Origin of the sequence: Sulfitobacter sp. SK025 (genome assembly GCF_003352105.1) — a bacterium.
Lineage (GTDB): Bacteria > Pseudomonadota > Alphaproteobacteria > Rhodobacterales > Rhodobacteraceae > Sulfitobacter > Sulfitobacter pontiacus.
Map to the genome: position 1 here is coordinate 170,752 of NZ_CP025809.1, position 184,249 is coordinate 355,000.

Annotated in this window: 169 protein-coding genes, 1 tRNA gene, 2 rRNA genes and 7 pseudogenes (2 of these 179 running past the window's edge); 84 read left to right on the top strand and 95 right to left on the bottom strand. The window is 59.5% G+C overall.

The window, feature by feature from the left end:
* The 13 genes from C1J04_RS15725 to C1J04_RS15785 all read right to left on the bottom strand — a co-directional run.
* On the bottom strand, positions 1–1,201 hold the 5' portion of the coding sequence (locus C1J04_RS15725; protein WP_114865530.1) for an acetyl-CoA carboxylase biotin carboxylase subunit. 269 nt of this gene lie to the left of the window's left edge; 1,201 of the gene's 1,470 nt are visible here — the first part of the coding sequence; its start codon is at positions 1,199–1,201; the stop codon falls past the left edge of the window.
* An 11-nt stretch (positions 1,202–1,212) separates the two neighbouring features.
* On the bottom strand, positions 1,213–3,012 hold the full coding sequence (locus C1J04_RS15730) for an acyclic terpene utilization AtuA family protein (RefSeq protein ID WP_114865531.1): 1,800 nt from the start codon (positions 3,010–3,012) through the stop codon (positions 1,213–1,215).
* A gap of 8 nt (positions 3,013–3,020) precedes the next feature.
* Positions 3,021–3,806 carry an enoyl-CoA hydratase-related protein gene (locus C1J04_RS15735; RefSeq protein ID WP_114865532.1) on the bottom strand — a complete coding sequence of 262 codons (786 nt, stop codon included), beginning with the start codon at positions 3,804–3,806 and terminating at the stop codon, positions 3,021–3,023.
* Between the two features lie 141 nt (positions 3,807–3,947).
* The gene (locus C1J04_RS15740) at positions 3,948–5,543 is read right to left on the bottom strand and encodes an acyl-CoA carboxylase subunit beta (protein WP_114865533.1); all 1,596 of its coding nucleotides are present in this window, start codon (positions 5,541–5,543) and stop codon (positions 3,948–3,950) included.
* The gene (locus C1J04_RS15745; RefSeq protein ID WP_114865534.1) at positions 5,543–6,052 is read right to left on the bottom strand and encodes an acetyl-CoA carboxylase biotin carboxyl carrier protein subunit; all 510 of its coding nucleotides are present in this window, start codon (positions 6,050–6,052) and stop codon (positions 5,543–5,545) included. The genes C1J04_RS15740 and C1J04_RS15745 overlap by 1 nt, the downstream gene beginning before the upstream one ends.
* On the bottom strand, positions 6,052–7,524 hold the full coding sequence (locus C1J04_RS15750; RefSeq protein ID WP_114865651.1) for an acetyl-CoA carboxylase biotin carboxylase subunit: 1,473 nt from the start codon (positions 7,522–7,524) through the stop codon (positions 6,052–6,054). Before C1J04_RS15750 ends, C1J04_RS15745 begins: the two co-directional genes overlap by 1 nt.
* A 77-nt stretch (positions 7,525–7,601) precedes the next feature.
* Positions 7,602–8,792, bottom strand: coding sequence for an ABC transporter substrate-binding protein (locus tag C1J04_RS15755; protein WP_114865535.1), 1,191 nt, complete (start codon positions 8,790–8,792; stop codon positions 7,602–7,604).
* Between the two features lie 44 nt (positions 8,793–8,836).
* Positions 8,837–9,874, bottom strand: a complete 1,038-nt coding sequence (locus C1J04_RS15760; RefSeq protein WP_037932033.1) for a branched-chain amino acid ABC transporter permease — start codon at positions 9,872–9,874, stop codon at positions 8,837–8,839.
* 3 nt (positions 9,875–9,877) lie between these two features.
* Positions 9,878–10,810 carry a branched-chain amino acid ABC transporter permease gene (locus tag C1J04_RS15765; RefSeq protein ID WP_224769622.1) on the bottom strand — a complete coding sequence of 311 codons (933 nt, stop codon included), beginning with the start codon at positions 10,808–10,810 and terminating at the stop codon, positions 9,878–9,880.
* Complete coding sequence (locus C1J04_RS15770; protein WP_037932027.1) at positions 10,761–12,608, bottom strand: AMP-dependent synthetase/ligase; 1,848 nt, start codon at positions 12,606–12,608, stop codon at positions 10,761–10,763. The genes C1J04_RS15765 and C1J04_RS15770 overlap by 50 nt, the downstream gene beginning before the upstream one ends.
* Complete coding sequence (locus C1J04_RS15775; protein WP_037932024.1) at positions 12,605–13,396, bottom strand: ABC transporter ATP-binding protein; 792 nt, start codon at positions 13,394–13,396, stop codon at positions 12,605–12,607. Before C1J04_RS15775 ends, C1J04_RS15770 begins: the two co-directional genes overlap by 4 nt.
* Positions 13,393–14,184, bottom strand: a complete 792-nt coding sequence (locus C1J04_RS15780; RefSeq protein WP_037932021.1) for an ABC transporter ATP-binding protein — start codon at positions 14,182–14,184, stop codon at positions 13,393–13,395. The genes C1J04_RS15775 and C1J04_RS15780 overlap by 4 nt, the downstream gene beginning before the upstream one ends.
* Positions 14,184–15,989, bottom strand: coding sequence for an acyclic terpene utilization AtuA family protein (locus tag C1J04_RS15785; protein WP_114865652.1), 1,806 nt, complete (start codon positions 15,987–15,989; stop codon positions 14,184–14,186). The genes C1J04_RS15780 and C1J04_RS15785 overlap by 1 nt, the downstream gene beginning before the upstream one ends.
* A gap of 259 nt (positions 15,990–16,248) precedes the next feature.
* Here C1J04_RS15785 and C1J04_RS15790 point away from each other — a divergent pair, with 259 nt between their 5' ends.
* The 6 genes from C1J04_RS15790 to C1J04_RS15815 are packed head-to-tail and all read left to right on the top strand — an operon-like array spanning position 16,249 to position 21,233.
* Positions 16,249–17,463, top strand: a complete 1,215-nt coding sequence (locus C1J04_RS15790) for an acyl-CoA dehydrogenase family protein (protein ID WP_114865536.1) — start codon at positions 16,249–16,251, stop codon at positions 17,461–17,463.
* 14 nt (positions 17,464–17,477) lie between these two features.
* Positions 17,478–18,677, top strand: a complete 1,200-nt coding sequence (locus C1J04_RS15795; RefSeq protein WP_114865537.1) for an acyl-CoA dehydrogenase family protein — start codon at positions 17,478–17,480, stop codon at positions 18,675–18,677.
* 10 nt (positions 18,678–18,687) lie between these two features.
* A complete protein-coding gene (locus C1J04_RS15800; RefSeq protein ID WP_114865538.1) occupies positions 18,688–19,542 on the top strand; it encodes an SDR family NAD(P)-dependent oxidoreductase in 855 nt (284 codons plus the stop codon).
* The gene (locus C1J04_RS15805) at positions 19,535–20,338 is read left to right on the top strand and encodes an enoyl-CoA hydratase-related protein (protein WP_114865539.1); all 804 of its coding nucleotides are present in this window, start codon (positions 19,535–19,537) and stop codon (positions 20,336–20,338) included. Before C1J04_RS15800 ends, C1J04_RS15805 begins: the two co-directional genes overlap by 8 nt.
* Before the next feature lie 11 nt (positions 20,339–20,349).
* The gene (locus C1J04_RS15810) at positions 20,350–20,832 is read left to right on the top strand and encodes a PaaI family thioesterase (protein WP_114865540.1); all 483 of its coding nucleotides are present in this window, start codon (positions 20,350–20,352) and stop codon (positions 20,830–20,832) included.
* Positions 20,832–21,233: a PaaI family thioesterase gene (locus C1J04_RS15815; RefSeq protein ID WP_037929788.1), complete on the top strand. Its 402-nt coding sequence runs from the start codon at positions 20,832–20,834 to the stop codon at positions 21,231–21,233. Before C1J04_RS15810 ends, C1J04_RS15815 begins: the two co-directional genes overlap by 1 nt.
* A gap of 17 nt (positions 21,234–21,250) precedes the next feature.
* Here C1J04_RS15815 and C1J04_RS15820 read toward each other — a convergent pair whose 3' ends face one another.
* Positions 21,251–22,585: a TetR/AcrR family transcriptional regulator gene (locus tag C1J04_RS15820; protein WP_114865541.1), complete on the bottom strand. Its 1,335-nt coding sequence runs from the start codon at positions 22,583–22,585 to the stop codon at positions 21,251–21,253.
* 127 nt (positions 22,586–22,712) lie between these two features.
* On the opposite strand from C1J04_RS15820, the gene C1J04_RS15825 reads away from it, so the two are divergent.
* The 5 genes from C1J04_RS15825 (at position 22,713) to C1J04_RS15840 (ending at position 25,761) form a co-directional block, all read left to right on the top strand.
* A complete protein-coding gene (locus C1J04_RS15825; RefSeq protein ID WP_114865542.1) occupies positions 22,713–23,474 on the top strand; it encodes a glucose 1-dehydrogenase in 762 nt (253 codons plus the stop codon).
* Between the two features lie 106 nt (positions 23,475–23,580).
* On the top strand, positions 23,581–23,715 hold the full coding sequence (locus C1J04_RS19705; RefSeq protein ID WP_276319497.1) for a hypothetical protein: 135 nt from the start codon (positions 23,581–23,583) through the stop codon (positions 23,713–23,715).
* Between the two features lie 11 nt (positions 23,716–23,726).
* The gene (locus C1J04_RS15830) at positions 23,727–24,581 is read left to right on the top strand and encodes an NAD(P)H-binding protein (RefSeq protein ID WP_114865543.1); all 855 of its coding nucleotides are present in this window, start codon (positions 23,727–23,729) and stop codon (positions 24,579–24,581) included.
* Entirely contained in the window at positions 24,565–25,287 is a 723-nt protein-coding gene (locus C1J04_RS15835) for a helix-turn-helix domain-containing protein (protein ID WP_114865544.1), read from the top strand. The genes C1J04_RS15830 and C1J04_RS15835 overlap by 17 nt, the downstream gene beginning before the upstream one ends.
* 18 nt (positions 25,288–25,305) lie before the next feature.
* Positions 25,306–25,761 (top strand): PaaI family thioesterase, encoded by a 456-nt coding sequence (locus C1J04_RS15840; protein ID WP_114865545.1) that lies wholly within the window; start codon positions 25,306–25,308, stop codon positions 25,759–25,761.
* Positions 25,762–25,855: 94 nt separating this feature from the next.
* Here the strand turns inward: C1J04_RS15840 and C1J04_RS15845 are convergent, their stop codons facing one another.
* From C1J04_RS15845 to C1J04_RS15875, 7 genes are all read right to left on the bottom strand, one after another.
* Complete coding sequence (locus C1J04_RS15845) at positions 25,856–26,431, bottom strand: flavodoxin family protein (protein WP_114865546.1); 576 nt, start codon at positions 26,429–26,431, stop codon at positions 25,856–25,858.
* An 89-nt stretch (positions 26,432–26,520) separates the two neighbouring features.
* Positions 26,521–27,123 carry a plasmid pRiA4b ORF-3 family protein gene (locus tag C1J04_RS15850; protein WP_114865388.1) on the bottom strand — a complete coding sequence of 201 codons (603 nt, stop codon included), beginning with the start codon at positions 27,121–27,123 and terminating at the stop codon, positions 26,521–26,523.
* Positions 27,120–28,760 carry an IS66 family transposase gene (gene tnpC, locus C1J04_RS15855; protein ID WP_114865387.1) on the bottom strand — a complete coding sequence of 547 codons (1,641 nt, stop codon included), beginning with the start codon at positions 28,758–28,760 and terminating at the stop codon, positions 27,120–27,122. Before tnpC (C1J04_RS15855) ends, C1J04_RS15850 begins: the two co-directional genes overlap by 4 nt.
* A 59-nt stretch (positions 28,761–28,819) precedes the next feature.
* Positions 28,820–29,170 (bottom strand): IS66 family insertion sequence element accessory protein TnpB, encoded by a 351-nt coding sequence (gene tnpB / locus C1J04_RS15860; protein WP_072630505.1) that lies wholly within the window; start codon positions 29,168–29,170, stop codon positions 28,820–28,822.
* Positions 29,167–29,562, bottom strand: a complete 396-nt coding sequence (gene tnpA / locus C1J04_RS15865; RefSeq protein ID WP_114865386.1) for an IS66-like element accessory protein TnpA — start codon at positions 29,560–29,562, stop codon at positions 29,167–29,169. The genes tnpB (C1J04_RS15860) and tnpA (C1J04_RS15865) overlap by 4 nt, the downstream gene beginning before the upstream one ends.
* Before the next feature lie 247 nt (positions 29,563–29,809).
* Entirely contained in the window at positions 29,810–31,345 is a 1,536-nt protein-coding gene (locus C1J04_RS15870) for a class I adenylate-forming enzyme family protein (RefSeq protein ID WP_114865547.1), read from the bottom strand.
* 24 nt (positions 31,346–31,369) lie between these two features.
* Positions 31,370–33,403 (bottom strand): oxidoreductase, encoded by a 2,034-nt coding sequence (locus tag C1J04_RS15875; protein WP_174226634.1) that lies wholly within the window; start codon positions 33,401–33,403, stop codon positions 31,370–31,372.
* A gap of 93 nt (positions 33,404–33,496) precedes the next feature.
* On the opposite strand from C1J04_RS15875, the gene C1J04_RS15880 reads away from it, so the two are divergent.
* From C1J04_RS15880 to C1J04_RS15965, 18 genes are all read left to right on the top strand, one after another.
* Positions 33,497–34,678 (top strand): acyl-CoA dehydrogenase family protein, encoded by a 1,182-nt coding sequence (locus C1J04_RS15880; RefSeq protein ID WP_037929806.1) that lies wholly within the window; start codon positions 33,497–33,499, stop codon positions 34,676–34,678.
* Positions 34,675–35,454, top strand: coding sequence for an enoyl-CoA hydratase/isomerase family protein (locus tag C1J04_RS15885; protein WP_114865548.1), 780 nt, complete (start codon positions 34,675–34,677; stop codon positions 35,452–35,454). Before C1J04_RS15880 ends, C1J04_RS15885 begins: the two co-directional genes overlap by 4 nt.
* Positions 35,455–35,463: 9 nt before the next feature.
* Positions 35,464–36,624, top strand: coding sequence for an acyl-CoA dehydrogenase family protein (locus tag C1J04_RS15890; RefSeq protein ID WP_037929810.1), 1,161 nt, complete (start codon positions 35,464–35,466; stop codon positions 36,622–36,624).
* Between the two features lie 26 nt (positions 36,625–36,650).
* Positions 36,651–38,042, top strand: a complete 1,392-nt coding sequence (locus C1J04_RS15895; RefSeq protein ID WP_114865549.1) for a phenylacetate--CoA ligase family protein — start codon at positions 36,651–36,653, stop codon at positions 38,040–38,042.
* The gene (locus C1J04_RS15900; protein ID WP_114865550.1) at positions 38,039–39,646 is read left to right on the top strand and encodes an acyl-CoA carboxylase subunit beta; all 1,608 of its coding nucleotides are present in this window, start codon (positions 38,039–38,041) and stop codon (positions 39,644–39,646) included. The genes C1J04_RS15895 and C1J04_RS15900 overlap by 4 nt, the downstream gene beginning before the upstream one ends.
* Before the next feature lie 10 nt (positions 39,647–39,656).
* A complete protein-coding gene (locus C1J04_RS15905) occupies positions 39,657–41,663 on the top strand; it encodes an acetyl/propionyl/methylcrotonyl-CoA carboxylase subunit alpha (protein ID WP_114865551.1) in 2,007 nt (668 codons plus the stop codon).
* Positions 41,664–41,667: 4 nt separating this feature from the next.
* On the top strand, positions 41,668–42,627 hold the full coding sequence (locus C1J04_RS15910; protein WP_037929818.1) for a hydroxymethylglutaryl-CoA lyase: 960 nt from the start codon (positions 41,668–41,670) through the stop codon (positions 42,625–42,627).
* A gap of 12 nt (positions 42,628–42,639) precedes the next feature.
* The gene (locus tag C1J04_RS15915; protein ID WP_114865552.1) at positions 42,640–43,554 is read left to right on the top strand and encodes an SDR family NAD(P)-dependent oxidoreductase; all 915 of its coding nucleotides are present in this window, start codon (positions 42,640–42,642) and stop codon (positions 43,552–43,554) included.
* Positions 43,554–44,348 (top strand): citryl-CoA lyase, encoded by a 795-nt coding sequence (locus C1J04_RS15920; RefSeq protein ID WP_114273059.1) that lies wholly within the window; start codon positions 43,554–43,556, stop codon positions 44,346–44,348. The genes C1J04_RS15915 and C1J04_RS15920 overlap by 1 nt, the downstream gene beginning before the upstream one ends.
* A gap of 3 nt (positions 44,349–44,351) precedes the next feature.
* Positions 44,352–45,515: an acyl-CoA dehydrogenase family protein gene (locus C1J04_RS15925; protein WP_037929824.1), complete on the top strand. Its 1,164-nt coding sequence runs from the start codon at positions 44,352–44,354 to the stop codon at positions 45,513–45,515.
* Between the two features lie 10 nt (positions 45,516–45,525).
* Entirely contained in the window at positions 45,526–46,362 is an 837-nt protein-coding gene (locus C1J04_RS15930; protein ID WP_254693858.1) for an FAS1-like dehydratase domain-containing protein, read from the top strand.
* A gap of 196 nt (positions 46,363–46,558) precedes the next feature.
* Positions 46,559–47,362 (top strand): ABC transporter ATP-binding protein, encoded by an 804-nt coding sequence (locus tag C1J04_RS15935; RefSeq protein WP_051694609.1) that lies wholly within the window; start codon positions 46,559–46,561, stop codon positions 47,360–47,362.
* 25 nt (positions 47,363–47,387) lie between these two features.
* Positions 47,388–49,364 carry an AMP-binding protein gene (locus C1J04_RS15940; RefSeq protein ID WP_114865553.1) on the top strand — a complete coding sequence of 659 codons (1,977 nt, stop codon included), beginning with the start codon at positions 47,388–47,390 and terminating at the stop codon, positions 49,362–49,364.
* Positions 49,365–49,379: 15 nt separating this feature from the next.
* Positions 49,380–50,264, top strand: coding sequence for a branched-chain amino acid ABC transporter permease (locus tag C1J04_RS15945; RefSeq protein WP_037929833.1), 885 nt, complete (start codon positions 49,380–49,382; stop codon positions 50,262–50,264).
* A gap of 3 nt (positions 50,265–50,267) precedes the next feature.
* The gene (locus C1J04_RS15950) at positions 50,268–51,320 is read left to right on the top strand and encodes a branched-chain amino acid ABC transporter permease (protein ID WP_037929836.1); all 1,053 of its coding nucleotides are present in this window, start codon (positions 50,268–50,270) and stop codon (positions 51,318–51,320) included.
* Between the two features lie 35 nt (positions 51,321–51,355).
* Entirely contained in the window at positions 51,356–52,594 is a 1,239-nt protein-coding gene (locus tag C1J04_RS15955; protein WP_037929839.1) for an ABC transporter substrate-binding protein, read from the top strand.
* A 60-nt stretch (positions 52,595–52,654) separates the two neighbouring features.
* Complete coding sequence (locus tag C1J04_RS15960) at positions 52,655–53,446, top strand: ABC transporter ATP-binding protein (RefSeq protein ID WP_114865554.1); 792 nt, start codon at positions 52,655–52,657, stop codon at positions 53,444–53,446.
* Between the two features lie 13 nt (positions 53,447–53,459).
* Complete coding sequence (locus C1J04_RS15965) at positions 53,460–54,248, top strand: SDR family NAD(P)-dependent oxidoreductase (RefSeq protein WP_114865555.1); 789 nt, start codon at positions 53,460–53,462, stop codon at positions 54,246–54,248.
* 22 nt (positions 54,249–54,270) lie between these two features.
* On the opposite strand, the gene C1J04_RS15970 is transcribed toward C1J04_RS15965, so the two are convergent.
* On the bottom strand, positions 54,271–55,374 hold the full coding sequence (locus tag C1J04_RS15970; RefSeq protein WP_240790881.1) for a CaiB/BaiF CoA transferase family protein: 1,104 nt from the start codon (positions 55,372–55,374) through the stop codon (positions 54,271–54,273).
* A 148-nt stretch (positions 55,375–55,522) separates the two neighbouring features.
* Between C1J04_RS15970 and C1J04_RS15975 the strand changes: the two genes are divergently transcribed.
* From C1J04_RS15975 to C1J04_RS15985, 3 genes are read left to right on the top strand one after another with little or no spacing between them, the layout of a single operon-like run.
* The gene (locus C1J04_RS15975) at positions 55,523–56,275 is read left to right on the top strand and encodes an enoyl-CoA hydratase/isomerase family protein (protein ID WP_114865557.1); all 753 of its coding nucleotides are present in this window, start codon (positions 55,523–55,525) and stop codon (positions 56,273–56,275) included.
* Between the two features lie 16 nt (positions 56,276–56,291).
* A complete protein-coding gene (locus C1J04_RS15980) occupies positions 56,292–57,530 on the top strand; it encodes a thiolase family protein (protein ID WP_114865558.1) in 1,239 nt (412 codons plus the stop codon).
* A 15-nt stretch (positions 57,531–57,545) separates the two neighbouring features.
* Positions 57,546–58,712 carry an acyl-CoA dehydrogenase family protein gene (locus C1J04_RS15985; RefSeq protein WP_114865559.1) on the top strand — a complete coding sequence of 389 codons (1,167 nt, stop codon included), beginning with the start codon at positions 57,546–57,548 and terminating at the stop codon, positions 58,710–58,712.
* Positions 58,713–58,826: 114 nt separating this feature from the next.
* Here C1J04_RS15985 and C1J04_RS19790 read toward each other — a convergent pair whose 3' ends face one another.
* From C1J04_RS19790 to C1J04_RS16040, 11 genes and pseudogenes are all read right to left on the bottom strand, one after another.
* A complete protein-coding gene (locus C1J04_RS19790) occupies positions 58,827–59,075 on the bottom strand; it encodes an acyl-CoA dehydrogenase family protein (protein ID WP_114865560.1) in 249 nt (82 codons plus the stop codon).
* Complete coding sequence (locus tag C1J04_RS19795) at positions 59,036–59,329, bottom strand: acyl-CoA dehydrogenase family protein (RefSeq protein ID WP_114865561.1); 294 nt, start codon at positions 59,327–59,329, stop codon at positions 59,036–59,038. The genes C1J04_RS19790 and C1J04_RS19795 overlap by 40 nt, the downstream gene beginning before the upstream one ends.
* A gap of 88 nt (positions 59,330–59,417) precedes the next feature.
* Positions 59,418–60,032 (bottom strand): annotated as a pseudogene (locus C1J04_RS19800) (UTRA domain-containing protein); the annotation flags it as partial.
* Positions 59,932–60,534 (bottom strand): plasmid pRiA4b ORF-3 family protein, encoded by a 603-nt coding sequence (locus C1J04_RS16005; protein ID WP_114865388.1) that lies wholly within the window; start codon positions 60,532–60,534, stop codon positions 59,932–59,934. The pseudogene C1J04_RS19800 and the gene C1J04_RS16005, both read right to left, overlap by 101 nt.
* On the bottom strand, positions 60,531–62,171 hold the full coding sequence (gene tnpC / locus C1J04_RS16010; protein WP_114865387.1) for an IS66 family transposase: 1,641 nt from the start codon (positions 62,169–62,171) through the stop codon (positions 60,531–60,533). Before tnpC (C1J04_RS16010) ends, C1J04_RS16005 begins: the two co-directional genes overlap by 4 nt.
* A gap of 59 nt (positions 62,172–62,230) precedes the next feature.
* On the bottom strand, positions 62,231–62,581 hold the full coding sequence (gene tnpB / locus C1J04_RS16015; RefSeq protein ID WP_072630505.1) for an IS66 family insertion sequence element accessory protein TnpB: 351 nt from the start codon (positions 62,579–62,581) through the stop codon (positions 62,231–62,233).
* Complete coding sequence (gene tnpA / locus C1J04_RS16020; protein ID WP_114865386.1) at positions 62,578–62,973, bottom strand: IS66-like element accessory protein TnpA; 396 nt, start codon at positions 62,971–62,973, stop codon at positions 62,578–62,580. The genes tnpB (C1J04_RS16015) and tnpA (C1J04_RS16020) overlap by 4 nt, the downstream gene beginning before the upstream one ends.
* Before the next feature lie 458 nt (positions 62,974–63,431).
* Positions 63,432–64,259 carry an IclR family transcriptional regulator gene (locus C1J04_RS16025; RefSeq protein ID WP_114865562.1) on the bottom strand — a complete coding sequence of 276 codons (828 nt, stop codon included), beginning with the start codon at positions 64,257–64,259 and terminating at the stop codon, positions 63,432–63,434.
* A gap of 139 nt (positions 64,260–64,398) precedes the next feature.
* Positions 64,399–66,513 (bottom strand): acetate--CoA ligase family protein, encoded by a 2,115-nt coding sequence (locus C1J04_RS16030; protein WP_254693859.1) that lies wholly within the window; start codon positions 66,511–66,513, stop codon positions 64,399–64,401.
* A 22-nt stretch (positions 66,514–66,535) separates the two neighbouring features.
* The gene (locus C1J04_RS16035) at positions 66,536–67,702 is read right to left on the bottom strand and encodes an acyl-CoA dehydrogenase family protein (RefSeq protein ID WP_114865564.1); all 1,167 of its coding nucleotides are present in this window, start codon (positions 67,700–67,702) and stop codon (positions 66,536–66,538) included.
* A gap of 31 nt (positions 67,703–67,733) precedes the next feature.
* The gene (locus C1J04_RS16040; RefSeq protein WP_114865565.1) at positions 67,734–68,948 is read right to left on the bottom strand and encodes a CaiB/BaiF CoA transferase family protein; all 1,215 of its coding nucleotides are present in this window, start codon (positions 68,946–68,948) and stop codon (positions 67,734–67,736) included.
* A 158-nt stretch (positions 68,949–69,106) separates the two neighbouring features.
* On the opposite strand from C1J04_RS16040, the gene C1J04_RS16045 reads away from it, so the two are divergent.
* The 7 genes and pseudogenes from C1J04_RS16045 (at position 69,107) to C1J04_RS16070 (ending at position 74,456) form a co-directional block, all read left to right on the top strand.
* Complete coding sequence (locus C1J04_RS16045; protein WP_240790884.1) at positions 69,107–70,522, top strand: acetate--CoA ligase family protein; 1,416 nt, start codon at positions 69,107–69,109, stop codon at positions 70,520–70,522.
* Positions 70,519–70,770: pseudogene (locus tag C1J04_RS19600) on the top strand (acetate--CoA ligase family protein); the annotation flags it as partial. The gene C1J04_RS16045 and the pseudogene C1J04_RS19600, both read left to right, overlap by 4 nt.
* A gap of 115 nt (positions 70,771–70,885) precedes the next feature.
* Positions 70,886–71,089: an acetate--CoA ligase family protein gene (locus C1J04_RS19605; protein WP_254693860.1), complete on the top strand. Its 204-nt coding sequence runs from the start codon at positions 70,886–70,888 to the stop codon at positions 71,087–71,089.
* A gap of 99 nt (positions 71,090–71,188) precedes the next feature.
* Positions 71,189–71,689 (top strand): MaoC/PaaZ C-terminal domain-containing protein, encoded by a 501-nt coding sequence (locus C1J04_RS16055; RefSeq protein WP_254693861.1) that lies wholly within the window; start codon positions 71,189–71,191, stop codon positions 71,687–71,689.
* Positions 71,686–72,828 (top strand): acyl-CoA dehydrogenase family protein, encoded by a 1,143-nt coding sequence (locus C1J04_RS16060; protein ID WP_037929884.1) that lies wholly within the window; start codon positions 71,686–71,688, stop codon positions 72,826–72,828. Before C1J04_RS16055 ends, C1J04_RS16060 begins: the two co-directional genes overlap by 4 nt.
* Before the next feature lie 46 nt (positions 72,829–72,874).
* Positions 72,875–74,047, top strand: a complete 1,173-nt coding sequence (locus C1J04_RS16065; RefSeq protein WP_114865568.1) for an acetyl-CoA acetyltransferase — start codon at positions 72,875–72,877, stop codon at positions 74,045–74,047.
* A gap of 4 nt (positions 74,048–74,051) precedes the next feature.
* Positions 74,052–74,456 carry a Zn-ribbon domain-containing OB-fold protein gene (locus C1J04_RS16070; RefSeq protein WP_114865569.1) on the top strand — a complete coding sequence of 135 codons (405 nt, stop codon included), beginning with the start codon at positions 74,052–74,054 and terminating at the stop codon, positions 74,454–74,456.
* Positions 74,457–74,544: 88 nt separating this feature from the next.
* On the opposite strand, the gene C1J04_RS16075 is transcribed toward C1J04_RS16070, so the two are convergent.
* The 6 genes from C1J04_RS16075 to C1J04_RS19710 form a co-directional block, all read right to left on the bottom strand.
* Positions 74,545–76,488, bottom strand: coding sequence for a TRAP transporter permease (locus C1J04_RS16075; RefSeq protein ID WP_240790885.1), 1,944 nt, complete (start codon positions 76,486–76,488; stop codon positions 74,545–74,547).
* Positions 76,489–76,578: 90 nt separating this feature from the next.
* Positions 76,579–77,550 carry a TAXI family TRAP transporter solute-binding subunit gene (locus tag C1J04_RS16080; protein WP_114865570.1) on the bottom strand — a complete coding sequence of 324 codons (972 nt, stop codon included), beginning with the start codon at positions 77,548–77,550 and terminating at the stop codon, positions 76,579–76,581.
* Between the two features lie 43 nt (positions 77,551–77,593).
* Complete coding sequence (locus C1J04_RS16085) at positions 77,594–78,361, bottom strand: hypothetical protein (protein WP_114865571.1); 768 nt, start codon at positions 78,359–78,361, stop codon at positions 77,594–77,596.
* Complete coding sequence (locus C1J04_RS16090) at positions 78,358–79,296, bottom strand: CoA transferase subunit A (protein WP_114865572.1); 939 nt, start codon at positions 79,294–79,296, stop codon at positions 78,358–78,360. Before C1J04_RS16090 ends, C1J04_RS16085 begins: the two co-directional genes overlap by 4 nt.
* 164 nt (positions 79,297–79,460) lie before the next feature.
* Positions 79,461–79,784 (bottom strand): hypothetical protein, encoded by a 324-nt coding sequence (locus C1J04_RS19610; RefSeq protein WP_240790886.1) that lies wholly within the window; start codon positions 79,782–79,784, stop codon positions 79,461–79,463.
* 140 nt (positions 79,785–79,924) lie between these two features.
* Complete coding sequence (locus C1J04_RS19710; protein WP_289092244.1) at positions 79,925–80,047, bottom strand: hypothetical protein; 123 nt, start codon at positions 80,045–80,047, stop codon at positions 79,925–79,927.
* 201 nt (positions 80,048–80,248) lie between these two features.
* Between C1J04_RS19710 and C1J04_RS16100 the strand changes: the two genes are divergently transcribed.
* The 4 genes from C1J04_RS16100 to C1J04_RS16115 all read left to right on the top strand — a co-directional run bounded on the left by C1J04_RS16100 (position 80,249) and on the right by C1J04_RS16115 (position 84,257).
* Positions 80,249–80,461, top strand: coding sequence for a hypothetical protein (locus tag C1J04_RS16100; RefSeq protein ID WP_114865573.1), 213 nt, complete (start codon positions 80,249–80,251; stop codon positions 80,459–80,461).
* A gap of 135 nt (positions 80,462–80,596) precedes the next feature.
* Positions 80,597–82,054, top strand: a complete 1,458-nt coding sequence (locus C1J04_RS16105) for an MmgE/PrpD family protein (RefSeq protein WP_243251831.1) — start codon at positions 80,597–80,599, stop codon at positions 82,052–82,054.
* Positions 82,054–83,112: an acyl-CoA dehydrogenase family protein gene (locus C1J04_RS16110; RefSeq protein WP_114865575.1), complete on the top strand. Its 1,059-nt coding sequence runs from the start codon at positions 82,054–82,056 to the stop codon at positions 83,110–83,112. Before C1J04_RS16105 ends, C1J04_RS16110 begins: the two co-directional genes overlap by 1 nt.
* Positions 83,109–84,257, top strand: a complete 1,149-nt coding sequence (locus C1J04_RS16115) for an acyl-CoA dehydrogenase family protein (protein WP_114865576.1) — start codon at positions 83,109–83,111, stop codon at positions 84,255–84,257. Before C1J04_RS16110 ends, C1J04_RS16115 begins: the two co-directional genes overlap by 4 nt.
* A 31-nt stretch (positions 84,258–84,288) precedes the next feature.
* On the opposite strand, the gene C1J04_RS16120 is transcribed toward C1J04_RS16115, so the two are convergent.
* Both C1J04_RS16120 and C1J04_RS16125 read right to left on the bottom strand, forming a co-directional pair.
* Positions 84,289–85,107, bottom strand: a complete 819-nt coding sequence (locus C1J04_RS16120; protein WP_114865577.1) for an IclR family transcriptional regulator — start codon at positions 85,105–85,107, stop codon at positions 84,289–84,291.
* A gap of 106 nt (positions 85,108–85,213) precedes the next feature.
* The gene (locus tag C1J04_RS16125) at positions 85,214–85,696 is read right to left on the bottom strand and encodes a MaoC family dehydratase (RefSeq protein WP_037929914.1); all 483 of its coding nucleotides are present in this window, start codon (positions 85,694–85,696) and stop codon (positions 85,214–85,216) included.
* 323 nt (positions 85,697–86,019) lie between these two features.
* On the opposite strand from C1J04_RS16125, the gene C1J04_RS16130 reads away from it, so the two are divergent.
* From C1J04_RS16130 to C1J04_RS19360, 9 genes are all read left to right on the top strand, one after another.
* On the top strand, positions 86,020–87,132 hold the full coding sequence (locus C1J04_RS16130; RefSeq protein WP_114865578.1) for an acyl-CoA dehydrogenase family protein: 1,113 nt from the start codon (positions 86,020–86,022) through the stop codon (positions 87,130–87,132).
* A gap of 16 nt (positions 87,133–87,148) precedes the next feature.
* Positions 87,149–88,375: an acyl-CoA dehydrogenase family protein gene (locus C1J04_RS16135; RefSeq protein ID WP_114865579.1), complete on the top strand. Its 1,227-nt coding sequence runs from the start codon at positions 87,149–87,151 to the stop codon at positions 88,373–88,375.
* A gap of 48 nt (positions 88,376–88,423) precedes the next feature.
* Positions 88,424–89,572, top strand: coding sequence for a TAXI family TRAP transporter solute-binding subunit (locus tag C1J04_RS16140; RefSeq protein ID WP_114865580.1), 1,149 nt, complete (start codon positions 88,424–88,426; stop codon positions 89,570–89,572).
* 67 nt (positions 89,573–89,639) lie between these two features.
* The gene (locus C1J04_RS16145; protein WP_114865581.1) at positions 89,640–91,607 is read left to right on the top strand and encodes a TRAP transporter permease; all 1,968 of its coding nucleotides are present in this window, start codon (positions 89,640–89,642) and stop codon (positions 91,605–91,607) included.
* Between the two features lies 1 nt (position 91,608).
* A complete protein-coding gene (locus C1J04_RS16150; RefSeq protein ID WP_114865582.1) occupies positions 91,609–92,055 on the top strand; it encodes a PaaI family thioesterase in 447 nt (148 codons plus the stop codon).
* A 26-nt stretch (positions 92,056–92,081) separates the two neighbouring features.
* A complete protein-coding gene (locus C1J04_RS16155; RefSeq protein ID WP_114865583.1) occupies positions 92,082–92,858 on the top strand; it encodes an SDR family NAD(P)-dependent oxidoreductase in 777 nt (258 codons plus the stop codon).
* A 1-nt stretch (position 92,859) separates the two neighbouring features.
* Positions 92,860–93,255 (top strand): Zn-ribbon domain-containing OB-fold protein, encoded by a 396-nt coding sequence (locus C1J04_RS16160; RefSeq protein WP_114865584.1) that lies wholly within the window; start codon positions 92,860–92,862, stop codon positions 93,253–93,255.
* The gene (locus C1J04_RS16165; protein WP_114865585.1) at positions 93,252–94,397 is read left to right on the top strand and encodes a thiolase; all 1,146 of its coding nucleotides are present in this window, start codon (positions 93,252–93,254) and stop codon (positions 94,395–94,397) included. Before C1J04_RS16160 ends, C1J04_RS16165 begins: the two co-directional genes overlap by 4 nt.
* Positions 94,398–94,682: 285 nt before the next feature.
* On the top strand, positions 94,683–95,069 hold the full coding sequence (locus tag C1J04_RS19360; RefSeq protein WP_132998120.1) for a hypothetical protein: 387 nt from the start codon (positions 94,683–94,685) through the stop codon (positions 95,067–95,069).
* A gap of 238 nt (positions 95,070–95,307) precedes the next feature.
* On the opposite strand, the gene C1J04_RS16175 is transcribed toward C1J04_RS19360, so the two are convergent.
* The 10 genes from C1J04_RS16175 to C1J04_RS16220 form a co-directional block, all read right to left on the bottom strand.
* Complete coding sequence (locus tag C1J04_RS16175) at positions 95,308–96,504, bottom strand: phenylacetate--CoA ligase family protein (RefSeq protein WP_243251833.1); 1,197 nt, start codon at positions 96,502–96,504, stop codon at positions 95,308–95,310.
* Between the two features lie 27 nt (positions 96,505–96,531).
* On the bottom strand, positions 96,532–97,341 hold the full coding sequence (locus C1J04_RS16180) for an enoyl-CoA hydratase/isomerase family protein (RefSeq protein WP_114865588.1): 810 nt from the start codon (positions 97,339–97,341) through the stop codon (positions 96,532–96,534).
* A 34-nt stretch (positions 97,342–97,375) separates the two neighbouring features.
* Positions 97,376–98,527 (bottom strand): acyl-CoA dehydrogenase family protein, encoded by a 1,152-nt coding sequence (locus C1J04_RS16185; RefSeq protein ID WP_114865589.1) that lies wholly within the window; start codon positions 98,525–98,527, stop codon positions 97,376–97,378.
* The gene (locus tag C1J04_RS16190) at positions 98,524–99,648 is read right to left on the bottom strand and encodes an acyl-CoA dehydrogenase family protein (protein WP_254693862.1); all 1,125 of its coding nucleotides are present in this window, start codon (positions 99,646–99,648) and stop codon (positions 98,524–98,526) included. Before C1J04_RS16190 ends, C1J04_RS16185 begins: the two co-directional genes overlap by 4 nt.
* The gene (locus C1J04_RS16195) at positions 99,635–100,084 is read right to left on the bottom strand and encodes a MaoC family dehydratase (RefSeq protein WP_037929955.1); all 450 of its coding nucleotides are present in this window, start codon (positions 100,082–100,084) and stop codon (positions 99,635–99,637) included. The genes C1J04_RS16190 and C1J04_RS16195 overlap by 14 nt, the downstream gene beginning before the upstream one ends.
* On the bottom strand, positions 100,081–100,800 hold the full coding sequence (locus C1J04_RS16200; protein ID WP_114865590.1) for a transglutaminase-like domain-containing protein: 720 nt from the start codon (positions 100,798–100,800) through the stop codon (positions 100,081–100,083). The genes C1J04_RS16195 and C1J04_RS16200 overlap by 4 nt, the downstream gene beginning before the upstream one ends.
* Positions 100,801–100,861: 61 nt before the next feature.
* A complete protein-coding gene (locus C1J04_RS16205; protein ID WP_114865657.1) occupies positions 100,862–101,998 on the bottom strand; it encodes a CaiB/BaiF CoA transferase family protein in 1,137 nt (378 codons plus the stop codon).
* A 10-nt stretch (positions 101,999–102,008) separates the two neighbouring features.
* Entirely contained in the window at positions 102,009–102,866 is an 858-nt protein-coding gene (locus C1J04_RS16210; protein ID WP_174226635.1) for a MaoC/PaaZ C-terminal domain-containing protein, read from the bottom strand.
* 23 nt (positions 102,867–102,889) lie between these two features.
* On the bottom strand, positions 102,890–104,041 hold the full coding sequence (locus tag C1J04_RS16215; protein WP_037929960.1) for an acetyl-CoA acetyltransferase: 1,152 nt from the start codon (positions 104,039–104,041) through the stop codon (positions 102,890–102,892).
* Between the two features lie 3 nt (positions 104,042–104,044).
* Entirely contained in the window at positions 104,045–104,422 is a 378-nt protein-coding gene (locus C1J04_RS16220) for a Zn-ribbon domain-containing OB-fold protein (RefSeq protein WP_114865591.1), read from the bottom strand.
* A 104-nt stretch (positions 104,423–104,526) separates the two neighbouring features.
* Here C1J04_RS16220 and C1J04_RS16225 point away from each other — a divergent pair, with 104 nt between their 5' ends.
* Positions 104,527–105,672: a CaiB/BaiF CoA transferase family protein gene (locus tag C1J04_RS16225; protein WP_114865592.1), complete on the top strand. Its 1,146-nt coding sequence runs from the start codon at positions 104,527–104,529 to the stop codon at positions 105,670–105,672.
* Positions 105,673–105,690: 18 nt separating this feature from the next.
* On the top strand, positions 105,691–106,857 hold the full coding sequence (locus C1J04_RS16230) for a CaiB/BaiF CoA transferase family protein (RefSeq protein WP_114865593.1): 1,167 nt from the start codon (positions 105,691–105,693) through the stop codon (positions 106,855–106,857).
* A gap of 21 nt (positions 106,858–106,878) precedes the next feature.
* On the opposite strand, the gene C1J04_RS16235 is transcribed toward C1J04_RS16230, so the two are convergent.
* From C1J04_RS16235 to C1J04_RS16365, 26 genes are all read right to left on the bottom strand, one after another.
* Positions 106,879–108,036: an acyl-CoA dehydrogenase family protein gene (locus tag C1J04_RS16235; protein WP_037929972.1), complete on the bottom strand. Its 1,158-nt coding sequence runs from the start codon at positions 108,034–108,036 to the stop codon at positions 106,879–106,881.
* A 301-nt stretch (positions 108,037–108,337) separates the two neighbouring features.
* The gene (locus C1J04_RS16240; protein WP_114865388.1) at positions 108,338–108,940 is read right to left on the bottom strand and encodes a plasmid pRiA4b ORF-3 family protein; all 603 of its coding nucleotides are present in this window, start codon (positions 108,938–108,940) and stop codon (positions 108,338–108,340) included.
* The gene (gene tnpC, locus C1J04_RS16245) at positions 108,937–110,577 is read right to left on the bottom strand and encodes an IS66 family transposase (RefSeq protein ID WP_114865387.1); all 1,641 of its coding nucleotides are present in this window, start codon (positions 110,575–110,577) and stop codon (positions 108,937–108,939) included. The genes C1J04_RS16240 and tnpC (C1J04_RS16245) overlap by 4 nt, the downstream gene beginning before the upstream one ends.
* A gap of 59 nt (positions 110,578–110,636) precedes the next feature.
* A complete protein-coding gene (gene tnpB, locus C1J04_RS16250) occupies positions 110,637–110,987 on the bottom strand; it encodes an IS66 family insertion sequence element accessory protein TnpB (protein ID WP_072630505.1) in 351 nt (116 codons plus the stop codon).
* Positions 110,984–111,379: an IS66-like element accessory protein TnpA gene (tnpA, locus tag C1J04_RS16255; RefSeq protein ID WP_114865386.1), complete on the bottom strand. Its 396-nt coding sequence runs from the start codon at positions 111,377–111,379 to the stop codon at positions 110,984–110,986. Before tnpA (C1J04_RS16255) ends, tnpB (C1J04_RS16250) begins: the two co-directional genes overlap by 4 nt.
* Before the next feature lie 270 nt (positions 111,380–111,649).
* On the bottom strand, positions 111,650–112,447 hold the full coding sequence (locus tag C1J04_RS16260; protein WP_114865594.1) for an enoyl-CoA hydratase/isomerase family protein: 798 nt from the start codon (positions 112,445–112,447) through the stop codon (positions 111,650–111,652).
* The gene (locus C1J04_RS16265) at positions 112,444–113,220 is read right to left on the bottom strand and encodes an enoyl-CoA hydratase/isomerase family protein (RefSeq protein WP_114865595.1); all 777 of its coding nucleotides are present in this window, start codon (positions 113,218–113,220) and stop codon (positions 112,444–112,446) included. Before C1J04_RS16265 ends, C1J04_RS16260 begins: the two co-directional genes overlap by 4 nt.
* 89 nt (positions 113,221–113,309) lie before the next feature.
* Positions 113,310–114,560 carry an ABC transporter substrate-binding protein gene (locus C1J04_RS16270; protein WP_114865596.1) on the bottom strand — a complete coding sequence of 417 codons (1,251 nt, stop codon included), beginning with the start codon at positions 114,558–114,560 and terminating at the stop codon, positions 113,310–113,312.
* Between the two features lie 88 nt (positions 114,561–114,648).
* Positions 114,649–115,887 (bottom strand): ABC transporter substrate-binding protein, encoded by a 1,239-nt coding sequence (locus C1J04_RS16275; RefSeq protein WP_348183991.1) that lies wholly within the window; start codon positions 115,885–115,887, stop codon positions 114,649–114,651.
* Between the two features lie 33 nt (positions 115,888–115,920).
* Positions 115,921–116,733, bottom strand: a complete 813-nt coding sequence (locus C1J04_RS16280; protein WP_037931553.1) for an ABC transporter ATP-binding protein — start codon at positions 116,731–116,733, stop codon at positions 115,921–115,923.
* A 12-nt stretch (positions 116,734–116,745) separates the two neighbouring features.
* Positions 116,746–117,819, bottom strand: coding sequence for a branched-chain amino acid ABC transporter permease (locus C1J04_RS16285; protein ID WP_037931550.1), 1,074 nt, complete (start codon positions 117,817–117,819; stop codon positions 116,746–116,748).
* Positions 117,820–117,822: 3 nt separating this feature from the next.
* On the bottom strand, positions 117,823–118,710 hold the full coding sequence (locus C1J04_RS16290) for a branched-chain amino acid ABC transporter permease (protein WP_037931546.1): 888 nt from the start codon (positions 118,708–118,710) through the stop codon (positions 117,823–117,825).
* Positions 118,711–120,630, bottom strand: coding sequence for an AMP-dependent synthetase/ligase (locus C1J04_RS16295; RefSeq protein WP_240790889.1), 1,920 nt, complete (start codon positions 120,628–120,630; stop codon positions 118,711–118,713).
* Entirely contained in the window at positions 120,623–121,429 is an 807-nt protein-coding gene (locus C1J04_RS16300) for an ABC transporter ATP-binding protein (protein ID WP_206338415.1), read from the bottom strand. The genes C1J04_RS16295 and C1J04_RS16300 overlap by 8 nt, the downstream gene beginning before the upstream one ends.
* A gap of 38 nt (positions 121,430–121,467) precedes the next feature.
* The gene (locus tag C1J04_RS16305) at positions 121,468–122,322 is read right to left on the bottom strand and encodes an SDR family oxidoreductase (protein WP_114865600.1); all 855 of its coding nucleotides are present in this window, start codon (positions 122,320–122,322) and stop codon (positions 121,468–121,470) included.
* 749 nt (positions 122,323–123,071) lie between these two features.
* The gene (locus C1J04_RS16315) at positions 123,072–124,286 is read right to left on the bottom strand and encodes a CaiB/BaiF CoA transferase family protein (protein WP_114865602.1); all 1,215 of its coding nucleotides are present in this window, start codon (positions 124,284–124,286) and stop codon (positions 123,072–123,074) included.
* 184 nt (positions 124,287–124,470) lie between these two features.
* On the bottom strand, positions 124,471–126,645 hold the full coding sequence (locus C1J04_RS16320; protein WP_114865603.1) for a xanthine dehydrogenase family protein molybdopterin-binding subunit: 2,175 nt from the start codon (positions 126,643–126,645) through the stop codon (positions 124,471–124,473).
* Position 126,646: 1 nt separating this feature from the next.
* Entirely contained in the window at positions 126,647–127,105 is a 459-nt protein-coding gene (locus tag C1J04_RS16325) for a (2Fe-2S)-binding protein (protein WP_114865604.1), read from the bottom strand.
* A 21-nt stretch (positions 127,106–127,126) separates the two neighbouring features.
* Complete coding sequence (locus tag C1J04_RS16330; protein WP_114865605.1) at positions 127,127–127,759, bottom strand: glutathione S-transferase family protein; 633 nt, start codon at positions 127,757–127,759, stop codon at positions 127,127–127,129.
* A 16-nt stretch (positions 127,760–127,775) separates the two neighbouring features.
* Entirely contained in the window at positions 127,776–128,201 is a 426-nt protein-coding gene (locus C1J04_RS16335) for a MarR family winged helix-turn-helix transcriptional regulator (RefSeq protein ID WP_114865606.1), read from the bottom strand.
* Positions 128,189–128,980: a TniQ family protein gene (locus C1J04_RS16340; RefSeq protein ID WP_114865607.1), complete on the bottom strand. Its 792-nt coding sequence runs from the start codon at positions 128,978–128,980 to the stop codon at positions 128,189–128,191. Before C1J04_RS16340 ends, C1J04_RS16335 begins: the two co-directional genes overlap by 13 nt.
* Positions 128,977–129,186: a hypothetical protein gene (locus tag C1J04_RS16345; protein ID WP_254693863.1), complete on the bottom strand. Its 210-nt coding sequence runs from the start codon at positions 129,184–129,186 to the stop codon at positions 128,977–128,979. The genes C1J04_RS16340 and C1J04_RS16345 overlap by 4 nt, the downstream gene beginning before the upstream one ends.
* Positions 129,187–129,307: 121 nt before the next feature.
* On the bottom strand, positions 129,308–130,039 hold the full coding sequence (gene istB, locus C1J04_RS16350) for an IS21-like element helper ATPase IstB (RefSeq protein WP_108485421.1): 732 nt from the start codon (positions 130,037–130,039) through the stop codon (positions 129,308–129,310).
* The gene (istA, locus tag C1J04_RS16355) at positions 130,036–131,535 is read right to left on the bottom strand and encodes an IS21 family transposase (RefSeq protein ID WP_114865608.1); all 1,500 of its coding nucleotides are present in this window, start codon (positions 131,533–131,535) and stop codon (positions 130,036–130,038) included. Before istA (C1J04_RS16355) ends, istB (C1J04_RS16350) begins: the two co-directional genes overlap by 4 nt.
* 73 nt (positions 131,536–131,608) lie before the next feature.
* Positions 131,609–132,337: a TniB family NTP-binding protein gene (locus C1J04_RS16360; RefSeq protein WP_254693864.1), complete on the bottom strand. Its 729-nt coding sequence runs from the start codon at positions 132,335–132,337 to the stop codon at positions 131,609–131,611.
* A 1-nt stretch (position 132,338) separates the two neighbouring features.
* The gene (locus tag C1J04_RS16365) at positions 132,339–133,973 is read right to left on the bottom strand and encodes a Mu transposase C-terminal domain-containing protein (protein ID WP_028288640.1); all 1,635 of its coding nucleotides are present in this window, start codon (positions 133,971–133,973) and stop codon (positions 132,339–132,341) included.
* Positions 133,974–134,114: 141 nt separating this feature from the next.
* Between C1J04_RS16365 and C1J04_RS16370 the strand changes: the two are divergent.
* Positions 134,115–134,525, top strand: a pseudogene (locus C1J04_RS16370) (cupin domain-containing protein); the annotation flags it as partial.
* Between the two features lie 41 nt (positions 134,526–134,566).
* The gene (locus C1J04_RS16375; protein WP_114865609.1) at positions 134,567–135,622 is read left to right on the top strand and encodes a flavin monoamine oxidase family protein; all 1,056 of its coding nucleotides are present in this window, start codon (positions 134,567–134,569) and stop codon (positions 135,620–135,622) included.
* Positions 135,623–135,655: 33 nt separating this feature from the next.
* Here the strand turns inward: C1J04_RS16375 and C1J04_RS16380 are convergent, their stop codons facing one another.
* Complete coding sequence (locus C1J04_RS16380; RefSeq protein ID WP_254693865.1) at positions 135,656–136,426, bottom strand: efflux RND transporter permease subunit; 771 nt, start codon at positions 136,424–136,426, stop codon at positions 135,656–135,658.
* A 56-nt stretch (positions 136,427–136,482) separates the two neighbouring features.
* Positions 136,483–137,661, bottom strand: a pseudogene (locus C1J04_RS16385) (sulfatase); the annotation flags it as partial.
* A 130-nt stretch (positions 137,662–137,791) separates the two neighbouring features.
* Here C1J04_RS16385 and C1J04_RS16390 point away from each other — a divergent pair.
* The 11 genes and pseudogenes from C1J04_RS16390 (at position 137,792) to C1J04_RS16445 (ending at position 146,041) form a co-directional block, all read left to right on the top strand.
* Entirely contained in the window at positions 137,792–138,550 is a 759-nt protein-coding gene (locus C1J04_RS16390; RefSeq protein ID WP_162797846.1) for a LysR family transcriptional regulator, read from the top strand.
* A gap of 24 nt (positions 138,551–138,574) precedes the next feature.
* A complete protein-coding gene (tnpA, locus tag C1J04_RS16395) occupies positions 138,575–139,006 on the top strand; it encodes an IS66-like element accessory protein TnpA (RefSeq protein ID WP_067629910.1) in 432 nt (143 codons plus the stop codon).
* Positions 139,003–139,356 carry an IS66 family insertion sequence element accessory protein TnpB gene (gene tnpB, locus C1J04_RS16400; RefSeq protein ID WP_067629907.1) on the top strand — a complete coding sequence of 118 codons (354 nt, stop codon included), beginning with the start codon at positions 139,003–139,005 and terminating at the stop codon, positions 139,354–139,356. Before tnpA (C1J04_RS16395) ends, tnpB (C1J04_RS16400) begins: the two co-directional genes overlap by 4 nt.
* Positions 139,357–139,410: 54 nt before the next feature.
* A pseudogene (gene tnpC, locus C1J04_RS16405) lies at positions 139,411–140,529 on the top strand (IS66 family transposase); the annotation flags it as partial.
* A gap of 82 nt (positions 140,530–140,611) precedes the next feature.
* Entirely contained in the window at positions 140,612–141,634 is a 1,023-nt protein-coding gene (locus C1J04_RS16410; protein WP_114865611.1) for an IS110 family transposase, read from the top strand.
* A 243-nt stretch (positions 141,635–141,877) separates the two neighbouring features.
* A pseudogene (locus tag C1J04_RS16420) lies at positions 141,878–142,321 on the top strand (IS66 family transposase); the annotation flags it as partial.
* A gap of 498 nt (positions 142,322–142,819) precedes the next feature.
* Positions 142,820–142,930 (top strand): CoA transferase, encoded by a 111-nt coding sequence (locus C1J04_RS16425; protein ID WP_366142360.1) that lies wholly within the window; start codon positions 142,820–142,822, stop codon positions 142,928–142,930.
* A 200-nt stretch (positions 142,931–143,130) separates the two neighbouring features.
* Complete coding sequence (locus tag C1J04_RS16430) at positions 143,131–144,339, top strand: patatin-like phospholipase family protein (protein WP_114865612.1); 1,209 nt, start codon at positions 143,131–143,133, stop codon at positions 144,337–144,339.
* Positions 144,340–144,402: 63 nt separating this feature from the next.
* Positions 144,403–145,065, top strand: coding sequence for a plasmid pRiA4b ORF-3 family protein (locus C1J04_RS16435; protein WP_114865613.1), 663 nt, complete (start codon positions 144,403–144,405; stop codon positions 145,063–145,065).
* Between the two features lie 116 nt (positions 145,066–145,181).
* Complete coding sequence (locus tag C1J04_RS16440) at positions 145,182–145,763, top strand: recombinase family protein (RefSeq protein WP_114865614.1); 582 nt, start codon at positions 145,182–145,184, stop codon at positions 145,761–145,763.
* A gap of 23 nt (positions 145,764–145,786) precedes the next feature.
* Positions 145,787–146,041 carry a hypothetical protein gene (locus C1J04_RS16445; protein ID WP_114865615.1) on the top strand — a complete coding sequence of 85 codons (255 nt, stop codon included), beginning with the start codon at positions 145,787–145,789 and terminating at the stop codon, positions 146,039–146,041.
* A 121-nt stretch (positions 146,042–146,162) separates the two neighbouring features.
* Here the strand turns inward: C1J04_RS16445 and istB (C1J04_RS16450) are convergent, their stop codons facing one another.
* The 5 genes from istB (C1J04_RS16450) to C1J04_RS16470 all read right to left on the bottom strand — a co-directional run bounded on the left by istB (C1J04_RS16450) (position 146,163) and on the right by C1J04_RS16470 (position 151,849).
* Complete coding sequence (istB, locus tag C1J04_RS16450; protein ID WP_009824782.1) at positions 146,163–146,927, bottom strand: IS21-like element helper ATPase IstB; 765 nt, start codon at positions 146,925–146,927, stop codon at positions 146,163–146,165.
* Positions 146,924–148,423, bottom strand: coding sequence for an IS21 family transposase (istA, locus tag C1J04_RS16455; protein WP_114865400.1), 1,500 nt, complete (start codon positions 148,421–148,423; stop codon positions 146,924–146,926). The genes istB (C1J04_RS16450) and istA (C1J04_RS16455) overlap by 4 nt, the downstream gene beginning before the upstream one ends.
* A 228-nt stretch (positions 148,424–148,651) precedes the next feature.
* Complete coding sequence (locus C1J04_RS16460; RefSeq protein WP_114865616.1) at positions 148,652–149,716, bottom strand: quaternary amine ABC transporter ATP-binding protein; 1,065 nt, start codon at positions 149,714–149,716, stop codon at positions 148,652–148,654.
* 10 nt (positions 149,717–149,726) lie between these two features.
* Positions 149,727–150,764 carry an ABC transporter permease gene (locus C1J04_RS16465; protein ID WP_114865617.1) on the bottom strand — a complete coding sequence of 346 codons (1,038 nt, stop codon included), beginning with the start codon at positions 150,762–150,764 and terminating at the stop codon, positions 149,727–149,729.
* A 110-nt stretch (positions 150,765–150,874) separates the two neighbouring features.
* Positions 150,875–151,849, bottom strand: a complete 975-nt coding sequence (locus C1J04_RS16470) for an ABC transporter substrate-binding protein (protein ID WP_114865618.1) — start codon at positions 151,847–151,849, stop codon at positions 150,875–150,877.
* A gap of 442 nt (positions 151,850–152,291) precedes the next feature.
* Here C1J04_RS16470 and C1J04_RS16475 point away from each other — a divergent pair, with 442 nt between their 5' ends.
* The 9 genes from C1J04_RS16475 to C1J04_RS16515 all read left to right on the top strand — a co-directional run bounded on the left by C1J04_RS16475 (position 152,292) and on the right by C1J04_RS16515 (position 163,275).
* On the top strand, positions 152,292–153,041 hold the full coding sequence (locus C1J04_RS16475) for an ABC transporter ATP-binding protein (protein WP_114865619.1): 750 nt from the start codon (positions 152,292–152,294) through the stop codon (positions 153,039–153,041).
* On the top strand, positions 153,034–153,753 hold the full coding sequence (locus C1J04_RS16480; protein WP_114865620.1) for an ABC transporter ATP-binding protein: 720 nt from the start codon (positions 153,034–153,036) through the stop codon (positions 153,751–153,753). The genes C1J04_RS16475 and C1J04_RS16480 overlap by 8 nt, the downstream gene beginning before the upstream one ends.
* Positions 153,754–153,795: 42 nt before the next feature.
* Positions 153,796–154,998, top strand: a complete 1,203-nt coding sequence (locus tag C1J04_RS16485) for an ABC transporter substrate-binding protein (RefSeq protein ID WP_114865621.1) — start codon at positions 153,796–153,798, stop codon at positions 154,996–154,998.
* A gap of 73 nt (positions 154,999–155,071) precedes the next feature.
* The gene (locus C1J04_RS16490; protein WP_114865622.1) at positions 155,072–155,959 is read left to right on the top strand and encodes a branched-chain amino acid ABC transporter permease; all 888 of its coding nucleotides are present in this window, start codon (positions 155,072–155,074) and stop codon (positions 155,957–155,959) included.
* A 5-nt stretch (positions 155,960–155,964) separates the two neighbouring features.
* Positions 155,965–156,921, top strand: a complete 957-nt coding sequence (locus C1J04_RS16495; RefSeq protein ID WP_441351662.1) for a branched-chain amino acid ABC transporter permease — start codon at positions 155,965–155,967, stop codon at positions 156,919–156,921.
* Positions 156,922–157,491: 570 nt separating this feature from the next.
* Positions 157,492–159,219 carry a GMC family oxidoreductase gene (locus C1J04_RS16500; RefSeq protein WP_254693867.1) on the top strand — a complete coding sequence of 576 codons (1,728 nt, stop codon included), beginning with the start codon at positions 157,492–157,494 and terminating at the stop codon, positions 159,217–159,219.
* A gap of 76 nt (positions 159,220–159,295) precedes the next feature.
* Positions 159,296–160,918 (top strand): long-chain fatty acid--CoA ligase, encoded by a 1,623-nt coding sequence (locus tag C1J04_RS16505; RefSeq protein ID WP_114865624.1) that lies wholly within the window; start codon positions 159,296–159,298, stop codon positions 160,916–160,918.
* The gene (locus C1J04_RS16510) at positions 160,915–162,654 is read left to right on the top strand and encodes an aldehyde dehydrogenase family protein (protein ID WP_114865625.1); all 1,740 of its coding nucleotides are present in this window, start codon (positions 160,915–160,917) and stop codon (positions 162,652–162,654) included. The genes C1J04_RS16505 and C1J04_RS16510 overlap by 4 nt, the downstream gene beginning before the upstream one ends.
* 27 nt (positions 162,655–162,681) lie before the next feature.
* The gene (locus tag C1J04_RS16515) at positions 162,682–163,275 is read left to right on the top strand and encodes a TetR/AcrR family transcriptional regulator (RefSeq protein ID WP_114865626.1); all 594 of its coding nucleotides are present in this window, start codon (positions 162,682–162,684) and stop codon (positions 163,273–163,275) included.
* 173 nt (positions 163,276–163,448) lie between these two features.
* Here C1J04_RS16515 and C1J04_RS19615 read toward each other — a convergent pair whose 3' ends face one another.
* Genes C1J04_RS19615 through C1J04_RS16530 form a run of 3 tightly spaced genes read right to left on the bottom strand, consistent with a single transcriptional unit; the run spans position 163,449 to position 166,409 of the window.
* On the bottom strand, positions 163,449–164,561 hold the full coding sequence (locus tag C1J04_RS19615) for a C4-dicarboxylate TRAP transporter substrate-binding protein (protein ID WP_254693868.1): 1,113 nt from the start codon (positions 164,559–164,561) through the stop codon (positions 163,449–163,451).
* Positions 164,562–164,589: 28 nt separating this feature from the next.
* The gene (locus C1J04_RS16525) at positions 164,590–165,900 is read right to left on the bottom strand and encodes a TRAP transporter large permease (RefSeq protein WP_114865627.1); all 1,311 of its coding nucleotides are present in this window, start codon (positions 165,898–165,900) and stop codon (positions 164,590–164,592) included.
* Positions 165,897–166,409, bottom strand: a complete 513-nt coding sequence (locus C1J04_RS16530; protein ID WP_114865628.1) for a TRAP transporter small permease subunit — start codon at positions 166,407–166,409, stop codon at positions 165,897–165,899. The genes C1J04_RS16525 and C1J04_RS16530 overlap by 4 nt, the downstream gene beginning before the upstream one ends.
* Before the next feature lie 132 nt (positions 166,410–166,541).
* Between C1J04_RS16530 and C1J04_RS16535 the strand changes: the two genes are divergently transcribed.
* The 5 genes from C1J04_RS16535 (at position 166,542) to wrbA (ending at position 171,865) form a co-directional block, all read left to right on the top strand.
* A complete protein-coding gene (locus C1J04_RS16535) occupies positions 166,542–167,438 on the top strand; it encodes a LysR family transcriptional regulator (protein ID WP_114865629.1) in 897 nt (298 codons plus the stop codon).
* Between the two features lie 86 nt (positions 167,439–167,524).
* On the top strand, positions 167,525–168,280 hold the full coding sequence (locus C1J04_RS16540; protein ID WP_162797848.1) for an alpha/beta hydrolase: 756 nt from the start codon (positions 167,525–167,527) through the stop codon (positions 168,278–168,280).
* A 508-nt stretch (positions 168,281–168,788) separates the two neighbouring features.
* Positions 168,789–169,727 carry a DMT family transporter gene (locus C1J04_RS16545; protein WP_114865631.1) on the top strand — a complete coding sequence of 313 codons (939 nt, stop codon included), beginning with the start codon at positions 168,789–168,791 and terminating at the stop codon, positions 169,725–169,727.
* A gap of 257 nt (positions 169,728–169,984) precedes the next feature.
* Positions 169,985–171,148 (top strand): HPP family protein, encoded by a 1,164-nt coding sequence (locus tag C1J04_RS16550; RefSeq protein WP_114865632.1) that lies wholly within the window; start codon positions 169,985–169,987, stop codon positions 171,146–171,148.
* A 126-nt stretch (positions 171,149–171,274) separates the two neighbouring features.
* The gene (wrbA, locus tag C1J04_RS16555; RefSeq protein ID WP_114865633.1) at positions 171,275–171,865 is read left to right on the top strand and encodes an NAD(P)H:quinone oxidoreductase type IV; all 591 of its coding nucleotides are present in this window, start codon (positions 171,275–171,277) and stop codon (positions 171,863–171,865) included.
* Positions 171,866–172,031: 166 nt separating this feature from the next.
* On the opposite strand, the gene C1J04_RS16560 is transcribed toward wrbA, so the two are convergent.
* Complete coding sequence (locus C1J04_RS16560; RefSeq protein WP_254693869.1) at positions 172,032–172,565, bottom strand: mechanosensitive ion channel family protein; 534 nt, start codon at positions 172,563–172,565, stop codon at positions 172,032–172,034.
* A gap of 85 nt (positions 172,566–172,650) precedes the next feature.
* Here C1J04_RS16560 and C1J04_RS19620 point away from each other — a divergent pair.
* The 3 genes and pseudogenes from C1J04_RS19620 to istB (C1J04_RS16580) all read left to right on the top strand — a co-directional run.
* Positions 172,651–173,248 (top strand): annotated as a pseudogene (locus C1J04_RS19620) (transposase); the annotation flags it as partial.
* A gap of 109 nt (positions 173,249–173,357) precedes the next feature.
* Entirely contained in the window at positions 173,358–174,857 is a 1,500-nt protein-coding gene (gene istA / locus C1J04_RS16575) for an IS21 family transposase (protein WP_114865661.1), read from the top strand.
* Positions 174,854–175,618, top strand: a complete 765-nt coding sequence (gene istB / locus C1J04_RS16580; protein WP_114865258.1) for an IS21-like element helper ATPase IstB — start codon at positions 174,854–174,856, stop codon at positions 175,616–175,618. The genes istA (C1J04_RS16575) and istB (C1J04_RS16580) overlap by 4 nt, the downstream gene beginning before the upstream one ends.
* Positions 175,619–175,665: 47 nt before the next feature.
* Here istB (C1J04_RS16580) and dctP read toward each other — a convergent pair whose 3' ends face one another.
* From dctP to C1J04_RS16615, 7 genes are all read right to left on the bottom strand, one after another.
* Positions 175,666–176,319: a TRAP transporter substrate-binding protein DctP gene (dctP, locus tag C1J04_RS16585; RefSeq protein WP_254693870.1), complete on the bottom strand. Its 654-nt coding sequence runs from the start codon at positions 176,317–176,319 to the stop codon at positions 175,666–175,668.
* 197 nt (positions 176,320–176,516) lie between these two features.
* A complete protein-coding gene (locus C1J04_RS16590) occupies positions 176,517–179,780 on the bottom strand; it encodes an error-prone DNA polymerase (protein WP_114865637.1) in 3,264 nt (1,087 codons plus the stop codon).
* The gene (locus tag C1J04_RS16595) at positions 179,777–181,240 is read right to left on the bottom strand and encodes a Y-family DNA polymerase (RefSeq protein ID WP_174226636.1); all 1,464 of its coding nucleotides are present in this window, start codon (positions 181,238–181,240) and stop codon (positions 179,777–179,779) included. The genes C1J04_RS16590 and C1J04_RS16595 overlap by 4 nt, the downstream gene beginning before the upstream one ends.
* On the bottom strand, positions 181,191–181,769 hold the full coding sequence (locus C1J04_RS16600; protein ID WP_114865639.1) for an ImuA family protein: 579 nt from the start codon (positions 181,767–181,769) through the stop codon (positions 181,191–181,193). Before C1J04_RS16600 ends, C1J04_RS16595 begins: the two co-directional genes overlap by 50 nt.
* A 139-nt stretch (positions 181,770–181,908) precedes the next feature.
* Positions 181,909–181,985 (bottom strand) — tRNA-Met (locus C1J04_RS16605).
* A 70-nt stretch (positions 181,986–182,055) separates the two neighbouring features.
* Positions 182,056–182,170 (bottom strand): 5S ribosomal RNA (rrf, locus tag C1J04_RS16610).
* 183 nt (positions 182,171–182,353) lie between these two features.
* Positions 182,354–184,249 (bottom strand): 23S ribosomal RNA (locus tag C1J04_RS16615) (it continues 970 nt past the right edge of the window).

A 184,249-nucleotide genomic window follows, 5' to 3' on the forward strand; every position in this document is an offset into this window, starting at 1 on the left:
CGATGGCTTCTGCCCTGTTGCGGCCGTGGACGATCAGTTTGGACAGCATGGGGTCGAAATCGGTGGTCACTTTGCCGCCGTCCAGAATGCCGCTGTCCACGCGGACGCCTTCGCCGCGGGGTTCGTCCAGCAGCAGGATGTCCCCGATCGCGGGGCGGAAATCCTGGGTGGCGTCTTCGGCGCAGATGCGCAGTTCGATCGAATGGCCGTTTTGCGCGATGTCGGCCTGCGCGGCGCTCAGCCCCTCGCCCGCCGCGATGCGCAGCTGTTCGGCCACCAGATCAAAGCCCGTCACCATTTCGGTCACCGGGTGTTCGACCTGAAGCCGGGTGTTCATTTCCAGAAAGTAAAACGATCCGTCCTGGGCATAGATGAATTCGACCGTGCCTGCCCCGCGATAGTTGACGGCGCGGGCGATCCCGGCGGCGGTTTCGCAGATCTCGTCGCGTTGTTCAGCCGTAAGCGCCGGGGACGGCGTTTCCTCGATGATCTTCTGGAACCGGCGCTGGATCGAGCATTCGCGTTCCCAGAAATGGACGACATTGCCCTGCCCGTCGCCCATCACCTGCACCTCGATGTGGCGCGGGCGCTCGATATAGCGTTCGACGAACAGACGGCCATCGCCGAAATAGCGCTCGCCCTCGCGGCGCGCGGTGTCGATCTCGGCTTCGAGTGCGCCGTCCTCGCGCACGACGCGCATCCCCTTGCCGCCGCCGCCCGCCGACGGCTTGATCAGCAGCGGGTACCCCACCGCGCGGGACCGTTCCACGAAGGTCGCCGGGTCGTCATCCTCGATGGCGGAGGGCGCCACCGGAAAGCCGCGTTCCTCGACAAAGGCGCGGGCGCGGATCTTGTCGCCCATCAGGTCGATGACCTCGGATGTGGGGCCGACGAACGTGATGCCGGCCTTTTCCAGTGCGGCCACGAAGGCGGCATTTTCCGACAGGAAGCCATAGCCCGGATGCACCGCATCCGCGCCGATCCGTTGCGCCGCCTCGACGATCTGCGCAATGTCGAGATAGGCCGCCACGGGCGTTGAACCTTCGATGGTCACGACCTCGTCGGCAATCAGATGGGCCGGGCCTTCCTGCTCGGAGCTGTGCCGCAGGACGGCGGTCTTGATGCCCTTGACACGGGCGGTGCGCACAACTCGCGCCGCGATCTCGCCCCGGTTCGCCACCAGCAATTTGGAAATAGTCATCTTCGTTCCTTTCATACCCTTTCGACAGGGTGAAACCCGTCATTTTCGGCGAGTTTTGCCGGTACGGGGATTTCGATGTCGAGGAGCATTTGAGCGAAGCCCTTGCCCTGGGGGTCGATGCGGACCGAGGCGATGCCGCCGCCGCCGAGGGACTCGTGCAGCAGGAAGTTCAGCGCATGGCTTCCGGGCAGGTCGAAGCGTTCGACCGGGCCGTTGCACAGGTGGGCGAAATAGGTTTTCACCGCGTCTTCGGTGAGGGCGGATCGAATGTAGGGCAGGTAATCGGGCTTACGGGCCATGATACCGATATTGGCGATGTCGCCCTTGTCGCCCGAGCGGCCCCAGGCCAGTTCGACCAGCCGCACCTTGACGGCATCGGGGCCAGCGTCGCGGCTGTCGGCCGGCGGCGTGGCGGGCGGATCAAGCCGCACCTCCCTGGTGGCAACGGTGACCGGCACATCCTTGCCATCGACCTCGACCGCAACGGGCGTGTCGGCCTTGTCCTGCAGGAAGGAAAACAGCCGCACCACTGGCTGTACCTTGGGGCGTCCGGCGTAGAACCCGGTCAGACCCTGCGCGGTGGAAATGGCCATCGGCGCGATTTCACCGGCAAAGATGTTCAACGCGCTGCGCTCCTCATGTGCCACGCCGATCTTGAGCACCACTTCGCGGGTCCGGGCGCGGGCGTTGGCGCCATAGGCGGCTTCGGCGCCCAGAATCTCGACGCTCACCTGCCGGAAATCGCCCAGGTTCTTGTTGCGGAAAATCCGACGGCAGCGGGTCAGGATCGCCTCGGCCACGCGCTCGGCCTTGGCCGGGGCGTCGATGGCGGCGAGCGTCAGGGTGGTGACCGCGCGCCAGCCATCGGCATAGGTCGCCGACACCTTGTAGCTGCCGGTGCGCCCCAGCCCCTTGCCGCCCTTGACCCGCACCCGATCGGGGCCGATCTGTTCGAGCGTGACACCGGACCAGTCGCAGATCACGTCGGGCAGCAGATAGGCCCGTGGATCGCCGATTTCATAGAGCATCTGTTCGCCGGCCGAACCGGGCGACACCAGACCGCCGGTATCGGCCGTCTTGGTCATGACAAAACTGCCGTCTTCGGACACCTCGACGATGGGCATCCCCATGTCGTCCCAGCCCGATACGTCCTGCCAGTCGGTGAAATTGCCCCCCGTCCCCTGCGGGCCGCATTCGATCAGATGGCCCGCCAGGGACCCCTGGCTGAGCTTGTCCCAATCTTCGTCTTTCCAGCCGAATTCGTGCATCAAAGGGCCTAGCGCCACGGCACTGTCGGCGCAGCGCCCGGTGATCACGATGTCGGCCCCGGCGTCCAGCGCGGTCGCGATGGGGCGCGCGCCCAGATAGGCGTTCATGCTCCAGATTTCGTCCGGAAAGGCCGCGCCGGAAAACATTTCGGTCACGCCGCGGTCGCGGATCGCGTCCGCGCGCTCCGTGAGGTCGTCGCCCAGCACGACACCGATGGACAGCTCGACCCCCGCCTCGGCGGCAGCCCTGGCGAGCGCGTCGCGGCAACCGCGCGGGTTCACCCCGCCGGCATTGGCCACCACCTTGATCCCCCTGGCCTTGATATCCTCAAGCCAGGGCACCAGCGCCTTGACGAAATCGGGCGCAAAGCCCGCCTCCGGCGTCTTCGCCCGCGCCCGCGCCATCAGCGACATCGTCACCTCGGCCAGGTAATCGAACACCAGATAGTCGATGTCGCCCTTGGACACCAACTGGCCAATGGCCTCCGGCGTGTCACCCCAGAAACCCGAAGCGCACCCGATGCGCAGTTGTCGATCCGACATATACCCCCCTATCTGCCCGTCCATTCCGGCGCGCGCTTCTCCAGAAACGCCGAGAAACCTTCCCGCGCATCCTCTGTCGTCGCAATGCGCGGCAGCATGGTTTCGGCAAATCGAAACTGCTGTTCGATCGTCATATCCTGCATCGCGTGATAGGAGTACTTTCCGAGTCGAACTGCTGACGGGGAGCGTGCCGTGATCAGGTCAGTCAATTCTGCGACCTTGGCGTCAAGCGCGTCCGGTTCCGTCACATAATTAACGATGCCGTATTCCAGCGCCTGTTCGGCACTCCACGGTTCGCCGGTGATGTACATCTCCAGCAAACGGCGACGCGGTATCACCCGCATCATCTGCGGCATGATCATCATCGGAAACAGGCCGATCTTGACCTCCGGGGTCGCGATCCTGGCCGTGTTCGACATGACAGCAATATCGCAAGCACAGACAAGTCCGGCACCGCCACCCATGGCGTGACCGTTGATCCGACCGATGATCGGCTTGTTGCAGGTTTCCATCAGGGTGAACAGGCGAATGACGAAATGCCCGGGCTGCGAGATGTCTCCGGTGAACGGCCCGCCATCCTTGCCAGCCTTGAGATCTCCGCCCGCGCAGAACGCGCGGTCCCCGGCGCCGGTCAGCACGATGACAAGCACGTTGTCGTCATTCTGTGCTGTCTCGAAGGCCTCGATCAGTTCCCCCACCGTCGGTACGTTCAGTGGATTGCGCTTTTCCGCATTGTCGATGGTGATTTTCGCGACCCCGTCGCTGATTTCCAGCAGCACATTCTTGTCAGACATCTTTCATCTCCGTTTTCCGAGGGCCCATCCCTCTTGCATCCTATTACGTGACAGCCGCACCTATCCGGAATACCCGCCGCCCCGCCCTTACCGCGCGACGCGTCGAACACGAATTTATGGTGGTGCGGTCCTGTCGGCTCCCTACATCCTGAAGACACCGTAATGCGGCGCGTTGGGTGCAACACCCGCCGCACAGCACAACGCAATGCCAAGCATGTTGCGTGTATCGAGTGGATCGATGATCCCGTCATCATAAAGCCGCGACGTAAACCAGTAGGCCGAGGTTTCGTCTTCGGCCTTTGCACGCACCCGGTCGCGGAGTTCCTGCACGGATTCCTCGCTGAGGTCGGGGTCGTCGCGGCGCATCTGGGCCAGTTTGACATCGCCGAGCGTGCGCGCGGCCTGTTCGGGGCCCATCACGCCCATTTGTGCGTTGGGCCATGACATCAGAAGGCGCGGATCCCAGGCGCGACCGCACATACCGTAATACCCGGCCCCGAAGGCGCCGGAGGTCAGTACCGTCAGCTTGGGCACCTCGGAGCCGGCCTGTGCCATCAGCATTTTCGCCCCGTCCTTGGTGATGCCGCGTTCCTCGTACTCCCGGCCGATCATGTAGCCGGTGGTGTTCTGAAGAAAGATGAGCGGTGTTCCGGTCTGGTTGCAAAGCTGTATGAAATGCGCGGCCTTGAGTGAACTGTCGTTGAACAGAACCCCGTTATTGCCGAGAATTCCCACCTTGCAGCCCCAGATGCGGGCATAGCCGGTGACCAGCGTGGTTCCGTAATTCGGCTGGTATTCGTGAAACCGCGACCCGTCGACGATCCGGGCGATAACCTCGCGCATGTCGAAACGGACGCGGTAGTCGGTGGGTACGATACCGTAGATTTCGGCGGGATCGTAATAAGGATCCTCGGGCGCGGCCCAGTCGAACGCGCGGGGTCTGCGCGGGAAGGTGCCGACGATTTCACGAGCGAGCGCAATACCCGCCTCTTCGGAATCAACCGGATAGTCGCCGGTGCCCGAGACCGAGGTGTGCATGTCCGCGCCGCCCAGATCGTTGACCGAGACCTCTTCGCCGGTGGCGGCCTTGACCAACGGCGGCCCACCAAGGAAAATCGCGCCGGTATCGCGCACGATGATAGTATGCTCGCACAAAGCGGGCACATAGGCACCGCCCGCCGTGCAGTGGCCGCAGACAATGGCCACCTGGGGGATACCCTTTTTCGAAAGGATGCACTGGTTGCGGAATACCCGCCCACCCGGCGCGAAAACCCCCGACATTTCCTCGAGATAGCCGCCCGCGCTGTCGCAGATATGTACCACTGGCAGCTCATTTTCCAACGCAAATTCGAGCGCGCGCACGATTTTCGGCACGGACATGGGGTACCAAGCGCCGCCCTTGTTGGAACTGTCGTCGGCGTGAATGACGACCTCGCGCCCGGCGATCACACCGACGCCGGTGATGATGTTGGCACCCGGTGCCTGACCGTCGTAAAGATCGTTCGCCGCCAGACTCGAAAACTCTAGGAACGGTGTCCCCGGATCTAGCAGCAGTTCGAGCCGCTGGCGTGCCAGCATCTTGTTTTGCCGCTTCAACCGGTCGAGATCACGGCGGGGGCGGTCATGGCGCGCCTTGTCCTGTACCTCCCGGAACCGGTTGACGACCTCCTGCATCCGGCCAGAGGCTTCCTTGAATTCCGCCGATTCCGGGCGGATCTGTGTTTCCATCCGTCTCATCAATCCGTCTCCTCTTGCGGTTCCAGACGCAGCAGGACGTCCTTGCCGCCGAAACTGTCGCCTGTGGTGAAGGGCAGCTCCGCGACGATCCCGTCGCGCGGGGCTGTGACCGTGGTTTCCAGTTTCATGCTCTCGATCACCAGCATCGGCGCGCCTTCTTTCACGGCGTCGCCGGGTGCTACGGATACCGACACCACGACGCCGGGCATGGGTGCCAGCATCTGGTCCTGCGAGGCACCGCTTCCGGCCCTGTCCAAGGCGTCTGCCGGATCGGTCCGCCCGATTTCATAGGCCCGCCCGCCGAAGTGTATGAATGTGGCGCTCTCGTCCACGGCGATACGCATCGGGATGCGGGTGTCCGATATCTCCAGTACATACGCGCCTCTGCCGGCGGCTTCGTCGAGGGTGCAGGGAATCTCCCTTTCACCCATGTGCAGGACATGGCCTTGGCGCGTCGAGGCCAGCCAGACCGGGATCTCTTCCCCGTCAACTTCCAGAATGCGGCGCATCAGTTTCTCCAGTTTCCCATGAGTCGATAGATTTCCGGCACATTCTCCAGCGCTTTCACGAGCCGCGCATCGGACAGCACAGTGGCGGCGGCAAGAATGTCGGTGGTCGCGGGATCGCGATCCTGGTTCAGTTCATCGGCTTCTTCTGCCAGAAAACCGGTCGAGACATCGCCGGAACGGAATTTGGGATGGTCGAGGATCGTATCGAGATAGGCCAGATTGGTGGTTACCCCGAGAATGACATAATCCTGCGCCGCGCGGCGGCCCCTGGCGATGGCCTCTGCCCTGTTGCGGCCGTGGACGATCAGTTTGGACAGCATGGGGTCGAAATCGGTGGTCACTTTGCCGCCGTCCAGAATGCCGCTGTCCACGCGGACGCCTTCGCCGCGGGGTTCGTCCAGCAGCAGGATGTCCCCGATCGCGGGGCGGAAATCCTGGGTGGCGTCTTCGGCGCAGATGCGCAGTTCGATCGAATGGCCGTTTTGCGCGATGTCGGCCTGCGCGGCGCTCAGCCCCTCGCCCGCCGCGATGCGCAGCTGTTCGGCCACCAGATCAAAGCCCGTCACCATTTCGGTCACCGGGTGTTCGACCTGAAGCCGGGTGTTCATTTCCAGAAAGTAAAACGATCCGTCCTGGGCATAGATGAATTCGACCGTGCCTGCCCCGCGATAGTTGACGGCGCGGGCGATCCCGGCGGCGGTTTCGCAGATCTCGTCGCGTTGTTCAGCCGTAAGCGCCGGGGACGGCGTTTCCTCGATGATCTTCTGGAACCGGCGCTGGATCGAGCATTCGCGTTCCCAGAAATGGACGACATTGCCCTGCCCGTCGCCCATCACCTGCACCTCGATGTGGCGCGGGCGCTCGATATAGCGTTCGACGAACAGACGGCCATCGCCGAAATAGCGCTCGCCCTCGCGGCGCGCGGTGTCGATCTCGGCTTCGAGTGCGCCGTCCTCGCGCACGACGCGCATCCCCTTGCCGCCGCCGCCCGCCGACGGCTTGATCAGCAGCGGGTACCCCACCGTGCGGGACCGTTCCACGAAGGTCGCCGGGTCGTCATCCTCGATGGCGGAGGGCGCCACCGGAAAGCCGCGTTCCTCGACAAAGGCGCGGGCGCGGATCTTGTCGCCCATCAGGTCGATGACCTCGGATGTGGGGCCGACGAACGTGATGCCGGCCTTTTCCAGTGCGGCCACGAAGGCGGCATTTTCCGACAGGAAGCCATAGCCCGGATGCACCGCATCCGCGCCGATCCGTTGCGCCGCCTCGACGATCTGCGCAATGTCGAGATAGGCCGCCACGGGCGTTGAACCTTCGATGGTCACGACCTCGTCGGCAATCAGATGGGCCGGGCCTTCCTGCTCGGAGCTGTGCCGCAGGACGGCGGTCTTGATGCCCTTGACACGGGCGGTGCGCACAACTCGCGCCGCGATCTCGCCCCGGTTCGCCACCAGCAGTTTGGAAATAGTCATATCCGGCGTCATCCTCTTTCGTTACCGTCCTCCCCCGCAGGCTGGCGGGGGAGGTTATTGCATGCGGAATCAGCGGATTATTCGACTTCCATCCGCTCGGATACGATCGAGAACGTCTTATCCTCGGCATTGGATTGCAGGACCATTACCGCGGTCGGCGCGTGACGCACGCCGTCGCCATAGGTCACCGGACCGAACAGACCGTCCGTTTCGAAGCCGTCCAGACCTTCCATTTTCTTGACCACGCAGGCCCGCGTCAGATCCTCGCCACATTCCGTCATGGCATGTTCGAAGATCATCGCCCCGGCATATCCTGCCAGTGCATAGCGGTTCAGCGAATCCATTTCGCTCTCGCTGAGATATTTGTTGGCCAGGTCCATGAACCGTGCCACGCCAGGCACTTCCAAAGAGTTCAGTGCCGGAACGTAGTCTGCGGCGTAGTATCCGTCACCCGCACTGCCCGCCAAAGCCTGCACCGGAGTCAGGTGGGCGGAATGCGCACCGAGAAACGTGATATCCATCCGGTTCTTGGCGGCTTCCTTCAGCAGGGTGGAATGTTCCGCCACGACACCGCCCGACACCAGCACGGTGACGCCGGCGGCCCTGGCTTTCAGCATTTCGGCGGAAAAGTCCTTTTGGCCACGCTTGAATTCCAGCTCCAGTACGTTGTCGAGACCGTATTTCTCGACCCCTGCGAGGTACCCGCAGCGAACGTCATCGCCGAATTCATCGTCCTGAAATGCAATCGCGTATTTCTCGTCCTTCAGGCCAAGCTCTTCGACGAGATACGTCATTCCCGCTGCGATTTCCTGACAATAGGTCGGACCGACAACGAACAGCGTTTCGAGAGGCGGATTGAAATGGTGCGAATTCACGGCCATGTTGTTCAGAGCCGGGATTCCGAGTTCGTCGATCAGGGGCATCATCGCCGCCAGTTGCGAACTACCGGAGGTACCGATCAGAGCGAATATGTCATCGACCTCGACCATTTTCTTCAAGGACTGAAGAGAGCGCGCGGGGACATATCCATCATCCTCGAACACGATCTCAACCTTGCGACCGTTGATTCCGCCCCGGGCGTTCACATCCTCCTGCCAGACTTTCAGCGCCAGCGAATGGGCCTTGCCCAGAAGGCTTGGCGGCCCGGTCAGCGGATCGACAGCACCCAGGACGATCTTGTCCTCTGTTACACCGGGTGCCGCCATGGCACCAACCCCACCCATCGTCAGAAGGGTAGCCGTCAGCGTCCCTTTTAGAAACCAGTTCATTATTTCTTCTCCCCTTTGTTGTGTTTACGTGCCGAGCGTTTGGTTCAGTATCTGAACGGCCAGTTGACCCAGCGGTTCTTGTATTCGCGGTAGATCCCCATCAGCCCTTCCGGTTCAAACCGCAGGAACAGGACGATCGTCAGCCCGTAGATGAAACCTTTCAATTCGAGCACTGAAACCGACCCCAGTGTACCCCCCATCGACCCGATGACATAGTTCAGGACTTCGGCCAGCCCTAACACGAACACGACGCCGATCACCGCCCCGGCGGTAGAACCGAGCCCTCCGACGATGATCATGGAGACGGCTTCGATGGAAATCACCAGGCTGAAGCTGTCCACATTCACAAACCGGATGTGGTAGGCCATCAATGCACCCGCCACGCCGACGTAGAACGAGCTGACCACAAAGGCATAGAGCTTGTACCGCGCCACAGGTACACCCATCACACGCGCCGCGATGTCCTGCTCGCGGATCGCCAGAAACGCACGGCCTATTCGGCTGCGTTTGATGTTTGCAGAGCCGAGGATCGCCAGCGTCAGGATTGCCAGGATGAGATAGTAGAAGGATTTGTCTGTCGCGAGTTCCACCCCGAAGATCGCGGGTTTCGGCGTTGATATTCCCGACGAGCCATGCGTGATGCTTTCGGCACTCAGGATGATATGCGTGATAATGATGGTAAAGGCCATCGTGGTGATCGCCAGATACAGACCCTTCAGGCGCAACGACGGTATCCCGACTATCAAACCGAAGGCGGCTGCCATCAGCCCGCTGGCGGGCAGACAGAGCCACAGTGGCATACCGTAGTCGGCCGACAGGACCGCCGCCGTATAGCCACCGACCGCCAGAAATCCGGCCTGGCCGAATGAAATCAGACCCGTCGTTCCGGTCAGGAGATTGAGACCGATGACCCCCACCGCCGCAATCATCATTCCGTTGACCAGGGATGTGAGGTGATTGGTCAGCAATAACGGAGCGACGAGCGCCGCGAGCACGAGTGCGACTGTCCAATAGGTCTGCGTCGGATTGCGGTAAAGCGATATCAGCTCGCTATAGCTTTCCTCGAATACACCGGTGCGCATGGATTAAACCCTTTCGATCTCGGGCGTTCCGAACAACCCGTAGGGGCGGATCATGAGAACCACCAGAATGACGAGGAACCCGGAGATTTCCTTGAGTCCTTGTCCGATGTAACCTTCGGACAGGTTTTCAAGGACACCGATGAGAATACCGGATATCGCGGCACCAAAGACGGAATCCAGTCCGCCGAGAATTACGGCCGGAAATGCGCGCAGGCCTTGCGTCCACAGGTCAGGGCCAAGGCCATAGATCGTCCCCAGCAGAACGCCCGAAATCCCGGCGATGACCGCGGCAATCGCCCAGGCGATTGCGTAGACATGCGTCACGTTTATTCCCATCAGCAATGCAGTGGTCTCGCGCGCGGCAGTGGCCCGCATTGCGACGCCCATGCGCGAAAACCGGAGAAATACCCACATTCCGAGCACACAGAAGGCGAGCAAACCGATGGCGTAAAGTTGGGATGTATAGAGGAACACCAAGCCGAATTCGACGCCGCTGTCGCCGATGTCAGTCGGCAGGAGCAGTGGATCGGCTCCCCAGATCAGAACCACCACCGCACGGATCATCACCGCAAGGCCGATGGTCACCATTACGGTCGAAAACACGTCCTGGCCCAGCATCGGGCGGATAAACACCCGCTCGATCACCAGTCCAACGATGGCGGAAATGAAGACGCAGACCAGCAAAAGGCCCCAGAACGGAAGCGTCCATGAGCTGGCGATGGAAAACGCCATATAGGATATCAGCATCATGATTTCGCCATGGGCGAAATTGACGACACTTGTAGCCTTGAATATCAGGGCATAGCCCATTCCGATAAGACCATAGATCACGCCGATGGCGATCCCCGAAACGGTCAGCAATATGAAATAGTCCACGTTTTTCCCCTTAGCCGTAGATTTCCGCCATTTCGGTTTCGAACTTTTTCTCGATGACATTGCGCCGCACTTTCTGGGTTGCGGTCATTTCGCCATCGTCGTGGTCAAGCTGCTTTTTCAAAAGGACGAATTTCCGGATGTTCTCGACACGGGCAAACGCGTCATTCACCCGCGCCACTTCCTTGGAAACAAGGTCTATGACGGGTTCCAGACTGGAAAGGTGGCTGAATGTGGTATAGGCCATCCCCTGAGCCTGAGCCCATTTTCCCACCGTATCGTAGTCGATCTGTAGCAGCGCCCCGAGAAAGTTCCGCCCCTCGCCGACGACGATCGCCTCGGCGATGTAGATCGAATCTTTCAGGGCGTTCTCGATTTCGGACGGTGTAATATTCTTGCCGCCCGACGTGATGATGATCGACTTCTTTCGATCGACGATGGCAATTTCACCGTTATCGAGTTGTTCGACCACATCACCCGTCTGCAACCAGCCATCGACGACGGTTTCTTCTGTAGCTTTCTGATTGTCGAGATAGCCGAGAAAAACACTGGGATGCTTGATCTCGAGTTCGCCATCGTCGGCAATTCTGTATTGCAAACCCGGAGCGGCGACGCCCGAAGCCCCGACGATGGCTTTGTCAGCATTCTGAAAGAACGCCAGACCTGCCGACTCAGTCATGCCATAAACCTGATAGAGCGGCACGCCGATCACCCGGAAGAACCGGACAACCTCGGGTGAAATGGATGCGCCTCCCACAAAACCGCAATGGACCTTGTCAATTCCCATGAACCTTTTCAGTGGATTGAAGACAAGGATCTTTGCTGCAAAGTGTTTGACCCGTTCGACCGGGGTCAACCGCCCGCCCGCTTCGATCTTGCGGAAATGCGTCTGGCCGAGATCGAGGCCCCAATTATAGATTCGTCTGGCAAGGGGCCGCGCGTCCTGAATTCTGATCGATGCGCTGTATTGCAGTTTTTCCCAGATTCGCGGTACGCCCAGAAAGACCTTCGGTGCAATTTCCCGAAGATTGACCTGAACGGTATCGATGGATTCCGCGAAATTCACCTGACCGCCGATCATCAGGCTCAGGATCGTCGAGAATATCCGTTCCGCAACATGGCAAAGCGGCAGATAACAAACGACCGAATACCGGTCGCGCGTCAGGTTGAACTGGGAAATCAGCGGGAAAGATGCCACGAGCAGGTTCCGATGCGAAAGCAAGGCACCCTTCGGCGGTCCGGTCGTGCCCGATGTATAGACCACGACCGCAGGATCGTCGGGCTTGGTTTCCCTGATGCATTCACCAAAGAAATCCACATCCTCAGGATGGCTCGATACATGGTCCCGCCCGGCCTGGACCACCTCTTCGAACGATCTCAGGCGCGTTCGATCATAGGCGCGCATTCCCTTCATATCGACGCATACGATCAACTTGAGATCCGGAAAGGCCCCGTTGTTCGCTTCGGCATCCAGAACCTTGTCGACCTGTTCCTGATCCCCGCAGACGACGACGCTGCTTTTGGAATGGCGAAGGATATAGTCAAGTTCCGGCCAGGGGTTGGTCGGATAGACGCCGACAGTCATTCCCCCCAGTGCTTGCGCTGCGATGTCGGAATACAGCCATTCCGGAGTGTCCTCGCTGGCAATTGCCAGACGATCGCCGCGCCCGAATCCCGAAGCATGAAGACCAAGGGCAAAAAATCGGACACGTTCAAAATAGCCGGCCCAGGTGACCCGGTTCCAGATCCCCAGATCCTTTTCCCGAATGGCAAGTTCATCGGGTATGTTTTCGGCCCAGTGCATCAATAGCTGCGGTAGCGTGTGATCGCCGGCCTTCAGGCGCGCATCAAGATCGTTCAATGAACCGCCTCCGTATCTTCCTGTAGCTTATGTCCGAGGTAAGCCTCGATTACGTGTGGATCCGCCCGTATTTCATCGGGCGTGCCATAGGCAATTCGCTCGCCGAAATTCATAACGGCGATATGGTCGGAGATATCTGTAACGATTCCCATATCGTGCTCGATCATCATGACTGTGATCTCCAGTTCCTCTTTCAGGTCGAGAATGAAGCGGGCAATGTCTTCCGTTTCTTCGGCATTCATCCCGGAAACCATCTCATCGAGAAGCAGCAACTTTGGTTCGGTTGCCAGGGCCCGCCCCAGTTCGACCCGTTTCTGCAATCCGTAGGCCAGTGCACCGACGGGCACGTCCCGAACGTGCTGAATTTCGAGAAAATCGATGATCTCTTCGACCCTTTTGCGGTGTGCCCGCTCGGCGGCGCGCGTGGTCGGACCGAAGAGCAACCCGCCCAGCACGCTGGTCTTCATATGACTGTGGCGCCCCACCAGCAGGTTGTCGACAACGCTGGCATGTTTGAACACGGCCAGGTTCTGGAAGGTACGCCCCATTCCGAGCGGGGCGATCCGGTGCGGAGCGGTCCGGGTGATATCGTTGCCATCGAGCGTGATCGTTCCGGAGGTCACTGGAAGAACCCGGCTGATCAGGTTGAACATCGTCGTCTTACCGGCACCGTTCGGACCGATCAGACTGAAGATTTCGCCCTTGAGAACCGGAAATCCGACACCGTTGACAGCCGTGACACCGCCGAATTTCTTGACCAGATTATCGACCTGCAACAGTACGGTCATGACAGCCACCTCTTGCGTCTCTTGTAATGCTTCACATCGCGCATGTTGCGGCGGTGGCCCGATTCCGAGAAGCCGAGGTAGAACTCCTTGACGTCCTCGTTATCCATCAGCTTGTCCGGCGGCCCGTCCATCACTACCCTGCCGTTTTCAATGATATAAGCGTAGCTTGCGATCGACAGCGCCAGCTCGGCGTTCTGCTCGACCAGCAGGACGGAGACGTTGTTCTGTTTCGACAGGTCGCTCACGGCAGCAAAGATCTCTGCGATGATCTGCGGCGCGAGCCCAAGGCTGGGTTCGTCCAGCATCAGCAAACGCGGGCTGGACATAAGCGCGCGGCCGATCGCGACCATCTGCTGTTCGCCGCCCGACAGATAACCCGCGATGGTGCTGCGTTTCTCTTTCACGCGAGGAAAAATATCGAACACGTTTTCCAACGCTTCCGTCGCCCCGGAACGGCTTCGGGTGATGCCGCCCATCATCAGGTTTTCCTCGACGGTCAGGGGCTCGAACAATTGCCGTCCTTCGGGAACCATCACGACGCCGCTGCGCACGATTTCGTCAGGTTTGCGGCCAATCAGGCTTTCGCCGTTGAGCGTAATCGTACCGCCGATGATATCGCCATCCTCGGGATAGAGCACGCCGGATATTCCCTTCAGAATCGTCGATTTTCCGGCCCCGTTCGATCCCAGTAGCGTAACGATTTGACCCTCGTCGACCGATAGGGATGCATCGCGTACCGCCTCGATTACGTTGTCATAGACAATCTGGACGTTGTTCACATTCAACATCAGGCGGCACTTTCTTTTGTCATAGCCAACCCGTCATTTTCGGCGAGTTTTGCCGGTACGGGGATTTCGATGTCGAGGAGCATTTGTGCGAAGCCCTTGCCCTGGGGGTCGATGCGGACCGAGGCGATGCCGCCGCCGCCGAGGGACTCATGCAGCAGGAAGTTCAGCGCATGGCTTCCGGGCAGATCGAAGCGTTCGACCGGGCCGTTGCACAGGTGGGCGAAATAGGTTTTCACCGCGTCTTCGGTGAGGGCGGATCGGATGTAGGGCAGGTAATCGGGCTTGCGGGCCATGATACCGATATTGGCGATGTCGCCCTTGTCGCCCGAACGGCCCCAGGCCAGTTCGACCAGGCGCACCTTGACGGCATCGGGGCCCGCGTCGCGGCTGTCGGCCGGCGGCGTGGCGGGCGGATCAAGCCGCACCTCCCTGGTGGCGACGGTGACTGGCACATCCTTGCCATCGACCTCGACCGCAACGGGCGTGTCGGCCTTGTCCTGCAGGAAGGAAAACAGCCGCACCACCGGCTGTACCTTGGGCCGTCCGGCGTAGAACCCGGTCAGACCCTGCGCAGTGGAAATGGCCATTGGCGCGATTTCACCGGCAAAGATGTTCAGCGCGCTGCGCTCCTCATGTGCCACGCCGATCTTGAGCACCACTTCGCGGGTCCGGGCGCGGGCGTTGGCGCCATAGGCGGCTTCGGCGCCCAGAACCTCGACGCTCACCTGCCGGAAATCGCCCAGGTTCTTGTTGCGGAAAATCCGGCGGCAGCGGGTCAGGATCGCCTCGGCCACGCGCTCGGCCTTGGCCGGGGCGTCGATGGCGGCGAGCGTCAGGGTGGTGACCGCGCGCCAGCCGTCGGCATAGGTCGCCGACACCTTGTAGCTGCCGGTGCGCCCCAGCCCCTTGCCGCCCTTGACCCGCACCCGATCGGGGCCGATCTGTTCGAGCGTGACACCGGACCAGTCGCAGATCACGTCGGGCAGCAGATAGGCCCGTGGATCGCCGATTTCATAGAGCATCTGTTCGCCGGCCGAACCGGGCGACACCAGACCGCCGGTATCGGCCGTCTTGGTCATGACAAAACTGCCGTCTTCGGACACCTCGACGATGGGCATCCCCATGTCGTCCCAGCCCGATACGTCCTGCCAGTCGGTGAAATTGCCCCCCGTCCCCTGCGGGCCGCATTCGATCAGATGGCCCGCCAGGGACCCCTGGCTGAGCTTGTCCCAATCTTCGTCTTTCCAGCCGAATTCGTGCATCAAAGGGCCTAGCGCCACGGCACTGTCGGCGCAGCGCCCGGTGATCACGATGTCGGCCCCGGCGTCCAGCGCGGTCGCGATGGGGCGCGCGCCCAGATAGGCGTTCATGCTCCAGATTTCGTCCGGAAAGGCCGCGCCGGAAAACATTTCGGTCACGCCGCGGTCGCGGATCGCATCCGCGCGCTCCATGAGGTCGTCGCCCAGCACGACACCGATGGACAGCTCGACCCCCGCCTCGGCGGCAGCCCTGGCGAGCGCGTCGCGGCAACCGCGCGGGTTCACCCCGCCGGCATTGGCCACCACCTTGATCCCCCTGGCCTTGATATCCTCAAGCCAGGGCACCAGCGCCTTGACGAAATCGGGCGCAAAGCCCGCCTCCGGCGTCTTCGCCCGCGCCCGCGCCATCAGCGACATCGTCACCTCGGCCAGGTAATCGAACACCAGATAGTCGATGTCGCCCTTGGACACCAACTGGCCAATGGCCTCCGGCGTGTCACCCCAGAAACCCGAAGCGCACCCGATGCGCAGTTGTCGATCCGACATATACCCCCCTATCTGCCCGTCCATTCCGGCGCGCGCTTTGTGTCACGAACAGCACGCTGTCCGGCCCGAAAAGCCGTGAATGCCGCCCGTAGCTGCAGAAATCCCGAAGGACGCTCTCTTTCGATTACGTCCGATGGCTCCCGTTTCCGCACCGCGCGCAACGGCGTCAAATCGCAAAAAGCGCGGCTTGCAAATATTTCTAACATATGTTTGATTTTGGTCAACAGGTCAATCTGACATTCTGCTCGGGAGGAAAACCATGAACAGTCAAGACAGTACGGTGATGGCCGATCTGCAAGCCATCAGGGCAAACTACTCGCTGACCAGCGAGCAGCGACAGATCGTCGATCACGTGGATCGCGTATCGCGCGAGGTGCTGCACCCGCTGCAGGCGCGTATGGACGCTGAGGATTGGTGGCCTGACGATCTGTTCAAGCAGATGGGAGAGCTTGGCCTTCTGGGGATCACTGCGCCCGAGGAAATGGGCGGCTCCGGTCAGAATGAATTCACCCAGGCGCTGGTGTCCGAAGTGATCTCGAAATGGAATCCGGCGGTGGGTCTGTCGCACGGGGCACACGACAACCTGTGTCTGAACAACCTGCTGCGCAACGGCTCCGAGGAGCAGGTAAAGAAGTATGTGCCTGGCCTGTGTTCCGGTGATCTGGTCGGAGCCCTGGGGCTGACCGAACCCGGCGCGGGCTCGGATGCGCTTGGCTCCATGGCCACCACCGCGCGCCGCGACGGTGACGACTATATCATCAACGGCTCGAAGATTTACATCACGAACGGGCCGATCGCCGATGTGGTCCTGCTTTATGCCAAGACTGACAAATCCAAGGGCGCCAAGGGCATTTCGGCGTTTATCATCGAAACCGACAATCCCGGGTTCAAGGTAGCGCAGAAGCTGGACAAGATGGGCTTTCGCGGCTCGCCAACCGGCGAGCTGGTGTTCGACGAGTGCCGCGTGCCGGCGTCTGCCATGGTGGGTGCCGAAAACAGCGGTGTATCAGTGGTGATGAGCGGGTTGGATCTGGAGCGCGCGATGGTCACTTCTGTCTGCGTCGGCATGGCCGAGCGGGCGCTGGAACTGGGTCTGGAGTATGCAAAGATCCGCGAACAATTCGGCAAACCCATCGCAAGTTTCCAAATGGTTCAGTCGAAACTGGCCGAGATTTACACCGAGGTCGAAACCGCCCGCGCCTTCAGCTATCGCGCGCTGGCGGCCTGTGTCGGTTTGCCCAAGGGGGCCGGAGGACGTGGCGAGATTCACAAGCTGACCGCCGCCGCCTGCCTTTATGCGGGCGAAGCGTTCAACAAGGCCGTCACCGAAGCCTGCCACATCCATGGCGGTTCGGGTTACATGCAGGACACCGAGATCAACCGGTTGTTCCGCGCCAACAAACTTTTGGAGATCGGTGCGGGCACCAGTGAAGTCCGCAAGATCATCATCGCCGAAGAACTTTTGCGCGCCTGAGGGAGGACCCAGCCATGAACAAGCAATTACGCAACGACATCGACCTTCCAACACATTTCATGACCGATGAACAGCAGGCGCTGGCCGATCAGGCCGGCAAGTTCTTCATGTCGGAGTTTCATCATCTGAACGCGGAAATGGACGACACCGATGATCTGCCGCCTTCGGTCTTTCCCAAGCTGGGCGAGATGGGGTATCTTGGCCTCAACGTGCCGCCGGAATACGGCGGGGCCGGGCTCGATTTCACGTCGGCCTGCATCATAAGCGAGGAATTGTCGCGCGCCTCTGCCGCGATCGGTCTTAGCCAGGTGGCGCATGATAACCTGTGCGTCAACAATATCTATCGCAACGCCAGTGAGGATCTGCGCCGCAAGTATTTGCCCGGGCTGTGCGACGGCACGCTGATCGGCGCTTTGGGCCTGACCGAACCCGGTGCCGGCTCCGATGCGCTTGGCTCGATGCGGACCACGGCGAAAAAGGATGGCGACGACTATATTCTGAACGGCGCCAAGATCTACATCACCAACGGGCCGATTGCGGATCTGGTGCTGGTCTATGCCAAGACCTCGCCCGAAAAGGGGGCCAAGGGCATTTCCGCCTTTATCGTGGAAACCGACACGCCCGGCTTCAAGGTGGCTCAGAAGCTCAACAAGATGGGGTTCCGCGGATCGCCGACCGGCGAATTGGTGTTCGAGGATTGCCGTGTGCCCGCCAAGAACATGGTCGGCAAGCTGGATGGTGGTGTTGCGGTGACAATGTCGGGGCTGGACCTGGAGCGCGCTATCGTCTGTTTCAATGCTCTGGGCATTGCGCAGCGGGCGCTTGATATCTCTATCGATTACGCCAAGACGCGCAAACAGTTCGACAAGCCGATCGCCAGTTTCCAGATGGTGCAGGCGATGCTGGCCGACATGTACACACGGATCGAGGCGGCGCGCAGTCTGTCACTGAAAACCGTCGCCATGTGCGAAGGTCTGGAAGAAGGCGAAGGCGGGCGCGGCGAAATTCACAAGCTGACGGCAGCGGCGATCTTCAAGGCTGCCGAGGCGACATCATTTGTGCTGGACAAGGCCGTTCAGATCCATGGCGGATCGGGCTATATGCGCGATACGGAAGTGAACCGGCTTTACCGGACCGGGCGCGTGCTCGAGGTCGGTGCGGGCACTCAGGAAGTGCGCAAGCTGATCATCGCCGGCGAGCTTCTTAAGGAATGAGGGGAAAGACATGAGCGACCGAAAGACACCGCGTTATGCCTCTGACCTCATGGCGGGTCAGGTGGCCCTCGTCACCGGTTCCGGATCGGGCATGGGCCGGGCCACGGCGCTTGAGATGGCGTCTTGCGGGGCCAGGCTGGCCCTGTTCGCACGCCGCGAGGAACCGCTGGAAGAAACCGCCGAGATGATTCGCACCGCGGGGGGCGAGGCGTTTGTCGTGCCCGGCGACACCCGCGATGAGGACAGTATCGAAACCGCGATGGGGCGGATCAAGGAGCACTACGGACAGCTTGACGTTCTGGTGAACAATGCGGGTGGTCAGTATATTGCCTCGGCTCGCGACATCACGAACAAGGGTTTCGAGGCGGTGATTCGCAACAACCTGATCGGGTCGTGGCAGATGACCCGCGCGGCGGCGGATCATTTCATGTATGACTCCGGCGGCTCGGTCGTATTCGTTACCGCGATTTCGGGCCGTACCGCCCTGACCGGTTTCGCGCATACCGTTGCTGCACGCGCCGGCGTGACCGGGATGATGAAGACACTGGCCGCCGAATGGGGCGAATACGGGATTCGTCTGAACTGCGTCGCGCCGGGCACGATCAAGACCGACGCGCTCGGCCGCTATCCCATTCCGCCAGACCGGTGGAAGGATCTGAACCGGTCGGTCCTGAATCGCATGGGCGCGGCAGAGGACATCGCGGGTACGATCATCTTTCTTGCGTCCGATTTAGGGAATTTCATTACCGGCGAGGATATCTATGTTGACGGCGGTGAAACACTACATATGGGCCACGATGCCCGCGACATGATCAATCCGGACATGTTCGAGAAACGAGAGCGCGGAGACGGGAAAAATGAGTGAACCCAATGTCCTTCTGGATATCAAAGACCGCATCGCGACTGTTACCCTGAATGACCCGGAACGCCGTAATCCGATTACCGGAAACGATATGATCGAGGCACTTCTGGAAAAGTTTGCAAAAGTGCAGGCCGACCCCGAAGTCAGCGTCATGATCCTCACGGGTGCTGGTTCTGCTTTTTGTGCGGGCGGCGACATCAAGGAGATGAACGACCCCGACGGTGTTTTTCGAAAGGAGCCGTTGGCGGCGGCGCAAAGCTATGTCGACGGCGTGCAGAAATTGCCGCAGGCGCTTTACAACCTCGATATTCCGACCATTGCAGCGGTCAACGGTGCGGCGGTCGGTGCGGGGTGTGACCTGACCATGATGTGCGACATGCGCATTGCGTCGGAAAAGGCGAAGTTCGGCGAGGTGTTTCTGAACCTCGGGATCATTCCGGGCGACGCGGGCAGCTGGTTTCTACTGCGCCGTCTGGGCCACCAAAGGGCAGCCGATCTGACGTTTTCGGGCCGCATGGTCGCGGCCGATGAGGCGCTGGAGATCGGCATGGTGCTGGAGGTAGTGCCGCATGACACCCTGTTGGAGCGTGCCCGCGAACGTGCAGCGGTGATTGCTGCGAAACCGCCACGGGCGGTACGGATCGCCAAGCGCCTGATGCGCAACGCCGAACGGATGGATTTGCCGGATTTCCTGAATTCCGCGGCGGCCTATCAGGCCTTGATGCATCAGACCGAGGACCACCATGAGGCAGTCTCTGCGTTCATCGAGAAACGAAAACCCCACTTCACGGGGCGTTAAGGAAAGAACGCATGGCTGATATCAGCAGAGAATATATGGAGCAGATCGCGCAAATGTGGAATGCGCGCGGCAAGGGTCTGATTACCCACATGGCGCTCGAGATCGAAAAGGTGTCGAGCGAAGGCGTTCGGGTGCGGATGCCGTTCAATCCGGACTTTTGTGTGGATAAGGATCAGACCCTGCTTCACGGTGGCATTCTGACCGCTTTGTTGGACAGTGTTTTCGGGTTGGCGAACTTTGTGACCATCAAGGGGGTCAGCTCGATGGCGACCCTGGACCTCAGGGTTGATTATCTGCGGGCCGCGCGGTCGCGCGCAGACGTCATCGTCAGCGCGCATTGTTTTCGGAAAACCCGCCATATCGCCTTTAATGCCGGCAACATCTGGTTCGATGGCCACGAGGATGCGGAAATCGCCCGTGGAACCGCCTCGTTCGCTTTGACCCGCGGTGACACCAGCCTTCTAGAAGCGATGACCAAAGGAAAAGCCTCGTAATGAACTTGCAAACCGTCAATGCCAACGTGGCCAGGGTGCCGTTTTTCCGGTTTCTGAATTTCGAGGTTCAGAGCATGGACGACTTTCATGCCGAAGCCGAGATGACTTTTGAAGCTCATCATATCGGAAACCCGATCATGGAGCATTATCATGGCGGCATCATTGCCAGCTTCATGGAAGCGACAGCCGCTATTGCCGTCCAACCTGATTTCACCGAAGTTCCGGCCAAGCCGATCAATCTGACCGTGGATTATCTTCGGCCTGGTGTGAAGGGTCCGCTCTATGCCCGTGCGAATGTCACCCGCAAGGGCAAGCGTATCGCGAGTGTCAGTGTAATTACATGGCAGACGGGTCGGGAAAAACAGGTTGCAGAAGGACTGTATCACTTCCTGTTGGTCTGATCACAACCGTTGAACGGTCAGTTGGCCGTTTCGTGTTCGGTGTAGGGGGTCGCCTCTCTTGAGCAAACCCCTTCGAGCAGCAATTTGATGAGCATGCCGGAGAATTCGGGCAGCGAAAGATACCCGTCTTTTGCGGGTTCATTCGGGTCGAACCACTCCACCGTCCAGTTCAATGCCCCCAGCATCACCTGGCGCAATGGGACGATCTTGATATCCGACCGGATGGCACCGTCATCCTGCGCTTCGCGCAGGATCCTGTCCCACAGTCTTCCGTATTCATGACGAATTCCTCTGTGCCGTTCCCTGAAACTGTTGGGTAGCATCCCATAGCTTCGGATGTTCGCAGACGTGAACTCGCTCGCCTTGAAAAGAAAATCCAGATGCGTCCAGATTGCTGTCGCTATCCTTGCGTGATGATCGTAAGGGGGCTCAAATTCCTGAACTGCTGCGCTGACACCCGTCAGAAGGTCGCTCAACCCGGCGTTCAGAACCTCGTCCACGATAGCTTCCTTGGACTTGAAATGGTAGTAGACGCTGCCCGCCTTCATCTCCGCTTCGTCGGCAATCTGTCTCAGCGTGGTTGCTTTGTAACCATTGTCCCTGAGAACGCGCGCCGCGGCGATCAGGATTTCCGCGCGGGTTTTCTCGGCCTTGCCGATGGGGTCGGGGATGTCGACAGAGTTGGCGGCGTTCGTCTTTAGTCCTGTCGTAACGACCATGTGCCGGGAACACATTCCATCAAGTATCAGCTTGCTCATGCGTTCGGCGAGAACATGCACCGGATACCGATCCACATCATACCATTCCACTGTCCAGTTCATGGCACTCAGTATGAACTGGCGGATTGCAGCCACGGAGATGTCGACCCTCAGGTGGCCCGCATTTTTCGCATTATTCAAAAAGCAACTCCAGACCCGCGCATAAGCCGCGCGCAACTCACGGTGCGGAGCGCGTGCCTCATCGGACAACATCGGGTAGTTGCGGATATTGGCAGAGGTAAAGTCGCTGTCGGTCAGCAGATAGGTCAGGTGCGTTTCGATGAGCAATGCAAAGGTCTTGCGAAAATCATGGGAATCCCCCTTCGTCGACCGGACGATCTCACTGACTTTCTCGTAGAGTTGCCGCACACCAATATCCAGAACCTCGCTCAGAATCTGGTCTTTGGATTGAAAATGGTAATAGATACTTCCGGCTTCTATGCCGGATACCTGCGCAATGTCGCGCATCGTCGTGGCGTTGTAGCCTTCGTGCCGGAACAGGCGAGCGGCCGCAACGAGGATACCGCCTCGTGTCCGCTCCGACTTGCTCATTTCATCGTCGGTTCTCTTGATGGCATCAGTATATCTCACCATTCGTTGTCGATACTGAACAGTCACAACACTGTCCATTGTAATAAATCTAACAACTGTTAGAATACACCAAAGAAGGCTTCGAATCAAGTTCTTTGCCAAGATGTAAGCGGAAGAGGAGGATCTCTCTATGCGAGGGTTGAATGGAAAACGTGTAATCCTGACAGGTGGCGGTAGCGGCATCGGTCGGGCCGTATGTGAACGGTTCGGCGAAGAAGGTGCCGAAGTCGCCGTTTTCGATATGAACGAAGAGGGGGCGCAGGAAACTGTCCAGCATATTCTGGACGCCGGAGGCAAAGCGAAGGCGTTCAAAGTGGACATTACCGACCGTGCTCAGGTCGACAAGGCGGTGGCCGAGTTCGAGGCCGGCGGGCCGGTCGACATCCTTGTGAACAACGCAGGTTGGGATGTGGTCAAGCCGTTCCTCGACAGCGATGCAGAACACTGGAAGAAGCTTATCGACATCAATCTATATGGGCCGTTGAACATGCATCACGCTGTACTCCCCGGTATGGTCGAGAATGGTAAAGGCCGCGTGGTCAACATCGCCTCCGACGCCGGTCGCGTGGGATCATCGGGAGAGTCCGTTTATGCAGCCTGCAAGGGGGGAATAATTGCATTTACCAAGACTGTCGCGCGTGAACTGGCTCGCAAGGGCATCCAGTTGAATGCAGTTGCACCCGGTCCGACCGACACACCGCTTCTTGCCCAATTCGCCCAGGGCGATACCGGTGCCAAGATCGCCGAAGGCCTCAAACGGGCCATACCGATGAAACGCCTTGGCCAGCCAAGTGACTATCCCGGGATCATTTGTTTCCTGGCGTCGGATGATGCCGGATTTATCACCGGCCAGGTTATTTCGGTTTCCGGTGGCTTGTCGATGCACGGTTGATCGCCTGGCAGCCGTGCTTGCTCTAATGCGCCGCTGCCAAGCCATTTCCGAAGTTACCTCCCCAACTGGTCGCGCCTTCAGTGCGGCCTTTTTTCATTGACGAAAGATGACAAATAACCCGGTAGCCTCCGAGATTAAGCGGTTCAGCGCGGTTGCCGCTTTTTCGGATGGCTCTGGCACTACCACCGCCGAGTACCCGGCGCGCTATACCGAAACCCTGAATGCCATCACGGCCCTTTGAAAGGAAACGGAATGATTACTGTATTTGGAGCAACCGGCACCACCGGCGCCCCCCTTGTCGATACACTGTTGGCAAAGGGCGCCAAAGTGCGTGCTGTCACCAGCGATCCGAGCAAGCTCGACAAACTCAGGGACAAGGGATGCGAGGCGGTCACTGCAAGCTTCTCCGACCTTGCCGCGCTCGAACAGGCTTGCACCGGGGCGGACAGGATCTATCTGGTCACGCCTGCGCATCTGGACATGCGCCAATGGAAAGCAAACGCGATTGCGGCGGCCAAGTCAGCAGGCGTGCAGCACGTCGTTCTGGCCACCGGGCTTGGGGCATCGCCCAAGGCAGGGCTGACCTTTGGCAAGTGGCATTCCGAAGCTCAGGAGCTGCTGAAGGAAAGCGGGCTGGACTGGACCTTTATCCAGCCGACCTATTTCATGCAGAACCTGCTGTGGCAGGCCGACAGTATCGCGAAGACCGGCGTCTATCATGATGATCTTGGCGGGCCGGTGTCTTGGATCGACGCCCGCGACATTGCCGAGGTCGCTGCCGAGGCGCTGACCGGCGCAGGCCACGCGGGCAAGGGTTATGGCCTGACCGGGCCCGAAGCCCTGACCGGCGAAGATATTGCCGCTATCCTGTCAGACGAGACCGGACGCTCCATCACCTCAGCGCCCTTGTCGGCCGAGGACGCCAAGGCCGCGATGGTCGCCGGCGGGATGCAGGACGAGGTCGCTGCGGCCATGGTCGAACTGGCTTCCATCGCGCCCAAAGGTTACCTCGGCGGCATCGAGACCACCGTGAGCGACGTGCTCGGTCGTCCGGCGCGCTGCTTCCGCGATTTCGTTGCCGAGAATCGTGATGCTTTCGTCCGATAACTGGGTGGCGGTGCCGCTCTATCTTGAGCTGGCGCCGCCTGCGGACGCTGCGGCGCAGGTCGCCCATCTATTTGTGTTCCGCGACACCGGCGCGTTGAGCGGGCGCGGCAGCGGGCGTTTCGCTACGGATCTCTTCACCCTTTCGGTGACAGGTGGCGACAGGACGCAAATATCGCTTGCGCCACCCCGCCCGGATTTTACCCGCCGACAGTCTTCCTTTTGCGGCATCGTGGCCGGGCTACGGCTGTCGGCCCGACCGGAACATATGCCAGAGGCCGCAACGCTGACGCCCTTGGCATTGGCATTGGCCCGCGTTCGGGAGAGCGATGATGGCCTGCCATCGCTTGTTTCAGCGCTGGACGATGTTGCATGTAGGCTGAGCTTCGCGGCGCGTCCGAAGGCGGTTAGCGATCGGACCGAACGGCGCAGGACGCGCGCCGATACCGGGATTTCACGACGGCGGCTCACCGCCACCCGGCGATTTCGCCGGCTGCTGGAACAGCTCGCGGGCCCCACCCCGCCGTTGAGCGATCTGGCGCTGGACGCGGGCTACTACGATCAATCGCATATGTCGGCGGTCTGCCGGGCCTATGCCGGCAGACCGCCGGGTGCGCTGCGGTCTCTGGCGACCCCGCGCCCTTTTGGCCTTTCGTTACAAGATGCACGCCTCAAGAATCGGCTACGATTGCTCATCACGGATGAATGAAAGGAGTGAGATCATAGTATGGCACAATTCGATCCGAGGAACCCAGATTTTGACGCGCGCGTGCGCGAAAGTTTCGAACGCCAGAAGGTGATGCACACGCTGGGGATCGGCATTGCCGACCTCTCGCCCGGTCATATCGTTCTGGAGATGGCAAACAGCGATGCGCTGACCCAGCAGCACGGGTTTCTGCATGCCGGTATTGTCTCGACCGCGCTGGACAGCGCCTGCGGATACGCGGCGTTTTCGCTGATGCCCGCAGACGCGGCAGTGCTGACGGCGGAATTCAAGATCAACCTGCTCAACCCCGCCGACGGGGAGCGGTTTCGATTCGTCGCCGACGTGGTGAAACCGGGCAGAACGCTCACGGTCTGCGAGGCGCGCGCCTACGCAGTGAAGGGGCAGGATGAAAAACTTGTTGCCACGATGACCGGAACGCTGATGGCGCTGGTGGGACGGACGGGCGTTGCCGGGTAACCATCACCCCGACAACGGCTGCGGTGTTGCGCCGACGCCTGTGAACCGGCCACCGCACATCCTGGCGACCGGGTCGTTTCATCGGAAAGCTGGATCAGCTGTTCCAGCGTTTCGCAGTTTCAACCAACCGCTGACCATAGGACCGCGCCGTGTCCAGATCGCCGCCCGTCGGGTATTCCTCGGGGGAGCTGTCGGAGGGGGCAATCGCGAGAAGACCGGAATATCCGCCCGTCCAGTTCAGCTTTTCAGGGCCGTCCGCCTTGGTGTTGGCGGGCATGAGACCGACGCCGCACCAGAGCTGGCCGTGTTGCTGCGACAGGGTAATGAAATACTGGATGGTCGAGAACTTGTCACCATTTGCCGTCGCAGAAGTGGTAAAGCCACCGGCAATCTTGTCCTTCCAGTTCTGCGTGAACCAGGGCTTCGAGCTGGCATCGGCGAATTTCTTGAACTGCCAGGCGGGGGCGCCCATGTAGGTCGGGCTGCCATAGACGATGGCATCGGCCGCATCGAGCGCCGCCCAGGCCGCCGCGTCCAACTCTCCGTCTTCAGACAGTTTCAGCAATTCGACCTCGGCGCCTTCGACACCCCTGGCCCCTTCGGCGACGGCATTGGCCTGAACGTCCGTGTGGCCATATCCGCTGTAATAGACAATCGCTAGCTTCGTCATGGTCGGTACACCTTTTGCTTAATTTGGAATAGCCATGACTTAGGAAAGACGGTAAGCCTTCGGCGAAGGCCGTGGGCGCGCCGTATTGATCAGAGGGGTTTGGGTGCGGCTTTTGGTTTACGCGGCTTCGGTGCCCATTTTTTGGCAAGACGCTCGAAGCTATCGAGGATGCGGCCGATCTCTGCCTCATCCGGGTCGAACTGTCCCCCATACCATTCCAGCATCTGGCCGTGTTCTTCGTGCTTGGGGTCGGCGATGGCGTCCAGGAAGTCCGCGTAACCGGGGAAGCCGCCGACGTCTTCCGGCGGACAAGCCCCTATGGCCCTGACGAGGCGCGGATAGGTGGCGCCCGCGATAGAGCCATCGATTTTCTCGATCTTGATCACGTGGTGCCAGTTGTCGCCAAAGTCATAGATGTAATGGATGGTCTTGGTTCCCACATCTTCGATCACGTCAAGCAGGCTGGTTTTGCTGGCGGGCATCGGGCCATCGTAAAAACCATCTGGATCTGGCACGCCCCAGCCGCTGCCGCCGGCCCTGAACTCATACAGGTGACTGTCGGTCCATCCCATGGCAGCCTGGATCACATCATGCAGGCGGTTCAGCTTGATCTTGAGGGGCACATCAAAGCGTCGAAGCACCTGAGGCTCGACATCGGACAATGTGACCTTGATGCGCGCGACCAGCGTCATGCAGCAATCCTCTTCAATTCCATGGCGGCCTTCCAATTCCAGGGCAACAGCTCTGGCAAGCGAGACACAGGCATATCGGGCAGTCGCGCCAAGACGTCTGCCATCCATGCCTGCGGGTCAATGTCGTTCATTTTTGCCGTGACGATGAGGGTATACATGAAGGCTGCCCTGTCGCCACCGCGTTCAGACCCTGCAAAAAGCCATGACTTTCTGCCCAATGCGATCCCTCTGAGCGCCCGTTCGGCGGCATTGTTCGTGAGGCAGAGGCGCCCGTCATCAAGGAATGCGGTGAAGGCTTCCCAGCGACCTGTGCCCTCGAGCATGTAGTTGATCGCCTTGGCAACAGGGTTGTGCTTTGACATCCGAGCCCGCTCGGCCAGCATCCAATCATGCAGATCATTGACCATCGGCGCTACCCACTGCTGGCGAGCTTCATGACGCGCTGCATCTGACAGGCCGGTGATGTCACGCTCGGCCGCAAAGATCGCATCAATCCGCGTCACAGCGTCCAGCGCGATGGGCGAGATTTCTTTTGCTACTTTTTTACCCTTGCGGGCTATGGCCTTGATGTCGGCCAGTTCAAAGAACTTGCGTCTTGCGTGGCTCCAACACAGCGCACTACGGACTGGGCCCGGACTACGATCTGCGAGATACAAATCATTGTAGCCGCCATACACGTCCGACTGAAGAACACCGTGCCATTCGGCCAGATGCCGTGTCGGGTGTTCTTTCCGGCGATCTGTTGAGAAGTGGAAGAGTGCGGCAGGTGGCGCACCCCCATCCCAGGGTCGATCGTCGCGCACATAGGTCCACAGTCGCGCCGTCTTTGCGCCACCACGCGCCAGTAGCGGCACGGTGGTATCGTCACCATGCAAACGGCCAGCATCCAGCACGTGGCGCGCGATTAACGCATGAATGGGGGTCAGCGCCACACAGGCATGGCCGATCAGATCAGCCAAGGTGGACAGGCTCAGATCAACTCCCTCCCGTGCAATGCGCTCGGATTGCCGGTTCAACGGTTGATGTTGTCCATACTTGTCGAAGGCGATCATCGCGATCAGTTGCGGCCCGGCCCAGCCGCGCGGAATGGCATGGAACGGGGCCGGCGGTTGGCTGATCTTCTCGCAAGCTCGGCAAGTGAACTTCTCGCGGACCGTCTGGATCACCTTCCACTGGCGGGGGATCACCTCCAGCGTCTCGGTGACATCTTCACCCATCTTTACGATCCGGTCCGAGCCACAGCAGGTGCAGGCGGCAGGTGCTTCGACGACAACCCGCTCGCGGGGCAAGTGATCGGGGAACGGTTTGCGCACGGGCTTGCGTCGCGTGAAGGCACGCACGGCGCTCGCCTTGTCCGCAGCCTGCTCAGCCGCCAGCGCATCCTCCGTTGCGGCCGCTTCCAATTCCTCAAGCTGCAATTCCAGCTGATCAATCAGCCGCGTGCGACGCTCGGAGGAAATGCCGTATTTGTCGCGCCGCAGCTTGGCGATCTCCAACTTTAATTCTTGGATCATTGCGTCCGTGCAGGAGGCCAAGGCGCGGGCCTGCGCCAATTCGGCTTCCGCAGCCTGCGCTCGGGCGGTCTGCGCGGCAAGTGCAGTGCTTAATCTGGCGATTTCGGAAGCGGCGTCGGACATGGCAAATATTTACCACAGAAGCTGTTAAACGCCAATAAAAACAGGCGTTTCAGCACAAATTATCCAGCCGCTTTGGGTCTTTGTGTCCAGCGTGGATTACGCCAATCGATCCCCTCAAGAAGATAGCCCAACTGCGCCGCAGATATAGCAACAGCCGTCCCGTCTTGGCTCACCGGCCAGATGAACTTCCCCGCTTCAAGACGCTTCAAATATAACGACATGCCCACCCCGTCATGCCAGAGCAGCTTCACCAGGTCACCCTTGCGGCCTCGAAAGCAAAATATCTCACCCGCATGCGGATCACGCCCAAGCCCCTGTTGCACTGTCAGCGCCAAAGTGTTCATGCCTCGGCGCATATCCGTCACACCGCCTGCAATCCACACCTTCGTTCCAGCCGGAAACGCGATCATGACCGCACCATCAAGCCGTTGAGCAGATGCGCAGCAGCTTCCATGTCAAAACCTGACGGGATCGCCACACGACACCGCGGGCCAAGATCAATAGTCATGACAGGAACTTGTGGCGCTGGCGCAGTGTCAGAGCCATCAGAAGCATCTTCGATCTTCATAACCCGCAAAAATTGCGGGCCAGAACCAAGCAATCCATTCTTATGGCGATAACGCCAATCGTAAAGCTGAGACCGCGAAACATCATGGCGTCGTGCAACCTCAGCCACTGTCACGCCGTCGCCAAAGCTTTCCTCAACGATCCGGACTTTCTCGTCATCCGTCCAGCGGCGGCGACGGCCGGTATCAGAGACCGACAAAACTTGAATGCGGGGGGTGTCTTCGTGTGCGTCCATAAGGACACTCGATAAACGATCTCACAGCCCAGCAGCCAGACGGCCCTCGGCGGAGGTTTACGAAAGACGGTTACTAAAAGAAAGCTGATTGTTTTTCAAAACCTGATCAGAGGTCCGAAGGCCCGTCATTGATAATCAACTTCGTAGCTTACTAAGCTATTGATAAATAAAAATATAATATCACGACCGCGGGTCTCCGGCCGAGTTCTGAGCGCAGCTGCACAGCAATTGTGCGCCGGGTCACTCTTCAGGTGCAAGATTCTTCATCATTCAGACGGGCTTCGAGCACATGGCGCTGAACCTTGCCACTGGTCGATCTCGGGAAATCATCGAACGAAATAAACCGAATTTCGCGGGGCCGCTTGTATCCGGCCAGATACTCCCGGCAAAGCTGCATCAGTTCTTGCGCCTGTGGACCTCCATCGACGCAGGCGACGAAGGCCACCGGGCTTTCGCCCCATTTCGCGTCGAAGGCGCGCACCACTGCAGCGTCGACCACACGCGGATGCGCAAGAAGCACCCGCTCGATTTCCGCTGGATACACGTTTTCGCCGCCCGTCTTTATCAGGTATTTCGCCCGGTCCACGAAGTCGATGGTGCCATCGGAATTGCGTCGGAACAGATCGCCCATGTGAAAGAACCCGTTGCGAAAGTCGCGGGCGTTGGTGTCGTCGGCGTTCCAGTATCCCGAAAACAGGGTCGGACCCCGCACCGCCATTTCGCCCGGCATTCCAACCGGCACCTCGTCGCCGTCGGGATCGACCAACCGAACCTCGCAGAAGGCGCTGACGCGCTTGGACAATGTCTTTGGCACGACACCGGGGGCGATCAGGTCGGCGGTTCCCGGCGGCAGCCCGGTCTCGGTGGCCCCGAAGGAATTCAGATAGGGTGTGTCCAGAAGGCCTGTCAGCTCCGCAATCTGATGTGGGGGCACCAGATCGGCCATCGCGCCGCAAACTTTGATCCCTTTTACGGGCAGCGGATTGGCGCGTCGTTCCGCAATGAAGGCCTCCAGTGTGCCCGGCATCATTACGAACCAACCGACTTTGTGGCGTGACAGCGCCGCGTTGATGACCGCGGACTGCAACCCGTCCACCATGACCACGGTACCGCCGCGCAAAAGCGTCGCAAGGGCATGATCGGTGGAGGCCATGTGAAACATCGGTGCCCAGGCGATGAATCCGTCGCCGGGATCAAGCGCCAGTTGCGCGGCAAAGACCATGGACCGCGCGATGTGCGCGCGATGGCTGATGAGCGCCCCTTTGGGCAATCCGGTGGTTCCCGAAGTGTAAAGGATCGTCAGCCCCGCCTCCGGATCGTCCACCAGGGTGCCGACGCGCGCGTCTGGCCGTGCCCCGGCCAGGGCTGATTCCAGCTCGGGCCCGATTTCCAGACAGGGGGTTGAGGCAATATCCTGATATGCCGCCTTGAGGCCGGGTTCGACAAGCGCCAGAACCGGTTCGACCAATTCGACGCAATGCCGCAATTCGTCCGGCGCAAGCCGCCAGTTCAGGCAGGCAACGATCGCGCCGATCCCCGACGCAGCCAGTTGCAGCTCCAGGTACTCTGCCCGGTTGTGCGACAGAATCGCAATCCTGTCCCCCGGTGCTATGCCCCTGGCCAGAAACACGGACGCCAGCCGGTCAACCCGGTCGTGCAATTCGGCATAGGTCAACCGGTTGCTGCCGTCCTCCACGGCCAGAGCCTCCGCGCAGTTGCGCACACGGGTTCGAAAGATTGAGTACAGATCGGCGCGGCCGGCGCGCATCACTTCGGGCAGCATTGTCTTCTCCCTCGCTCTTGAGCCTCAGAGACTTTGCGCCAAACGCACCCCTTCATCAATAGCGCGCAGAGCGTCGAGTTCTGCCGCCTCCTTTGCACCACCAATCATCGTGACGGTGACACCCTGTGCAATGAGCTCCTCAGCCAAAGCCCGTTCCGGTTCCTGACCGGTGCACAGCACGATGGTATCGGCGGCTATGATCTTTGGCTCGCCGTCCATGACAATATGCAACCCCGCGTCGTCGATGCGGTCGTAGACCACGCCGCCCAGAGCCTCGACCCCATGCTTGCGCAGCGCATTGCGCAGGATCCAACCGGTCGAGACGCCAAGACCCGCGCCCGCTTTCGAGGTTTTACGCTGTAGCATGACGACCTTGCGGCGTGATGGTTTCGGGGCCAACGGATCGCCCGCCAACGCCCCCGACGTGGTGAACTGCGGGTCCACGCCCCAGGTTTCGCAGAACGCGTCGGTATTGTGGGTCTCGGCGGGTTCGGTCACGAGGAACTCGGCCACGTCATGCCCGATGCCCCCTGCCCCCATCACCACGACGGTGTCACCGGCCGCGCGGTTGCCCGACAGGATCTCGGCATAGGTCGCGACACTGGGATGGTCGACGCCCGGCAGATCGGGAATCCGGGGCGTGACCCCGGTCGAGATGACCACATGATCAAAGTCAGTGAGATCGTCCGACCCGGCGCGCTGTCCGAGGCGCAGCTTGACGCCGTGTTTCTGCAACTGGCCACCATAGTACCGCAAGGTCTCGTTGAACTCGTCTTTGCCCGGTGCCGCTTGCGCCAGATTCAATTGACCGCCCAGTTTGTCTTGCGCTTCGAACAGGGTAACGTCATGGCCCAGCATTGCTGCCTCAGAAGCTGTGGCCATGCCCGCGGCGCCACCGCCGACAACGGCCACTTTTTTGGGTGATTCGGTCGGACTGTCCCGAAATTCGGTTTCGCGTCCGGCCCGTGGGTTGACCAGACAGCCGACCGGTCGATCCGAAAAGATGAAATCCAGACAGGCCTGATTGCAGGCAATACAGGTATTGATCTCGTCCGCGCGGCCCTCGCGCGTCTTTTTGACGAAATGCGGATCGGCCAGAAAGGGCCGTGCCATCGAGATCATGTCCGCCTCGCCGGAAGCAAGTATGTCCTCTGCGATCTCGGGCGTGTTGATTCGGTTTGAGGCGACCACCGGAATGGAAACCGCAGCTTTCACGTTGGCCGCCGCCTGACGCCAGGCGCCGCGCGGCACCTGATAGGCGATCGTCGGCACGCGGGCCTCGTGCCAGCCGATGCCGGTGTTCAGAATATCCGCACCCGCTGCCTCGATCTTGCGCGCCAGGTCTGCGATTTCCTCGGCGGGCGCGCCGCCCTCGACCAGATCGGCGGCGGAAATTCGATAGATGACAAGAAAGTCCGACCCGCAGCGTTCGCGCACCGCGCGCACGATCTCAACCGGAAAACGGTGGCGGTTCTCGGCGCTGCCACCCCATTCGTCGTCACGCTTGTTGGTATGGGTGACTGTGAATTCATTGATAAGGTATCCTTCGGAGCCCATGATCTCGACGCCATCGAACCCCGCTGCCTGCGCGTTTTCGGCAGCTTTCGCAAAATCCTCGATAGTGCGGCGGATATCGGCATCGGTCATCTCGCGCGGAACAAAGCGGTTGATCGGGGCGCGGATCGGGCTTGGGGCGACGCAGCCCTCAATTTTTGCATAGCGCCCGGCGTGCAGAAGCTGCGCGCAAATCAGACTGCCTTCGGCCTGGACCGCCTCGCAGATCGGACGCAGGCTGCGCGCGTCCTCCGGGTCGTCAATACGTGGCCCTTCGGGATCGAACATGCCCTCGGCATTGGGTGCAAATCCGCCCGTAACCAGAATCGCCGCCTCTCCCCGCGCCCTTTCGGCGTAAAAGGCAATCTGCCGCGCGATACTGTCGGGCTCGGTTTCCAGCCGGGTATGCATCGAGCCCATGATGACACGATTTCGCAACATGTGTTGCCCTGCGCGTATCGGCGAAAGCATGGTTCCGAAGCTTTTCTTTTGCATGTCTGTCATTGTGAGGATCCTCCTAAAACTCCGCTTGATCTGTATTCTAACATTTGTTAGATTTTAGGGAAGAACATATTTCGGTCATGGGGAGGATCGCGGGTGCAATTCCAGCCAACAGAAGATCAAAAGGCCTTTCGCGAAACGGCAAAGAGGTTTGCCACCGAGAAGCTGGCGTCGAGTTATCAAGAGCGCGCAAGCGGCCACACCTTCGACCGGGCGCTGATCAAACAGATGGGTGCGCTGGGGTTGATCGGTGCCGATCTGCCCGAGGAGTTTGGCGGGCTTGGCGAAAGCTCGGTCACGTCCGGCCTGATCGTCGAAGAAATCGCCTATGCCGATTTCAACGCCAGCTATGTGCAGCTTCTGGGCTCTCTCATGGGCGGCATGGTGGCGCAGCACGCTTCGAAAGAGATTGCGTCGGAATGGGTGCCCAAGGTTGTGTCCGGCGAAGCGGTCATCGGGCTGGGTCTGACCGAACCACGCGGCGGGTCGGACGCGGCGAACCTGATTCTGAAGGCCGAGAAATCCGGCAACGGCTGGCGGCTGAACGGCGAAAAGACATCTATGAGCTTTGCCAGTCAAGCCGATGCCGCGGTGGTTTTTGCCCGCACCGGCGATCCGGACGCAGGCGCGCGTGGGGTCAGCGCCTTTTTCGTTGATCTGAACCAGGAGGGTATCAAGCGCACCCATTTCGACGACATCGGCACCAAACCTGTCGGGCGCGGATCGGTGTTTTTCGACGACGTTTTTGTACCGGCGGAAAACATGATGGCCGAGCAAGATCGCGCCTTTGGTACCATCATGGCCGGGTTCGACTATTCCCGCGCGCTGATCGGGTTGGAATGTCTGGGTGCCGCGCAGGCGTCGGTTGACGAAACATGGGCGTATGTCCAGGAGCGCGAAGCGTTCGGCGCGCCGCTCGTGCAGTATCAGGGTGTCAGCTTTCCGCTGGCCGAGGCAGAGACCCAGCTGACCATGATGCGCCAGCTTTGCTATTATACGCTGGACCTGCGCGACCGTGGCCTGCCCCACACGTCGCAAGCGGCGATGTGCAAGTGGTACCTGCCTAAGACCGCCTGCGAGATCCTGCACCAGTGTCTGATCCTGCACGGGCACTATGGCTACACAACCGACCTGCCGCACCATCAACGCTACAACGACGTTCTCGGCCTGCAGATCGGTGACGGCACCGCGCAGATCCAGAAGCTGGTGATCGCCCGCGAAAAAGTCGGGCGGATGGCGCTGCAATACGATAAGAGGGCGAAGGGAGGTTCGAAATGAGCGATCCCGTCATCGCCAGTATCGAGGGTGCGACCGGCATCATTGATCTGGCCCGCCCCGAGAAGTTCAATTGCCTGTCACTGGACGTGCATGAGCGCATCGCTGCCGCGCGTGCGGAATTCGAGGCGAACCCGGACATTCGGGCGATCCTCATTCGCGCGCAGGGCAAGCACTTTTGCACCGGTGCCGACCTAAATGAAGTGAAAGGTAAATTGAATGATCCCGCCGCGCTGGACCACTTCATCGCCTTCGGCATGAAGAACCTGCGCGCGCTCGAAACGTCCTCCCTCCCTGTCGTGGTGGCGGTGCAGGGGCTGTGTCTGGCCGGCGGGATCGAACTGATGTTGGCCTGTGACGTGTGCTTTGCGGGCGAAAGCGCGCAATTCGGCGATCAGCACGCGCAATTCGGCCTGATCCCGGGTTGGGGCGGGTCGCAGCGGCTGACGCGGCTGATGGGCCAACGCCGGGCACTCGATCTGATGTTTTCGGCCCGGTGGCTGAAGTCGGGCGAAGCCAAAGAGGCCGGTCTGGTAAACTATGTCGTGCCCGATGCGGAATTGCACGAGGTCGCGCTGGAATATTGCCAGACGATCGCGGGCCGCTCGCGCAACGGTATCGCCGAGATGAAGCGCCTGGCACGCGAAGGTGCAGACCTTGGCATCGACCAGCAAATGCGGCTTGAGCGTGACGCCGCCGTGCGCGCCCTGCCCAGTGATGATGTCGCAGAGGGGCTCGACGCCTTCGAGAACCGCCGCAAACCTGCTTTCAAGAGTTGAGTAGACACCATGGATTTTACCCTGAACGACGAACAACGCCAGATTTACGAATACGGCGGTCAGCTGGCGCAGAAATACGACAATGCCTATTGGCTGGATCACGCCCGCAAGCATGAATTCCCTCACGACATGTTCAAACAGATTGCCGATGACGGTTTTCTGGGGATCATGGTGCCCGAGGAATACGGCGGCGCAGGTCTGGGCATGACTGAAATGGCCCTGTTCATGGAAGGCACCGCCAACCACGGCATACCGCTGCTGATGATGGTGGTCGGTCCGACCATGTCGCTGGCGCATATCGCCAGCCACGGGTCCGAATTCCACAAGAAAGAGCTTCTTCCGGCAGCATGTCGCGGCGACATCCAGTTTTGTTTCGCGATCACCGAACCGGGCGCCGGATCCAACACGATGAAGGCCACCACGCTGGCCAAGCGCCGGGGCAACCGGTTCAGCCTGTCGGGCGAAAAGACCTTTATCACCGGCGCCGAGGTATCCGATTATTGCCTGGTGGTGGCGCGGACAAAGCCGCATGATGAAGTGAGCCGCAAGACCGATGGCTTTACACTCTTTGCCGTGGACCTGAAGAAAAAAGGCGTCGAAAAGCAGCGGGTGAAGATTTCGATCCCCCTGCCCGAGGAACAATGGACCCTGTTCTTCGACGAGGTCGATCTGGGCCCCGAAGATGTGGTGGGCGAGGTGGACGAGGGATTCTCGATCCTGTTCGACAGCCTCAACCCCGAACGGATTATCCTTGCCGCGTTGTGCTGCGGCATCGGACGGTTCGCGCTGAACAAGGGTGTGGCCTATGCATCCGAGCGCAGTGTTTTCGGCCAGCCCATCGGCGCGCATCAAGGTGTACAGCACCCGATGGCCAAGGCGCACACTGCGGTCGAGATGGCCAGCCTGATGACCCGTCGTGCAGCGTGGGAATTCGACAACAAGCTGCCTGCCGGAGCGTCTTCGAACATGGCAAAATACGCCGCCGCCGAAGCGGGGATCGAAGCCGTGGATGCCGCGCTTCAGGCCCATGGCGGATCGGGCTTTACCGAAGATACGGGGCTTTACGAAATGTATCCGCTGGTCCGCCTGCTGCGCACGGCACCGGTGAACCGCGAACTTTGCCTCAGCTATATTGGCGAAAAGGTCATGGGGCTGCCGCGATCCTATTGATCGCGCGGCCGGGAAGGGAGGACGACATGCAATTTGGAATGCGCTTCCGGCGGCAGGACGCCGCCGACAAGGTGAACGACCGCTTCTGGCACGAGATCGAGGGTAAGCCGCTTGATGAGGTGCGCCGTATTCAGGAAGAACGGCTGCGCGATCAGATGGCCTATCTCAAGGCGAATTCTACCTTCTATCAGGAGAAGTTCGCCGAGGCGGGCGTGGATTTCGATGACATCCGCACCATCGAGGACCTGCAGAAACTCCCCTTCACCTACAAGACCGAAATCCGAGAAAGCCTGGCCGCCGAACCGCCCTTTGGCAAGCACCGTGCTGCGCCGATGTCGGACATTATCCAGATGCAGGCGTCGTCCGGGACCACCGGCAACCCGTCCTATGTGGCGCTGACCGAAGCGGATACCGAGATGTGGCACGAGATGACGGCGCGCTGTTTCTTCGCCAACGGCGTGCGTCCCGGTGACATGGTACTGCACGCGTTTTCGCTGGCCAAAGGCTTTGTCGGGGGCATTCCCGTGATGCAGGGCCTGCAGTACATGGGCACAATCGACGTACCGGTCGGGGCCGACGGCGGTGCGGAACGGCTGTTGCGCGCCTGTGCCGATACACGCCCGCGCTGCATTGTCGGGGCCCCGAATTTCGTTCTGCACCTGGCGGAAAAAGCGCCGGAAGTGCTGGGCTGCAAGGCCAGCGAACTGGGCGTCGAGCAGATCGTCGTCGGCGGCGAACCCGGCGGCGGTATTCCAGCCATCCGTGCCAAGATCGAAGCGGCCTGGGGCGCGAAATGCACCGAGATGCTGGGCGGCACCGATCTGGGCGTGACTTACTGGGCCGAATGCGATGCCCAATCGGGGATGCATATGGTCAATATGGATTATATCATCACCGAACTGCTCGACCCCGAAAGCGGCGAAATCATTCCTTGGAAAAAAGGCGCCGAGGGCGAAATGATCTATACTGCAATCGGTCGTCAGGCGAGTCCGGTCGTGCGCTTTCGGTCAGGTGACTATATCGAGGTCATCGACACCGAATGCACCTGCGGCCGCACCGGTCCGAAAATCCGTTGCACCGGACGGACCGATGACATGCTGATCGTGCGGGGGGCCAACGTGTTCCCGTCGGCCATCAACAGCGTGATCACCGAAATGGTGCCCGAAACCAACGGAGTCATGCGCATCGTGGCCGATTTCGAAGGCCATACCACGCAAGGCGCGCTGACGGTGATCGTGGAACGCGGCCCTGACCGCAATACGGCAGATGATGCTGGCCTCAAGAAAAAGATTGAACAGCGCCTGCGTGACGCCCTTGTCTTCAAGGCCGACGTTCATCTCGTGGCCGCCGACACCTTTGAAAAACCCGGCGCCGCCAAGGTCGCCTTTGTTCTGAGAGAATACCCTGACTTGCCATGACGAAAATGAAATCCCTCCTCGACACCGGATCTGATGATTTCCGCAAGAACAACGCGCAGTATCGCGAAAAAATCGACGAACTGCATGCGCTTCGGCTCACGCAGCGGGTTGGTGGACCTGAGAAGGTGCGGAATCGACACATCGAAAAAGGCAAAATTCTGCCGCGCGAGCGCATTGAACGCCTGGTCGATCCGGGTACGCCGTTTCTTGAACTCGGCGAACTGGCCGGACTGAACATGCACAAGGGCGTGCCGCCGGGTGCCGGCATCATTACCGGGATCGGTGTGATCGAAGGCCGCCAATGTATGATTATCGCCAATGACGCCACTGTTAAGGGCGGCACCTATTTCGGGATCACCTGTCGCAAACATGTGCGCGCGCAGAAAATTGCCTGGAAAAACCGCCTGCCCGTCATCACGCTGGTCGATTCCGGTGGCGCGTTTCTGCCCGATCAGGCGAATCTGTTCCCCGACGAAGGCCAGTTCGGTTCGATCTTCCATCAGCAGGTCGGCATGTCGGGCGATGGTGTGCCGCAGATCGCCGTGGTCTTGGGGCCCTGCACGGCGGGCGGCGCCTACATCCCCGCGCTCTGTGACGAAGTGGTGATCGTGCGCGGTCAGGGCTTTATGTATCTGGGCGGGCCGGAACTAACCTTTGCCGCAACCGGTGAAAAGGTCGAAGCCGAAGAACTGGGCGGCGGCAAGATGCACTCCTCCGTCTCCGGCGTAACCGACCATTTGGCCGAGGATGACGCGCATGCGTTGGCGATCACCCGCGATATCGTCAGCCACTTGGGCGAAAAGCCCCTGCCCCGCAAGACACCCACCGAACCGCGTGCGCCTGCTTACCCGACCGAGGAAATCTACGGCATCATCAGCCGCGATCCCAAGGTGCCGACCGAGAACCGCGAAATCATCGCGCGTCTGGTGGATGACAGCGATTTCCACGAATTCAAGCCGCTGTACGGTGACACGATCATGACCGGCTGGGGCCGCATCCACGGCCACGAAGTCGGCATTATCGCCAATACCGGCGTGCTGTTCGTCGAGGCTGCGCTGAAGGCCACCCATTTCATCAACCTCTGCGTTCAGCGCGATATTCCGCTACTGTTTCTGGCAGATGTGAACGGCTTCATGGTGGGCCGTGAGGTCGAGCAGATGGGCATCGCCAAGGCCGGTGCAAAGATGATCACCGCGATGTCCTCGGCACGGGTGCCTAAATTCACCATCATCACCGGCGGATCCTATGGGGCCGGGTATCTGGCGATGTTGGGCCGCCCGTTCCAACCAGATGCGATGTTTGCCTGGCCAACCGGTCGATCGGCGATCATGGGTCCGGAACAGGCCGCCAGCGTACTGGCACAGGTCCGCGCCCAAATCAACGAACGCGAAGGCGAAAGCTGGACGCCGGAAGAGGAGGAAGCCTTCAAGGCGCCCATCCGCAAGGAATACGAGGATTTCCAAGGTGCTTACAATTTTGCCTCGAACCTGTGGATCGACAGTGTGATCGAGCCTTGTGAAACCCGCGATGTCATGGCGCTGATGCTGGATGTGACGTCGCGCAGACCCAAGGTCGAAACCAATTTCGGCGTGTTCAGGATGTGAGGCCCGAGAAATGAAAATCAAAACGCTTCTCATCGCCAATCGCGGCGAAATTGCCTGCCGGATCGCGCGCACCGCGCGGGCCAGCGGTATCACCCCTGTCGGCGTGCACTCGCAGGCCGACGCCAACGCCCTTCATGTCCGCGAGATCGGACACTCCGTCTGTATCGGCGGCGGCCCGGCATCCGAAAGCTATCTGAAGATCGACGCGGTGATCGACGCCGCGAAATCGGTCGGCGCGGATGCGATCCACCCCGGGTATGGCTTTCTCGCAGAGAACTCCGAATTCGCCCGTGCGGTAGAAGCCGCCGGAATGATCTTTATGGGGCCGACACCCGACACGCTTGACCGTTTCGGCGACAAGGCCAGCGCCAAAAAAGCCGCCGTTGCGGCCAGCGTCCCGGTCATTTCAGGTGCCGAAGGCGCGCGGTCCGATCCACACGAAATTGCCACCGAGGTGCGTGCGATGGGCCTGCCTGTTCTGCTCAAGGCTGTCGGCGGCGGTGGCGGGCGCGGCCAACGGCTGGTGACCGACGAGACCACACTTGAGGAAGACATCGAAGGCGCGCTGCGTGAGGCAAGGTCCACCTTCGGCTCCGAAGGGCTGTTGCTCGAGCGGTTCCTGCCAGAGGCCCGCCATGTCGAGGTGCAGATCGCGGGCGACGGCAAGGGCCATGTGGTGCATCTGTTCGAACGCGACTGCACGCTACAGCGCCGTCATCAGAAAGTTATCGAAGAAGCTCCGGCATGGGGGCTCCCCCGCACGCTGCTGGACCAAATCGCGCAGGACGCGGTGCGCCTGGGTGAAACGCTTGATTATCGCGGTCTGGGCACGGTCGAATTTCTGGTCGCAGGGGAGGAGTATTTCTTCCTTGAGGTGAACCCCCGTATTCAGGTGGAGCACCCTGTCACCGAGGCAATAACCGGGCTTGATCTGGTCGCGCTTCATCTCCGCATCGCCGAAGGCGCGGGCCTTGGCCTGGTTCAGGACGATCTGGCAATCAACGGCCATGCGGTCGAGGCACGGCTTTACGCCGAAGACCCGGCAATGCAGTTCGCCCCCTCGACAGGCACGCTGACGACACTCAGCCTGCCGGATGGTCTGCGCATCGACAGCGGTGTCGAAGAAGGCGACGCGGTAACGCCGTTCTACGATCCGATGATCGCCAAGCTGATCGTTCACGCACCTGACCGGGAAACCGCCCTGGCCCGGCTGGCGACGGCGCTTGATCATGTCGCGGTCGAAGGTGTGCAAACCAACCGGGCTTTCCTGACGGCGTTGGCGCGCAACCCTGAATTTGAACAGATGCAGGTGCATACCCGCTGGATCGACGGCAAACTCGACGCGCTGACACAATCAGGTCCCCTTGCCCGCCCCGAATTATGGAAGGCCGCCGCGGCCATTCTTTTCGTGGCGGCATCGCGCAGCGACGCAAGCGCCAATCCATGGACCAACCGCGACACCTTTACCGGTTGGCGGCTTGGCCTGGGTGGCGGTCCGATCGAGGTGGTACAGCGTGTCACGCTGACCGATTCCGCCGACACCTCCGAGGAATTGCGTGTCGGACCCGTTAAAGCACGCGGCAGGTACACCGTCCTGACGGAAAACGGAATTGCGGCGACACTGTCGATGCGTGAAGTCGCGCCGGGCCGTTGGCGCGTGAGCGAGGGTGACACGGTCTACCTCATCGACGCACGGATTCACGCAGGCGTAATCGAGATGGCCACACCCGAGGGCCGGCTCGTCTACCGCCCGGCCGCGCCTTTGGACTTTGCTGGAGGCGATGCGGCGGCGGATCGGGCCGTGGCCTCACCGCTTACCGGCATGATCGTCGAAATCAAGGTGGCCGATGGTCAACCCGTGGCCGAAGGCGACGTGATCGCGGTCATGGAATCTATGAAACTTGAAATATCGATCCGCGCTGCCGCAGCAGGGATCGCCAGCAACATATCCGTCTCGAATGGGGACATGGTCGATCGCGGCCAGGTCATCGCCGAGATACTGCCATCCGAGGAGTGATAAGATGAGCGACTTTCCCAAATTCGTCGAGTTCAGAGAAGAAGGCCCGCGCGAGGGCTTTCAGATCGAAAAGAAGATTTACCCGATCGAAAAGCGGATCGAACTAATCGACATGCTCAGCGAAACCGGTTTGAAACGCATTCAGGTCGGCAGCTTCGTCAGCCCGAAATACGTGCCCCAAATGGCCGATACCGGCGAGCTGTTCCAGCGTATCAAGCGCAAGCCGGGAGTGAACTACACGTCGCTTTGGCTGAACGACAAGGGGTTTCGCAAGGCACTGACCGCGCATGAGGTCGATATCGACCCGCGCCTGTTATTCTATCCATCCGAGGCGTTTGCGCAATCGAACAACAATTGTTCTTCCGCCGAAATGCGCGAGAAGCAACGTGACTGGGTCCGGCTTTACAAGGAAGAAGGCTATACCGTCGACGCCGCCTACGTGATGACGGCCTTCGGCTGCAACTTCGAAGGCCCGATTTCACAAGAGCGCATTCTCGACGATTTCCGGTTTATCCTCGCGCTTTGCGAGGAGGAACAGATCCCTGTGCCAATCCTTGTCGTCGCGGATACAATGGGGTGGGGAAACCCCGAAGCAGTGAAGCGGATGATCGGTGCCCTGCGCGAACTGGCCCCGGACGCCCGGATCGGCATGCACATCCACGACACGCGCGGGCTTGGTATCGCCAATCTCCACGCCGCCCTTTCGATGGGCGTGGACATGTTCGAAAGCTCGGTCGCCGGTCTTGGGGGCTGTCCTTTCGCGGGCCACGGCCATGCGCGCGCTGCTGGCAATGTCTGCACCGAGGACGCGGTTTTCCTGTGCCATGAGCTGGGCATCGAAACCGGCATCGACCTGGACAAGCTGATCGCGGCCGCGCTCAAGGCGGAAGAGATCATCGAAGCGCCGCTCATGGGCCGCGTCATGCATACCGGCGGTCTCGACAAATACCGCAAGACAAGCTGAGGGAGGACGAAGATGTCAAAGGCACTTGATGGAAAGGTTGTTCTGATCACCGGAGCGGGTGGCGGGATCGGTCGAGATATTGCGCTGATGGCTGCGGCCGAAGGCGCCGCCGTGGTGGTTAACGATCTGGGCGCGTCGCTGAAAGGCACCGGCCAGACGGAAACCGCGGCGCAAAAGGTGGTTGAGGAAATCAAGGCAGCGGGCGGCGACGCAATCGCTGACGCCGGCAGCGTTACCGAACCGGACGCCGCGCGCGCGATGATCGAGGCTGGCGTCAAGGAATTCGGCCGCATAGACGCCGTGGTGAACAACGCCGGCATCCTGCGCGACTGCTTCTTCCACAAGATGACCTACGAGGATTTCGACGCGGTGGTGAAGGTCCATCTTTACGGTGCCTTCAACACCAGCCGCGCCGCCGCCGACTATTTCCGCGAACAGGAAAGCGGGGCATTGGTGCATATGACTTCGACCTCGGGGCTGATCGGCAACTTCGCCCAGGCGAACTATTCCGCCGCCAAGCTGGGCATCGCCGCCTTTTCGAAATCGGTGGCGCTGGACCTCAAGCGCTGGAACGTGCGGTCGAACTGCATCGCGCCCTTCGCCTGGAGTCGGATGATCTCGTCGATCAAGACCGACACGGAGGAACAGAAGGCGCGCGTCGCCAAGATCAAGGAGATGACACCGGCGAAGGTTGCGCCAATGGCCTGTTTCCTGATGAGCGACCGTGCGGCAGATGTGTCGGGGCAGATCTTCGCGGTGCGCAAGAACGAGATATTCCTGTTCAACCAGCCTCGCCCCCTGCGCTCCGTCCATTCCGGTGAAGGCTGGACCGCAGATGAAATCGCCGAGCGCGCTATTCCCGCGCTCAAGTCGCAATTCACACCGCTGGAAGTATCAGCGGATGTCTTTCCGTGGGATCCGGTCTGATGGCTAAACGCAAAGAGAAAATTACCTCCGACATCGGCTGGAGCACCCCCGACCAAATCAGTGTGCGGGGGCTCGACCTGCCGAATGAGATTTTGGGCCACATGAATCTCGGCGATCTCGCCTTTCTGCAACTGACGGGCCGCAAGGCCACGCCCGAAGAAAGCCGCGTTTTCAACGCCATCGTGATTACCCTGGTCGAACATGGCATCACGCCGTCAGCCCTGGCCGCACGCATGACCTATATGGGTGCGCCGGAGTCGCTTCAGGCGGCTGTCGCGGCTGGGTTGTGCGGGTTGGGCACCGTGTTTGTCGGCTCGATGGAGGGCGCATCGAAGATGCTTTACGAGGCGCTGCCCGAGGACAAGCTTGGCACCGGCGCCGATCTGGACGCCATCGCGCTGGAGACCGTCGAGAAATTCCGCGCCAAAAAGGCCATCGTGCCGGGCCTGGGCCATCCTGTGCACAAGCCGGTCGATCCGCGTGCTCCGCGCCTGTTCGAAATTGCGGCGCAGAACGGCAAATCCGGTGAATACATCGAGTTGATCCAGAAGATACAGGCCGTTGCCGAAGAGAAGTCCGGCAAGATGCTGCCGATCAATGCCACCGGTGCAATCGGTGCGATCTGCTGCGAATTCGGCTTTCCCTGGAAGATCGTGCGCGGTTTCGGTGTCATGGCACGCGCCATCGGGCTGGTCGGTCATATCCTTGAAGAAAGCGAGAACCCGATTTCCTATGAGCTGTGGCAGCGCGCCGAAGAGGAAATCCTCGAAACCTCCGGCCCCGGAGCATCCTGAGCCATGCAAACATCGGCCCCTGAAACACATAATGATCTGCGCGACGCGTTGCGTGCGCTCTGCGCGCAGTTCCCGCCCGAATACCATCGCAACTTCGGCGAGGATAACACCTACCCCGAGGAGTTTGTCGATGCCCTTACCCGGGAAGGTTGGCTCGCTGCAATGATCCCCGAGGAGTACGGCGGATCGGGTCTTGGCCTGACCGAAGCCTCGATCATCATGGAAGAGGTGAACCGTTGTGGGGGCAACGCGGGTCACTGTCATGGGCAGATGTACAACATGGGTACGCTTTTGCGGCACGGCTCGGACGCGCAAAAGCAGCAGTACCTGCCTGGTATCGCCAGCGGCGAGCTGCGCCTGCAATCCATGGCCGTGACCGAACCGACCACCGGAACCGACACCACCAAGCTCAAGACTACAGCTGTCAAAAAAGGCGACCGCTATGTGATCAACGGTCAGAAGGTCTGGATCAGCCGTATCCAGCATTCTGACCTGATGATCCTGTTGGCGCGGACCACCCCGTTGAAGGACGTCCAGAAGAAATCACAGGGCCTGTCGATCTTCATGGTCGATCTGAAAGAGGCCATCGGCAATGGTATGGAGGTCCGTCCCATTGCCAATATGCCGGGACACGAGACCAACGAAGTGTTCTTCGACAACCTCGAAATTCCCGCCGAGAACCTGATCGGCACCGAAGGGCGCGGCTTCTACCATATCCTGGACGGGTTGAACGCGGAGCGGACCCTGATCGCGGCGGAGTGTATCGGCGACGGCTACTGGTTTGTGGACAAGGCCCGCGCCTATGCCGGCGAGCGCATCGTGTTCGACCGCCCCATCGGACAAAATCAGGGTGTGCAGTTTCCCATCGCCAAGGCCTATGTGAACGTCGAGGCGGCCAACCTGATGCGCTTTGAGGCTTGTCGGCGTTTTGATGCGGGGCAGGAATGCGGAGCGCAGGCAAACATGGCCAAGCTGCTGGCCGCCGATGCCAGCTGGGAGGCGGGCAACGCCTGTATCCAGACCCACGGAGGCTTCGGCTTCGCGCGGGAATACGATGTCGAGCGCAAGTTTCGGGAGGCCCGGTTGTATCAGGTGGCCCCGATCTCGACCAACCTTATCCTGTCCTATGTCGGCGAGCATATTCTCGGTATGCCGCGGTCTTTCTGAGGAACGCCTGATGCAGATCGATCTTGAATCGCTCAAGCCCTGGCTGGGACGGACCGAAACCAAAGAGGACATCCTGACGCCGAGCCTGATAGACAGGTTCCGCGCCACGTTCGACGCGCATCTTTGGGCCGGTGCGGGCGACGTCCCGCTGGGAATTCACTGGTGTCTGACCCTCGATTCTGCACCGGGAGGCTCTCTCTCGGACGATGGGCATTCTCCACAAGGCAGGTTCCTGCCCCCTGTTCCGTTGCCCTCGCGGATGTGGGCCGGGAGCGATGTCACGCATATCGCGCCGCTCACTGTCGGGCAAACGGTCACGCGCCGTTCGACCATCGGGGACATAACCGCCAAACAAGGGCGCAGCGGAACCTTGGTTTTTGTAGTCGTCAATCACGAGTATTCGAATGGCGAAAAGGTCTGCATTCAGGAAAAGCAGACTATTGTCTATAAAGACATCAGCCGATCGCAATCCGAAAAGCACACGTTCGTAGCCCCGGACCCGACGACGCTCAGATCGCGCCTCACCCCGGATTCGGTGCTGTTGTTTCGCTATTCGGCGCTGACGTTCAATGGCCACCGTATCCATTATGACCAGCCCTATACGACCGAAGTCGAAGCCTATCGCGGACTTGTCGTGCATGGCCCCCTGCAGGCAACGCTGCTCCTGAACCTTGCAGCGGATGCCTTGAACAAGGCTCCTCAAGGATTTTTATTCCGAGGCCTCGCTCCGCTCACCCTGCCCTGTGAAATACAGCTGAATTGCCGACCCGATGGCACCACAGGTACGGTCTGGTGTCAGGACGAAACCGGCGTGCGTTGTTCTTCCGCCGATTACTCCGCGACCTGATTATTTATGCGAAGTTATCAGAGTCAGTTGTTGATTTATTTTTCTAACATGTGTTAGTTTTAGATAACCGCTCGGTGGAAAAGCCGGGCAAACTTCCGGCAAAGATTCCGGGAAAAGCGCGGGGAGGAGCGTTGATGCGAGGAGACCTCGACGTCAATCGGGTGGCAGTTCATGCCTTGTCGATTGACCGCACAACATGCTGTCGCAGGCAGATGTGGATCACGGTGTGACCACATCTTCGGAATTGGCGCCTTTGGCGGTTCGCGGCGCGACACTGAAATTCGGCGGTGTGACCGCGCTGGACGACGTAAGCATCACTGTGAATGACGACGAGTTGCTTGCAATCATCGGTCCGAACGGTGCCGGCAAAACGTCGCTTCTAAATGTCACGGCAGGGTTTTACCGCCCACAGAAGGGACACGTCGAACTCTCCGGCAAAAACGTGACGGGCCTGCGCGTGGATCAGATCGCCCGGCGCGGTCTGGCGCGTACCTTTCAGGGCACCCATCTTTTCGCCGGCCAGACCGTGGTCGAAAACATCATGATCGGTCGGCACATGCTGATGAAATCGAATGTGATCCAGGCGTTTTTCCAGTTTGGTCCCGTGATGCGCGAGGAATCGGAGCATCGAGAAGCGGCCGAGGAGATCATTGATTTTCTGGAGATCGAGGCGATCCGAAACAGGCCCGTGGGCACATTGGGTTACGGGCTGCGCAAGCGGGTCGATCTGGGGCGTGCGCTGGCGCAGGAACCATCAATCCTGCTGATGGACGAACCGATGGCGGGCATGAACTCGGAAGAGAAAGAAGACCTGGCGCGCTTCATTCTCGATGTGCGCGAGGCGCGCAAGATACCGGTGGTTCTGGTCGAACATGACATGGGCGTGGTGATGGATCTTGCCGACCGGATCGTGGTGCTGGATTTCGGACGGGTGATTGCCGAAGGCACGCCCGAGGAGATTCAGAAAAACCCGGCTGTGATCAAGGCATATCTGGGGTAGCGGAATGGTCAAGCAACGAACAGCAATGGTTTATTCCGACCCGGCAGTGACGCAAAGCGAAACCCTGCCCCAGGTCCTGCTGGCCCGCGCGCTTTCCGAGCCTAGCGGGCTTGCCGAACGGCACAAGCGTCTGGGTATCTGGCGCGAATTCACGTGGGCAAATGTGCTGGAAAGGGTCCGTGCGTTGGCGCTCGGGCTGGAGAGCAAAGGCCTGAAAGCCGGCGATTCCGTCATGATGATCGGGGAAAATGAGCCGGAGCATTTCTGGGCGGAATACGCGGTACAGTCGCTGGGCGGGAAAGTCCTGTCTGTCTATCCCGACCAGACCGCCGAGGAGATCCTCTATCTCGCTCAGGATTCGCAGACCCGGGTTTTTCTGGCGCAGGATCAGGAACAGGTCGATAAATGTCTTGAGGTCGCGGATGAGTATGACGGTGCCATTGCGATCGTGTACTGGGACGGGTCGGGCCTTTGGGGCTACGACCATCCGCTGCTGGATTCCTTCGAAAGCGTAAGCGACGCCGGGCGGCAGATCCACGACAGCGACCCAACCCGCTTTGAAGAGCACGTCAAGCGCGGAAAAGCAGAAGATACCGCGCTACTGTCCTATACGTCCGGGACGACGGGCAAGCCGAAGGGTGTCGTCATCAGTTATCGCTATCTGTTCGATAACTGCTCTCGGGTGATGGGTGCGATCGACATCGCGCCCGGGACGGAATACCTGACATACATTTCTCCCGCCTGGGTGACGGAACAGATCTTTGGCCTGTCGATCGGACTGATCGCGCCCATGGTGGTGAACTTTCCCGAAGGCCCGGAGGACGTGCTGACAAATATCCGCGAACTGGCGGTCGACGCGCTCGTGTTCAGCCCGCGCCAGTGGGAGAACCTTGCCTCCATCGTTCAGGCCCGGATGCTGGGGGCCGGTAAGGTCCGCAACGCGATGTACGATTGGGGTATGAAGGTTGGTCGCGCGGTTCACGTCGAACGGTTGGAAGGGCGCAGCCCAAGTCTTGCCGCGCGGTTGCAACTGCCTCTCGCCGAGGCGCTGGTCCTGCACCACCTGCGCGACAATCTCGGTCTCGGCAAAGCCCGGAATGCGCTGAGCGGTGGTGCCCTGATGGCACCGGACGTCTTTCGCATGTTCCACGCCATGGGCGTGAAGCTGCGCAATGTCTACGGGGCGACAGAAATCGGGTTGCTGACCGCGCATGTGGGCGACAGCTATCAGCTGGAGACGAGCGGCAGCTGGATGCCGAGCAATACCGCCTATGGCGAACCGCTGGAATACCGGGTTTCCCCCGAGGGCGAGCTTCAGGTTCGCGGCGGATCGGGTTTCGGAGGCTATCACGGCAAACCTGACAAGTCAGCCGAGGTGCTGACCGATGACGGCTGGTACGAAACTGGCGACGCCGTGTCGATGACAAACGACGGCGAGCTGTTGTTCTTTGACCGTGTCAAGGACATGCGCCGGCTGGCAAACGGGCACAGTTATCCGCCGCAATTCATCGAGACACGGTTGCGCTACAGCCCTTTCATCAAGGATCTGATGACCCTGGGCGACGAGACCCGAGATTTCGTGAGCGCGCTGATAAATATCGACATGGAAGTTCTCGGGCGTTGGGCAGAAGAGAACAAGATCAGTTTTTCAACCTATACCGACCTGTCGCAGAAGCCGGAGATTCTGGATCTTATCAAAGGCGAAGTGGCACGGATCAACACCCTTCTTCCGGAAGGTTCACGCGTTGCCCGGTTCGCTAATTTCCCAAAGGAACTCGACCCGGACGAAGGCGAGCTGACCCGCAGCCGGAAACTCCGTCGGGCGTTTCTCGAAGAGCGGTATGAGAAGCTTGTTCAGGCGATCTATGACGGCAAGGCGGAGACCGACCTTGAAATCGCCGTGACCTATCAGGACGGTCGGCAAGGCGTGCTGAAGGCCACGGTTCGGGTATCGGATGTGGAAAATGCATCGAAGGCTGCCGGTCGGCAGTCGCAAACCTAAGGGAGGTCGACAAGAATGGTCTATTTCATCAATGACATCATAACCGGGGCTTTGATCGGCCTGTTGTACGCATTGGTCGCCATGGGATTTGTCGTGATCTACCGCGCCAGCAAGGTGTTCAACTTCGCGCAGGGCGAACTTGTGATCATCGGTGGTTTCATCGTCTGGTTCACGACCATGCAGGTCGGGCTAAGCCTGTGGTTGTCGATACCTCTATCGCTGGTTCTGGCGGGTCTGGTCGGATATGCGATTGAACGGATCTTCCTGACAAAGCTGATCGGTGAATCTGTGTTTTCGATGGTCATGGTCACCGTCGGCCTGCTGATCTTGTTGCGCGGGCTTGTGCTGCTGCTGTTCGGCCCCGCTGTCCGGCCCTTTCCGATCATCTTTCCGTTAAAGCCGCTTTTTCTCGGAGATATGTTGATCCCGATGAACCTGTTGATCGGAGGGATCATCACCGTCGTCGCGGCTGTTGGCCTGTCGTGGTTCTTTAACCGGACCCGGTCGGGGCTCCGGATGACCGCCGTGGCGGAGGATCATGTCGTCGCCTCCTCGATGGGGATCTCCGTGAAGGGGTCGATTGCCTTCGCGTGGATCTTGGGATCGATCCTGTCCACGATCGGTGCGATGATCTTTCTCAGCGGCAAGTCACTGACCTTCCTCGCGTCCGATATCGGGTTCGCGGCGCTCCCCGTTGCGCTGTTTGCCGGGCTCGAATCCATCGGCGGTCTGATCCTTGCCGGGGTGATCATCGGTGTGGCGCAGAGTCTGACCACAAACTACCTCGATCCGATGATCGGCGGTTCGCTGGGCAGTGTCGTGCCCTATATAATCATGCTCGCCATCTTGCTGGTACGGCCCACGGGGCTGTTCGGCTGGCGCACGATCGAGAGGGTGTAAGTCATGGATCCTTCCGGCATTTTCCCCACCAGCTATCGCACCGACAGGCGTGTTGTCCGTACGCGCTGGCAAATGGCTGCTCTCGCGCTTTTCGTCGGTCTCATGCTGGCAGCGCCCTACCTCGTGAGCGGACGCATCGTCGCGATTCTGAACATGATGATGATCAGCGCGGTCATCGCCGTCGGGCTTCAGATCTGCACCGGATATGCGGGGCAAATCAACCTTGGCCAGGCCGCGTTCATGGGTGTCGGGGCCTATACCGCCGCGATTCTGGCATCGAAAACGGGTCTCACATTCCTTCTGACGATCCCGCTGGCCGGGTTATCTGCTGCGCTGTTCGGTTTTCTCTTCGGGCTGACCGCGGCACGGATCAAGGGGTTCTACCTTGCCCTCACCACCATTGCGGCGCAGTTCATCTTTCACTTTGCCGTCCTGAACCTGCCCTCGAACTGGATGGGCGGGTCGAACGGCATCACCGTGCCTCCCGCAGAGCTATTCGGGCTGCGCTTCGTTGGCGAAACCGCGCAATTCTACATGAATTTCGCGGTCACTGCGATTATGATCGCAGGTGCGTTCGGTATCGTGCGCTCGCGCTTCGGACGTGCCTTCGTGGCGGTCAGGGACGACGATGTGGCGGCCGGGATCATGGGGATCAATGTCGCGGCCACCAAGGCGAATGCCTTTCTCATCGGGGCGTTCTATGCCGGGGTCGGCGGGGCTCTCTGGGCCTATATGATACGCTTTGTGGGTGTCGATCAATTCACCCTCTTCCATTCAATCTTTTTCGTGGCGATGATCATCGTCGGCGGCATGGGATCCATTGTGGGCGCATTGGTCGGGGTGTTCGTCATCCGCATCATCCAGGAAATCATCGCGACCGTCGGCCCGAATATCGCCGATTCGGTATCTTTTCTGGGCGGCGACATCGTGTTCGCGGGCATGAACGTCATTCTGGGCGGCGTGATCGCATTGTTCATGATCCTGGAACCCAAGGGGCTGATGCACCGCTGGAATATTATGAAATCGTCTTACCGTATCTGGCCGTTCCCCTACTGACCGATAGAACGGCTTTCAACCTGGGAGGAATAACAATGACCTACAAGACACGACACGGGCTTCGCGGCATGCTGGCCGCAGGTGCCATGGCCCTCGCGGCGACCATACCGCTGAAGGCACAGGCCGAAACGACGTATAACCTTGCCCTCCTTTCGGATTTCTCCGGCCCCTATGCCGATATCATGCCGACACTGGCTTCGAGCCGCGAAGCGGTTTTCGACTGGTGGAACGCCACCAGCGGTCAGAAACTTGGTGTGAAGCTGAACTATAAGAACTACGAAACCCGTTATGACGCCGCCCAGGTGGCGAGCCTTTGGCCGGGAATCAAATCGGAACTGGACCCGATTGCGGTCGTCGGCCTTGGCGGACCGGATGTTGCCGCCCTTTCCGAGCGCCTGCCGGAAGACAAGATTCCGATGTTCATGGCGACAGCCGCCTACGGCTATGCTTGGCAATCCGACGCGTGGATTTTTAATCCGCGTCCGACCTATTCGCACGAGAGCGCTGGCTTCCTGAGCTGGATGCGTGAACAGCGCGGCGGTGACGAACCCCTCAAGGTCGCAATCCTGGCGTCCGAAGCCTCGCCCGCCTACGTCGACATGGCAAAGGGCCTGGAACTCTACGCAGAAGAACATCCAGAAGAGCTCGATCTGGTCGAGATCATCTATACCGAGGTGCAACCAACGGATCTGACGGCCCAGATGCGCCGCGTCGCGCGGGCAGGTGCCGAGGCGCTGATCGTTCAGACGAACACCTCTATCGTGGTTGCGGCGAAACGTGGATTGCAGGCCAACGGTGCCGACATCCCGATCATGATGAGCTCGCATAACGGGCTGCCTGCCTCGGGCGGCGCGCTTGGCGGACTTGATCAGCTCGAAGGCGATTACGAGGCCTACGGCATGGCAGTTGCTGCGGATGAAGACACACCCGCGCGGCAATTCTATGAAACGCTGGCTGCGGATTATGGCCTGGAAGCACCCTGGAACGTGGTCACCGCGATGGGTATTTCGCAGGGGCTGTATACCGTCGCCGTAATCGGCCACGCGATCGAGGAGAACGGGGCCGAAGGTCTGACCGGCGAGAAAGTACGCGAGGCGCTCTTTGCCCAGCCGATCACAGCGGAGGAAACCCAAGGGTTCCTGCCGACGCTGACCTTCACCCCCGATGCGCCATTTCCTCTGAAAGGTCTTCAAGTGAATGTTGGCACCGTCAAGGACGGCAAGATCACCATCGAAGCAACGGGCGTGGATGTTCCCGACGTCAAGAAGTGGTGAACACAACCGGGCGCCGCGATCGCGGCGCCCGTTCTGAACCCTAACCCCGGGCACAATACCATGCTGGAACTCAACAACGTAGAAGTGACCTATTCCGATGTCATCCTGGCGCTCAAGGGCGTTTCGATGAATGTGCGCGAAGGTCAGTGTGTTGCGCTGCTCGGCGGCAACGGGGCGGGGAAAAGCACGACGCTGAAAGCTATTTCAGGCACGTTGAAGTCGGAGGACGGAACTGTTTCGGCGGGCTCCATCACGCTGAACGGCACGCCGATCCAGAACATGGAAGCGTCAAACGTGGTCAAGACCGGTCTCATCCATGTGATGGAAGGGCGGCGCGTGCTGCGCCACCTCACGTCCGAGCAGAACCTTATCGTAGGCGGGCATATGGTGCCCAACTCCGCTGAGCTGAAAAACCGGCTGGAGCATGTCTATACTTTGATCCCTCGCCTGACCGAGCTACGCAGCCGAACCGCCGGATTCATGTCCGGTGGCGAGCAACAGCTGCTGCTGATCGGTCGCGCCATGATGGCGAAACCCAAGATCATCGCCATTGACGAGCCATCGCTCGGGCTCGCCCCGATGATGATCCGGGATGTCTACGCGGTGCTTAGGCAACTCAAATCCGAAGGGACGACCTTTTTCCTGGTCGAGCAGAACAGCGCCGCGGCGCTGTCGATCGCGGACTATGCCTATGTGATGGAAAACGGGCGTATCGTGATGGATGGCCCCGCCGACAAACTCGCGGACAACGAGGACATCAAGGAATTCTATCTCGGTGTCACCGCGTCGGGCGAACGCAAAAGCTATCGCGACATCAAACACTATCGGCGTCGCAAAAGGTGGCTTGGATAGAAAGGGACAGACTATGAGTGAACTCCTCGACATCAAGGGCCGTACCGCATTTGTAACCGGTGCCGGACAGGGGGTGGGCCGTCAGGTCGCGCTGTATCTGGCGCAGCACGGCGCTGGCGCCGTTGTGGTCAATGATTTCCACGCCGAACGCGCAGAAAGCGTTGCTGCAGAGGTGGAGGCCGCAGGCGCCAAGGCGCTTCCGCTGGCATTTGACGTATCCGATTTCGAGGCCGTTGGCGCAGCCTTTGCCGAAGCGCAGGAAACCTTTGGCGGCGTTGATATCCTGGTCAACAATGCGGGCAACGCCGGGCCGACGTCGCGGCTTGACGATCTTGTGCCGTTCTGGGAATCCGACCCAACCGAATGGCGCCGTTGGATGGCCACGAATTACGACGGGGTGCTGAACTGTACCCGCCACGCAATGCCATTGATGGTCAAAGGCGGCTATGGGCGGATCGTGACCGTTATATCCGACGCGGGCCGCGTCGGAGAGCCGCCTCTGGCGGTATACTCCGGTGCCAAGGCGGGAGCCGCGGGCTTTATGCGGGCCATTGCAAAGGCCGGTGGCCGGTTCGGGATCACCGCGAATTGCGTCGCCCTCGGCGGAACACGCACGCCGGCGGTCGCCGATCTGATCCCCGACGCAGAGACCGAGAAGCGGGCCCTGTCGCAATATGTGATCCGCCGGTTGGGAGAGCCGGAAGACCCTGCCGGCATGATCCTGTTTCTGTGCTCGGACGCGGCGAGTTGGATCACCGGACAGACCTATCCGGTGAATGGGGGGTATTCCTTTGCCTGCTAGGGCCGAATGTGGGCGGGCGACTTTAGTCGGATCCGCCCGCGAACACGCTGTCATTGTCAGCGCCAAGCTCGGGCGGAAGGCCCGAAATTCCGGATACAAAGTCATTGAATTTCAAGGGCTGAACCAGGAAAGTCTCGGTCTTGCCGCTGTCATGCGCGACGGTGCGCAGCAGTTGCCGTGCACGTACATGCGGGTCGTCCAGCGTTTCGACCAACGAATTGAGCGGCCCCCAAGGCACGCCCGCGGTGTCAAACAAAACTCCCCAATCGGCACGCGTTTTGCTGACCAGCACCGCCGCGATCTCTTCGCGCAGTGCGTCCTTGCGGGCGACGCGGTCACGGCCTTTCAATCCGGCCAGGTCCGGCTTGCCGATCACATTGCAGAACGGCTTCCAGAACCAGTCCTCATGCGCGATGGACAGCGTCATCAGCTTGCCATCCTTGCAGGTGAAAACGCCATAGGCCGGTTCGGAGATGAATTCGCCCAACGGCGTGCCATTCGCGGCCGGAACGAGGAAGGCGGTGAGCATGGAGACCACTGCGTCCGACATCGAGACGTCCACGTACCTCCCCTGCCTCGTGCGCTCGCTGGAAACGACCGCCGACAGAATCGCAATGGCCGCGAACAGCGCCGCGCCGACATCCGCAAGTGGAATGGTCGGCAGCGGTCCGGGCTGTCCGGCATCCGCCTGATCGGCCAGCAGCCCACCGACACCTTCGTAGCTCAGATCGTGGCCCGCCCGGTCTCGATAGGGACCATCCTGCCCGTATCCCGAGATCGACACGTAAACGAGGCGCGGATTGATCGCGCGCATGTCTTCGAAACCGGCGCCGAGCGCCGCCAGTTTGCCGGGTCGGAACCCCTCGACGATGACATCGGCACCTTTAGCCAGATCGTGAAACTGTGCCATTCCTTCGGTCGATTTCAGGTCGAGCGCAACGCTGCGCTTGCCCCGGTTCAGCGCCCGGAACAGGGGTGGAAACTGCCGGGCCGGATCGCCGATACCCGGCCTTTCGACCATGATGACCTCGGCGCCCATGTCCGCGAGCAGCATTGTTGCATAGGGACCGGGGAATTGTTCGGCGAGGCTGAGAATTTTCATGCCGGCCAGGGGTGCAGTGCTCATATCAGGCTCCATCTGTCGTTTTCCGCGCGAGCGGGTCCGCCTCATAGCAGCGTATTTCAGCAAGAAAAGCAAGCCGAAAACCTAAAAACCTGTTTTTAATCATGAGGTTAACGTGACTGAAGCACCCCCGACCCTATCCGTCGAACGTATGTCCAGAACCGAATGGATTACCCTCCAACGGACTGACCAGATGAACGCCATGTCCATGCAGATGTTGCATGAGATGACCACCGCCCTGGAGAACGCGATGTCCGACGACGCAGTCCGCGCCATCGTTCTGACCGGATCGGGGCGGGCGTTCTGTGCCGGTGCGGATCTCAAGGAAGTCGCCGGTGCCAATCATGAACCCGGCCAGCCGGACCTGCTCGATCTGGTCGATCATACCTTCGGCCTGATGCGCGACGGCCCCAAACCCGTGATTGCCGCTGTGAACGGGCTTGCCATGGCAGGAGGGCTCGAAATGGTGATGGCCTGCGATCTGGTCTTTGCCGCTGAAAGCGCCAAACTGGGCGATGCCCATTCCAATTTCGGCGTATTTCCGGGGGCCGGGGGCGCAGCGATTCTGCCACGGCGGATCGGTCTGAACCGCGCCAAATACCTGCTGTTCTCGGGCGAAAACGTATCCGCGCAGGACATGATGGACTGGGGACTGGTGAACAAGGTTGTCCCGGATGCGGAACTGCACGACGCCGTCCAAGCCTTCACCGACAAGCTGGCCGACAAAAGCCCTGCCGTGCTGCGCCGCATGAAAGCGGTCGCGAACCGGTCACTGAACGTCGACGAAGCTGCCGCCTTGTCTGAAGAAATGCTGAATCTGCGCGCGCACATGCGGTCGTGGGATATGCGCGAAGGTCTGGCGGCTTTCAATGAAAAGCGCAAACCGCAGTTTCGCGGCTACTGAACAAGGAGACTGCAAGATGCAGGATATCTATGTCGTTGGCGTCGGGATGACGCCGTTCGGGAAATTCCGGGACAAGACCATCAAGGACATGACGGGCGAAGCCGTCACCGCCGCGCTTTCGGACGCCGGGGTGACCGCTGATCGCATCGACGGTGCATTCTTCTCGAACGCGGTGCAGGGTCATATGGAGGGCCAGCACATGATCCGGGGCGAGATCGCGTTGCGCGAGATGGGCATTCAGGGCATTCCGGTGGTCAACGTCGAAAACGCCTGTGCCAGCGCCTCGACCGGGTTCAAGCTGGCCGTGGATTTTCTCAAGGCAGGGAACGGTGATTGTTGTTTGGCCGTAGGTGCCGAGAAAATGTATTCGGATGACCGCGCGCTGATGTTTTCGGCCTTCGACAGCGGTTGGGACGTCAGTAATGGCGAAGAAGTCGCGCGGCGTCTGGCCGATCTGGGCGCCGGGGTCGAGGAACCGCAAGGGTCGAAATCGCCCAAGCCCTACAGCGTGTTCATGGATGTCTATGCCGGTTTCGCGCGGCTGCACATGAAGACCTTCGGCACGACGCAGGAACAGTTCGCGGCCGTCTCTGCCAAGAACCACGCGCATTCCGCGCATAATCCGCTGGCACAATACCGCGATGCGATGACAGTTGAACAGGTTCTGCACGCGCCGCCCATCACCTACCCGCTGACCCTTCCGATGTGCGCGCCGATCTCCGATGGCGCGGCCGCGGCGGTTCTGTGCACCGGCGAAGGGCTCAAGCGGCTGGGTCTCGATTCATCCCGCGCGATCAAGGTCAAGGCCGCGATCCTGCGCTCAGGCACAGACCGTCCGCCGGAGGATTACAAAAACCACCTGACCCGCCTTGCAGCACTTCAGGCCTATGAACAGGCGGGGCTTGGCCCAGAAGACATGTCGATCGCCGAGGTGCATGACGCCACCGCCGTGGGCGAAGTCATCCAGATCGAGAACCTCGGTTTTGTCCCGTTCGGTGAGGGTGGCCCGGCCAGCCTGCGTGGCGAAACCAAAATCGGCGGACGGATCCCGGTAAACCCCTCTGGCGGACTGGAATCCAAGGGGCACCCGGTCGGGGCCACCGGGATCGGACAGGTTTTCGAACTGGTCACGCAACTGCGGGGCGAGGCTGGCGCGCGTCAGGTCGAAGGTGCGAAGAATGCCATCGCCGAAAACGGTGGCGGCCTGCACGGCGTCGAAGAGGCCGCTGCCTGTGTCACCATTCTGGGCCGTTGAAACAAGGAAAAGAATATGGAAAACGTGATCGCCGCCGCTCAGGCAATCTATACAGACGAGCAGCGCATGTTGCTGGAAAACTTCCGCAAGATGGCCGAAGCGGAGTTCGCGCCGTTGGCAGAAAAATACGAGGATCTCGGCCACCCGCCGGATGCGGACACGCTGAAATCCCTGTTCGCCAAGGTCGAGGAATTCGGCCTGATCAGCGGACTGATACCGGAGGAAGACGGCGGTGCCGGGATCGACCGGATGACCTACGGCATCCTCTACGAGGAACTGGCCCGCATCTGGGCCGATTTGGCGATTGCGGTGCTGATCCAGAGCCATGCTGTTTTCGCGGTCAACCTGCTGGGCGACGCGGCGCAAAAAGAGACATATCTGAAGCCGCTCCTGCGCAGTGAGCGCATTTGTGCCACCTGCATTTCCGAACCGGAAGTCGGCTCGAACGTGCGAGAGGTCAAGACCCGCGCGGAACGCAAGGGGGACAAGATTTTTGTTACGGGCCAAAAGCTCTGGATTTCCAACGGGGCGCAATCGGACTTCGCAATCGTGGTCTGTAATCTCGACGATGGGATCTCCATGGTCATCGTCGATCGCGACAAGGGCGGCTACGAAAGCCGCGAGTTGCGCAAGATGGGGCTTGTCGGTGCCTCGACCTGCGAATTGTTCTTTGACCGGGCCGAAACAACGGACGCCCATGTTCTGGGGAACTCCGGCGGCGGTCTGTTCCAGACACTGAAGCTGTTCGAAAGCGCGCGTGTGTTTGTCGGCCTGACCAGCATCGGCATCGCCCAGGCCGCGCTGGAATGCGCCGTCAAATACGCGCAGGACCGCGAGCAGCACGGAAAGCCGATTGGCGGGCATCAGTTGATCCAGGGGTATCTGGCCGACATGGCCACCCATCTAGATGCAGGACGGCTGTTGTGCCAGCGCGGGCTGCAACTTCTTGATATGGGCGTGCGCTGCGACACCCAGACCTCGATGGCAAAATGGTATGCAACCGAGATGGCCGTCGAAATCGCCGGAAAAGCGGTGCAGATCCACGGCGGTAACGGCATCACCAAGGAGTTTCCCGTCGAACGCCACTTCCGCAATGCGAAAGTCATGCCGATCCCGGATGGGACCACCGAGATTCAGAAGCTGGTGATCGGGCGGAACCTGACAGGGTTGAACGCGTTCTGAAAGCGGTCCCTGCCCTGACGATGTAGGACCGCGCAAGTGACAAGGTTCGCGCGGCTGCGCGCACCTGCCACAGACGTCGTCGGGCCTTTGGCCCGTGCACATCGGGTTCTCCGGTTATCGAAGGGCGATTGCAGCTTCATGCGATTGCGCTGGCCGAAACCAATGCGGTGTTCTCACAAGCGGATGCTGGATCGCCTGGTTCTGACCGATCGGACGGCCGAACACGATGCGTTCGCGCGCATAGGCCGCCGCCTTTTCCAGGACGTACATTCCGAACCCGACCGCTGCCGAAGTGACGACAAACCGCTTGGCGTTCCGCCCGTTCAGCAGGACGTTGAAGCACGGCGACGCGCAAAGGTGAATATGGGCGTGGTGTCAAGGCCGACGTCCGGTTCAGTGACGCCAAAGCAGGAGCGGTGTGCCCCCCGGATCAGCGGCCGCAGCATCCGGGCCTTCCGTTCGTCGGTGCCAAAGCCGACCACAGGTTGCAGCCCGAAAATGTTGATCTGCACCGCAGAATTGGCCGCCGCACCGTAGCGCCCGATCTCCTGCATGACCAGAGATGCCTTGTTGATGCCGGGACCCGATCCCCCACTGCTCTTCCATGGGCACGCCATAGAAGCCGCCCTTTGCGATCTCGGCGGTGAAAACGTCGCAGCGGATATGGGCGATATGGGCTATGACCGGTCGGCCTTCGGGATCAAACAGGCGCGAGACGACACGGGCCACCGGCTCGCTGAAGGTGACGCCCAGCAAGTGGGCGGTGGCGACATCGGCCCGGACGATAGTGATGATCTGGTAGCCCGACAGGTCCGTCAGGCCGGTATGATCGCGCGACAGTTGCGAATAAAGCTGCGTTTCGTCGGCACCCTCGGGCAGCATGTCAAAATAGTGTTGCGGCAACCACAGATCGGCCAGCAAATAGGGCTGCGCCTTGGTATAATGGTGCTTGCGCACATGAAGCTGCGGCGTTTCCATCCCCGTCAGGTCGCGGCCAAGATCGGAAAGCGCCAGCGGATCGTGGGCGGGCGCGCGCGGCTTGATCTGCTCGGCCTGCGCGATGACAAAGATGCCCAGTCCGAGTGCGCTTTCGATCAGGCCCGCACTGCGCAGAACCCCCAAGGCCTGACGGACGGCCCCATTCCTGTGTGGGACTGGGCAACCAAAGACGCTCAGATCCCGTAAGCCTTCGGCGAAGGCCGTGGGCGCGCCGTATTGATCAGAGGGGTTTGGGTGCGGCTTTTGGTTTACGCGGCTTCGGTGCCCATTTTTTGGCAAGACGCTCGAAGCTATCGAGGATGCGGCCGATCTCTGCCTCATCCGGGTCGAACTGTCCCCCATACCATTCCAGCATCTGGCCGTGTTCTTCGTGCTTGGGGTCGGCGATGGCGTCCAGGAAGTCCGCGTAACCGGGGAAGCCGCCGACGTCTTCCGGCGGACAAGCCCCTATGGCCCTGACGAGGCGCGGATAGGTGGCGCCCGCGATAGAGCCATCGATTTTCTCGATCTTGATCACGTGGTGCCAGTTGTCGCCAAAGTCATAGATGTAATGGATGGTCTTGGTTCCCACATCTTCGATCACGTCAAGCAGGCTGGTTTTGCTGGCGGGCATCGGGCCATCGTAAAAACCATCTGGATCTGGCACGCCCCAGCCGCTGCCGCCGGCCCTGAACTCATACAGGTGACTGTCGGTCCATCCCATGGCAGCCTGGATCACATCATGCAGGCGGTTCAGCTTGATCTTGAGGGGCACATCAAAGCGTCGAAGCACCTGAGGCTCGACATCGGACAATGTGACCTTGATGCGCGCGACCAGCGTCATGCAGCAATCCTCTTCAATTCCATGGCGGCCTTCCAATTCCAGGGCAACAGCTCTGGCAAGCGAGACACAGGCATATCGGGCAGTCGCGCCAAGACGTCTGCCATCCATGCCTGCGGGTCAATGTCGTTCATTTTTGCCGTGACGATGAGGGTATACATGAAGGCTGCCCTGTCGCCACCGCGTTCAGACCCTGCAAAAAGCCATGACTTTCTGCCCAATGCGATCCCTCTGAGCGCCCGTTCGGCGGCATTGTTCGTGAGGCAGAGGCGCCCGTCATCAAGGAATGCGGTGAAGGCTTCCCAGCGACCTGTGCCCTCGAGCATGTAGTTGATCGCCTTGGCAACAGGGTTGTGCTTTGACATCCGAGCCCGCTCGGCCAGCATCCAATCATGCAGATCATTGACCATCGGCGCTACCCACTGCTGGCGAGCTTCATGACGCGCTGCATCTGACAGGCCGGTGATGTCACGCTCGGCCGCAAAGATCGCATCAATCCGCGTCACAGCGTCCAGCGCGATGGGCGAGATTTCTTTTGCTACTTTTTTACCCTTGCGGGCTATGGCCTTGATGTCGGCCAGTTCAAAGAACTTGCGTCTTGCGTGGCTCCAACACAGCGCACTACGGACTGGGCCCGGACTACGATCTGCGAGATACAAATCATTGTAGCCGCCATACACGTCCGACTGAAGAACACCGTGCCATTCGGCCAGATGCCGTGTCGGGTGTTCTTTCCGGCGATCTGTTGAGAAGTGGAAGAGTGCGGCAGGTGGCGCACCCCCATCCCAGGGTCGATCGTCGCGCACATAGGTCCACAGTCGCGCCGTCTTTGCGCCACCACGCGCCAGTAGCGGCACGGTGGTATCGTCACCATGCAAACGGCCAGCATCCAGCACGTGGCGCGCGATTAACGCATGAATGGGGGTCAGCGCCACACAGGCATGGCCGATCAGATCAGCCAAGGTGGACAGGCTCAGATCAACTCCCTCCCGTGCAATGCGCTCGGATTGCCGGTTCAACGGTTGATGTTGTCCATACTTGTCGAAGGCGATCATCGCGATCAGTTGCGGCCCGGCCCAGCCGCGCGGAATGGCATGGAACGGGGCCGGCGGTTGGCTGATCTTCTCGCAAGCTCGGCAAGTGAACTTCTCGCGGACCGTCTGGATCACCTTCCACTGGCGGGGGATCACCTCCAGCGTCTCGGTGACATCTTCACCCATCTTTACGATCCGGTCCGAGCCACAGCAGGTGCAGGCGGCAGGTGCTTCGACGACAACCCGCTCGCGGGGCAAGTGATCGGGGAACGGTTTGCGCACGGGCTTGCGTCGCGTGAAGGCACGCACGGCGCTCGCCTTGTCCGCAGCCTGCTCAGCCGCCAGCGCATCCTCCGTTGCGGCCGCTTCCAATTCCTCAAGCTGCAATTCCAGCTGATCAATCAGCCGCGTGCGACGCTCGGAGGAAATGCCGTATTTGTCGCGCCGCAGCTTGGCGATCTCCAACTTTAATTCTTGGATCATTGCGTCCGTGCAGGAGGCCAAGGCGCGGGCCTGCGCCAATTCGGCTTCCGCAGCCTGCGCTCGGGCGGTCTGCGCGGCAAGTGCAGTGCTTAATCTGGCGATTTCGGAAGCGGCGTCGGACATGGCAAATATTTACCACAGAAGCTGTTAAACGCCAATAAAAACAGGCGTTTCAGCACAAATTATCCAGCCGCTTTGGGTCTTTGTGTCCAGCGTGGATTACGCCAATCGATCCCCTCAAGAAGATAGCCCAACTGCGCCGCAGATATAGCAACAGCCGTCCCGTCTTGGCTCACCGGCCAGATGAACTTCCCCGCTTCAAGACGCTTCAAATATAACGACATGCCCACCCCGTCATGCCAGAGCAGCTTCACCAGGTCACCCTTGCGGCCTCGAAAGCAAAATATCTCACCCGCATGCGGATCACGCCCAAGCCCCTGTTGCACTGTCAGCGCCAAAGTGTTCATGCCTCGGCGCATATCCGTCACACCGCCTGCAATCCACACCTTCGTTCCAGCCGGAAACGCGATCATGACCGCACCATCAAGCCGTTGAGCAGATGCGCAGCAGCTTCCATGTCAAAACCTGACGGGATCGCCACACGACACCGCGGGCCAAGATCAATAGTCATGACAGGAACTTGTGGCGCTGGCGCAGTGTCAGAGCCATCAGAAGCATCTTCGATCTTCATAACCCGCAAAAATTGCGGGCCAGAACCAAGCAATCCATTCTTATGGCGATAACGCCAATCGTAAAGCTGAGACCGCGAAACATCATGGCGTCGTGCAACCTCAGCCACTGTCACGCCGTCGCCAAAGCTTTCCTCAACGATCCGGACTTTCTCGTCATCCGTCCAGCGGCGGCGACGGCCGGTATCAGAGACCGACAAAACTTGAATGCGGGGGGTGTCTTCGTGTGCGTCCATAAGGACACTCGATAAACGATCTCACAGCCCAGCAGCCAGACGGCCCTCGGCGGAGGTTTACCAGATCCCTGCCGGTGGGCGCGTTTACTTCGACTCTCAGCCCGGCTGCTCGTTATGCGGATGAGGTCCGGGCCAACCGTGCATAGGTTCGGCAACGTCGATCCCGACTCTGAAGACACATTGATATGGTACGAAAGCGGGCGAATTGGGTCAAACTTGCCGCACGGCGTTACCACCGAGCATAGCCACATCCGAGGATGCGAACCCGCGGTGGTGTAGCAAACCCGGTCAGCTGATCCGTGCGTTCATCCAATTCAGAACCGAAGCCACGTCCGCGACCGGGGAGGTTTGGCCGCATCAAATGACGGGCCGCTTTAAATGTATCTATAGCGTGATCGTCGACTGCAGACCTGCTCGTGTCCATTCGAGACTCATCTTTGGGAAGGGTGTATCGGAAATCACGACAGACGGGACCCCGATGATCCATAGACTCTTGGGTCATGACCTTTCTTTCCCAGATTCCGAACAATTTCTTCACGCATGATATTAACAATCTCGTTTTCGGATCGCAGGATGACATCCGTTGGGGCACCAACCCCGACGGCGAAAAGACGAGAACTCTGGTGGCTGGGAAAAGGCATGGAGATCAATCCCGCGCCTTTGACAACTTGATCGGTGGAAAGATAGTACCCCTTGGCGCGGGTCTGGGCCAACGAGGCGACGAAGGCCTTCACGTCCACTGCCGGTTCGTCGGGCGCACGGTAGGCATTGATTCTTCGCAACAGACGGCACACTTCTTCATCGCTGAAGCGGCTCATCAGAACCCGCCCAAGCCCCGAAATTCCCAGCGGTCGTCGCGTACCAAGTGAAATGTGGTGGATCGGCGACTTTTTCGGACGGATCAGGTGCACATACTCCGCGTCGTCACCGTTCTTGGTTGCCAGGACCACCACATGCCGGGTCCGTTCCGAAATAGCCTTCAGCAGCCGCTGAATGATGCCTTCACCGAACAGGTCGGGATTCATCCATGACCCCAAGAGCGGAACCCGCTCGGTGGGGAAATAGCTCTTCCGTTTAGCGTCGTGGGTCAGGAACCCCAACTCGACCAAACTTTTCAGGAGCGCCGAGGTGCTCGATTGCGGATACCCCAATTCCTTGGAGACCTCCACGACCGATAGCGGTCGACGAACCTCGTCGAAATACACCAAGGTCTGGCAAGTGCGTGCGACCGATTTCACGATGGGGGTCCCGCGTGCCTTCACCGAAGCCCGATGCGCGTCATCCATAATCCCCTCCCGGCATACTATTATATGAACAGTATTCAGAAAGTAGAATGGCGGCGTATGTGATTTCTGTCAACTGTTAGAAAATTACACAAAGCCCGCCACATGCGTCGGAGGCTCGGGAAGGTGTCGGGTACGGGTGTCAGTGGCCTCCTCTTCTCGTGGGGATAATTACGCCATCTGCGGCCACGGCGCCCTGGCCACTCGGACCGATGATCAACGGGTTCACATCAATGGTCTCAAGCGCGGCGCCGTGATGGGCCGCAAAGGCTGACAGGCGCGCAAGCGCGTCAGCGAGCGCGTCGATGTCGCGTTCGGGCGCGCCGCGGAATGCGTCCAGCAGCTTGCGACCGTGGATTTCGTCGATCATGCGACGCGCTTCGGCGGGGCCGAAAGGGGCAACCCGGAAGGACACGTCCCCCAGGGCCTCGACCAGCACCCCACCCAGACCGAACATGACCACCGGGCCGAACGCCGGATCCTGGGTCACGCCGAGTATGGCCTCCAGCCCCGGTGCGGCCTGTTCTGCCACAACCAGCCCGTCGATCCGCGCATCGGGCGCTTTCTCTGACGCCAGTTCCAGTATGCGCGCCCCGGCAGAGCGGACCTCTTCGACCGAGCGCAGGTTCAACGCCACGCCACCGATATCGGATTTATGCAGGATGTCGGGCGAGGCAATCTTGAGCACGATCGGAAAGCCCATCTCCTGCGCCGCCTCGGCTGCCGCTTCCGGGGTCTTGGCCAGAATTTCGCGCACGATCCCGATGCCGGCCTCGGCAAGCAGCGCCTTGGCCTCGATCTCGTTCACCATGCCGTCCGGCAACGGCGACAGGTCCGGCAGTTCGGGTATCGGGTCGTCTTCGCCCGCGCGCGCAAAGGATTTGGCGAAATAGCGCAATGCGGCCATCGCGCGGACCGCACGGGTCGGTTCCTCGAACACGATGAACCCCGACTTTTCATATGCGGCACGACCCTCGGGTTCGGTCAGCGAACAAAACAGCATCGGCCTGCCGGGGTACTTCTCGCGGATGCGCTCCAGCCCGGTCCGGATGGCTTCGTTCAGGTCGGCAACAAGACCGACCGTGGACATGAAGATGATGGCACCGTCGATTTCGCCGTCGCCAAACAACACATCCATGTTGGTTTCCAGGAGGTCGATCTGGTTTACCAATTGCGCCGTCACATCGACGGGGTTTCGGACACCGGCAAAGGGCAGCACCGCTTTCAGTTTCTTCTGCGCATGATCGGGAAGCGCGGGCACATCCAGCTTCAGTTTCTCTGCCTCGTCGGCCATCAGCACCCCAACGCCACCGGACACCGTCACAAGACCCAGCCGGTCGCCCTGCATCATCGACGCGGATTCGGCGCAGGCATAGGTCACATCGAACATTTCGTCGACAGAGTGCGCCCGGTAGACACCGTATTGCCGGAAAGCCGCGTCATAGACCGCGTCGGACCCCGCCAGTGACGCGGTATGCGACTGTGCGGCCTCGGCGCCAACCGCGCTGCGTCCGACCTTCATCATGACCACTGGCTTTTCGCGGGCGCGGGCGAGTTCAAGGGCCTCGACCAGCCTGTCGCGGTCGGTCGCGCCTTCGAGGTATCCCATGATCACGCGGGTTTCGTCATCCTGTGCGCAATAGGCCACCGCATCGGCGAAATCGACGTCGCAGGAATTGCCCGTCGTCGCCCACAGGTTAACGCCCAGTCCGCGCATCCTGACGAGCGTCATGCAATACGACCCGAAGGCGCCGCTCTGGCTGACGATCGACACGCCGCCCGGCTTGGGCAGGTGCTTTTCGACCCCCGGCGTGAAGGTCGCGTAAAGGTTGTGGCGGACGTTGGCGATGCCAAGGCAGTTCGGCCCGACAAGCCGCATACCGCTTTCGCGCGCGATATCGACCATGCGCGCCTGAAGCGCTGCACCTTCGTCGTTGACCTCGGAAAACCCCGAGCTGAAGATCACCGCGCGGCGCACGCCGCGCGCCGCGCAATCCTCGACCGCCTGAACCGCCAGTCGCGCAGGCAGCGCGATTACAGCCAGATCCGGTGCCGTCGGAGCCTCGGTGATCGACGGATATGCCGTCAGCCCCTGCACCTTGGACGTTTTCGGGTTTATCGGCAGGATCGTGCCCTGGAACCCATGCCGCCTGAGAAAATCCACCGGCCGTCCGCCGATGCGTTTGGGATCACTCGACGCGCCGATCACGGCAACAGAACGAGGGGCGAAAATGGCATCCATTCCGTCAATTCGCATGGGTTTTCCTTTGATGTTCGTATTAATAGGATTTCGGCAGGCCAAGCGCGTGCTCCGCAATGAACGACAACACCAGTTGCGGTGTGACCGGCGCGATGCGGAACAGGATGGCTTCGCGCACCAGACGCTCGACATGGTATTCCTTGGCATATCCGAAACCGCCGAATGTCAGCTGCGCGGTCTGCGTCGCCTTCACCGCCGCTTCGCCGGCCAGGTATTTGCCCGCGTTGGCTTCGTTTCCACACGGCTTGCCAGCATCGTAAAGCGCGCCGGCGTTCATTGCCATGAGGTTGGCCGCTTCCAGTTCGGCCCAGCAGGCGGCCAAGGGGTGCTGCACACCCTGGTTCTGGCCGATCGGCCTGCCAAACACGACACGCTCATTGGCGTAATCCGCGGCGCGGCGCAGCGCGTTGCGCCCGATGCCAACTGCTTCGGCGGCAATCAGAACCCTTTCGGGGTTCAACCCGTGCAGGATCTGGCGAAAGCCCTGACCTTCCTCGCCGATCAGATCCTCGGCCGGAATCGGCAGGCCGTCGATGAACAGCTCGTTTGAATCGACACATTTGCGGCCCATCTTCTCGATCTCGCGCACCGTGACGAATGTCCGGTCGAGATCGGTGTAGAACAGGCTTAGACCTTCGGTCGGTTTCTTGACCTCTTCCAGCGGCGTGGTACGCGCCAGAAGCAGGATCTTGTCGGCGACCTGGGCGGTCGAAATCCAGACCTTCTGCCCGTGCACGACATAGCGGTCACCCTGACGCACGGCGCGGGTCTTCAGCTTGGTCGTGTCCAGGCCGGTGGTCGGTTCGGTCACGCCGAAACAGGCACGTTGCGCGCCGGCCACCAGCGGCGGAAGGTGCTTTTTCTTCTGGTCGTCGGTGCCGAATTTGACAACGGGATTGAGGCCGAAGATGTTCATGTGCACCGCCGAAGCCGCGCTGTTGCCGCCCCCCGATTCCGCGATGGCCTGCATCATGATGGCAGCATCGACGATGCCCAGACCGGCGCCGCCGTACTCTTCGGGGATGGCGATGCCCAGCCAGCCATCGCGCGCCAGCTTCTGGTGCAATTCGTGCGGAAAGCCGCCTTCGCGGTCCCGGTCGAGCCAGAATTCATCATCGAACTCTTCGCAAATCCGAAAGATCGCGTCGCGAATTCCCTGCTGCTCCGATGTCATTTGATAGGTCATGATTATTCTCCTTCATTCTCGCAAACCCCGATCAGGAGTCCGGTTCGCCAACCGTGCCTTTGTCAACCAAAGCGGCAATCTGTTCGGGGTCGAAACCAAGCTCTTCCAGCACCGCACGGCTGTCGGCCCCCAGTTCGCCGCGTCCGAGCCAGCGCAATCGTCCCGGCGTCTTGTCCAGCTTTGGCACGGGTCCGACGACCCTCGTGTCGTCTCCCTCGACCCCAACGATGTCGCCGCGCGCCGCGATCTGCGGATCGGCCAGGATGTCATCGACGTCATAGACCATCGCCGCCACGGCATCGTGGGACTTGAAGATGTCGATCGCTTTCTGCGCGTCATGCTGTGCCACGAATGCGCCGAGCCGGTCGACGATCTCTTCCGTATGATCCGCAAAGCCATCCAAGCTTTGGAATTGCGGCTGTTCAGCCCATTCCTGTCCGCCCGCGGCTTCCAATAGGCGTCGACCGGTCGCCGCGCTGCCTGCGCTGACCGTAACCCACTTCCCGTCCCCAGCGCGGAATACGCCCGCCGGGGCGTAGGCGTTGGGAGCCTGGAGCCCGTTTCGATCAACCGGCAGTCCCGCGCCGGTCCGCGTTGGAACGTGATAGTCGATCAGACGCAACAGCGGCTCGAAGATGGCCAGATCCACCACCTGCCCCCGTGCGCTGCCATTGTGCACCGCATGAAGCGCCATCATCGCGCCGTAGGCCGCCATGAGGCCGGTGGTTGAATCCGCCGCCGGAAAGCCGGGGTGCATCGGTGCGTTGTCGGCAAAGCCGGTCATGTGGGCCAGTCCGCTCATGGCCTCGCCGGCCCGACCGAAACCGGGCCAGGAGGACCGCGGCCCGGTCTGGCCATAGCCCGAGATCCGCACGATCACCAGATCCGGGTTCCATTCATGCATAACCTCCGGCGCCAATCCCGCTCTTTCAAGCACACCGGGACGAAAGTTCTCGATCAGAACCTGCGCATTTTCGATCAGGCGGCGCAGAACCTCGCGGCCTTCGTCGGTCTTCCAATCCAGCGCCACCAGCCGCTTGTTTCGCGCCAGTGTTTTCCACCAGACACCTACACCGTCCTTGGCGCGCGCGCTCAGAACCCGCAGCATGTCGCCCTGCCCCGGTCGTTCGATCTTGATCACCTCGGCACCGAAATCGGAGAGCAGCGCGCCGCACATCGGCGCGGCAATCACATGCCCCAGTTCAATCACCCTGAGATCGCTCAGCGGCCCGTCTTTTACCTTCATTCGGTCGTCTCCCAGATTGTCATTTCCCGGTCGTCAAGCCCCAACCGCCAGGTCAAGCGCTCTCAGTCTCCCCGGAACCGAAATACATTGCGAGAACAATCGAACGCCCGTTAGATCTCTGAAAAAGGCAACGACGTTTTCACTTGACGGAGGAAGAAATGGTTGAGCTAGACACGAATCGAATGGCTGAACGCCGACGCTCGGTCGCACAGGCATTGGACGGTCTGTTCGATCCGGGTACCATCGCCGTGGTCGGGGCGTCCCGCACCAGAGGCAAGCTCGGACAAGCCGTGCTGGCGCTGCTGAAGAGCAACGGCTATCGCGGCAGGATCATCCCGGTGAACCCTTCAGGCGGCGAGATCGAGGGCCTTGAGGCTGTGCGCAGCCTGGAAGAGATCGGCGGTCCGATTGACGTGGTCGTTCTGGCCACCCCGGTCGGTGTTGCACTTGATGCGCTGGAAAGCTGCACGCGGCTCGATGTCAAAGTCGTGGTCGGGGTGACGTCGGGGTTTTCTGAAGCCGGGGAAGACGGGCAGGAAAACGAACTGCGATTGCGCAGAATCATGCAGAACGCACCCTTTCGCCTGGTCGGACCGAACTGCGAAGGCGTGGTGCGCCCCGCGTCGGACCTGCAACTGACCTTCAGCCCCATGTTCAACGACCTCCGCCCCGGCCCGGTAGCGATAATCTCCCAATCCGGCGCGCTTGCGGGTCTTATGGCGCTGCGCCTGGGCGAACGCGGCGTGGGGATCAATGCCATCGTCTCCAGCGGTAACGAAACCGATCTGACGGCGGCAGATCTGCTCGACTACCTGGGAAACGACCCGCAGACGCGTGTGGTTCTGTGCTATGTCGAGGAACTGCGCGACGGGCGTCGGTTCGTCGAAGTTGCACGCCAACTGGCAAAGGCAGGCAAACACGTCGTTGCGGTCAAGGGCGGGCGCAGCCGCGCCGGATCGCGCGCGGTCCAGTCGCATACCGGCGCGATGGCCGGAGACGACCGGGTGATCAGCGCGGTGTTTCGTGAAACCGGGGTAATCCGCGCGCGCGAGTCCGTGGCCGCTGTCGATGCCGTCACGGCGCTCGCCGCGGGGCGGCGGCCTGCCGGCAACCGGGTCGGCATCATCTCTGTCACCGGCGGGCTTGGCGTCGAGATGACCGATCTGGCCGAAAGCGCGGGGTTCGAGGTGCCGGTGCTGGCCGAGGCGACGCAGACCGCACTATCGCGCTATGTGCCGTTCTACGGGTCGGTCTCGAACCCGGTCGACCTGACCGGCGTGGTTCTGGCGAATCCCACCTATGTGGGTCGCTGTCTGGAGGCCGTTGCCGATGATCCGGGCGTCGATATCGCTATCGCAATCATCACATTTGTGCCGGATCAACAGTTCATCGAAGCCTTGGCCGAAGCGTTCGACAGCACCGGCAAGCCGATCCTGATCGTCTGGACCGGCGCTGCGCGCAGTAATGCCTCGGGCGAGGCGCTGCGCGAACGGGCTGTTCCGGTGTATGATTCGCCCGCGCGGGCGGCGTCGGGCCTTGCGGCGCTGGCAGCCACGACGGGAGAAGTGTCATGACCCCCAGAGAAACACTGGAAAGCTGGCACCGTGCCGGGCGCAAAGTGGTGCACGAGGCCGACGCGAAGGACCTGCTGCAGCGGATCGGTATACCTGTGCCGAAACGCAACCCCGCTGAAGGGCGCTGTGTCGCCAAGCTGTGTCACGACGACTATCCACATAAGTCAGATCATGGCCTTGTCCGGCTGGGTCTCTCGCCCGAAGAGGCGAAGCGAGCCACCACCGAAATGGCGCAACGGTTCCCGGGCGGCACGACGCTGATCGAGGAAATGGAAGACGGGTCCGTGGCCGAATGGATCATCGGCTGTAAACGCGACGACACTTTTTGGCCCGATCGTTCTGGCCGGTCCCGGCGGCATTCTGGTGGAACTGATCGACACGGCCGAAATCCGGCTCGCTCCGGCAAAGCCACAAACCGCCGAATCTATGGTGCGCTCGGGTCCGGGCGCCAGGATGCTGGCTGGCCTGCGCGGCGCGGAACCGGCCGACCGGGGGGGGCCTGGCGGACCTGATTTCGCGCATATCTGTTTTCTTCGCCGAAAACGCCGATCTGATCTCGGAAATTGAAATCAACCCTGTGATGGTTCGGGCGGACGGGAAAGGTTTGGTCGCTGCCGATGCCTTGATCGTGTTGTCACCTAACGCGGATGAACAGGAGAGTTAAACGTGATACGTCACCCTTTCGGAGAGTTGTCACTGGGCCAGACCGGCGTGTCGAGCGGGCGAACGATGACGGAAACCGATGTCGTTAATTTCTGCATGCTTACCGGGAACTGGCTTGAACTGCATTCCAACATTGAGCATGCCAAGGAGGCGATCTACGGCCAGCGTCTTGTTCAGGGCAGCCTCGTGTTTTCCATCGTCAATGCGATGATCCCCTTCGACAGCTCCGTGCTCGCCGCCTTCTACGGCTGCGACAAGCTGCGCTTTCTGCGGCCGACCTTCATCAACGACACCCTCTGGGCGCGCGTGGAAATCGTCAATCTGAAGGACCATGACGAAAAGCACGGCGTCGTGACCAGCAAGCTGGAAGGCATCAACCAACGCGACGAAACGGTCCTGCGCTGCGAATTCAGTCTGCTGATCCGCAAGACACGTCTGGGTCGCCCCGGAGAGCCCGCCAAGATCCGCGCCGCGCATGACAAAACACACGGAGAGAACGCATGAACTTTCTGACACCCGAACAAGAGATGTGGCGCACCACCGTCGCGCGTTTCATCGACGAAGAGATCGGCCGCGACTACATCCGCAAATGCGACCGTGAGCGCGAATACCCCTATGAGGCCTACGAAAAGGTCGCCAAGCAGGGCTGGCTTGGCATCCTCTTTTCCGAGGAAAGCGGCGGGCTGGGCGGCGATATCGTGGATTACGCCCTGATGTGCGAGGGGCTGGCGAAATACGGTTTCGATTTTTCCACCGGTCTGATGGTCGCCACCTTCACCGCGATGAACATCGAGAAATTCGGCACGCCCGAACAGAAAGAGCGCTACATCCAGCCGTTCCTCGATGGCGACATCCGCTTCTCGATCTCGATTTCCGAACCCGGCGCCGGGTCGGACGCGGCTTCAACCAAGACCCGCGCGCGGCGTGATGGCAATGGCTGGGTGGTAAAGGGGCAAAAGCTCTGGTGCTCGGGCGCAAAGGCCGACAATGCGATTCTGGCCATGCTGACCCGCACCGACCCCGACGCCCCCAAGCACAAAGGGCTTTCGGTGTTCCTGATCCCCAACGACGCTGAAGGGCTGGACATCCGCAAGCTGCCGACCCTGGCGCGGCGCGCAACGGGCACCACCGAGATTTTTGTCGACGATGTGAAACTGCCCGCCGACGCGCTGCTGGGGACCGAAAACGAAGGCTGGAAAATCATCACCGACCATCTGGAACTGGAACGCGTCGCCGTGGCCGCCGCCTATGTCGGCAACGCCCAGACAGCGGTGGACGACGCTCTGCGCTACGCCCATGAGCGGATACAGTTCGACAAGCCGATCTTCGACTTTCAGGTGATCCGCCACATGCTGGCCGATATGCAGACCCAGGTCGACGCCGCGCGGTTGCTGGTCTATCGTGCCGCCAACCTTGCCGCGGCCAAAACGCCCTGCACGCGCGAAGTGTCGATGGCAAAGCTCTTTGCCTCTGAGACCCTGCAAACCGTCACACGCAACGGCATGCAGATCCTCGGCGGTCATTCCATGCTGCCGGACGCGGATATGGAACGGTATTTCCGCGAAGGAATGCAAAGCACCATCGGCGGCGGGACATCGCAGATCCAGCGCACGCTGATCGCCAAGACCATGCGCCCGAACTGACGTCGGGACCGCATCGGAACGACGGGACAACAGGGAGAAAGAGCATATGAAGAACGGACGCGACCCGGTGATCGTCGGCCTTGCCGACGCGCCAATCGAGGATGGGAAATTCGTCACCAAGGCGTCGGTCTTGGGCCATGCCGCATTGGTGGCAAAGGCCGCCGTCGAAGAAGCCGGTCTGACGCTGGATGATGTCGATGGTCTTTTGACCGCCGGCATGTGGGGCGTGCCGGGGCCGGGACAGCTCGCCACTGTAACGCTGGGCGAATATCTGGGCATCATGCCGACCTACGTTGACGGTACCAATATCGGCGGCTCTGCCTTTGAAGCGCATGTCGCCCACGCCGCGATGGCATTGCGCGAGGGCTATTGCGAGGTTGCGCTGATCGTTTACAGCTCCGACCAGAAATCCCTGCGCAGCCGCAATCTGGGCGGACGTCCATCGGTGCTGTCGATGCAGCACGAAACCCCCTATGGGATGCCGACGCCTGTGGGCGGCTACGCGATGGCGGCGCAGCGGCACATGCACGAATACGGCACCACTTCCGAGAACCTTGCCGAGATCGCCGTCGCCACCCGGAAATGGGCGCAGCTGAACCCCGCCGCAACGCGGCGCGATCCGCTGACCGTCGACGACGTTCTGTCCAGCACGATGATCTCGGAACCGCTGCACCTGCTCGACTGCTGCCTTGTCACCGACGGCGCGGGCGCCATCGTTATGACCACCGCCGAACGCGCCAAGAACCTCAGGACCAAACCCGTTGCGGTCAAGGGCTATGGCGAGGCGCACACCCATTGGGCCATCGCAGAGATGCCCGACCTTGCCCGTCTGCTGCCGGCGCAAAAGGCCGGCGAAACCGCGATGAAAATGGCCGGTGTAAGTCCTTCCGACATTGACGTGGTCGAGGTCTACGACAGTTTCACCATCACGGTCCTGCTGACGCTGGAGGCGCTGGGTTTCTGCAAGATCGGCGAAGGCGGCGATTTTGTCTCCGGCCAACGCACGGCACCCGGCGGTGCCTTTCCGATGAACACCAATGGCGGCGGCCTGTCCGCGCTGCATCCGGGCATGTACGGGATATTCCTGCTGATCGAGGCCACCCGCCAGTTGCGGGGCGTCTGCGGCGACCGGCAGGTCGCGGGTGCCGAGACCGCGCTGGTGCATGGCACGGGGGGCACGCTGTCCTCTGGCGCGACCGTGATTTTGCAGAAGGACTGAGCCGATGAGCACTGAAAAACCGCTTCCAGTGATCGACCACGACAGCGCCCCCTATTGGCAGGCCGCACACGAGGGCCGCCTTGACATCCCGCTGTGCGGCGATTGTGGCAAGCATCACTTCTATCCACGGGCGATCTGCCCGTATTGCCATTCCGACAATCTGAATTTCGATACGGTCAGCGGGCGGGGCGAGGTGCATACCTTTACCATCGCCCGCCGCCCGGCGGGCCCGGCCTTTGCTGACGACGTTCCCTATGTTGTCGCGCTGATCGAACTGGAAGAAGGCCCGCGGATGATGAGCCGGATCCAGACCGACGACCCGGAGAAAGTGCATATCGGGGCCAAGGTCGAAGTGACCTTCGTGAAAGCCAGCGACGAGATCAGCTTTCCTTACTTCAGGATGACCTGAGACAGCAGGCACAGGTCCGCGCAACCAATCGTAAAAGGGCCGCCGCAGGTATTTTTCGGCGGCCCCGTTCTTTGAAAGAGCAGTGGCGTCACCCGGTGCTGAGGGTCTGCCGCTCTCCGCGCATAAACCGCCAAACGATCAGACCGGTCAATGCCAGCCCACCGATAATATCGGCCATCGGCGCGGCATAGAACAGCAAGGCAGCCGACGCCAGAAACACCCCCCGCCCAGGTATGGACAGCGTTCCCCGAAAGTAACCGCTCAACCCGACGCTGACCGCAAAGACGGCGGCGCTTGCCACGCCCAGATCCAGAACGATCTGACCGGTCCCGCCCTGCGCCAGAATGCCCGGTCTGAACACAAACAGGAAGGGCACCACATAAACCGCCCCGGCAAGCACCAGTGCACGACCGGCAACTTTCCAGAAATTGGCCCCGGCCAGCGCGGCGGCGGCATAGACGCTGGCGCAGACCGGCGGCGTGATGGCTGACAGAATCGCGTAGTAGAAGACGAACAGATGCGCCGTCAGTTCCGGCAGGCCAAGCCGCACAAGGCTGGGTGCTGCAACCGCCGCCGCCAGAACATAAGAGGCCGTGGTCGGCACATCCATTCCCAGCACGATCGACAGCACAGCCGCCAGCAGCAGGGCGACGATCAGGCCCTGATCGGACACTGAAAACAGCAGGTTCGAGATTTTGACCCCCGCGCCCGTCGCTGTCAGAACCTTGACGACGATCGCGGCACAGGCCAGCAACGCGGCAATCATCACCAGCGCGCGACCGGCCTCGACCATCCCCTCGTAAACGTCGCGGACCAACCCGGTCCAACATGCCTTCAGCCCCTGCTCCCGTGTGTCGCGGCCAAAGGGGCGCACGGCTGCACAGGCCAAGATCAAAACGATGATCGACGCGGCACCGGCAAAGCTTGGCGTGTAGCCCTGGAACAGGAAATAGACCACCGTTGCGATAGGCAGGAACAGCGGGATCGCCTTGTCGGGTGCCAGGAAATCCGCCGGTTTCGGCATTTCGTTTTTCGGTGTGGGCTGAAGGCCCGTGCGGCGCGCATAAAGGTCCACTCCGAGCCATATCGCGAGGTAGTAGAGAAACGCCGGGCCCATCGCTGCCACAGCGATCTGGGTGTAGGGAATGTTCAGGAACTCAGCCATGATGAAGGCCCCCGCCCCCATCACCGGCGGGGTCAACTGACCGGCGGAAGACGCAACCGCCTCGACCGCGCCGGCAAAGGCCGGCGGGTAGCGCAGCCGCTTCATTGTGGGGATCGTAATCGACCCCGTCGCCATCACATTGGCCACCGCCGATCCGGTCACCGTCCCGAACATCGCCGAGGACAGCGCGCAGACCTTCGCAGGGCCGCCGAAGGTGCGCCCGGCGATCCATGTCGCCATCTTCATGAACACGTCGGTCGCCCCGGTGGACAAAAGCAATGCCCCCAGAAGCACATAGATCGTGATGACCCGAGCGCCCACATCCGCAAGATAGCCGAAAATACCGGTGGTCGAGCTGTAGAAGGTTTCGACCGCCGTGCGGGCCGAAACGCGCGGCGGGCGCCAGCCCCCGTCGATCAGATCGTACCCGAAGTAATAATAGAGAACGGTAATCAGTGCCAGCAAGGGCAGGAACCACCCGATCACCCGCCGGGCCGCTTCGAGCGTCAGCAAGACGGCCAGCAACCCGGCCGCCTTGTCGAGCGGCCCGTACTGCACCATGATGTCGGAAAAGCGATCCCGGTTGAGGATCACATAGAGGCACACGCCAAAGGCCAGCAGCCCGAGCGTGATGTCGATGGTCCGCTCCAGCCCGTTTCGACCGCCGGTCCGCGCTGCACGCGCGGCGTAAAGGAAAAAGGCACCGCCCAGACCGAAGCCGATAAAGATCGGTCGTTGAACCAGCGGTTCGAACTGTCCGAACAGGGCATTGTAGAAATGCAAAGCGACAAATGCCGCAAACAGCGCGCCGAGCGCCTGTGTTCCGCGCCGTTGCCAGGGCGAAGCCTCGGCCGATGAGTGTCTCATTGTCGTGTTCCCTTTCAGGCGGCGGGGCGCAAATGGCGCCCCACTCGACCGGTCCTTCCGATCGGCAGCGTGACCGTCCGCAGTGCGGAATCAGTTACCCATGGCTTCTTTCCAGTAGCGCGCCGCGCCCGGATGATAGACGATACCGGCCTCCATCGTCGCGACGGCATCGGCTGCAATGTCGTACTCCGTCAATTGCGGCCAGGCCTCGACCAGCAGGTCCATGTTCTGGTGGATGCTGCGCGAGATGTCATAGGCCGTGTCGTCGTCCATGACGCCGGTGCGTGTCAGGAAAAAGACGTTGAGCTTGGGCACCCGCATCTCCTCGGACCCCGCAATAAGGCCTGCCGGAAGGGTTGTGAAACCGACGCCTTCCATGGCTTGTGTCGCCGCTTTCTCCTGCTCTTCGGAGAAACCGATCAACCGCATCTCTGTGCTGGTCATCAACTCTTGCAAGGTCGCATCGACAGAGTTTGCGGCCCCGTATTTGCTGTAACCGATGATCTGGCGGTTCTTGATGCCTTCCACCGCGTCCCCGACGGCTCCGTGCACGAGGTCGGCATTGATGTCGAACATCGACAGGACGGTGGTTGTCAGGTTCTCGGCAGCCGATCCGCGAATACCTGGATTGAATTTCTTGCCATCCAGATCGTCAAGCGTGGTCACACCCGATGCTTCGGTTGCGGCAATCAGCAGCACCGACGCGCTGTAGGGATACAGCGCCACCGTATCGGAAATGGCGTTTCCGTCGAACTTGCCGGTTCCGTTTCGGGCAGCGATCAGAATGTCAGTGGTGGCAAGGCCGAGATCGATTTCATCCCGCGCGAGGCGCAGAACATTGTCCACGCTGGCGCCGGTTTCGATCACGTTGACGGTGGTATCCTCCATACCGGTCTCGATCGCCTTGCTCATCGCGACCGAGATCGTAAAGTGGCTGGACGTCGGGCTCGTGGTCCCCATCGTAAGGTCTTTGGCCGAAACCGCGCCGCCCACAAGAAGGGCACTGAGCGCCACTGCGGTGCCGATGGGCCCCCTGCTTCCGATTGTTTTGCGTTTGAACATGTCTTCCTCCCAGTTGTTGTTCAGAATTACCCGTACTTGCGCGTCAGGCGCGCAAAGTTCCGGTCTTGTCGATCCGCTCACGCAGAGCCGTCAGTTCCTCCTCTGTTGGCAGCGGCGTTTGCGGCACGTTCTGAGTGATCCCAAGGTCAAACCCCGTGTGGCGCTGAACCTCTGCGGCCGTATGGCCCGCGTGGACAGATTTCAGTCGCATCCGCAGCGTCGCCGGGTCGAAATCCAGAACCGCGCGGGGTGTCACTACGAACCGCGGCCCTTCGTTGGTCAGGCCGGCGACGCGCTTTGCCTCGGGGCCGGAAAGGTGCCCCGGTATGGTGACGAAATCTACTTTTTCGACAAAATTCCGCGTCGTATGAAGCGTCGGGCAGATGTAGAACCGCGTCGAAGTGTGGCAGTAGGACAGGTTGGCCGCCCCCGGTCCGCGCACCTTGGGCGCGTGCAGCGTGCCACCGACGTGATGCAGGTTGATGTTGCCATAAGCGTCATGCTGCAACCCGCTGTGAAAGAAGAAATCCAACCCGTGATGGCTGTGGCCGAAAAGCTCGATGAAGGTTTCGGCGGCCTCGCAGCGGCCCAGGGCGCGGTCGTCCAGCATAGAGGGATAGAGCCGTCCCGGCTCGGGGTTGAAGAACATCTCTCCGCCGACTGTCAGGTTGGGTGCGTGCAGTTCGCGCGCCAGCGCGATCGCCGCCATCGGCACCAGAGCCGCCGCACCCGCCGCCCCCAGTTCGCCATCGGCCAGGTCGCGGGCCAGCACCACGACCATCTGCTCAAGGGGGGAAATCGCAGCACTCATCCTTTCCGCGCCTCCGCGTTAAGCTGCGCCAGATATTCTGCGCCCCCGACTGTTTTTATATAGTCTTTCTGATCTTTCGGCCCGGTCACATGGCGCGCGATGTAGGCATCCAGTCCCGCGCGGTCGCTGGCCCGGGCGGCGTCGCCCAGATCGGCGTAGGCGTCGATATGATCCTCGTCCATCGCGTAATTGGGGAAGCTCGCGGTTGGGTGTGCGCCGTAAGGCACCTCGACTACGACGTCGACATAGTGTGATGGCACCGTGACCCGTGACGGGTCATCAAGGATCACCTCGTCCGGCACGATCCTGTCCACGCTGGCAATGACCATGTCCGAGGCGCGCGCCATCAGCTGATCGGCATAGACCATCGTGCTGAGATGGCGCAGGTTCCCCCAGCGGTCGGCTTCCTGCGCGTGCAGGAAGGTCACGCGGGGCCGGATCGGTCCGACGGCGTGGATGCGGCGGCCCGAAAACGGACAGTCGATTTCGCGGATCAGCGGATTGTGCTTCAGCACGTCCGACCCCCGCAACGCGTCGATCGGCTGAAACGGCACACCGTGGGCCGACGCCATCAGCCCCCCAACCACGGTCAAGGCATCAAGTGCATGTGCAGTCACCTGCCCCGCCTCGACCGCGCTTCGGAAATTGGGGCAGAGACGGTTTTCCAGCGTGACGCCGGGAATGAACACCTGCTCGACCGCGCCCGCCGCGATCATCAGATCGACGTCATAGCCCGCACCGGGCGAGGAATAGATATGCAGGCCCTTTGCCCCCACCGCCAGCAGCCCGCGCACCAGAGCGACCGGCCTGCCCTGCTTGAACAGCCCGCCAAGGCACAGGTCCGGACGTTCCCGCAAAGCGTCCCGGGCCCGGCGCGCTGCGTCCTGCAGCCCCGTGACCTTGCTGCGGCGCGTGAGTGTCGTTTGGCCTTCCATTGTTCGGTACGTCGCTCCGATGCTGCTGTTTTACCGGGCCGACCGCCGGGGAGTTTTCGCAGAACAACTGTACTCGACCGCACGCGATCCAGCACCTTCCGGGATGTGACGGGGATGATCGAACACATATGTGCGATTGGCCGCGCAGGGCGCATGGCGCAGGATCAGGACATCAGAGCGGGCCTGCCGACGACAATGAGAGCAATGAGAAGGATGCTGACCAGACCGAACAGCCCGTTCCATCTCAAACCGATGGTCAGGGGCCGTTCCCTGACGATGGAAGACGCATAAACGACGGCGGTGATGGCAAGCCTCATACAAATGATGCTGCTCCATCCACCGGCCAGCGCAAGGCCCGGAGCAAGGGGTGACAAACCATCCACGCCGATGCGAATGACCACTTCCGCCAGCAACACCACCGAGATCATCGGGTGTATACCCAGCAGCCCCGTCAGGAATACCGTCATGATCAACAGCACAACGGTCACGTCAGGCCGCGTTGCGATCCAGCCAAGAGGGTCGGCAATCCATTCGACGGGACGACCTCAAGTGCAACGAGGCCAATAAACCCCGCCGAAGCGATAACGCTCATTTCGGTCGCGAATCCCGGTGCCCGTTTCACGAACCGTCACGACATGTGGCAAATGCTGCCGACGCCCTTGCGCAGACCCGACCAGAGAAGCGCATAAACCGGCACGATGGTGATCAGGGCGGTCTGGAAACTGTATTCCGTCGCTCTGTCCAGTATCACGACGATGCCACCCAGCATAAGGATATGACCCGTAACGATCACGACCGACCAACGGGCCCAGCCCGGCAAGTCCCCGGTCAGGGGCGCGACCCTGCCGCGCGCCGACGGCGGACGTCACCATTCGACCGAGTCGAACAACCCCCCAAGAAAAAGCACCCCCGGCCAGCCGGGTTGCGTGCGGCGGGCCGTTTCAAAGCATCAATGGACGGCATCTGCATCCGCTGTTACGAGGCATTTGGCGTGCCTGCAAAGGTGCGCCAGTTCCGGACACGCTGGTCGGGCTGTGATGTCCTGGATGCCAGCTTCATCCGCAGCGGCCCGCAATGCGCCTTTGCCTTCCAGACCATTCGCGCAGACATCCCCAACCGCAGTTGCGCTTCGCTTCGACGTTATTCCGACACGTCCGGCGTTTGATCTCCAAAGGGTTCAGATGAAGGATGGCCTTCAGGCTGCTTTAACCCTGCGGGGATCACAACGCGATAGCCCAGTTCAACACATATGTGCGAAAAGGGGGTCATCCGAATTGATAGCACCTCCTGACTTGGGGCAATGTGCAGTACCAGAGAGGATCAGGACATGGTCAGCGATTTCACCCGCCGTCTGACGCGGTTCATCACCGCGCGGCATCGGCTGGACACGCCAAATGCCGAGCAGGCCGCGCTTTGCGTGGAAGATACGGTGGCTGTTATCTACGGCGGCTGGCACGCGCCGGTGGTCCGCCGGCTGGCGGCACTTGACGGGGACGAGGCCGCAACACCGGTGGGTTCCGTCGGAAAGCGCGGCGTCGAACGGGTCGCGTTCCTCAACGCCGTCGCCGGTCATGCGCTGGATTTCGACGATGTCCACACCCTCAGCGTCACCCACCCCAGTGTAGTGCTGGTGCCCGCGCTGCTGGCCATGGCAGAGGCTCGACCGGAGACGACCGCCCGCGTCGCCCCCGCCCTTGCGGTGGGAACAGCCGTCAATGTCGCACTGGGACAGGTTCTGGGCTTTGGTCACTACGCCAAGGGTTGGCACGCCACATCGACGATCGGGGCTGTGGCTGCTGCGGCGGCGGTCGCGCATCAGCTTGCCCTTGACGAAGCGGCAACCGGCAACGCGCTGGCGCTGGCCGCATCGCAGGCCGGTGGATTGCAGATCAATTTCGGCGCGATGGCCAAGCCGATTCAGGCTGGCAATACCGCCCTCGTCGGGGTGCGGGCCGCCCGCATGGCCGAGGCCGGAATCACCGGTGCGCCCGATATTTTCGCGCCGCGCGGATTCTTCGATCTTTATGCCGGTCCGGACGGGCTTGCTGCCGACCCTGCCAAGGTGGAGCCAAGAATTGATCTCGGCAGCGTGTCACGCAAGCTTTATCCCTGCTGCTATTTCACCCACAGGATGATCGCCGCAGGGCGGCACCTTTACGCCCAACGCGGAGGAAACGCGGTGCCCGATGGCTCTGTGATCGAAATGACAGTGCCAAAGGGCGTGATGCTGCCCTTGCATATCGTTGATCCCAACGACGGAACAGAAGCCAAGTTCTGCGCCGCCTATACCTTGTCGGCGGCCCTGCATCAGGGCCGGGTCGGGCTTGCGGATTTCGAGGACGACAGCCCTCACCGCCCCGAGATCCGCCGTCTCATGAGCATGGTAATCATCGAAACCGAACCGGACGCGGGACCGGATCGCGTCGGGGTGGACCACGGGGCGGTCCATGTCCGCCTGCGCAGGGGGAACGAAACTCTTGCCGAAACCTCGGTCGCGGCGCATCCCGGTTCGCCCGCAGACCCGGCAAATCCCGCCGAGATCGGCGAGAAGATCGCCGATTGTCTTGAGAAATACCGCAAGGACGGTGGCACGCCACCCGCCACGGGGGCGTTTCGTAAGGAACTGCGCACACGTCTTCATTTGCCGCCGCTGCGCGATCCGGCGACCCCCGATGGCAAATCGGACCGGTCCCGGAACAGAACACCGGGACAGGGCGCGGCTGCCGCCAACCAAGCACCTATTGAAAGGACCACCTGATGGAATCAATGATCCATGACATGGCCGAGCGGCTTTTCCGCGACCATGTCAGCCACGGCCTGCGCGCGGATGCCGCTGCAGGGCAATGCCCCGAGACGCTCTGGACTCGGATCGAAGAGGCCGGGCTGCACATGGCCCTGGTGCCCGAAAAGGCTGGCGGTTTTGGCGTGCCCGCCGCCGAGGCGCTTGGGCTGGTGCGCATTGCCGGTGCGCACGGCTTGCCGTTGCCTCTGGCCGAAACACTGATTGCAAATGCGGTACTGGCGGGCGCGGGTCTGGCGCTGCCGCGCGGCAGGCTGACCATCGCCGAGGGCGTGGCCCTGCGGCTGGAACGGCGCGGCGGTGCACTCCATACGAGCGGGCACATGGCGATGGTGCCTTTTGCCCGCTGGGCGGACCGGATCGTGACCATCGCCGCGCTGGACGGCGTCGATCATGTTCTGTCCCTGCCGGTCAAGGATCTGACAGTCACGCCGGCGCAGGATCTCGCGGGGATGCCGCGCGACGATGTTGCGGTCGACCTTGCGCTAACGGACGCCGATGCCGCTCCCGCGCACCGATCGATGGGCGGGATGCGCGGGCTTGGTGCGCTTGTCCGCAGTCTGGCCACGGCCGGCGCGCTGGAGACTATCCTGCGGATGAGCGTCGAATACGCCAACGACCGGGTTCAATTCGGGCGGCCGATCGGCAAGTTTCAGTCGATACAACAGTACCTTGCGACATTGGCCGGAGAAACCGCCGCAGCGCGTGCGGCCGCCGAAATGGCGGCCGGCAGCTATGACACCGCCGCCTTCGCGCTGACCGTTGCCGCCGCCAAAAGCCGCTCCGGAGAAGCTGCGCAGACGGTCGGTGCGCTGGCCCACCAGATTCACGGGGCCATCGGCTATACTGAGGAACATGCGCTGCACCATTTCACCAAACGGATCTGGAGCTGGCAAGACGAGTTCGGCACCGAATTGGACTGGAACAGGGAATTGGGGCGTGCCGCCCTGTCGAGCCCCCACGACACTTTCTGGCACTTCATCACCGACAGCACTGCACAAGGCGTTCTGACATGACACTCACCGCATTCCCCCCGCCCCCGTCCGGCGCCGATCACAACGACCTGCGCCAGGAGGTCCGCGCGTTCCTGGCTGAGGAACTGTCCGATTTCCCGCCCGAGAAGCGTGCGAAATCATGGAACGGGTTCAGCCGGGACTTCTCCCGCAAGCTGGCGCAACGCGGCTGGGTCGGTATGACCTTTCCCGAGGAATACGGCGGCCACGCGCGCAGCGCGCTGGAACGCTATGTCGTGTCCGAAGAACTGCTGGCCGCCGGCGCGCCGGTAATCGCGCACTGGATCGCCGACCGCCAAAGTGGCCCTCTGATTCTGGCCAAGGGAACCGAAGAGCAAAAACGCGCGATCGTGCCGCGCATCGCTGCGGGCGAGCTGTGTTTCTGCATCGGGATGAGCGAACCCGATTCCGGCTCAGACCTCGCGGCGACGCGCACCGTCGCCACCGAAGTCGAGGGCGGTTTCCGCGTCAACGGCACCAAGGTCTGGACGACCTACGCCCATGTCGCCGATTACATGATCCTGTTTTGCCGCACCGGCAAGAGCGACGACCGCCACGGCGGGATGAGCCAGCTTCTGGTCGACCTCAAGGCCACGAAGAATATCCAGATCAGCCCGATCATCGACATGGCCGGAGAGCATCATTTCAATCAGGTGATTTTCGATGACACGTTCCTGCCATCCGACGCGCTTCTGGGCGAAAAGGGCGAGGGCTGGTCACAAGTCATGAGCGAACTGGCTTTCGAACGCAGCGGACCGGAACGGTTCCTGTCGTCCTTTGCCCTGATCGAGGAACTGATCCGATTGCTGCGGCAAGACGCCACAGAGGCCCAACAGGCCGAGATCGGCCGCCTGTCCGCGCATCTGATGGTGCTGCGGCAAATGTCGCGCTCGGTCGCCGGGATGCTGAACGAGGGCAAGAACCCCGCGCTTCAGGCCGCCATCGTCAAGGATCTCGGCGCGCTCTTCGAACAGGATATCCCGCGTCTGGCCCGAAGCCTGATTTCACGTCCGGCCGTGCCCGGAGGACGCGACAGCTATGCGGCGGTGCTGGCCTATACCGAACTTGCGGTGCCGTCGTTCTCGCTCCGGGGGGGCACCCGCGAGATCCTGCGCGGCATCATCGCACGCGGGTTGGGTCTGCGGTAACGAAAGGTCGACCGGACTGATCGGCGCGCACCTAATTCAGGGCAGTTCCGGTCTGGTCCGGACGATAGCCTAGCGCAAGAGAGAGCTGTTCGGCGCTCGCTTTGGCCGCTGTCACGCACAGTTTCCGGTTCCTGGCGGCGCGTTCCAGCGGCGCGCCGATCACCAAAGCCCCTGCGAGGTTTCCATCGGCACGAAACACGGGAACTCCGAAGCCCGCTGCATCGACATGCGCCGTACCGACCGTTCTGGCGTAACCGGTTTCACGAATTTCCGAAACCATGTGCCGCAATGCGTTTTCGTCGGTGATCGAATTGCCGGTAAGCGGCGTCAGTTCCGTCCGTTCGAAGTAGGCATCAAGCTCCTCTGGGGTGTCATAGGCCAGCATGACAAGACCCGATGCCGAACAGAACAAAGGCCGGTCGACTCCCGTCTGGGCCACGTACCGCACGGGCTGCGGGCTTTCGATGACCGACGAATAGACCACACGATCGCCATCGCGAACAGCGTAGAGGACCGTCTCGCCGGTCTGTTTGACGAGGTCGTTCATTACCCCGCGCAGGACCGACCCGAACGGGTGGTTGGCCAGGATGGACTGGGCGAACTGAAAAATCCGTGGCCCGAGGAAATACGCGTCGTTCTCGCGCATCAGGTAACTCATTTCAGTGAGAGGGCGTAGCAGCACCAGCAAACTGCTCTTGGGGCAATCCAGCGCGCTGCTGAGTTCGGACAGGGACATGCGCCGGTTGCTTTGCGCGAGCAGATCGAAAAGCGACAGAATGCGGTTCAGCGACCGTGGCCCTTCCGATGTGCGTCCGGCAGATCCAATTCTGTCAGATTGCGCGGTTTTCATGGTCGACGCCTCCAGTTTCGCGATGCGACAAGGTATTGGCAAAACCAACGCGGCAGTCCACCCATATTCGGCCGGGATCGGACCTGCGCAGCGTACCAAAAAAGGTCTAGTCCTCTCCCGGTTCCTTGTCCGCCGTGCGTGCCTTGATCATCCGCAGGGGCGTGTAGTCCAGCACCTGCTCCCCGGTTTGTTTGAAAACCCTGTTCCGGGTCCGAACCAGGCCGCGGTTCGGCCGGCTCTTCGAGCGGCGCGACTCGATGACCTCGACCTCGCAATGGATCGTGTCCCCCGCGAAGGTCGGCCCCAGAACCTTCAGCTCCATTTCCAGAAAGGCAAAGCCCGTGTGTTGCATCGTGGACTGGGTCAGCAGACCCTCCATGAAGGTATAGACAAGCGCGCCGGGGGCGGCGAAGCCGTCGATATTGGATTCCTTTTCGCGAAAGTCGCTGTTGATGAACAACACTTCGAGCATGCCGGTGACACTGACGAAATTCGTGATGTCTGTTTCGGTCACAGTACGGCCGATGGTCCGAAATTCGCGCCCCACCGGCAAATCTTCATAACAAAATCCAAGGCCCACAGTTTCCATGCCGCTCTTTCTCCTGTCGAGTCCCATCTGGTGCGAAGCTACGGCCACGCCAGTCCCGCGACCTGAACATTCCCCGCTTTCCGCAGGTTAAGGTGCAACAGCGAGACTAATCAATCGAAGCGGCCACTTTTGTGGGGCGCACTCGAATCAAGCACATCCGTGATGAATTCGGTTTGGCGGTCCGTTTCGCCGTTCTCGATGCGACATTGCACATATGTGGTTTTGCACGACCACCGGGCGTTAGTGTTTGGTCAGGCCCGATAGCCAACCTACCGTCGGCCAACACCCACTCGATCTTCACAACTGCAAGGAGGTACTCCGGCATGAATTTCGGATTTTCCGAGGAGCAGGATACCATACGCGAAACACTGGCCCGGATGCTGGGCGATCACGCCACCCTGAAGAGCGCGCACAACCGGCTCGACGGCGCCGACGGGTTCGATACGGCCACCTGGTCCGCACTGGCCGATGGCGGCTGGCTTGGCCTCGCCATATCGGAAGCGGAGGGTGGCGCAGGGATGGGCGCGGTGGAACTGGCGATCCTTGCCGAGGAAATCGGTCGCAGTCTGGCCGCAGTACCTTACCTGCCGGCCCTGTGTATGGCGGTTCCGGCCCTTCAATCCGCCGGAACGCAAGACCAGCGCACATCGCTTCTGCCCGGCATAGCCAAAGGCCGCACGATCATAGCCACGGCGCTTGCCGAGGGCGGCGGGCTCGCACCCGATACCGTATCGGCAAAAGTGGTGCAGGATCGTCTTTCGGGACAGAAAGCGCCGGTCACGTTCGGTGCCGAGGCGACCCACGCTCTTGTCGCTGCGACCGATGAGGAAGGCACCCCGCGTCTTTATCTTGCGGATCTTTCCGCCTCGGGCGTGACAATCGGTGCGCTCGACCCGATCGACCGTACACGCTCGGCGGCCAGAATCGACTTCGACAACGCGCCGGTCGAGCTGCTGCCCGGCTCGGACCCTGCGGCGATCCGGCGGCTGCTGGACGGCGCCGCAGTGCTGGCCGCCTTCGAACAGATCGGCCTAGCGGAGCGCGCCCTTGTCCTGACCACGGCCTATGCCGGCGAGCGGCACGCGTTCGGGCGTCCGATTGGCGGGTTTCAGGCGGTCAAGCACCGGCTCGCGGACATGTTCGCCAAGATTGAACTGGCGCGGTCCAATGCCTTTTTCGGTGCCTGGGCGCTGGCAAGCGGCGACAGCCGACTGCCCGAAGCGGCCGCCGTCGCGCGCCTCACTGCGCTCGATGCCGTGCAATTCACCACCGAGGAATCGATCCAGCTGCACGGCGGTATCGGGTTCACATGGGCCGCCGACCCGCATTTGTTCTTGCGGCGTGGTTGGCAGCTGAAGGCAGAACTCGGCCCGGCGGACATGTGGCGCGAGCGGCTCCTCGGGCATCTCGCGACACCTCTACGGGCCGTAAGCTGACAGGGAAATCAGACACATGGATTTTAGCGACAGCCCCGAAGAAGCGACCTTTCGCTCAGACGCGCGGAGCTGGCTGGATGCCAACGCAACCCTGCGGGACGGCAGCGAGAAAGCTCAGGATCACTTCATGGCCCGCGACGCCGAAGAGGTCGCCCGGGCGCGCGACTGGCAGGCCCGCAAAGCCGAAGCGGGCTGGGCCGGACTGACCTGGCCGCGCGCCTTCGGCGGACGCGACGCGACGCCGATCGAACAGGTGATCTGGAATCAGGAAGAAGGACGCTATGCCGTACCGCCCAACGCCTTCCTGATCGGCATCGGTCTGGTCGGGCCAACGGTCATGATCCACGGCACCGAGGCCCAGAAAGCCGCGGTCCTCCCGCGCGCCCTGACCGGTGAGGATATCTGGTGCCAGCTGTTTTCCGAACCCGCTGCCGGATCTGATCTGGCAGGCATACGCACCCGTGCGCGGCGCGACGGGGACGACTGGGTGATCTCCGGCCAGAAAGTCTGGACCTCGGGCGCGCATTATTCCAGCCACGGGATCCTTTTGGCACGCACCGACCCGCAGGTGCCCAAGCACAAGGGGTTGACCATGTTCCTTGTGGACATGTCAGATCCGGCCATCGAAACCCGTCCGATCCGCCAGATTTCGGGCGGTGCCAGCTTCAACGAGGTGTTCATCGACGACCTGCGCGTACCGGACAGCGCCCGCCTGGGCGGCGAATCCGAAGGCTGGAAGGTGGCGTTGACGACGCTGATGAACGAACGGTTCAGCATCTCGGTCGGGCGTGCCAGCGGCGGGGCCCGCGCGGAGGAATTGATAGCCCTTGCCACCCGTGTCGAACGCAACGGACGCCCGGCCATCGAAGACGGCGAGGTGCGCTCACGTATTGCCGATTTCGTCGCGCGGCAGCGCGGACTGGAATTCACCTCTTACCGGGTCATGACGTCGCTTTCGCGCGGTGAGGCTCCGGGTGAGGAAAGTTCGATCGGAAAGCTGCTGCTGGGCAAGCTGCGGCAGGAGATGGGCGCCTTTGGGATGGAACTGGCCGGGACGGCGGCGGGCATTTCGGTCAAAGCCGGAGACGATGCGGCGCGGTGGCGCAACGAATATCTGACCGCCCCCGGTAACCGCATCGCCGGCGGCTCGGACGAGATCCAGCGCACGATCATCGGCGAACGCATTCTCGGGCTGCCGCCCGACATTCGCCTGGATAAGAGCGCGCCATTCTCGGAGCTTTAAGCTTACCGCCCGGTCGTGCCGGAATAAACCAACAAGGAGGAGATCAACATGAACTTCAGATGGACAAGTATCGCTGCTGCCGGGTGTCTGGCGATGGCCGCGCCGGTCGGCGCGCAGGACATCGAGCTGCCCGACGTCATCGCCTGGTCGGCCTATGACACGGGATCGGCGGGCCACGCGCATTCGATTGCCATCGGTAACATGATGCGCAGCCGGTTCGGCACGACGATTCGGGTGCTTCCGGGGCGCAACGACGTCTCGCGGATGACGCCTCTCAAGAATGGCACGGTGGATTACTGCCTGTGCGGGATCGCGTCCTACTTCGCCGGCGAAGGGGTGTTCCTGTTCGCCGCACCGGAATGGGGTCCACAGCCGATCCGCGCTGTGCTTCAGGCCGTGGGCGACTACGGTCTGGGTGTGGCCGTCGCGGCCGATGCCGGTATCGAGACGGTTGCCGATCTCAAGGGCAAACGGGTTGGCCGCGCCGCCAGTTCACCCGCGATTGATGTCAATATGGAGGGACTGCTGGCCTTTGCGGACCTGACATGGGACGATGTGGATGCAGTCGAGTTTTCGGGCTACGTGAATTCTCTCAAGGGCATTCTGGAGGATCGCGTGGACGCCGCCTTTGCGCTGACGACAACCACCGTGAACTATCAGATCGAATCCAGCCCCCGGGGCCTCAAGTGGCTTGAAACACCGGCGGACGATGCCGAAGCCTGGGCCCGTTATACCGGGGTCACGCCCTTCGTAACGCCGCACACGGTGTCTGTGGGACCAGCAATCGACCCCGCCTCGCCTTTGCCCATGGCGCTGTACCCCTACCCGATCCTTGTCACCGAAGCCGATCAGAGCGCCACCGAGGTGCGAAACATCGTTGCCGCCCTCGATGCGGGATTTGACGAATACAAGGACGCCGCCCCCGGCGCGAATGCCTACGGGGTAGATCGCCAGATCCTGTCCTGGGTGATGCCGTGGAGCGATGGCAGCGTTGCCTATTTCAAGGAAAAGGGCCTCTGGACGGCTGAAGCTCAGGAAAATCAGGACGTGATGGTCGATCGGCAGAAGGTTCTGATGGACGCCTGGGAAGGCTTCGTCGACGGCGCCCCGGATGATGAACAAGAGTTCACCGCTGCCTGGATGAAGGTGCGCGCCGAAGCGCTGGAAGCCGGCGGTCACGAGGTCTTTTTCCGCTGAAACGGCGCGGCGCTTTTCTGGCGCCGCGTATCATCGGATTGGCTGGAACAACATAGGGAAATCGGGCATGCCACGGGAAATACAGGACGAAGCGGCACAGCCGGTGGGCATTGGCACCCTGCCCCCCTCCCTTCGCGGGTTGCTTGCCGCGTCGGCGATTCTGTTGTCGATGGCGTCAATCAACCATCTCTTCAATCTCGGGTTCTTCATGAACATCCGCCTGCTCGAGATTCATTACCTCTACGTGATGCTGCTGCTGACGTTACCCCTCGTTTACCTGATCTTTCCGTGCAGCAAGACAAACCCGCATGGGTCAACGCGGTGGTGGGATTACTTCCTGGCCTTTCTGGCGTTGATCACCTGCGCGTTCTTTGCCTATTACGGGCGCAGCGTGGTCAACAAGGGATGGGATTTTGCAGCCCCCACCCATGCCGTGATTGCCAGCTTCGCCTTCTGGTTCCTGCTGCTGGTGGCGGCGCGGCGCACCGGCGGATGGATGCTCTTCGGCATCATCTTGATGTTTTCCGTCTATCCGATGATCGCCGATTATGCGCCGGGGCCAATTCAGGGGTTCCAGCGCCCGCCGGTTGAAACGGCGATCTTCCACGCCATGAGCGGCGAAAGCGTTCTGGGCATCCCGATGCGCAGTTTCGTCAATCTTGTCGTCGGCTTCATGATTTTCGGGGTCGCGATGCAGCACACCGGCGCGGGGCCGTTCTTTATCGACATCGCCTTTTCCGCGCTCGGACATGTCCGGGGCGGACCTGCCAAGGTCGGCGTTCTGACCAGCGGGCTTACCGGCTCGATGAGCGGCAGCGTCATTACCAATGTGCTCACCACCGGCTCGATTACCATTCCGGCGATGAAAAAGGTGGGCTTCAGGCCCAGCTATGCCGCCGGGATCGAGGCGGCGGCGTCGACCGGGGCAGTGCTGATGCCACCGATCATGGGGGCCACGGCGTTTGTCATGGCGAGCTTTCTGCTGACCGACTACACAAACATCGTGGTTGCGGCGGTGCTGCCCTCGCTGCTTTATTTCTTTGCCCTGTTCGCCCAGATCGACGCTTATTCGGCGCGCAACGGGCTGAAAGGCGTGCCGCGTGCCGAACTCCCCAAGTTCGGCAAGGTGCTGCGTGAAGGCTGGTACTTCCTCGCCGTCTTCGGGCTTCTCATCTGGATGCTGCTCTATCTCAAGCGCGAAGCGATCGCCCCGTTCTATGCGACCGCGCTGCTGATCGGTCTGAACCAACTGCTGTCGAAATCGCGCTGGGGGCGGCAGGAACTGATGAACTTCCTGGTGGCGACGGGGCGGCTGTTTGTCGAACTGGTGGCGATCCTCGCGGCGGTCGGGCTGATTGTCGGCGGGCTGGCGGTGACCGGCATGTCCGGCACGATTTCGAACGACTTGCTATTCATCGCCGGGGGGAACACCTTCCTGCTGCTGCTTCTGGGGGCTTTGACCAGCTTCATCCTCGGGATGGGCATGACGGTGACAGCGGCGTATGTCATCCTTGCCGTGTCTCTGGCCCCGGCCCTGATCGCCGGCGGGCTTGATCCAATCGGCGTGCATCTGTTCATCCTCTACTGGAGCATGCTGAGCTACATTACCCCGCCCGTGGCGCTGGCGGCTTTCGCCGCAGCGGCGATTGCACAGGCCCGGCCCTTCGCTGCTGCCTACGAGGCGATGAAGCTGGGCACCATCATCTATATCGTGCCCTTCTTCTTTGTGCTCGATCCCGCGTACACCTTGCAGGCGGGGTTGGTTGACAGTGCCTTGACGGTCCTGCGCGCGGGTATCGGTGTCCTGCTGATCTGCGCTGGATTGCAGGGGTATCTCTTGGGTGTCGGCCGTATCGAACCCGGGCCCACGGGCGCGGTCGCACGGATTCTGCTCGGGATTGCCGGGTTGGCCTTCGCCTTGCCCTCGACCCCGATGTTGGCCGTTCCGATCCCCGGCGCGGTTGGGGCCGGTGTCGCTATCACGGTGCTTGGGGCGGTCATTGTGGCGTTTTCGCGCGATCGAAAGGCCGCCTGAGATGAGTGCACAGGATGGCAAACCCGAGGTGCCCGCCCCGTTCAACGCCTTGCTGGGCGTCCGCTTCGTTTCCTGGTCCGAGGGCAGGGCGGAATTGCAATTGAAGATCACCTGCGACCACCTGAACGGCGCTTTCGCTGTGCACGGCGGGGTCTACGCAACCATGCTGGACAACGCGGTCACGTTTTGCGCAGCATTTGCGGGCAAAGGCCGCCCCGGTCATCGCTGCCTGACGCTCTCGCTCACGACGAGCTTCGTCGGCGCGGCGGTCGAGGGCGACGTGCTGACGGCACGCGCGCGCAATGCCGGTGGCGGGCGCAAACTGGTGTTCGTGCAGGGGGAGATCGTCAATCAGAACGGACAACGTCTGGCCCACGGCGATGCGGTGATCAAGCGGGTCGCGCCATCGTCCAGCGAACCCGGACGAAGCGGGGCAACTGAACCGTGACCAGCAAACGAAATGAGGAGAGAGAAATGATCAATCCGATGTCATTGGAAAATCAGGTAATTATAGTCACCGGTGCCGGGCAGGGTATTGGCCGCGGCGTGGCGCAACTGGCGGCCCAGCTGGGTGCCAGGGTCATCGTGAACGATCTGAACGAAGACGGGGTCAAGGAAACTGCTGAACAGATCGGCGGCAATGCCCGCGCCCTTGTCGGGAACGTGGCTGACCCGGACTTTCCCGAGAAACTGGTGAAATTCGCGCTAGACGAATTCGGGGATATCAATGGGCTGGTGAACAACGCCGGCATCGTGCGCGCCGCGATGATCCACAAGATGGACCGTGCCACCTGGCAGCAGGTCATCGACGTCAATCTCACCGGCGTCTTCGCCTGTTTGCAGGCTGTAGGCACCTATTACAGGTACCAGGCCCAGAAAGACCCGGACAGCGCGGCGCGGCGTGCCATCGTCAATATTTCCTCCGATGCCGGCCGCCGCGGCACGATCGGCCAGATCAACTATGGTGCCGCCAAATCCGGCGTGCTCGGCCTCACGATGAGCGCCGCGCGGGAATGGGGCCGTTACAGGATCAACGTCAACTCGGTCTGTTTCGGAATGGTCGAAACGCCGATGACCGAAACGATCCGCTCGGACAAGTTCGCCGACAAGTACATGGCGCAGATCCCGATGGGGCGTATGAGCACCCCCGAAGAAGTAGCGCAACCGGTCTGTTTCCTGTTGTCAAACGCGGCATCCTACATCACCGGCCAGCACCTGAGCGTGAATGGCGGCTATCACATTGGATTCTGAGATGACTGATATGAAAAACAGCCCGGGGCCGGACGCCGTCTTTGCCGCCAAGCTGGCCGAGGGCGTCTTCGAGATCCAGAAATGCGGTGCCTGCGGTGCGCATGTCTTTCACCCGCGCGTGATCTGCCCGACATGTGGCAGCGCAGACCTTGGATGGGTGGCACCCACGGGGCGGGGAACGATCTATGCGCGGACGGTTGTGCGTCGAAAGCCGGAAAGGGGCGGCGACTACAACGTGGTGCTTGTGGACCTTGAAGAAGGCGTGCGCATGATGTCGCGCGTGGACGGCATCGCGCATGACGAAATCGCCGCCGGACTGAAGGTCAGCGCGTCGATTGGCGAAGGGGCGGACGGCGGACCTGCAGTGGTGTTCCGGCCCGAAAGAGGTGCATCATGAGTTTGCGGGGAAAAGCCGCCATCGTCGGAGCGGCGCTGGCCGGCTGTGGCGAGGCTCATGGCAAGAGCGCGATGGAAATCACTGTCGAGGCCGTACATGGCGCGCTGGCCGATGCCGGGGTGTCGCTTGGCGACGTCGACGCCATTGCCACCTGCCAGCCATTGGACACGCTGTCGGGGCTTACGCTGGCCCAGGAACTGGGGCTGAACCCCAAGTTCACCATGAACAACCGCATGGGCGGATCGTCGTTCCTGTCGCACACGCTCTGGGCCGCAATGCTGCTGGAGCTGCGGCTCGCCGACACCGTGCTGATCTGCTACGGATCGAACCAGCGCACTGCCTCGGGCAAGTTGATGACCGCGCTCGATCTGCCAACCTATGAAGCGCCCTATCAGCCGATGTTCCCGCTGTCGTCCTACGCGCTGGCCGCAGACCGTCACATGACGCAGTTCGGCACCACGCGCGAACAGCTGGCCGATGTGGCGGTAGCTGCCCGCGCTTGGGCGCAAAAGAACCCCGAGGCGTTCATACGCGATCCCCTGACGCGCGAGGATGTCATTGCCTCGCGGCTGGTCTCGGATCCGCTGCGGGTGCGCGACTGTTGCCTTGTCACCGACGGCGGCGGCGCGCTGGTGATGCGGCGGGCCGAGACGGCCAAAGATCACCCTAGGCCCCCGGTCTATCTGCTGGGGGGCGGCGAAGGTACGACGCACCGCGACATTTCCGAGATGCCGGACCTGACCGTGACCGGCGCGGCCCAATCCGGTGCGACGGCGATGAAAATGGCCGGCGTCAAGCCCGCCGACATTGACGTTGTGCAGCTTTACGACGCCTTTACGATCAACGTGATCCTGTTCCTTGAGGATCTGGGCTTTTGCAAGAAAGGCGAAGGTGGTGCCTTTGTTGAAAACGGCGGCATCGCGCCCGGCGGCCATCTGCCGGTCAACACCAACGGCGGCGGGCTGTCCTGTGTGCATCCTGGCATGTACGGCATCTTCACGCTGGTCGAAGCGGTGCGCCAGCTGCGCGGCGACGCCGGAGACCGCCAGATCGACGGGGCCGAGTTGGCAATGGCGCACGGCAACGGCGGTGTCCTGTCCAGCCAGGTCACGAATATTCTGGGCACCGAGTCGACGCTCTGATCAACGGATCGACCCAATATAAAGGCGGCACCATCAGAGCCTGCCATTTCTCGATCAGCGCCTCCGGATTCTCGGTTTCGCAATATATCCTTGGTTGGGCCATGGCCAGATTCTTGGCGAATGGTTCACGTTCATCGAGCGACAAGGTCTTTCAGAACTTTGGGTTGGGTGCAAAGATCGAACAGGGCTATTGGTGTGCAGCTAAACGCACTGCATGTGTTCAACTTTGATGTTGGTACCTCAGCAAACCGTAGGGTCCGCGGTGATCCTGCTGAGGATTCTCGCGTGTTCGATCCTGGCCGCAGCAAAACTCGTCAGGAACGCACGCTTCAACTCGTCGCTGTCGCAAGTGGTGATGATCCGGGCCGAGACGTTCTGATCGTGGGCAATCGGCGTGGTGCTCCGACCGTATCCCGGTATCCTTACTTCCGCGTCTGGGCAATCAACGGCCGAGAAGATGTGAGCCATGCGATGCATAGTGGTGGTCCTGTCGTGTTTCACGACATCCGCAACCGCCCTTTTGACGGGAATCCATCGACACTGGGGCTGACAGCTGATCACGGCAACGAGGGTCGTCGTGCGGGCGTGCTGGCGGCTGTTGCAGATCCGCGCGGGTTCGACGGCCCAGTGGTACCGATGCCATTCCGGGTACCAGTTATCTCAGCAGAATGAACGGCAATTATCTCAAACCGTCGGTACGTCCGAATGTCCGGCGCGACGCATGAGGTGACCAGCGGGGGATCGGCGCGGCACACGCGGCGGCGATGACAGCTGCGTAGTTGACCAGTCTCGGCAGGGAACTCCTCGGCGCGAAGATGACGCTCCGCGCCTGACGCATGAAGGAGACAGTGGTTGTCCTGTCCCCCTTTCGGGGTGCGGTCGACCGAACTCGGATGCAGTTGAAGCAACCTCAGTTGTCTTTCTGATTGACGATCAGATCCGCATTCTCCGGCAACTCCGAGATGACGCTCACAGCGTCGGCTCGAATCCTTGAATGCAGTTTGAAGGCTTCGGCGGCGGCTGTCTCGGCAGTGGATACGTCTGCACCATCTTCCAGGACAAGTGAGATCTTGACCATGTCGCGGTCGTTATCTCGGGTGACGACGGCCTGGGCGGCACTGGCGCCGGGCGTGGCGATGACAACTTCCTCTATGACCCGCGGATAGACGAATATCTCGCGCACTTTCACTGCCGCCCCAACCCGGCCTTGCAACGCTGAAATGCGTTTGACGCTGCCATCCTTGTTGCTTTCCAACGCAAACGCACTGTCGCCAGTGCCGAACCGGATCATCGGCCAGGTGGCGTCGCGTGCGGTCACAACGACCTCACCTGGTTCACCGTGGTCCACCTGCGCGCCGCTGACGGGATCGCAGATCTGCACCACACGGTCTGGGTGGACCACATAGCCTTCGCCGCCATCTTCATAGCCGACGAGGCCCAGATCGGCAGTGGCATAAGCGGCCCAGGTCGACACGCCATACTCGGCCTCGATCCGGCGGCGCTTGGCCATCCAGTCGCCCATCTCACCACCGAGAAAGGCGGTTTTCACTTTCCACGCGTCGCGGCCATAGGTTTCGATTACCTTGTCCGCCAGCGTGAGAAAAAACGCTGTCGAAGCGCAAATCGAGGTGACGCCCGTTTCCACGATGATCTGTGCCTGAAGCTCGGTATTGCCCACGCCGCCGGGAATGACGGTGGCACCTGCGGCCTGTGCCGCTTCGTCGAACAGCAGGCCAGCCGGTACAAGGTGGTACATCCAGGTGTTCAGGATGATGTCCCCTGCGCCTACTTCTGCCGCCTTGAAAAGCAGATCAAGGCCATGTCCACCGCCACCCGCGAGCGCTGGTTCGAAGATAGGGCCGGGTGAGACGTATATCCGCGCGACATCCTTCAGATCAGAAGCGAGGAAACCGCCGAAGGGCGGGTTTTCACGCTGAATCTTCAAGAGGTCTTCTTTCTTCATCACCGGCAGACCCGACAAGTCCGCCAGCGACCTGACGGCTGCCGGATCGAATCCGGCAGCCGCAAATCGTGATTTCAGTCCCGGGGCCTTTTCGGCCGCGGCGCTATAGGCCTGAGCTATGTCCCGGTAGATGTCTTCAGACATGTCCATGCCTCCTTGACCATTCGTGAGTTAAATCGGGCAGTCTTTGCGGAAGTTCGGCGCGCGCTTCTCGCGGTGCGACAGAACGCCTTCCTTGACGTCCTCACCCATGAAGCCAAGCATCTCCAGCGCGGTCGACGCATCAAAGATAGGCCCGGCCTGACGCAACCAGTTGTTCAGCGAATACTTGGTCCAGCGGATCGCGCTCTGCGAGCCGTTCGACAGTTCCGTCGCCGTATCGAGCGCAATCTGCTGCAATTCGTCATCCTCGACACACATCGACACCAGACCGATGCGCTCGGCCTCTTCACCCGACACTGGTTTGCAGGTCATCAGATAGTATTTCGCCTTCGCCATTGAGGTCAGCAACGGCCAGATGATCGCCGCGACGTCCCCGGCGGCAACGCCCAGACGCGGGTGGCCGTCCACGATCTTGGCCTTTTTCCCTGCGATCGAGATGTCGGCAAGAAGGGCAACGACGAGCCCGGCACCGGCGGCGGGGCCGTTGATTGCAGAGATGATCGGCTTGTTGCAATTGATGATATTGTAGACGAGGTCCTTGGCCTCTTTCCACGTTTTCATGATCTCGTGCGAATCCCCGATCATCTTTTCGATCAGGCTGAAATCGCCACCGGCCGAAAACGCCTTGCCCGCGCCGGTTACGATGACCGCGTTGATGTCGGGGTCACGGTCGATATCGATCCACATATCCGTCATCTGTGTATGCATCTCAGAGTCGACAGAGTTAAAAGTCTCGGGCCGGTCGAACGTAATACGCAGAACACGGTCCGCCGGGTAGTCGAATTTCATCTTGTGGTATTTCGCATAGCGGTCAGACATGCTTCTTTTCCTTTGTTTTGATATTGATGTGGGTTCAGCCAGGCAATCCGAGGACGGCCTTGGACAGGATGTTGCGCTGAATTTCGTTTGATCCGCCGTAGATCGTTGTCGGTCGGGCCTTGTAAAAGCTCGCCAGAACGTCGACATTTACATTGCCGACCTGCAGTGGGCCGACCGTGCCGCCATCGGGGCCAGCCGCCTCGATCATCAGTTCGGTGATGCGCTGAAAGCATTCGGTCACCCAGATCTTGAGCATCGAGACATCCGCGCCCAGCGTTTCGCCACGCTTGAGCTGATCGGCGAAACGCGAATAGAGTGCGGCATGATCCTCGACATCGAGAGCGGCCTGGGCAAAACGGTCGCGGAAGACAGGGTCTTCAAAAGCGCCCCGTCCACGGGCAAAGCTCTCAAGCTGGCCCAGTGCATTTTGAGCCAGGTTCGGCGCCCCGATGAAAATACGCTCGAAGCTCAGCAGCGCCTTGGCCATCGTCCAGCCCTTGTTAAGCTCACCGACCAGGTTCGCGCGCGGCGTCCGGGCATCATCAAAGAACACCTCGCAAAACTCAGTCTCCCCCGACAAGGTGGTGATCGTACGCACTTCGACACCCGGCTGATCCATCGGCGCAAGCAGGAAACTGATGCCCTGCTGCTTCTTTGGGGTGGCCTGATCGGTCCGCACCAGCATGAAGATGTGGGTTGCGTCATGCGCCATCGTGGTCCAGATTTTCTGCCCGTTGATGACGAAGTCGTCGCCATCGGTCTCTGCGCGGGTGCGCAGATTGGCCAGATCGGACCCGGCGCCCGGCTCGGAATAGCCTTGGCACCAGATGTCTTCACAACTCAAAATACGGGGCAGCCAATAGTCTTTCTGTTCCTGGGTACCGAACTTGATAACCAACGGGCCGACCATCTGCACGCCCATATCGCGCCCGCGATTCACGCCCCAGCGCTGCTGCTCTTCGTAAAAGATAAGCAGCTTGGCCGCGTTCAGCCCCATACCGCCGTATTCTGCTGGCCAGGCCGGTGCGACCCAGCCTTTCGCGTGCAGCTTGCGATGCCAATGTTCGATCTCGGCAAATTTGGGACGGTGCGGCAGATTACGCAGCTCCTCGGGATATTCCGCTTCGAAAAAACCGCGCACTTCCTTGCGGAAATCCGCATCGCTCATCGCGTTCCAATCGGTCATTGTGCGGCTCCTTCCTCTTCTCGCGCTTCGAACCAAAGCCGTCTGTGATAGGCGTCGTCACCCAGCCACGCGGAAAGAACCAGCGCCCGGTTGAGGTAAAGCGCGATCTCGAACTCGTCCGTATACCCGACCGCACCATGCAGCTGGATCGCGTCGCGCGTGATCTTCTTGGCAGCCGTGACCGCGCGAGCCTTGGCCCGGCTGGCAAGTCGCGCCCGTGCTTTCGGATCGGTTTCGCGATCCATCAGCCCGAGAGCTTCGCGCACCCCCGATTGTGCAACCTCGCACATCACGTTCAGGTCGACAGCACGGTGCTGGATGACCTGAAACGATCCGATGGGCTTGTCGAATTGCTCCCGGGTCTTGATGTAATCCAGAGTGATTTCGAAGGCGCGCTCGCTCAGACCGACAAGCTCGGCGGCGGCAAGCGCCGTTGCGTCATTGACCGCCTCGGCGAGCGCGGCCCGAACCGCACCCCCACTGGCCAATTCTCCCGCAGGCGTGCCCGAGAACGAAAGCTCGCCCATCGCGCTGCCATCGGCCTGCCTGCGCTCTTCGACGGACAGCCCGTCCGCACCGGCCTCCGCCAGCACAAGAACCGGACCGGCATCCCCTTCGGCCACGACGAGGAAACCCCGTGCCCCGCCAGCGCCGGCAACCCATCCCTTGCTGCCGGTCAGCTTTCCGTCGGCGTAACGACAACTCGGCTCGGCGGGACCACCGTTCGGTCCGCGCTCCTGCCAGGCGACGGCCAAAACGGTGGCCCCCTCAACAAGCTGTTCCATCATGGCATGGTCCGGGCAAAGACGGCGCAGAAGTCCAAGGCTCAGCCCGACCGTCACCACGACCGGTTCCGGGGCAATCACCCGGCCCACTTCCTCGGCGATGACGCCGCCGGCAGCCAGGCCCATGCCAAGCCCGCCGTTTTCCTCCGGTACGGTCACCCCGAAAATGCCAGCCTCGGCCATTTCGCGGATCATACCCGCATCCCAGCCGCCACCGGCATCGCGCAGTTTTCTGGACCGTCCACTACCGCCCGCGCGCTCGAACAGGGTCCGCGCACTTTCACGCAGCATGCGAAGGTCTTGTTGGTCGCTTGGTTGCATATCAGTCTGGGTCATTCTGTTTTCGCTGGATCATTACGGGCGTATCGGTCGAAAAAACGACCTCACCCTTTGGGTTTTTTGCACTGAGTGTATAGTTCAGAACGCCACGGTCGGGTTTGCTTTTCGACGGCGTGACCGAGTTTACCGTCAATTCGATATCGAGCGGTTCATTCGGGCGCACGGGACGCAACCAGCGCAGGTTATCGAATCCGATGCCGCCGATGTTGGCAACACCAACCATGAACTCGGTCATGATCGGCTTGAACACCTCAAGCATCGTCTGAAAGCCCGAGGCAATCAGTCCACCGTGCACGGTGGTCGCATAGTCTTCGTCGGTGTGCAGCCGTTGCGGGTCCCATTCCTCGGCGAAGGCTATGATGGCCTCCTTGCTCATCGGCTCGCTATGAAAGCGAAAAACCTGGCCCGGCGCGAAGTCCTCCAGATATTTCAAGATGTCCCCTCCTTTGAGAAACCCGCATCGTACCCGGCCGAATCGCTGGAAATTCGCACGCGGTTGAACTCTTCCAGTTTTGGATAGGTTTCCTTGAAGGCCTGGAGGAACTCCGTGATCGGCGCGTCGACGTAGAGACCCCGGTCATTCACATATTCCATGTGCCGGTGGTTCTGTTCGTCGAATTCGTGGAAGAGAGCATCGTGATACCCGTCGAAGACCAGCGGCTTCACCCCGAATCGTTCGCACAGCTCCATGTTGAAGGCGGGCGTGACCTTGTAGGACTCACCATCAAGCCAAAGTTGGACATAGCCGTGATAGATGAAGAGGTCAGTGCCCATCAACTCTTGCAGCTTGGGCGTGTTCAGGTGGTTTCGTACATCTGCAAACCCCACTGCGGCGGGGATGCCGACGGCTCTCAGACAGGCCGCAAGAAGGATTGCCTTGGGCACGCAGAACGCCGCCTCCGCACCGGCGATTCTGCTGGCGCGATAGGAATCTTCATCCAGCGCGAAGCAATAGGGATCGTATCGGATGTCATCACGAACCGCCTCGAAAAGCCGGATCGCCTTGTCACGGCGGGACGCGTCGGCGGGAATATCACGCAAGGCGTTGGACACGAACCCCTGGACTTCAAGGCTGTCGCTTTCGACAAAATGCGCCGGCATGACGTAGCGCTCTGCTTCGGCAGGCAGGTCATCTACGGACTGTGGCATAGGATCCCCCTTTTCTAACATCTGTTAGATTAATGAATGAAGGATGGTCCGTCAACGGGATTCACTCTGAATCCCGTGGTTCGGCACCATAGTGAAGATTGTCTTCTCCCAAAGAGGCAGCGCGCCCCGCTACATCCTTCGAAACGCGGAATTCCGGCGCAATCGGCAAAGGAAGCGCGGGCACGGACTTGCCGGAGATATCCAGTTTCCGGTCAAACACGCCACGCGCACTGAAATGCGGATCGGTCGCGGCTTCGGCGGGCGTTTTCACGACGGAACAGCAACAATCAGCCGCCACCAGCAGCGGTTCCCAGTGAGTCGAAGGCTGGCTTCCCAAACGTCGTGCCACTTCGGCGCTGCAGCCTTCCGGGTCGCTCCAGTCGTCCCTAAGGTCCGCAGGCTGATCGATGACATCACAGAATGCCTGCCAGAACTTTTCTTCCAGCGCTCCGACCGCGATTTGCCGGCCATCTGCGGCTGAGTACAGCCGATAGCGCGCCAATCCTCCGGTCAGACGGCCGCCGCCGTTCTCGATGTCCTGCCCGGCGATCACGCCTTCGGCATGGGCCCAATAAGCAAAGGCAAACGCGCCCTCGGCCATCGCGATATCCAGATGCGCGCCCTTGCCGGTTTTCTGCCGCGCTATCAGCGCAAGCAGGATGTTCACCACAGCGGGGTAAGTGCCACCCCCGATATCCGCGATCAGCCCGAACGGCATCGTTGGGTGGGCGTCCGGTCCTCGGCTCAGCGACAGGACGCCCGCGTCGCCCACGTAATTAAGATCGTGGCCCGCTGCGGTGGCCTTTGGCCCGGTCTGGCCATAGCCAGTGATCGAACAGTAGACGATTCCCGGATTGATCGCTCGCACGGCCTCGTATCCCAATCCAAGCCGTCCCATCACGCCCGGACGGAACTGCTCTACCAGAACATCTGCTTTTTCCAGCAGGGGGCGCAATATATTCACCGCGTTCTCTGCCTTCAGATCGAGCGCTACCGACCGTTTACCCTGGTTCAGCACGGCAAACCCGATGCTTTCACCGTCGATCATGGGATCGGTATGGCGCGCGTCCTCACCTGTGCCGGGACGCTCGAACTTGACCACTTCGGCGCCGGCCTCGGACAGCATGAGCGTCGCCATCGGACCGGGAAGAAGGGTGCTGAAATCCAGCACCAGTATATCCTTGAGCGGTTGCGTCATCTGCCTTACCTCACGCGAAACGCGCGGCGCCATTGTTCAGAACAACGACATCGCGTTCCGGTATGGACGCGCGGAACCGGGCCTGACCATCCTCTTCCCAGATTTCGAACCGCACGGTTTCGCCGGGATAGACGGGTGCAGAGAACCGGACGTCCAGTCCGACCAGTCGGGAGGCATCATAGTCAAGCGAGGTCTTCAGGATCGCCCGCGCTGCGAGGCCATAGGTCGCCAGGCCATGCAGGATCGGCCGATCAAACCCAACCGAGCGGGCAACATCAGGGTCCGCATGCAGCGGGTTGTAGTCACCGCTGAGACGGTAGATCAGCGCCTGACGCGGCAAAGTTTCGATATCACATATGTGGTCTGGCGCGCGGTCCGGCAACACAGCGGGTGCGGGCCCGGGCTTGTTCTCGCCGCCGAACCCACCATCGCCCCGGCAGAACGCCGACATCGCGACGCGTGCCAGCTTTTCACCGCTGTCCGCGTCGATGATTTCACGGCTTTGATAGATGACCGCACCCTTGCCCTCGCCCTTGTCGGAGATAAAGTCGATCTTGCTGCGGCCGATGATATTGCCGTTCACGGGCAACGGCTTGTAGATATCCAGCCATTGCTCGCCGTGCAGCACCTGCTGCCAGTTCACGCCGGTCCTGGGGTCGCGCAGCCAGAAGCCGGGATACCCCATCGTGACGGCCATCGAGGGAACCGCCTTCAGGCCGTCCTCATAGACAAAAGCCAGTTCCTTCTTGTCGGTCGGGTCCTCCCCGAATCCCAGGCCGAGTGCGTAGAGTATGGTATCCCGCTCGGTCAGCGACTGCCGAATCTCTTCAAAATCCCAGTCTGAAAGTGCTTCGAAATCCAGTGGCATGATCTTTCCTCCCTTGATCGTCGTCAGAGCGTGGCTTGTGAGCCCAGAATGGCCGTGACCTGACTGGACAGCACGCCGCCGTTGCCATGTGCCAGAGCCACGTCGATATCGTTCAACTGAATGCCGGGCGCATCGCCCCGGATTTGGCGCGCCGCCTCGATGACGGTGAAAATACCGTACATGCCAGGATGCACGCAGGACAGACCCCCGCCATTTGTGTTCACCGGCAGGACGCCGTCCGGCGCGATGCGTCCGCCCTCTACAAAGGCACCGCCCTCGCCCTTGGCACAGAAACCAAGGTCTTCGAGAAACAGGATCGTGTTGATGGTAAAGGCGTCATATAGCTCAACCGCCTGAATATCGCCCGGAGACACCCCCGCCGCCGCAAAGGCGCGTTTGCCCGATTCGCGGGCCGCGGTCACTGTAAAGTCCTTCATTTGCGAAATCTGCCTGTGCGCGCTTTGCGCCGCACTGCCCAGAACATAGACGGGCGGCTTGGGGAAATCCCTTGCTCGATCCGCACGGACCAACACGATGGCGCCGCCGCCATCTGTCACCAGACAGCAATCGCGCACCGTCAGCGGATCACCTACCATGCGCGCACCCAGCACGTCCTCACGGGTCAGCGGGCCGCGCTCGAACGCTTCGGGGTTGTGCCGCGCCCAAGCCCGGGCGGCCACCGCCACATCGGCCAGTTGTTCGCGGGTGGTGCCGTATTCATGCATGTGACGTGCCGCCGCCATCGCATAACCGGAAATCGGATAGCGCGGATTATACGGGGCTTCATAGGCTGGCGGGCGCGAAGCCGTCACCAGCTTGCCCGACGCGGTGCGTTGGTTGGAGCCGTAGACGATCAGCGCGACATCACACAAACCGGCGTCCAGCGCCATGGTCGCGGATGTCAGATAATTCACGAATGACGACCCCCCCGACATGGTACCGTCGATGAAACGGGGCTGAATGCCAAGATATTCGGCTGCCATGAGCGCCGGCATGCTGTCTTCCATCATGGTACAGAACAGCCCGTCCACGTCCGATAGCTTCAGCCCGGCATCCCCAAGCGCTGCAAGCGCGGACTGTGCCATTACATCGAAGGACGTCAGCCCGTGCGCCTCGCCGAAACCGGCGTGTCCGGTGCCCACAATCGCGGATTTTCCCCGAAGTTGATCAGTCATGCGTTATACCTTCGCCGGTCTGAAAAGCACAATCGGGGCATCCTCGGCCTCGCCCACGAAGGCGGTCACGGCCATATCAATGACGACATCACCTGGGGCGATCCCCTCGACCCGGCTCATCATCCGAACGCCTTCCTCCAGTTCGACCATACACACGTTGTAGTCGCCGCCGCGCTCGAGCTTGCGGCGCACGACAGTGGTGGTGTGGACCCGGCCTTTGCCGCTGGCACGTTGCCATGAAATTGCAGTGCCATGGCAGTGCGGACACAGGACCCTCGGAAAGAAGTGAAAGGCCCCGCAGTCATCACATTTTGGAAGCAGGATTTCCTGTTCGGCTAGAGCGCGCTGAAAAATCTGGTCTGGCCCTTTGGTGTTCGGCACCTGCGGTCTCCTTCAAATGATCCACTATCTGATTGAGCGTATTGCTCTTATTTCTAACATCTGTTAGATTTTGTCAAGCTCTTTGGAACAAACGCGAGGTCGCCATGTCAGGTTCAGATGCAGCCCCCCTCTCAGGCAAACTCGTCGTTGCGCTCGAACAGGCGGTTGCCGCACCTTTTTGCTCTTCCCGGCTGGCCGATGCCGGCGCGCGTGTAATCAAGATCGAACGTAAGGGCGCAGGTGATTTCGCGCGCGGTTATGACAGGGCCGCAAACGGCGAAAGCGCCTATTTCACTTGGCTGAATCGCGGCAAGGAGTCGGTCGCGCTGGATATCAAGGACGCGGAAGACCGTGAAATTTTGCTGAGAATGCTGCAAAACGCGGATGTGTTCATTCAAAACCTCCTTCCCGGAGCGCTGAAGAAACTGGGGCTTGATTCTGCCACGCTGCGGCAGAAGTTTCCGCGCCTTGTGACGTGCGACATCACCGGATACGGCGAGGACGGTCCAATGCGAAATGCCAAGGCCTATGACCTTCTGGTGCAATGTGAAAGCGGCCTCGCCTCGGTGACCGGTACGCCGGACGCGCCGGGCCGGGTTGGCGTTTCGGTCTGCGACATCGCCACCGGAATGACGGCACACGCCGGAATCTGCGAAGCGCTGGTGGGGCGTGATCGCACCGGCGAAGGAAGCGGTGTGTCGGTTGCGATGTTCGACGTCATGGCCGATTGGATGGCGGTTCCTCTGCTCTTTCACGACTACGCCAATCAACCCACGCCGAGGACCGGCCTTGGGCACTCTGTCATCTGCCCTTACGGCGCGTTTCGCTGCCAGGGCGGTGATCTGGTCGTCATATCTGTCCAGAACAGCCGCGAATGGAAACGGTTCTGTACCCAGATTCTAGGGAACCCGGCGTTGGCCAGTGATCCACGATTCCACGACAATTCGGCCAGGATTCAGCACAAATCCGAGCTCGAAGCCCTTATCAAGACCGTGTTCGGCACGCACGAACGTGCCGGGCTCCTGAAGCTGCTCGATAGTGCGGGCATCGCATCGGCGGCAGTGAACGACGTGGGCTCGCTGTCGGATCATCCCCAACTCGACCGTTCGACCGTCGGGACGCCCTCCGGTCCGGTCAGCGTCGCAATGCCTCCGATACGGCGCAACGGGTCCGAGCCCACGCTTGGCCCTTCGCCAGGTTTCGATGCCGACGGAACCGCCCTTCGCGCCGAGTTCGGCTCTCACTCCTAGAACTGGAAATCACTGCAAATGACCACCGCAAAGAACACCGCAATCCTGGAGGGTGTCAGGATCATCGACCTGACGTCAGTGGTGTTCGGCCCCTTGGCTACGCAGATGCTGGGCGATCTGGGGGCTGATGTGATCAAGGTGGAAGCCCCTGAGGGCGATCTTTTGCGGCAGGTCCAGCCATCAAACAACAAGTTGATGGGGGCCGCCTTTCTGGGTGCCAACCGTAACAAGCGTAGTGTGGTTCTCGACCTGAAGGAGAGAACCGGGCAAGATCAGTTGCGCAAGCTGCTGAAAGATGCCGACGTAATGATTTCGAGCATCCGGCCTGCGGCGCTTGCCCGATTATCGCTGGATCCCGAAACGCTGCGTCGCGCGTATCCGGACCTGATCACGGTATCCGCCACCGGTTTCGGCCAGGACGGTCCCTATGCCGCCAAACCCGCCTTCGACGACATTGTCCAGTCGGTTTCGGGGTTCGCCAGCCTAGCAACGCTGCGCGACCCCGACGCTGCGCCGGCCTATGCGCCGACAATCCTCGCCGACAAGCTTGGCGGGGTGACGGCGGCCTATGCCGTGATGTCCGCGCTGTTCCACCGTCAGCGCACCGGCGAGGCCCAGCATGTCGAAGTGCCGATGTTCGAGACTTTGACGGCGTTTCTGTTGGCCGAACATATGGATGCGGCCACGTTCGAAGACACGCCGCAGAGTTTTGGTTACTCACGGATGCTGGTGCCCCACCGCCGCCCGGTTCAGACGACAGACGGCTACATCACGATTTTACCCTACACCAACGTACAGTGGACCAGGTTCTTCCAAGTGGTTGATCGGAACGACATGGTCGAACATCCCTGGGTGACCGATATGGATACCCGCAGCCGCAACATCGGCGCGGTATACGATATGGTGGCCCAGATTGCACTGACACGATCGACGGAAGAGTGGCTTACCCTGATGGAGCAAGCAGACATTCCCGCCATGCCGGTCCGCAACCTGTCGGACCTGCCAAGCGACCCGCATCTTGCCGCGACCGGTTTCTTTCAGCAAATTGATCATCCGACCGAAGGTACAATCTGGACAACACGCCCGCCGATTCATTTCTCGGCGACACCTGCGCGGCACGATCACTGTCCTGCGCCTCGCCTGGGCGAGCATAGTAAAGAGATTCTGGGGCCGGACGAAGAGTAACCTCGGCCGGACCCGGCGGAATCAAACGTCCATTGAACGCGCGATCAGCTCCTTCATGATCTCGTTTGTACCACCGTAGATCATCTGGACCCGGCTGTCGGCATAAAGACGGGCAATCGGGAACTCCATCATGAAGCCGTAGCCACCGTGGAGCTGTAGGCATTCATGCATGACCTCATTTTGTGTCTGGCTACCCCACCATTTCGCCATTGATGCCGTCGCCGCATCAAGCTGGCCTGCCTCAAGCCGCGTTATGCCGTCATTGACAAACGTGCGCAGCAATTCGGCCTTGGTCTTGCATTCCGCAAGTTTGAACCGGGTATTCTGGAAATCCATGATCCGGTTACCGAACGCCTTGCGATCCTGAACGTATTTGACCGTTTCGGCGATTGCGAAGTCAATGAAGCCAAGCGCCGTGATGCCGATCATCAGCCGCTCCCACGGCAGTTGCTTCATCAACTGGTAAAACCCCTGCCCTTCTTCCGGGCCAAGCAAGTTGGCGGTGGGCACGCGCACATTCTCAAAGAAAAGCTCGGCTGTGTCGGATCCCTTCATGCCCAGCTTCTTGAGGTTCCGCCCACGGCGAAAGCCTTCCGCTTCCTCGGTTTCAAGAACGATCAGTGACACGCCCTTCGCACCGGCGCCGCGATCCGTCTTGGCCACGACCACGATAAGATCGGCGGTATGTCCGTTGGTGATAAAGATCTTCGAGCCGTTGATCTTGTAGTGGTTGCCGTCCTTTTCAGCATAGGTCTGGACGTTCTGGAGATCGGACCCCGTTCCCGGTTCGGTCATGGCGATGGCCGCAACACTGTCGCCGCTGATCAGCCGCGGCAACCACTTCGATTTCTGCTCTTCGCTGCCGTAGGCGTTGATGTAATGGATAACGATGGTCTGGATGCCATAGCCCCAACCCGTGTCTCCGACGCGCCCCTGCTCGTAAATGGCAATCGCATCAAATGCGATGTCGCCGCCGGACCCGCCGTAGTCTTCGGCGATCGCGCCACCCATAACGCCCTGCTGGCCAACCGTTTTCCAGAACGCGCGGTCGACAATACCCTGTTCCGCCCATTTATCGACATTCGGGGCCATTTCGGCCTCAAACAGTTTGCGTGTACTGTCCGCGAACATCTTATGTTCATCGGAAGCCCAAGTTGTTGTGTCCTTGATCAGTGACATGTTTCTTTTCCTGTTCAGCCTTGTTGGTATCCCGCCGGAATCTAACAAGTGTTTTGTTTTTTGACAACGATCGAGAGCCCGTGTGAGTAAAGCAGTTGCCTTGCGCAGACTTGCGCCTCACGAAAATCTCGAAACTGATACCAATATCCCTACCACCTTATCAAAAAGACTCGCTGCGATCAGCGGGCGTTCTTTAAGTGTTTGGTATTGGGGGTCAGTGTCTTGGGACCGGATCAAAATCCCTGTCTTCGAAGGCATGTGCTGTAAGCCTTCGGCGAAGGCCGTGGGCGCGCCGTATTGATCAGAGGGGTTTGGGTGCGGCTTTTGGTTTACGCGGCTTCGGTGCCCATTTTTTGGCAAGACGCTCGAAGCTATCGAGGATGCGGCCGATCTCTGCCTCATCCGGGTCGAACTGTCCCCCATACCATTCCAGCATCTGGCCGTGTTCTTCGTGCTTGGGGTCGGCGATGGCGTCCAGGAAGTCCGCGTAACCGGGGAAGCCGCCGACGTCTTCCGGCGGACAAGCCCCTATGGCCCTGACGAGGCGCGGATAGGTGGCGCCCGCGATAGAGCCATCGATTTTCTCGATCTTGATCACGTGGTGCCAGTTGTCGCCAAAGTCATAGATGTAATGGATGGTCTTGGTTCCCACATCTTCGATCACGTCAAGCAGGCTGGTTTTGCTGGCGGGCATCGGGCCATCGTAAAAACCATCTGGATCTGGCACGCCCCAGCCGCTGCCGCCGGCCCTGAACTCATACAGGTGACTGTCGGTCCATCCCATGGCAGCCTGGATCACATCATGCAGGCGGTTCAGCTTGATCTTGAGGGGCACATCAAAGCGTCGAAGCACCTGAGGCTCGACATCGGACAATGTGACCTTGATGCGCGCGACCAGCGTCATGCAGCAATCCTCTTCAATTCCATGGCGGCCTTCCAATTCCAGGGCAACAGCTCTGGCAAGCGAGACACAGGCATATCGGGCAGTCGCGCCAAGACGTCTGCCATCCATGCCTGCGGGTCAATGTCGTTCATTTTTGCCGTGACGATGAGGGTATACATGAAGGCTGCCCTGTCGCCACCGCGTTCAGACCCTGCAAAAAGCCATGACTTTCTGCCCAATGCGATCCCTCTGAGCGCCCGTTCGGCGGCATTGTTCGTGAGGCAGAGGCGCCCGTCATCAAGGAATGCGGTGAAGGCTTCCCAGCGACCTGTGCCCTCGAGCATGTAGTTGATCGCCTTGGCAACAGGGTTGTGCTTTGACATCCGAGCCCGCTCGGCCAGCATCCAATCATGCAGATCATTGACCATCGGCGCTACCCACTGCTGGCGAGCTTCATGACGCGCTGCATCTGACAGGCCGGTGATGTCACGCTCGGCCGCAAAGATCGCATCAATCCGCGTCACAGCGTCCAGCGCGATGGGCGAGATTTCTTTTGCTACTTTTTTACCCTTGCGGGCTATGGCCTTGATGTCGGCCAGTTCAAAGAACTTGCGTCTTGCGTGGCTCCAACACAGCGCACTACGGACTGGGCCCGGACTACGATCTGCGAGATACAAATCATTGTAGCCGCCATACACGTCCGACTGAAGAACACCGTGCCATTCGGCCAGATGCCGTGTCGGGTGTTCTTTCCGGCGATCTGTTGAGAAGTGGAAGAGTGCGGCAGGTGGCGCACCCCCATCCCAGGGTCGATCGTCGCGCACATAGGTCCACAGTCGCGCCGTCTTTGCGCCACCACGCGCCAGTAGCGGCACGGTGGTATCGTCACCATGCAAACGGCCAGCATCCAGCACGTGGCGCGCGATTAACGCATGAATGGGGGTCAGCGCCACACAGGCATGGCCGATCAGATCAGCCAAGGTGGACAGGCTCAGATCAACTCCCTCCCGTGCAATGCGCTCGGATTGCCGGTTCAACGGTTGATGTTGTCCATACTTGTCGAAGGCGATCATCGCGATCAGTTGCGGCCCGGCCCAGCCGCGCGGAATGGCATGGAACGGGGCCGGCGGTTGGCTGATCTTCTCGCAAGCTCGGCAAGTGAACTTCTCGCGGACCGTCTGGATCACCTTCCACTGGCGGGGGATCACCTCCAGCGTCTCGGTGACATCTTCACCCATCTTTACGATCCGGTCCGAGCCACAGCAGGTGCAGGCGGCAGGTGCTTCGACGACAACCCGCTCGCGGGGCAAGTGATCGGGGAACGGTTTGCGCACGGGCTTGCGTCGCGTGAAGGCACGCACGGCGCTCGCCTTGTCCGCAGCCTGCTCAGCCGCCAGCGCATCCTCCGTTGCGGCCGCTTCCAATTCCTCAAGCTGCAATTCCAGCTGATCAATCAGCCGCGTGCGACGCTCGGAGGAAATGCCGTATTTGTCGCGCCGCAGCTTGGCGATCTCCAACTTTAATTCTTGGATCATTGCGTCCGTGCAGGAGGCCAAGGCGCGGGCCTGCGCCAATTCGGCTTCCGCAGCCTGCGCTCGGGCGGTCTGCGCGGCAAGTGCAGTGCTTAATCTGGCGATTTCGGAAGCGGCGTCGGACATGGCAAATATTTACCACAGAAGCTGTTAAACGCCAATAAAAACAGGCGTTTCAGCACAAATTATCCAGCCGCTTTGGGTCTTTGTGTCCAGCGTGGATTACGCCAATCGATCCCCTCAAGAAGATAGCCCAACTGCGCCGCAGATATAGCAACAGCCGTCCCGTCTTGGCTCACCGGCCAGATGAACTTCCCCGCTTCAAGACGCTTCAAATATAACGACATGCCCACCCCGTCATGCCAGAGCAGCTTCACCAGGTCACCCTTGCGGCCTCGAAAGCAAAATATCTCACCCGCATGCGGATCACGCCCAAGCCCCTGTTGCACTGTCAGCGCCAAAGTGTTCATGCCTCGGCGCATATCCGTCACACCGCCTGCAATCCACACCTTCGTTCCAGCCGGAAACGCGATCATGACCGCACCATCAAGCCGTTGAGCAGATGCGCAGCAGCTTCCATGTCAAAACCTGACGGGATCGCCACACGACACCGCGGGCCAAGATCAATAGTCATGACAGGAACTTGTGGCGCTGGCGCAGTGTCAGAGCCATCAGAAGCATCTTCGATCTTCATAACCCGCAAAAATTGCGGGCCAGAACCAAGCAATCCATTCTTATGGCGATAACGCCAATCGTAAAGCTGAGACCGCGAAACATCATGGCGTCGTGCAACCTCAGCCACTGTCACGCCGTCGCCAAAGCTTTCCTCAACGATCCGGACTTTCTCGTCATCCGTCCAGCGGCGGCGACGGCCGGTATCAGAGACCGACAAAACTTGAATGCGGGGGGTGTCTTCGTGTGCGTCCATAAGGACACTCGATAAACGATCTCACAGCCCAGCAGCCAGACGGCCCTCGGCGGAGGTTTACCATGTGCTTCCCCATCCCTGTCGATCACAACCTTGAACCGCATCGGCGCGCTGATGCGCACAGGGCGCTTGCGTTTGCCCCGTTTTCCAACCGCGTTTCCTTCTTGGCGGCAATTCGACTGCAGTTTCTTCCGGTTCACCGTCCCGGCTTCCCGGTACGGGTACATTCATCTGCGGTCCTGTCACGTTCCTGACGTTTATTCGACGGCTTTACCGGTCTTTGAATTCAGGCTTTCGTTTTTCGGAAAACGCCTTCATGGCTTCCGGAAAGTCATGCGCGCAGAGCAGAATACTCTGGGCATCCCGCTCGATATCCAATGCTTCGAGATAGCCGCATTCCGCCGCGGCGCGCATCACCCGCTTGGCTGTCTGAACTCCGAACATTGGATGTCGGGCAATCTCGCGGGCGGTGTCAAGCGCCCGTGCTTCGACCTGATCGGCCGGAACGCATTCTTCCACAACCCGCAGATCTTTGGCGGTGCGACCGTCGATCTCCCGACCGGTAAGCACAAGCATGCGCGCCACCCCCGCGCCGGCGCGTTGCTGAAGCAACCAGCTCGACCCGGTGTCTGGGCAGCCGCCCACACGGGCAAAAACCTCGCACAACCGGGCGTCTTCGGCCGCGACGACAATATCCGCCGACAGCGCCAGGCTCAGACCGGCACCATAGGCCACCCCGCAGACGGCGGAAATCAATGGTTTGCGAAAGCGATATGCAGCCCGCCCGCCTTCATGAACCTCGTCGATCATTTCGGACGTGGCCCTGGCCCCCTTGGTGATTTCGGACTGGAAACCGACGAGATCTCCACCGCTGCTGAAATGATCGCCACCGGTCATCACCACGGCCCGGATCGTATCGTCCCGTTCGGCTGCGTGCAGTTGCGTTACCAATTCCTCGGCAAAGGCAATGCTGTAAGGGTTGCGTTTGTCGGACTGCAGAAAGCGCAGGATGCCGACAGAGCCATCCCTTTCGAGGCGGATCAGCTCGGTCTTGTCGACCTTCGTCATGTCCCGGTCCAGACCGGATCGCGTTTTTCGGCGAAAGCCTTAGGGCCTTCGATCGCGTCATTGCTGGCATAAACGACCTCATGCAGGCGCTTGCCCTCTTCCAGACCGTCTGCACAGCCCAGATCCATGGTGGCGCGAACGCTGCCCTTTGCCGCCACAACAGAAAGCGGGGCCATACCGGCGATTCGTTTGGCAAGGGCATATGCCCGCGCACGCACGTCGTCGGGCGTATCTTCGAGATAATTGGTAAACCCGTAATCATGCAGCCGCTCGATCGGCATCAGATCACCGGTCAGAACAATTTCCATGAGAATGGGCTGTGGCAGCATCGACAGCGCCGGAGCCGCCCAAGGCGACCCGCGCCCGATCTTCACTTCGGTAATGCCCACCTTGGTGCCTTTGAGGCCGACCCGAAGATCGCAGTTCAGTGTCAACATCATACCACCGGCCATCAAGGATCCGGTCATGGCAGCGATGATCGGCTTTTTGCAAGCGCGCATGGTTTCGTGAAACGGATCGCGCATCTTGCTCAGGATATCGACGCCCTCGTCCCGCGCGATCTGGGTTGCTTCCTTGAGGTCCAGTCCGGCGCTGAACACACCGCAATCGGACGATGTCAGAATGGCTACCCGGATGGAGTCATCCGCTTCGATTTTCTCCCAGGCATCGGTCAGACCGTTCGTCGCGGCGACGGACAATGCATTCTTGCGCTCGGGCCGGTTGATACAGACGGTCGCAATGCCGTCTTCAATTGTCACTTCGATTGGGCTCATGATAACTGCTTCGTCTCTTTGGCATCTGCTTGATGCGAATGGCGGTGAAAGGTTTCCCCGCGACACTACTGTCGCGGGGAAGGTCTGGTTCATTCGACTGTGAACTTTTCGGAGCTTTCCTTGATCACGTCCCACACCACGTCGAGGTAGTCGGCGCTCCAGTCGGTCAGCGGAACCCAAGTTTCGCCATCCCACTGCTCAACGCGGGTCTTGCCGCCGCCACCGTGGTCCTCGCCGGTTACGGTGACCGGAGCCATGACGCCATCGCCATCGAAGTTCTCGATCGATTCATAGGCATTCTTCATGCTTTCCGGTGTGATCGGCCAGCCATTCTCGGTAATTGCGATGCGCGCGGCTTCGAAACCAGCGGAATAGATCGCCATGCCGGTGTTGTAGTACACATCGCGCACCAGGCTTTCGGGTCCGCTGCCTTTGCCGTTGGCATAGTAGGTTTCCAGCATCGTTTTCACGATTGGGACTTCCTGGCCACCGGCCACGTTGGTCCCGCGAAGGATGCCCTTCGCCTCTTCCGCGCCGATGTTGGCGATGTCGACTTCGTTCAGCCAATTGACCGAGAGATAGCGGTCGATCGGAAAGCGGTTGCGGCGCATTTCCTTGGAGGCGACCACATGACCGCCGGCCAGCAGCCAGCTGATTACATAGTCAGGCTTGTCGCGGCGGATCTTGCTCCATGCGCCGGACTGATCCGAACCCGGCAGCGGTACCGGATAGAGTTCCAACTCAAAGCCTTCTTTCTCGGAGAGGGTTTTCAGGATTTCGATCGGCTCCTGGCCGAACGGATAGTCCAGATAGACGAAGCCGATCTTCGCGTCCCCCAGATCGCCGTCCATTTGATTTTTGATGAAGGCGACGTCGTTTGCAGCCTGCTGCCAGTAGGTCGGACCTACCGGGAAAACCCATTCAAACACTTCGCCGTCCACCGCGTCGCCACGGCCGACGAACGACTGCATCAGAACATTGCCGTCCTTCATGGCGCGCGGAAGTACAGCGTTCGTGACCGGTGTGGACAGAAAGTTGAAGATGAAAACACCGTCGCGCTTGAGCTGCTCGTAACATTCCACGCCGCGCTGGGGTTCGTTGCCGTGATCGCGCACGACGATCTCAACCGGATGGCCTTCGATGCCTCCGTTTTCGTTCGTGTACATCGCAAGGTCCTGTGCGGCCTGGGCGACTTGTGGCGAAATGAAGGTGTACGACTTGCTGAGGTCGAAGCACAGTCCGAACCGGATCGGTTCCTTGTCCTGCGCTGACGCCATCGTTGCGCCAGTCGCCAGCGCAGCGGTGAGTGCCACCGCCTTGATATGTTGTTTGATCTTCATCTTTTCTCTCCCGTTGATAAAAATTTGGCGGCTTATTGTTGTTCGGGCGCGCTGCCGCTCGTATACGCCGACCCTTCTGGGAACGTGGTCACTCTCCGTATTTCGAGGAACTTTCCTTGACCACATCCCACACGACATCGCTGTATTCCGAGATCCAGTCGGTTTGCGGAACCCAGGTTTCGCCGTCCCACATCTCGATCCGGGTCTTGCCGCCGCCGCCGTGATCCTCTGCTGTCACTGTAATCGGCGCCATCAGTCCGTTGGCGTCATAATCTTCGAGCGTCTCCAGAGCCGCCTTGTAGGACTGCGCCGTGATCGGAAGGCCCTCGGCCTCCGCCGCCCTGCGCGCAGCCTCGAATACGATCGAATACATCGCCAGCCCGGTATTGTAGAAAACGTCCTCTGTTTTCTCCAGTGGGCCGGAGCCCTCTCCCTTGTCATAGAGCTCGGTGATCATCTCTTGGCGCAAGGCAACGTCCTGGCCGCCCACCACGTTGGTTCCGCGCTTGAGACCGATGGCTGCCTCGTTGCCGATATTGGCGATGTCGACCTCGTTCAGCCAGTTGACCGAAATGTATTTCTCCATAGGAATGCGATTGCGCTGCATCTCCTTGGACGCAACCACATGCGCTCCGCCCAGCATCCAGACAATCACATGATCAGGCTTGTCGCGGCGCACCTTGGACCAGACACCGGCCTGATCGCTGCCGGGCAGCGGAACCGGATAAAGTTCCAGCTCAAAACCCTCTTTCTCGGACAGGGTCTGGAGAATTTCGATCGGCTCCTGACCGAATGGATAATCGAAATACACGAATCCGACCTTCACGTCGGACAGATCGCCGTCGTGCAATTGTTTGATGTAGGCAACATCGTTGGCGGCCTGGCCCCAATAGGTCGGTCCGATTGGATAAACCCAGTCAAAGACAGTGCCATCCACGGCATCGCCGCGACCGACAAGCGACTGCATCAGAATGCGTCCGTCTTCCATGGCGCGCGGCAGAATTGCCAGGGACACCGGTGTGGACAGCGTATCGAAGACAAAGACACCCTCGCGGCTGAGCCTTGAATAGCATTCGATTCCGCGCTGTGGTTCGTTTCCGTGGTCGCGCACGATGACTTCCACCGGCTCACCACCGATACCGCCCTTCTTGTTTATGAGCTTTGCCAGATCCAACGCGGCCTGCGAAACCTGCGGTGTGGCGAAAGTATATGCCTTGCTGAGATCGTAGCAGACACCCACCTTGAATGGCTCGGCCAGAACCTGTGTCCCGGCAGTCAAGCCACCCAACATGGATATTACGGTTAACGTCTTAGTAAGTAATCTCATTTCTTCCTCCCTGAACAGTGCCTGTTTGGAACCTCAACTCAACCAACGTTTGCGTCGGCTGTAGTGTTTGACATTGTGGAAATCCGTACCTTCACCACCTCCGAGATAGAATTCCTGAATGTCGGAGTTGGATTTGAGGGCCGCCGCTGTGCCGTTCATGACAACACGACCGTTCTCGATCAGATATCCTTCTGAGACGATCTCCAGAGCGGCAAGGGCGTTCTGTTCTACCAAGAGCACCGACATACCTTCTTCCTGGTTGATTTTTTGAAGTATGCCAAAGATCTCGGCTACCAGGAAGGGCGCAAGACCAAGGCTCGGCTCATCCAGCATCAGCAGGCTCGGCTGGGTCACCAGCGCGCGACCAATGGCCAGCATTTGCTGTTCTCCGCCCGACAGATAGCCGGAAAGCGAATTGCTCCGCTCCGCTAGGCGGGGGAAATAATTGTATATCTTCTCCTTTTCCCCATCCAGTTCTGATCGGGACATGCCCATCGGTGCGGCTGCTGTCAGGTTCTCGTCCGGGGTGAGGTGTTCAAAGACACGCCGGCCCTCGATGACATGGCAAATACCCATCTCCACGCGCTTTTGTGCGAGCATCTCGGTAATGTCGGTGCCTTCGAATTTGATTTCACCCCGGCTGACACGTCCTCTTTCAGCTTTCAAAAGACCGCTGATCGCTTTCAAAGTGGTGCTTTTACCCGCTCCGTTGGAACCCAGAAGCGCGATCATCTCGCCCTTCGGCACCTGAATCGAGACACCCTTGATTGCCAGCATCACGTTGTCATACAGCACCTCGACACTGTTCATCGACAGTATGGGCTGGGCTTCGACCTTTTTATCCATCGTCATTCCTCTTTACTTCCTGAGCTGATCGAAGGGCCAGACCATCAGATAGTCCCTGATATTGCCGTAGAGCTTTCCAAGCCCCAAAGGTTCGATCAGAAGAATTACGACAATCAGCGCGCCATAGACGGCGTTCGGGATATGGGCGAGCGTTTCGACGTTGATCTGCATTCCAAGCGACTGGCTCGCCGTCGAAAATAGCCCGTTCACCACACCCGGCACGAGCAGGATCAGGGCAACGCCGAAGTAGGACCCGATGATACTTCCCAGCCCGCCGACGATCACCATCGCCAGCACCTGGATTGAAACTGTCACCGAAAACTGTTCCGGCGCGGCGAGGAAGAAGAATGTCGCAACCAGCAAGGCACCACTGACGCCCGCAATAAAGGACGACGTCGCGAAGGCGAGGATCTTGTAGTAGAAACTGTTCACCCCCAGGATCGCGGCGGCGAAGTCCTTTTCACGTACGGCGACCAACGCCCGCCCCAGTCCGGTACGTTTCAGATTCAGCATAAAGATCGTCACCAGTACGCACCAGCCGAAGGCGACATAGTAATAGCCCGCGTCAGAGGTGATCTCCTGCCCGAGCAGTGCCAGTGTCGGAGATTGCAGCGATGCGTGGGAGCCCCCCGTAATCGCGGGTGAGTGAGTCAGCACCCAGTCCATGACGAACTGCATCGCCAGCGTCGTAAGCGCAAGATAGAGACCTTTGACCCGCAATGCAGCGAAGGCGAACAGGCTGCCGATCACCGACGATGACAACCCGCCGATGATGAGCGCGAATTCCCAAGGGATGCCGAACCGCACCGCATGGATCGCGGAATACGCACCCACAGCCATGACCGCAGCATACCCCAGATGAAGCTGTCCGGCCCACCCCGTCACAAGGTTCAGCCCAAGCGCGGCGGCCGTCCAGATCAGCCATGGGAGCATGTAACTGTTCAGATAGAGCGACGGAACGATGAACGGTGCCGCAAGTCCGAACAGGAAGACGAACATGGCCAGGTTCCGGTCAGCAGGTATCTTGAATACACGGCTGTCCGAGACATAATTGGCATGATGGACACCGGAAAGTCGGAAAAACATCCCTTACACCCTTTCAATTTCGTGACGACCGAACAGTCCATGCGGACGGATCATCACTGTAAGTATGAGCACGGCGGCGACGATGAGTTCCCGGCTTCCGCCTCCGACAAGCGGATCGAGGAAGTCGGCGCCCACATTTTCCAGGATACCGAGGATGATGCCGGCGATCACGGCACCCAGAATGCTGTCGAGGCCACCCAGAACAGCCACCGTCAGACCTTTGAGCAGCAACAACGACAGCGCCTGGTCCACGCCCTGAATCTCGCCCCAGATGACGCCTGCGGCCACGGCCACCACCGAAGCAAGGGCCCAGGAGAGTCCGACGCCGCGCTCGACTGAAATCCCGACCGACCACGACGCCATGTAATCATCCGCGATCGCCCGCAATTTGATGCCCGTGCGGCTGCGGAAAAACACCATGAAACCGACAAAGAGTGCGATCGCGACCCCGGCGCCGACAAGGTGGATCCGACTGATGAAAAGATCGCCCAGAAACAGCGGTTCATAGCTGACCCCCAGTTCCATCGACCGGGACGTCCCGCCCCAGATCGCAAGCGTTGTGCCCCGCAGGAAAATATCGAGACCCAGCGTCAGCATCAGGATCATAATGACCGGGCGACCGGCGAGCCGGCGCAGCGCGACACGCTCGATGCCGAATCCCAGGCCGAACATGATCACCGCAGCAAGCGGGATCGCGAGCCAGAGCGGCAGACCCGCATCATGTGAAAGAGCGAGAACCACATAAGCCCCGACCATTGTCAGCCCGCCCTGTGCCAGGTTGGGCACCGAGGACGCCTTGTAAATCAGCACGAGGCCGATGGCGAAAAGCGAATATAGCAGACCCGTCAAGGCGCCGTTTATCGCAAGCTCTGCTAGAAAGACCCAATCCATTCATACCTCCCTGATGGGAAGGCTCTTTTCGACCTTCCCTACTTCTCCGGTCTCGTAAGTCACCTGGGCGCTTACATGGACCTCTTTTGAACCGTCGTAGAGTGCCGCGACAACGTCGGCATAGCGTTCCTGAACGACCTTGCGGCGCAGTTTGCGCGTTCGCGTGATTTCGCCATCGTCCGGGTCGAATTCCTTCGGCAGGCTGACAAAGCGTTGCAGACGCAAAGGCTCGGTGAGAGCCTTGTTCACCCGCAGAAACGCCTCGTGCAGCAGCTTGGCCACCTCGTCGCGCTGCGACAGGTCGGCATAGGATACATACGGCACACCGTTCACCTCTGCCCAGTGTCCGACCGCCTCGAAATCTACGCAGACCATCGCCGTCAGTTCATCCAGTCCGGCACCAAGAACTGCCGCATCCTTGATGTAAGGGCTGAACTTCAGCCGGTTCTCGATATAGTTCGGCACATAGCGTTCCCCCCCGGCTGTGTGCATGACTTCCGACACACGGCCCAGAACCACGAGATGACCATCGTCCTCAATGTAGCCGGCGTCACCAGTATGCAGCCACCCGTCCTCGAGGGCTTCAGCAGTCGCTTCGGGTTTGTTGAAATAGCCTTCGAACACACTGTCTGAACGCATCAGGATTTCCCCATCGTCCGCGATCTTCAGCTCAACGCCCGGCGCGGGTTTGCCAACGGTATGAAGGCGTACCTCTCCTGGCGCCTGTATCGCGTTGATCGCGCTGTTTTCGGTCTGGCCATAGAGCTGGCGAAGCTTGATCCCGAGGGCGCGATAGAAAACAAAAGTATCTTCGCCGATTGCCTCGCCGCCGGTGAACGCATTCTTCAGGCGGCTCATCCCGAACTGGTCCTTGATCGGACCAAAGACAAGCGCCTCGCCCAGGAACCGTCCCAAAGGCTCCAACGCGCCGCCACTCTTACCGTTCAGCTTGCGCGTCTCGGCAGCAACCGCCCGGTCCATGAAGAAATGGTACAGCCATTTCTTGAACGGAGTCGAATTTTCCATGCCGACCTGGATCGTTGTCAGCATCTGGTCCCAACTTCTTGGTGCCGCCAAATAGAAGGTAGGTGCGATTTCCCGCATATCGCGCACGACCGTTTCCTGCCGCTCCGGCACGTTCACGGTAAATCGCCAAAGCAACGCCGCCCCGACAGTAATAGCAAAGTCACCCACCCAGGCCATCGGCAGATAGGCGAGGATTTCCTCGTTCTCGTCGAAGGCGCCCGCAGCATGGCCATTCCTCGCCGCCGCTAGAACGTTCTTCTGGCTCAGCACGATACCTTTCGGTTTGCCGGTCGTTCCGGAAGAGTGCATGAAAATCGCCGGGTCTTCGGGCTTCGCCCTGTTCAGAATGGCCTCGCGGCGGCCCGCATCCCCGTCAAGTTCGCGTTGACCGATCTCGATCAGGTGATCCCATGACATAAGACCGTCATCTTCATATGTTCCCAGCCCGCGCGTTTCGTCGTAAATGACGTGGGCAATGCCGCTCGCACTTGCGCTGCGCAATTCGAGAATTTTGTCGACCTGTTCCTGATCTTCTGCGAAGGCCGCAACGATTTCGACTTCGCCGAGGAAATGCTGAAGTTCTTCGAGCGTAGCACCCGGATAGGCCGGCATCGCGTAAGCCCCGAGCAGCGAGATCGCAAGCATGCCCTGATATAGACGTGCACGGTTGTCACCAAGTATCAAAACGGCCTTGCCCGGCGCTACGCCGACCACTTCGAGACCGGCCGCGCAGGCCAGAACCTCGTCCACGTAGTCGGCCCAGGTGCTTTCTCTCCAGATGCCGCGCTCTTTCTCGCGGACCACGATATCCGATCCATGGTTTGCCGCGTTCCGCGCCAGCAGCTTTCCAAATGTCTCGTTGGCGGAATTTTGCAATGTCGTCCCCTCAGCCATGCGAACCTCCAACATATGCTTCAATGACCCTTGGGTCTTTTACGACTTCTCTCGGTATGCCGCTGGCGATCATTTCACCGTAGTTCAACGCGAGCATACGGTCGCAAATGCCGATGATGACGTCCATATGGTGCTCGATCAGCAGAACGCTGACGCCCCGTTCGGCCCGCGCATCCAGAATGAAACGGGACATATACCCTTTTTCTTCCTGGTTCATGCCAGCCATCGGTTCGTCGAGAATCAGCATCTTCGGTTCCGCGACCAGTGCGCGCGCAAGCTCGACCCGCTTTTTAAGTCCGATGGGCAGACCATCGACCAGTTCGTGCCGAATACTCTCCAATTGAAGAAATTCGATCACCTCTTCGACGATCTTGCGGTTCTCGATTTCTTCCCGCTGTGCGGCCCACCAATAAAGCGCCGTGCGGATGACCCCCGGCTTCATGTGAATGTGTCGCCCGAGCAGAATGTTATCCAGAACGCTCATCCCGTTGAACAGGGCAAGGTTCTGGAATGTTCTGGCAACCCCGAGCGTTGCGACCTTGTGTGGCGCGGTGCCCGTGATGTCTTTACCTCCCAGCCGGACAGTCCCGACGTTGGGAGGGTAGAAACCCGTGATCGCGTTGGTAAGTGTTGTCTTGCCGCTGCCATTCGGACCGACAAGTCCAAAGATTTCTTTGGGTTGAATGATAAGATCGACACCTGTGACGGCGACGATACCGCCAAACCGCCGCTCGATCCCGCGACATTCCAGTATTGCCCCATCACCGGTACCGGCATCTGTTGTTCTTTGCGTCATCATCTGGATCCTGTTGTCCCTCGCTAGGTTCGGTCTTGGTATCAGGAAATCCGGAAATAATCCGGTCTCCCTGTTGGCCAGGGATCACCCCACATTTGTTGCCCGCCGTCGATGTTAAGAACTTCTCCGGTCACGAATTTCCCGGAATTGGCCGCCAGATAGACTACGCCTTCTGCAACATCCCATTCATCCCCGGCGTGGCGCATCGGATTGGAATCCTGAAAAGTTGCCGCGCCTTCAGCGGGATAGTTTCCGAAACCGGTACTTTCGCAACAGCCGGGCGCCACGCAGTTCACGCGGATATCATGCGGCGCCCATTCCACGGCGACTGATTTGGACAGGTATACCACACCTGCCCGGGCCGCACAGGTATGCGCGATGCCGGGCATCCCGCGCCAGATGTCGGCCACGATGTTCACAATTGAACCCGATTGCTTTTGCGCAACCCAATGCCGCGCCGTGGATTGCATCATCCACCAGGTGCCATTGAGATTGGTATCTATGACAGCGTTCCAGCCCTTCGGAGAAAAATCCAGAGCGGCTTGCGGAAACTGCCCTCCCGCGTTGTTGACCAGAACGTCGATCGACCCGAATTCCTGATTGACCGCAGCTACGAAATCTTCGACCTGTTCGGGGTCACGGATCGTCATCGGCATGGCAAAGACCTTGGCACCCAGACTTTCGAGAAATTCCTTGGCCGACGCCAGTTTCTCCTCGTTACGTCCATTTATCGCAAGATTTGCTCCGAGCTTGGCAAACAGGGCCGCAATGGCTAAACCCAATCCACCGCCCGCACCGGTGACAACAACAGTCTTGGCTTCGAATAGATCGCGTGCAAACACGGTCGAGCGTGCTGACAGGTCTTCTCGCGAAGACCCAAACTGCGTCTCATTCATGACGCTTCCTCCCTTTTCCCCCATTCGGGGTTATTCGGATAATCTAACGCGTGTTAGAAAATAATCAAGCTAAGAATTTCGCCTACTTCCGCAACTCGTTTTCTTCGAGTAAGTTATTAAAAATTCAAACATTTTCCTCCCGTTGACAACGAATTCACTTGCGTCGTCACTGGTACGGTGCGGAACAAGAGGGTTTCTCTCGTCAGCCGTTTGGCGTGGTATACCTTGGCGTTTCCGAATCTCCTAACGGTGATCTGTGATGCCGTGGTCGCCTCTACGAGGTGTAGAACGAGATTAAACCGTCTTCTTGTCGGCAACCTGCGCCGTCGAAATCCGGACTTTCAACACATGCACGGCGTGTCGACCGCCCCTGCCACGCCGCGGCGGTCTTGAACTTGGACGTATTCGAAACAGGCTTTTTGTGTTCTCCGATCATCGGTTCCAAGGTGCGCGCAGGTTGCGCATCGGTGCCAAACCTCACAACAGGATTACCGAGACCCAGCCGAGACCGGCCCGCAATTCCGCGATTGCCTGCATTATGACGGTCGCCTCGGCAATCCCAGACCTGCGTCATCTACCTGTTCCTGCGTGCCGATCCCAAGGCACCCACCGTCAGTCATCGCCCCCGTACAGATCATGAGAAAACCCACCGTTGCGATCGCGCTCTAATCAATAGTCGCCGTCGAACCGGGTACACCTCCACAGGATCTGGTCGCGTAATTCCCTCCGCTCATCCGTCAAAGGAAATGTCACGGAGTGTTTCTCGTGCCGTCCAGTCCTATGATCCCCGCCTCGTAAAGGGCCGTGATCTGTTTGTCGTCAAACCCAAGCTCGCACAGAATGCTGCGCGTGTCGGCACCAGGCGCGCGTCCCAGCCACCGAAGCGCGCCCGGTGTGGCGCTGAGATGCGGGACCGGGCCGATAACCTTGGTCGGCTCACCCTCGACCGATACAATGTCGCCACGATGGCGGATTTGCGCGTTCGTTGTAATATCTTCGACGCTCAGCACCCGCGAGGCCACCGCATCATGACGCGCGAATTCCGTTTCAACTTCGGCAAGTGTGTGCTGCGTGACAAAATCATTGATGGCGTCGAAAACCACGGTCATGTGGTGTGACATCTCGGCAAGGGTCGCGAACCGCGGGTCATCGGCCAAGGCGTCACCGCCGACGGCGCGCAGCAGCCGTTGCGCGGTCTCCGCGCTTCCTGCGGAAACGGTCAGCCATACCCCATCGGATGTGCGGAACATACCCCCCGGCGCAAAGTCCATCGGCTGGCGCAGCCCGTTGCGTCGCGGCGAATGATCAGCGCCCGTCAGGGCAGGAACGGGATAATCCATCAACCGAAGCAAGGCTTCGAACACTGCAAGATCGACGACCTGACCGCGTGCGGTTCCCTGTTCGCGGGCAAGCAGTGCGATCATGATCCCCAATGCGCCCATCAGCCCCGTCGTGCTATCTGCCGCCGGAAACCCGGGATGCATCGGCGGCCCGTCGGTGAAACCGGTCAGATGCGCCAGACCGCTCATGGCCTCAGCCGCACGGCCAAAAGCAGGTACATCCCGCATCGGGCCGTCCTGTCCGTAGCCGGACACGCGCAGAATAACCAGATCCGGGTTCCACCCATGCAGTATTTCCGGCCCGATGGCCGCACGCTCAAGTACGCCTGGTCGAAAATTCTCGACAAGGACATCGGCACCTTCAACCAGCTTGCGCAGAATGCCCCGGCCTTCGTCCGACTTCCAATCCAGACCCAGAGTCTGCTTGTTGCGGCCCAGTGTCTTCCACCAAACACCAACCCCGTCCTTGGCCTTGGGTCCGAGGTCACGCATCATGTCCGTTCGGTTCGGTGCTTCGACTTTGATGACATCCGCACCGAAATCAGAAAGCAAGGCAGCTGAAAGTGGGCCGGCGATGACATGGCCGAGTTCGATAATTCTGAGGTTGTGTAGGGGTCCGGACATTGGCTCTCTTCGCTAATATTCTAACACGCGTTAGATTATTAGCGAAAGGAATGTGAGTTCTCAAGGCATGACATAAGGAAACTGGATTGGTGTATCCAGGCACACGGCGTCAGACAAAAAGGTGACGCGCGCCACAAAGCAGCGCGCGTCAATGGACCATTCGTTCGGCCAGGCCAGTCCGTGGTCAGGCTAGTCCATGAAGCGAAAATGGCAATTCGCGCACAATCGTGCCGGTTGCCCGGCGTACGGCATTGGCCACGGCGGGCCCAACGGGCGGTGTGCCCGGCTCGCCGATGCCGGTAGGGGCCTCGGTCGACTGAACGATATGGACATCCACCTGCGGCATGTCGCTGATCCGCAGTGGTGTGTAATCGTAGAAGTTCGACTGGTTTACCTCACCCTCGGTCAGGGTGATCTCCTCGCGCAGGATCGCGGAAAGACCGTAGCCCAGTCCCCCCTGGACCTGCGCTTCGATGTTCGAGGGGTTGATCGGCACGCCGCAGTCGACACCGCAGGTCACGCGCTCGACCTTTACGGTGCCGTCTTCGCGGATGCGAACATCCGCAACCTCGGCGACATAAGAGCCAAAACTCTTGTGCACCGCGATGCCCCGTGTGAGGCCATCCGGTACCGTGCCGGCCTTGTCAATCGCCAATTCCAACACCCCCCGCGCGCGCGGATCGGTAAGATAGCGCAAGCGAAATTCCACAGGATCGGCACCGGCCGCTTCCGCCAGTTCGTCCATCATCGTTTCGACCACATACGCGGTGTGGGTGTGCCCGACCGAGCGCCACCAAAGAACCGGCACGCCAACTTCCGGATGGTGGATATCGACCGACCATCCCGGAATGGTGTAGGCCGAATGCTCCCCGAGGCCCTCGACCGAAGAGGCATCGACACCATCCCGAACCATGAACTGTTCGAACGCGGTTCCGATGGCGATACCTTGCCCCACCACGCGTTGTTCCCACGACGTGATATTGCCGTCGGCGTCAAGACCGGCGCGCACACGGTGCATGTGCATCGGACGGTAATAACCGCCGCGCACGTCGTCTTCGCGGGTCCAGACCAGTTTGATCGGCCGGGCATCCCCGTGCGCTTCGAGCCACGCCTTCGCGATCATTGCGGCCTCGGCCACATAGTGGCTGTCGTAGATCGCACGGCGCCCGAAAGATCCGCCGCCCCAGAGGGTCTCGATTGAAACCGAACCCGGATCAATGCCAAGCACCTGCGCACCTATGTTCTGGTCCAGAGTCTGGATCTGCGATCCAGTCCAGAACGTGGCTTCGGTGCCGTCAAAACGAACGGTAACGTCGATTGGCTCCATCGGCGTGTGCGCGAGGTAAGGGAAAGAGTAGTCCGCTTCGATCACCTGTTCAGTGTCGGCCTGCGATACGACGGCGCTGTGGAATGCGATACCTTCCTCATCCAGCAGCGCGGTGTATTCGGCCCGCAGCTCTTCGGTTCCCCGGTTTTCGGCCTGCGAAAAATCCCATTCCGCTGACAGCGCGTCGCGGGCCTGAATGGCCTGCCATGTCGACTCGGCGATCACCGTCGCCCGATCAGGCAACTGAATCACGTCGATCACGCCGGGCATGGCCCGCGCCTCTGTGGCGTCTAGACCGGCCAGTACGCCGCCGAAACGCGGACTGCGCAAGCTGACGGCGTAGACGAGCCCTTCCATGGCCACGTCCATCCCGTACATGTTGGTTGCACCCTGGGATTTGCGAACCACGTCAACGCGTGGGAAGGACTTGCCGATATAGACCCATTGATCAGGCGTCTTGAGCGTGACGCTTTCGGGGACGCTCTGCCCTGCGGCAGTCTCGGCCATGTCGCCAAGGCTGGCTGACTGTGATCCGTCAGTGATCTGACCGCCCGCGATGCTGATGCCAGCGGGATCGACGCCCCAGGTCTGTGCCGCTGCTGCGATCAACATCGAGCGTGCAGTGGCTCCGGCCTCGCGGTACTGTTGCCAGGAATTGGCCATCGCGGTTGACCCGCCCGTGCCCTGCACGCCCATCAGAGTATTTGCATAGAGATCGGTATTGGCGGGCGCGAACTCTGTCGTGACCTGTGCCGAATCCGCATCAAGTTCGTCCGCGACCAGCATGGCGAGACCCGTGGCTGTTCCCTGCCCCTTGTCGAGGTGTTTGACGATCACCACCACGGTGTTGTCGGGGCGAATGTGAACGAACGGCGTGGCAAGCCCGTCGACGCCGCCCTGCGCTGCGGCTGACACGGGCCGAAGGGCGGCACCCAACATCAGGCCGCCCGTGGCTCCGGCAGACAGTTTCAAAAAGCCCCTGCGCGTGAGCGCGGGCGTCGGCATGGTCTGTGCAATAAATCTGTTGAGCATCTTAACCCTCCATAATCTCGGATGCGCGATGGATCGCTTTGCGAATCCGTGCGTAGGTGGCACAACGGCACAGGTTTCCGTCCATTGCCGCGTCGATATCGTCGTCGGTTGGTTTGGGCGTGTCCCGCAATAGCGTCGTCGCCGACAGGATCTGGCCTGACTGGCAGTAGCCACATTGCGGCACCTCCAGCTCCACCCAGGCTGTGCGGATCGCCTCGGTCGTGGCGTCTTGCGCACCCTCGATCGTCGTCACCGTGGCCCCGTCCAGGTCTCCCACGAAGGTCTGGCACGAGCGTACGGGCGCCCCGTCCACATGCACCGTACACGCCCCACAGGACGCGACTCCGCAGCCGAATTTGGTGCCTGTCAGGCCCAGTTCATCGCGCAGGGCCCACAACAGCGGCGTATCCCCGGCCGCCGCGATCTCGCGCGGTTCGCCATTCAAAGTAAGTTTGATCATTTTCTCGGTTCTCCTTTTTTCTCAGCCAAGGTCCGGCGCAGTGGCCACGAACGCTTCGTCATTACTTAATCTGTCCCACCAGTCCTGCATGCCCTCGAGGGACAAGATCGCGGCGCCATCCTCTGTCATCGTCGCATACGCAATGAGCGGCCCGAGCAGGTAGTCGGCGAAACCGGGCGCGTCACCGGAAAAAAATGGCGCATCTTTCTTGTTGTCCAGAACAAGCCTGATCAGTTTTCTGGCCTGATCCAGATTGGACTGCCTCATTTCTTCGTTTTTTCCGCCGACCACATCGGGGAACAGGTGATACGCCACAAAACCAATGATCGCGTCGTAGCCGTAATTGGTGATCAGCGCAGCGTTCTCGTCCGCCTTCGCGCGTTCTTTTGCATCCTTGGGAAACATCGGTGGTTCAGGGTCGCGCGCTTCGAGGTACCGTACGATTGCATCGGTTTCACGCAGACGCATTCCGTCGATATCGAGAACCGGCACCTTGCCGAACGGGTGGCGTTCAAGATGATCGGGTTCTTGCGTTTCGCCTTCCAGGACGTTGACCGGCACCTGGTTGTAAGAAATGCTCTTACGCGCCAGCACGCATCGCACCGTGCGCACGAAGGTCGATCCGTTAAAGCCGAAGAGAGTTGTTTCTGTCATCTGGTCCTCGTTGTTGTCATTTGATGGAATGCGGGAGCGCCGCCTGCGGTGCTGGATCACCGGATATGTTCGCAAGGTCCGCCGCTAGGAGATCGACAAGATCGCGCACGGCGGTGCGCAGCGCCTCGGCCGCACCCGGCCCAAGCCGGTCACCGATCCGGCCGGACAAGGCGACCGGCACCTCCGCCGCGCGGGTCCGCAGGGCGACACCGTCCGGCGTCAGGTGCACCATGACGTGTCGTTCGTCGGCCCGGTCGCGCGTCCGGGTCAGCAGGCCGAGTTTCTCCATCCGCTTTAACATCGGGGTCATCGTACCGCTGTCGATATGAAGACGCCGTGCCAGGCCACCGACATGAATCGGCCCCTCTTCCCAAATGTCGCGTTGCCCTTTAATCTGAGACGGGACGCGTTTGGCGGCAATTTTTGCCCTTAATTGTGAGATGAGGCTGTCATGAGGCCGACGCTTTTCGCGCGCCTTTGCGCGATGTGATCAACCGCGGCAAGCAATCGAGGCTCCTTCTCGAAGGCGCGCAAGAGAGCAACCCTTGCATAGTCGTCGATGCTTTTGCTGACGATGGCTGCCTTAGCCAAGGGCTGAGATCGAGCGGCGGCGATTGCGGCGAGGCAGAACAGCCTAACTTCCGATCTGGGGTTCTGGACAGCGAACGACGGATCCCCGCGGAAGGTTTTGAGTGACATGGCAAATGTGACTGCGCGCATTGCGCGCCGAAGTTGCTTGGGGCCGCGCGAGCGCGCGGCGCACTCAAGCATCTCTGCCCCGCGGCGCGCTCGGTATATCAGTTTTCCAGATATTTGTTCCTCACGGAGTTTGCCAAGGGTCTGCACAAGTCTCGTCCCGCAAACTTGGCAGTCAAATGCCCAGGCCCGCCTCCAATGCCTGAGCGAAAGACCCTCTCTGGCGCATTGCATGCAATGCTGGAATGGCATCTGAGCCGTCAGCGAGGCTTCTCGTGGCGTCATTGCCGGAAAGGTCAAAGATCGAACAACATCTGGGTTAACCCGTGCGGCGTTGGCAATCTTCGCCGCCGCAGCCGCGTCGACGTTGAAGTCCAAGGCGGTGCCATGCGCGGTATCGATTCTGAGATGAGCCAGTAGTTCCGCATCATCACAGTAGTTGGCCGCCGCCAGCCGAGACAACCAACCTGACAACAACTCGTCTGGCAGCGGCGCGACAGTCTTGGGCAGCGGGTGCGGCTTCACACCCGGGACTTCTGGAGCCGCCGATGGGGGTTCGCATGGCGCGACCAAACCGGCGTCCATTTTGCGATTGCGTCATCGGTGATGCATTCCTCGCCTGTGATAATGGCGTCGATGGAAAGATCCTTGACCAGAGCGAAGATGCGCGAGGTCACCCCACCGGTCAGTGCCAAGACCTGCTTGAGAGATTTGACCTTCAGGTTTGTCAATGAGCGTTTAAAAGTGACCCGGTTTCAGCGTTTGATTTTGACCCGCCTATTGGGTGCCAAAGCCCCCAGGCGGACCGCCCTCATATAGCGAGTCCGTCTGGGGGCTTTGCTTGCGATGCGGCTATTTTTCTCTGCGACTTTTGCTCTGAGCGAAGCGATATGACGTGTTGCCCGTTTCGATGATGGCACAGTGGTGCGTGACGCGATCCAAGAGCGCAGTTGTCATCTTGGCATCACCGAAGACAGCGACCCATTCCCCGAACTCCAAGTTGGTGGTGATGATGACGCTGGTTTTCTCGTAGAGCTTGCTGATCAGGTGGAACAGCAACGCGCCGCCGGATTTCGGGAACGGGATGTAGCCCAACTCGTCGATGATGACGCAATCCAGAGCCGACAGCTGCCGGATGATCTTCCCGGCATTGCCGTCGGCCTGTTCCTTGATCAGAGCATTGATCAGATCGACCGCGTTGAAGAAGCGGACCTTCTTGCCGTTGTTGATCAATGTGGTTCCAAGCGCGATGGCGATGTGAGTTTTGCCTGTCCCGGTTCCGCCGACCAGGATAAGGTTGTGCGCCTCTTCAGTGAACTGACCCGAGCAGAAGGGTTCGATCTGGGCCTTACTCACAGCGGCCGCGCCGTAATCGAAGGTGGCGAAGTCCTTATGATGGGGGAACTTCGCGATGCGCATTTGATACTGGATGGAACGCACCCGCCGCTCTACGGTTTCCGCGTCGATCAGTTGCTTTATCGCTGTGGTCAGACTTGGTGGCTTGCGCGCGGACAGCAAATCATGGGCGCAAGCTGCCATTCCATGCAGCCTCAAGGCGGTCAGTTGGTCGATGAGAGCGTTCATGCGGCAGCCTCCTCGGCCGAGCAGAGCGCCTCATAGCGCTTGCAGTCGGCCTCGGGCCGCACGGTCAGCTGCGGATAGACATTGCCCTCATTCAACGGCGTGATGATTGGCTCCACCAACTGGTTGATCAGATTAGTGATGGCAGGAAGGCGCAACGTGTTTTGTTCAACTGCCAATTCGCAGGCCGTCTCCACCACCTCGATTCCGTGGTCCTGGGCCAGTAGAAGCAGATCGACGAACTCCCGGTCCCCGCCTTTGCCAGCCATGTAATGCTCCCTGATCCGATGCATGGCCTCAGGCAGTTGCCAGTCCACAAAAGGGGCGCCGTCGCGCAGAGCGCCGGGCTTGCGATCCAGTAGAGGAACATAATGCCAAGGTTCAAAGTAGCTGACGTTGCGGGTGAAGCGACGCTTGTGCTCGGCAATAACGTCCTGGCCTGACACCAGCACGATCCGGCTCGCATAGGCGCGCAAGGAGACATGCTGGCCTGCAAACCGGGAAGGCACGCTATAGCGATTGCTGGCATATTGAACCAGGCAGGTGGAACGGACCCGCACCGTCTTTTCCACATAACCATCAAAAGCCCGCCCCAGGGGGCGCAGCTCGGCGCGCTCATCTTCAAAAACCTCCGCAATCGTGCGGGACGATTGTTCAGTGTGGGCGCGGCTTGCCAATTCCTCGCAGCGCAGACGCAACCAGTTGTTCAGCCCATCCAGATCATCAAAAGCTGGCATGGGAACAAACAATCGGCCTCGTAAAAAATGGACCTGGTTCTCCACCTGACCTTTCTCCCAACCCGACGCGGGGGTGCAGGCAACCGGCTCCATTACATAGTGGTTCATCAATGCCAGGAACCGAGGATGGAACACTCGGTCCTTCGAGCGGGAGACATAGGTCACCATCGTTTTGGGATTGTCGATGATCACCCGTCGCGGAACCCCGACGTAGAAGGACAGCGCCCGTACAAAGGCATCCAACACCATTTCTTGGCTCTCGCCGGGATAGGCTACGACAAAAGGTTTGCGACTATGGCACAGGCGGAAGTGAGCAACCTTTACCTTCTGCTCGACACCACCGAGAACCACGCGCTCTTCACTCCAGTCAAACTGGAGCGCATCACCAGCAGCAAAATGCAGGGGGATAAACGCCTCTCCCGATCCAGCATCGGCACGTTTGAGGTCTCGGATAAATCGCTGAACCGGAGAATAGGACCCAGTATACCCTTCCGAGACGAGCTGTTCGTAAAGCTTCGTGGCCGTCCGCCGCTCCCGGCGCGGGCGCTTGTGATCCTGCTCGAAAAGCTCTTGGAGCCGCGCGTCAAATCCATCGCACAGCTTATGCCGGGCCGGTGGCGCTTGCCGCTGATAGCTCGGTGGACTGTCGTCCTTCAGATACTTCTTCACCGTGTTCCGCGACAAACCGGTTGCCCGCGCCACAGATCGGATGCTGCGACCCTCAACCAATATCCAACGACGGATCTTCGATACACTTTCCATCAATATCACCTGCTCATTCCTCCGCGCTATCCAGCGCGGATGCTAACGTGGCAGGTGGGTCAATTTTACTCGCTCATAACCCACCCAAGTGGGTCAATTTCGCATGCCGATTCACATTCAGGTTGGACTTCTTTTCCAGTGGCATGGCAGCAATAAGGGTCTGGATCATGTCCGAGAACTCGGCATCGTCGCGCCAGTTTGGCAGATGATGTTCGTCCAGCCGTCGGGCAAGCTGGATATCACCGCGAATAGCATCGACGGCCTCGCTGACCCCAAGGCAGACCAGTGACACCTCGAGTTCATTGCTGAGATACCGCAGGACATTGAGAAATCGGCGCTGTTCGCGGTGGGTCCCGGCCAAGAGATTGTGGACCTCGTCGATCATGATCATCCGCAGGCCAAGGTCGCGTAAGAGCGCGATGACACGGACTTCGAGGGAAGCCACATTTTGAGCGCGGGCGCTAAGAGCCGTCGCCGGGGCGCCGACGGCGGCCAGGATGTGCAGGTAAAACCGCCGTTCATCAGGTGCGGGCGGCGCTTGCAACAGCAGAAGCGGTGTGCGGGTGATGCCCGACGCCGGATCGTATTCTGGTGCGTACTTGCGCGACAGGTTTCGGGCAATCATCGTCTTTCCGATCCCGGAGGCGCCATGCACAAGAAGCCCAGGCATACGGGTTTGTCGTGGCGCTTCGATCATGCCCTGCAAGCGGTCCAACACCTGTTCCGCCCGAGGAAAGCCGATCCAGATATCCGATTGAATGAGGGCGATCCGGCCGTCTTCTTCAGTTGTCCCTGCCCTCAATTCACCATCTCTCCACCTTGAACAATGGGCGCGATGTATCACCCGTATCGATCGGGCGCAGCCCTTCGGTTGTCGAGACGGCCGAGTTCGTGCCCTTCAATGTCCCTTTTCTTTCACGGGTTCTGCGTTCGGCCTTCGTCAGGCCCCGGCTTTCAGCTTCGATCTGGCGTTGCTGTCGGATCAGCTCAGCCAGCACCAGCTCATTAGACCCGGACTTGCCAAGGGCACGGGCCTTCCTCATCGCTTCGCGATATTCCCAGAGCGAGACGGGCGGAATTTCCAGGTTTCTGTACCGCGCCTCAACATACCGGCCATCGTCCAGTTCGACCCAGATCATTGAGATATCGCGAGGATCGTAGCGAACGACCACCTTTCCATCCCCGCGCCCAATGTGGCCTGCAAGGGCATCGGACCAGTACCTTATCTGGAACAGATGGATGCCGTCACGCCTGATCTTGCGCAGTTCACTCGGCAGGAAGCTCACCTGAAAGGCTTCCATCTCGAAGGGGATGTCGCCTGTCATTTGCTCTGAGAGCGCCTCCCATTTGGCAACGGGCGTGCAGCCAAGACTTGAATGAATGCTGTTGTTGTAACGGCAGATTTCCAGAGCAAACCAGCGATCGAATTCGCTCAACGTCATCGTGGCCTTGCTTTCGGCGTCATAGTCGCCCTTTGCCGCGATCGAGGATTGCGTTGTTCCCGGCAACAGGTGAACGGCCCCCATCATGGTGCCGATCAACCGTTCGATGTGACCACCGAAGTGAGGACTTGCTGGCGGTCGATAGACCAGATCGATCCCCCAATCCGCACAGGCCGACCGAAAGGCGCGCGACCGGAAATCGCGACCGTTATCGACGTGGATGCTGTGCGGTTTGCCCTGTGCCGGCCAAGGAACATCGCACGCCAATTCCGCAAGAAGTTCCTCCTTGAGGGCCACCGCCTGTGTCAGGCAAAGCGCCACTGACAGACGCGAAGGTGCCTCGAGAGAGGTGTAATATCCGGTCACCATCCGCGTTGCGACGTCGATCGCCAGCGTGACCCAAGGCCGCCCAATTGGTTTGCGTTCAAAGCCGTCGACAAGAATGATGTCCGCCGGTGTATGATCAATTTGGACGATCTCCAGTGGCATACTGGCCTTGTTCTCACCTGTGACCGGCGCAAATTTCTGGCGGGCCGCCTTTGCGCCCTCTCGTGCCTTCGCAACTTCGCGGGCATCCATCGCATCCAGACGACGCTGAACCGTTCGCCGTGTCGGCGGTTGCAAGCCCTCCTGCCAGCAAGCGCTGCGGATTTCTGTCACGACGCGCGACAAGCTCGAACGCTCCCGGCGCAAGAAATAGCGGCGAAGGTGCTCCTCGATTACCGCTTCGACTTTGCTGGATATTAACATCGTCCCGGTCGGGCGGCCCCGTTTCCGCGGAGCCAGAGCGCTGGTGCGCCCACCCTCTTCCGCCAACCGTTTTATCCAACGCCAGACCGTCGCCCTGCTGACACCAAGCTCCCAAACGGCGTCATTGATGCCACGTTCCAGGCTGCCAGTCCCATTGAGATATGCCTGAACAAGAGGGCGCAGCACCGCGGCCCTGCGCGCCTCTTCAGCACCAACAGCAACGCAGTCTTCGCCATCATCATTCATCGATATTTGCCGCACATGTCTGTGAACCCTGTCTCAGGTTTAAGGGCAAGAATATCGGAATTAAAGGCAAAATCTCATATTTAAGGGCAAAGGACAGCCGTTGATTTCGTTGGATTTCTCATCTCACAATTATGGGCTACGCGACATCCGCCAACGACCTCTCATACCCCGGGATCGGATGCGGGTTGCACGATTTTCGTCAAACTCTGGCAGTTCGACACGGATGACCGCACCCAGTTTCACAAAGATATGGAAGCAGAGCTTGGCGCGCCCGAAAATGGTGTGGCGACCGCTATCCTGCACCGCGATATGCGCGAGACAGTGACGTTCTCCAGTTTGGAGGCGGGCGCGACCATGACATTGGATGCAACAGGCGGCGCCGAGGTATTGGTCATCAGCGGGACCGCAACGGTGAATGGAGAAGCCCTGAGACAAAACGCTTGGCTGCGTCTGCCTGATGGCAGTGCCTTGACAGCCACAGCTGGGGCTGAGGGCGCAACGCTTTGGATGAAAACAGGGCATCTGCCCTATGCCAAAGCGCCGCAGGTTTGACGAAAACGGGCCGAACCACTGCGCACAGGGAAATCTGAACGATGCAAACGCAGACCCTTATCATCGGTGGCGGGCTTTCAGGTCTGGCGCTCGCCGCGCGGCTATCGGCCGAGGAGCAAGATTTTCTGCTTGTCGAAGCCCGCGAAAGATGGGGCGGACGTATCCTGAGCGAGCAGTGCAATGCGGGCGCCTTTGATCTTGGCCCCTCGTGGTTCTGGCCCGGCCAACCCCGTATCGCGGCGCTGATCGATCGTCTTGGGCTCACACGGTTTGAGCAGTTTTATCAAGGCGAACTTTTGTACGAAGACGAACGTGGCCATGTCCAGCGCGGGCGCGGCTTTGCGTCGATGCAAGGCTCATGGCGGTTGCAAGGCGGTCTCGCAGCCTTCATCGACAAGCTGTTGCTTGAAATTCCGTCAGACAAACGCATCTGCGCCACGCCAATCAACGCGCTGCGAAAAAAGAGCGATGGCGTCGCCGCCCAAACGGTCGCGGGTGCGCAGATCATGGCAAAAAAGGTCGTTCTGGCCTTGCCACCGCGCATTGCAGCGCAGTTTTCCTATAAGCCTGTGCTGCCCACAGACGCCCTGACTGCGATGGAGGGTATTGCGACCTGGATGGCAGGACAGGCCAAAGTCGTTACTGTGTTTGACCGCCCTTTCTGGCGTGATAATGGCCTGTCGGGCGATGCGATGAGCAGGGTTGGCCCGATGGTTGAATGTCACGATGCCAGCCCGTCTGAGGGTGGTCCCTATGCCATCTTCGGCTTCATCGGGATCCCGCCAGATTTGAGGCGCGACACCGCGGCCCTGCGCGAGCAGGTGCGCATGCAATTGGTGCGGCTCTTTGGCCCCGAAGCACAAAATCAAAAGCGTCTATACATCAAGGACTGGGCTGTAGACCCATTCACAGCGACTTATCTTGACCAGCGGACCGTTTATGCCCACCCCGATTATGGTTTGCCGCGCGCTTTGTCCGGTCTTTGGGACAATGCGCTCATCTTTGCCGGCACCGAAGTGGCCCCCACGTTTGGCGGCTTTCTTGAAGGCGCGCTTGAGGCGGCGGATCAAGCCTACACTGCTCTCACGACAGGCTAACTGCGGTAGGCGCGCCCGTGCGCCAGCCTGACTTTAGGCGGGTGCCGCAGCACCGGACGTAGCGCTGTCTTTCTTCGGCGGTCTGATCCGGAAAAACAGCGCATACAGCACGGGCACTGCGATCAAAGTCAGAATCGAAGCGAACGCGAGGCCGCCCATAATTGTCACCGCCATTGACGCAAAAAATGCATCCGGCAGCAGCGGGATCATGCCGAAAATCGTTGTCCCGGCGGCGAGAATAACGGGTCGCAAACGGCTAACAGATCCGTCAACAACCGCCTGATAGTCCGGCACCCCGTCGGCACGCTGAAGATCGATCTCTTCAACCAGAACAATCGCGTTCTTCATCAACATCCCCGACAGTGACAGGAACCCAAGCAATGCTGTGAAAGTGAAGGGCAAGCCCGTGAACAGCAGCCCCAAGACCATGCCCGTCACTGACATCGGGACGACGAGCCACAGGATCAGGGGTTGCCGGACTTTGTTGAACATCAATATCGAAATCGTCAGCATAACAAGGAAGCCCAAGGGGAGCTGCTTGCCAAGACTTGCCTGCGCATCTCCGGCGCTTTCGAATTCGCCGCCCCACTCCATCATGTAACCCTCAGGCAGCGGAATGGCTTCGATATCCGACCGGACACTTCGGAAGGCTTCGTCCGCAGTCAGATCGCTGCGAGAACCGCCAAGCGCAGTGATTGTGCGCTCCCGGTCCCGCCTGTGAATGAGCGCCTCGACAAGGCGTGTCTCGAAACGGTCCACGAGGTTAGCCATGGGAACGTAGGACCCTGCCCCGTCGGACCACACCGACAGGTCCTGAAGGCGGTCAATGCCGTCGCGCTCACGCTCAGGGAGGCGCGCAGGCCCTCCGCCCGCCAGTCCGGTGGATAGTAATATAGAACATGGCGACCGTCGGTGATGCCGATCGGCCCGCCGAACAAGCCGAATACCGCCTCGCTCCGTCCCGGACGGGTCGGATCGGCGAGGACCTCGGCCAGGTCTGTCGCGCGCGCCTCGTCCGGTGGCTTCACGCCATGCAAACCGAGCAACGTGGGCATCAGGTCCGCCGTCTGTGTCAGTGCATCGGTTCGCTTTCCGGCTGCCTGCGGATGCCGGGGGTCGTGGATCATCAGAGGTATATGACTGACTTCCTCGTAGTAGGGCATCCGGCACTTGCCCCACCAGTCGTGCTCGGACAGCAGGAAGCCGTGATCCGTGCCGAGGATCAGCGCGGTGTCTTTCCACATTCCATGTGCGTCGAGATAGTCGAGCAAACGGCCGAAATAGTCGTCGCACATCGCGACCAAGGCGGCATAGTTTGCCCGGATCGTCTTGATGTCCTCGGGGCTGTCGAGCACACGCTCGTAGTGAGGCCAGTCGAGAATGCGACGCGTCGTTTCAACATAGGCGTTCTGGAAGCGGTCCGGTGCATGGAAGGGTTCGTGCGGATCGAAGCATTCCAGCATGAGAAGCCAATCGTCGGCCTGCCTGTTGCGGTCGAGGAAATCGAATGCGGAGGCAAAACACCTGGGTCCGGGGAAGTCCTCTTCGCTGCGAAGTTCCTCGCGGTTTATCATGGCCTGAAAGCGCTTGCTGTCTCGGGTCATCGGGTAGTGACGCTCGTCGAACTTTTCGCGAAAGCGTTCGACTGGGGGCTGAACCATCGCGACACAGGGGTCGTATTCCTGCCCGCGGATGAAATCCCAGGACGAGAAACGTGTATGAAATCCGGATCCACCATCTTCGAAGTAGTGCAGATGATCACTGACGAGATGCGTGTAGATGCCATGCGATTTCAGGCTTTGTGCGAAAGAATTGTCAAATGGTTCCAGCGGCCCCCAGCTTCTGTGGGTAAAGTTCAGCCGCCCGGTGTGCATATCCCGCCGTGCAGGCATGCAAGGCAGCGACCCGACATAATGACGGTCGAATGTCATCGCACGTTTGGCAAATCTGTCGAAATTCGGTGTCCGGACAGAGGTTCCATGGTAGGCGCCAATAGCGCTGCGATTCAGGCTGTCGAAAAGAACAAAAATCGTACGCATGTTTCCCCCCTCCCGAAAGGCACAGAAACACGCACGACAGATAAAGAATAATATATACTTTCCGCTCAAAGATCAGCAGAATTTATCTATGACGGCGCCCTCAGCAATAGCAGTCCTGAGCCGAAGAACGATGCAGTTTCTCGCAATCTTCGAGACCGGCAACGTACACCGGGCAGCCGAACAGTTGGGTATTTCGCAGCCCGCGCTCAGTATGAGCCTCAAGCAATTCGAGGATGAACTCGGCGTTCCGCTCTTCCGGAGATTGCCGCGCGGAGTGGTGCCGACTGAAGCTGGCGAAATTCTTTATCGCTATGCGGCCAGTGCCCGGCATTCGGCACGCCTTGCAACAGAAGAAATAGCGGCGCTCGCCTCCGGCACAGTCAGCAAGCTCCGCTTGGGTGCCGGCGTCGCTTGGACGACGACTGTCCTGCCATCCGTGCTCAGCGATCTTCATACGCGCTACCCGGGGATGTTGATCGACGTTGTCACCGGCGTCGGGGATCAGCTTGCGGCTCTCTTCCTGGCCGGAGAAATAGACGTACTCCTGGCTGCTGGGTCGATGAGCGAGCTCGATGCGCCTGACATAAAAAGGGAGTTTGTGGTCAACCTCGCAATGCGTGCAGTGGCGGATCCAGACAATGAGCTGGCGCGGCGTGACAGAGTTGATCCGGCCGATCTCGTGACTGTCGAATGGGCCGGCTTTTACGAAGATGAAGGCTTCCTTCACCTTGTGCAACACTACATGGCCGAACGCGGACTGGGCGCACCGAAAATTGCGCTCAGAACGAATTCGGCTGCGGCTCTCACTTCGCTTGTCAAACGCACGAATGTAAGCGTTGCCTGGACAGCACCTTCCCAGTTTTCGCCTGAGCTGCGACTCCGTTTCTGACGGATATTGGGCGGGAGTTTCGCGATGGCGACTACGGTAGAGTTTCTCAGGGACTACGGGGTGGAGATACGGGCCAATGGCCAGAAGCGGTGGCCCAATGAGGTCAAAGCACGGATCGTGGCTGAGAGTTTGCAGCCGGGCGTGAGCGTGAATGCAGTTGCGGCGCGGTATGGGCTTCGGGCGAACCATTTATCGGAATGGCGGAGTCAAGCACGCGATGGCCGGTTGGTTTTGCCTGCGGGCGATGACGACGCCTTTAGTTTTGCGCCACTCGTAGTCTCGGATGGTGGCGGCGGTGCGCATATGTCGGCCGTTGCGGGGCGGTCCGCGAAGCCTGACGAGTCATCCCATACCTCCATCGAGATTGGGATTGGTCGTGTGACAGTCCGGCTCGATGGCACGACCAGTTCGTCCCGGGTTGCCGAGATCGTGCGGGCAATCGAGGGTCAGCCATGATGTTCCCATCAAACCGTGTGCGGGTTCTGGTCTCGACGCAGCCTGTGGACTTCAGGAAAGGTCATGATGGTCTGGCGTCGATCGTGTCGTCGGTGCTGCGCAAGGATCCGTTCACCGGCACGGTTTTTGTGTTCCGCTCGCGCCGGGCGGATCGGCTGAAGCTTTTGTATTGGGACGGCACCGGATTGGTGATGGCTTATAAGCGGCTGGAAGAAGCGACCTTCACCTGGCCGGCGATCAAGGACGGGATGATGGCGCTGAACCACGCCCAGTTCGAGGCCCTGTTTGCCGGTCTGGACTGGCGCAAGGTCAAGGCTCTGGAGATGCGCCCACCTGCTGCGGCAGAGTGAATCAACCGCTGTCTTTTGTGTGTTTTTAATGGGGTTTTATCGTATCCTGATGGCATGATCACGACACCCGCCATTGACCTATCCACCATCCCTGCTGCGCAGCGTGCGGCGGTTTTGGCGTTGATGGAAAAGGTAGCGGCGCTTACGGAAATCACCCAACGGCAAGAGCACCTGATTGCGGAGCTGAACCATGCCCTACATGGCAAACGGTCGGAAAAGCTGACCGAGGATGAGCGGCAGCTGGCGTTCGAGGATCTGTCCATCGCCCTGGCTGAGGTCGAGGTGCAGAAGGACCAACTGGCCGCTCAGACAGGTGACAAGACGACAACCAAATCTGCGCCAAAGCGCACCATCGGCAATCTACCGGCCGCACTGCCGCGCATCGAAGAAGTCATCGAACCTGACAGCCTGAGCTGCCCTTGCGGCTGCGGCGTTATGCACAAGATCGGGGAAGACCGCAGTGAGCGGCTGGACATCGTGCCGGCGCAGTTGCGCGTCATTGTCACCGTCCGCCCGAAATACGCCTGCCGGACCTGCACCGACGGCGTGACCCAGGCTCCCGCACCATCGCATCTGATCATAGGTGCCCTGCCGACCGAGGCCACCATCGCCCATGTGCTGGTCAGCAAGTATGCGGATCATCTGCCATTATACCGCCAAAGCCAGATCCTGGCGCGTGCGGGTCTTGATCTGCACCGCGCTGTGCTGGCGGACTGGGTCGGCAAGGCGGCCTTCCACCTCAAGCCCGTCGTCGACCGGCTGGCCGAACACCTGAAACGATCCGACAAACTGTTCATGGACGAAACCACGGCCCCGGTGCTGGATCCGGGGCGCGGTAAAACCAAAACTGGCTATCTCTGGGCACTGGCCCGCGATGACCGACCATGGGGCGGTGAAGATCCGCCCGGTGTGGTTTACTTCTATGCCCCCGGTCGGGCGGGCGCGAATGCCGAAACCTTCCTGACAGGCTTCGACGGCATCCTGCAGATCGACGGCTATCAGGGCTATAATCGGCTGACCAAACCCACGCGCAAGGGCGGTGCCCCCATTCGGGTGGCCCATTGCTGGGCGCATGCGCGCCGCAAGCTGAAGGAAGTCTTTGACCGAGATGGCTCAGAGATCGCCGCCGAAGGCCTGCGCCGCATCGCCGAAATCTATACCGTCGAAGCTGATGGGGTGGATGGCTCCTGCTTCAACCGGCGTCGCAATGCGCCATAATGCAGGTGTCAAAATCTGCTTTGAGAGGAGCCACCCCATGCAAGTTACCACAATCGGCGTTGACCTGGCCAAGAACGTTTTCCAAGTCCATGGTATCGCAGAGAACGAGGTTGTGTTGTTCAACAAGCCCCTGAGACGGGCACAGTTTCTGCCGTTCTTTGCTAAGTTGGCCCCCTGCCTGATCGGCATGGAGTCTTGCAGCAGCGCCCATCATTGGGCCCGCGAATTGACGGCCTTAGGCCACGAGGTGCGTTTGATCCCACCGATGTATGTGAAGCCCTACGTCAAACGTGGGAAATCTGATGCCATTGATGCGGAGGCAATCTGCGAAGCGGTGACACGTCCAACCATGCGTTTTGTGGCGATTAAAACGGTTGAGCAACAAGCCCTGCTGTCGCTGCATCGGGCGCGCGACCTTTTGGTTCGTCAAAGAACGCAGTTGATCAACGGCTTGCGAGGACTGGTTGCCGAGTTCGGCATCTACATCCCCAGAGGACTGGCCCGCGTGATTGGGTTTGCTGAGGATATCACACTGGGTGAAGTGCTCGATTTGCCAGACATCGCCAATGAGGTGATCCGCAACCTGTCAGAACAGTTGATGGCATTGCATAAACGGATCCGATGGTATGAAGAGCGCCTCAAGCAAGTGGCTAAAGAAGATGCGCGTGTCCGTTTGTTACGCACGATACCCGGCGTCGGCGCGGTGACGGCTTCTGCGATCATCGCCAGCATCGGCGACGGGCACCAGTTCCGCAATGGCCGGGAGTTCGCCGCCTGGCTGGGCTTGACGCCTGCAAATAAATCCAGCGGAGGCAAGGAAAAGCTGGGGCGGATCACCAAGATGGGCGACCAGTATTTACGCTCTTTGCTTGTCGTCGGCATGACATCACTGGTCCGACAAACACGGTCCCACCCCGAACGTGCCAGCAAGTGGTTAACGTCGCTGCTCGAACGCAAACCCGCCCGTGTCGCAACTGTCGCCATGGCCAATAAGACCGCCCGGATCGTCTGGGCTGTCCTAACCCGCGACGAACCCTACAGCCCCCGTGCGGCAGTCTGAGAAGAAAGGAACAACGAGTTAGCAAGACCTGCGAGATGATGGTGCATAAGTCTGCCGCCAAAACCAAGACACTCCGCCGAATGTCCCGGGCGTCATAGCCCGCTAAGCTGTAAGGAACTTGGTTTGCGGAACCCATCAGGGCCAGCGGTCAAAACCGCGCAAACAGGCCGGACACATGACTGCTTCTGACAAATGCACAAATCAAATCAAAAATGTCTTGCTATGCAGGAGCCATCCACACATGACATTCGTGGCATCTCCTCCGGCCAGCGATTGTCTGCCCGTCAGGCCCGCAGTGCCCCGCTGGTCGCAGCATTCGGTGAATGGCTGGAGGCTGAGCGCCGCAAGATCTCCACCAAATCCCGGCTGGGTGAAAAGCTGACTTACATCCACAATCACTGGGACGGACTGCAGACCTTCTTGGCCGATGGGCGCGTCGAGATCGACAACAACCGCGTCGAAAACCTGATCCGCCCCATCACCCTCAATCGGAAAAACGCCCTCTTCGCTGGGCATGACGAGGGTGGTATCGCCTGGGGCCGCATCGCCTCACTGATCGAGACCTGCAAGGTCAACAGCGTCGAGCCCTTCGCCTATCTCAAGGCAACCCTCACAGCGATCGCCAATGGTCACCCACAAAGCGGCATCGACGATCTGCTCCCGTGGAACTTCAAGACGTCAAGCTGACCCGACAGTGCCCTCCTGAGAACGCTTACGCACGAACCTCATCACGATCCTGATCTCTCCTTTGGCGGAGGCGGCGCAAGAATCCGGATTGGTAGAGCTTCAACTCTCGGAGAATCTCTGGGAGATGCCGGTCAATATCTACTACCGGAAAGTGGCGGCCGATCTTGGAGCCATTCGCGCTTTCTGCGAGCGGGTGCGGGAAGAGATTGTCACCATTTGAACCGGGCTCCGGATAACTTCCACCAGAGTCGAGACACAACCATTTGCGATTTTTAATTCGCCTGTATAACAGCCACAACATGCGCGATCAAAAAGATGGAGGCGGAGCGCCACAAGCTATCAATGCTTGCAGCCTGATTTAGCAACTTATGTGTCTATGTAATTGCCGTGCGAGCCTGGTCAGGCCGCTATTCCGACCGGAGACTGCCGGCGCGCGTATGTGACCTGAAACTGGAGGAAAACACGAGCAATTGCTCTCGGACCTGGGGAATAATCGCCGTGGGCCGCATCGGTGCGGCGCCGTGGTGTAACCAGACGCTGGCCGATCTATGGGCCGACATAATCAAGATCGAGCGCCCCGGGCTTTTCGGTGATGGGCCGCTCACATGAGGAATGAACAGAGTTGGCATAGGGGTCATGTAACGGCTACACACCGTATACCTGACTTCTGATCTGGCCGACACCGGGTGCGGCCGCTTTGGCCGCCCGTTTAGGTAAGATTTGAAGGGCGCGAGCTTTGAGACGAGGGCCAATTCCGCACGCGGCTTCGACCACGTGCCTCAGCAGATTTCGAAAGTGGAGAAACGTGCATGTATGATGACAATGTTGCGGGCCGACGCGGCCCGATCTCAAGACGGGGTGCGATGATCCTGCTCGGCTCCGGCGTGGTCGGCGCCTGCACCGCCTCGCCCCGCATCCCCTACCGCCCGGACGACGGGGTTTCGACCCGGCTTCTGGGTGCCGATTACCGCGTCAGGGCCGATGCCCTTGCGGAAGATTATCCCGTCGATTACGCGCCGCGGTTCCGGGACGGAAATCGGTCGCATTATCTGGCGCTGTCCGGCGGCGGTGCCGACGGTGCCTTTGGGACAGGCGTGCTGGCGGGCTGGACCGCGGCGGGAACCCGTCCGACATTCTCGGTCATCAGTGGTGTCAGCACCGGCGCGCTGATCGCGCCTTTGGCCTTTCTCGGTCCCGATCAGGATGACACCCTGCGCAATCTCTATACCAGCGGTGTGGCCGAGGGAATCGGCGGACGACCTTCGCTTCTGACGGCGCTGACGCGCGGGGCACTTTTCGACCGGCAACCGTTGCGCCGCCTTGTTGCATCTTTTGTAACACCCGACCTGCTCGCTGCCATTGCCGCCGAGCACCGTCGCGGCAGGCGCCTGTTCGTACTGACCACGGATTTGGATTCGCAGGTCGGAATCATCTGGAATATGGGCGCGATCGCGGCCAGTGGCGATCCGCGCGCGGCGACGATGTTCGAGGATGTTCTGTTAGCCTCGGCCGCGATACCCGGTGCATTCCCGCCGATCCGGATTTCAGGTCAGACCGCCGCTGGCCGACCGTTCGAGGAAATGCACGGCGACGGGGCCTTGATCTCGCATATTTTCACCCTGCCCGAGGCGGCGATGGTTTCATTCCGGGGGGAACTTGCAGCAGAAGCGTCTCTGACCGACATCCATATGTTGATGAACCTCCGTCTTGAGCCCGAATTCGATCTGGTGGAAGAAAATCCCGGCGCAATCGCGGCGCGCTCGGTCTCGACCCTTCTGAAGTATCAGGCGCGGGGCCAGGTCAACGCGACCTATGATTTCGCCCGCGACGCAGATATCGGCTTCAACGTCACCTCGATCGAAACGCCGGTATCCGAGGATGTGGAGTCATTCGAGTTCGATACGACATATATGCGCCGCCTGTACGCCGAGGGTTTCTCACGGGCACGCGACGGGGCGGCCTGGTCACGGGTTCCGCCTACCCTGACGACCCGGACCATACTTGCAAGCGCGGGCTAGTGGGAGAGTACCGCAAAGTGTGGGGCAGTTGCTCGGGGCAGGCGTTGATGGCAAGTTCGGGTCATGGCCCTTACAGGAGAAATCGTTCAGTTGAAAGTCCGGCTGCTCGGGATCAGTCCCATGATCTGGCGGCGGTTGCTGGTGCCTGCATCGATGACCTTGCAGGAGCTTCACGGCGTTTTGCAAGTCGCGATGGGGTGGGAGGGTATCCATCTTTTTTCGTTCGATATTCATGCAGTGGGGTACGGGTCATTCGAATTGTCGTTGGCGGATCCCCGTGTTGCTCTCGGCAGCTTTGATCTTCGCAAAAATGACAAGGTCTCCTACGTTTATGACATGGGTGACCACTGGGAGCATGAAATCCGAGTTGAGGAGTTCGGAAAGTCTGCGCCAAAGAAATCTTACCCCATTTGCATCGGCGGATCCGGCACGTGTCCGCCCGAGGATTGTGGCGGACCGCATGGCTTTCTTGAACGTCGTGACGAGGCGGACGGCTATGACGCATGGCAGGATATGGGCCTGATGGTGGAATGGCTCGATGATGTGATGCAAACTGCGAACCCACACCAGACCGTTCGCGATGTGCTAACTGACGACATCGAGGCGGCTATGCATCGTGTCATCGCGCGCGAGCCGTATCAGACAGGCAAGTTTTCCCGGAAACTGGTCAACGAGGCATTTCGCGCCGAGCGACACCGCGAATTGATGCATCAGCAGCTTGCCTGACCTGTTCAGAAAGGACCGGTTACGTACATGTGCCCCCGATATATCCTAAAATTATATTGACGGCATATTGAACATGCCTATGGTTCTGGACACCCATTTCTTTACAGTGTGCGTCCATGTCCAGAACCTTTGCCTATACCCGGGTCTCAACCACAGAGCAGACCCCGGAAAACCAGCTTCAGGAGATCGAAGCGGCGGGTTTCAAAGTCGAGCCGCACCGTGTTGTTACGGAAACCGTATCCGGGTCCGTGGCTATTGCGCGCCGCAAAGGGTTCAGCCGGTTGCTGGACAAGATGGAACGAGGTGATGTGCTGATCGTAACCAAGCTGGACCGCCTCGGCCGGGACGCCATCGATGTCAGCACAACTGTGGCCAGGCTCGAAGATATTGGTATCCGAGTTCACTGTCTTGCCCTAGGCGGCGTCGATCTGACCAGTTCGGCGGGAAAGCTGACCATGGGTGTGATCAACGCTGTAGCCCAGTTCGAACGTGATCTCTTGATTGAGCGCACCCAATCCGGTCTGGCGCGCGCCAAAGCGCAGGGAAAACCACTCGGGCGACCGACAGCGCTGACGACAGATCAGCAAGCCCATGTGCGTGAACGGATCGCTGCTGGCGAAACCGTCTCGGCCATAGCCCGCGACATGGGCACAAGCAGGCAGACGATCATGCGCGCAAGGGATGCGCAGCCGACATAAAATAAGAGCAGGCAGGAAAACACATGGACATCGAGATCGAGGTCAAGATCACCGGGCCGGACGGCATGGCACATACGGAGAAGATTGCGACTTTCAGCAAAGGCGCCGAGACCATAGGCGAAATCGGTCTCTCAATCGCCGAAAGCAAAGACCTTTTGTTGCAGCTCCAGCAGGAGATCGTATCCGCGCAATGCGCGGCTCACTGCGCGAAACGTTCCTGTTGTCCGAGTTGCGGGAGAAAGCTGCGGTGCAAGGGGCGCGTGTCAACGGCGGAGTAAAATTCGGCCATTGTGGCGGAGCAAAAGTCGGCCAGTTTGGGGCGAGCGCCTTGGAGCGTGCGGCCCTCATATAGCAAGCCCGGTCCAAGGCGCATTGGCCGTCAGGCCAATTCTGTGAGGTTCATTTGTTAGCGGCGGCGAGGCGGGCGCGGCTTTGATTGAGGCGGTAGCTTTCGCCGTTCATCTCGAGGATGTTGACGTGGTGTGTCAGCCGGTCCAGCAGCGCGCCGGTCAGGCGTTCGGTGCTGAAGGTTTCGGTCCACTCCTCGAAGGGCAGGTTGCTTGTGATCAGGGTCGACCCTCGCTCGTAGCGCTGTGAGATCAGCTCGAACAGAAGCTCGGCGCCGGTTTTGCTCAAGGGGACGAATCCCAGCTCGTCGATGATCAGCAGTTTGACCTTGGCGAGTTTGCGCTGGAGTTGCAGGAGGCGTTTTTCGTCGCGGGCCTCCATCATCTCGTGCACGAGGGCTGCGGCGGTCACGAAGGCGACAGGCAATCCTTTCTGGCAGGCAGCCAGTCCCAGCCCGAGGGCGACATGGGTCTTGCCGGTGCCGGAGGGACCGAGCGCGATCACATTCTCCTTGCGTTCGATCCATTCGCAGCGCGCCAGCTCCAGCACCATCATCTTGTTGAGCGACGGGATCGCCTTGAAGTCGAAGCTGTCCAGGCTTTTGATGGTCGGGAACTTTGCGGCCTTGATCCGGCGTTCCACCATGCGCCGTTCCCGGTCGATCAGTTCCAGCTCGGTCAGCCGGGCCAGGTAACGCACGTGATCTACGCCTTCAGCGGCGCAGATACGGGCCTGCTTGTCATGTTCACGCAAGAACGTGGGCAGCCGAAGCGTTTTGAGATGGTGGGCCAGCAGCAGTTCGGGTGCATCCGTCATGCCCCACCTCCTGCCAGCAGGCTCATGTAGGATGCGGCGGAGGTGGTGGTGATGTTGGTTCTGGGCAGGAAGGGATAGACATCCAGATCCAGCCTCGGAGGCCTTTGCTCGACCCTGCACAAGATCAGGTGCTTGATTGCATCGAAGCTGACCGCTCCCATTCGCAGGGCATCTTTGACGGCAAGATGCAGCACGTCAATCTCGAAGCGCTCCAGAAGGCGCAGGACCTGCACATACTCGCGCTTGCCGGCCTTTCCCTGCCGGGCTTCCAGCAGTCGGCGCAGGGTTTTGAACGCTTCGGGCAACTCCCAGCCCTGCAGAGGCGCGGCCTGATCGAAGGACATGATCTTGCGTTCGATCAGCGCCAGGTAATGCAGTGGATCAAACACCATGTCGCCGGTGTCATAGGAGCGCGAATGCTCAGCGATCACCTCGGCGCCGCAGCCGATAACAACCCGGGTCACGAAGCCCTTGATCCAGACCGCACGGTGGCCGTAGGCAACCGGCACCGAGTAATCATTGCCGCGATAACGCACCACCGATGTCGATGTGACCTGGCCACTTTGCAACTCACAAGCCTCAAAGGGGGTGCCGGGCAAATCCCGCATCGCCGCGAGATCGGCCTTCAGCCGTTCCCTGATGCTGACCTTGTGGCCACGCAGAACATCACCCTGGCGCTTGCGGCACTGCTCTTCCAGGTGAGCGTTGAACGCGTGCCAGTCCGGAAAGGACGGGATCGGCACCATGAAGTTGCGACGTCCGTAGCCGACCAGCCCCTCCACGGCCCCTTTGTCATTGCCCTTGCCGGGACGGCCATAGCGGTCCCGAATCACGTAATGCGACAACATCGCGCTGAACCGCTGGGTTCTTTGCCGGGAGCCATCCGGCAGAATCCGGGCTACCAGGCAGCGGTCATTGTCATAAAGAACCGACTGGGGAACCGCGCCGAAGAACGCAAAGGCATGGACATGGCCGTCAAGCCACGCCTCGGTATTGGCCGCAGGATAGGCCCGGATGTAGCATGCGTCGCTGTGCGGCAGATCGAGGGCAAAGAAGTGTGCCTTCTGCTCGACGCCGCCGATCACGACAAGCGCTTCACCAAAATCGGCCTGTGCATGACCGGGCGGATGGCTCAGCGGCACGAACATCTCCTTGCCGGTCCGCTTACGGTCTCGAACGTAATCCTTGACGATGGTGTAGCTGCCATCAAAACCGCACTCGTCCCGCAACCGCTCGAAAATACGCTTGGCGGTGTGACGCTGCTTGCGAGGGCGGCTCCTGTCTTCAGCAAGCCATTGGTCCATCTGGCTGGTGAACGCATCCAGCTTCGGGCGCCTGATCGGCGCTGTCCGCCGATATCCCGGCGGTTCCGAATAGGCCAACATCTTCGCAACACTGTCCCGGCTGATCCCAAAATCCCGGGCAATCTGACGCCCGCTCAATCCATCCTGGAAATGAGCGTGACGCACCTTCAAATACAAGTCCACGGTGTATATCCCCAAGCCCTCCCGAAATCCGAAAGGGCAAAAGTGGACGACTTTTACGCCGCCCGCGACAACACTATGCCGTCGCTACCGTGGCCGAGTATTGCTCCGCCGTTCACAGGCGTTCGCGGGGTATCAAAAGCCTGCCATCGTAAGGCACCTGTTAAAACACCAAGCACGTCCCGTTTTGCCGCATGCGAGATTTGCGACGTCGTATCATGTTGCGATCGGGAAATAGAATTATCCGGTTCGCCGTGCAGCGTCGGGATCGGACGACCCGCCTTGCGGCACCAAAGAGCGTACCAGATCCGCCATTTCCAAGGTGCCAACTTGCTGGCCTTCTTTCATTACACGATAGCGGTTGGTCGTGTCGCCGCCGGACTTCTCGATAAGCGATTCTAGGTTGTCGTTGTGATCGACTTCGCCGCTAATATCTCCCGTTGTTTCTGTGGTCTTACGCATGACGGACCGGACGCGCAAAACGCGCGCGCGGTTGATGTCGCTGACAAAATCTTCGATGTACGGGTCGCAGGGGTTCAAAAGAATATGCTGGGGCTCACCTTGTTGGACGACAAAACCGTCTTTCAGAATAACCAGATGGTCCGCGAGCTTGAGGGATTCATCTAGATCGTGAGTGATGAAGACGATGGTCTTTTGTAACTCGTCTTGCAGTTCAATCAGTAGGTTTTGCATATCGGTACGGATCAGTGGATCCAGTGCTGAAAATGCCTCGTCCATCAGCATGATGTCAGAATTGCTAGTCAATGCGCGGGCGATGCCGACACGTTGCTGCATCCCGCCGGACAGCTGATGCGGATATTGATCGCCCTGCCCCTCAAGGCCAACACGGGCGAGCCATTTTTGTGCTTCGCTTTCGTACTTCTTCAGGCTTTGCCCTTCGATTGACGGCGCGAGGCCAGTATTCTCCAGAACAGTCCGGTGGGGGAACAGCGCGAATTTCTGGAACACCATCGACATTCGATGTTGCCGCAAGTCACGCAGCTGTTTGTCATTATAAGACAAGATATCCTCGCCATCGACCAACACCTCGCCAGCGGTCGGGTCGATCAGCCGGTTCAGGTGTCGGATCAGGGTCGACTTCCCCGATCCCGATAGCCCCATGATCACCGTGGTCTTGCCGGCGGGTATATCAACGTTGATGTCGTTAAGACCCAGCACGTGGTTATGCTCGGCCAGCAGCTCCGTCTTTCCCATGCCATTCTTTACATGCTCTAGCGCTGCTTTCGGGTCATCGCCGAAAATTTTATACAGGTTCCGGATTTTGATTTTAATATCGTCTGACATGTCCGTTTCCTTATTCTGCCTGGCCGGCATTGATGCGTGCAAGTGCTGCTTTAGTCACCCGATCAAGAATGATTGCAAGCAGTACGATCCCCAAACCCGAGAGCAGACCGACGCCCAGTTCCAGGCTGCGAATACCGCGCAGAACCAGCACCCCAAGCCCCGGTGCGGACACCAGCGAAGCGATTACGACCATTGCGAGGCTCATCATAATTGTCTGGTTCACGCCGGCCATAATGTTGGGCAACGCCAGCGGTATTTGCACCCCGAATAGTTTTTGGCGGCTTGTCATGCCGAAGGCGTCGGCTGCCTCTATCACATCCTTATCGACAAGGCGGATGCCCAGGTCGGTCAGTCGGACGACGGGCACGATGGCATAGAGAATAATCGCGATCCCATACAGCTTTGGCTCTGTGACCGAAAAGAGGAAGATAAGCGGGATCAGATACACAAAAGGCGGCAGGGTTTGCAGCATGTCGAGGATCGGGATCATAATCCGTTGGGTGCGGTCACTGCGTGACATCGCAATCCCTATCGGCACGCCAAGAAGCACGCATATGAAGGCGCAGACGAAAATGATCGCGAGCGTTTGCATTGTGTAATCGTAGTAATCGACAAACGCGAGAAACCCGAAACAAAGCGCTACAAGTCCGACCAGCTTGAGCGACCGTCCGACCACAAAGGTGATCAGCATCAACAGTGGGATCATGATCCACCACGGCACCGCCTGCATCACCCAGAGCATTTCGTTCAGCGCCCAGCTAAGAGGTTGTGTGAGGGGGTCGACGACGACTTTCAGACTGTCCTTGATGTTCAAGAACCCGCTTTCAAGACCAGTGGTCAGGTCGCGCGACTGCGGGATTGCGTCGCAGGCATCGTGCAGATTGTCGAGCGATGGAAACGGTGTGTCCCATGCCGAAACCTCGTCTGCAGTGCCGGTTGTTTTGCCCAGCAGTTCAGCCATCGACATCGGGGTGCCATCGCCGCCAACTCTGCCGCCGCACCAATCGCGCAAGCCGAGTTTGTCGAAGATAAAATCGTATGTTGCCATGCATCCCCCGTGAGGGCGATTGCATCTGCCCTTCGTTCTTTAAAGTCGATTACCTAGAAAAGGCGGCCCGGTGCTTGATGCACCGGACCGCCCCAAAGTGTCGTTTCAGATCAATCGCCAAGAAGCGCGGACAGCTTTGCGCGCGCGTCGTCGTTGATCCAGTCTTTCCAGATTTCGGTGTTGTTTGTCAGGAAGTAGACAGCGGCTTCTTCACTGCTGGCGTTGTTCTCGTCCATCCATGCCAACAGGCTGCTCATCTGGTCCGTTTCGAACTGTACCTTGGACATCAGCTCGGTAACCTCTGGGTGGGAGGTTTGGAAATCCTTGGTAACAACTGTCAAGACGGGTGCCGTGGCAAATTCGGTAACGGCCGCGTCCGCGGAATCAGCATTCGCGTTAGCTTTTTGTGCTGCCTCGATCTCTTCGCCAAGGCTGACCTTGGTCATGTCGAACTTGCCCAGTGGTGTGGTGGGTCCCCAATAGTAGCCAAACCAAGGCTCTTCGCTTTGCACGGCCGATGCCATCGACGTGGCCAGCGTTTCGCCCGAACCGTGGTTGAAGACTTCGATGCCCGAGCCTTCCAGATCCATCGCGCGGATCAGGTTGTCGTTCACAATCCGGCAGCCCCAGCCATCGGGACAGTTATTGAACATGCCGCCGACCAACTCGGGGTTCGCCATCACACCTTCGATGGTTTTCAGCTCGGGGTGCGCTTCGGCCAGATACGTCGGGATCCACCAGCCTTCGACACCGCCGGGTTCAAGAACGCTGGTCAATTCAACGATCTTACCGTCAGCCTTGATTTTTTCATAGGCGTCACCGGCCGAGTTTGGCCAAAGCTCCGGCACGATATCGGGCTCATTGTTCTCGGAAAGCGAGGTCACGGCGGGCGTGGTGTCGGACGGGACGATTGTGACATCACAGCCATACCCTTGCTCGAGCAGGAAGTTGGACACAGCCACAACAACACCGGCAGAGGCCCAGTTCATCTCGGCGATGGTGATCTCGCCGCAGTCTTCATTCGCCAATGCGGCACCTGGGATGGTGACAGCGGCCAGCGCAGCGCTAAGGATGTAGCGGTTCATAGTAGAAACTCCTATTCGTTCATTCAATTTAGCGGCCGCGACTTTATCGCGCGGGCCGGCAAAGCGTCGTCACGGGCATATGCACCGGTCCGACCTTAGAAACAGGTACAAGATCCAGTGCCCCATACAGCTTTCAACGGGATGATATGTCGCGTCAATTTGTGCTTCAGCGGGATCCTACTACGGTGGTCTCGGTTTGCAACCCGATCATCAGGGGAGTTCTGCCAGATTGCCAGTTTTCAATGCAAAACGCTGCGAACGTTAGAAAATTGCAGGACAAACGAAAAAACCGCCCTATAGCCACGGTTAAATGAACTGTGACACTGCGCTTTGACTATTGGTTTCTGACCGGTCGTTCAAAAAAAATGAAACACCCATTTGACATCTTCTTAAACTAAGCTCTTAGTGAGCGTTGCTGGGAATTGACCTTGGGAGGGGAGCAATGACTATAGCGCTACAAGCGAAGGGCTTGACCAAAGAGTTCAAGGGTTTCATCGCTGTCAATAATGTCGATCTTTCGGTCAAGAAAGGCACGATTCATGCGCTGATTGGCCCCAATGGTGCGGGCAAAACCACGTGCTTTAATCTGCTGACAAAATTCCTGCAGCCTACCCGTGGTCAGATAACCTACGAGGGGCGCGACATCACCCGGATGATGCCGTCAGAGATTGCGCGTCTCGGCATGGTGCGGTCCTTCCAAATCTCGGCGATCTTTCCCGATCTTACGGTTTTGCAGAATGTCCGTGTAGCGTTGCAGCGAGCCCGCGGGGAAAGCTATGATTTCTGGCGGTCTGACCGTATTTTGTCAAAGTTCGACGACCAAGCCCGCGACTACATCGCCGAGGTTGGACTGAGCGATCTTACAGACGAACGTGCCGCATCATTGCCTTATGGCCGAAAGCGCGCGCTAGAGATTGCGACCACGCTGGCGCTTAGCCCAGACATGTTGCTTTTGGATGAACCTATGGCCGGTATGGGCCGCGAAGACGTCGAGCGGATCTCGCAGTTGATCCGCCGAATTGCTGAGAACCGCACCGTGCTGATGGTCGAACACAATCTGTCGGTTGTGGCTGAACTTTCAGATCATATCACTGTCCTCGCGCGCGGCGAAATTCTGGCTGAGGGGACATACGAACAGATATCTAAAGCGCCCGAAGTGATCGAAGCCTACATCGGAGCCAACCATGACTGAACCCCTGTCCAATGTATTGTTAAAAGTCCAAGATCTGCGGGGCTGGTACGACGAAAGCCACGTGCTGCACGGTATCGACTTTGAGGTACGCCAGGGCGAAGTCGTGACGTTGCTTGGCCGCAATGGCGCTGGCAAGACATCTACCCTTTTGGCCATCATGGGTATCTTGGCCAAACGCGCCGGATCAATCACCTTTAACGGCACAGAGATGATCAGCCTGCAGCCCCGACAGATTGCGCGGCTTGGCATGGCTCTGTGCCCCGAAGAACGCGGCATATTCTCGTCTTTGAGCGTCGAAGAGAACCTCATGTTGCCGCCGCGCATTGCCGACGGCGGACTGAGCGTCGAGCGGATTTATGATCTGTTTCCGAATTTGTACGAGCGTCGCAAAAGCAGTCAGGGCACCAAGCTATCAGGTGGCGAACAGCAAATGCTGGCGATCGCGCGGATCTTGCGCACAGGGGCCAAGTTCCTGCTGCTTGACGAGCCGACGGAAGGGTTGGCACCGGTGATCGTCCAGCAGATCGGGCACACCATCAAAGCGCTTAAAGACGAAGGTTTCACAATCGTGCTGGTAGAACAGAACTTCCGTTTTGCGGCCTCCGTCGCAGACCGGCATTACGTTGTGGATCAGGGGAAGGTCGTTGACATGATCCCCAACGACCAACTGGAGGAAAACGCCCAGAAGCTTCACGACTATCTGGGCGTGTAGGGAAAACAGGACGCTTAGGCGTCGTAATCAGGAGGGTAATTTATGACCAAGAATCTTGTTATCAGCACCGCGGTATTCGCCGCGATGACTGCAGCACCCGCACTGGCGCAAGACATCAGCGTCAAGCTCGGCGTGCTCAATGACCGGTCCGGCGTATATGCCGATTTGTCCGGCGAAGGCTCGGTTGTGGCGGCACGCATGGCGGTCGAAGATTTCAAAGCTGCCGAAAATGGGATGAACGTCGAAATCATCTCTGCTGACCACCAGAACAAGCCCGACATCGGTTCGAACATCACGCGCCAATGGTATGATGTAGATGGTGTAAACGCGATCCTCGACGTGCCGACATCCTCGGTTGCGCTGGCTGTGGCCGACATCACCGCTGAAAACAACGGCGTATTCTTGATTTCGGGTGCCGGTTCAACGGCTTTGACCCGCGAACAATGTCGCCCGACGTCCGTGCACTGGACATATGACACAGCGTCCCTTGCCAATGGCACCGGTGCGGCGTTGACCAATGCAGGTGGTAAAAAGTGGTTCTTCATGACCGCAGACTACGCCTTTGGTCACTCGCTTGAAGAAAACACCTCGGCGGTTGTTGAGGCCAACGGTGGCGAGGTTGTGGGCCAGGTCAATGTGCCGTTCCCGAACCAGGATTTCTCGTCTTTCTTGCTGCAAGCACAAGGCAGTGGCGCTGATGTGATCGGCCTGGCAAACGCCGGCGGCGATACCGTGAACTCCATCAAGCAAGCATCTGAATTTGGGATCACGCAAGCCGGTCAAAAGCTAGCTGCTTTGCTTATGTTCACCAACGATGTCCATGCTTTGGGTGTGCAAACAGCCCAAGGCCTGTCGCTGACGGAAGCGTTCTATTGGGACCAGAACGATGAAACACGCGCATGGTCGGACCGCTTTATGGAAGCGCATGGTTCCATGCCCAACATGGTACAGGCCGGTGTTTATTCTTCTACAATGGCATATCTTGCGGCCGTGAAAGAACTGGGTAGTGCCGAAGATGGCAAAGCGATCGTCGACAAGATGAAAGCAATGGACATCGAAGACCCACTGTTCGGCAAAGTGACAGTGCGTGCCGACGGTCGTGCGCTGCACGATATGTACCTTTTCGAAGTCAAAACACCTGATGAGTCGACCGGCGAATGGGATCTTTACAAAGAGATTTCCTCCATCAGTGGCGAAGAGGCATTCTTGCCCATGCTTGAAGAGTGCGACTTCTCCAAGAAGTAACGCATCGCGTATTTTCCATCCCACCGTGCTGGTGGGATGGATGTTTCTTTCCACACCACTATAGGGCCAGGATATGTTTGAGTTATTGGGAGTGCCGCCGCAGGTTCTTTTAGGACAGCTTTTGCTTGGCCTGATCAACGGGTCGTTTTACGCGGTTCTATCGCTGGGCCTTGCGGTTATCTTTGGCCTTCTGAACATCATCAACTTTGCCCATGGCGCGTTGTACATGGCAGGTGCCTTTGTCGCGTGGATGCTATTGAATTATCTGGGCATTGGCTATTGGCCCGCTTTGTTCGTGGCACCGCTGATCGTGGGTGTCTTTGGTGTCGTCATCGAACGCACCATGTTGTCGCGCCTATACCATCTGGATCACCTCTATGGCCTGCTGCTGACATTTGGGTTGGCGTTGATCATTCAGGGCCTGTTCCGCAACTATTACGGCATCTCGGGATTACCCTATCAAATCCCTGCTGTGCTTTCGGGTGGGCAGAACCTTGGGTTTATGTTCCTGCCGAACTATCGCGCATGGGTCGTTGTCGCGTCTGTTCTTGTGTGCTTTGCCACCTGGTTCGCCATCGAGAAGACGCGTTTGGGTGCCTATCTACGCGCTGCGACCGAAAATCCGACGCTTGTAGGCGCATTTGGCGTGAACGTTCCGCTGATGGTGATGCTGACTTACGGGTTTGGTGTCGCGCTGGCTGGATTTGCTGGCGTCTTGGCTGCCCCGATCTATTCCGTGAACCCGACAATGGGCGAACAACTTATTATCGTGGTTTTTGCCGTCGTTGTGATCGGTGGGATGGGCTCCATCATGGGGGCCATCGTCACGGGCTATATGCTTGGTATCGTCGAAGGATTGACGCGGGTGTTTTACCCCGAGGGCTCAGCCGTCGTTATTTTCGTCATCATGGCAATCGTTTTGATGATCAAACCTGAAGGTCTGTTCGGGAGGACCGCATAATGGCAATGGCTGACAAAACCAAAGGCGAAGCTACAGGCATGCCAACACTTCATAAGATCATCTTTGGGGTGCTTCTGGCCGCGCTGATCGTGCTGCCATTTTTCGTCTACCCCGTGTTTGCAATGAAGGTGATGTGTTTCGCTCTCTTCGCCGCGGCCTTTAACCTTTTGCTGGGCTTCGGCGGATTGTTGTCGTTCGGACATGCCGCGTATTTTGGGGGTGCCAGCTATGTTGCGGCGCACGCGGCCAAGGTCTGGGGTCTGACACCAGAGCTGGCCGTTCTTTGCGGTGCAGCGGCGGCAGGCGGTTTGGGTTTTGTCATCGGGTCACTGGCGATCCGCAGGCAAGGCATATATTTTGCGATGGTAACGCTGGCCTTTGCACAAATGGTCTATTTTACCGCGCTTCAGACAGACTTTACCGGCGGCGAAGACGGCATTCAGGGCGTTCCGCGCGGTGCCCTGTTCGGGCTTTTCGACCTGTCCGACAACCTAGCGCTCTATTTCTTCGTTCTCGCCGTCACCTTTGGCGGGATATTGTTTTTGTACCGCATTGTGCATTCCCCCTTCGGCCAAGTGCTCAAGGCGATCCGCGAAAACGAACCCCGTGCAATTTCTTTGGGCTACAACGTCAACCGGTACAAACTTATCGTTTTCACTTTGTCCGCGACGATGGCGGGGGTCGCGGGGGCCACGAAATCGCAGGTATTCCAGTTGGCTTCTCTAACGGACGTGCATTGGTCCATGTCAGGAGAGGTCGTTCTGATGACTCTGCTGGGCGGCATGGGTACGATCTTTGGGCCCCTTGTAGGCGCAGGGCTTATCGTCACCATGCAGAACTATCTGGCAACTTTCGGCGCATGGGTCACGATCATCCAAGGTGTGATTTTCGTCATCGGCGTTTTGATGTTCCGGGAGGGCATCGTTGGGGTCTTGGCTCGTTGGTTTAAAAAGCCTTTGTAATCGCGGCTTAGGACGTTTTTGGCCTTCCCAACTTCAAAAGCGAAGGAACTATTACCCCTCCTCGCTTTTGAGAATTTCTGCTTTGCCATGTCATAGCTACGAATTTTATACGCTAGGTCGACTGGGCTGCAGCAGGCTCAATTCTTTTTGGCACCGGCACGTTGAACATCTCCGAACGGCCGAAGGCCCGACCTGAAGATGCGCACTGCATTTGCAACCTACCGGCCCGTGCGGTCTAGATGACGGCTGAAATTAGCCATATTTACCGCCGTTGCCGAGCGGTTAATACACTTCGCTTCACGTAGCCCGGCATAATAAGCGAAGCCGGAAATTGTGGAGTTCGTTGTGTGAAATTCTAAGAGATCCGCGAAATCGCAGAGTCGACGGGGTATGACTTCATCAGCCTTAGATATCGCAACTGTCTGTTAATGCTAATTAATTACCTGCTCAGAGATGCAAATCATAAAATACTGGACAAATGACCAGTTCGTCTGTTCAGATGCCCGGTAGTATCAAGGGTCGCCAGTGGAGGGGCAGTCCTTGATGAAAATGACTTGGGAGGAGTCGATCATGAACAGCGAAAAGAACCAGACAAGATACGCAGCCGTTGCACAGGAATTTGACGCAGGCCGTATTTCGCGGCGTGACTTTATGCGCAAAAGCGCAGCACTCGGGGTGGCCGCTGCGGCACCTCTTGCACTAGGGGCCAGCCATGCCAAGGCGCAAGCAGCCGAAAAATATGATTACATCATTATCGGTGCCGGCTCTGCGGGTTGTGCCCTTGCGGCGCGCCTGTCGGAGGACCCGGACAAGAACGTGCTCGTGCTTGAAGCAGGGCCTGCGGATGAAAACCAGTTTATCCACATTCCTGCTGCCTTTCCAAATCTATTTCAGACCCCGCTAGACTGGGCTTACCGCAGCACGCCCCAAAAGCATTCCGCCGATATTCAACTGTATATGCCCCGAGGAAAAGTTTTTGGTGGGTCAAGCTCGATCAATGCGATGATCTACAAGCGGGGCAATCCGATCTGTTATGATGCTTGGGGGGCAGAAAACCCCGGCTGGAGCCACGCAGATGTCCTGCCTCTATTCAAGCGGTCGGAAAATAACGAACGCGGTGCCGGTGATCATCACGGCACAGGTGGCCCGCTGAACGTAGCGGACCTGCGCGACCCTAACCCTGTGACGCTCGCGATGGTCGATGCCGCTGTAGAGGCGGGCTATCCAGCGCAGCCCGATTTCAATGCGGGCACAGAGCAGGAAGGGTTCGGCCTGTATCAGGTCACGCAAAAAGACGGGATGCGAAATTCGACGGCCGTCGCTTTCTTGCACCCTGCCCTAACGCGCGACAATCTCGCGATTCAGGCCGAATCCCATGTGCACAAGCTCCTTGTCGAAAATGGCCGCTGCGTCGGTGTGCGGTTTAAAGCAGGCGACGAGATGCATGAGGTCATGGCGGAGGCTGAAGTCATCCTGTCGGCAGGATCGATCGGCTCACCCCAGATTTTGATGCTGTCGGGCATTGGATCACGCAGCGCCCTGACAGAGCTGGGGATCGAGGTGGTTCATGACCTCCCCGGTGTTGGTCAGAACCTTCAGGAACACCTGATGGCACCGGTTGCCCATGTCTGCACGCAACCCGTAACCCTCGCCCATGCGACTGAGCCTGAGCAGGCGGAACTGCTCGCCAAGGGCATGGGAATGCTCACGTCGAATATTGGCGAAGCAGGCGGATATCTGACGGTTATGCCGGACGCCCCTGCCCCTGATCTTCAGTTTCATTTTGCCCCTACCTGGTTCATCTCGGACGGTGCTGGCAATCCAACGGACAGCGAAGGCTTTACCATCATGCCGAGCCTCGTTGGGACGAAGTCAGTTGGTGAAATCACGCTCGCGTCAGCCAACCCAGAGGATGCGCCGCTGATCAACCCGAATGCTCTTGCCGAAGCTCAAGATCTGGAAATTCTGGTCGAGGGGGTCAAGATCGCGCGTAAGATCATGAGCTCCCCTGCGCTGGATGATTTCCGTGGCGAAGAGCGCTTTCCGGGGGTGGATGTTCAAACCGATGACGAAATTCGAGCCTATTTGCGGGCAAATATCCAGACGATCTATCACCCTGTGGGCACCTGTAAAATGGGGTCCGATGACATGGCTGTGGTCGGCGCCGATCTAAAGGTTCATGGGATCGACGCGCTGCGCGTCGCGGATGCGTCTATCATGCCGACGATCGTCAATGGCAACACCAATGCTGCCGCCATCATGATTGGCGAAAAGTGCTCTGATCTAATCCGGGCCTAACTTGACTTACCCCTCGCGACCTCGGGCGACCGAGGTCGCGAGCCCCCATATCGTCTCAAAATTACGGAGCCACTCTATGCTTGGCAAAATGATGGACCAGCAGTTGCTGATCTCTTCCCTTATCGATCACGCAGCCCGCTGCCACGGGCGCACCGAAATTGTCTCGGTTGAAACTTCAGGCGCAGTAGACGTCACAAACTGGCAAGAGGTTGCCAAGAATGCGCGGCGCTTGGGTTCGGTACTGACCAAACTGGGCCTGCCGCAGGAAACCCGGTGCGGCACCATCGCATGGAATAACCGGCGGCACCTCGAGATTTACTTTGGCAGTTCGGGTGCAGGCTTCATCTGCCATACCCTCAATCCGCGTCTGCATCCCGACCAGATGGTCTATATCGCCAATGACGCGCAAGATCGGGTGATGTTCTTTGACCGAACCTTCCTGCCCGCTGTGGCAAACTTGAAGGACCGGTTTGATACGGTCGAGCACTACGTTCTGCTGGGACCACGGGACGACGAGGCGGCCCAGATGCTTGACGGGCTGCAGTTCTATGATGAATTGATCGCTGACGGAGACCCGGATTTTGTCTGGCCCGAACTCGATGAACGCCAGCCCTCTTCGCTTTGCTACACATCCGGAACCACGGGAAACCCGAAAGGCGTGCTTTATTCCCATCGGTCGACCTTGCTTCATGCGCTCGTGGGCAACCAGCCCGACGGGCTTGCGATCTCGGCCTGTGATACGGTGATGCCGGTTGTGCCAATGTTCCACGTCAATGCGTGGGGCGTGCCCTATACTGCGGCGTCGGCTGGTGCAAAACTGGTGCTGCCGGGTCCGGGGCTGGATGGGGACAGCCTGGCCAACCTGATCGACACACAACAGGTGACTGCTGCCTTTGGCGTGCCCACAATTTGGATGGGGCTATTGGCGGCGCTGGAGAAATCCGGCTCTAAACTGCCAAGCCTGACCCGCACTATTGTCGGTGGCGCACCGATGCCACCGTCGATGTATACGGCGTTCCGTGACAAATATGATGTCGAATTGATTCAAGCGTGGGGCATGACAGAGACCAGCCCCCTCGCGACGGTCAACCGTCTGCTGCAGCGCCACGAGGGTCTGTCGACCGAAGCGCAAACCGACATTCGCGTGGGCCAGGGCCGCTCTGTTTACGGGGTAGAAATCCGGCTGGTAGATGAGTCCGGGAATGTACTGCCCGAAGACGGGGCAACACAGGGCGACCTGCAGGTGCGCGGTCCTTGGGTGGTTCACAGCTACTTTAACAAAGAAGACTCGGCGCTGACCCCCGATGGCTGGTTCGACACTGGCGATGTCGCCACGATTGACGCGGATGGTTTCATGGTGATCCGAGACCGTTCAAAGGACATCATCAAATCCGGCGGCGAATGGATCTCTACGGTCGAGCTTGAAAACATCGCAATCGGTCATCCGGCGATCGCAAATGCCGCCGCCATCGCTGCCCATCACCCTAAATGGGACGAGCGTCCGATCCTGATCGCGGTCAAATCCGGTGACGTCTCCGAAGCGGAGCTTCTGAAAACCTACGACGGCAAAGTCGCCAGCTGGCAGGTGCCGGATCGGGTGATCTTTGTCGATGAACTGCCCCTAGGTGCCACGGGCAAAGTGGTGAAACTCAAACTACGCGAGACCTACGCGAACGTCCTTCTGGAGGGAGCCGCATGAAACATCAAAGTAACTTCACCCCCGATCTGCAAGCAGCCTATGACGTCGAACTAAAAGCCCTCGACGCGGCGAAGGACCGTTGGGCGCGAACCTCGCTGGACGAACGCATCGCGGTATTGCAGGCAGTCAAAGACAATCTGATGCGCGTCGCCGAGGAATGGGTCGATGCGGCGGGTAAGGCCAAGGGCATCCCGCAAGGCTCCCCTCTCTTGGGGGAGGAATGGACATCGGGGCCCTATGCCGTCATGTCCTGCTGCAACGGTCTGATCGATACGTTGTCGCAGATGGAAGGCAAAACCTTTCTGGACGGGCTAAAGAAACGCAGCCTGCCAAGCGGCCAAACCGCCGTGCGCGTTGTGCCACATTCAATCTGGGACCGGCTGTTGATTTCGGGCGTGCATGCGGATGTCTGGATGCAAAAAGGCGTGACCCCCGCCAACCTCAAGAACAACGCTGCATCAGCCTATGATATTCCGGCAGACCAACGGCGTGGCAAGGTCGCGCTGGTTCTGGGCGCCGGCAATATCGCCGCGATCACGCCGCTGGATGCTTTCCAGAAGCTCTTTCTGGAAAACCAGGTGGTCTTGCTTAAAATGAACCCCGTCAACGACTACCTGACCGAGCCTTTGCAGGCCGCCCTGAAGCCGCTGATCGACCGCGACGCACTACGTATCCATCGTGGCGATGGTCCAGCGGGGGCCTATCTTACGACGCATCCGCTGGTCGAGGAAATCCACATCACCGGTGCGCGCGCCACCCATGATCTGATCGTCTGGGGTCCAGGCGAGGAAGGCGAGAAGAACAAGGCCGCCAACACGCCGAAAAACACCCGACACATGACATCCGAGCTTGGTGCCGTTTGCCCCACCATCGTCGTACCAGGCCCGTGGACCAAGGCGGACTTGCGCTTTCAGGCGGAAAACATCGCCACCATGAAACTGCATAACGGTGGCTTTAACTGTGTCGCGGTGCAGAGCCTTATTTTGCCGAAAGGCTGGGATAAGACAGCCGAGCTGATGGGGAACGTCGCCGATGTGATGGCCAAACACACCAAACGGGCCGCTTATTATCCCGGTGCCGAAGATCGCCAACAGGCTTTTGTCGATCATGCCGAAAACCCGCAAAAGCTGGATCGTGGGGCGGATGTGGCTCCGCTTTATCTTGCCGATATGGCCGAGGGTGATAGCGATTGGCTGGCCCAGACCGAAGTCTTCACATCTGCGCTTGGTGTCATGCATATCGAGGCACAAGATGCCGAAACCTATCTGATCGAAGCGATTAAATGGGCGAATGACACGCTCTATGGCACATTGGGCGGCAATATCATCATCCACCCTGCCACGATCCGCGCCATGGGCCGTAAACGGTTCGAAGAGATCACCGCCGAATTCCGCTATGGCGCGATTGCGATCAATGCGTGGTCCGGCCTTGCCTTTCTGGTGACTGCCTGTCCCTGGGGCGGCTTTGCTGGCGCAACCTTGCAACACGTCCAGTCTGGTGTGGGCACCGTCCACAATACCTTCATGCTTGGAAACGTTGAACGCACGGTGATCGAGGCCCCGTTCCGCCCCTTCCCGCGCAATCTGTTATCCGGCGGGATGAGCCTGCTGCCCCGGCCGCCCTGGTTTGTGTCCAACAAGCGTCAGCATCATATCGGTCGCTTGCTGACCCGGTTTCAGTACAAACCCAGCTGGTTCAAGCTGCCGCGTATTTTCTTTCACGCCCTTTTGGGCTAGGTCGGCAGGGACAAATGTGAGTGCCCGATGAACGACATGACCCAAACAGGTAAGCTTGCGGACCGAAAAGCGAATAAGGCCCGCAAGCGTGAGAACCGCAAACGCGAGATTGCGCAAAGTGCGATCAGCGCGCTTAAGCTTTATGGTTATGCCCGTACGACCCTGCGTGATATTGCGTCGCAATCAGAAATGTCGCTTGGCAGTCTGCACTACTATTTTGAGGATAAGGACGAGCTTCTGATCTACTGTGTGCGACAGTACAAAAGCGAGTTTGCCAAAATAATTTCTGCATCTGTCAGTGGTATTTCCAACCCAGATCGCATCAAGACAGCGTTCTGTACTGCTTTGGCAGAAACGATCAGTACCGAAGCCGAGCTTCATCGGCTTTGGTACGACATTCGAAACCAAGCGCTATTTGACCAAGCTTTCGTTCCCGTCGTTGACGAGATTGAAGAACAGCTGATCGAGATGATGAATCCGATAGCCTCTGAGCGCAAAGCCAAGGAACTTCTTTATCTGCGTTTCGACGGCGCTTTTCGATATCTGCTGCAGTTGAGCGTTTCTGGTCGCCCGCGTGAGTTGGAGGAAATGACCGAGGTGCTCAAAGCCGCTGCCGGGTAACCCCACCTGCGTCTGCATCATATGCTGCAAACAGTCTTCTGATCATTTGCGCGCTTTCGAATGACAGTCTACATTGCTGGTAGCGTTTGGATCAAAACGCTATGAGGTCGCAGGGCGGTAGGAACCCCGAGGCGCCGTGGCAGCGCCTCGGGACTGTACATAATATATGTGGGTTAGTTCATACCGTAGTTTGCCCGGTCCAACTTGTCGTAGATCTCTGCTTTGGCCAATGCTGCCAATGCATAGGTATCGCCGTGGTCCACATCCGCCAGCAGGGCAGCCCAGCGATCAACGATGCGCTTGTAGTCTGCCAGCAGCGCTTCGGGGTTCTCAATACCGCGGCTCTTGGCGTTCTCGATCAGCACGGCCTCGTCGGCGGTTACAAATTCCGCCAGCGCTTCCGTCAGAGCCTGATCAGGTTCGAAAATCTTCATGCCGCCTTCTTTGGCGGCGGAAACCGCTTTATCAACATCCTTGTCGAACTCGACCCGGTGCTGCGCAAGATAGTATGCCATCTGGTCAAACAATACGTCGCGCGACTCTTCCGACAGGCCTTGCCAGAACGCTGGGTTATAGCCCCATTCGAAACCGGCATAGTAGTTACCGACGGCCAACGTGTTCATGTGCGTGACCACATCCGAAAGCGAAAAGGAATCCAACGCATCCGCAGCCGCAACCGCACAATCAAGCGATCCTGTGTCGAGGCCAGTGTACATCTCGCTTGACGGGATCGACACGGGTACCGCGCCCACATGTTCGGCAAAGCGTGACCAGGCACCGCCCGCCATGCGCAGACGCTTGCCCTGAATGTCCTCGTAGGTCGCGACAGGTGTGTTGCACATCATGTAATATTGCGACGTCGAATAGCCGCCGCCGAAAACGACGCCATTCTCTTTCCACTCGGCCAGTGCGGCCTCGTTGGTAAGGCCGAATTCAGTCGACGCAAAGGCCATGACCATCGGATCGGTGTTATAAAAAGCAAAGTTGCCGATCAGGTTGGCGACAGGCAGTTCGGACGGGGTGTAGGTCCCGGCGTGATAGGTCACTTGAGCAACGCCATCCCGCACGCCTTGTAGGGATGCGGCCGGCGGCAGAAGCGACCCACCGGCGAAAACGGTAAAGTTCACGTCCCCGTTGGTTTCCTCGGCCACGCGTTTGGCGAACTCGACGTAGGGGCCGCGCACCATCGAATGGCGTTCGGCAAAGAAGTGGTTGGCGTTTTGCGCGATGGCGGCAGTGCCAAGGCCACAGGCCGCGAGGGCCAAAAGGGATGTCTTCAGTTTCATTGTGTCGTCTCCTCCGGTTGAAAAGTTTTCACTGCGCCATGAGCGAGGGCAGGAACAGGCTGATCGCGGGAAAGGCGATCAGGATGAACAGGGTCAAAATATCCATGGCAATGAACCACGTGGTGCCCGAGATGATGTCGCGCAGCTTGACCTCGCCCGATAGCGCGCTGTGTAGGACGTAAAGGTTCAATCCGACAGGCGGCGTCACAAGGCCGATCTCAAGCAATTTGATGCAAATGATGCCGAACCAGATCAGGTTGATGTCGGCGGCTTCTAGCACGGGCAGCAGGATAGGCAGTGTGAGCAGGATCAAGCCGATCGAGTCGATTACCATGCCCAGGATGACGAACAGCACAGCGATCATAAGGATGATTACGAACTGGTTGTCAGAGACCGATAGCATCATATCCGTCAGTGCCCGTGGCACACCGGATAGCCCCATAAACCGGGTGAACATCACCGCGCCGATGGACAGAAAGAAGATCGAAGACGTCGCCAGCGTCGTCTGGCGGATTGCCTCGGCCAACGCCTTGCGCGTGAGCGAGCGGCGTAGCAGCGCGACGGTTGCAGCCAGAAACGCCCCGACGGCCCCCGCCTCGGTCGGGGTGAAAAATCCACCGAAGATGCCGCCAAGGACGCCCAGAACCAGCACAGGAAAGGGCCAGACCGACCAGAGCAGACCCAGCAGTTTTTTACGATCAACCCGTTCAATGACAGCGGGTGCAAGCGCGGGCGTCACCGTGGCACGCACGGTAATCATTGCCATATAGACAAACGCCGATAGCACGCCGGGAATGACACCTGCGATAAACAGCTGGCCGATCGATTGCTCGGTGAAGATGCCGTAAAGTACCATCAGGATCGATGGCGGAATAAGCGAGCCAAGCGTGCCCGACGCCGCGACAACACCTGTGGCCAGCGACGGATGGTACTTTGCTTTCAGCATCTCGGGCACGGCAATCTTTGACATCGCTGCGGTTGTCGCGATCGACGAACCCGAGGCCGCGGCGAAAAGGCCACAGGCACCAACGCTCGCGGAAGCGAGCCCGCCCGGCACTCGCGCCAACAAAACGCGCAACAGATCAAACGCGCCCGCAGTCAGGCCGGTATTGGCCGCAATAAAGCCCATAAACAGAAACATCGGGATCGCCGTCAGCGACCAATCCCCGATCAAGTTGAACGGCATCGCACTCACGATCCCAAGTGCTGCTTGCAGGTTGAACATCACAGTAATGCCGACAAAGGACACCGCCATAAGCGCCGTGCCAATGGACATCCGGAAGGCCAACAAACCAAACAAGGCTCCTACGCCGATCCAACCGATCAAAAGGTTACTCATGACATGTTTCCATCTAGCTGCGATTGCGTCACAGGCTGTCCGCGCACCACAAGGACGGCGCGTATAAAAGCAGCGAGACTGGCAAGGCCAAAACCGAGCGGCAAAACCATCCGTGACGGCCAGACGATGACCTCGCGTCCGCCCATGACCACTTCGCCCACACGCAGCGCCCGCACCGCATCAAGACCTGTTCGCCACGCCATAACAACAAGGATCGCCGCGGCGGCTATGCAGCTTAGGAACAAGGCCAGCTTCTGAAGCCAGTTCGGAAAGTGATTGAACAATAGATCAACCGATATCTGCTGGTCCTGCATCTCGACAAACGCCATCGGCAGCATGACCAGCGCAACCATATAATAGTAGGAAGACATTTCGACCGTGCCTTGGATCGGCGCATTCCACACCAGCTTTGCGATGACATCAGCTACGATGTTCAGCATCATCGCAATGACGCCGAAACCACCTACGAACATCAGCCAAGAGCACAGTCTGTTGAAAAACTTTAGCATCGGGCCTCCTCCCCATACCAAGACGGGATGTGTACCCGTACTTCCGATTTAACCTCCTCTCTCGAGGTTCAGTTGACAAATAGCGATGGCTGATCGAGTGATAGCGAAACGCGATCACCATGGAGCATGTGAATGCACGACAGCAGGAAACCCACCCGCTTAGACCTTCGTCATCTGCGATACGCCTTGGCCGTGGCAGATGCGCAAGGGTTCAGAGCGGCGGCTGAACTGCTCAATATCGCGCAACCAGCCATTTCGAAAGCGGTGAAAGACACCGAGGTTGATCTTGGTTTCCGGATTTTCGATCGAAGTGGGCCGCGTGTGGTGCCTACGCCCGAGGGGGTAGTCTTTCTTGATGACGCGCGCCAGACGGTGGCGCAGTTCGAGCGGACGATCCGGGCATCAAGACAAAATGCAGCGGGTGCGCGCGGGCATATCATCGTCGGATATTCCGCGCTCGCAGCTTCACGCCAAATTTCCGAAGCACTCGACGCTTTTCATCGTAGTATCCCCGGGGTGCAGGTCGAGATGCATGTGATGTCTACCGATAACATGCTGAAAAACTTGAAGTCTGGCGTGATCGACCTTGGATTTCTGCTGTCCCATCCTACGGTAGGTGCTCCTGGGATTGACCAGATGCCGGTCTGGAGCTCGTCCATCGGTATCGTTACCCCTGCTGGAGAGGCACCTGCAGGGGTCAAGGACTTGGACGGCGTGCCTTTTGTTATGGGCCTGCGCGAGAACTGGCGTTCTTGGCGCGCGCTTCTCGACAGCGCTTGTGATCGGGCCAACCTTAGCACGGTGGTTGTCGATGAGGCTTGGGACGTTCAGGTGATATTGCAACGCGTGGCCGAGCGCCGCGGGGTTACGTTTTTCCCTATGAGCATGGCCGACAGTCTTCCTGCCGCACTGGAACTTGCACTGATTGACGGTCTGGACGCAGAAGCAACGATCTCTATGGCCTGGAGCACCAAAGCCGATACCAGCCTTCTGCGCCAGTTTCGCAACCACTTTCCTCAACTCGCTTGATCACGTCCAGTTATCGGACGATACCGCAAGTCTATTTGCTTAGCGGGGTGATAGCGCGAATGTATGCAAATATGAAACAAGCCCCAATGAATCGCTTCGATGCGCCCGAGGCGCAGCCCTTCCTTCTCGAAGGCAGCGATGTAGGCTTTCTCTTTTTTCACGGCTTTACAAGCACCCCCCAAAGCGTACGCGACGTAGCGCAGCACGTACATTCGCTGAGCGGTGTTACTGTGCATTGTCCGCTGCTGGTCGGCCATGGCAAGACCCCTAGCGCCCTGGCTCAGACGGGCCATCGCGATTGGGTGGCATCCGCAGAAGCGGCGTTGGAAACCCTGTCGTCCCGATGTGATCGTATCATTGTGGGTGGGCTTTCTTTGGGTGCCACTTTATCGCTCAACCTCGCTGCGCGGATGCCAAGCAAAATACATGGCGTTGTCAGCATCAATGGATCGACCGGCCTCTATCGGCCCGAGGTCGTAGCACCGCTTTATGACACCGACGGGCAGGAGTTCGTTGCGGGGATAGGATCGGATATCGCCGAGCCGGGTATGTCTGAAATATGCTATGATCAAATTCCGAGAGACACGCTGAAAGAGCGTTTTCTGCTAACGAACACAACCGGCGCTTTGCTGCCGCTTATCCAACAGCCAGTGCTCATCCTGCAATCGCGACGGGACAATGTCGTGGATCCTGATAACGGTCATCGCATTGCGACTTTGGTGGGATCGGCCGATATTCAACTTCGCTGGTTGGAACGCTCATATCATGTCGCAACATTGGATTATGATCGTATGCTGATCGCCACGAGGATCGCTGATTTCCTGACCTTTTCATCAAGGTAGATCGTGCAATAACTGTCGGCTTCCGCAGTGTGGCAACTACGATTGGATGTTGATGCCGAGCCTTATAGGTCGTTGATATTTGGTGAAATCCGTCAAGTTTTTGGTGTATATTAGTAAAATACTGCGACTTTTCTTTGGAAACGACTTCTTAGTAGGGCAGTTCGACCAGCGCAGCGACGCTTAAGGTGATGCGTCGGGTTGATGACCCGCACATGGAATTACCCCTTCCTGCAGGCGGATGCTCAGGCATATCACACATCACAATCAATCTCCGCCGCGGCGTAGCCGAGGGGAAACCCGCTTAAAATGTAGCTCAAAACCGTGCAAACAAGCCGCCACCTCTTCCTTTGGTCCCCATGATTTGCGGGAGTGTTTCACCGTTGACAACAAAGCTTCCCTTATCCTAAGTGATCTTCTGCTCGCGATGGCGTCGCGATGCGTCCTCTTGTTCCATTCCTGAACGCCCGGATCTTTAGAGGCAGCGTAAACTGCGTCGAAGGAGTTCGTGATGTCTGCAATTACTCAGATTACCCTGCATAAACCGTCCACCTCGATTGTGGGCATGATGGCCATGTCGCTGGCAATGCTTCTTCTACCTATGGGAGATGCGGTTACCAAATCTTTGACGAGCACCTTGGCCCCGGCTCAGATCGCATTTTTCCGCGCAATAATTCAGGCAGGATTACTCGCAAGCGCATTTTTGGTGATGCGCCGCCGCTTGAGCGGACGGGCATTTTCCATATGGTCTTTCATGTCTGGGCAATGTGTTGCGGTGGTCAGTCTCGGTTTGATTGCAGCTTTCAAAACTATGCCAATAGCCACAGCCATTGCGATCTTTTTTGTTGAACCTTTACTACTCACCCTTCTTGCGGGCTTTATGCTGGGGGAAAAACCTGGCCCGCATCGATATGTCGCCATCGCAGTCGGTATGCTTGGGGTTCTCTTAATTCTAAGGCCGAACTTTGCCACCTTCGGGCCATCAGTTTTCCTCCCCGTGGTCGCAGCCGTAGCCTATGCCTTGAACATGATCGTCACGCGCCGTGCGACGAGGGTGGCGTCTGCACTTAGTTTTCAGCTGGGTTCAGCTGTTTTCGCCAGCATCACATTGTCGATCATCATGCTGACAACAACAGACCTTTTCGCGATGATCGAGGTGATTACGCTGCAAATTGCGCTCGGCTTGTCCGGCGCTGGTGTGCTAGCCGCAGCGACGTTCTTGCTAATTGCCTATGCCTTTAGTCAAGCTGAAGCGAGCGTATTGGCTCCATTCCAGTATCTTGAAATTCTCGGCGCAACATTGATTGGCTTTCTAGCGTTTGGTGACGTCCCCGATGAAATCACTATTTTGGGTACGTTCGTCATTCTTGGCTCCGGCATGTACGTCTTTCATCGGGAACGTCGCGCAAACATGCCTGTGCGACGCACTCAGACGCGGCGCGATCGCTAGCCTGAACCGATATGCCGACCTCTGATCCGTAGATAATCCGGTCGGTTATCCTAACGTCTGACGGATTTGGCTACACGCCGACCCTACGTCAAGATAAGCTCGCCCGGAACGGTCGTGTTATGCAAAGGTATATCAAACGGAAGCGGCGCTCTATATCTGGCACCCGTTTAGGGTCAGTGCCCGTTTTTGTGCAAACTGCCGGTTGATCCTGCGACGAAGTACTGAGACGTTACGCATAGTCCGTCGGAGGCGATAAATTGCATTTAGTTAAGTCACTGGCCCCTGCCGTCGCACGGGTTTCAAGCGTTGAAGCCTTTCGCGCGGGGTTTGGCGCTTTTGTAGGACTGGGGTTGGTAGGACTTTTTCTGCTGTCCCCCCAGATCGACACCGAACTTGGGCTATATCTCGTGGCACCTTTCGGGGCCTCTTCGGTACTTTTATTCGCGGTACCGAATAGTCCGCTAGCGCAACCTTGGTCTGCCATTGTTGGCAACATGGTCGCCGCACTTGTGGGTGTCGCTGTCTGCCTTTCAGTTGGTGACCCCGCATTACGGGTCGCTTTGGCTGTAGGGCTGGCAATTACGGCAACCATTCTGTGTCGCGCGGTTCACCCTCCGGCTGGTGCGGTTGCTATGACCGCGGCCATGTCCCCCGACGCAATTGCGGATATGGGCTTTTGTTTTGCTCTGGCACCGATAGGGCTTGGTACGGTTGCGCTTGTCATGCTGGCGGCGATCTACGCACGGCTAACCGGTCGTCATTACCCATTTAGGCAGTTTGAAGACCCAAGCGCACATGGGACCGCAGATCTCAATCCGACAGAGCGACTGGGTCTTTCCGAAGACGCTTTGGAAGATATTCTCGAACGTTACAGCCAATCCTTTAACTTGGGTGTGGAAGACCTGGCCAGATTGATCGGCGCAGCCGAACTTCAAGCGGCAGCCCAGACCTCGGGTGTGTCAACGGCCCAAGAAATAATGTCGCGCAACCTCGTTACCGTCGGCCCGAAAACAGCGATGAAAGATATCGCCGACCTATTTCGAAAGCACCGTTTCACCGCCCTTCCCGTAGTCAAAGGGGATGGAACCTTCATTGGTGTAATTTTTCAAATGCACCTCATCAACCAAGTTCGCGCTTTTGCAATGCGCCACAACCGTAGCTATGTCGAAGCCCTACGAAGGCTGCTAGATCGAGAACGAGACAAACCGATAACAGCGGAATACATCATGAGCGTGGCAGGGCCACGGGCAACGACAAGCACGCCGATTGGAGCCTTGATTCCCATGATGGCTGATGGTGACACAGATGCAGTGCCCATCATCGAGTACGGTAAAATCGTTGGTATTGTCACCCGCACAGATTTGATCGCTGCCTTGGCACGTAGCGCGGCGCGCGGCACTGCATCGGCCGCCAATGACTAGGTGTCTGAACGCTGAAAACCGGCGACCCCGTGACGCGTAGCAAATTTGCACTAGGTCAAGACCAGCAACACGTTTGGGACATGGTCCTGCATCTACTTTTACACACTAAGCCGAAGGATGGCCAAAATGACAGTCAAACTCGCAATCGTCTATTATTCCAGTTATGGCACTAACCATCAGATGGCGACCATCGCCGCCGAAGCTGCAAAATCCGCCGGGGCCGAGGTGCGTCTGCTTAAGGCACGCGAGACGGCTCCAGACGAGGCAATCAACAGCCAGGACGCATGGAAAGCGCATCACGAAGCCACAGCAGATGTTCCGGAGGCAACCGCAGACGATATGGAATGGGCAAACGCCTACCTGATCTCCGCCGGCACCCGCTTTGGCGTCATGGCCAGTCAGATGCGCGCTTTTATCGACACACTTGGCGGTCTCTGGGCCAAAGGTGGCCTCGCCGACAAACCGATCTCGGCGATGACATCCGCGCAGAATGCCCATGGCGGTCAGGAAACGACCCTCAGCTCACTTTACACGACCGCCATGCACTGGGGCGGGTTTGTTGTGGCACCGGGTTACACCAATGAGGTCCTGTTCAAGACAGGGGGCAACCCTTACGGCTATAGTCACACGCAGGGTGCAGAGTTCACTGACGACGTGAAATCCGCTATCAGTCATCAGACCCGCCGCCTCGTGGAAGTTGCAGAAAAACTGGCCTGACGGTTCAGCAAAAGTCTCGGCCTCCCTTTCGACCCAAGCGAGCTGGCCGAGCGGGCACCGGCCTTGATGGGTTCAGCGGAATTTGGCAATCGACCGAGGTGTCAGCCTGAGGCTCTTTTAAACTCTTAGCTTCTACTGCGTATGGGTGCAGTCACGACGTGCATTTTTACTCAGGCTGATCCGCGTCCGTTCTCAACGGAGCGTTGATCAGTTGTATCCGTCTATACGGTGCAATGCTTCCGGCATCACGCAAGGCTTCGTCAATGAGACTGAAAACCTCGTCACGACAGTCAACCGCCAGTTCAAACTTTGGCACCCAGTAGCGCACGGTGTAGCAAATACCGTTTTCCTCGTAAGACTGCACACGAATGTCAGGCTTGGGTTCTTGCTGGATCAATTTTGCATTACTCAGCGCTGACAACATGATGTCGCGTGCTTTTCCAATCGGAAGAACGTGGTCCAAAGTAATGCTCACTTGCAAGCGGAAATCACGTTTTGGGGCCGAATAATTTGTGATGCGCTGGCGTGAAATCTGACTGTTGGGCAGGATCATATAGGTTGCATCGGGCGTCTGCAGCCGAGTTGTGCGCCAGCCGATCTCGATGACTTTAGCCTGCGCCAGCGTGTCAATATCCACCCAGTCGCCAATCCGAAACGGAGCCTCCATCGCCAAAGCTATGCCGGACAGCGTATCCGCCACGACGTGGCGGATGGCTGTTGATTGTCACCGAGAACTGACCCGGCGGGGGTGCGGACGAAAAGTTGGACTATCTTGGAGATAGTCCATGTACAGCTACGAAGAACGACTGCGCGCGGTTAAGCTTTATATCAAGCTCGGCAAGCGCGTGCAGGCCACCATCCGTGAGTTGGGGTATCCAACGAAGAACGCCCTGAAAGGGTGGCATCGAGAATACCAGCGTCTGCAGGACTTGCCTGTAAAATCGGCACCGCGCCCGCCTAAGTTTTCGACTACACACAAGCAGGTGGCGTTAGAACATTATGCAACCCATGGCCGCTGCATCTCATGAACGCTGCGTGCTTTAGGCTATCCAGGCCGAGCCGCAATGACGGATTGGGTACACGAGGCCTTTCCTGACATGAAGCCGGCCCCCCAACGCGGCATATGGCCCTGGCAACCACTCTGACGCCGTGAAGCAGGCTGCTGTGGTCGGGCTATATAGCCGTCAAGAAAGTGCCCGGGCCCTAGCTGAAAAGTTCGGAGTTAGTCGGCCGACGCTCTATGCTTGGAAAACACAGATCCTTGGCCCGGAGGCTCCTGACATGATGAAACGCAATAAGAGTGCCCTTCCCCCAGAGCTTGAAGAGTTGGAGCGTGAGCGTGAAGCCCTGCAGCGCGACATCCGCGAGCTTCAGATTGAGCATGTGTGAACGGCGGAGCAATACTCGGCCACGGTAGCGACGGCATAGTGTTGTCGCGGGCGGCGTAAAAGTCGTCCACTTTTGCCCTTTCGGATTTCGGGAGGGCTTGGGGATATACACCGTGGACTTGTATTTGAAGGTGCGTCACGCTCATTTCCAGGATGGATTGAGCGGGCGTCAGATTGCCCGGGATTTTGGGATCAGCCGGGACAGTGTTGCGAAGATGTTGGCCTATTCGGAACCGCCTGGATATCGGCGGACAGCGCCGATCAGGCGCCCGAAGCTGGATGCGTTCACCAGCCAGATGGACCAATGGCTTGCTGAAGACAGGAGCCGCCCTCGCAAGCAGCGTCACACCGCCAAGCGTATTTTCGAGCGGTTGCGGGACGAGTGCGGTTTTGATGGCAGCTACACCATCGTCAAGGATTACGTTCGAGACCGGAAGCGGACCGGCAAGGAGATGTTCGTGCCGCTGAGCCATCCGCCCGGTCATGCACAGGCCGATTTTGGTGAAGCGCTTGTCGTGATCGGCGGCGTCGAGCAGAAGGCACACTTCTTTGCCCTCGATCTGCCGCACAGCGACGCATGCTACATCCGGGCCTATCCTGCGGCCAATACCGAGGCGTGGCTTGACGGCCATGTCCATGCCTTTGCGTTCTTCGGCGCGGTTCCCCAGTCGGTTCTTTATGACAATGACCGCTGCCTGGTAGCCCGGATTCTGCCGGATGGCTCCCGGCAAAGAACCCAGCGGTTCAGCGCGATGTTGTCGCATTACGTGATCCGGGACCGCTATGGCCGTCCCGGCAAGGGCAATGACAAAGGGGCCGTGGAGGGGCTGGTCGGCTACGGACGTCGCAACTTCATGGTGCCGATCCCGTCCTTTCCGGACTGGCACGCGTTCAACGCTCACCTGGAAAAGCAGTGCCGCAAGCGCCAGGGTGATGTTCTGCGTGGCCACAAGGTCAGCATCAGGGAACGGCTGAAGGCCGATCTCGCGGCGATGCGGGATTTGCCCGGCACCCCCTTTGAGGCTTGTGAGTTGCAAAGTGGCCAGGTCACATCGACATCGGTGGTGCGTTATCGCGGCAATGATTACTCGGTGCCGGTTGCCTACGGCCACCGTGCGGTCTGGATCAAGGGCTTCGTGACCCGGGTTGTTATCGGCTGCGGCGCCGAGGTGATCGCTGAGCATTCGCGCTCCTATGACACCGGCGACATGGTGTTTGATCCACTGCATTACCTGGCGCTGATCGAACGCAAGATCATGTCCTTCGATCAGGCCGCGCCTCTGCAGGGCTGGGAGTTGCCCGAAGCGTTCAAAACCCTGCGCCGACTGCTGGAAGCCCGGCAGGGAAAGGCCGGCAAGCGCGAGTATGTGCAGGTCCTGCGCCTTCTGGAGCGCTTCGAGATTGACGTGCTGCATCTTGCCGTCAAAGATGCCCTGCGAATGGGAGCGGTCAGCTTCGATGCAATCAAGCACCTGATCTTGTGCAGGGTCGAGCAAAGGCCTCCGAGGCTGGATCTGGATGTCTATCCCTTCCTGCCCAGAACCAACATCACCACCACCTCCGCCGCATCCTACATGAGCCTGCTGGCAGGAGGTGGGGCATGACGGATGCACCCGAACTGCTGCTGGCCCACCATCTCAAAACGCTTCGGCTGCCCACGTTCTTGCATGAACATGACAAGCAGGCCCGTATCTGCGCCGCTGAAGGCGTAGATCACGTGCGTTACCTGGCCCGGCTGACCGAGCTGGAACTGATCGACCGGGAACGGCGCATGGTGGAACGCCGGATCAAGGCCGCAAAGTTTTCGACCATCAAAAGCCTGGACAGCTTCGACTTCAAGGCGATCCCGTCGCTCAACAAGATGATGGTGCTGGAGCTGGCGCGCTGCGAATGGATCGAACGCAAGGAGAATGTGATCGCGCTCGGTCCCTCCGGCACCGGCAAGACCCATGTCGCCCTCGGGCTGGGACTGGCTGCCTGCCAGAAAGGATTGCCTGTCGCCTTCGTGACCGCCGCAGCCCTCGTGCACGAGATGATGGAGGCCCGCGACGAAAAACGCCTCCTGCAACTCCAGCGCAAACTCGCCAAGGTCAAACTGCTGATCATCGACGAGCTGGGATTCGTCCCCTTGAGCAAAACCGGCGCCGAGCTTCTGTTCGAGCTGATCTCACAGCGCTACGAGCGAGGGTCGACCCTGATCACAAGCAACCTGCCCTTCGAGGAGTGGACCGAAACCTTCAGCACCGAACGCCTGACCGGCGCGCTGCTGGACCGGCTGACACACCACGTCAACATCCTCGAGATGAACGGCGAAAGCTACCGCCTCAATCAAAGCCGCGCCCGCCTCGCCGCCGCTAACAAATGAACCTCACAGAATTGGCCTGACGGCCAATGCGCCTTGGACCGGGCTTGCTATATGAGGGCGCACGCTCCAAGGCGCTCGCCCCAAACTGGCCGACTTTTGCTCCGCCACAATGGCCGAATTTTACTCCGCCGTTGACACCCCAGACCTTCGAATGTTGCCAAGCGCACTTTGTCGGGCGTGACACGGATTTTCAGACCGGCGAGGTCTTCGGGCTTTTCAACGGGGCGGACGTTGTTGGTGATGTTGCGGAAACCGTTTTCCCACCAGCCCAGAACCTTGATCCCCTTGCCATCAAGCATATCGGCCAGTGCAACGCCCAGATCGCCATCCAGCGCGGCAAAGGCCTGATCCCGCGCGCCCCAGGCATAGGGCATCTCGATGATGCCCATGCGCGGCTCGATCCCCTGGAACGACCCGGAACCGATCAGTCCGGCCTGCACCGACCCGAATTGCAGCCCCTCGATCACTTCCTTTTCGCTGCCAAGCTGGCCGGAGGGGAAGACCTTGATCGCAACGCGACCTTCTGTGCGGCTGTTGACCTCTTCGGCGAAACCAGTGGCGGCAACGTGCCAGCTGTGGCTTTCCGGCAGAACATGGCCAAGGCGGATCGACACGTCATCAGCCAGGGCGGCAAGCGGCGCAAAGGCCATGAGGCTGGCCGCCAGCAGGCCGCCTTTGATCAATGTGGTGGGGGATTTCATTTTGGACTCTCCTGTTGTGCATTATTTGGAACAGAAGAAATACGGATCGCCGTTTCTACGCAAATAGGCTGGGCCTATAATTGAAAAAGCTTTCTTGAATGCTCAACGGTCTGACCACAGGGCTGCACTTTCGCGCGGCGTGAAGGCTTGCACACATCATGCGCACCCGCTCATGGGACGCCCTGCTCAGCGCACGACTAGTGGAAATCCCTGCTTGGGAACAAGCGCTTGGCCTGATCGCGGGGGTGCATGGCACGGGGTTGGGTGCGGGATCTTGGTGCGTCGTCGGCTTGGGGTTGCGTGATTCCTACCGCATCATCCATCGGGTGGCCGAGACGGCTGAGATAGTGCGACACGTCTTCGATGCTATGCGCAATCACATGCACCACGATACCTTCGCGTTGTACATGGCCGGTGATGCGCAGCAAGCGCCCCGTCATCACCGCGCGGCGGAACTGTGCATAGACCTTTTTCCAGACCACCACATTTGACACACCTGTTTCATCCTCAAGCGTCAGGAAAACGACACCCGACGCCGTACCGGGCCGTTGCCGCGTGATCACCAGACCGCAGACAGAAATGGGCCTTTGTGCCATAGGCCCCAAAGGCACCTCGGGCAGCGCGTCATGAGCTGTCAGCCCCGTCATGGCCGGGCGCAACAGTTCCATCGGGTGGGCTTTCAGCGACAGGCGCATGGCCACGTAATCCTCGACCACTTCCTGCCCTAAATGCATGGCGGGCAAGGTGACGGGCTGTTCGGCAATGCCCTCGCCCTCTATCTTATCATTGAACAACGGCAAGGGCGCGTTGCCTTTGATCGCTTTTACCGCCCACAAGGCGTCGCGTCGTCCCAAGCCAAGCCCTGCATAGGCGTCGGCTTCGGCCAAACGTTCCAGAACCGCGGGCGAAAGCCCTGCCCTTAACCACAAAGCTTTGGGATCGGGATAGCCATTGCCACGCGCGGCAACGATCCACCCTGCATCCTCTTCACGAAAGCCTTTGATCTGGCGAAACCCCAATCGCAAAGCCAGCGCCCCGTCGCTGCGCTTTTCAAGCGTGTTGTCCCATTCGCTTGTGTTGACGCAGACGGGGCGCACTTCGATGTGATGCTCGCGGGCATCGCGCACGATCTGGGCGGGCGCATAAAACCCCATAGGCTGCGCATTCAGCAACCCGCAGGCAAAGGCTGCCGGATGGTGGCATTTCAGCCAGGCCGATACATAGGCAAGCATTGCAAAAGCAGCGGCATGGCTTTCAGGGAAACCGTATTCGCCAAAGCCCTCGATCTGGGAAAAGCAATTCTCGGCGAAAGCTTTTTCATAGCCTCGCGCCAACATGCCATTGATGAATTTATCGCGAAGTTGGCCAATCGTACCCATCCGCCTGAAGGTCGCCATAGAACGGCGCAGCTGGTCTGCCTCGCTTGGCAGGAACCCGGCTGCGACCACAGCGATCTGCATGGCTTGTTCCTGGAACAATGGCACGCCAAGCGTTTTGCCCAGCACGTCTTCCAGCTCTTTCGAGGGGAAAACCACGGCTTCGTTCCCCTGCCTGCGATTGATATAGGGGTGTACCATGCCGCCCTGGATGGGGCCGGGGCGCACAATCGCCACCTCGATCACCAAATCATATAATTCACGGGGCTTCATCCGCGGGAGAAAGTTCATCTGCGCGCGGCTTTCCACCTGAAACACACCAATGGCGTCCGCAACGCACAGCATGTCATAGGTTTGCGCATCATCTTGGGGTATGCTGGCGATGCTGTATTTTTTGCCCCCATGTTGTGCAATCAGATCAAAGCTTTTGCGGATACAGGTGAGCATTCCAAGCGACAGGATATCGACCTTCAGAATATTCAGAGCGTCGATATCATCCTTGTCCCACTCGATGATCGTGCGGTCATCCATCGCGGCATTTTCGATAGGGCAAAGCTCATCCAATCGCCCCTTGGTGATGACAAACCCGCCGACATGCTGGCTCAGATGTCGCGGAAACCCGATGATTTCACCAATCAGCTTGATGGTCAGCGCCAGACGCGGGTCCGATAGATCAAGCCCGAGTTGTTTAACGCGCTCGGGGTCCGGCCCGCCATTGCTGGTGCCCCAGATTTGCCCCGAGAGATTGGCCGTGACATCCTTGGACAAGCCCATAACCTTGCCCACCTCGGAGATCGCCGCGCGCGAGCGGAAATGGATCACTGTGGCGCAAAGCCCGGCGCGGTGCCGGCCGTATTTGGCGTAGATATGCTGGATGACCTCTTCGCGGCGTTCATGTTCGAAATCGACGTCGATATCCGGCGGCTCTCCGCGATGTTCTGACACAAAGCGTTCCACCACCATGGTAATCGTCTCGGGGCTGACGTCGGTGATGCCCAACAGATAGCACAAGATCGAATTGGCCGCGGACCCCCGCCCTTGGCACAAGATCCCCTTGGAGCGCGCGAATTGAACGATGTCATGCACCGTGAGGAAATAGGCCGGAAAATCGAGCGTCTTGACCAACGCCAGTTCTTTTTCCATTTGCGCAATCGCCCGCGCGGGTGCCCCCTTGGGATAGCGGATCTTCAGCCCCTCTGACGCCAACCGCGCCAAACGGTCTTGGGGCGTTTCATTGTCTGCGATCTCGTCCGGGTAATCATAGCTGAGTTCAGACAGGCAAAAGCTGGACTTTGCCGCGATCTGTGTCGTGCGGCGCAAGGCCGCCGGGTGACGGGCGAACAGGCGCTTCATATCAGCTTCAGGCTTGAGCCGTTTTTCAGCGTTGGGTAAGGCACGCGTGCCGATTTGATCGATCGTAATATTGTGGCGCAGGCAGGTCAGAACATCAGCCAACTGCCGTCGCGCACCGTGGTGCATCAACACATCCCCCACGGCCACCATCGGCGCTGCGGTGCGATGCGCGAGGGTGGCGCAGGCATCAAAATAGCGTTGATCACTGCCATCATAGCGCGGCGCGACACCGATAAAGACATCCGCAGGAAAGTGCTTTTTCAGCGTCGCAATATCGGGCTGACTGCTTTTCAAAGACGCTTGCGGCACGGCAATCAAGCTCATGCCCGCACAGCCTTGAACCAGATCAGGCAGGTCCAGATAGCAGGCCCCTTTGGGGGCACGTCGTTTGCCAAGGGTCAATAACCGCGTCAACCGCGCATAGGCTTCACGATCGTGGGGCAATGCGACCCAATGGGTATCGCTATCGCGCAAGATCAGCCGCGCCCCGATAACAAGCCTTGGCAATGGCGCATCAGCCCCCAACTCGCGCCGAAGCTCTTTCAGAGCGGAATAGGCCCGAACGACCCCGGCCAGCGAATTATGATCTGTGATGGCCAAGGCGTTCAGCCCCAACTGGGCCGCCCGAGAGACCAATTCCTCTGGGTGGGATGCCCCCCGCAGGAACGTAAAGTTAGACGTGCAACACAGTTCCGCATAGCCGGGATCCAGAGACGGGTTTCGCGCCTTCATGGAAATTCACCCTGCACAAACCAGTTCGGGTTTTGCGGCGTATAAAACAACCACAATCGCCGGCCCTGCGTTGTGTCCACTTTCCAATAATCCCGCACACCTGACCGCCAGTTGTCATCGGGTAGCCACCATTCAGGGGCGATACGTTCAGGCCCTGTCGCCCGCCCCGTGGTCAGCGACATCCGACGCCAGCGAAACTGTGCGGGCGGCCGTGCCCCGCTGGCTGCGATAGGTTCCGGCGGGAACAGGCACAAAGGGCGCGGCCGCAGCGTGGACCATGATCCCGTGGCGGTACTGTAGGCCGCTGGTACGATTTGAAAGCTCCGCTCGGGGATATGACTGTCTGCCGGTAGAAACCGTTGAATGTTTTCAAGCCCGATCCGGTTACCAAGACGGGTGATCAGATCCTCCAGCCCGTCAGGGCGCGCAGCCGTGGCTGCGGTGATTTGTGCGTCGGCAAGGTTTTCGACCTGCGTCGCTTCAAGCCGTAACTGGTCGATGCCAAAGCCCGCATCCACAGTCCGGACCCCCCGGTCAAATAAGGGCAAAATACGCATTGCATCGCGCATTGGTGCCGCAAGACGCAGTTCGATTTGCTGCGCGCCCTGATCCACCCGCCGCATCGTTAACTGCAATCGCCGTGCCCCCATGGCCTGACATTTCAACTTGTCGCAAAGCTGATCCAGCAACCTTTTCGTGCCCGCCATCACATCAGCGCTCAGCCCGATCGGCTCGGGCAAAGTCATGCGCACAGCATAGTGCGGTGCCTCGCCAATCGGTGTGATCGTCTCGTCCTGGGTGCCCATTGCCTGATCCAGTCGCAACATGACATTCGGCCCGAAACGACGCGCGATTGTCATGCGGGGCAAAGCCAACAGGTCCGAGATTTTCCGCAGACCAAGCCGCTGCAACGCCGTGTCAGTTTTCTCGTCAAGACGCAGCGCAGCAACGGGCAATGCAGTGATATCCGCATCGGGCTTGCGGGCATAATGCGTGCGCGCCCAAGCTGCCCCGCGGGTATCGGCCGCCGCGATACGCCCGTTCAGCCCCGCACGCGCAAGACGGTGACGCATATCATCCAGCATTTCCGCCTCACCGCCAAACAGATGCACTGACCCGGTGATGTTCAGGACCAAACCATCCCTCCCATCCACCCCCACCCAAGGGCAGTATCGTTTGCTCCACCGGGCAAGTGATTGCAAAAACCGCGCGTCCTCTTGGGGATTGGCTGCTGCGCTGGAAAGCTCGGGGCAATAGGCACGGGCATCTGACAACCCCATGCCACGATGCAACCCCTGCGCCTCTGCCGCTTGGTTCAAACAGTAGATGCGGTCGGTATTTTTCGCGTGTTGCACCAGCGCGAAAGGGCGATTGCTAGTGGCGGCCTCAAGCGTCCGCGCGCGCAGCACCCTATCGCTGGGCAGTCGGGGAAACCACACTGATGCGACGCGTTTGCGCATTCCACTTCACAGTCCAAGCCGCTAATGTTCCTGATTTGTTCTTTATAAGTTTCCAATTTTGCAGAGTCGAGTCCTCGGCTGTGTTGCCCACATCAAAAACAGGGGTGCAGTGCCATCTGGTCTGCGCGGCATTGTTCCCCATTCCTTCAGGCAAAATGCAAAGCCCTGTGGCGTTGCCTTCTTGCGCAGCCAGTTGCAAACGCCGCCCTTCCGTCAACCCAATGGGCTGTGTGAGCTCTGCGATCACCACTGCCACATGCCCCGACCGCAACGCCTCCTCGGTCGAGGCGAGCACATCGATATGACGCGGTGCCTGCGCGATCAGCAGTTGCGACGGATCAAGATAAGCCGCGCCCCCCACCGGATTGATCTGCGTGCCGTGCCATGCCTCACGCACCCAAAGCGCGGCCCCGCCATTCGCGCCACAGACCTGACCGGCCAATGCATATGCAAAAGCATAGGCAGACGCCCCGCAAACCTCATGGGTGCGGGTATTCTTGAGCGGAAAGTGAGATTCGAAGTCGGCCATGGTTCAGATCATACAAGACGGAACAAAAGATGCACATTGAAGACATCTTGACCTGCCACTGAACTTTCATCCAGCCATGACCAGCGCCCGGTTGGGCGATACGCCACATGCGGCGTTTTTTATATCGTATTTTTGTATTTGGTTGCGGGAGTAGGATTTGAACCTACGACCTTCAGGTTATGAGCCTGACGAGCTACCGGGCTGCTCCATCCCGCGGCTGTGGCCAATGTTATTGTATTGGCTTATTAATTGTCATCGTTTGAGAGATACGTAGAGGTTTTGCTAGGTTTGGCGGTGACCTACTCTCCCACGTCTTAAGACGCAGTACCATTGGCGCAGTAGCACTTAACTGCCGAGTTCGGGATGGGATCGGGTGTTTTGCTTACGCTATGACCACCAAACCGAGTAAAACCTCTATGTTGCTGCTTTTGCCATTGGCAAAAGAGCAACAAGCGGGAGAGAGCGTATCCGAAGGATGCGCGTTCCCGCCACCTCACCATTCTGGGTAAGGATTTGTCCAAGTCAGTACGACTGATTGTATGTGTATGCTTTTGTCCGAGTAGAAAGTCTTTCTTCTACTGGATCAAATCAAGCCTATCGAGCAATTAGTACCAGTCAACTGAACGTATTACTACGCTTACATCTCTGGCCTATCGACGAGATGGTCTATCTCGGCTCTCAGGGATACCTTGTTTTGAGGGGGGCTTCCCGCTTAGATGCCTTCAGCGGTTATCCTGTCCGATCATAGCTACCCAGCACTGCTATTGGCATAACAACTGGTCCACCAGTGGATCGTTCACCCCGGTCCTCTCGTACTAGGGGCAACTCCTCTCAAGTATCCTACACCCACGGAAGATAGGGACCGAACTGTCTCACGACGTTCTAAACCCAGCTCACGTACCTCTTTAAACGGCGAACAGCCGTACCCTTGGGACCTGCTCCAGCCCCAGGATGAGATGAGCCGACATCGAGGTGCCAAACACTGCCGTCGATATGGACTCTTGGGCAGTATCAGCCTGTTATCCCCGGCGTACCTTTTATCCGTTGAGCGATGGCCCTCCCACTTGGGACCACCGGATCACTATGGCCGTCTTTCGACTCTGCTCGACTTGTCAGTCTCGCAGTCAGGCTGGCTTCTGCCATTGCACTCAACGAGCGATTTCCGACCGCTCTGAGCCAACCTTCGCGCGCCTCCGTTACGATTTAGGAGGCGACCGCCCCAGTCAAACTACCCACCACACAGGGTCCCGGATCCGGATAACGGACCGCGGTTAGACATCAAGCAGAACAAGGGTGGTATCTCAAGGGAGGCTCCACGCAGACTGGCGTCCACGCTTCAAAGCCCACCACCTATCCTGCACATGTTCGGCCTAATGCCAGTGTGAAGTTGTAGTAAAGGTGCACGGGGTCTTTCCGTCTAACCGCGGGTAACCGGCATCTTGACCGGTAATTCAATTTCGCTGAGTCTATGTTGGAGACAGCGGGGAAGTCGTTACGCCATTCGTGCAGGTCGGAACTTACCCGACAAGGAATTTCGCTACCTTAGGACCGTTATAGTTACGGCCGCCGTTTACCTGGGCTTCAATTCAGAGCTCTCACTCCTCCTTTTAACCTTCAGGCACCGGGCAGGCGTCAGACCCTATACGTCGTCTTACGACTTCGCAGAGCCCTGTGTTTTTAATAAACAGTCGCCACCCCCTGGTTTGTGCCCCCAGCCCCTAGTTGCCTAGGAACCGGGCCTCCTTCTCGCGAACTTACGGAGGTATTTTGCCGAGTTCCTTCAACATAGTTCTCTCAAGCGCCTTGGTATTCTCTACCTATCCACCTGTGTCGGTTTAGGGTACGATCTAGCGATGGAGCTATTTCCAGGGACCTCTAAGCAGCCCATTCAATCCGATAAGGATGAACTACCCTCGAGATCCGTCACTTCCATCTGGCCCAGGAATATTAACCTGGTTCCCATCGACTACGCCTTTCGGCCTCGCCTTAGGGGTCGGCTTACCCTGCTCAGATTAGCTTTAAGCAGGAACCCTTGGATTTTCGGCGAGAGTGTCTCTCACACTCTTTGTCGCTACTCATGTCATCATTCTCACTAGTGATCTCTCCACCGGATCGCTCACGCGCCGGCTTCACAGAAAGCTCCGCGTCTCCAATACCCCGAAGGGCTAAGGAGACATGGAACTATGTCACACTACGCTCTGCTACCATGCAATTAATGCATCCTAAGCTTCGGCTCATGGCTTGAGCCCCGTTACATCTTCGCCGCAAGACAACTTATTTAGACCAGTGAGCTGTTACGCTATCTTTAAAGGATGGCTGCTTCTAAGCCAACCTCCTGGTTGTTTTGGTCGTCTCACCTGCTTTCCCACTTAGCCATGAATTAGGGGCCTTAGCTGTAGGTCAGGGTTGTTTCCCTCTTCACAACGGACGTTAGCATCCGCTGTGTGTCTGCCATCTAGTACTCCTCGGTATTCGGAGTT

Bases quoted from the DNA above. Each gene is read 5' to 3' on its own strand.
- C1J04_RS16410 (WP_114865611.1), top strand. From the start codon at position 140,612: ATGCAAGTTACCACAATCGGCGTTGACCTGGCCAAGAACGTTTTCCAA.
- C1J04_RS16500 (WP_254693867.1), top strand. From the start codon at position 157,492: ATGAACAGCGAAAAGAACCAGACAAGATACGCAGCCGTTGCACAGGAA.
- C1J04_RS16465 (WP_114865617.1), bottom strand. From the start codon at position 150,764: ATGGCAACATACGATTTTATCTTCGACAAACTCGGCTTGCGCGATTGG.
- C1J04_RS15765 (WP_224769622.1), bottom strand. From the start codon at position 10,810: ATGTCATCGAGAAAAAGTTCGAAACCGAAATGGCGGAAATCTACGGCT.
- C1J04_RS16100 (WP_114865573.1), top strand. From the start codon at position 80,249: ATGGACGGCATCTGCATCCGCTGTTACGAGGCATTTGGCGTGCCTGCA.
- C1J04_RS16270 (WP_114865596.1), bottom strand. From the start codon at position 114,560: ATGAAGATCAAACAACATATCAAGGCGGTGGCACTCACCGCTGCGCTG.
- C1J04_RS16445 (WP_114865615.1), top strand. From the start codon at position 145,787: ATGGACATCGAGATCGAGGTCAAGATCACCGGGCCGGACGGCATGGCA.
- C1J04_RS16150 (WP_114865582.1), top strand. From the start codon at position 91,609: ATGAGTGCACAGGATGGCAAACCCGAGGTGCCCGCCCCGTTCAACGCC.
- C1J04_RS16125 (WP_037929914.1), bottom strand. From the start codon at position 85,696: ATGGAAACTGTGGGCCTTGGATTTTGTTATGAAGATTTGCCGGTGGGG.
- tnpA (WP_067629910.1), top strand. From the start codon at position 138,575: ATGGCGACTACGGTAGAGTTTCTCAGGGACTACGGGGTGGAGATACGG.
- C1J04_RS15850 (WP_114865388.1), bottom strand. From the start codon at position 27,123: ATGACGCTGGTCGCGCGCATCAAGGTCACATTGTCCGATGTCGAGCCT.
- istA (WP_114865608.1), bottom strand. From the start codon at position 131,535: ATGGAAAGTGTATCGAAGATCCGTCGTTGGATATTGGTTGAGGGTCGC.
- C1J04_RS15810 (WP_114865540.1), top strand. From the start codon at position 20,350: ATGGCTGATATCAGCAGAGAATATATGGAGCAGATCGCGCAAATGTGG.
- C1J04_RS15985 (WP_114865559.1), top strand. From the start codon at position 57,546: ATGGAAAACGTGATCGCCGCCGCTCAGGCAATCTATACAGACGAGCAG.
- istB (WP_114865258.1), top strand. From the start codon at position 174,854: ATGACGGATGCACCCGAACTGCTGCTGGCCCACCATCTCAAAACGCTT.
- C1J04_RS16330 (WP_114865605.1), bottom strand. From the start codon at position 127,759: ATGACAGAAACAACTCTCTTCGGCTTTAACGGATCGACCTTCGTGCGC.
- C1J04_RS15945 (WP_037929833.1), top strand. From the start codon at position 49,380: ATGGTCTATTTCATCAATGACATCATAACCGGGGCTTTGATCGGCCTG.
- C1J04_RS16160 (WP_114865584.1), top strand. From the start codon at position 92,860: ATGACTGATATGAAAAACAGCCCGGGGCCGGACGCCGTCTTTGCCGCC.
- C1J04_RS16540 (WP_162797848.1), top strand. From the start codon at position 167,525: ATGAATCGCTTCGATGCGCCCGAGGCGCAGCCCTTCCTTCTCGAAGGC.
- C1J04_RS15755 (WP_114865535.1), bottom strand. From the start codon at position 8,792: ATGAACTGGTTTCTAAAAGGGACGCTGACGGCTACCCTTCTGACGATG.
- C1J04_RS16235 (WP_037929972.1), bottom strand. From the start codon at position 108,036: ATGTCACTGATCAAGGACACAACAACTTGGGCTTCCGATGAACATAAG.
- C1J04_RS15900 (WP_114865550.1), top strand. From the start codon at position 38,039: ATGACGAAAATGAAATCCCTCCTCGACACCGGATCTGATGATTTCCGC.
- dctP (WP_254693870.1), bottom strand. From the start codon at position 176,319: ATGAAATCCCCCACCACATTGATCAAAGGCGGCCTGCTGGCGGCCAGC.
- C1J04_RS15730 (WP_114865531.1), bottom strand. From the start codon at position 3,012: ATGTCGGATCGACAACTGCGCATCGGGTGCGCTTCGGGTTTCTGGGGT.
- tnpB (WP_072630505.1), bottom strand. From the start codon at position 110,987: ATGATCGCGTTTCCGGCTGGAACGAAGGTGTGGATTGCAGGCGGTGTG.
- C1J04_RS16260 (WP_114865594.1), bottom strand. From the start codon at position 112,447: ATGACGAAGGTCGACAAGACCGAGCTGATCCGCCTCGAAAGGGATGGC.
- C1J04_RS16590 (WP_114865637.1), bottom strand. From the start codon at position 179,780: ATGAAGGCGCGAAACCCGTCTCTGGATCCCGGCTATGCGGAACTGTGT.
- C1J04_RS15970 (WP_240790881.1), bottom strand. From the start codon at position 55,374: ATGAGCACTGCACCCCTGGCCGGCATGAAAATTCTCAGCCTCGCCGAA.
- C1J04_RS16175 (WP_243251833.1), bottom strand. From the start codon at position 96,504: ATGTCTGAAGACATCTACCGGGACATAGCTCAGGCCTATAGCGCCGCG.
- C1J04_RS15785 (WP_114865652.1), bottom strand. From the start codon at position 15,989: ATGTCGGATCGACAACTGCGCATCGGGTGCGCTTCGGGTTTCTGGGGT.
- C1J04_RS15910 (WP_037929818.1), top strand. From the start codon at position 41,668: ATGAGCGACTTTCCCAAATTCGTCGAGTTCAGAGAAGAAGGCCCGCGC.
- C1J04_RS16165 (WP_114865585.1), top strand. From the start codon at position 93,252: ATGAGTTTGCGGGGAAAAGCCGCCATCGTCGGAGCGGCGCTGGCCGGC.
- C1J04_RS16435 (WP_114865613.1), top strand. From the start codon at position 144,403: ATGGCCCTTACAGGAGAAATCGTTCAGTTGAAAGTCCGGCTGCTCGGG.
- C1J04_RS16315 (WP_114865602.1), bottom strand. From the start codon at position 124,286: ATGTCCGGACCCCTACACAACCTCAGAATTATCGAACTCGGCCATGTC.
- C1J04_RS15965 (WP_114865555.1), top strand. From the start codon at position 53,460: ATGAGTGAACTCCTCGACATCAAGGGCCGTACCGCATTTGTAACCGGT.
- C1J04_RS16265 (WP_114865595.1), bottom strand. From the start codon at position 113,220: ATGAGCCCAATCGAAGTGACAATTGAAGACGGCATTGCGACCGTCTGT.
- C1J04_RS16190 (WP_254693862.1), bottom strand. From the start codon at position 99,648: ATGACCCAGACTGATATGCAACCAAGCGACCAACAAGACCTTCGCATG.
- C1J04_RS15775 (WP_037932024.1), bottom strand. From the start codon at position 13,396: ATGACCGTACTGTTGCAGGTCGATAATCTGGTCAAGAAATTCGGCGGT.
- C1J04_RS19795 (WP_114865561.1), bottom strand. From the start codon at position 59,329: ATGGCGTGCCCATGGAAGAGCAGTGGGGGATCGGGTCCCGGCATCAAC.
- C1J04_RS15780 (WP_037932021.1), bottom strand. From the start codon at position 14,184: ATGTTGAATGTGAACAACGTCCAGATTGTCTATGACAACGTAATCGAG.
- C1J04_RS16025 (WP_114865562.1), bottom strand. From the start codon at position 64,259: ATGGATGACGCGCATCGGGCTTCGGTGAAGGCACGCGGGACCCCCATC.
- C1J04_RS16085 (WP_114865571.1), bottom strand. From the start codon at position 78,361: ATGAGTGCTGCGATTTCCCCCCTTGAGCAGATGGTCGTGGTGCTGGCC.
- C1J04_RS16595 (WP_174226636.1), bottom strand. From the start codon at position 181,240: ATGCGCAAACGCGTCGCATCAGTGTGGTTTCCCCGACTGCCCAGCGAT.
- C1J04_RS16135 (WP_114865579.1), top strand. From the start codon at position 87,149: ATGGATTTTAGCGACAGCCCCGAAGAAGCGACCTTTCGCTCAGACGCG.
- C1J04_RS15920 (WP_114273059.1), top strand. From the start codon at position 43,554: ATGGCTAAACGCAAAGAGAAAATTACCTCCGACATCGGCTGGAGCACC.
- C1J04_RS15870 (WP_114865547.1), bottom strand. From the start codon at position 31,345: ATGCTGCCCGAAGTGATGCGCGCCGGCCGCGCCGATCTGTACTCAATC.
- C1J04_RS16275 (WP_348183991.1), bottom strand. From the start codon at position 115,887: ATGAGATTACTTACTAAGACGTTAACCGTAATATCCATGTTGGGTGGC.
- C1J04_RS16130 (WP_114865578.1), top strand. From the start codon at position 86,020: ATGAATTTCGGATTTTCCGAGGAGCAGGATACCATACGCGAAACACTG.
- C1J04_RS15950 (WP_037929836.1), top strand. From the start codon at position 50,268: ATGGATCCTTCCGGCATTTTCCCCACCAGCTATCGCACCGACAGGCGT.
- tnpB (WP_067629907.1), top strand. From the start codon at position 139,003: ATGATGTTCCCATCAAACCGTGTGCGGGTTCTGGTCTCGACGCAGCCT.
- C1J04_RS15925 (WP_037929824.1), top strand. From the start codon at position 44,352: ATGCAAACATCGGCCCCTGAAACACATAATGATCTGCGCGACGCGTTG.
- C1J04_RS15735 (WP_114865532.1), bottom strand. From the start codon at position 3,806: ATGTCTGACAAGAATGTGCTGCTGGAAATCAGCGACGGGGTCGCGAAA.
- C1J04_RS16120 (WP_114865577.1), bottom strand. From the start codon at position 85,107: ATGAAAACCGCGCAATCTGACAGAATTGGATCTGCCGGACGCACATCG.
- C1J04_RS16515 (WP_114865626.1), top strand. From the start codon at position 162,682: ATGAACGACATGACCCAAACAGGTAAGCTTGCGGACCGAAAAGCGAAT.
- C1J04_RS16365 (WP_028288640.1), bottom strand. From the start codon at position 133,973: ATGAATGATGATGGCGAAGACTGCGTTGCTGTTGGTGCTGAAGAGGCG.
- C1J04_RS15740 (WP_114865533.1), bottom strand. From the start codon at position 5,543: ATGAGACGGATGGAAACACAGATCCGCCCGGAATCGGCGGAATTCAAG.
- C1J04_RS16035 (WP_114865564.1), bottom strand. From the start codon at position 67,702: ATGACCTATCAAATGACATCGGAGCAGCAGGGAATTCGCGACGCGATC.
- C1J04_RS16215 (WP_037929960.1), bottom strand. From the start codon at position 104,041: ATGACTGATCAACTTCGGGGAAAATCCGCGATTGTGGGCACCGGACAC.
- C1J04_RS16390 (WP_162797846.1), top strand. From the start codon at position 137,792: ATGCAGTTTCTCGCAATCTTCGAGACCGGCAACGTACACCGGGCAGCC.
- tnpC (WP_114865387.1), bottom strand. From the start codon at position 28,760: ATGTCCGACGCCGCTTCCGAAATCGCCAGATTAAGCACTGCACTTGCC.
- C1J04_RS16110 (WP_114865575.1), top strand. From the start codon at position 82,054: ATGGAATCAATGATCCATGACATGGCCGAGCGGCTTTTCCGCGACCAT.
- C1J04_RS15875 (WP_174226634.1), bottom strand. From the start codon at position 33,403: ATGACAGACATGCAAAAGAAAAGCTTCGGAACCATGCTTTCGCCGATA.
- C1J04_RS15960 (WP_114865554.1), top strand. From the start codon at position 52,655: ATGCTGGAACTCAACAACGTAGAAGTGACCTATTCCGATGTCATCCTG.
- C1J04_RS16545 (WP_114865631.1), top strand. From the start codon at position 168,789: ATGTCTGCAATTACTCAGATTACCCTGCATAAACCGTCCACCTCGATT.
- C1J04_RS15890 (WP_037929810.1), top strand. From the start codon at position 35,464: ATGGATTTTACCCTGAACGACGAACAACGCCAGATTTACGAATACGGC.
- C1J04_RS15815 (WP_037929788.1), top strand. From the start codon at position 20,832: ATGAACTTGCAAACCGTCAATGCCAACGTGGCCAGGGTGCCGTTTTTC.
- C1J04_RS16505 (WP_114865624.1), top strand. From the start codon at position 159,296: ATGCTTGGCAAAATGATGGACCAGCAGTTGCTGATCTCTTCCCTTATC.
- C1J04_RS15955 (WP_037929839.1), top strand. From the start codon at position 51,356: ATGACCTACAAGACACGACACGGGCTTCGCGGCATGCTGGCCGCAGGT.
- C1J04_RS16205 (WP_114865657.1), bottom strand. From the start codon at position 101,998: ATGACGCAACCGCTCAAGGATATACTGGTGCTGGATTTCAGCACCCTT.
- C1J04_RS15790 (WP_114865536.1), top strand. From the start codon at position 16,249: ATGAACAGTCAAGACAGTACGGTGATGGCCGATCTGCAAGCCATCAGG.
- C1J04_RS16495 (WP_441351662.1), top strand. From the start codon at position 155,965: ATGGCTGACAAAACCAAAGGCGAAGCTACAGGCATGCCAACACTTCAT.
- C1J04_RS16105 (WP_243251831.1), top strand. From the start codon at position 80,597: ATGTGCAGTACCAGAGAGGATCAGGACATGGTCAGCGATTTCACCCGC.
- C1J04_RS16430 (WP_114865612.1), top strand. From the start codon at position 143,131: ATGTATGATGACAATGTTGCGGGCCGACGCGGCCCGATCTCAAGACGG.
- C1J04_RS15760 (WP_037932033.1), bottom strand. From the start codon at position 9,874: ATGCGCACCGGTGTATTCGAGGAAAGCTATAGCGAGCTGATATCGCTT.
- tnpA (WP_114865386.1), bottom strand. From the start codon at position 62,973: ATGGACGCACACGAAGACACCCCCCGCATTCAAGTTTTGTCGGTCTCT.
- C1J04_RS15940 (WP_114865553.1), top strand. From the start codon at position 47,388: ATGGTTTATTCCGACCCGGCAGTGACGCAAAGCGAAACCCTGCCCCAG.
- C1J04_RS16145 (WP_114865581.1), top strand. From the start codon at position 89,640: ATGCCACGGGAAATACAGGACGAAGCGGCACAGCCGGTGGGCATTGGC.
- C1J04_RS16240 (WP_114865388.1), bottom strand. From the start codon at position 108,940: ATGACGCTGGTCGCGCGCATCAAGGTCACATTGTCCGATGTCGAGCCT.
- C1J04_RS16490 (WP_114865622.1), top strand. From the start codon at position 155,072: ATGTTTGAGTTATTGGGAGTGCCGCCGCAGGTTCTTTTAGGACAGCTT.
- C1J04_RS16005 (WP_114865388.1), bottom strand. From the start codon at position 60,534: ATGACGCTGGTCGCGCGCATCAAGGTCACATTGTCCGATGTCGAGCCT.
- C1J04_RS16060 (WP_037929884.1), top strand. From the start codon at position 71,686: ATGAACTTTCTGACACCCGAACAAGAGATGTGGCGCACCACCGTCGCG.
- C1J04_RS19615 (WP_254693868.1), bottom strand. From the start codon at position 164,561: ATGAAACTGAAGACATCCCTTTTGGCCCTCGCGGCCTGTGGCCTTGGC.
- C1J04_RS16075 (WP_240790885.1), bottom strand. From the start codon at position 76,488: ATGAGACACTCATCGGCCGAGGCTTCGCCCTGGCAACGGCGCGGAACA.
- C1J04_RS15885 (WP_114865548.1), top strand. From the start codon at position 34,675: ATGAGCGATCCCGTCATCGCCAGTATCGAGGGTGCGACCGGCATCATT.
- C1J04_RS16375 (WP_114865609.1), top strand. From the start codon at position 134,567: ATGCAAACGCAGACCCTTATCATCGGTGGCGGGCTTTCAGGTCTGGCG.
- C1J04_RS16155 (WP_114865583.1), top strand. From the start codon at position 92,082: ATGATCAATCCGATGTCATTGGAAAATCAGGTAATTATAGTCACCGGT.
- C1J04_RS16185 (WP_114865589.1), bottom strand. From the start codon at position 98,527: ATGACCGATTGGAACGCGATGAGCGATGCGGATTTCCGCAAGGAAGTG.
- C1J04_RS15895 (WP_114865549.1), top strand. From the start codon at position 36,651: ATGCAATTTGGAATGCGCTTCCGGCGGCAGGACGCCGCCGACAAGGTG.
- C1J04_RS16290 (WP_037931546.1), bottom strand. From the start codon at position 118,710: ATGGATTGGGTCTTTCTAGCAGAGCTTGCGATAAACGGCGCCTTGACG.
- C1J04_RS16480 (WP_114865620.1), top strand. From the start codon at position 153,034: ATGACTGAACCCCTGTCCAATGTATTGTTAAAAGTCCAAGATCTGCGG.
- C1J04_RS16285 (WP_037931550.1), bottom strand. From the start codon at position 117,819: ATGTTTTTCCGACTTTCCGGTGTCCATCATGCCAATTATGTCTCGGAC.
- C1J04_RS16045 (WP_240790884.1), top strand. From the start codon at position 69,107: ATGGTTGAGCTAGACACGAATCGAATGGCTGAACGCCGACGCTCGGTC.
- C1J04_RS15975 (WP_114865557.1), top strand. From the start codon at position 55,523: ATGTCCAGAACCGAATGGATTACCCTCCAACGGACTGACCAGATGAAC.
- C1J04_RS16300 (WP_206338415.1), bottom strand. From the start codon at position 121,429: ATGATGACGCAAAGAACAACAGATGCCGGTACCGGTGATGGGGCAATA.
- C1J04_RS16440 (WP_114865614.1), top strand. From the start codon at position 145,182: ATGTCCAGAACCTTTGCCTATACCCGGGTCTCAACCACAGAGCAGACC.
- C1J04_RS15935 (WP_051694609.1), top strand. From the start codon at position 46,559: ATGCTGTCGCAGGCAGATGTGGATCACGGTGTGACCACATCTTCGGAA.
- istB (WP_009824782.1), bottom strand. From the start codon at position 146,927: ATGACGGATGCACCCGAACTGCTGCTGGCCCACCATCTCAAAACGCTT.
- C1J04_RS15805 (WP_114865539.1), top strand. From the start codon at position 19,535: ATGAGTGAACCCAATGTCCTTCTGGATATCAAAGACCGCATCGCGACT.
- tnpC (WP_114865387.1), bottom strand. From the start codon at position 110,577: ATGTCCGACGCCGCTTCCGAAATCGCCAGATTAAGCACTGCACTTGCC.
- C1J04_RS16600 (WP_114865639.1), bottom strand. From the start codon at position 181,769: ATGGCCGACTTCGAATCTCACTTTCCGCTCAAGAATACCCGCACCCAT.
- C1J04_RS19705 (WP_276319497.1), top strand. From the start codon at position 23,581: ATGACAAATAACCCGGTAGCCTCCGAGATTAAGCGGTTCAGCGCGGTT.
- C1J04_RS16030 (WP_254693859.1), bottom strand. From the start codon at position 66,513: ATGCGAATTGACGGAATGGATGCCATTTTCGCCCCTCGTTCTGTTGCC.
- tnpC (WP_114865387.1), bottom strand. From the start codon at position 62,171: ATGTCCGACGCCGCTTCCGAAATCGCCAGATTAAGCACTGCACTTGCC.
- C1J04_RS16115 (WP_114865576.1), top strand. From the start codon at position 83,109: ATGACACTCACCGCATTCCCCCCGCCCCCGTCCGGCGCCGATCACAAC.
- tnpB (WP_072630505.1), bottom strand. From the start codon at position 62,581: ATGATCGCGTTTCCGGCTGGAACGAAGGTGTGGATTGCAGGCGGTGTG.
- C1J04_RS16210 (WP_174226635.1), bottom strand. From the start codon at position 102,866: ATGCCACTGGATTTCGAAGCACTTTCAGACTGGGATTTTGAAGAGATT.
- tnpA (WP_114865386.1), bottom strand. From the start codon at position 29,562: ATGGACGCACACGAAGACACCCCCCGCATTCAAGTTTTGTCGGTCTCT.
- tnpB (WP_072630505.1), bottom strand. From the start codon at position 29,170: ATGATCGCGTTTCCGGCTGGAACGAAGGTGTGGATTGCAGGCGGTGTG.
- C1J04_RS15930 (WP_254693858.1), top strand. From the start codon at position 45,526: ATGCAGATCGATCTTGAATCGCTCAAGCCCTGGCTGGGACGGACCGAA.
- C1J04_RS16090 (WP_114865572.1), bottom strand. From the start codon at position 79,296: ATGGAAGGCCAAACGACACTCACGCGCCGCAGCAAGGTCACGGGGCTG.
- C1J04_RS15800 (WP_114865538.1), top strand. From the start codon at position 18,688: ATGAGCGACCGAAAGACACCGCGTTATGCCTCTGACCTCATGGCGGGT.
- C1J04_RS15820 (WP_114865541.1), bottom strand. From the start codon at position 22,585: ATGGTGAGATATACTGATGCCATCAAGAGAACCGACGATGAAATGAGC.
- istB (WP_108485421.1), bottom strand. From the start codon at position 130,039: ATGAACGCTCTCATCGACCAACTGACCGCCTTGAGGCTGCATGGAATG.
- C1J04_RS15840 (WP_114865545.1), top strand. From the start codon at position 25,306: ATGGCACAATTCGATCCGAGGAACCCAGATTTTGACGCGCGCGTGCGC.
- C1J04_RS16230 (WP_114865593.1), top strand. From the start codon at position 105,691: ATGACCACCGCAAAGAACACCGCAATCCTGGAGGGTGTCAGGATCATC.
- C1J04_RS15750 (WP_114865651.1), bottom strand. From the start codon at position 7,524: ATGACTATTTCCAAACTGCTGGTGGCGAACCGGGGCGAGATCGCGGCG.
- C1J04_RS16525 (WP_114865627.1), bottom strand. From the start codon at position 165,900: ATGAGTAACCTTTTGATCGGTTGGATCGGCGTAGGAGCCTTGTTTGGT.
- C1J04_RS16460 (WP_114865616.1), bottom strand. From the start codon at position 149,716: ATGTCAGACGATATTAAAATCAAAATCCGGAACCTGTATAAAATTTTC.
- tnpA (WP_114865386.1), bottom strand. From the start codon at position 111,379: ATGGACGCACACGAAGACACCCCCCGCATTCAAGTTTTGTCGGTCTCT.
- C1J04_RS16295 (WP_240790889.1), bottom strand. From the start codon at position 120,630: ATGGCTGAGGGGACGACATTGCAAAATTCCGCCAACGAGACATTTGGA.
- C1J04_RS16535 (WP_114865629.1), top strand. From the start codon at position 166,542: ATGCACGACAGCAGGAAACCCACCCGCTTAGACCTTCGTCATCTGCGA.
- C1J04_RS16320 (WP_114865603.1), bottom strand. From the start codon at position 126,645: ATGCTCAACAGATTTATTGCACAGACCATGCCGACGCCCGCGCTCACG.
- C1J04_RS16475 (WP_114865619.1), top strand. From the start codon at position 152,292: ATGACTATAGCGCTACAAGCGAAGGGCTTGACCAAAGAGTTCAAGGGT.
- C1J04_RS15825 (WP_114865542.1), top strand. From the start codon at position 22,713: ATGCGAGGGTTGAATGGAAAACGTGTAATCCTGACAGGTGGCGGTAGC.
- C1J04_RS16280 (WP_037931553.1), bottom strand. From the start codon at position 116,733: ATGGATAAAAAGGTCGAAGCCCAGCCCATACTGTCGATGAACAGTGTC.
- C1J04_RS16040 (WP_114865565.1), bottom strand. From the start codon at position 68,948: ATGAAGGTAAAAGACGGGCCGCTGAGCGATCTCAGGGTGATTGAACTG.
- C1J04_RS16530 (WP_114865628.1), bottom strand. From the start codon at position 166,409: ATGCTAAAGTTTTTCAACAGACTGTGCTCTTGGCTGATGTTCGTAGGT.
- C1J04_RS16325 (WP_114865604.1), bottom strand. From the start codon at position 127,105: ATGATCAAACTTACTTTGAATGGCGAACCGCGCGAGATCGCGGCGGCC.
- C1J04_RS15845 (WP_114865546.1), bottom strand. From the start codon at position 26,431: ATGACGAAGCTAGCGATTGTCTATTACAGCGGATATGGCCACACGGAC.
- wrbA (WP_114865633.1), top strand. From the start codon at position 171,275: ATGACAGTCAAACTCGCAATCGTCTATTATTCCAGTTATGGCACTAAC.
- C1J04_RS16065 (WP_114865568.1), top strand. From the start codon at position 72,875: ATGAAGAACGGACGCGACCCGGTGATCGTCGGCCTTGCCGACGCGCCA.
- C1J04_RS15835 (WP_114865544.1), top strand. From the start codon at position 24,565: ATGCTTTCGTCCGATAACTGGGTGGCGGTGCCGCTCTATCTTGAGCTG.
- C1J04_RS16070 (WP_114865569.1), top strand. From the start codon at position 74,052: ATGAGCACTGAAAAACCGCTTCCAGTGATCGACCACGACAGCGCCCCC.
- C1J04_RS16140 (WP_114865580.1), top strand. From the start codon at position 88,424: ATGAACTTCAGATGGACAAGTATCGCTGCTGCCGGGTGTCTGGCGATG.
- C1J04_RS16305 (WP_114865600.1), bottom strand. From the start codon at position 122,322: ATGAATGAGACGCAGTTTGGGTCTTCGCGAGAAGACCTGTCAGCACGC.
- C1J04_RS15830 (WP_114865543.1), top strand. From the start codon at position 23,727: ATGATTACTGTATTTGGAGCAACCGGCACCACCGGCGCCCCCCTTGTC.
- C1J04_RS16200 (WP_114865590.1), bottom strand. From the start codon at position 100,800: ATGCCACAGTCCGTAGATGACCTGCCTGCCGAAGCAGAGCGCTACGTC.
- C1J04_RS15905 (WP_114865551.1), top strand. From the start codon at position 39,657: ATGAAAATCAAAACGCTTCTCATCGCCAATCGCGGCGAAATTGCCTGC.
- C1J04_RS15795 (WP_114865537.1), top strand. From the start codon at position 17,478: ATGAACAAGCAATTACGCAACGACATCGACCTTCCAACACATTTCATG.
- C1J04_RS16470 (WP_114865618.1), bottom strand. From the start codon at position 151,849: ATGAACCGCTACATCCTTAGCGCTGCGCTGGCCGCTGTCACCATCCCA.
- C1J04_RS16180 (WP_114865588.1), bottom strand. From the start codon at position 97,341: ATGTCTGACCGCTATGCGAAATACCACAAGATGAAATTCGACTACCCG.
- C1J04_RS16080 (WP_114865570.1), bottom strand. From the start codon at position 77,550: ATGTTCAAACGCAAAACAATCGGAAGCAGGGGGCCCATCGGCACCGCA.
- C1J04_RS16510 (WP_114865625.1), top strand. From the start codon at position 160,915: ATGAAACATCAAAGTAACTTCACCCCCGATCTGCAAGCAGCCTATGAC.
- C1J04_RS16485 (WP_114865621.1), top strand. From the start codon at position 153,796: ATGACCAAGAATCTTGTTATCAGCACCGCGGTATTCGCCGCGATGACT.
- C1J04_RS15745 (WP_114865534.1), bottom strand. From the start codon at position 6,052: ATGCGCCGCATTCTGGAAGTTGACGGGGAAGAGATCCCGGTCTGGCTG.
- C1J04_RS16225 (WP_114865592.1), top strand. From the start codon at position 104,527: ATGTCAGGTTCAGATGCAGCCCCCCTCTCAGGCAAACTCGTCGTTGCG.
- C1J04_RS15980 (WP_114865558.1), top strand. From the start codon at position 56,292: ATGCAGGATATCTATGTCGTTGGCGTCGGGATGACGCCGTTCGGGAAA.
- C1J04_RS15915 (WP_114865552.1), top strand. From the start codon at position 42,640: ATGTCAAAGGCACTTGATGGAAAGGTTGTTCTGATCACCGGAGCGGGT.